Source organism: Pseudomonas ceruminis (assembly GCF_021602025.1).
GTDB lineage: Bacteria > Pseudomonadota > Gammaproteobacteria > Pseudomonadales > Pseudomonadaceae > Aquipseudomonas > Aquipseudomonas ceruminis.
In genome coordinates this window covers 1-230686 of sequence record NZ_BQHW01000001.1, presented here as the reverse complement: position 1 = coordinate 230686, position 230686 = coordinate 1, and the positions used below count along the sequence as shown (strand labels likewise).

194 protein-coding genes, 6 tRNA genes and 5 pseudogenes (1 of these 205 cut by a window edge) are annotated in these 230686 nt (G+C 62.5%); 85 read left to right on the top strand and 120 right to left on the bottom strand.

The window, feature by feature from the left end:
* From L6D80_RS01005 to phnN, 8 genes and pseudogenes are all read right to left on the bottom strand, one after another.
* Positions 1–3384 carry the 5' end (the start) of a non-ribosomal peptide synthase/polyketide synthase gene (locus L6D80_RS01005; RefSeq protein ID WP_236183026.1) on the bottom strand. The gene continues 10242 nt to the left of window position 1, outside the view, so 3384 of the gene's 13626 nt are visible here — the first part of the coding sequence; it begins with the start codon at positions 3382–3384; its stop codon lies beyond the left edge, outside the window.
* Positions 3377–3685 (bottom strand): annotated as a pseudogene (locus L6D80_RS30200) (phosphopantetheine-binding protein); the annotation flags it as partial. The pseudogene L6D80_RS30200 and the gene L6D80_RS01005, both read right to left, overlap by 8 nt.
* A 39-nt stretch (positions 3686–3724) precedes the next feature.
* Positions 3725–9790, bottom strand: a pseudogene (locus L6D80_RS01000) (amino acid adenylation domain-containing protein); the annotation flags it as partial.
* A 66-nt stretch (positions 9791–9856) separates the two neighbouring features.
* Positions 9857–11194 (bottom strand): annotated as a pseudogene (locus L6D80_RS30485) (condensation domain-containing protein); the annotation flags it as partial.
* A gap of 83 nt (positions 11195–11277) precedes the next feature.
* Positions 11278–14682: a non-ribosomal peptide synthetase gene (locus L6D80_RS00995; protein ID WP_176512485.1), complete on the bottom strand. Its 3405-nt coding sequence runs from the start codon at positions 14680–14682 to the stop codon at positions 11278–11280.
* 175 nt (positions 14683–14857) lie between these two features.
* Positions 14858–15835 carry a TauD/TfdA family dioxygenase gene (locus tag L6D80_RS00990; protein WP_054903361.1) on the bottom strand — a complete coding sequence of 326 codons (978 nt, stop codon included), beginning with the start codon at positions 15833–15835 and terminating at the stop codon, positions 14858–14860.
* Between the two features lie 282 nt (positions 15836–16117).
* A tRNA-Arg gene (locus L6D80_RS00985) sits at positions 16118–16192 on the bottom strand.
* Positions 16193–16296: 104 nt separating this feature from the next.
* Positions 16297–16893 carry a phosphonate metabolism protein/1,5-bisphosphokinase (PRPP-forming) PhnN gene (gene phnN / locus L6D80_RS00980; protein WP_176512484.1) on the bottom strand — a complete coding sequence of 199 codons (597 nt, stop codon included), beginning with the start codon at positions 16891–16893 and terminating at the stop codon, positions 16297–16299.
* A 344-nt stretch (positions 16894–17237) separates the two neighbouring features.
* Here phnN and L6D80_RS00975 point away from each other — a divergent pair, with 344 nt between their 5' ends.
* On the top strand, positions 17238–17564 hold the full coding sequence (locus L6D80_RS00975) for an Arc family DNA-binding protein (protein WP_003254499.1): 327 nt from the start codon (positions 17238–17240) through the stop codon (positions 17562–17564).
* 99 nt (positions 17565–17663) lie between these two features.
* Here L6D80_RS00975 and mgtE read toward each other — a convergent pair whose 3' ends face one another.
* The 21 genes from mgtE to acs all read right to left on the bottom strand — a co-directional run bounded on the left by mgtE (position 17664) and on the right by acs (position 39262).
* Positions 17664–19106 carry a magnesium transporter gene (gene mgtE, locus L6D80_RS00970; protein WP_176512483.1) on the bottom strand — a complete coding sequence of 481 codons (1443 nt, stop codon included), beginning with the start codon at positions 19104–19106 and terminating at the stop codon, positions 17664–17666.
* A 378-nt stretch (positions 19107–19484) separates the two neighbouring features.
* Positions 19485–19561, bottom strand: a tRNA-Arg gene (locus tag L6D80_RS00965).
* A gap of 71 nt (positions 19562–19632) precedes the next feature.
* Positions 19633–19709, bottom strand: a tRNA-Arg gene (locus L6D80_RS00960).
* Between the two features lie 71 nt (positions 19710–19780).
* A tRNA-Arg gene (locus tag L6D80_RS00955) sits at positions 19781–19857 on the bottom strand.
* A 106-nt stretch (positions 19858–19963) separates the two neighbouring features.
* A tRNA-Ser gene (locus L6D80_RS00950) sits at positions 19964–20054 on the bottom strand.
* A gap of 72 nt (positions 20055–20126) precedes the next feature.
* Entirely contained in the window at positions 20127–20315 is a 189-nt protein-coding gene (csrA, locus tag L6D80_RS00945; RefSeq protein ID WP_003254503.1) for a carbon storage regulator CsrA, read from the bottom strand.
* Between the two features lie 167 nt (positions 20316–20482).
* Positions 20483–21718, bottom strand: coding sequence for an aspartate kinase (locus L6D80_RS00940; protein WP_054903358.1), 1236 nt, complete (start codon positions 21716–21718; stop codon positions 20483–20485).
* A gap of 87 nt (positions 21719–21805) precedes the next feature.
* Positions 21806–24430 carry an alanine--tRNA ligase gene (alaS, locus tag L6D80_RS00935; RefSeq protein ID WP_176512482.1) on the bottom strand — a complete coding sequence of 875 codons (2625 nt, stop codon included), beginning with the start codon at positions 24428–24430 and terminating at the stop codon, positions 21806–21808.
* Positions 24431–24772: 342 nt separating this feature from the next.
* Positions 24773–25780 carry a succinylglutamate desuccinylase gene (gene astE / locus L6D80_RS00930; RefSeq protein ID WP_054903356.1) on the bottom strand — a complete coding sequence of 336 codons (1008 nt, stop codon included), beginning with the start codon at positions 25778–25780 and terminating at the stop codon, positions 24773–24775.
* A gap of 10 nt (positions 25781–25790) precedes the next feature.
* Entirely contained in the window at positions 25791–26081 is a 291-nt protein-coding gene (locus L6D80_RS00925) for a hypothetical protein (RefSeq protein ID WP_054903355.1), read from the bottom strand.
* Between the two features lie 13 nt (positions 26082–26094).
* Positions 26095–27444, bottom strand: a complete 1350-nt coding sequence (gene astB / locus L6D80_RS00920) for an N-succinylarginine dihydrolase (protein ID WP_054903354.1) — start codon at positions 27442–27444, stop codon at positions 26095–26097.
* Between the two features lie 23 nt (positions 27445–27467).
* A complete protein-coding gene (gene astD, locus L6D80_RS00915) occupies positions 27468–28931 on the bottom strand; it encodes a succinylglutamate-semialdehyde dehydrogenase (protein ID WP_176512481.1) in 1464 nt (487 codons plus the stop codon).
* Entirely contained in the window at positions 28932–29960 is a 1029-nt protein-coding gene (astA, locus tag L6D80_RS00910) for an arginine N-succinyltransferase (RefSeq protein WP_054903352.1), read from the bottom strand.
* Between the two features lie 55 nt (positions 29961–30015).
* Entirely contained in the window at positions 30016–31035 is a 1020-nt protein-coding gene (aruF, locus tag L6D80_RS00905; RefSeq protein WP_054903351.1) for an arginine/ornithine succinyltransferase subunit alpha, read from the bottom strand.
* 132 nt (positions 31036–31167) lie between these two features.
* Entirely contained in the window at positions 31168–32388 is a 1221-nt protein-coding gene (locus L6D80_RS00900) for an aspartate aminotransferase family protein (protein ID WP_176512480.1), read from the bottom strand.
* A gap of 285 nt (positions 32389–32673) precedes the next feature.
* Positions 32674–33654 carry a transcriptional regulator ArgR gene (gene argR / locus L6D80_RS00895; protein ID WP_054903349.1) on the bottom strand — a complete coding sequence of 327 codons (981 nt, stop codon included), beginning with the start codon at positions 33652–33654 and terminating at the stop codon, positions 32674–32676.
* Between the two features lie 100 nt (positions 33655–33754).
* Positions 33755–34519, bottom strand: coding sequence for an ABC transporter ATP-binding protein (locus L6D80_RS00890; protein WP_054903348.1), 765 nt, complete (start codon positions 34517–34519; stop codon positions 33755–33757).
* 22 nt (positions 34520–34541) lie between these two features.
* Positions 34542–35240, bottom strand: coding sequence for an ABC transporter permease (locus tag L6D80_RS00885; RefSeq protein ID WP_054903347.1), 699 nt, complete (start codon positions 35238–35240; stop codon positions 34542–34544).
* The gene (locus tag L6D80_RS00880) at positions 35237–35926 is read right to left on the bottom strand and encodes an ABC transporter permease (protein ID WP_176512479.1); all 690 of its coding nucleotides are present in this window, start codon (positions 35924–35926) and stop codon (positions 35237–35239) included. Before L6D80_RS00880 ends, L6D80_RS00885 begins: the two co-directional genes overlap by 4 nt.
* Positions 35927–36014: 88 nt before the next feature.
* On the bottom strand, positions 36015–36800 hold the full coding sequence (locus L6D80_RS00875) for an ABC transporter substrate-binding protein (RefSeq protein WP_054903345.1): 786 nt from the start codon (positions 36798–36800) through the stop codon (positions 36015–36017).
* A 500-nt stretch (positions 36801–37300) separates the two neighbouring features.
* A complete protein-coding gene (gene acs, locus L6D80_RS00870) occupies positions 37301–39262 on the bottom strand; it encodes an acetate--CoA ligase (RefSeq protein WP_176512478.1) in 1962 nt (653 codons plus the stop codon).
* A 419-nt stretch (positions 39263–39681) separates the two neighbouring features.
* On the opposite strand from acs, the gene L6D80_RS00865 reads away from it, so the two are divergent.
* Entirely contained in the window at positions 39682–39936 is a 255-nt protein-coding gene (locus L6D80_RS00865; protein ID WP_054903343.1) for a DUF2790 domain-containing protein, read from the top strand.
* A gap of 62 nt (positions 39937–39998) precedes the next feature.
* Here the strand turns inward: L6D80_RS00865 and L6D80_RS00860 are convergent, their stop codons facing one another.
* A complete protein-coding gene (locus L6D80_RS00860) occupies positions 39999–41558 on the bottom strand; it encodes a sigma-54-dependent transcriptional regulator (RefSeq protein WP_054903342.1) in 1560 nt (519 codons plus the stop codon).
* A gap of 254 nt (positions 41559–41812) precedes the next feature.
* On the opposite strand from L6D80_RS00860, the gene phhA reads away from it, so the two are divergent.
* From phhA to L6D80_RS00845, 4 genes are all read left to right on the top strand, one after another.
* A complete protein-coding gene (phhA, locus tag L6D80_RS00855; protein ID WP_054903341.1) occupies positions 41813–42601 on the top strand; it encodes a phenylalanine 4-monooxygenase in 789 nt (262 codons plus the stop codon).
* 39 nt (positions 42602–42640) lie between these two features.
* On the top strand, positions 42641–42997 hold the full coding sequence (locus L6D80_RS00850) for a 4a-hydroxytetrahydrobiopterin dehydratase (RefSeq protein WP_008096719.1): 357 nt from the start codon (positions 42641–42643) through the stop codon (positions 42995–42997).
* Between the two features lie 264 nt (positions 42998–43261).
* Positions 43262–43387 (top strand): hypothetical protein, encoded by a 126-nt coding sequence (locus L6D80_RS30070; RefSeq protein ID WP_256215917.1) that lies wholly within the window; start codon positions 43262–43264, stop codon positions 43385–43387.
* Between the two features lie 96 nt (positions 43388–43483).
* The gene (locus L6D80_RS00845; RefSeq protein ID WP_176512477.1) at positions 43484–44683 is read left to right on the top strand and encodes an MFS transporter; all 1200 of its coding nucleotides are present in this window, start codon (positions 43484–43486) and stop codon (positions 44681–44683) included.
* A 60-nt stretch (positions 44684–44743) separates the two neighbouring features.
* Here L6D80_RS00845 and ydiJ read toward each other — a convergent pair whose 3' ends face one another.
* Positions 44744–47776, bottom strand: coding sequence for a D-2-hydroxyglutarate dehydrogenase YdiJ (gene ydiJ / locus L6D80_RS00840; protein WP_176512476.1), 3033 nt, complete (start codon positions 47774–47776; stop codon positions 44744–44746).
* Positions 47777–47926: 150 nt separating this feature from the next.
* Between ydiJ and L6D80_RS00835 the strand changes: the two genes are divergently transcribed.
* Complete coding sequence (locus tag L6D80_RS00835) at positions 47927–48811, top strand: LysR substrate-binding domain-containing protein (RefSeq protein WP_176512475.1); 885 nt, start codon at positions 47927–47929, stop codon at positions 48809–48811.
* 90 nt (positions 48812–48901) lie between these two features.
* On the opposite strand, the gene L6D80_RS00830 is transcribed toward L6D80_RS00835, so the two are convergent.
* The 6 genes from L6D80_RS00830 to L6D80_RS00805 form a co-directional block, all read right to left on the bottom strand.
* Complete coding sequence (locus tag L6D80_RS00830) at positions 48902–50323, bottom strand: amino acid permease (protein ID WP_176512474.1); 1422 nt, start codon at positions 50321–50323, stop codon at positions 48902–48904.
* Between the two features lie 625 nt (positions 50324–50948).
* A complete protein-coding gene (rluB, locus tag L6D80_RS00825) occupies positions 50949–52013 on the bottom strand; it encodes a 23S rRNA pseudouridine(2605) synthase RluB (RefSeq protein WP_176512473.1) in 1065 nt (354 codons plus the stop codon).
* 224 nt (positions 52014–52237) lie between these two features.
* The gene (gene scpB / locus L6D80_RS00820; RefSeq protein WP_176512472.1) at positions 52238–53017 is read right to left on the bottom strand and encodes an SMC-Scp complex subunit ScpB; all 780 of its coding nucleotides are present in this window, start codon (positions 53015–53017) and stop codon (positions 52238–52240) included.
* Entirely contained in the window at positions 53004–53729 is a 726-nt protein-coding gene (locus L6D80_RS00815) for a segregation and condensation protein A (RefSeq protein WP_176512487.1), read from the bottom strand. The genes scpB and L6D80_RS00815 overlap by 14 nt, the downstream gene beginning before the upstream one ends.
* A gap of 125 nt (positions 53730–53854) precedes the next feature.
* Positions 53855–54484, bottom strand: coding sequence for an L-threonylcarbamoyladenylate synthase (locus L6D80_RS00810; RefSeq protein WP_054902800.1), 630 nt, complete (start codon positions 54482–54484; stop codon positions 53855–53857).
* A gap of 13 nt (positions 54485–54497) precedes the next feature.
* Complete coding sequence (locus L6D80_RS00805; RefSeq protein WP_054902801.1) at positions 54498–55358, bottom strand: PHP domain-containing protein; 861 nt, start codon at positions 55356–55358, stop codon at positions 54498–54500.
* Positions 55359–55425: 67 nt separating this feature from the next.
* Here L6D80_RS00805 and L6D80_RS00800 point away from each other — a divergent pair, with 67 nt between their 5' ends.
* The 5 genes from L6D80_RS00800 to L6D80_RS00780 all read left to right on the top strand — a co-directional run bounded on the left by L6D80_RS00800 (position 55426) and on the right by L6D80_RS00780 (position 59079).
* Positions 55426–56019, top strand: coding sequence for a septation protein A (locus L6D80_RS00800; protein ID WP_054902802.1), 594 nt, complete (start codon positions 55426–55428; stop codon positions 56017–56019).
* A 1-nt stretch (position 56020) separates the two neighbouring features.
* Positions 56021–56320, top strand: coding sequence for a YciI family protein (locus L6D80_RS00795; protein ID WP_176512469.1), 300 nt, complete (start codon positions 56021–56023; stop codon positions 56318–56320).
* 78 nt (positions 56321–56398) lie between these two features.
* On the top strand, positions 56399–57076 hold the full coding sequence (locus L6D80_RS00790) for a response regulator transcription factor (protein WP_054902804.1): 678 nt from the start codon (positions 56399–56401) through the stop codon (positions 57074–57076).
* Between the two features lie 185 nt (positions 57077–57261).
* A complete protein-coding gene (locus tag L6D80_RS00785) occupies positions 57262–57678 on the top strand; it encodes a Spy/CpxP family protein refolding chaperone (protein ID WP_054902805.1) in 417 nt (138 codons plus the stop codon).
* Between the two features lie 60 nt (positions 57679–57738).
* The gene (locus tag L6D80_RS00780) at positions 57739–59079 is read left to right on the top strand and encodes a sensor histidine kinase (protein WP_176512468.1); all 1341 of its coding nucleotides are present in this window, start codon (positions 57739–57741) and stop codon (positions 59077–59079) included.
* A 90-nt stretch (positions 59080–59169) separates the two neighbouring features.
* Here L6D80_RS00780 and L6D80_RS00775 read toward each other — a convergent pair whose 3' ends face one another.
* Positions 59170–59727, bottom strand: coding sequence for a nitroreductase family protein (locus L6D80_RS00775; RefSeq protein WP_176512467.1), 558 nt, complete (start codon positions 59725–59727; stop codon positions 59170–59172).
* 181 nt (positions 59728–59908) lie between these two features.
* On the opposite strand from L6D80_RS00775, the gene L6D80_RS00770 reads away from it, so the two are divergent.
* Complete coding sequence (locus L6D80_RS00770) at positions 59909–61363, top strand: TrkH family potassium uptake protein (RefSeq protein WP_054902808.1); 1455 nt, start codon at positions 59909–59911, stop codon at positions 61361–61363.
* On the opposite strand, the gene L6D80_RS00765 is transcribed toward L6D80_RS00770, so the two are convergent.
* Positions 61320–62381 carry an AraC family transcriptional regulator gene (locus L6D80_RS00765; protein WP_054902809.1) on the bottom strand — a complete coding sequence of 354 codons (1062 nt, stop codon included), beginning with the start codon at positions 62379–62381 and terminating at the stop codon, positions 61320–61322. The genes L6D80_RS00770 and L6D80_RS00765 overlap by 44 nt on opposite strands.
* A gap of 154 nt (positions 62382–62535) precedes the next feature.
* Here L6D80_RS00765 and L6D80_RS00760 point away from each other — a divergent pair, with 154 nt between their 5' ends.
* Complete coding sequence (locus tag L6D80_RS00760; RefSeq protein WP_176512466.1) at positions 62536–62847, top strand: Mpo1-like protein; 312 nt, start codon at positions 62536–62538, stop codon at positions 62845–62847.
* Positions 62848–62865: 18 nt separating this feature from the next.
* Here the strand turns inward: L6D80_RS00760 and L6D80_RS00755 are convergent, their stop codons facing one another.
* A complete protein-coding gene (locus L6D80_RS00755) occupies positions 62866–63678 on the bottom strand; it encodes a UDP-2,3-diacylglucosamine diphosphatase (RefSeq protein WP_054902811.1) in 813 nt (270 codons plus the stop codon).
* Positions 63679–63805: 127 nt separating this feature from the next.
* Here L6D80_RS00755 and L6D80_RS00750 point away from each other — a divergent pair, with 127 nt between their 5' ends.
* Both L6D80_RS00750 and L6D80_RS00745 read left to right on the top strand, forming a co-directional pair.
* Entirely contained in the window at positions 63806–64579 is a 774-nt protein-coding gene (locus L6D80_RS00750; protein ID WP_176512465.1) for a helix-turn-helix transcriptional regulator, read from the top strand.
* A 108-nt stretch (positions 64580–64687) separates the two neighbouring features.
* Positions 64688–65578, top strand: coding sequence for a DMT family transporter (locus L6D80_RS00745; RefSeq protein WP_176512464.1), 891 nt, complete (start codon positions 64688–64690; stop codon positions 65576–65578).
* On the opposite strand, the gene L6D80_RS00740 is transcribed toward L6D80_RS00745, so the two are convergent.
* Positions 65579–65860 (bottom strand): Rdx family protein, encoded by a 282-nt coding sequence (locus tag L6D80_RS00740; RefSeq protein ID WP_054902814.1) that lies wholly within the window; start codon positions 65858–65860, stop codon positions 65579–65581.
* Positions 65861–65927: 67 nt separating this feature from the next.
* On the opposite strand from L6D80_RS00740, the gene L6D80_RS00735 reads away from it, so the two are divergent.
* Positions 65928–68114, top strand: coding sequence for a patatin-like phospholipase family protein (locus tag L6D80_RS00735; RefSeq protein ID WP_176512463.1), 2187 nt, complete (start codon positions 65928–65930; stop codon positions 68112–68114).
* A 30-nt stretch (positions 68115–68144) separates the two neighbouring features.
* On the opposite strand, the gene L6D80_RS00730 is transcribed toward L6D80_RS00735, so the two are convergent.
* Together L6D80_RS00730 and recQ are read right to left on the bottom strand one after the other, a co-directional pair.
* Positions 68145–68582 carry a MarR family transcriptional regulator gene (locus tag L6D80_RS00730; protein WP_054902816.1) on the bottom strand — a complete coding sequence of 146 codons (438 nt, stop codon included), beginning with the start codon at positions 68580–68582 and terminating at the stop codon, positions 68145–68147.
* Positions 68583–68719: 137 nt separating this feature from the next.
* Entirely contained in the window at positions 68720–70864 is a 2145-nt protein-coding gene (recQ, locus tag L6D80_RS00725) for a DNA helicase RecQ (RefSeq protein WP_054902817.1), read from the bottom strand.
* A gap of 245 nt (positions 70865–71109) precedes the next feature.
* Between recQ and L6D80_RS00720 the strand changes: the two genes are divergently transcribed.
* Positions 71110–71697 (top strand): YecA/YgfB family protein, encoded by a 588-nt coding sequence (locus L6D80_RS00720; protein ID WP_039602166.1) that lies wholly within the window; start codon positions 71110–71112, stop codon positions 71695–71697.
* A gap of 7 nt (positions 71698–71704) precedes the next feature.
* A complete protein-coding gene (locus L6D80_RS00715; protein ID WP_054902818.1) occupies positions 71705–72070 on the top strand; it encodes a YbaN family protein in 366 nt (121 codons plus the stop codon).
* A 96-nt stretch (positions 72071–72166) separates the two neighbouring features.
* On the opposite strand, the gene L6D80_RS00710 is transcribed toward L6D80_RS00715, so the two are convergent.
* Both L6D80_RS00710 and L6D80_RS00705 read right to left on the bottom strand, forming a co-directional pair.
* The gene (locus tag L6D80_RS00710; RefSeq protein ID WP_182387606.1) at positions 72167–79810 is read right to left on the bottom strand and encodes a retention module-containing protein; all 7644 of its coding nucleotides are present in this window, start codon (positions 79808–79810) and stop codon (positions 72167–72169) included.
* A gap of 20 nt (positions 79811–79830) precedes the next feature.
* On the bottom strand, positions 79831–80079 hold the full coding sequence (locus tag L6D80_RS00705) for a hypothetical protein (RefSeq protein ID WP_176513374.1): 249 nt from the start codon (positions 80077–80079) through the stop codon (positions 79831–79833).
* A 195-nt stretch (positions 80080–80274) separates the two neighbouring features.
* Here L6D80_RS00705 and L6D80_RS00700 point away from each other — a divergent pair, with 195 nt between their 5' ends.
* From L6D80_RS00700 to L6D80_RS00690, 3 genes are all read left to right on the top strand, one after another.
* Positions 80275–81648: a TolC family outer membrane protein gene (locus tag L6D80_RS00700; protein WP_176513372.1), complete on the top strand. Its 1374-nt coding sequence runs from the start codon at positions 80275–80277 to the stop codon at positions 81646–81648.
* A gap of 66 nt (positions 81649–81714) precedes the next feature.
* Positions 81715–83850, top strand: a complete 2136-nt coding sequence (locus L6D80_RS00695) for a type I secretion system permease/ATPase (RefSeq protein WP_176513386.1) — start codon at positions 81715–81717, stop codon at positions 83848–83850.
* Positions 83851–83907: 57 nt separating this feature from the next.
* Positions 83908–85263, top strand: a complete 1356-nt coding sequence (locus L6D80_RS00690) for an HlyD family type I secretion periplasmic adaptor subunit (protein ID WP_176513370.1) — start codon at positions 83908–83910, stop codon at positions 85261–85263.
* 115 nt (positions 85264–85378) lie between these two features.
* On the opposite strand, the gene L6D80_RS00685 is transcribed toward L6D80_RS00690, so the two are convergent.
* The 3 genes from L6D80_RS00685 to L6D80_RS00675 form a co-directional block, all read right to left on the bottom strand.
* On the bottom strand, positions 85379–85978 hold the full coding sequence (locus L6D80_RS00685; RefSeq protein ID WP_054902823.1) for a tRNA-uridine aminocarboxypropyltransferase: 600 nt from the start codon (positions 85976–85978) through the stop codon (positions 85379–85381).
* Positions 85979–86135: 157 nt separating this feature from the next.
* Positions 86136–87701: a methyl-accepting chemotaxis protein gene (locus L6D80_RS00680; protein WP_176513368.1), complete on the bottom strand. Its 1566-nt coding sequence runs from the start codon at positions 87699–87701 to the stop codon at positions 86136–86138.
* Positions 87702–87841: 140 nt separating this feature from the next.
* Entirely contained in the window at positions 87842–88735 is an 894-nt protein-coding gene (locus L6D80_RS00675; protein ID WP_054902825.1) for a LysR family transcriptional regulator, read from the bottom strand.
* 222 nt (positions 88736–88957) lie between these two features.
* Here L6D80_RS00675 and speB point away from each other — a divergent pair, with 222 nt between their 5' ends.
* The gene (speB, locus tag L6D80_RS00670; protein WP_054902826.1) at positions 88958–89908 is read left to right on the top strand and encodes an agmatinase; all 951 of its coding nucleotides are present in this window, start codon (positions 88958–88960) and stop codon (positions 89906–89908) included.
* Positions 89909–90077: 169 nt separating this feature from the next.
* Positions 90078–91457 carry a sodium:solute symporter family protein gene (locus L6D80_RS00665; protein ID WP_054902827.1) on the top strand — a complete coding sequence of 460 codons (1380 nt, stop codon included), beginning with the start codon at positions 90078–90080 and terminating at the stop codon, positions 91455–91457.
* Positions 91458–91540: 83 nt separating this feature from the next.
* Here the strand turns inward: L6D80_RS00665 and L6D80_RS30065 are convergent, their stop codons facing one another.
* Together L6D80_RS30065 and ptrR are read right to left on the bottom strand one after the other, a co-directional pair.
* Complete coding sequence (locus tag L6D80_RS30065) at positions 91541–91669, bottom strand: PA1414 family protein (protein WP_256215799.1); 129 nt, start codon at positions 91667–91669, stop codon at positions 91541–91543.
* 124 nt (positions 91670–91793) lie between these two features.
* Positions 91794–92687: a putrescine utilization regulator PtrR gene (gene ptrR / locus L6D80_RS00660; RefSeq protein WP_176513366.1), complete on the bottom strand. Its 894-nt coding sequence runs from the start codon at positions 92685–92687 to the stop codon at positions 91794–91796.
* A gap of 106 nt (positions 92688–92793) precedes the next feature.
* Between ptrR and L6D80_RS00655 the strand changes: the two genes are divergently transcribed.
* Positions 92794–93966, top strand: coding sequence for a YbfB/YjiJ family MFS transporter (locus tag L6D80_RS00655; RefSeq protein WP_176513365.1), 1173 nt, complete (start codon positions 92794–92796; stop codon positions 93964–93966).
* A gap of 61 nt (positions 93967–94027) precedes the next feature.
* Here the strand turns inward: L6D80_RS00655 and L6D80_RS00650 are convergent, their stop codons facing one another.
* Both L6D80_RS00650 and L6D80_RS00645 read right to left on the bottom strand, forming a co-directional pair.
* The gene (locus tag L6D80_RS00650) at positions 94028–94954 is read right to left on the bottom strand and encodes a DMT family transporter (RefSeq protein ID WP_176513362.1); all 927 of its coding nucleotides are present in this window, start codon (positions 94952–94954) and stop codon (positions 94028–94030) included.
* Between the two features lie 106 nt (positions 94955–95060).
* Positions 95061–95456 carry a hypothetical protein gene (locus L6D80_RS00645; protein WP_054902831.1) on the bottom strand — a complete coding sequence of 132 codons (396 nt, stop codon included), beginning with the start codon at positions 95454–95456 and terminating at the stop codon, positions 95061–95063.
* Positions 95457–95593: 137 nt separating this feature from the next.
* Here L6D80_RS00645 and L6D80_RS00640 point away from each other — a divergent pair, with 137 nt between their 5' ends.
* Positions 95594–95866, top strand: coding sequence for a hypothetical protein (locus L6D80_RS00640; RefSeq protein WP_054902832.1), 273 nt, complete (start codon positions 95594–95596; stop codon positions 95864–95866).
* Positions 95867–95923: 57 nt separating this feature from the next.
* On the opposite strand, the gene L6D80_RS00635 is transcribed toward L6D80_RS00640, so the two are convergent.
* Positions 95924–97285: a DEAD/DEAH box helicase gene (locus L6D80_RS00635; protein ID WP_176513360.1), complete on the bottom strand. Its 1362-nt coding sequence runs from the start codon at positions 97283–97285 to the stop codon at positions 95924–95926.
* A gap of 105 nt (positions 97286–97390) precedes the next feature.
* Here L6D80_RS00635 and L6D80_RS00630 point away from each other — a divergent pair, with 105 nt between their 5' ends.
* On the top strand, positions 97391–98677 hold the full coding sequence (locus L6D80_RS00630) for a mechanosensitive ion channel family protein (RefSeq protein ID WP_176513358.1): 1287 nt from the start codon (positions 97391–97393) through the stop codon (positions 98675–98677).
* 119 nt (positions 98678–98796) lie between these two features.
* Here L6D80_RS00630 and L6D80_RS00625 read toward each other — a convergent pair whose 3' ends face one another.
* The 4 genes from L6D80_RS00625 to L6D80_RS00610 form a co-directional block, all read right to left on the bottom strand.
* Complete coding sequence (locus tag L6D80_RS00625; RefSeq protein ID WP_054901958.1) at positions 98797–99732, bottom strand: AEC family transporter; 936 nt, start codon at positions 99730–99732, stop codon at positions 98797–98799.
* Position 99733: 1 nt separating this feature from the next.
* Positions 99734–100609 (bottom strand): carboxylate/amino acid/amine transporter, encoded by an 876-nt coding sequence (locus tag L6D80_RS00620; RefSeq protein ID WP_054901959.1) that lies wholly within the window; start codon positions 100607–100609, stop codon positions 99734–99736.
* Positions 100610–100771: 162 nt separating this feature from the next.
* On the bottom strand, positions 100772–101371 hold the full coding sequence (locus L6D80_RS00615; protein ID WP_054901960.1) for an FMN-dependent NADH-azoreductase: 600 nt from the start codon (positions 101369–101371) through the stop codon (positions 100772–100774).
* A gap of 108 nt (positions 101372–101479) precedes the next feature.
* On the bottom strand, positions 101480–101794 hold the full coding sequence (locus tag L6D80_RS00610) for a 3-phosphoglycerate kinase (protein WP_176513356.1): 315 nt from the start codon (positions 101792–101794) through the stop codon (positions 101480–101482).
* Between the two features lie 48 nt (positions 101795–101842).
* Here L6D80_RS00610 and L6D80_RS00605 point away from each other — a divergent pair, with 48 nt between their 5' ends.
* The 4 genes from L6D80_RS00605 to L6D80_RS00590 all read left to right on the top strand — a co-directional run bounded on the left by L6D80_RS00605 (position 101843) and on the right by L6D80_RS00590 (position 106038).
* Complete coding sequence (locus tag L6D80_RS00605; protein ID WP_054901962.1) at positions 101843–102766, top strand: LysR family transcriptional regulator; 924 nt, start codon at positions 101843–101845, stop codon at positions 102764–102766.
* 13 nt (positions 102767–102779) lie between these two features.
* Positions 102780–103592 (top strand): alpha/beta fold hydrolase, encoded by an 813-nt coding sequence (locus L6D80_RS00600; RefSeq protein WP_054901963.1) that lies wholly within the window; start codon positions 102780–102782, stop codon positions 103590–103592.
* Positions 103586–104143, top strand: coding sequence for a peptidylprolyl isomerase (locus L6D80_RS00595; RefSeq protein WP_054901964.1), 558 nt, complete (start codon positions 103586–103588; stop codon positions 104141–104143). The genes L6D80_RS00600 and L6D80_RS00595 overlap by 7 nt, the downstream gene beginning before the upstream one ends.
* 62 nt (positions 104144–104205) lie before the next feature.
* Positions 104206–106038, top strand: coding sequence for an ABC transporter ATP-binding protein (locus tag L6D80_RS00590; RefSeq protein WP_054901965.1), 1833 nt, complete (start codon positions 104206–104208; stop codon positions 106036–106038).
* An 81-nt stretch (positions 106039–106119) separates the two neighbouring features.
* Here L6D80_RS00590 and L6D80_RS00585 read toward each other — a convergent pair whose 3' ends face one another.
* A complete protein-coding gene (locus L6D80_RS00585; protein ID WP_176513355.1) occupies positions 106120–107247 on the bottom strand; it encodes a GNAT family N-acetyltransferase in 1128 nt (375 codons plus the stop codon).
* Between the two features lie 260 nt (positions 107248–107507).
* On the opposite strand from L6D80_RS00585, the gene L6D80_RS00580 reads away from it, so the two are divergent.
* Positions 107508–108752, top strand: a complete 1245-nt coding sequence (locus tag L6D80_RS00580) for a putative porin (protein WP_054901966.1) — start codon at positions 107508–107510, stop codon at positions 108750–108752.
* A 102-nt stretch (positions 108753–108854) separates the two neighbouring features.
* Here the strand turns inward: L6D80_RS00580 and L6D80_RS00575 are convergent, their stop codons facing one another.
* Both L6D80_RS00575 and hrpA read right to left on the bottom strand, forming a co-directional pair.
* The gene (locus tag L6D80_RS00575) at positions 108855–109976 is read right to left on the bottom strand and encodes a beta-ketoacyl-ACP synthase III (RefSeq protein ID WP_054901967.1); all 1122 of its coding nucleotides are present in this window, start codon (positions 109974–109976) and stop codon (positions 108855–108857) included.
* A gap of 174 nt (positions 109977–110150) precedes the next feature.
* The gene (gene hrpA / locus L6D80_RS00570; protein WP_176513350.1) at positions 110151–114056 is read right to left on the bottom strand and encodes an ATP-dependent RNA helicase HrpA; all 3906 of its coding nucleotides are present in this window, start codon (positions 114054–114056) and stop codon (positions 110151–110153) included.
* A gap of 456 nt (positions 114057–114512) precedes the next feature.
* On the opposite strand from hrpA, the gene L6D80_RS00565 reads away from it, so the two are divergent.
* Positions 114513–115877, top strand: a complete 1365-nt coding sequence (locus tag L6D80_RS00565; protein ID WP_054902050.1) for a glutamine synthetase family protein — start codon at positions 114513–114515, stop codon at positions 115875–115877.
* Positions 115878–115907: 30 nt separating this feature from the next.
* Positions 115908–117215: an NAD(P)/FAD-dependent oxidoreductase gene (locus tag L6D80_RS00560; protein WP_176513348.1), complete on the top strand. Its 1308-nt coding sequence runs from the start codon at positions 115908–115910 to the stop codon at positions 117213–117215.
* A gap of 110 nt (positions 117216–117325) precedes the next feature.
* On the opposite strand, the gene fadD1 is transcribed toward L6D80_RS00560, so the two are convergent.
* On the bottom strand, positions 117326–119023 hold the full coding sequence (gene fadD1, locus L6D80_RS00555) for a long-chain-fatty-acid--CoA ligase FadD1 (protein WP_054901970.1): 1698 nt from the start codon (positions 119021–119023) through the stop codon (positions 117326–117328).
* Between the two features lie 283 nt (positions 119024–119306).
* Positions 119307–120995 carry a long-chain-fatty-acid--CoA ligase FadD2 gene (gene fadD2 / locus L6D80_RS00550; RefSeq protein WP_054901971.1) on the bottom strand — a complete coding sequence of 563 codons (1689 nt, stop codon included), beginning with the start codon at positions 120993–120995 and terminating at the stop codon, positions 119307–119309.
* A 216-nt stretch (positions 120996–121211) separates the two neighbouring features.
* Here fadD2 and L6D80_RS00545 point away from each other — a divergent pair, with 216 nt between their 5' ends.
* On the top strand, positions 121212–122156 hold the full coding sequence (locus L6D80_RS00545) for an alpha/beta hydrolase (protein ID WP_054901972.1): 945 nt from the start codon (positions 121212–121214) through the stop codon (positions 122154–122156).
* Positions 122157–122189: 33 nt separating this feature from the next.
* Positions 122190–122660 carry a MaoC family dehydratase gene (locus tag L6D80_RS00540; RefSeq protein WP_054901973.1) on the top strand — a complete coding sequence of 157 codons (471 nt, stop codon included), beginning with the start codon at positions 122190–122192 and terminating at the stop codon, positions 122658–122660.
* Positions 122661–122717: 57 nt separating this feature from the next.
* Here the strand turns inward: L6D80_RS00540 and L6D80_RS00535 are convergent, their stop codons facing one another.
* From L6D80_RS00535 to L6D80_RS00515, 5 genes are all read right to left on the bottom strand, one after another.
* Entirely contained in the window at positions 122718–123956 is a 1239-nt protein-coding gene (locus tag L6D80_RS00535; RefSeq protein WP_176513346.1) for an RNA polymerase sigma factor, read from the bottom strand.
* The gene (locus L6D80_RS00530) at positions 123956–124441 is read right to left on the bottom strand and encodes an SRPBCC family protein (protein ID WP_054901975.1); all 486 of its coding nucleotides are present in this window, start codon (positions 124439–124441) and stop codon (positions 123956–123958) included. The genes L6D80_RS00535 and L6D80_RS00530 overlap by 1 nt, the downstream gene beginning before the upstream one ends.
* Positions 124442–124462: 21 nt before the next feature.
* Positions 124463–124807, bottom strand: a complete 345-nt coding sequence (locus tag L6D80_RS00525; protein WP_054901976.1) for a YciI family protein — start codon at positions 124805–124807, stop codon at positions 124463–124465.
* Between the two features lie 43 nt (positions 124808–124850).
* Positions 124851–125276, bottom strand: coding sequence for a YybH family protein (locus tag L6D80_RS00520; protein ID WP_054901977.1), 426 nt, complete (start codon positions 125274–125276; stop codon positions 124851–124853).
* A gap of 207 nt (positions 125277–125483) precedes the next feature.
* Entirely contained in the window at positions 125484–126446 is a 963-nt protein-coding gene (locus L6D80_RS00515; protein WP_176513344.1) for a threonine dehydratase, read from the bottom strand.
* Positions 126447–126536: 90 nt separating this feature from the next.
* Between L6D80_RS00515 and L6D80_RS00510 the strand changes: the two genes are divergently transcribed.
* Positions 126537–127883, top strand: a complete 1347-nt coding sequence (locus L6D80_RS00510) for an aminotransferase-like domain-containing protein (protein WP_476748334.1) — start codon at positions 126537–126539, stop codon at positions 127881–127883.
* 83 nt (positions 127884–127966) lie between these two features.
* Here the strand turns inward: L6D80_RS00510 and L6D80_RS00505 are convergent, their stop codons facing one another.
* The gene (locus tag L6D80_RS00505) at positions 127967–128224 is read right to left on the bottom strand and encodes a DUF2790 domain-containing protein (protein WP_176513342.1); all 258 of its coding nucleotides are present in this window, start codon (positions 128222–128224) and stop codon (positions 127967–127969) included.
* A gap of 354 nt (positions 128225–128578) precedes the next feature.
* Here L6D80_RS00505 and L6D80_RS00500 point away from each other — a divergent pair, with 354 nt between their 5' ends.
* A complete protein-coding gene (locus tag L6D80_RS00500; protein ID WP_054902052.1) occupies positions 128579–128947 on the top strand; it encodes a GNAT family N-acetyltransferase in 369 nt (122 codons plus the stop codon).
* Here L6D80_RS00500 and def read toward each other — a convergent pair.
* The 3 genes from def to L6D80_RS00485 all read right to left on the bottom strand — a co-directional run bounded on the left by def (position 128902) and on the right by L6D80_RS00485 (position 130737).
* Positions 128902–129438, bottom strand: a complete 537-nt coding sequence (gene def, locus L6D80_RS00495; protein WP_054901980.1) for a peptide deformylase — start codon at positions 129436–129438, stop codon at positions 128902–128904. The two genes, L6D80_RS00500 and def, sit on opposite strands and share 46 nt — an antisense overlap.
* On the bottom strand, positions 129435–130388 hold the full coding sequence (locus L6D80_RS00490; RefSeq protein ID WP_176513339.1) for a YihY/virulence factor BrkB family protein: 954 nt from the start codon (positions 130386–130388) through the stop codon (positions 129435–129437). The genes def and L6D80_RS00490 overlap by 4 nt, the downstream gene beginning before the upstream one ends.
* A 169-nt stretch (positions 130389–130557) precedes the next feature.
* Positions 130558–130737: a CsbD family protein gene (locus L6D80_RS00485; protein ID WP_176513337.1), complete on the bottom strand. Its 180-nt coding sequence runs from the start codon at positions 130735–130737 to the stop codon at positions 130558–130560.
* A gap of 243 nt (positions 130738–130980) precedes the next feature.
* Here L6D80_RS00485 and L6D80_RS00480 point away from each other — a divergent pair, with 243 nt between their 5' ends.
* Together L6D80_RS00480 and L6D80_RS00475 are read left to right on the top strand one after the other, a co-directional pair.
* A complete protein-coding gene (locus tag L6D80_RS00480; RefSeq protein WP_176513335.1) occupies positions 130981–132450 on the top strand; it encodes a right-handed parallel beta-helix repeat-containing protein in 1470 nt (489 codons plus the stop codon).
* A 176-nt stretch (positions 132451–132626) separates the two neighbouring features.
* A complete protein-coding gene (locus L6D80_RS00475) occupies positions 132627–133007 on the top strand; it encodes a hypothetical protein (protein ID WP_054901984.1) in 381 nt (126 codons plus the stop codon).
* A gap of 2 nt (positions 133008–133009) precedes the next feature.
* Here L6D80_RS00475 and L6D80_RS00470 read toward each other — a convergent pair whose 3' ends face one another.
* Positions 133010–133846: a CvfB family protein gene (locus L6D80_RS00470; protein ID WP_054901985.1), complete on the bottom strand. Its 837-nt coding sequence runs from the start codon at positions 133844–133846 to the stop codon at positions 133010–133012.
* A gap of 130 nt (positions 133847–133976) precedes the next feature.
* Here L6D80_RS00470 and L6D80_RS00465 point away from each other — a divergent pair, with 130 nt between their 5' ends.
* Positions 133977–134837 carry a DUF6279 family lipoprotein gene (locus L6D80_RS00465; protein WP_054901986.1) on the top strand — a complete coding sequence of 287 codons (861 nt, stop codon included), beginning with the start codon at positions 133977–133979 and terminating at the stop codon, positions 134835–134837.
* A gap of 46 nt (positions 134838–134883) precedes the next feature.
* Here the strand turns inward: L6D80_RS00465 and aceK are convergent, their stop codons facing one another.
* Positions 134884–136593 carry a bifunctional isocitrate dehydrogenase kinase/phosphatase gene (gene aceK, locus L6D80_RS00460; RefSeq protein WP_176513333.1) on the bottom strand — a complete coding sequence of 570 codons (1710 nt, stop codon included), beginning with the start codon at positions 136591–136593 and terminating at the stop codon, positions 134884–134886.
* A 148-nt stretch (positions 136594–136741) separates the two neighbouring features.
* Between aceK and L6D80_RS00455 the strand changes: the two genes are divergently transcribed.
* Both L6D80_RS00455 and L6D80_RS00450 read left to right on the top strand, forming a co-directional pair.
* Complete coding sequence (locus L6D80_RS00455; RefSeq protein WP_054901988.1) at positions 136742–137617, top strand: DMT family transporter; 876 nt, start codon at positions 136742–136744, stop codon at positions 137615–137617.
* A 94-nt stretch (positions 137618–137711) separates the two neighbouring features.
* A complete protein-coding gene (locus tag L6D80_RS00450) occupies positions 137712–138170 on the top strand; it encodes a DUF4265 domain-containing protein (RefSeq protein WP_054901989.1) in 459 nt (152 codons plus the stop codon).
* A 3-nt stretch (positions 138171–138173) separates the two neighbouring features.
* Here the strand turns inward: L6D80_RS00450 and L6D80_RS00445 are convergent, their stop codons facing one another.
* The 3 genes from L6D80_RS00445 to cysK form a co-directional block, all read right to left on the bottom strand.
* Positions 138174–139055: a DMT family transporter gene (locus tag L6D80_RS00445; protein ID WP_054901990.1), complete on the bottom strand. Its 882-nt coding sequence runs from the start codon at positions 139053–139055 to the stop codon at positions 138174–138176.
* Between the two features lie 414 nt (positions 139056–139469).
* Positions 139470–140405: an aspartyl/asparaginyl beta-hydroxylase domain-containing protein gene (locus L6D80_RS00440; RefSeq protein ID WP_054901992.1), complete on the bottom strand. Its 936-nt coding sequence runs from the start codon at positions 140403–140405 to the stop codon at positions 139470–139472.
* Between the two features lie 173 nt (positions 140406–140578).
* Positions 140579–141553: a cysteine synthase A gene (gene cysK / locus L6D80_RS00435; protein ID WP_054901993.1), complete on the bottom strand. Its 975-nt coding sequence runs from the start codon at positions 141551–141553 to the stop codon at positions 140579–140581.
* 133 nt (positions 141554–141686) lie between these two features.
* Between cysK and L6D80_RS00430 the strand changes: the two genes are divergently transcribed.
* The 3 genes from L6D80_RS00430 (at position 141687) to L6D80_RS00420 (ending at position 144965) form a co-directional block, all read left to right on the top strand.
* The gene (locus tag L6D80_RS00430) at positions 141687–142760 is read left to right on the top strand and encodes a DUF748 domain-containing protein (protein ID WP_176513331.1); all 1074 of its coding nucleotides are present in this window, start codon (positions 141687–141689) and stop codon (positions 142758–142760) included.
* A gap of 168 nt (positions 142761–142928) precedes the next feature.
* On the top strand, positions 142929–143774 hold the full coding sequence (locus L6D80_RS00425) for an AAA family ATPase (RefSeq protein WP_054901995.1): 846 nt from the start codon (positions 142929–142931) through the stop codon (positions 143772–143774).
* 12 nt (positions 143775–143786) lie between these two features.
* Positions 143787–144965: a vWA domain-containing protein gene (locus L6D80_RS00420; RefSeq protein WP_176513329.1), complete on the top strand. Its 1179-nt coding sequence runs from the start codon at positions 143787–143789 to the stop codon at positions 144963–144965.
* Positions 144966–145017: 52 nt separating this feature from the next.
* On the opposite strand, the gene L6D80_RS00415 is transcribed toward L6D80_RS00420, so the two are convergent.
* The 4 genes from L6D80_RS00415 to L6D80_RS00400 are packed head-to-tail and all read right to left on the bottom strand — an operon-like array spanning position 145018 to position 148699.
* Positions 145018–145935 carry a 5-oxoprolinase subunit C family protein gene (locus L6D80_RS00415; RefSeq protein WP_054901997.1) on the bottom strand — a complete coding sequence of 306 codons (918 nt, stop codon included), beginning with the start codon at positions 145933–145935 and terminating at the stop codon, positions 145018–145020.
* Positions 145932–146627 carry a 5-oxoprolinase subunit PxpB gene (gene pxpB, locus L6D80_RS00410; protein WP_176513327.1) on the bottom strand — a complete coding sequence of 232 codons (696 nt, stop codon included), beginning with the start codon at positions 146625–146627 and terminating at the stop codon, positions 145932–145934. Before pxpB ends, L6D80_RS00415 begins: the two co-directional genes overlap by 4 nt.
* Positions 146624–147403 (bottom strand): 5-oxoprolinase subunit PxpA, encoded by a 780-nt coding sequence (locus L6D80_RS00405; protein ID WP_176513325.1) that lies wholly within the window; start codon positions 147401–147403, stop codon positions 146624–146626. The genes pxpB and L6D80_RS00405 overlap by 4 nt, the downstream gene beginning before the upstream one ends.
* 9 nt (positions 147404–147412) lie before the next feature.
* Positions 147413–148699: an MFS transporter gene (locus tag L6D80_RS00400; RefSeq protein WP_054902000.1), complete on the bottom strand. Its 1287-nt coding sequence runs from the start codon at positions 148697–148699 to the stop codon at positions 147413–147415.
* Positions 148700–148829: 130 nt separating this feature from the next.
* On the opposite strand from L6D80_RS00400, the gene L6D80_RS00395 reads away from it, so the two are divergent.
* On the top strand, positions 148830–149741 hold the full coding sequence (locus tag L6D80_RS00395; protein ID WP_176513324.1) for a LysR family transcriptional regulator: 912 nt from the start codon (positions 148830–148832) through the stop codon (positions 149739–149741).
* Between the two features lie 66 nt (positions 149742–149807).
* Here the strand turns inward: L6D80_RS00395 and L6D80_RS00390 are convergent, their stop codons facing one another.
* The 3 genes from L6D80_RS00390 to L6D80_RS00380 are packed head-to-tail and all read right to left on the bottom strand — an operon-like array spanning position 149808 to position 151627.
* Positions 149808–150329: a DUF2937 family protein gene (locus tag L6D80_RS00390; protein WP_054902001.1), complete on the bottom strand. Its 522-nt coding sequence runs from the start codon at positions 150327–150329 to the stop codon at positions 149808–149810.
* A gap of 9 nt (positions 150330–150338) precedes the next feature.
* The gene (locus L6D80_RS00385) at positions 150339–151112 is read right to left on the bottom strand and encodes a class II glutamine amidotransferase (protein ID WP_054902002.1); all 774 of its coding nucleotides are present in this window, start codon (positions 151110–151112) and stop codon (positions 150339–150341) included.
* Positions 151113–151126: 14 nt separating this feature from the next.
* Positions 151127–151627: an MFS transporter gene (locus tag L6D80_RS00380; RefSeq protein ID WP_176513322.1), complete on the bottom strand. Its 501-nt coding sequence runs from the start codon at positions 151625–151627 to the stop codon at positions 151127–151129.
* Positions 151628–151709: 82 nt separating this feature from the next.
* Between L6D80_RS00380 and L6D80_RS00375 the strand changes: the two genes are divergently transcribed.
* Both L6D80_RS00375 and L6D80_RS00370 read left to right on the top strand, forming a co-directional pair.
* Positions 151710–153752, top strand: a complete 2043-nt coding sequence (locus tag L6D80_RS00375) for a S9 family peptidase (RefSeq protein WP_176513320.1) — start codon at positions 151710–151712, stop codon at positions 153750–153752.
* Positions 153753–153864: 112 nt separating this feature from the next.
* Positions 153865–154332 carry a Crp/Fnr family transcriptional regulator gene (locus tag L6D80_RS00370; protein WP_176513318.1) on the top strand — a complete coding sequence of 156 codons (468 nt, stop codon included), beginning with the start codon at positions 153865–153867 and terminating at the stop codon, positions 154330–154332.
* Here L6D80_RS00370 and L6D80_RS00365 read toward each other — a convergent pair.
* Positions 154329–154607: a hypothetical protein gene (locus L6D80_RS00365; RefSeq protein ID WP_054902006.1), complete on the bottom strand. Its 279-nt coding sequence runs from the start codon at positions 154605–154607 to the stop codon at positions 154329–154331. The genes L6D80_RS00370 and L6D80_RS00365 overlap by 4 nt on opposite strands.
* 133 nt (positions 154608–154740) lie before the next feature.
* Here L6D80_RS00365 and L6D80_RS00360 point away from each other — a divergent pair, with 133 nt between their 5' ends.
* The 3 genes from L6D80_RS00360 to L6D80_RS00350 all read left to right on the top strand — a co-directional run bounded on the left by L6D80_RS00360 (position 154741) and on the right by L6D80_RS00350 (position 156488).
* Positions 154741–155121 carry a YajD family HNH nuclease gene (locus L6D80_RS00360; RefSeq protein ID WP_054902007.1) on the top strand — a complete coding sequence of 127 codons (381 nt, stop codon included), beginning with the start codon at positions 154741–154743 and terminating at the stop codon, positions 155119–155121.
* Positions 155122–155548: 427 nt separating this feature from the next.
* Positions 155549–155767 carry a tautomerase family protein gene (locus L6D80_RS00355; protein ID WP_054902008.1) on the top strand — a complete coding sequence of 73 codons (219 nt, stop codon included), beginning with the start codon at positions 155549–155551 and terminating at the stop codon, positions 155765–155767.
* Positions 155768–155777: 10 nt separating this feature from the next.
* A complete protein-coding gene (locus tag L6D80_RS00350; protein ID WP_054902009.1) occupies positions 155778–156488 on the top strand; it encodes an SDR family NAD(P)-dependent oxidoreductase in 711 nt (236 codons plus the stop codon).
* Between the two features lie 67 nt (positions 156489–156555).
* On the opposite strand, the gene L6D80_RS00345 is transcribed toward L6D80_RS00350, so the two are convergent.
* Genes L6D80_RS00345 through acuR form a run of 3 tightly spaced genes read right to left on the bottom strand, consistent with a single transcriptional unit; the run spans position 156556 to position 159338 of the window.
* Positions 156556–157617, bottom strand: coding sequence for a D-cysteine desulfhydrase family protein (locus tag L6D80_RS00345; protein ID WP_371419520.1), 1062 nt, complete (start codon positions 157615–157617; stop codon positions 156556–156558).
* A gap of 60 nt (positions 157618–157677) precedes the next feature.
* Positions 157678–158661, bottom strand: coding sequence for an acrylyl-CoA reductase (NADPH) (gene acuI / locus L6D80_RS00340; RefSeq protein WP_176513317.1), 984 nt, complete (start codon positions 158659–158661; stop codon positions 157678–157680).
* 44 nt (positions 158662–158705) lie between these two features.
* The gene (acuR, locus tag L6D80_RS00335; RefSeq protein WP_054902011.1) at positions 158706–159338 is read right to left on the bottom strand and encodes an acrylate utilization transcriptional regulator AcuR; all 633 of its coding nucleotides are present in this window, start codon (positions 159336–159338) and stop codon (positions 158706–158708) included.
* 117 nt (positions 159339–159455) lie between these two features.
* Between acuR and L6D80_RS00330 the strand changes: the two genes are divergently transcribed.
* The 3 genes from L6D80_RS00330 to L6D80_RS00320 all read left to right on the top strand — a co-directional run bounded on the left by L6D80_RS00330 (position 159456) and on the right by L6D80_RS00320 (position 161486).
* Positions 159456–160379: a LysR family transcriptional regulator gene (locus L6D80_RS00330; protein ID WP_176513315.1), complete on the top strand. Its 924-nt coding sequence runs from the start codon at positions 159456–159458 to the stop codon at positions 160377–160379.
* A gap of 190 nt (positions 160380–160569) precedes the next feature.
* Complete coding sequence (locus L6D80_RS00325; protein ID WP_033699757.1) at positions 160570–161040, top strand: RNA methyltransferase; 471 nt, start codon at positions 160570–160572, stop codon at positions 161038–161040.
* Between the two features lie 104 nt (positions 161041–161144).
* Positions 161145–161486, top strand: coding sequence for a YgaP-like transmembrane domain (locus L6D80_RS00320; protein ID WP_176513313.1), 342 nt, complete (start codon positions 161145–161147; stop codon positions 161484–161486).
* Positions 161487–161549: 63 nt separating this feature from the next.
* On the opposite strand, the gene L6D80_RS00315 is transcribed toward L6D80_RS00320, so the two are convergent.
* Positions 161550–162758, bottom strand: a complete 1209-nt coding sequence (locus L6D80_RS00315; protein ID WP_176513311.1) for a hypothetical protein — start codon at positions 162756–162758, stop codon at positions 161550–161552.
* Between the two features lie 40 nt (positions 162759–162798).
* Entirely contained in the window at positions 162799–163248 is a 450-nt protein-coding gene (locus tag L6D80_RS00310; protein ID WP_054902015.1) for a YcgN family cysteine cluster protein, read from the bottom strand.
* 214 nt (positions 163249–163462) lie between these two features.
* Between L6D80_RS00310 and L6D80_RS00305 the strand changes: the two genes are divergently transcribed.
* Positions 163463–164056, top strand: a complete 594-nt coding sequence (locus L6D80_RS00305; protein ID WP_176513309.1) for a nitroreductase family protein — start codon at positions 163463–163465, stop codon at positions 164054–164056.
* Between the two features lie 64 nt (positions 164057–164120).
* Here L6D80_RS00305 and L6D80_RS00300 read toward each other — a convergent pair whose 3' ends face one another.
* The 5 genes from L6D80_RS00300 to L6D80_RS00280 form a co-directional block, all read right to left on the bottom strand.
* Positions 164121–165053, bottom strand: coding sequence for a D-2-hydroxyacid dehydrogenase (locus tag L6D80_RS00300; protein WP_054902055.1), 933 nt, complete (start codon positions 165051–165053; stop codon positions 164121–164123).
* Positions 165054–165130: 77 nt separating this feature from the next.
* Positions 165131–165424 carry a YcgL domain-containing protein gene (locus tag L6D80_RS00295; protein WP_054902017.1) on the bottom strand — a complete coding sequence of 98 codons (294 nt, stop codon included), beginning with the start codon at positions 165422–165424 and terminating at the stop codon, positions 165131–165133.
* The gene (gene rnd / locus L6D80_RS00290; RefSeq protein ID WP_176513306.1) at positions 165421–166554 is read right to left on the bottom strand and encodes a ribonuclease D; all 1134 of its coding nucleotides are present in this window, start codon (positions 166552–166554) and stop codon (positions 165421–165423) included. Before rnd ends, L6D80_RS00295 begins: the two co-directional genes overlap by 4 nt.
* 101 nt (positions 166555–166655) lie before the next feature.
* Positions 166656–168293: a phosphoethanolamine transferase gene (locus tag L6D80_RS00285; RefSeq protein WP_176513304.1), complete on the bottom strand. Its 1638-nt coding sequence runs from the start codon at positions 168291–168293 to the stop codon at positions 166656–166658.
* A 165-nt stretch (positions 168294–168458) separates the two neighbouring features.
* Entirely contained in the window at positions 168459–168824 is a 366-nt protein-coding gene (locus L6D80_RS00280; RefSeq protein WP_054902019.1) for a 5-carboxymethyl-2-hydroxymuconate Delta-isomerase, read from the bottom strand.
* A gap of 116 nt (positions 168825–168940) precedes the next feature.
* Between L6D80_RS00280 and L6D80_RS00275 the strand changes: the two genes are divergently transcribed.
* The gene (locus L6D80_RS00275; RefSeq protein ID WP_054902020.1) at positions 168941–169177 is read left to right on the top strand and encodes an HP1242/YdcH family protein; all 237 of its coding nucleotides are present in this window, start codon (positions 168941–168943) and stop codon (positions 169175–169177) included.
* Between the two features lie 121 nt (positions 169178–169298).
* Here L6D80_RS00275 and L6D80_RS00270 read toward each other — a convergent pair whose 3' ends face one another.
* Positions 169299–170483, bottom strand: a complete 1185-nt coding sequence (locus L6D80_RS00270) for a trans-sulfuration enzyme family protein (RefSeq protein WP_176513381.1) — start codon at positions 170481–170483, stop codon at positions 169299–169301.
* Between the two features lie 120 nt (positions 170484–170603).
* On the opposite strand from L6D80_RS00270, the gene L6D80_RS00265 reads away from it, so the two are divergent.
* The gene (locus L6D80_RS00265; protein WP_176513302.1) at positions 170604–171065 is read left to right on the top strand and encodes an Lrp/AsnC family transcriptional regulator; all 462 of its coding nucleotides are present in this window, start codon (positions 170604–170606) and stop codon (positions 171063–171065) included.
* 20 nt (positions 171066–171085) lie between these two features.
* On the opposite strand, the gene L6D80_RS00260 is transcribed toward L6D80_RS00265, so the two are convergent.
* Positions 171086–173437 carry an FdhF/YdeP family oxidoreductase gene (locus tag L6D80_RS00260; RefSeq protein ID WP_176513300.1) on the bottom strand — a complete coding sequence of 784 codons (2352 nt, stop codon included), beginning with the start codon at positions 173435–173437 and terminating at the stop codon, positions 171086–171088.
* A 247-nt stretch (positions 173438–173684) separates the two neighbouring features.
* On the opposite strand from L6D80_RS00260, the gene moaA reads away from it, so the two are divergent.
* Positions 173685–174689 carry a GTP 3',8-cyclase MoaA gene (gene moaA / locus L6D80_RS00255; RefSeq protein WP_176513298.1) on the top strand — a complete coding sequence of 335 codons (1005 nt, stop codon included), beginning with the start codon at positions 173685–173687 and terminating at the stop codon, positions 174687–174689.
* A 20-nt stretch (positions 174690–174709) separates the two neighbouring features.
* On the top strand, positions 174710–175609 hold the full coding sequence (locus tag L6D80_RS00250) for a bestrophin family protein (RefSeq protein WP_054902023.1): 900 nt from the start codon (positions 174710–174712) through the stop codon (positions 175607–175609).
* A gap of 23 nt (positions 175610–175632) precedes the next feature.
* On the opposite strand, the gene moaB is transcribed toward L6D80_RS00250, so the two are convergent.
* Positions 175633–176172, bottom strand: a complete 540-nt coding sequence (gene moaB, locus L6D80_RS00245) for a molybdenum cofactor biosynthesis protein B (protein WP_054902024.1) — start codon at positions 176170–176172, stop codon at positions 175633–175635.
* Positions 176173–176311: 139 nt separating this feature from the next.
* Here moaB and L6D80_RS00240 point away from each other — a divergent pair, with 139 nt between their 5' ends.
* Entirely contained in the window at positions 176312–177199 is an 888-nt protein-coding gene (locus tag L6D80_RS00240; RefSeq protein ID WP_176513296.1) for a LysR family transcriptional regulator, read from the top strand.
* Here the strand turns inward: L6D80_RS00240 and L6D80_RS00235 are convergent.
* Positions 177187–177969 carry an AraC family transcriptional regulator gene (locus L6D80_RS00235; RefSeq protein WP_176513294.1) on the bottom strand — a complete coding sequence of 261 codons (783 nt, stop codon included), beginning with the start codon at positions 177967–177969 and terminating at the stop codon, positions 177187–177189. The two genes, L6D80_RS00240 and L6D80_RS00235, sit on opposite strands and share 13 nt — an antisense overlap.
* A 317-nt stretch (positions 177970–178286) precedes the next feature.
* Between L6D80_RS00235 and L6D80_RS00230 the strand changes: the two genes are divergently transcribed.
* From L6D80_RS00230 to L6D80_RS00210, 5 genes are all read left to right on the top strand, one after another.
* The gene (locus L6D80_RS00230) at positions 178287–179903 is read left to right on the top strand and encodes an APC family permease (protein ID WP_054902027.1); all 1617 of its coding nucleotides are present in this window, start codon (positions 178287–178289) and stop codon (positions 179901–179903) included.
* 22 nt (positions 179904–179925) lie between these two features.
* Entirely contained in the window at positions 179926–180852 is a 927-nt protein-coding gene (locus L6D80_RS00225) for a 4-hydroxyproline epimerase (protein ID WP_176513292.1), read from the top strand.
* A gap of 41 nt (positions 180853–180893) precedes the next feature.
* Positions 180894–181841: a dihydrodipicolinate synthase family protein gene (locus tag L6D80_RS00220; RefSeq protein ID WP_176513290.1), complete on the top strand. Its 948-nt coding sequence runs from the start codon at positions 180894–180896 to the stop codon at positions 181839–181841.
* Between the two features lie 98 nt (positions 181842–181939).
* A complete protein-coding gene (locus L6D80_RS00215; RefSeq protein WP_176513288.1) occupies positions 181940–183505 on the top strand; it encodes an aldehyde dehydrogenase (NADP(+)) in 1566 nt (521 codons plus the stop codon).
* Between the two features lie 3 nt (positions 183506–183508).
* On the top strand, positions 183509–184759 hold the full coding sequence (locus tag L6D80_RS00210; protein WP_176513286.1) for an NAD(P)/FAD-dependent oxidoreductase: 1251 nt from the start codon (positions 183509–183511) through the stop codon (positions 184757–184759).
* A gap of 72 nt (positions 184760–184831) precedes the next feature.
* Here L6D80_RS00210 and xenA read toward each other — a convergent pair whose 3' ends face one another.
* Positions 184832–185923 carry a xenobiotic reductase XenA gene (xenA, locus tag L6D80_RS00205; RefSeq protein ID WP_054902031.1) on the bottom strand — a complete coding sequence of 364 codons (1092 nt, stop codon included), beginning with the start codon at positions 185921–185923 and terminating at the stop codon, positions 184832–184834.
* 49 nt (positions 185924–185972) lie between these two features.
* Here xenA and L6D80_RS00200 point away from each other — a divergent pair, with 49 nt between their 5' ends.
* Complete coding sequence (locus L6D80_RS00200; protein WP_054902032.1) at positions 185973–186308, top strand: ArsR/SmtB family transcription factor; 336 nt, start codon at positions 185973–185975, stop codon at positions 186306–186308.
* Between the two features lie 102 nt (positions 186309–186410).
* On the opposite strand, the gene mqo is transcribed toward L6D80_RS00200, so the two are convergent.
* The gene (gene mqo / locus L6D80_RS00195) at positions 186411–188048 is read right to left on the bottom strand and encodes a malate dehydrogenase (quinone) (protein ID WP_054902033.1); all 1638 of its coding nucleotides are present in this window, start codon (positions 188046–188048) and stop codon (positions 186411–186413) included.
* Between the two features lie 331 nt (positions 188049–188379).
* Between mqo and L6D80_RS00190 the strand changes: the two genes are divergently transcribed.
* The 3 genes from L6D80_RS00190 (at position 188380) to L6D80_RS00180 (ending at position 192428) form a co-directional block, all read left to right on the top strand.
* Positions 188380–188910 (top strand): sigma-70 family RNA polymerase sigma factor, encoded by a 531-nt coding sequence (locus L6D80_RS00190; RefSeq protein ID WP_176513282.1) that lies wholly within the window; start codon positions 188380–188382, stop codon positions 188908–188910.
* A gap of 4 nt (positions 188911–188914) precedes the next feature.
* Positions 188915–189880, top strand: coding sequence for a FecR domain-containing protein (locus L6D80_RS00185; protein ID WP_176513280.1), 966 nt, complete (start codon positions 188915–188917; stop codon positions 189878–189880).
* Between the two features lie 106 nt (positions 189881–189986).
* Positions 189987–192428 carry a TonB-dependent siderophore receptor gene (locus L6D80_RS00180; protein WP_176513277.1) on the top strand — a complete coding sequence of 814 codons (2442 nt, stop codon included), beginning with the start codon at positions 189987–189989 and terminating at the stop codon, positions 192426–192428.
* An 86-nt stretch (positions 192429–192514) separates the two neighbouring features.
* Here L6D80_RS00180 and L6D80_RS00175 read toward each other — a convergent pair whose 3' ends face one another.
* Entirely contained in the window at positions 192515–192706 is a 192-nt protein-coding gene (locus L6D80_RS00175) for a DUF4223 family protein (protein ID WP_008097338.1), read from the bottom strand.
* Between the two features lie 175 nt (positions 192707–192881).
* On the opposite strand from L6D80_RS00175, the gene L6D80_RS00170 reads away from it, so the two are divergent.
* On the top strand, positions 192882–193499 hold the full coding sequence (locus tag L6D80_RS00170; protein WP_054902037.1) for a LysE family transporter: 618 nt from the start codon (positions 192882–192884) through the stop codon (positions 193497–193499).
* Positions 193500–193524: 25 nt separating this feature from the next.
* Here the strand turns inward: L6D80_RS00170 and L6D80_RS00165 are convergent, their stop codons facing one another.
* A complete protein-coding gene (locus tag L6D80_RS00165) occupies positions 193525–194310 on the bottom strand; it encodes a helix-turn-helix transcriptional regulator (RefSeq protein WP_054902038.1) in 786 nt (261 codons plus the stop codon).
* 186 nt (positions 194311–194496) lie between these two features.
* Between L6D80_RS00165 and L6D80_RS00160 the strand changes: the two genes are divergently transcribed.
* Both L6D80_RS00160 and L6D80_RS00155 read left to right on the top strand, forming a co-directional pair.
* On the top strand, positions 194497–195321 hold the full coding sequence (locus L6D80_RS00160) for a carbon-nitrogen hydrolase family protein (RefSeq protein WP_176513275.1): 825 nt from the start codon (positions 194497–194499) through the stop codon (positions 195319–195321).
* 97 nt (positions 195322–195418) lie between these two features.
* On the top strand, positions 195419–196741 hold the full coding sequence (locus L6D80_RS00155) for an APC family permease (protein WP_054902040.1): 1323 nt from the start codon (positions 195419–195421) through the stop codon (positions 196739–196741).
* Between the two features lie 156 nt (positions 196742–196897).
* Here L6D80_RS00155 and L6D80_RS00150 read toward each other — a convergent pair whose 3' ends face one another.
* Entirely contained in the window at positions 196898–197734 is an 837-nt protein-coding gene (locus tag L6D80_RS00150) for an outer membrane protein OmpK (RefSeq protein ID WP_176513273.1), read from the bottom strand.
* A 284-nt stretch (positions 197735–198018) separates the two neighbouring features.
* Between L6D80_RS00150 and L6D80_RS00145 the strand changes: the two genes are divergently transcribed.
* Both L6D80_RS00145 and guaD read left to right on the top strand, forming a co-directional pair.
* Entirely contained in the window at positions 198019–199323 is a 1305-nt protein-coding gene (locus L6D80_RS00145; protein WP_176513271.1) for an MFS transporter, read from the top strand.
* Positions 199295–200635 (top strand): guanine deaminase, encoded by a 1341-nt coding sequence (guaD, locus tag L6D80_RS00140; RefSeq protein WP_176513270.1) that lies wholly within the window; start codon positions 199295–199297, stop codon positions 200633–200635. The genes L6D80_RS00145 and guaD overlap by 29 nt, the downstream gene beginning before the upstream one ends.
* A 299-nt stretch (positions 200636–200934) precedes the next feature.
* Here guaD and L6D80_RS00135 read toward each other — a convergent pair whose 3' ends face one another.
* Positions 200935–201324: a hypothetical protein gene (locus tag L6D80_RS00135; protein WP_176513268.1), complete on the bottom strand. Its 390-nt coding sequence runs from the start codon at positions 201322–201324 to the stop codon at positions 200935–200937.
* A gap of 223 nt (positions 201325–201547) precedes the next feature.
* Here L6D80_RS00135 and L6D80_RS00130 point away from each other — a divergent pair.
* Positions 201548–202396, top strand: a pseudogene (locus L6D80_RS00130) (IS3 family transposase); the annotation flags it as partial.
* A 127-nt stretch (positions 202397–202523) separates the two neighbouring features.
* Here L6D80_RS00130 and L6D80_RS00125 read toward each other — a convergent pair.
* From L6D80_RS00125 to dapA, 5 genes are all read right to left on the bottom strand, one after another.
* Positions 202524–202613 (bottom strand) — tRNA-Ser (locus tag L6D80_RS00125).
* 92 nt (positions 202614–202705) lie between these two features.
* Positions 202706–203416, bottom strand: coding sequence for a phosphoribosylaminoimidazolesuccinocarboxamide synthase (gene purC, locus L6D80_RS00120; protein ID WP_003254733.1), 711 nt, complete (start codon positions 203414–203416; stop codon positions 202706–202708).
* A 30-nt stretch (positions 203417–203446) separates the two neighbouring features.
* Positions 203447–204205, bottom strand: coding sequence for an MBL fold metallo-hydrolase (locus tag L6D80_RS00115; RefSeq protein WP_054902608.1), 759 nt, complete (start codon positions 204203–204205; stop codon positions 203447–203449).
* A complete protein-coding gene (bamC, locus tag L6D80_RS00110) occupies positions 204206–205324 on the bottom strand; it encodes an outer membrane protein assembly factor BamC (RefSeq protein ID WP_176513266.1) in 1119 nt (372 codons plus the stop codon).
* Positions 205325–205341: 17 nt separating this feature from the next.
* Entirely contained in the window at positions 205342–206229 is an 888-nt protein-coding gene (gene dapA / locus L6D80_RS00105) for a 4-hydroxy-tetrahydrodipicolinate synthase (protein WP_054902610.1), read from the bottom strand.
* Between the two features lie 260 nt (positions 206230–206489).
* Here dapA and L6D80_RS00100 point away from each other — a divergent pair, with 260 nt between their 5' ends.
* Together L6D80_RS00100 and L6D80_RS00095 are read left to right on the top strand one after the other, a co-directional pair.
* Positions 206490–207050 (top strand): glycine cleavage system transcriptional repressor, encoded by a 561-nt coding sequence (locus L6D80_RS00100; RefSeq protein ID WP_003254741.1) that lies wholly within the window; start codon positions 206490–206492, stop codon positions 207048–207050.
* Positions 207051–207061: 11 nt separating this feature from the next.
* The gene (locus L6D80_RS00095; protein ID WP_054902611.1) at positions 207062–207535 is read left to right on the top strand and encodes a peroxiredoxin; all 474 of its coding nucleotides are present in this window, start codon (positions 207062–207064) and stop codon (positions 207533–207535) included.
* Positions 207536–207638: 103 nt separating this feature from the next.
* Here L6D80_RS00095 and L6D80_RS00090 read toward each other — a convergent pair whose 3' ends face one another.
* Positions 207639–208709 (bottom strand): AI-2E family transporter, encoded by a 1071-nt coding sequence (locus L6D80_RS00090; RefSeq protein ID WP_054902612.1) that lies wholly within the window; start codon positions 208707–208709, stop codon positions 207639–207641.
* Positions 208710–208729: 20 nt separating this feature from the next.
* Positions 208730–208969 (bottom strand): sulfurtransferase TusA family protein, encoded by a 240-nt coding sequence (locus L6D80_RS00085; protein WP_054902613.1) that lies wholly within the window; start codon positions 208967–208969, stop codon positions 208730–208732.
* A 109-nt stretch (positions 208970–209078) separates the two neighbouring features.
* On the opposite strand from L6D80_RS00085, the gene L6D80_RS00080 reads away from it, so the two are divergent.
* Positions 209079–210515: a M48 family metalloprotease gene (locus tag L6D80_RS00080; RefSeq protein ID WP_176513264.1), complete on the top strand. Its 1437-nt coding sequence runs from the start codon at positions 209079–209081 to the stop codon at positions 210513–210515.
* Positions 210516–210624: 109 nt separating this feature from the next.
* On the opposite strand, the gene nadA is transcribed toward L6D80_RS00080, so the two are convergent.
* Positions 210625–211683 carry a quinolinate synthase NadA gene (gene nadA / locus L6D80_RS00075; RefSeq protein ID WP_054902615.1) on the bottom strand — a complete coding sequence of 353 codons (1059 nt, stop codon included), beginning with the start codon at positions 211681–211683 and terminating at the stop codon, positions 210625–210627.
* A gap of 258 nt (positions 211684–211941) precedes the next feature.
* Complete coding sequence (locus tag L6D80_RS00070; RefSeq protein WP_176513262.1) at positions 211942–213450, bottom strand: YdgA family protein; 1509 nt, start codon at positions 213448–213450, stop codon at positions 211942–211944.
* A gap of 545 nt (positions 213451–213995) precedes the next feature.
* Here L6D80_RS00070 and L6D80_RS00065 point away from each other — a divergent pair.
* The 4 genes and pseudogenes from L6D80_RS00065 to L6D80_RS00055 all read left to right on the top strand — a co-directional run bounded on the left by L6D80_RS00065 (position 213996) and on the right by L6D80_RS00055 (position 218514).
* The gene (locus L6D80_RS00065; RefSeq protein ID WP_054902617.1) at positions 213996–215348 is read left to right on the top strand and encodes an APC family permease; all 1353 of its coding nucleotides are present in this window, start codon (positions 213996–213998) and stop codon (positions 215346–215348) included.
* 64 nt (positions 215349–215412) lie between these two features.
* Positions 215413–216621, top strand: a pseudogene (locus L6D80_RS30195) (cache domain-containing protein); the annotation flags it as partial.
* A 102-nt stretch (positions 216622–216723) separates the two neighbouring features.
* On the top strand, positions 216724–217479 hold the full coding sequence (locus tag L6D80_RS30190) for a methyl-accepting chemotaxis protein (RefSeq protein ID WP_371263316.1): 756 nt from the start codon (positions 216724–216726) through the stop codon (positions 217477–217479).
* A 75-nt stretch (positions 217480–217554) separates the two neighbouring features.
* Positions 217555–218514 carry a cation diffusion facilitator family transporter gene (locus L6D80_RS00055; protein ID WP_054902619.1) on the top strand — a complete coding sequence of 320 codons (960 nt, stop codon included), beginning with the start codon at positions 217555–217557 and terminating at the stop codon, positions 218512–218514.
* A 1-nt stretch (position 218515) separates the two neighbouring features.
* Here the strand turns inward: L6D80_RS00055 and L6D80_RS00050 are convergent, their stop codons facing one another.
* The 3 genes from L6D80_RS00050 to L6D80_RS00040 are packed head-to-tail and all read right to left on the bottom strand — an operon-like array spanning position 218516 to position 223238.
* Positions 218516–219862: a TolC family protein gene (locus L6D80_RS00050; RefSeq protein WP_371418648.1), complete on the bottom strand. Its 1347-nt coding sequence runs from the start codon at positions 219860–219862 to the stop codon at positions 218516–218518.
* Positions 219859–221985: a peptidase domain-containing ABC transporter gene (locus L6D80_RS00045; protein ID WP_054902621.1), complete on the bottom strand. Its 2127-nt coding sequence runs from the start codon at positions 221983–221985 to the stop codon at positions 219859–219861. Before L6D80_RS00045 ends, L6D80_RS00050 begins: the two co-directional genes overlap by 4 nt.
* Positions 221982–223238 carry an HlyD family secretion protein gene (locus L6D80_RS00040; protein WP_176513258.1) on the bottom strand — a complete coding sequence of 419 codons (1257 nt, stop codon included), beginning with the start codon at positions 223236–223238 and terminating at the stop codon, positions 221982–221984. Before L6D80_RS00040 ends, L6D80_RS00045 begins: the two co-directional genes overlap by 4 nt.
* A gap of 281 nt (positions 223239–223519) precedes the next feature.
* Between L6D80_RS00040 and L6D80_RS00035 the strand changes: the two genes are divergently transcribed.
* On the top strand, positions 223520–223711 hold the full coding sequence (locus L6D80_RS00035) for a hypothetical protein (RefSeq protein WP_054902623.1): 192 nt from the start codon (positions 223520–223522) through the stop codon (positions 223709–223711).
* Positions 223712–223784: 73 nt separating this feature from the next.
* On the opposite strand, the gene L6D80_RS00030 is transcribed toward L6D80_RS00035, so the two are convergent.
* The 4 genes from L6D80_RS00030 to L6D80_RS00015 all read right to left on the bottom strand — a co-directional run bounded on the left by L6D80_RS00030 (position 223785) and on the right by L6D80_RS00015 (position 227359).
* Positions 223785–224714 (bottom strand): YncE family protein, encoded by a 930-nt coding sequence (locus tag L6D80_RS00030; protein ID WP_219824811.1) that lies wholly within the window; start codon positions 224712–224714, stop codon positions 223785–223787.
* Positions 224711–224998: a hypothetical protein gene (locus L6D80_RS00025; protein ID WP_176513256.1), complete on the bottom strand. Its 288-nt coding sequence runs from the start codon at positions 224996–224998 to the stop codon at positions 224711–224713. The genes L6D80_RS00030 and L6D80_RS00025 overlap by 4 nt, the downstream gene beginning before the upstream one ends.
* Before the next feature lie 129 nt (positions 224999–225127).
* Positions 225128–226705 (bottom strand): aldehyde dehydrogenase (NADP(+)), encoded by a 1578-nt coding sequence (locus tag L6D80_RS00020; RefSeq protein ID WP_176513254.1) that lies wholly within the window; start codon positions 226703–226705, stop codon positions 225128–225130.
* 18 nt (positions 226706–226723) lie between these two features.
* Positions 226724–227359 carry a cysteine hydrolase family protein gene (locus L6D80_RS00015; RefSeq protein WP_176513252.1) on the bottom strand — a complete coding sequence of 212 codons (636 nt, stop codon included), beginning with the start codon at positions 227357–227359 and terminating at the stop codon, positions 226724–226726.
* A 260-nt stretch (positions 227360–227619) separates the two neighbouring features.
* Between L6D80_RS00015 and L6D80_RS00010 the strand changes: the two genes are divergently transcribed.
* Positions 227620–228627: a zinc-dependent alcohol dehydrogenase family protein gene (locus L6D80_RS00010; RefSeq protein ID WP_176513250.1), complete on the top strand. Its 1008-nt coding sequence runs from the start codon at positions 227620–227622 to the stop codon at positions 228625–228627.
* Positions 228628–230686 lie beyond the last annotated feature (2059 nt).

Sequence of the window (230686 nt, the reverse complement as noted above, 5' to 3'; positions counted from 1 at the left end):
CTGGCGATTAGGGATGGCCGTTTCGAAGAAGGCCTGCTGGATCGGCAGCAGTGGCGCCTGGCCGGTGACCGGCCCTTGCTCCACCTGCAGGCTTTCGCTCAGTTGCGCCACGGTGGCCAGGCGGCGGATGCTCTGGTGCTGGAACAGGTCGCGCGGCGCGAAGCGGATGCCTGCCTGACGGGCGCGGCTGACAATCTGAATGGAGATGATCGAGTCACCACCCAGCTCGAAGAAATTGTCGTCCACCCCCACCTGTTCCAGGCGCAGCACGTCCTGCCAGATCAGCGCCAACTGCTGCTCCAGGTCGTTCCGTGGCGCCTGGTACTCGCTGCGCGTTTGCGCCGGATCGGGCTTGGGCAGGGCCTTGCGGTCCAGCTTGCCGTTGGGCGAGAGCGGCATGTGCTCGAGCAACACCCACTGCGCCGGCACCATGTAGTCGGGCAGCACGTCCAGCAGTTGCGCCTTGACGCCCTGCAGGTAGCCACCCTGGATTTCGGTTTCGGCCCGTGCCAGGGACACGGGCTCAGGCACCAGATAAGCCACCAGTTGCTTGCCGCTTGGGCCATCGACAGCCACCACCACCGCTTCGCGCACTGCATCCTGCTCCTGCAGGCGCGCTTCGATTTCACCCAGTTCGATGCGCAGGCCGCGGATCTTCACCTGATGGTCGATACGCCCGGCATATTCGATCACCCCGTCCTCGCGCTGGCGCGCCAGGTCGCCGGTGCGGTACAGCCGCTCGCCGCTGCCGAACGGGGCAACGACGAAGCGCTCGGCAGTCAGGGCCGGGCGGCGGTGGTAACCACGGGCCAGGCCGATGCCGCCCAGGTACAGCTCGCCAGTCACACCAGGGCTAACCGGGTTGAGCTCGCCGTCCAGCACGTAGGTGTGCAGGTTGGCGATCGGCTGGCCGATCGGTACCGCGTCCTTGCCTTCCTCGACACAGGTCCAGTGGGTAACGTCGATTGCCGCTTCGGTCGGCCCGTACAGGTTGAACAGGCCGCTGTGCGGCAGCAGCGCCAGGGTCTGGCGTTGCAGTTCCACCGGCAGTGCTTCGCCAGAGCAGATGATCCGCCGCAGCGACGTGCAGCGCGCGGCGTTCTCGTCGCCGACGAAGGCCTGCAGCATCGACGGCACGAAGTGCAAGGTGCTGATCTGCTCGGCAGTGATCAGCTGGACCAGGCGGGCCGGGTCACGGTGGTCACCCGGCAGCGCCATCACCAGGCGGGCGCCCTCCATCAGCGGCCAGAAGAACTCCCACACCGACACGTCGAAGCTGAACGGGGTTTTCTGCAGCACGCTGTCACCCGCGCCAAGCAGGTAAGCCTCTTGCATCCAGGCCAGGCGGTTGTGCAAGGCGACATGGCGGTTACCAGCCCCCTTGGGCTTGCCGGTGGAACCGGAGGTGTAGATGACATAGGCGAGGTTTTCCGCGTGCAGAAGCACCTCCGGGTTGTGCTCGCCCTGCTCGCTCCAGGCCTGGCGCTGGTCCAGCGCGAGCACCGCCAGCCCGGCAGGTATCGGCAGGTTGGCGCGCAGGTGCGACTGGGTCAGCAACAGGGCGATGCCGCTGTCCTCGAACATGTAGGCCAGGCGGTCCTCGGGGTATTCAGGGTCCAGCGGCACATAGGCGCCACCGGCCTTGAGGATCGCCAGCAGGCCGACGACCATGTCCACCGAACGTTCGGCGGCGATACCTACCAGCACGTCCGGGCCTACGCCCAGGCCACGCAGGTGGTGGGCCAGGCGGTTGGCCTCGACGTTCAGTTCGGCATAGCTCAGGGTGCGCTCGGCAAAGGTCAGCGCCGGGGCCTGCGGCTGGCGGGCAGCCTGCTGTTCGAACAGTTGGTGCACATAGGGCGTGCCAGGGTACTTGCGCCCGGTCTGGTTCCAGCCGCTGATAGCACGTTGATGCTCGCTGGCGGTGAGCATCGGCACATCGCCCAGACGGGCATGGGGCGCCTGGATGGCCGCGGCCAGTAGGTTTTGCCAGTGCGCTGCCATGCGCTCGATGCGCGCGGCATCGAACAGGTCGGTGGAGTAGATCAGCGACGCGCTCAGGCCACCTGGATGCTCGGTGCAGTCCAGGCTCAGGTCGAACTGGGTGGTGGCCATCGCCCACTGCATGGGCTCTACGCTAAGACCCGGCAGCACAGCGGCCAGGCCGGTTTCGCCCGCACTCACCTGGTAGTTGAACATGACCTGAAACAGCGGGCTATGGCTGAGGTTGCGCTCGGGCTGCAGGGCATCGACCAGCTGTTCGAACGGCAGGTCCTGATGGGCCTGGGCGGCCAATGCCACGTCACGGGCCTGCTGCAGCAGGTCGATGAAGGATGCATCGTTGTCCACATACCCACGCAGCACCTGGGTGTTGACGAAAAAGCCCAGCAGACGTTCGGTTTCGGCACGGTTGCGGTTGGCCGTGGGCACGCCTACACGGATATCGCTCTGCCCGCAGTAACGCTGCAACAGCCATTGGAAAGACGCCAGCAGCAGCATGAACGGCGAGCAGCCTTCGCGCTGCGCCAGTTGCTTGAGGCTGGCGAACAGCGCGCTGTCGAGCGCCAGGGTGAAGCGGGCGCCATTGGCACTGCGCAGCGCCGGACGCGACCGGTCCGCCGGCAACTCCAGCAAAGGCTGCTCGCCACCCAGTTGGCCGGTCCAGTAGGCCAACTGGCGGTCGCGTTCGCCCGCTTCCATCCACTGCCGTTGCCAGGCCGCATAATCGGCGTACTGGATGGCCAACGGCGCCAACCCCGCGTCGCGCCCTTGGCAGTACGCCTGGTAGTGGGCAATCAGCTCCTCGACCATCAATTGCATCGACCAGCCATCGGAAACGATGTGGTGTTGGGTCAGCACCAGCACATGCTCGGCTTGCCCCACTTCCCACAGCTTTACCCGCAGTAGCGGGCCGTGCTCCAGGTCGAACGGCCGTTGCACTTCCTCGCCGATGACTGCCCGCAGTTGGGCCTCGTCCGCGTCTGGCAGCGCCTCGCGCACGAACGCGATCTGCCCCTGGGCATGAATGTGCTGGCGCGGCTGGCCTTGCTGTACCACGAATGTGGTGCGCAGCGGCTCGTGCCGGGCCACCAGCGCTTCGAAGCTGCTGCGCAGCGCCTGAAGGTCCAGCTGGCCCTTCAGGCGCAGCGCCGTGGGCATGTTGTAGGCGGCACTCTGCGGCTCCAACTGCCAGAGGAACCATTGGCGCTGCTGGGCATAGGACAGTGGTAGACCATCCCGCTCGGTGAGCGGCACGATGGGCAGCCTGGCAAGGTTGACCCCTTTTTGCGCCAGTAGACGGAACAGCGCCTTGCGGCGCTCGTGATCCAGCCCCTGGATGCGCGCCACCAGTGCCTGTACCTGCGACGACTCCTGCTTAAGCATTGCTGGCCTCCAGTTCATCCAGCGCCGCGAAAATTGCATCGAAATCGTCTTCCATCCCGCCCTGCTCCCCATGTTTGTCGATCAACGCTGCCAGCTCCTCGATAGAGGTGGCCGTGTAGAAGTCCTGCATTGGCAATTCGATGCCCAGTTCGTTTTTCAGGCGCGAGATCACCCGCACCAGCAGCAGCGAATGGCCGCCCAACTCGAAGAAATTGTCTTTCAGCCCGACGCGCTCGACCTGCAGCAGCTCACCCCAAATGGCGGCCAGCTGTTGCTCCAGTTCGCTGCGGGGCGCCTCGTAGTCCGCCAGCAACTGGCGGGTGTCGAGTTGGGCCAAGGCTTTGCGGTCGAGCTTGCCGTTGGCGTTGAGCGGCATGCTCGGCAGCAGCACCCAGTGCAGTGGCACCATGTAGTCCGGCAACTGCCGGCGCAGCGCGGCCTTGAGCGCTTCACGCAGGGTGCGCTGGTCGTCCTCGCTGTCGCCCCGTAGGCCCCACGATGCAGCGTCGGCGACCAGGTAGGCCACCAGGTGGCGGCCAACGGCCAGGTCCTGGGCAAGCACGGCGATATCGCGAACCCCTTCCTGTTCGCGGATGCGCGCCTCGATCTCACCCAGCTCAATGCGGAATCCGCGGATCTTCACCTGGTGGTCGGCGCGGCCGACGTACTCCAGCACCCCATCCAGGCGCCGCCGCACCAAGTCGCCGGAGCGGTACAGACGCTGGCCTGGCACGCGGGCGTAGGGGTCGGGGACAAAGCTCAACGCGGTGCGCACCGGATCGCCGACGTAGCCCCGGCCGACGCCGGTGCCGCTGATGCACAGCTCACCCACCGCCCGTGTGCAGACCAGGTCCAGCTGGCCGTCCAGCACATGCAGCTGGTTATTGTCGGTAGGCAAGCCGATCGGCAGGTACGTGTTGCCAGTGTCCGCCTCGCCGACGCGGGTCAGTGACACATCGTCGGAGCACTCGGCCGGCCCATAGGCGTTGATCAAGGGAATCTGCGGGTAACGCTGCAGCCAGCGCCGCGCCAACTCGGGCGGCATCGCCTCACCGGTGGTCAGCATCCAGCGCAGGCCCGGCAGGGCGATCAGCTCGGCATCGAGCATGCCCTGAATCAGCGAAGGCACGCTCTCCAGCACCGTGATCCCCGCTGAATTGACGTGCCGCAACAATGCCTCGGGGTCATGGGCAATGAGGTCCGGGACGATCTCCACCCGCGCGCCACACAAGCCGGCAGTGAGGAATTGCCACACGGAGATATCGAAGCTCTGGGAGGCGGTCTGGGCAATCACGTCGTCCATGCCCAACGCCAGGTAGGGCAATTTGCTCAGTTGGTTGTTGAGCATGCCCGCCTGCTCCACCATCACCCCTTTGGGCGCACCGGTTGAGCCGGAGGTGTAGATCACATAGGCCAGGTGGTGCGGGCCGATTGGCAGGCACGGCGCGACAACGGCGTGGCCCTGTTGCAGGTGCTCCCACACCAGCAGGCGCGGGCGCGCCGCCTCGTCCACCTCAGCCAGCAGCGGCGTCAACGCCGGCAGGCACGCCTCGCTGCAAACCAGCACCGGTGCCCGGCTGAGGGTAAGGATGTGACGCAGCCGCTGGGCCGGCAGGTGCGGATCCAGCGGCAAATAGCCGGCGCCCGCCTTGAGGGTACCCAGGATCATGCCCAGCAGCGGCAAGCTCCGCTCGGCGAGCAGGGCCACGCACTGGTCGGGCTGCACGCCCGCCGCCAGCAGCGCGTTGGCCATGCCGTTACCCAGCGAGTCGAGTTGCTGATAGGACCAATGCTGCCCCTGGCAACTGGCGGCGATACGCTGAGGATGCTGCGCCGCCTGGGCTTCGAACAGGCGTGGGTAGCCATCGTGCAGCGGGTAGCTGCGTTGCGAGCGGTTGCAAGCCTCGAGCAGGTGTTCGCGCTCTGGCGTGCCCAGCAGCGGCAAGGCATCGAAACGGGCTTCGAATTGCGACCCCAGCGCCAGCAGCAGGCGCTTGAAGTCGGCCAGCAGCTGACTCACGGTGGCTTCGTCGAACCAGCGCCGATCGTACGACAGGTGCAGGCCCAGCTCATCACCCGGGTAGATGACCACGGTCATCGGGTAGTTGGTGTGGGTGCGCCCAGAGTCGGAACTGATGTTCAGGTTTTGCACCTGGTTCATCACACCGTCCTCGATCGGCGCGTTCTCGAACACGAAGAGGCTGTCGAACAGCGACTGGCCTTTGCCGATTTCGCTGCAGGCCTGAATCTCCACCAAGGGCAGGTGCTCGTGCTCGCGCAGGCGCAGGTTGAGCGCGAACAGCGCTTGCAGCCAGCTGCGTACCGTTGTGTCGCTGTCAATGCCTGGCAGGCGGACACGCAGCGCAATGCTGTTGATGAACAGGCCTACGGTGCGCTGCATGTCCGGCATGTCCACCGGCCGCCCCGCCACTGTCACCCCATAGACCACGTCACGTGCACCGCTGTAGCGGTGCAGCACCAGCGCCCAGGCGGCCTGGACGAAGGTGTTGACGGTCAACTGGTGACGCTGGGCCAGCTCCCGCAGGTGACGGCCCTGCTGCCGGTCAAGGCGGGTATGCAGGTCACCGATCGACGAGTGCCCGGCGTCCTTCACCGGCTGTCGGTCGAACGGCAGCCCGGTGGGCTGCTCGAAGCCGGCCAGTTGCTCGCGCCACAACCGTTGGGAAACCGGCAGGTCCTGGCGGTTCAGCCAACTGATGAAATCGGCATAGCGCGAAGCCGGTGCCAAGCGGGCCTGGCGCTGCTCGCCCAGGGCGGCGTAGAGCTCGAAGAATTCGTCCACCAGCAATGAACGGCACCAGGCGTCGATCAGAATATGGTGGTTGCTCAGGACGAACCCGAAGCGCCGATCGCCCAGCTGGATCAGGCGCAGGCGCATGGGCACCGCCCCTTGCAGGTCAAAGCCCTGGCGCCGCTCTTCGGCCAGCATGTCACGCAACTTGCCCTCGTGCTCGCGGGTTGGCACATCACGCCAGTCGTGCAGTTGCACGTCAGGCTGCGCGGTGTGGCGCACGATCTGCAGCAGGCGCTCACCGACAGTCCAGGAGAAGGTGGTGCGCAACGCATCGTGACGCTGAGCGACCCCTTGCCAGGCTTGGGCGAAGCGTGCAGGGTCGATCTCGCTTTCGACGCTGTAGCAGTACTGCATCATGTAGATACCCGAGCCCGGCTCCAGCAGGGTGTGCATCAGCAGCCCTTCCTGCATGGGCGACAGCGGGTAGATATCCTCAACCTCACGCAGGTCCAGGGGCAACGCGTCGAGCTGCGCCTGGGTCAGGCCGGCCAGCGGGAAGTCAGCGGGGGTCGCACCGCCTGCCTGGCTGTCGAGACAGTGCTCGACCAGCGCAGCCAGTTCCTGCGCGTAGTCCGCAGCCAGGGCGGCGATGGCCGGCTCATCGAACATTTCCTGGCTGAAGGTCCAGCCCAACTCCAGCTCGCCACCCAGTACCTGGCCGTTGACGCTCAACCAATTGCCCAGCGGTGCATCGTCGCACTGGGTAGCGCCCACGCTTTCACTGGCCGGCGCGAACAGGCGATCGTCCGCAAAACCCTGGTCGAACTGGCCGAGGTAGTTGAAGGTTACCCGTGCCTGAGGCAACGCTTGCAAGGCAGCACGTTGTTCGGTATTGCCCAGGTAACGCAGCACGCCATGGCCAATACCCCGCTCGGGTACGCCGCGCAGTTGTTCCTTGACCGCCTTGATCGAGCCCGCCGGGTCATCGGCCGGCGTCAGCGCCACCGGGAACAGGGTGGTAAACCAGCCCAGGGTGCGGCTCAGGTCCACACCGTCGAACAGGTCTTCGCGGCCATGGCCTTCAAGCTGCACCAGCGCGCTGCGCTGCCCAGTCCAGCGGCACAGCACTCGCGCCAGGGCAGTGAGCAGCAGGTCGTTGACCTGGGTGCGGTACGCGGCTGGCGCCTGCTGCAGCAGGCGGCGGGTGGTTTCGCCATCCAGCCGGCAGTGCACGGTGCGCGCGTGGCGGGCCTGTAGCCCAGCATCGCTGCGAGCACCTGGCAGGTCAGCCTTATGCCCACCGAGTGTCGCTTGCCAGTAGGCCAGTTCGCCAGCGCGCGCCGGCTCGCTGGCCCAGGCAACCAGGCGCTCGGCCCACGCCTTGAACGCCGTGCTTTTTTCCGCCAGCACCGGCGTCCGGCCTGCCTGCAGCGCGGCGCACGCCTGCTCCAAGTCTTCCAGCAGTATGCGCCAGGACACCCCATCGACCACCAGGTGGTGGATCACCAACAACAGGCGCTGCCCGCCTTCGGCGAGGTCGAACAACACTGCGCGCAGCAGGGGACCCTGGGCCAGGTCAAGGCTGCGCTGTGCTTGATCAGCGACCGCCTGCACCTGCGCGGCATCCGCTGCCTGACGGTGCCACAGCAGGCCGCTCGGCACCCCCTCGCGGTGCTCGGCGTGCCAGTGACCGTCCTGCTGGTTGAAGGCCAGGCGCAGCGCGTCATGCTGGGAGAGCAACAGCCCCAGCGCCTGTTCGACGACACTGGCCGACAGTGCCTGGCGTGGTTGCAGCATCACCGCCTGGTTGTAGTGCCCAGGCTGCGCCAAGGCCATGTCAAAGAAGCGCAGTTGCACGGGCAGCAGCGGCATCGCGCCGCTGACCTGGGACGCGACGCGGGGTTTGGCCTTGACGGTGTCGATCTTGGCGACCTGCGCCAGCTGGGCGATGGTCTGTTTCTCGAACAACTGACGCGGGCTCAGTTTGATGCCCTGGCGTTTGGCCCGGGCGATGATCTGCAGGCTGAGGATGGAGTCTCCGCCCAGCTCGAAGAAGTTGTCTTCAACGCCGATGTCATCGCGTTTGAGCACGGCTTGCCAGATGGCTAGCAGTTGTTCTTCCACAGGTGTGCCCGCCGCCACATGGCGCTTGAGCTGCACCTGCGGCGACGGCAAGGCGCGGCGGTCCAGCTTGCCGTTGGCAGTCAGCGGCAGACGCTCAAGCAGCAGCAGGTGCGCCGGCACCAGGTAGTCCGGCAGCAGTGTTTGCAGTTGCTCACGCAGGGCTTGGGCGCTGAGCCCAGCATCGCCCGGCACACACCAGCCCACCAGTTGCAACGGCGCCGGGTCATCGCGCTGGGGCACTGCCAGCACCACGGCGTCCTGCACGCCTGCCAGGCTGCGCAGCACGCGGGCCACCTCCCCTGGCTCGACACGGTAGCCACGGATCTTGACCTGATCGTCGCCCCGTCCCAGGAAGTGCAACAGCCCCTCGCTGTCGCGGCGCACGCGGTCGCCACTGCGGTACAGCCGGGCGCCAGGCTCACCGAAGGGGTCGGGCACGAAGCGCTCTGCGGTCAGTGCAGCCTGGCCCAGATAGCCCTGCGCCAGGCTGGCGCCGCCGATGTACAGCTCGCCGGCGACGCGCTCGGGGATGGGGTTCAGCACATCGTCCAGCACCCGCACACTGGCACCCGGCAGCGCCTGGCCCAGCGGGATGCCTTGGCCCGGCTCGCCGTGCAGCTCGTGGGTGAGCACGCCGACGGTGGTTTCGCTCGGGCCGTAATGGTTGATGAAACGACAGCCCGGCTTGAGCTCACGCACTTTCTGGTACAGCGCGGTGGAGCAGGCCTCGCCGCCGACGATCAAGGCATGGGCGGGCAGCACATCAGCGGCGTTCGCCGCCTGCAGCAGGCCGTTAAGGTGGCTCGGGACGATTTTCAGCACGCCGATGCGCTGTTCGGCCATGTAAGCGGCGAACGCGTCGGGATCGAAACCCAGCGCCTCAGGCAGTACGTGCAAGGCACGCCCGGAGCACAGGGCGCCAAACAACACGGTGTGGCCCAGGTCGGCAGCAATGGTGGAGACCAGCGCCATGCTCGCATCCGCCGCCAGGTCCAGCCGCTGCAACAGGCCGTCGACATAGCTGGCCAGGGCGCCGTGGCTGACCACGACCCCTTTGGGTTGCCCGGTGGAGCCGGAGGTGTGGATGACATACGCCGGCGCGTCGGGCAAGACGGCACCTTGCGGCGTATCGACCGGGCGCGAGGCCCACTGTTCTGGAAGGTACGGTTGCACCGTGCAACCTGTGCCGGCCAGTACCTGCTGACGCGTTTCCCCGGCATCGCACAGCAACACGGCAGCGGCGCTGCGCTGCAGCATGCCTTGCAGGCGCTCGACCGGGGCCTTGATGTCCAGCGGCATATAAACACCGCCAGCCTTGAGCACACCCAGCAGGCAGACCAGCCAGTCCAGCGAGCGCTCCATCAGCACGGCCACCGGCGTGCCGGCAGTCACACCACGGTCGCGCAAGTGGTGGGCCAGGCGGTTGGCGCGGCGATCCAGTTCGGCATGGCTCAAGCGGTTGTCAGCGTACACTGCAGCCAGGGCCTCGGGGTGCCGGCGTACCTGCTCGTCCCAGCGCTGCAACACCAGGGCCGGTTGCACTTGGCGCTGCGCGACGACCGGGGCAGGCGCATCGACCAGCGCGTGCAACGGCACGTCTGGCCGCTCCAGCAACGCCTCGAACAGCGCGCGTAGCGAGGTCATGAAACCTTCGATGGTGGCCCGGCGGTACAGGTCGCTGGCATAGGTCATTTCACCGTGCACCACGTTGCCATCGTCGGTGATGTCCAGTGCCAGATCGAAGTGGGTGCCTTCCTTGCGCAATGAGTACTCGCTGACCGCCAGGCCCGGCAGTTGCAGCGCCGTCTGCTTCTGCACACCGACGTTCTGATTGAACTTGGCCTGGAACAACGGGTTGTGGCCCAGGCTGCGCTCAGGGGCGAGCACTTCTACCAGTTGTTCGAAAGGCAACTCCTGGTTGGCTTGAGCGGCGAAGGTGGCCTCGCGCACCTGAGCCAGCAGTTCGCGCAACGACAGGCGCTCGTCAATATTGCAGCGCAGCACCTGAGTGTTGACGAAGAAGCCGATCAGCCCCTCGACCTCCTCGCGCCCACGGTTGGCGTTGGGCACGCCGATGCGGATGTCGCGTTGGCCAGAATGGCGCGACAGAAACAGCGCGTAGCCCGCCAACATCAGCATGAACAAGGTCACGCCCTGGGCGCGCGCCGTGTCGCGCAGGCGCTGGGAGAGGGCCACGCCAAAATCGAACGTGAGCGTCTCGCCTTGCAGGCTCTGCACCGGTGGCCGCGGAAAGTCGGCCGCCACGTCCAACAGCGTGTGCTCCTCACCCAACTGCTCGCGCCAGTGCTGCAATTGGCGCTCGCCCTCCCCGGCTTCCAGCCAGCGACGCTGCCAGATGGCGTAGTCGGCGTACTGCAATGGCAGCGCCGGCAAGTGCTGGGCGCCGGCTTGGTAGCACTGCACGAACTCGCGGACCATCACGTCCATCGACCAGCCATCGGAAACGATGTGGTGCATGCACACCACCAGCACGCGTTCATCCTGGCCAAGGCGGAACAGGCTGGCGCGCAGCAGCGGACCCTGCAGCAGGTCGAACGGGCGCCCCACTTCCTCTTCCACCTGGCGCGCCAGCTCGACCTCGGGCTCGGCGCTGGCACGCAGGTCGACGTGGTTCAGGGCCAGAGGTTCGGCCGGCAGCACCCGTTGCAACGGCTGTTCGCCATCGACCTGAAACACGGTGCGCAACGCTTCGTGGCGCTCGACCAGCCCATCGAAGGCACGCTGCAGACGCCCTTCGTCCAAGTCACCGCGCAGGCGTAGACCGGCAGCCATGTTGTAGGCGGCGCTCTGCGGGTCAAGCTGCCAAAGGAATAGCAGGCGCTGTTGGGCGTAGGACAGTGGAATGGCCTCAAGGCCGTGGCGGCTCACCGGGATCGGCAGCAGGCCGAAATCCTTGCCGTCCTGGCGCATCTTGGCGAGGAACTGGCGACGTTGTTCGAGCGGCAACCCGATGAACTTCTCGGCGATACGCAGCGTAGTGTTTCGGGTCATGCTCAAACCTCCTCCAGTGAATTCATGAACGCTTCCATGTCGGCCCAATCTTCGTCGGCGCTGCCGCCAAGGGCCTCCAACTCCTGCGCCAGCGCCTGCAGGTGTGGGCGCTCGAAAAGGCTGCGCATGGGGAGCGCGATACCGAGCTCGGACTTGATCCGGGCGATGACCTGGGCGGCCAGCAGCGAGTGCCCGCCCAGATCGAAGAAGCTGTCGTCAAGCCCGACGCGGGGTACGTGCAGCACCTCCATCCAGATGCCGGCCAGGCGCTGCTCCAGCGCGCTGGCAGGTGCGCGGTAATGGGCTTGCAACTGGCTTGGGTCGGGCTCGGGCAACGCTTTGCGGTCGAGCTTGCCGCTGGGGGTCAGGGGCAGGTGCTCGAGCATCACCAGGTGCGAAGGCACCATGTAGTCGGGCAGGCTGGCGCGCAGCGCATCGCGCACGGCCTGGCGCTGCACCTCAGGGTGGGTGCCGTCGGCGTCGGTGACGACATAGCCGACCAGTTGTCGGCCACCGGCCATGTCCAGTGCCAGCACCGCCGCCTCGCGCACACCAGGGCATTGCTGCAGGCGCATTTCGATTTCGCCCAGCTCGATGCGGAAACCGCGCACCTTGACCTGATGATCGACGCGGCCGATGTACTCGATGGCGCCAGTAGCGTCGAAACGGGCTCGGTCACCGGTGCGGTAAAGCCGCTCGCCGGGTACCTGCGGGTCGGGCAGGAAGCGTTCGGCGCTCAACGCCGGCTGGCCGTGATAGCCCCGCGCCAGGCCCGGCCCGCCGATGTAGAGTTCGCCGATGGCGCCTGCAGGTACTGCCTGCAGTTCGCCGTCGAGAATGTACAACCGGCGCCCGGCCAGGCCTTGGCCGATGGGAATACCGCGCCAGGCGACATCCTTGGAGGCCAGCGCAGTGCAGTCGTGGATGCTGGAAACCACCGTGGCCTCGGTCGGGCCATAGGTGTTGAGCAGGCGTACCCCGGACAGCCCGGCGCGGTGCCACAGATCAAGGCCATCCACCGCCATGGCCTCGCCACCGACATGTACCTGGCGCAGCGCAGCGAAGGCCTGCGGGGTGCCACGGGCATAATCCTGCACCAGCATGTGCCAGTAGGCCGCCGGCAGGTCGGCCACGGTAATGCCATGGGTGTCCAGCGCCTGCTGGAAGCTGGCACTGTCCCACAGCCGATTGTCGCGTAGCACCACCCGAGCCCCCACGCAAAGCGGCGGGTAGAACTGCTCGACAAAGCCATCGAAACTGCAGGTGGCGAACTGCAGCACCCGGTCATCCGGTGTCAGGCGCGAATAGTCGGTGGCCAGCACACAGAACTCGGCCAGCGCCCCATGGCTGATGGCAACGCCTTTGGGCCGGCCAGTGGAACCAGAGGTGTAGATCACGTAGGCCAGGTTACCGGGCTGGACGTCAACCTCCGGCGCGTGGGGCGGCGGGTGGTCGAGCCAGGCGTCTGCCTGGTCCAGGCACAGGCGCTGGATGCTGTCATCTGCGGGCAGTTGCTCCAGCAACGCGGCCTGGGTCAGCAGCAGGCGCAGGCCGCTGTCGGCGAAGACCTGGGCAATACGGTCATGGGGTGCTTGTGGGTCCAGAGGCACATACGCGCCCCCGGCCTTGAGCACCGCCAGCAGGGCCACGCCCATGTCCAGGGACCGCTCCAGGGCAACGCCGACCAGCACTTCTGGGCCAACGCCCAACTGCACCAAGCGATGGGCCAGGCGATTGCTGCGGTGTTCCAGTTCGGCATAACTCAGGCAAGCGCCCGCGCCTTCACCGGCCAGCACCAGGGCGATTGCCTCGGGCGTGCGCCCGGCCTGTTCCTGAACGCGTCGGTGCGCCAGGATGGGCGCCAACGGGGCGTTGGCACGCAATGCCCAACCCTGCAGTTGACGCGCCTGTTCGTCGCCCAGCAACTGCAGCTCGCCAATGCGCCGCTGCGGCTCGACCACCACGCTGTGCAGCAGGTTGCGCCAGTGGTCGGCCATACGCTCGACGGTCGCGGCATCGAACAGGTCGGTGGCGTAGGTGAAGGCCGCCAGCAGGCGCTCACCTTCTTCACGGGTTTCAAGCATCAGGTCGCTGGCTGCGGCGTGGCTGCGGGCGCCGGCAACGCTCTGTCGGGCCTCGAGGTGCGCCAGTTGCAAGCCGCATCCCAGGCGCTTGCCCTGGATGTCGGTGACCAGTGGCTGGTGGTTGTACATCACCTGGAACAGTGCATTGTGGCTCTGGCTGCGGTGAGGCTGCAGCGCCTCCACCAGCGCATCGAAGGGCAACTCCTGGTGAGCCTGCGCCTCAAGGGCCGTCACCCGCAGGGCCTGCAGCAGTTGCTCGAACGTCTGGCGCCCGTCCAGCTGGCTGCGCAGCACCTGGGTGTTGACGAAGAAGCCGATCAGCCCTTCGACCTCGCCCCGGTTGCGATTGGCAATCAGCCCACCCACACGAATGTCTCCCTGACCGCTGTAGCGGTAGAGCAGGCTCTTGAAGGCCGCCAGCAGGACCACGAACAGCGTCACGCCCTGACGCTGGGCCAGGGCCTTGAGGTCGGCACGCAGCCCGGCATCGACAGCAAACTCCAGGCGCGCGCCCGCGTGGCTCGGCTGGGCCGGGCGCGGACGGTCGGTGGGCAGCTCCAGCGGCAGGTGCTCTTCGCCCAGTTTGCCGCGCCAGTAGTCGAGCTGGCGTGCCTGCTCGCCGGCCTCCAGCCAACTGCGTTGCCACAGGGCATAATCCCGGTACTGCACAGCCAGGGGCGGCAGCTGCGGCTCGGCGCCCGCCGTGCGCGCGTCCAGGCAGCGCATGAATTCTTCGATGAGGATGTTCATCGACCAGCCGTCGGCGATGATGTGATGCATGGTCAGGAGCAACACCTGCTCGTCGGTGCCGAGGCTCAGCAGCGCGACGCGCAGCAGCGGCCCGCGCTGCAGGTCTAAGGGCTGGCCGGCTTCGCGGGCGACTTCCTCGCGGGTGCGTTGCAGGCGCTGGTCAGCGTCCAGGGCGGACAGGTCGACATGACGGACGTGCGCCTGCACGTCCTCGCCAACCCGCTGCAATGCCTGGCCATCGACTTCCTCGAACGTGGTACGCAGGCACTCGTGGCGCTGTACCAGGTCCGCAAAGGCAAGATCCAGCGCTGCACGGTTCAGGCTGCCCAGCAGCCGTACCGCACCTGGCAGGTTGTAGGCCGCGCTGTCGGGCTCCAACTGCCAGAGAAACCACATGCGCTGCTGGGCATACGAGAGGTGATCGCGACCGGGGACACCGCTGCAGTCAGGGATGGGATAACTGGTGAAATCGACTTGCTCGTCGCGCAGGGCGGCAAAAAAGATGCGGCGCTTTTCCAGCGGCAGCTCAATGAAGCGGCGAGCCAGCTTGTGGGAGTGATCGAGGGTGCTCATAGGTCGTCCGAACCGGTGATGGGAGCCGCCATGGGCTCCGCGATACCTGTTGAACGAATGATTCGCTGTTGCATTTAGGAGGCGTTGGAAAAACAGCCCCGCTGTGTTTTCCATGGCACACGAGGCACTGCAAGGCATCCCGGCGGCGCCTGCCACCGCCGGAACGCCAAGGGTTTCAGCCCGCGCCGTGCCCTTCGGCCATGGCCACGATCACCTTGCGCTTGCCGGTGAAGCTGCTGCGTGCGTGGGCGGCGAGCATGTTGTCGAGCATCAGCACATCGCCCGCCTGCCACGGGAAGGCAATGGTGCATTCGTCCAGCACACCGCGCACCTCATCAAGGATCGAATCCTCGATGGGCGAACCATCGCCGTAGTAGACGTTACGCGGCAGGTCTTCTTCATCGACGATTTCCAACAGGCTTTCGCGCACTTCGGGCGGCAGGTTGGACACGTGGAACAGGTGGGCCTGGTTGAACCAGACATCCTCACCCGTACGCGGGTGCCGGGCCACGGCCTGGCACACCTGGCGGGTACGCAGCTCGCCGTCGTCCTTCCACTCGCAGCTGATCGCATGGCGCTTGCAATAGGCTTGCACGACTGCCGGGTCGTCGCTGTTGAATACTTGCTCCCACGGCACATCCAGGCCGTTGCCGAAATTGCGCACGTACATCAGCCCGTGGCGGTTGAAACGCTCGTGAATGCGCGGGTCGATGCGGCGGAACACCTCGCGGCTGTCGGCAATCGGCGTTTCCCCGCCGGTTTCGGCGGCGATCATGCTGTAGAACCAGATCTTCATCGGCCATTCGCGGGTATAAGCCTGCTCATTGTGCAGGGGGATCTTCTGGTGTGGCGGGTATTCGGTGGAGGTATAAACGCCCTGGGTGACATTGCTGCGCGGGGTGGAACCGAACTCGTAGTTCAGCAACGGGTGGCCGAAGCCCCCGGCGAACGTGCGGAAGGCCTCTGCCCCGCCCACATCGAAGCCGCGGAAAAGCAGGCCGCCGGCCGTGAGCAGGTGGTGGTCCACCAGCTCGCGAATCGGCGCAAGGGCCTCGATGAGGTTCAGCCCCGGGCTGGGCGCCTGCACCAGCAACGGCAGGCTGCGCTCGCCTGGCAGCAAGGGCCGGGCGAACAATTGGCGTACTGCACTCATGGCTGCCTCCCGACGGTGCGGGGTGGTCGCGAATGGAGTACCTGTTCATATATCACGGACAGCGACAAACTCGCCTTGAGGCTGGTAGCGGCTAGCATCCTTCGACCCTCGATAAAGTTGCATCAAGCTCTCGACCGGGCGCACGTGGCGCTTATCGGCCTTGTGCAGAGAAAACGAGGGGCAGGCAGAGGGATTTAGCGGTGGCGTGACAGGGCTGGCCGCCTCGCTGAAGAAAGCGGCGTGACAGAGTGAGCGATCAGCGTCGAGCAGGGCTCGGGAAGATGGCGTCCCCGGCAGGAATCGAACCTGCACCAGAGTCTTAGGAGGACCCCGTTCTATCCATTAAACTACAGGGACTGAATAGACGCCCGCGCGTAGCGGGACGGCGTGCATGTTAACCAGCGCGCCGCCGTTTGTCATGCCTCAATCGGGCTTTTTGCACGTAGGGCTTTTCTCAAGCTTCAATCCTGGACCGCGCAGCCGCCCTGCTCGCGCAACAACGCGATCAACCTACCAACAGCCGCCGTCAGCGACCCGGAGTTGTCCAGCAGGTGCACCGGTTGATCCGCCTCCAGCTGGAACGTGGCATTACGCGCCAGGCGCTGTTCGATTTGCTCGGGCGTTTCCCGCCCCCTGGCAAGCAAGCGTTGGCGCAGTACCGCGGGCTCTACCTGCAGGCTTATCGCCAGCAGGCCTGGATAACGCCGGCGCGCTTCAGGCAGGTACGCCCGGGAACCATTGACCAGCACGCAACGCCCTTGCATAAGCCACTGATCGACCTGCGCTGGGATCCCATACTCCAGCCCGTTGGCTTGCCAGTGCATGCAAAACGCCCCCTCCCCGCGCAAGGCGGCGAACCGCTCCGGGGAGACGCTGTGGGCCGCCTCACCTTTGGCTTCGGCAGAACGGGTGATGGTACGACGCGCCACCTCGACGCCAGCGGCGGCCAGTTGCTCACGGGCCGCATCGATCAAGGAATCTTTACCTGAACCGGAAGGTCCTACCAGAAATACGAGGCGACCAGGGGCATTGCGCCGGGCGCTTGCGTCATGTTGCATAGCCACTATGCTCTACGGAAGGAAACCCGCGCATTTTAGGGTTTTTCTGTAACCTTTGCTGCGTTTTACAGGTTTTTGACGGCAAAGGCCTGACGGTAGGTCGAGCGTGCGCATGTAAAACTTTTCAAACCAGTGCTCATTTCTGATAATTGGTACTGGCAAAAAGCCTTTATGCGGCTCACTATTTGTCACAGAATTGACGCCAAGGAAACGGCGACGTTGAGGCAAGATGAACACCAATTTTTCATGTCGGTTGAACATTTTGTCGTCGCCACGGTCGTACCACCATCCCGTGCGGCCAATTTGAGAACCGCTTCCCCTGAACCAAAAACCGGTCAATTTATATGCGCCCAATGAAACAGGCTATTTATTCCAGCCGCACCGCTGACAAGTTTGTCGTCCGCCTGCCAGACGGAATGCGTGAGCGCATTGCCGAGGTAGCGCGCAACCATCACCGCAGCATGAACTCCGAAATCATCGCACGCCTGGAACAGAGCCTTATCCAGGAAGGCGCGTTGGGCGACGAGCTGAGCATGCGCCTGGACAGCCCCGAACTGTCCTTGCATGAGCGTGAGTTGCTTCAGCGCTTCCGCCAACTGTCCCACCGACAGCAGAACGCCCTGGTGGCCCTCATCGCTCACGATGTGGAAATGGCCGCCGACGCCTCCTAAGGCGATAAGCGAGCATGAAAAAGCCAGCGAAAGCTGGCTTTTTTCGTTGTGCTTGCCTGGGTACCAAGGGCTGCAGCGCAGCCCCTGCCTGAACCAGGCTTACAGCAGGAATATCGTCGCCAGCCCCAGGAAGATGAAGAAGCCGCCGCTGTCGGTTACCGCCGTGATCATCACACTCGAGCCCATCGCCGGGTCGCGCCCCAGGCGCGTCAGTGTCATCGGGATCAACACGCCCATAAGCGCCGCCAACAACAGGTTCAAGGTCATCGCTGCGGTCATGACCAGGCCCAACGACCAGCTACCGTACAGCCAGAACGCCACCGCGCCGATCACCCCGCCCCAGATCAGGCCGTTCAACAGGGAAACCGCCAGTTCCTTGCGCATCAGCCGGCTGGTATTGCCCGGCGATACCTGATCCAGCGCCATGGCACGGACAATCATGGTGATCGTCTGGTTGCCGGAGTTGCCGCCAATACCCGCCACGATCGGCATCAGCGCCGCCAGTGCCACCAGTTTCTCGATCGAACCTTCGAACAGGCCGATCACCCGCGAGGCCACAAACGCCGTAATCAGGTTGATGGCAAGCCAGGCCCAACGGTTGCGCAACGAACGCCAGACCGATGCGAAGATATCTTCCTCTTCACGCAGACCCGCCATGTTGAGGACTTCGCTTTCACTTTCCTCACGGATCAGGTCGACCATTTCATCGATGGTCAGACGGCCGATCAGGCGATCGCTCTTGTCTACCACCGGCGCCGAGACCAGGTCATAACGCTCGAAGGCTTGAGCCGCGTCGTAGGCATCCTCATCGGGGTGGAAGGAGACCGGATCGTTCGCCATGACCTCCGCTACCTTCTTTTCCGGGTCGTTGACCAGCAGGCGCTTGATCGGCAGCACACCTTTGAGGATGCCGTCGTAGTCCACCACGAACAGCTTGTCGGTGTGGTTGGGCAATTCTTTCAGGCGGCGCAGGTAGCGCAGCACCACTTCAAGGCTGACATCTTCGCGAATGGTGACCATCTCGAAGTCCATCAGCGCACCGACCTGCTCCTCGTCGTAGCTCAACGCCGAGCGCACACGCTCACGCTGCTGGGCATCGAGGCTTTCCATCAGCTCATGGACGACATCACGCGGCAGCTCAGGCGCCAGGTCAGCGAGTTCGTCGGCGTCCATTTCCTTGGCCGCGGCGAGGATCTCGTGATCGTCCATGTCGGCGATCAACGATTGGCGGACGGCGTCGGAAACTTCGAGAAGGATGTCGCCATCACGGTCCGAGCGCACCAACTGCCAGACCGTCAGACGGTCTTCCAGGGGCAAGGCTTCAAGGATGTAGGCGATGTCGGCAGGGTGCAGATCGTCGAGCTTGCGTTGCAGCTCGACCAGATTCTGACGGTGGACGAGGTTTTCCACCCGGTCGTGATGGTGCCCTTCCTGACGATGGGTCAGGTCTTCAACCACACGTTGACGCTGCAGCAGTTCGACCACCTGGGCCAGGCGATCTTGCAGGCTTTCTTGCGCTTTCTTTACTTCTACTTCAGTCATAGGCGAACTCCACTCCCAGCAGCGGAGCACGCCGGGGGAATCAATCGGTCAGATCTAGCTGTATGAAACGTATTAGTGAGTAACTACTGGGTAAGTCCATGGTGGTATTCCACAAGCCCCGGCGGGGCTGACGGGCGCAATCATACACTGCCTAAGCTGTCAGATCGCTTAAATTTTTGGCCATAACAATCGTTTGCGAGCCAAAGCTATGACAATGCTCGAAGCCATCAGTGCGACGGCGTTTGTAAACGAAAAAACACATCGGCCGCGCAAAATCATGCTGGCGCGATCAAATTGAAGTCTAGCCGGGCGTCACTGACAAAACAGTGAATCTTGAAAAGCAAAAAGCCCGCTCAATTGAGCGGGCTTCTTGATGTGTGGCGGACTCAGGAGGATTCGAACCTCCGACCGCTCGGTTCGTAGCCGAGTACTCTATCCAGCTGAGCTATGAGTCCGTGGTGGTAGTTTTAGACCAGGTTACCACTGGTTGACTGAAGTCGCTTTGCAAGCAGAGCCACTTCAAAAGTGGCGGACTCAGGAGGATTCGAACCTCCGACCGCTCGGTTCGTAGCCGAGTACTCTATCCAGCTGAGCTATGAGTCCGTGATGGTAGTTTTAGACCAGGTTACCACTGGTTGATTGAAGCCGCCTTGTAAACAGGGCCACTTCAAAAGTGGCGGACTCAGGAGGATTCGAACCTCCGACCGCTCGGTTCGTAGCCGAGTACTCTATCCAGCTGAGCTATGAGTCCGTGTCTTGCCGCGCATTATAGGTCGCTAAATCATTTTAGCAAGAACTTTTTCGTTTAATTTCAACGACTTAGCGTTCCTACCGATTACAGCGCCCTAAGCGAATAATGGCGGTGAAGGGGGGATTCGAACCCCCGATACCCTTATGAGGTATACTCCCTTAGCAGGGGAGCGCCTTCGGCCACTCGGCCACCTCACCGCAACACGGGGCGTATATTAACCAGAGCCTTCCCCGTTTGCAAACCTTTTTTTGAAAAAAACTTCAAAAAAATTAAAGGCTTGGCTCCTCGTCCTTCTCTTTCTTGATCCGCAGGTAGATTTCCTCGCGGTGAACAGCCACTTCCTTGGGTGCGCTGACGCCAATACGCACCTGGTTGCCTTTGACGCCAAGCACCGTCACGGTGATCTCGCCGTCTCCAATGATCAGGCTCTCGGCACACCGACGAGTCAGAATCAACATAGCTTTCTCCTCACGCAAACATTCAGGGATAACAGTCTGGGAATAGCAGCGCCTGGTCATGGACTACGACTCAGGGCCAGGGTGAACGTCACGCCGACAGGACAGGGCCTGCGTGCCGATCAGAAACGCGAAGGGCGCGGCTATGCCGCGCCCCTCCAGGCAACGCCTTACTCGCCCTGTCGGGCAGGGGCATCAAGCTCGAACGCAGTGTGCAGTGCGCGCACGGCCAGCTCCAGGTACTTCTCTTCGATCACCACGGAAACCTTGATCTCGGAAGTGGAGATCATCTGAATGTTGATGCTCTCCTTGGCCAGGGCTTCGAACATGCGGCTGGCAACGCCCGCGTGGGAACGCATGCCAACGCCGACGATCGACACCTTGGCGATCTTGGTGTCGCCGCTCACTTCACGGGCACCGATTTCACGCGCCGTGTTTTCCAGCACGCTGTGCGCCTTCTCGTACTCGTTGCGGTGCACAGTGAAGGTGAAGTCAGTGGTGTTATCGTGCGAGACGTTCTGCACGATCATGTCCACTTCGATGTTCGAGGCGCTGATCGGGCCGAGGATCTTGAAGGCAACGCCTGGGGTATCGGGCACGCCACGAATGGTCAGCTTGGCTTCATCACGGTTGAAGGCGATACCGGAAATGATCGGCTGTTCCATGGATTCCTCTTCATCAATGGTAATGAGGGTACCCGGACCCTCCTTGAAGCTGTGCAGCACGCGCAGCGGAACGTTGTACTTGCCGGCGAACTCCACCGAGCGGATCTGCAGCACCTTGGAGCCGAGGCTGGCCATTTCCAGCATCTCTTCGAAGGTGATCTTCTCCAGGCGACGCGCTTGCGGCACGACACGAGGGTCGGTGGTGTAGACGCCATCGACATCGGTGTAGATCTGGCACTCGTCAGCCTTGAGCGCGGCCGCCAGGGCCACGCCGGTGGTGTCGGAGCCACCCCGGCCGAGGGTCGTGATGTTGCCGTGCTCATCGACACCCTGGAAGCCCGCAACCACCACCACACGCCCGGCCTTCAGGTCAGCGCGGATCTTCTGGTCGTCAATCTGCAGGATGCGCGCCTTGTTGTGCGAGCTGTCGGTAAGGATACGCACCTGGTTGCCGGTGTAGGACACCGCCGGCACACCACGCTTGACCAGGGCCATGGCCAGCAGGGCGATGGTGACCTGCTCGCCGGTGGAAACGATCACGTCCAGCTCACGCGGTACCGGTTGGTCGGTAATCTGCTTGGCCAGGTCGATCAGGCGATTGGTTTCGCCACTCATGGCCGACAGCACAACTACCAGGTCGTCGCCCGCTTCACGGTGTTTCTTGACCTTGTCGGCAACCTGCTCGATCCGCTCGATGGAACCGACAGAGGTGCCGCCAAATTTCTGTACGATCAACGCCATTTCAATGGTGCCTCAGCCCATACAGGGCCCCAAAAAAACCATCCAACATGCAGGGGGCTGATGACTAGACCGTCAGCCCCCTTCATCTCAAAGTCCCTGCTCTGCGAACGGCACGGCCAGCGCCAGGGCCTGGTCCAGCGCAGCAACGTCGACGCCGCCACCCTGAGCCATGTCCGGACGACCGCCGCCCTTGCCGCCCACTGCCGCAGCGGCTTGTTTCATCAGGTCGCCAGCCTTGAGTTGGCTGGAGAGGTCCTTGGTCACGCCCGCCACCAGCACGACCTTGCCCTCATGCTCGCTGCCCAGCAGGATCACTGCGTGGCCGAGCTTGTTCTTCAACTGATCGACCAGGGCCAGCAGGGCCTTGCCATCCTGCCCATCCAGGCGGGCGGCGAGGACCTTGGCACCCTTGACCTCAACAGCCGCGTTGGAGAGATCATCCCCGGCGGCGCTGGCGGCCTTGGCCTGCAGCTGTTCCAGCTGCTTTTCCAGCTGACGGTTGCGCTCGAGCACAGCCGACAGCTTGTCGATCAGGTTGTCACGGTTGCCCTTGACCAGCTGCGCGACTTCCTTGACCTGCTCTTCGGCAGCGTTCAGGTAGGCCAGCGCGGCAGCGCCGGTGACCGCTTCGATACGGCGCACGCCCGAGGCCACGCCGCCTTCGCTGATGATCTTGAACAGGCTGATATCGCCGGTGCGCTTGGCGTGAATACCACCGCACAGTTCGACGGAGAAATCGCCACCCATGCTCAGCACGCGCACGGTATCGCCGTACTTCTCGCCGAACAGGGCCATCGCGCCCTTGCGCTTGGCGGTTTCGATATCGGTGATTTCGGTTTCCACCGGCGTGTTCTTGCGCACCTCGCGGTTGACGATGTCTTCCAGGGCCTTGATCTGCTCTGGCTTGAGCGCCTCGAAGTGGCTGAAGTCAAAGCGCAGGCGCTGGCTGTCGACCAGCGAGCCCTTCTGTTGCACGTGATCGCCCAGCACCTGGCGCAAGGCTTCGTGCAGCAGGTGGGTGGCAGAGTGGTTCAACGAGGTGGCGTGCTGCACGTCGGCATCGACCTTGGCCTCGACGGGCGAACCGATGACCAGCGCACCGCTGGCGACCACACCGTGGTGCAGGAAGGCGCCCCCGGTTTTGGTGGTGTCGCGCACGTCAAAGCGCGTCGCACCGGCCTGCAGGTAACCGGTATCACCAACCTGGCCACCGGACTCAGCGTAGAACGGTGTGCGATCGAGCACTACCACGCCCTCCTCGCCTTCACCCAGTTGGTCGACAGACTGGCCGTCCTTGTACAGGGCGATGACCTTGCCCTGGCCCTCGGTGGCGTTGTAACCGACGAAGTCAGTGGCGGTGTCGACCTTGACCAGGCTGTTGTAGTCCATGCCGAAGGCGCTGGCGGAACGAGCACGCTCACGCTGGGCGTCCATCTCGCGTTCGAAACCGGCCTCGTCGATGGTCAGCTCGCGCTCACGGGCGATGTCGGCAGTCAGGTCCATCGGGAAGCCATAGGTGTCGTACAGCTTGAACACCACGTCGCCGGGCACCACGTTGCCCTTGAGCTGAGCCAGGTCCTGCTCGAGGATGCGCAGGCCCTGCTCCAGGGTTTTGGCAAACTGCTCTTCTTCTGCCTTGAGCACGCGCTCGATGTGCGCCTGCTGGTTCTTGAGCTCGGGGAACGCCTCGCCCATCTCGGCAGCCAGGGCGGCGACGATCTGGTAGAAGAAACTGCCCTTGGCGCCCAGCTTGTTGCCGTGGCGGCAGGCACGACGAATGATGCGGCGCAATACGTAGCCGCGGCCTTCGTTGGACGGCAGCACGCCATCGGCAATCAGGAAGCCACAGGAACGGATGTGGTCAGCGACCACTTTGAGCGATGCCTGGCCGTCGTTGCTGCAGCCGATGGCCTTGGCGGCAGCGGCCAGCAGGTTCTGGAACAGGTCGATCTCGTAGTTCGAATGCACGTGCTGCATGACCGCACTGATGCGCTCAAGGCCCATGCCGGTGTCCACCGACGGGGCTGGCAGCGGGTGCAGGACACCGTCAGCGGTGCGGTTGAACTGCATGAAGACGTTGTTCCAGATCTCGATGTAACGGTCACCGTCTTCTTCCGGCGAGCCGGGTGGGCCGCCCCAGATGTCGGCGCCGTGGTCATAGAAGATCTCGGTGCAGGGGCCGCAGGGGCCGGTGTCGCCCATGGTCCAGAAGTTGTCGGACGCGTACGGAGCGCCTTTGTTGTCACCAATGCGCACCATGCGCTCGGCAGGCACGCCGACTTCCTTGGTCCAGATGTCGTAGGCTTCATCGTCGCTGGCGTAGACGGTAACCCAGAGCTTTTCCTTGGGCAGGTTCAGCCACTTGTCGGAAGTCAGGAAGGTCCAGGCAAAGGTGATCGCGTCACGCTTGAAATAATCGCCGAAGCTGAAGTTGCCCAGCATTTCGAAGAAGGTGTGGTGGCGCGCGGTATAGCCGACGTTTTCCAGGTCGTTGTGCTTGCCGCCGGCGCGAACGCACTTCTGGCTGCTGACGGCACGGGTATAGGCGCGCTTTTCCTGGCCGAGGAAGCAGTCCTTGAACTGGTTCATGCCGGCGTTGGTAAACAGCAGGGTCGGGTCATTGCCCGGAATCAGGGAGCTGGAGGCGACTCGGGTGTGTCCCTGCTCCTCGAAGAAGCGGAGGAAGGCTTCACGGATTTCTGCGCTTTTCATAGGTTCTTCCACGGAAACGGCGGCCCTTGGGGCAAACGCGTCGACGAAACGACGGCAAAGGGCCGCATTATATCGGTCCTGCAGACTCGGTGCAGTGTGTTTATGCGATAGAAGGCGTCGTTTGGACGGCTTTTCAGGCAGGTGCAAACGAAAATGACATGCCTTGATGCTAAATGCAGCCTTTCGCCACTGGCAAGCCAATTACCGCCCAAGGGAAGGGAAAATGGAACAGGCGGTGAATTAAAAGATATTAATGGATGAATCAGGGGCGAACGTCCCTGCCCTGCGGCTAACGGTGGCGCAGCCGCCTAGCCGGCACAGGGCCAGGAACGACAGGAGGGCTCAACCTAACCGCTGCCCGGAGTCCGGGACGATCAGAATCCCCGCCCGCAGGCCGTTCTTGACCTTGGGGTTGGGGAAGATGATCCGCGCGCCCTCCTCCTCGACCACCCAGCGCATCTCGGCCAGGTCCTCGGCCAACAGGTAGCCCTTGCTCAGCTCGGAGAAGTTTTCGATATCCGCCGGCAAGTGCAGGCGAAAGTCCTCGCTATGCTTGATGATCTCGCGGGCGACGCTGAACAGCTTCAGGCCATCCAACGACTCGCCGGTCTCAGGCTCGGTGCCTTCAATGATCTGGATCAGACGTTCTTCCAGCTTGTCGAGGTTGACCTGTTCGTTTTGCCCAAATGGCCGCGCCTTGCCAAGCTCCAGGGTGAAGGCCTCGGCATCGAGTTGCTCGTAGGTGAAAGCACTGAAGGTAATCGAGGATTTGCTCTGCAACAGCACCGCCTCCATGCCCGCAGCCGCCAGGCGGGCCAACTCACGACGGGAGTGCTGACGCCCCTCTTTATAGGGATACAGCGCGAACTGTTCGATTTTGGAGCCGCGGATGGCGGTGTGCAGGTCGTAATGCAGGCGGGTGCGCTCCGGCTTGCTGAAAAACACCCGGGCAAACTGTTCAAGCTCAGCGGCACGCAATGCCTCGAACCCACTGGAGAGCTCATGACGACCGTTGAACAGGCGGTTGATATCCTGCTCGATGAAACGTTCGCCCTTGCGGATTGCGGCAGGGTTGCCGAACAGGAACAACACCCGTGCGCGCGGCTGGACCTTGCCGTTGGCCACACCGTGCAGCAGGCGCTCGAGCAACTCGATCGGCGCCGTTTCGTTGCCATGGATGCCGGCCGACAGCAACAGGTCCAGCCCGCAATCCTCACGCTCGGGCGGGCGTACTTCAAGCGCGCCTTCCCCCAGCCAGCGCAAACGCACGCCCTTGGGTGTAACTTGGGTCTTCTCGGCCGGTTCGTGATCGGTCAGGGTCAGCTCAAGCAATTTGCCAAGGGCGAGCATAGGCGCTTCCTTAGTGGTGGTGGCCGCAGTCCGGGCCATGGACGTGGTCGTCATCGCCGCCCACATCGGCCGGCTCCATTTCCAGTTGCAGGCTGACCAGGTTGGTGGCCATCGGGCGCAGCAGCAGGTTGGCGTACTCGGTGTCGTCTTCCTCGACATCCACACCAATCAGCAGCTGGCCACGACCGTCCTGCTGAATCCACACTTCCTTGCCTTGCCAGACCACGCAAAAACGGGTGCAGGAGGTTTCCAGCTGGGTGCCGTCTTGGTCTTCCAGGATCAGGCGCAGGGCGTCGGTCATTGCAATTCTCTCTTCAAGGTTGGCGTTGGAACGGATAGACCGAGCCCAACTTCAGTATCTGGGTCAACTCATCCAGCGCCGTACGGCACTCGAGCAGCAATTGCGGGTCGGCAAGGTCCGCTTCGCCAAGGCGGTCGCGGTAGTGCTTGTCGACCCACTGCAGCAGGGTGTCGTACAGCGGGGCGGTCATGATAACGCCTGGATTGACCGCCGCCAGTTCCGATTCTTTCAATGCCACGCGCAAACGCAGGCAAGCCGGGCCACCGCCGTTCTGCATGCTCTGCTTGAGGTCGAACACCTTGACCTCCTTCACCGCACCACCCTGGCGGGTCAGCTCGCCCAGGTAGGCCCAGACCCGTTCGTTGTTGCGGCACTCTTCCGGCACCACCAGCAGCATGGAGCCGTCATCGCGGCTGAGCAACTGGCTGTTGAACAGGTAGGAACGTACCGCGTCCTCTACCGCCACTGCGGCCCGTGGCACCCGGATAGCCTGGAAGTTACCGCCCTTGCTGGCCAGTTTAGCCTGCAGTTGGCCAAGCACCGCCTCGGTCTGGAGGAAGGCATCTTCGTGGTAGAACAGCACCTCGCCGTTGCCTACCGAAATAACATCGTTGTGGAACACGCCCTGGTCAATTACTGCCGGGTTCTGTTGAGCGTAGACCACCCCGTCCTCACTCAGGCCATGCAGCCGCGCCACGGCCTGGGATGCTTCGAGGGTCTGGCGCGCCGGGTACTTCTGCGGCGACGGATAACGGCCATCGAACGCACTGCGGCCATAGACGAAGAACTCGACACCCGCCTCGCCATAGCTGCGGCAGAAGCGCGTGTGGTTGGCCGCCCCCTCGTCACCGAACTGTGCCACGGCTGGCAGTGCAGGGTGGTGGGCGAAGTGGCTTTCGTTACTGAACATCGCGCCCAGCACACGGCTGGTGGTCGGATGCTCAATGCTGCGGTGGTACTTGCAGTTAAGGTTGGCAGCAGTGAAATGCACGCGCCCATCGGCGGTGTCGGCACTGGGGCTGACCGTAGCGGCATTGGCCACCCACATGCTCGATGCAGAGCAACTGGCGACCAGCAGCGGCATGGCCTCCTTGGCCGCCCGCTGGATCACTTCGGCATCGCTGCCGGTGAAGCCAAGACGGCGCAGGGCTGCCACGTCCGGGCGCTCTTGCGGCGCCAGAACGCCCTGCTTGAAGCCCATGTCGGTCAGGGCTTTCATCTTCGCCAGGCCCTGGCGCGCCGCTTCACGCGGGTTGGATGCCTGCTGGCTGTTGCTCTGCGAAGCCACGTTGCCGTAAGACAGGCCGCCGTAATTATGGGTTGGCCCCACCAGGCCATCAAAATTCACTTCATAGGATTTCATCGGCTAGGCTCCGTGACCTGTTGTTATAGGGTGACGCCCGGCGTCAGGGACGCCGGCAAGGCAAGGCTGGCGGTTTCCAGCGAAGCCACGGGGTAAGCGCAGTAGTCGGCCGCGTAGTAGGCGCTGGCACGATGGTTGCCGCTGGCACCCACGCCACCGAACGGCGCGCTGCTGGCGGCACCGGTCAGTTGCTTGTTCCAGTTGACGATGCCGGCGCGGCTGCGCAGCCAGAAGTACTGGTAGCGGGCGCGGGAATCGGACAACAAGCCGGCAGCCAGCCCGTACTGGGTGTTGTTGGCTTCATCGATGGCGGCATCGAAATCGGCGTAACGGATCACCTGCAGCAGAGGCCCGAAGAACTCTTCGTCCGGGCGTTCGGCGACGGTGGTGACATCCAGGATACCTGGGGTCAGCAGCGCAGCATCGGCCTGTGGCTGGGTCATTGCCAGCAAGCTGATGGCGCCCTTGCCCAGCAGTTCGGCTTGCGCGGCGAGCAGCCCGCGGGCGGCCTGCAGGGAGATTACCGAGCCCATGAACGGCGCCGGCTGCTGATCGAATGCCCCCACACTGATGCCCTTGCACACCGCCACCAGGCGGGCGATCAGCGAGTCGCCCCAGGCCCCTTGTGGCACCAGCAGGCGACGGGCACAGGTACAGCGCTGCCCTGCGGAAATGAACGCCGACTGAATGATGGTGTACACCGCCGCGTCGAGGTCTTTGACCTCATCCACCACCAGCGGGTTGTTACCGCCCATTTCCAAGGCGAGGATCTTGTCCGGACGCCCCGCGAACTGCTGATGCAGCAGATTGCCGGTGCGGCTGGAGCCGGTAAAGAACAAACCGTCGATACCCGGGTTGGCAGCCAACGCGACGCCCGTTTCACGCGCCCCCTGGACGAGGTTGAGCACGCCCGCCGGCAGGCCTGCGGCAATCCAGCAATTGACTGTGAGCTCGGCCACCTTGGGGGTCAGCTCGCTGGGCTTGAACACCACGCAGTTGCCGGCCAGCAGCGCCGGGACGATATGGCCGTTGGGCAAGTGGCCCGGAAAGTTGTAAGGGCCGAATACCGCTACCACGCCATGGGGCTTATGGCGCAGCACAGCAGTAGCATCCCCCAGCGGGCCGCTTTTTTCGCCGGTGCGCTCACGGTAGCTTTGCACCGATATCGCCACCTTGTTGACCATACTGGTGACTTCTGTAGCCGACTCCCACAGCGGCTTGCCGGTTTCCTCGCCAATGCAGTGGGCCAGGGCCTGGGCATGCGTCTTCAGTTGCTCGGCGAACTTCTCCAACACATCGATACGTGCTTCCAGGCTCAATTGCGCCCAGGCCGGGAAGGCCTGTCGGGCAGCGTGCACGGCTGCTTGCACCTGGCCTGCGTCAGCACCCTGCCCTGCCCAGACGACCGCCTGGGTCACCGGGTTCAGCGATTGCAGGGCGTCGCCCTGGCCGGCGTACCAGTTGCCGGCAATGTAATGCGTGGTCATTTACTGGGCCTCCCGGCTTGCCGACAGCGGCACCGCACGCACGTTGTCGCCCGCGCCCATGCGCAGGCGCTTGGCGGTCAACGGATCGACCACCAAGGTACCAGCGGCAAGGCGCGCCGGCGCGGCGGTGATGCGGCAGTCATCGCGCTTGCGGTTGTGGATGATGTAGGGGGTCGCGTCATCGCCCGGTGTGCCGACAGCCAGTACCAGAGTCTGGCTTTCGCGCACGGCACGAATCTTCGACGTTTCGCATTCGATGGCCGGGCCTGCGTCGAAGATGTCGACATAACCTTGGTAGCTGAAGCCCTCCTGCTTGAGCATGGCCAGCGCAGGCTCGGTGTCGGTGTGGACACGGCCGATGACGTTGCGCGCAGCCTCCGACAGGAAGCAGGTATACAACGGGAATTTGGGCATCAGCTCGGCGATGAACGACTTGTTGCCCACGCCGGTGAGGTAGTCGGCCTGGCTGAACTCCATCTTGAAGAAGTGGCGGCCCAGGCTCTCCCAGAAGGGCGAGCGGCCATGCTCGTCGGACATGCCGCGCATTTCGGCAATGATCTTGTTGCCGAACAGCTGCGGGAATTCGGCGATGAACAGCATGCGCGCACGGGACAGCAGGCGGCCATTGAGCCCGGAGCGGTAATCGCTGCGCAGGAACAACGAGCACAATTCGGAGTTGCCGGTCAGGTCGTTGGCCAGGAACAGCGTCGGGATCTCGCGGTAGATGTTCAGCTCCTGCGAGGCACTGACCGTCAGCCCAACCCGGTAGTTGTACCACGGCTCACGCAGGCCGACGGCGCCAGCGATGGCGCTGATGCCGACCACCAGGCCTTCGTCGTTTTCCAGCACGAACAGGTAGTCGGTGTCGCCCCGCTCGGCTTCACCACGGAAGCTCTTCTCGGCCCAGCCGACGCGATGCCCGAGGCGCTCCTCGTTGGCTGGCAGGGTGGTCAGCCCGGTGGTTCCGGTGCTGCGTGCCAATTCGATCAGCGCGGGTAAATCGCTGCTGCGTACAGGACGAACGATCATGCTATCTCCTTGTGCGGCAACGTTCGCCACCGCAAAAACTCTCTGTTCCCAGGCGTCAGACCGCGACCAGGCGCACACTGGCGCCTTCGCCCACACCCAGCGCTTCAGCGGCCTCGGCATCAAGGCTGACCGGCTTGCCCGGCACCCAGTCCAGTTCCAGCAGCACGGCGCGGTAATCCTGCAACTGGCCGTTGCACACCAGGTAGGGACGCCCACCCTTGGCCGGCACCTGCGCCACCTTGACCGGCACCACGCGGCTCTGGGCGATCGAGCGGATGCCCGAGGCGCGGGCGTGCAACGTCGGCCCGCCGTCGAAGATGTCGATGTAGTGCTCGGTCTCGAAGCCTTCGCGCATGAGGATGTCGAACGTGATCTGCGCACGCGGGTGCACCTGGCCCATGGCTTCCTGGGCCTGATCGGGCAGCAGCGGCACGTAGATCGGATAATGCGGCATCAGCTCGGCGAGGAAGGTGCGGCTCTTAAGGCCACACAGGCGCTCGGCGTGGGCATAGTTGAGGTCGAAGAAGTTGCGCCCGATGGCGTCCCAGAACGGCGATTCGCCCTGCTCGTCGCTGTAGCCGACAATCTCAGTGACCACCGAATCAGCGAAACGCTCAGGGTGCGAGGCCATGAACAGCAAGCGGCCGCGGGAGTTGAGTTCGGCCCAACCGCTGTCCACCAGCTCGGGCAACACATAGAAACTGGTCAGCAGGCTGTTGCCGGTAAGGTCATGACACAACGACAAGACGTGGATCTTGTTGTGGATCTTCAGCTCGCGCGACGCATGGACGAAGGTTTCGTTGCGAAAGCTGTAGAACGGCTCGGAATAGCCGGCCGAGGCGACAATGGCCGAGCAACCGGCCAACTTGCCGGTCACGCTGTCCTCGAGCACGAAGAAATAACTCTCCTCGCCATTGAAGCTGACTTCGGCGGCGAACGAGGTTTCCGACGCGGCGATCTTGTCGCCCAGGCGGGCGGCATCGTCCGGCAGCGAGGTGACACCAACGGGGCTGTCCGCAGCCATGCGCTGCACTTCGTTCAGATCAGCCATTTGCGCGGGGCGCATCACCAGCATGGTGTCACTCCTTTGGAAAACCGGCCGTACACGACGGCACGAAAAAACGGCGGGTGCCTGCTAGCACGCACCCGCACTGGAATTCGGGTTTCGTCGGCCCGCGTGGGGCCGACGAAACAACCGCAGGCGCAATCAGCCCTGGGTCAGTTTGGCCACGGCGCGCTCGAAGCGGTCCAGGCCCTCATCGATATCCGCATCCTCGACCACCAGGCTCGGCGCGAAACGCACCACGTCCGGGCCAGCCTGCAACACCATCACGCCTTCTTTCTCGGCCGCATTGAGGATGTCCTTGGCTTTGCCTTTCCAGGCATCGCTGAGCACGCAGCCAATCAGCAGGCCAACGCCACGCACCTGGGTGAACAGGCCGGTCTGCTGGCCGATCTTTTCCAGGCGGGTCTTGAAACGCTCGTGCTTGGCGGTGATGCCAGCCAGGGTTTCAGGGGTGTTGATCACGTCCAGCACGGCGCAGGCAACCGCGCAGCCCAGCGGGTTGCCGCCATAGGTGGTGCCGTGGGTGCCGACAGCCAGGTGTTTGGCGAGTTCGCTGGTGGTGAGCATGGCACCGATCGGGAACCCACCCCCCAGGCTCTTGGCGCTGGTGAGGATGTCTGGGGTCACGCCGTAGTGCTGGTAGGCGTACAGCGAGCCGGTGCGGCCGACGCCGGTCTGCACTTCGTCGAAGATCAGCAGGGCGTTGTGTTCGTCACACAGCTGGCGGGCGCCTTCAAGGTAGGCCTTGTCGGCCGGGACAACGCCGCTTTCACCCTGGATCGGCTCGATCACCACGGCGCAGGTCTTGTCGGAAATCTGTGCCTTGAGCGCCTCCAGGTCGTTGTAGGGCACGTGGCTGATGCCGGTGATCTTCGGGCCGAAACCGTCAGAGTACTTTGGCTGGCCACCCACGCTTACAGTGAACAGGGTACGACCGTGGAAGCTATTGACGGTGGCGATGATCTCGTGCTTTTCAGGGCCGAAACGGTCATGGGCGACACGACGGGCCAGCTTGAAAGCAGCCTCGTTGGCCTCCGCGCCGGAGTTACAGAAGAATGCCCGCTCGGCAAAGGTGGCATCGACCAGCTTGTGGGCCAGGCGCAGGGCCGGCTCGTTGGTGAAGACATTGGAAACGTGCCAGAGGGTGTTGGCTTGTTCGGTCAACGCCTTGACCAGCGCCGGGTGGCAATGGCCCAGGGCGTTCACCGCGATGCCGCCGGCAAAGTCGATGAGCTCGCGGCCCGACTGGTCCCACACGCGGGAACCCTCGCCTCGTACAGGGATGAAGGCCGCCGGAGAATAGTTGGGGACCATGACCTGGTCGAAATCGGCACGTTGCACCGGGGCTTGCTCAACGGACATCTGAGTCTCCTGAAGAGAAACGCTGGCCTGGAAGTGGCGAGCGATGGGGGGATTGTAAGGACTGATCCGCGCCTGTCCTTGCGGCCAAGCGACAACTTGTTACAGCGCAAAACCCAGTTTTACCAAGGCTTTCGGCAATGCGACAAACACTGTCGCAATCGCGCAGTGTAACGGCAGAGCGGGACTGGGTGAACGGGTGTTCACATATGAAGAGGTGTTGCCTGTACTGGCCTTTTCGCGGGCCGGGGCGGCCCCACGAACGGGAAGCCACAACCGACAGAAACGTCAGCCCTTTTCGGCTGGCGCCGAGCTCAATTCGAACGGGCTGCTGCTACGCCGCTGATTCCGGTCTTCACGCGGCGTTGCACCAAAGAAGTTGCGGTAAGCACTGGAAAAATGCGGCCCTGAGGAGAACCCGCACGACAACCCGATCTGGATGATCGACTTGCTGGTCTGCATCAGCATCTGCCGCGCCTTGTTCAGGCGCAGCTCCAGGTAATACTGGCTGGGTACGCGATTGAGGTACTGCTTGAAGATCCGCTCCAGTTGCCGGCGCGACACGCACACATGCTGGGCGATTTCATCGGTGGTCAACGGTTCTTCGATGTTGGCTTCCATCAGCAACACCGCCTGGGTCAGCTTCGGATGGCTTGAGCCCAGGCGGTTCTGCAGCGGAATGCGCTGGCGCTCGCCACCCTCGCGAATACGTTCGACCACCAGTTCCTCGGACACCGCACCGGCCAGTTCGGCACCGTGATCACGGGCCAGCACCGCCAGCAGCAGGTCGGTCACCGCCATCCCGCCACAGGCCGTCAGGCGATCGCGGTCCCAGTCGAACAGGTGACTGGTGGCGATCACTTTTGGGAAGCGCTCGGCAAAATCGTCCTGCCAGCGCCAATGCACCGCCGCGCGGTAGCCATCGAGCAGGCCGAGCATGGCCAATGGATACACGCCCGCAGACAATCCACCAATCATGCACCCGCTGCGAGCCACCTGCTTGAGCGCTGCCGACAGCGTCGAGCCCACGGCCTGCGGCAACTCATCGGCCAGCAGGAACAGCTTGTGACACCCCTCGAGGCGGCCATTCCACGGCTCGCCCGGCAAGCGCCATGCACCCTCCTCTGCAGGCTCGGCCTGCAGAAAGGCCAACTCGTACACCACATCCGGATGCACTCGCTGGGCCACCTGCAACACCTCCTCTGCCAGCGCCAGGGTCAAAGGCTTGGTGCTTGGCCAAAGGAGAAAACCGATTCGCTGGGTGGTCATAGGGTGCGGTCCGAAACCTGAGGTCGTTCGAGTCTATGGCGCCGGGTCAGGCTGCGCTCGCTGCGCAGCATGCCCTATTCTGGTGCGAAGGTGCAGCCTTTTACTTCAGGCTGCCCGAGAGAAACTGCTTGAGCCGCTCCGATTTCGGATTGGCCAGCACGTCGCGTGGGCAACCGGTTTCTTCGACCAGGCCTTTGTGCAGGAACACCAACTGGTTGGACACCTCGCGGGCGAAGCCCATTTCGTGGGTGACCACCACCATGGTCCGGCCTTCCTGGGCCAGGGCCTGCATGACCTTGAGCACATCGCCCACCAGCTCCGGGTCGAGCGCCGAGGTCGGCTCATCGAACAGCATCACTTCAGGCTCCATGGCCAGCGCCCGGGCAATGGCCACTCGCTGTTGCTCGCCGCCGGACATGTGCCCGGGGAACGCGTCCTTGCGGTGGGCGACACCGACCTTGGCCAGGTAATGTTCAGCCTTTTCCAGGGCTTGCTTCTTGCTCATGCCCAGCACGTGCACCGGCGCTTCGATAACGTTTTCCAGCGCAGTCATGTGCGACCACAGGTTGAAATGCTGGAACACCATCGACAGCCGCGAGCGCATGCGCTGCAATTGGCGGGGGTCGGCAGCCTTGAGTGCGCCGTCTTTGCCGGCAACCATCTTCAGCTCTTCGTTGTTGAGCAGAATCTTGCCGGCATGCGGCTGCTCGAGCAGGTTGATGCAGCGCAGGAAGGTCGACTTGCCCGAACCGCTGGAGCCGATGATGCTGATCACATCGCCGGCCTTGGCTGCCAGGGACACGCCCTTGAGCACTTCATGGCTGCCGTAGCGCTTGTGCAGGTCTTGGACTTCGAGTTTGTACATGCTGTCGGTTCTCACAGAGCGTTCAGTGCTTGCGCGGCGCCAGGTAGCCGAGCCAGCGGCGTTCGGCCATCTTGAACAGGCGCACCAGGATGAAGGTCAGGCACAGATAGAATACGCCCGCCGTGATATAGGCCTCGAAAGGCAGGTAGTACTGGGCATTGACCGTACGTGCGGCACCGGTGATGTCGATCAAGGTAACGATCGACGCCAGGCTGGTGGTCTGCAGCATCATGATCACTTCGTTGCTGTACTGCGGCAGCGCCCGGCGCAAGGCCGATGGCAGCAGAATGCGGCGGTACATCTTGATACGCGACATGCCCATGGCTTTGGCGGCCTCGATTTCGCCGTGGGGCGTGGCCTTGAGGCTGCCGGCAATGATTTCGGCGGTATAGGCGCTGGTGTTGATGGCAAAGGCCAGGCAGGCACAGAACGTTGCACTGGACAGCCACGGCCAGACAATGCTCTCGCGCACCGCCTCAAACTGAGCCAGGCCATAGTAGATCAAGAACAGCTGCACCAGCATCGGCGTACCGCGGATGACGTAGGTGTACAGCCATGCGCTCATGTTCACCAGTGGCTGCTTGGATACGCGCATCAACCCCAGAGGCACAGCCGCCAGCAGGCCGAACAGCAGCGACAGCGCCAACAGCTTGAGGGTGGTCAACAGCCCGCCGAGATACAGCGGCATGGCCTCCCAGATGACGTTGTAGTCGAAGATCATAGTTCAGCCACCTTCACACCCACCGAGTAGCGCTTTTCCAGATACTTGAGGGCCAGCAGCGAAACACTGGTAATCACCAGGTACAACGCTGCCACCGCCAGGAAGAAGGTAAAGGGTTCGCGGGTGGCATCGGCCGCCTGCTTGGCCTTGAACATCATGTCCTGCAGACCGACCACCGAGATCAGTGCCGTGGCCTTGGTCAGTACCAGCCAGTTGTTGGTGAAGCCCGGAATCGCCAGGCGGATCATCTGCGGCACCAGGATGCGGAAGAATACTTGCCGCCCGCTCATGCCATAGGCCGCGCCTGCTTCGGCCTGGCCCTTGGGAATACCGAGGAAAGCGCCACGGAAGGTTTCCGACAGGTAGGCGCCAAAGATGAAGCCCAGGGTACCAATACCCGCCACCAGCGGGTTCAGATCAATGTAATCGTCATAACCGACCAGCGGCGCCACACGGTTGATGATGTCCTGCCCGCCGTAGAAGATCAGCAGGATCAGCACCAGGTCCGGAATACCACGGATCACCGTGGCATACATATCGCCCAACCAGGCCAGCCAGCGCACCGGCGACAAGCGCAGCGCGACGCCAATCAGGCCGAGCACGATGGCCAGGGCCATCGACGACAGGGCGAGCTGCAGCGTCAGCCACGCCCCGTCGAGGATGACTGCCCCGTAGCCTTTCAACATGATGAGGTCCTCGACCTAGAGAATGAAAAATGGTGCAAACCTCAGAGCCTCTGCTGTTTGCACCATTGCACAGGTGAAACTCGACGACTTAGTTCGAGTCTGGACCGTAGATGTCGAAGTTGAAGTACTTCTTCTCGATTTCTTTGTACTTACCGTTGGCACGAATGGCGTCGATGGCCGCATTGATGCGGTCGACATTGGCCTTGTCACCCTTGCGTACGGCAATGCCGATGCCGTCACCGAAGTACTTGGCGTCGGTGAAGGCCGGGCCTACGAACGCGAAGCCCTTGCCGGCGTCGGTCTTGAGGAAGCCGTCTTCCAGCAGGGTGGCGTCAGCCACGGTGCCGTCGAGGCGGCCAGCTGCCACGTCGAGGTAGATCTCGTTCTGGGTGCCGTAAGGAACCACGGTGGCGCCCTTGGCGCCCAGCACTTCCTTGGCGAAGCGGTCGTGGATCGAGCCGCGCTGCACGCCGATCTTCTTGCCTTTCAATTCATCCAGGCTGTCGCTGACCGCGGTGCCTTCCTTCATGACCAGGCGCGCTGGGGTCAGGTAGTAGCGCTTGGTAAAGTCGACCGACTTCTTGCGGTCTTCGGTGATCGACATGGACGACAGGATAGCGTCGATCTTGCGCACTTTCAGCGCTGGGATCAGGCCATCGAATTCCTGCTCGACCCAGGTGCACTTGGCTTTCATTTCTTCACACAGGGCGTTGCCGATGTCGTAGTCGAAACCGGCGATGCTGCCGTCAGGCTGCTTGAAGGCGAAGGGTGGGTAGGCGGCTTCGATGCCGATCTTCAACGGCTTTTCATCGGCCTGCGACACCAGGGAAAACACGGAAAGCGCCAGGGCGCCAAGCAGTGCGAGCTTCTTCATCAGGTAACTCCATCGGTACAGGGCAATACAAGGCAGGGTCACAACTGCCCGATATGCGAATGGGTACAACGCGAGCCGCGCAGGGTTCGACCAAGGTCGCAGACCACGAGCGAGTGAGTGGCATTCTAACGACAGCCCGGTAGTCGATATTTCTTCAAAGCGACAACTACTTACAGAAGCGCTTGAAACCGCAGCGGGCGTGGTTGACAGCCATTGCAAGATATGCAAGAGCGCAAGGAATAGAACCTATAGAACTAGCAATTACTGGGCCTATTATTGGCAAACCCTTGTAAGACGGCAAGTGCAGCGTGCTGCAATGCACAAAATGACTGCCACGGCGCACCGATTTAGGTCAGAACTGTTTCCGGGCGCCTCGTTTTTGTGCGAAGTCGGTGACAGAGCGGTTACCGATGAATGTCGGGTAACAGTCAAGCAAAAACCCCGCCGATTGCACGCGCGGGGTTTTTGCTGTGAAGGGGCTGCGCCGCAGCCCCGTGTTATCACGCAGTCGCCAGGCTCATTGACTTGTGAGTATCGATCAGGTGCTGCACCACACCCGGATCGGCCAGGGTGGAGATATCCCCCAGCGCATCGTATTCGCCCGTGGCAATCTTGCGCAGGATGCGGCGCATGATCTTGCCCGAGCGCGTCTTCGGCAGCCCGGGTGCCCACTGAATCACATCCGGCGAGGCGATCGGACCGATCTCCTTGCGTACCCAGTTCTTAAGCTCCAGACGCAACTGCTCGCTTGGCTCCGTACCGGCATTGAGGGTGACATAGACATAGATGCCCTGGCCCTTGATGTCGTGCGGCACCCCCACCACAGCAGCCTCGGCCACCTTGGCATGGGCCACCATGGCGCTCTCGATCTCGGCGGTACCCATGCGGTGGCCGGAAACGTTGAGCACGTCATCCACCCGGCCGGTGATCCAGTAGTAGCCATCCTCGTCGCGACGGGCACCGTCGCCGGTGAAGTACATGCCACGGAAAGTCTTGAAATAGGTATCGACGAAACGATCGTGGTCGCCGTACAGCGAACGCGACTGGCCTGGCCAGGAGTCCAGGATCACCAGGTTACCCTCGGCAGCCCCTTCGATCAGGTTGCCCAGGTTGTCCACCAGCGCCGGCACCACGCCAAAGAACGGGCGAGTGGCCGAGCCCGGCTTCAGGCCGGTGGCACCCGGCAGCGGGCTGATCAGAATGCCGCCGGTCTCTGTCTGCCACCAGGTGTCGACGATCGGGCAACGCTCCTTGCCAACGGTCTTGTAATACCAGTTCCAGGCCTCAGGGTTGATCGGCTCGCCCACCGAGCCCAACAGGCGGAGGCTGGAACCATCGGCATCAGCAACGGCGGCCTCGCCCTCGGCCATCATGGCGCGAATGGCGGTCGGTGCGGTGTAGAGGATGTTGACCTTGTGCTTGTCGACGATCTTCGACACGCGGGTGATATCCGGGTAGTTCGGTACACCTTCGAACAACAGCGTGGTCGCGCCGTTGGCCAGCGGGCCGTAGACAATGTAGCTGTGGCCCGTGACCCAGCCTACGTCGGCGGTACACCAATAGACCTCACCAGGGCGGTAGTCGAAGACGCGTTCGTGGGTGAGCGCGGCATACACAAGGTACCCCCCCGTGGTATGCAGCACACCCTTGGGCTTACCGGTAGAGCCAGAGGTATAAAGGATGAACAGCGCTTCCTCGGCCCCCATCTCCTTCGGCGCGCAGTGGCTGGAGGCAACCTTCATCAGGTCTTCGTACCAGATGTCGCGGTGCTGGTGCCAAGCGATGTCGCCACCGGTGCGCTTGCACACGATGATCTTCTGCACGCTGCTGGTTTCAGGGTTGGTCAGCGCCAAATCGACGTTGGCCTTGAGCGGCGTACGCCGGCCACCACGCACGCCTTCGTCAGCCGTGATCACCACTTTCGACCTGCAGTCGATGATGCGCCCGGCCAGGGCCTCCGGCGAGAAACCACCGAACACGACCGAGTGGATGGCACCGATGCGGGCACAGGCCAGCATGGCGACCACCGCCTCCGGGATCATCGGCATATAGATGGTCACCACGTCACCACGGTGCACGTCCTGGCCACGCAGGGCGTTGGCGAACTTGCAGACCTGCTCGTGGAGCTCGCGGTAGGTGATGTTGCGGTGCTCGGAAGGGTCGTCGCCTTCCCAGATGATCGCCAGTTGGTCGCCGCGCTCTTCGAGGTGGCGATCCAGGCAGTTGGAGGAAACGTTCAGAGTGCCGTCGGCAAACCATTTGATGTCGACATGGTGATCGTCGAACGAGGTCTGCTTGACCTTGGTGAACGGCTTGATCCAGTCAAGACGCTGGGCCTGCTCGCGCCAGAAGCCGTCCGGGTTGATCACCGATTGCTGGTACATGGCCTTGTAGGTGGCCTCGTCGGTCAGGGTAGTGGCCGCAACCTCGGGACGAACGGGATACAGTGGAGCCGCACTCATCTGTGTTACCTCGGTGTAATAGTTGTTTTTGTATGAATCCGTTTGTAACTGTACCAGAGCGGCAAAAGCCATTCGACGATGGTAGTAGCACGACGGGCTGCGATCGCGGCGTTCGGCGGGAAAGGCTCTAGGCCGCAGCCGGCGGCCCGGCTGAGGGGCATAACGAAAGATTTTGCCGAGGGATTGTTACAGATTCTGTCAAAAGGCAAAAAAACTTTATCAAAACACTGTCTGTTTCCCTCAACTAACGAGGCATAAGATTCACCTCGCCAGCAACGGCAAGGCGATTAACAACTGGTAACAGCCCCCACGAAGGCAAGCGTTAATCCCTCTCTAATCCGATAGTTGAAAACTTGGCTGTACTCGCGGCGCCACAAACGCCGCGTGCCCCCTCACGACCTTAGACAGGTAAATTGAAAATGAAAGCTTTACTGGTATTGGTACTTGGCGGTCTTTGCAGCGCGGCGATGGCCGGCGAAGCAAACGATGTGGAGCAGATTCCGGTTGAACAGTACAGTTACTCGCAGCACCTGGACATCGCCCGCGTCATTTCCATGAGCGAAGTGCCCAATGTCTGCGAAGTAGTGCCTGCCCGCATGACCTACGAGGACTCCAAGGGCCAGAAGCACATTCTCGAATACCGCGTGATGGGCAACGGCTGCTCCAACGGCTGATCCCCGTCAACGAATGGGGCCCCGCCGGGGCCCTTTCGCAAATCAGCCGCTACTTTACATAACTATTCACCCAACTTACTCACGGCATATTCGCGCAACTTGTTGGCAATCGTTGTATGTGAAACACCCAAGCGTTTGCCTAATGCCCGGCTACTGGGGTATTCACCCACCAGACTTTCCAAGACTGCTTTTTCAAAGCGTCCGACAATCTGCGAAAGATCCCCCTCCAGCGAAAACTCGCCCAACGGCTGCCGCACACCATAATCTGGCAAACGAATATGGTCGCTTTTCACCACACCGCCCTCGCACAGCGACACTGCCTGGAACAAAACGTTTTCCAGCTGCCGCACATTGCCCGGCCAATGGTATTGCGCAAGTTTGTCCATCGCTGCCGGCGCCAGGCGAGGCATTGCACAGCCGATCTGTCGGCTGGCCTGATCGAGGAAGTGTTGCACCAGCCCCTCCAGGCCATCCATGCACTCGCGCAGCGGCGGGATATGCAATGACAGCACATTGAGGCGGTGATACAGGTCCTGACGAAACTCGCCACGGGCACACATCTCCGACAAGTCCACCTGGGTCGCACAGATGACCCGCACATCCAGGTACACCTCTTCATCACTGCCTACACGGCGGAAGCAGCCATCCTGCAAAAAGCGCAGCAGCTTCACCTGCAGGCGCGGGCTCATCTCCCCTACCCCATCAAGGAACAACGTGCCACCGGCGGTCAGTTCCAGCAGCCCCAGCTTACCTTCGGCACGCGCGCCCTCGAAGGCGCCCGGGCCATAACCGAACAGCTCGGTTTCAGCCATGGACTCCGGCAAGCCGGCGCAATTGAGCGCCATCAGCGGCGCCTGGCCGCGGGGGCTGGCCAGGTGGCAGGCACGGGCCAGCAGCTCTTTGCCGGTGCCGGTCTCGCCCTCGATCAGCAGCGGAGCATCCAATGGCGCCATGCGCCGCGCTTCACGTACCACCGCTGCCATCACCCGCGAGCTCTGGAAGATACTGTCGAAGCCCCGCAGCTCTTGTTTACGCACATTGTAGATACGCTCGCCGATGCGGTCAGCGCGGTGCAGGGTCAGCACTGCACCGGCCAATGCTTCGCTTTCATCATGCTCGGACTGCAGGGGCGCAATGTCGGCCAGAAACACATCCCCTTTCACCTTGATGCGCAACCCGTTGATCCGCGACTGGTTGGCCCGCACCAGCTCAGGCAGGTCGAAATCGTCGACGTAGCGCGCCAGCGGAATACCCGGCACTTCATCGACCCTTACCCCCAACAGCTGCGCAGCGCTACGGTTCGCCGCGACGATGCTACCCCCCATGTCTACCGACAGCACCGGAAAGTCCAGCGCCCCCAGCAACGCATTGAGCTCCATGTGGCGACGCTCGCTGGGCATCAGCCCGACCCGCTTGACGCCGAACACACCGGCGATCGACTCGAACTTGGGCCGCAATGCCTGGAACTGCAGGTTGATGAGGTTCGGGCAGTGCAGGTAGATAGCATTGCCATGATCGCCTCCTACTTCGCCACGCAGCACGTTGATGCCGTACTCCACGAGCAGGTTGAGGATGTCCCGAAGAATGCCGATGCGGTTCTGGCAGTGCACTTTGATACGCATGAGAGCTCTCGAAGCAGCGAAGTTTTTCAACGCCGCGCAGAAAAGTCGTAAAGATAAGCTGACAAAAATAGCCAAATCGTCCGCTGGATCGCCTGAATTCTCCGGCATGCCACGTATTTTGTAAAATTATCGTTACGATCTCGCACATCAAACGCTGGTGTCAGCGCGTTTGAGGCCGTGCAAATCGGCAAGTGGCGGGATATTCCTAGGGTATGTCGTGGACATAACAAGAAAGCCCTCACCAGGAGAGCCACATGAAACAGACGCAATACGTGGCACGCGAGCCCGATGCGCACGGTTTTATCGACTACCCGCAGCAAGAGCATGCGGTGTGGAACACGCTGATCACCCGTCAGTTGAAGGTCATCGAAGGCCGCGCGTGCCAGGAATACCTGGACGGCATCGACCAGCTCAAGCTGCCCCATGACCGCATTCCGCAACTGGGCGAGATCAACAAGGTGCTGGACGCCACCACCGGCTGGCAGGTTGCCCGCGTGCCAGCACTGATCCCCTTCCAGACCTTCTTCGAACTGCTGGCCAGCAAGCGCTTCCCAGTCGCCACGTTCATCCGTACTCCGCAAGAGCTGGACTACCTGCAGGAACCGGACATCTTCCACGAGATCTTTGGCCACTGCCCGCTGCTGACCAACCCCTGGTTCGCCGAATTCACCCACACCTACGGCAAACTGGGCCTGGCGGCAACCAAGGAACAGCGCGTCTACCTGGCTCGGCTGTACTGGATGACCATCGAGTTCGGCCTGATGGAGACCCCGCAAGGTCGCAAGATCTATGGCGGCGGCATCCTCTCCTCGCCAAAGGAGACCGTCTACAGCTTGTCTGGCGAGCCGGAGCACCAGGCCTTCGACCCCGTCGAAGCCATGCGCACGCCGTACCGCATCGACATCCTGCAGCCGCTGTATTTCGTACTGCCGAACCTCAAGCGCCTGTTTGACCTGGCCCACGAAGACATCATGGGCATGGTCCAGCACGCCATGCAGTTGGGCCTACACGCCCCCAAATTTCCACCCAAGGTCGCTGCCTGAGCGACCTTGCCGACCATAATCAGAATCGGAAAACACCCCATGAATGCCTTGAACCAAGCCCATTGCGAAGCCTGCCGCGCCGATGCGCCGAAAGTCACCGATGACGAGCTGGCCGAGCTGATCCGCGAGATCCCGGACTGGAACATCGAAGTGCGTGACGGCCACATGGAGCTGGAGCGCGTGTTTCTGTTCAAGAACTTCAAGCATGCCCTGGCCTTTACCAACGCCGTGGGCGAAATCGCGGAAGCCGAAGGCCACCACCCGGGCCTTCTGACCGAGTGGGGCAAGGTCACCGTAACCTGGTGGAGCCACTCGATCAAAGGCCTGCACCGCAACGACTTCATCATGTGCGCGCGTACCGACAAGGTTGCCGAGACGGCTGAAGGCCGTAAGTAACCGGTAAACAGGGCCGCTGCGCGCCCCGCTCGTGGGTAAACCCGCTCCAACAACACCGGTGTTGTGGACGCAGGCTTGCTCGCCAATGGGGCGCCCAGCGGCCCTTTTTTGCCAGAAAAATGTCCGGTAGCCGCCCGCAAAACCGACAAGCGACGGGGAAAATTTACAAACTGTCATCCAGACTTGTGTATCCTGCGTCAGCTTTACGAAGCTCCAAACGCGCCTGGCGCAGCCTTTTCACTCACACTTGCGAGGAACGACGAGATGCACGAAATCCCGAATCTTCCCTTCCCAAGCCTGAACCCCGAAGAGCAAACCGTTGCCGCTCACTCCGAACCGACGCCTGCCGTCGAGGATGGCGACGATCAATCCAGCGCTGACCAGGAATAACCGCGCATCCCCCGACTGTGTGAAAACGGCTGACCTGCGGACTACCGCCTTCATCACGTTTTCACACCGTCCTGAACTTCTTCCCTGTAGGCCCCCATGCCCGACTCACCGCGCCCCCTTGCGGTCACCCTGCAAGTGGTCTCCATCGTCCTTTTCACGTTCATCGGCTACCTGAACATCGGCATTCCCCTGGCCGTGTTGCCCAGCTATGTGCACAACGACCTGGGTTTCAGCACCGTGATCGCCGGCCTGGTGATCAGCGTGCAGTACCTGGCCACGTTGCTCAGCCGCCCTACCGCCAGCCGCATCATCGACAACCAGGGCAGCAAGAGGGCCGTCATGTACGGCCTTGCCGGCTGCGGCGTGAGCGGCGTCTTCATGCTGGCCTGTGCCTTCCTGACCCACCTGCCCTGGCTGAGCCTGGCCTGCCTGCTGGTTGGCCGCCTGGTGCTGGGCAGCGCCGAAAGCCTGGTGGGCTCCGGCTCGATCGGCTGGGGTATCGGCCGGGTCGGGGCGCAAAATACTGCCAAGGTCATCTCCTGGAATGGCATCGCCAGTTACGGCGCACTGGCCATCGGCGCCCCGCTAGGCGTGCTCATGGTCAAGAGCCTGGGCCTTTGGAGCATGGGGGTAAGCATCCTTTTGCTGTGCGCAGCTGGCCTGCTGCTGGCATGGCCAAAACGCGCCGCGCCAATTGTCAGCGGCGTGCGCCTGCCGTTTCTGCAGGTGCTGGGTAAAGTGTTCCCCCACGGTTCGGGGCTCGCACTCGGCTCGATCGGCTTCGGCACCATCGCCACCTTCATCACCCTGTACTACGCCAGCCATGGCTGGGAAAACGCGGCCCTTACGCTGAGCCTGTTCGGCGCCAGCTTCATCAGCGCACGCCTGCTGTTCGGCAACTTGATCAACCGCATTGGCGGGTTTCGCGTGGCGATCGCATGCCTGTCAGTGGAGACACTGGGCTTGCTGATGCTGTGGTTGGCGCCGAGCGCCGAGATGGCATTGGCCGGCGCAGCGCTCAGTGGCTTTGGCTTCTCGCTGGTGTTCCCCGCGCTGGGCGTAGAGGCGGTGAACCAGGTGTCTGCTGCCAACCGCGGGGCGGCGGTAGGCGCCTATTCACTGTTCGTCGACTTGTCGCTGGGGATTACCGGGCCGCTGGTGGGCGCGGTGGCGTCGGGGTTTGGCTTTGCTTCGATGTTTCTCTTCGCGGCGGCGGCAGCCTGCGGCGGGCTGGTATTGAGCCTGTACCTTTACCGGCAGGCGCGGCAGGCTCGGCAAACCCTGCCGCAGGCTTGATGCTGCGACGCGTGTAACAGCCTTTTCGCGGGACAACCCCGCGAAAAGGCCACCGCAGATTTACCGCTGCGCGTGCTGCAACACCACTTCCAGCGGATGGCGCATCTGCCGTTCAGTCATGCGCTTGACCTGGCTACGGCACGAGTACCCGGTCGCCAGCGCTTCGCCTTCCTTGTCCAGCTTGGTCGCCCACGACTGCTCGAAAATGGTCCGCGACGTTTCCTGGTTGCGCGCCTCATGCCCATAAGTACCTGACATGCCACAGCAGCCCGTAGCCTCGGTCACCAGCGTCAGGCCCAGGCGAGCGAACACTTGCTCCCACTGTTTGGTGCTGGCCGGCACATTGGTCTTCTCCGTGCAGTGCGCCATCAGGCGGAAACGACCAGGCGCCGTCGCCGGCTGCTCAGGCAGCACATCCATCAGCCATTCCTGTGGCAGCAGCACCTTGGGGCTGCCTTCCAGGCCCGGCACTTTCTGGTACTCCTGGCGATAAACCAGGGTCATCGCCGGGTCCAGGCCCACCAGCGGCACACCGCAGTCGGCCAAGGCCTTGAGCTGGGTAGCATTACGGACGGCCGCCTTAGCGAAGGCACCGAGGAAGCCCTGTACGTGCAGCGGCTTGCCGTTGGCGCTGTAGGGCGCCAGGAACACACGGTGCCCCAGCCGATGGGCCAGCTCGATGAACGCTGCCAGCAGTGGTGTCTCGAAGTAGCGGGTAAAGGCATCCTGCACCAGCACGATGCTACGCTGGCGTTGGGCCGGCGTCAGTTCGCGCAACGCTGGCACGCTGGCCACACCAACCCGGCAGCGCGTCAGCGTGGACTGGAAGTTGAAACGGCTGATCAGCGGGCTGTCGACCATGCCCACCTTGTCCGCCAGCAGCTTACTCACCCATTTCGACCCCATCACCGCGTTGTACAACCCCGGCGCGTGGGCCAGGTAGGGAATGGTGAACTCCAGCGAGCCGATCAGGTAATCACGCAGCGGGCGCTGGTAGCGCCCGTGGTACAGCTCGAGGAAGCGCGAACGGAAGTCCGGTACGTTGACCTTGATCGGGCACTGGCCGGCGCACGACTTGCACGCCAGGCAACCGGCCATGGCATCGTACACCTCATGGGAGAAATCTTCCTGGCCCTGGCGGCGTGCGCGGTTGTTGCGCAGCCGTGCTGGCAGGCCCTTGAGCCAGGACACCTTGTTGCGCGCCGCGTCCAGCACGTCGATGTTCGCCTGGCCTTGCAGACGCAGCCACTCACGCATCAGCGAGGCACGCCCCTTGGGCGAATGCTGGCGCTCGCGGGTGGCTTTCCACGACGGGCACATGGCGTCATTGGGGTCATAGTTGTAACAGGCACCGTTGCCGTTGCAGTGCACGGCGCTGGCGAAGTCCTGCCACACACGCTCGTCGATGGTCCGGTCCAGATCACCTCGCAGGGTCACACCATCGACCTTGGTCAAACCTTCGGCGCTGTCGGGGGGGGTGCAGATCTTCCCGGGGTTGAGCTGGTTGCGCGGGTCGAAGGCCCCTTTGAGGCGCTGCAGCGCCGGGTACAGCTCACCGAAGTACTGCGGCACGTATTCCGAACGCAAGCCCTTGCCATGTTCGCCCCACAGCAGGCCACCGTAGCGCTTGGTCAAGGCCGCCACGGCATCGGAGATCGGCTTGACCAGCGCCGCCTGGGCCGGGTCCTTCATGTCCAGTGCCGGGCGCACATGCAGCACGCCAGCGTCGACGTGGCCGAACATGCCATAGGCCAGGCCATGGCCATCGAGCAGCGCACGGAAGTCGGCGATGTAGTCGGCCAACTGCTCTGGCGGCACGGCGGTATCTTCAACGAACGGCTGCGGGCGCACTTCGCCCTCGACGTTGCCCAGCAAGCCCACCGAACGCTTGCGCATGGTATAGACACGGGTCACCGCCTCGGCACCTTCAGCCAAGGTGTGGCCCAGGCGCTCGACGCTGGTGTCGCGCTGCAGGTGCTCGACGAAGGCTTCGACCCGGGCATTGACCTCGGCCGGCTCATCGCCGCAGAACTCCACCAGGTTGATACCCAGGGTCGGGCGCTCGGCGTCGGCCGGGAAGTATTCAGCGACGCTGTGCCAGACGATGTCCTTCATCGCCAGCATCAATACCTTGGAGTCCACCGTCTCGATCGACAGCGGCTTGTGCGCCATCAACGCGTTGGCATCGCGCAGCGCATCCATGAAGCTGGTGTAGCGGACGTTGACCAGCACTGCGTACTTGGGGATCGGCAGCACGTTGAGCTTGGCTTCGACCACGTAACCCAACGATCCTTCGGCACCGCACAGCACGCTGTTGAGGTTGAAGCGGCCCTGCTCGTCGCGCAGGTGCGCCAGGTCGTAACCGGTCAGGCAGCGGTTGAGCTTGGGGAAGGTGGTTTCGATCAGTTCGGCCTGGGTTTGCTGGATGTGGCGCGCTGTGCGATACACCTCGCCGACCCGGCCCGGCGCGGCGCACGCCTGCTCGAGCGCTGCATCGTCGATCGGCAGACTGTGCAGGCGCTCGCCACCCAGCAGCACGCTGTGCAGCTCGAGCACGTGGTCGCGGGTTTTACCGTAGGTGCAGCTACCCTGGCCACTGGCGTCGGTGTTGATCATGCCGCCGACGGTGGCGCGGTTGGAGGTGGACAGCTCGGGCGCGAAAAACAGGCCATGGGGCTTGAGCGCGGCATTGAGCTGGTCTTTGACCACACCGGCCTGCACCCGCACCCAACGCTCTTCGACGTTGATTTCCAGGATGTTGTTCATGTGCCGCGACAGGTCGACAACGATGCCGTCGGTGAGCGACTGGCCGTTGGTGCCAGTTCCACCGCCTCGCGGAGTCAGCTTGACCTGCTGAAAGCGCTCCTCGGCCATCAGGGCCGCCACGCGGGCCACGTCGTCAGCGTCTTGGGGGAACACTGCGGCCTGGGGCAAACGCTGATAGATGGAGTTATCGGTGGCCAGCACCGTGCGCGTACCGTAGTCGGCACTGATCTGGCCGCGGAAGCCGCTGTTGCGCAGGGCTTCGAGGAATTCGGGGTAGTGGGCACTCGGCGCTGTGGCGGGAGCAAGGGTCGGCAGCTGGGCGATCATCGAAGGATGGCCTCTTTAGGGGCTAATTCACGGAAATCTTGTCGTTCCGGCATGGGTCGCTGCATGCAGGGATGACGTGTAGGCCAATGTTCCTGTAGTTTTGCCTCAGGGGCAAACGGATAATCCTGCCGCTATCAATGACTTTTATGAATGAATTACCGTCACCTGACCCCGTCCATGTCGCTGCTGCTGGCTTTCGAGGCGGCGGCACGGCATGAAAGTTATACCCGCGCCGCCGCCGAACTGTCGCTGACGCAAAGCGCGGTCAGCCGCCAGGTGCAGGCCTTGGAGCAGCAACTGGGCCTGACCCTGTTCCGCCGCGAAGGCCGCCAGGTGCAGCTGACCGCCGTCGGCCGGCTGTATCAGCGCGAGCTGAGCGAGGCACTGGGGCGCATCCGCAGCGCCACCTTGCAGGCCCTGGCCTATCAGTCCGGCGTGGGTACCCTGCGCCTGGCGACATTGCCGACCTTCGGTTCCAAATGGCTGCTCCCCCGCCTTCATGCCTTCTACAGCGCCCACCCGGGCATGCTGGTGCATATCCATTCACGGATCGAGGCAATCAATTTCGACACCAGTGAGATCGACGCGGCCATCGGCGTGGCTAGCCATGACCTGCCAGGGCTGATCTGCCATCGCCTGCATGCCGAGGAGCTGGTGGTGATCCTGCCGCCAGAGGCCGGTGGCGATGGGCAGGGCTGGGACCCGACACGCATCAGCGACCAGGTGCTGCTCAATGTCGCCAACAACCCCCATGCCTGGGGTGAGTGGTTTTCGCACCATGGCCTGCCGCACCGGGCCATGCGCCTGGGGCCGAGCTTCGAACTGACATCGCACCTTATCCAGGCGGTACGCGCGGGGATCGGTATTGGCCTGGTACCGCGGATCCTGGTGGAGGAGGAGCTGGCCAAGGGCGAACTGTTCAGCCCAGGGGCGGCGTTCGCCAGCCAGCGCAGTTACTACCTGATCTATCCACCGCGGAATGAGGCACTGCCTTCGCTGCGGGCGTTTCGAAGCTGGTTGCTCGAGCAGATCTGAATGCCCCCTGCCAGCGTCAGGGCCTGACCAGGCAACAAAAAACCCGATGCCAGTCGCCTGACATCGGGTTTTGCCGGTGGCGTTCAGCTGTTACTTGGCCACAGTACCGGCAGCCCCACCATTGACCAGTACCCGGCGCTTGGGCTTGATGAGGTAGAGGAAGAACATCACCAGCACCCACACCGGAATCGCGTACACCGAAATCTGAATACCCGGGATCTGCAACATGATGCCCAGGATCAGCACCACGAACGCCAGGCAGATGTAGTTGCCGTAGGGGTACCAGAGCGCCTTGAACAGCGGCTTCTGCCCAGTACGGTTCAGGTGCTGGCGGAATTTCAGGTGCGAGTAGCTGATCATCGCCCAGTTGATCACCAGGGTCGCCACCACCAACGACATCAGCAACTCCAGGGCATTCTGCGGCATGAAGTAGTTGAGCAGCACCGCGAACAGGGTCACGCCGGCCGATACCAGGATCGAACGTACCGGCACACCGCGCTTGTCGACCTTGGCCAGGGCAGCGGGCGCGTCACCTTGCTCGGCCATGCCCAGCAGCATGCGGGCATTGCAGTAGGTGCCGCTGTTGTACACCGACAACGCAGCGGTCAACACCACGAAGTTCAACAGGTGGGCAGCCACATCGCTGCCCAGCAGCGAGAACACCTGCACGAACGGGCTGCTGCCGTAGCTGCCGCCGGACGCGTCGATGCTGGCGACCAGGTTGTCCCAGGGGGTCAGCGACAGGAGGACCACCAGGGCACCGATGTAGAAGATCAGGATGCGGTAGATGACCTGGTTGATCGCCTTCGGGATCACGGTTTTCGGCTTGTCGGCTTCGGCTGCGGTGAAACCGAGCATTTCCAGGCCACCGAAGGAGAACATGATGAAGGCCAATGCCATGACCAGGCCGCTGACGCCGTGCGGGAAGAAGCCGCCATGGGCCCACAGGTTGGTCACCGAGGCTTCAGGGCCACCGCTGCCGCTGGTCAACAGGTAGGCACCCAGGCCGATCATGCCAACGATCGCCGCGACCTTGATGATGGCGAACCAGAACTCGGCCTCGCCAAAGACCTTCACGTTCATCAGGTTGATAACGTTGATCAGCAGGAAGAAGCCAGCAGCCGTGACCCAGGTCGGGATCTCCGGCCACCAGTAGTGGATGTACTTGCCGACCGCAGTGAGCTCCGACATGCCCACCAGGATGTACAGCACCCAGCAGTTCCAGCCCGACATGAAGCCGGCGAAACCGCCCCAATACTTGTGGGCAAAGTGGCTGAACGAACCGGCCACCGGCTCTTCTACGATCATTTCGCCGAGCTGGCGCATGATCATGAAGGCGATGAAGCCGCAGATGGCGTAGCCGAGGATCATCGACGGGCCGGCGGATTTCATCACGCCTGCCGAGCCGAGGAACAGGCCGGTACCAATCGCGCCGCCAAGGGCGATCAACTGGATATGGCGGTTCTTCAGGCCCCGCTTGAGCTCGCCTGAATGCATGTTTTGTCCACTCATGAACGAAGTCACCTGCATTGTTTTTATCTGTGACGGAATCGGACCCACCGCGCTCGTGGCGCAGCGGAATGAGCAAGGTGGTTACCTTGGGTTTCTTGCAAACGGTTGCCGCCAGGGCGGATCAACCTGGTGTGAGCAAGAGTGCGCGGTACGCAAGAGAGTCACAGGTAAAACGCGGCGCACTGTATACCCCTGCAAGCGCGCAGGCGTCAACGCGTTGCGTCATTTCCTCAGAAAAAACGCAGCGGTCCTGTGGTAGGAAGCCTTGAAAGGCGAAGTGATCGGCGTACATGGCGCCTCCATTTGTTGTTCTGTCAGCCCGGCTCTGTGGACGGGCTTCTGCACACGGCAATGGCTGCTATAACAGCCTGGGGCGGGGGTTTGGGCAATAGGGCGAGAGGCTGGTCGGGGACGTTGGCACCCCTGGCGCGGCAAGATCTGTTTACAGAAATTCAGGTGGACCCAGAAAATCGGGCAAATTCGTATAATTTTCTTTACAGACCGGTCTGAAACCTTGCCAGTCATCGGAAAATTTCTTTTTTGTTCAACACCTTGTGTATTGCAGGTTCGCGCAGGCGAAAAAAAACCAGCCCGAAGGCTGGCCTTTCATGACTGCCAGAGCAGATCAGCCACGTGGCTTGCCGCGACCACGGCCTGCCGGCTTGTCAGCGTCCGGCTTGGTGGTGCGCTTGCGCATCTCGCTTGGGCGCTCGGCAACCGTGCTGCCGCGGTTACCCTTACGCGGCGCTTCTTCACGCGGCTGGCGCGCAGGGCGCTCGGCCGTGCCGGCTTCATGGGCTGGGCGCAGGTTGCGCACGCGCTCGTTACGCCCCATAGGCCGGGTGGACTTGCGCTGCATGCGCTCCATTTTGTCCTTGGCCTTGAGGTTGAGGGTAGGCAGCGCGACCGGTTGCAGGCCCACTTCAGCGGCCAGGATGTCGATCTCACCCTGGGTCATTTCACGCCAGCGGCCCATCGGCAGGTCGGAATTGAGGAACACCGGGCCGAAGCGCACGCGCTTGAGGCGGCTGACCACCATGCCCTGGGACTCCCACAGGCGACGCACTTCACGGTTGCGGCCTTCCATCACCACGCAGTGGTACCAGTGGTTGAAGCCTTCACCACCCGGTGCTTTCTGGATATCGGTGAACTTGGCGGGGCCGTCTTCGAGCATCACGCCCGCCTTAAGGCGTTCGATCATCTCGTCGTCCACTTCACCCCGTACACGTACCGCGTACTCACGGTCCATCTCGTAGGACGGGTGCATCAGGCGATTGGCCAACTCACCGTCGGTGGTGAACAGCAGCAGGCCGGTCGTGTTGATGTCCAGGCGACCAATGTTGATCCAACGGCCTTCCTTCGGGCGCGGCAGACGGTCAAACACGGTTGGGCGGCCTTCCGGGTCGTCGCGGGTGCAGATTTCGCCATCAGGCTTGTTGTACATGATCACCCGACGGGTGGCCTCGGCGGCTTCTTCACGCTTGATCAGCTTGCCGTCAACGGCAATGGCGTCATGCAGGTCGACGCGCTGACCCAGGGTGGCCTCCACACCATTGACCTTGATGCGGCCCTGGCTGATCCAGGCCTCGACATCACGGCGCGAACCAACGCCGATACGTGCCAGCACTTTCTGCAGCTTTTCGCCGGATGGAGGGGTGAATTCGGTGTCTTGCAGGTCTTGCTCACTCATCTGGGCACCTCCCGGTGTAGGAATGAAAACAGGGTTCTGGCGACGAACGCGCCAAAAGGCCGCGCATCATACGCGGTTCGGCGGGGGAACGCACTGCAGCCTAGAGGGTTTTGCAGCAGTGGGGCGGGTTTTCTGCCCGGCGGTGATTGTGCAGTCAGTGCCAGCCACTTCGCAGGGAACCCCGCTTCCACAAGGACGGCGTAGCGTTCAAGGGAGCCAAAGGCTCAGGGCTGCCCTTTGTCTTCTGCCTGAAGCGAGCCATCAGGCTCTGCCGCCTCTGCTTCACGCAGATCGTCAAAGTCGGTCTTCAACCCCTCTTCCATGGCATCGAGCTCAACCAGCAAGCTACGGAAGCTGGTTTCTTCCTTCGGCTCGGCAACCTCGTCATCCTCACCCAGGCTGGCATCGGCCAACGCCTGCAGATGCGCCGGCACCGGTGCATCATCCGGGTCGAGCACAGGTTCGGGCTCCATTTCACGCAACTCGGCCAATGCCGGCAGCTCGTCCAGGCTCCTGAGGTTGAAGTGATCGAGAAATGCCTTGGTCGTGGCGAACATTGCCGGCCGCCCCGGCACCTCGCGATAGCCGACGATGCGAATCCACTCGCGCTCCATCAACGTCTTGATGATGTTGCTGTTGACCGCCACGCCCCTTACATCTTCGATCTCGCCACGGGTGATCGGCTGGCGGTAGGCGATCAACGACATGGTTTCGAGCAACGCTCGGGAATAACGCTGCGGGCGCTCCTCCCACAGCCGGCCCACCCAGGGTGCATACGCTTCTCGGATCTGCAGGCGGTAGCCGCTGGCTACCTCCTTGAGCTCGAAGGCACGGCCTGTGCAAGACTTGCCAAGGACCTCGAGGGCTTTCTTGAAAACCTTGGGTTCGGGCCGCTCGGCCTCTTCGAAAAGCTCGTACAAGCGCTCGAGCGATTGCGGCTTGCCGCTAGCAAGCAGAAAGGCCTCGATCAGCGACGCCAGTTCGCGGGGTTCATTCAGGTTCATCAGGTTCTTCGACAGGCTCGGCTCGGACCCGGACATGGATCACGGCGAAAGGCTCATTCTGCACCAGTTCGATCAGCGATTCCTTCACCAGCTCAAGAATCGCCATGAAGGTCACCACCACGCCCAGCTTGCCCTCCTCGGCAGTGAACAGCTCGACGAAGGGCACGAAGCCGCCCCCCTTGAGGCGCTCCAGCACCTCGCTCATGCGCTCGCGGGTCGACAAGGTCTCACGGGTGATCTGGTGGCTTTCGAACAGGTCGTTGCGGCGCATGACCTCTGCCATGGACACCAGCAGCTCCTCCAGGCTGACCTGGGGCAACAGCTTGCGCACCTTGGCCTGCGGCGCTTCAAGGCGCGGCACGACAACCTCGCGGCCAACCCGCGGCAGCGTGTCCAGGCCCTCGGCGGCCGCCTTGAAGCGCTCGTACTCCTGCAGGCGGCGAATCAGTTCAGCACGTGGGTCACCCTCCTCTTCCTCGATCTCGGCCGAGCGTGGCAACAACATCCGCGACTTGATCTCGGCCAGCATGGCGGCCATCACCAGGTACTCGGCGGCGAGCTCCAGGCGCACGCTCTTCATCAGCTCGACATAGCCCATGTACTGGCGCGTGATTTCGGCCACGGGTATGTCGAGGATGTCGATGTTCTGCTTGCGGATCAGGTACAGGAGCAGGTCAAGCGGCCCCTCGAAGGCTTCGAGGATGACTTCCAGCGCATCCGGCGGGATATACAGGTCCACCGGCATTTCCGTCAGGGCTTCGCCGTAGACCAGGGCCAACTGCAACTGCTGGGGCGCGTCGGCCTCTTCAGCCGGCGCCTCGGGCGCCTCCACCTCGCTCACGCGCTGACCAGGAAAGGCTTGGGATCGCCACATCCTTCGCGGATCAGTTCAGGTTCGTCGCCAGACAGGTCAATGATGGTCGAGGCCTTGAGGTCGCCGAAACCGCCATCGATGACCAGATCGACATGGTGCTCCAGGCGCTCGCGGATTTCGTAGGGGTCAGTCATTGGCTCGGTGTCACCGGGCAGGATCAGGCTGACGCTCATCAGCGGTTCGCCAAGCTCGGCCAGTAGCGCCAAGGTAATGGCGTGGTCGGGCACGCGCAGGCCGATGGTGCGGCGCTTTTCATGCAGCAACAAGCGCGGCACCTCGCGGGTGCCGTTGAGAATGAAGGTATACGGCCCGGGCACATGAGCCTTGAGCAGGCGGAAGGTCCCGGTGTCGACTTTGGCGTACAGGCCCAGTTGCGACATGTCGCAACACATCAGTGTGAAATTGTGGGTCTTGTCCAACCCGCGCAGCCGCCGCACCCGCTCTATCGCCGCCTTGTCGCCTATCTGGCAACCCAGGGCGTAGGCCGAGTCGGTCGGGTAGACCACCACGCCGCCCTTGCGGATGATCTCCACGGCCTGGCGGATCAGCCGCGGTTGCGGATTCTCCGGGTGTATCTGGAAAAATTGGCTCACGAAATCGTCCTGTTCATATCGCCATAGGCTGTTCATGGCTGAATCGCCGCCACAGGGGTGGCAGGTCCTCGGGCAATGGCCGGTAGGCACCGATCTCGCCCCAGGTGCCGGGGCCGTGGAAATCGCTGCCAGCGCTTGCCAGCAGACCAAACTCACGGGTGAGGATGGACATCGTACCCACCTGCTCGGCCGGCATCATCCCATTGACCACCTCAAGCGCCTGCCCGCCTGCCTGAATATAGTCGGCAATCAGCCTTCTGCGCTTGCTGCGGGTCAGATCGTAGTGCATGGGGTGCGCCAGGCTCACCCAGGCGTTGGACTGTCGCAAGGTGGCAACGGTTTCCTCGAGCGTGGGCCAGTGCAACTTCACATCGCCCAGCTTGCCCGCGCCCAGCCACTTGCGAAACGCCTCACCACGGTCCTTGACGTGCCCTGCGCGCACCAGGTACTCGGCAAAGTGCGGCCGCGCCGGGGCATTGCCGCTGTCGCCCAGTTCCTGCTGCACGGCACGGGCCCCGTCCAGAGCGCCAGGCATGCCCTTGGCCGCCAGCCGTTTGTCGATTTCCTCGGCACGCAGCCAGCGGCCACGGTGCAGGGACTCGATCGCGTCAAGCAGCGGCGGCGCCTCGAGTGGGAAGTCATAGCCCAGGATATGAATGGTTGCGCCACCCCAGGTGCACGACAGCTCTACCCCGCTGACCCAGCGCATGCCGCGCTCGGCGCAGGCCTGGCGGGCCTCGGGGAGGCCTTCGAGGGTGTCATGGTCGGTCAGTGCCAGCGTCTGCACCCCGTGCTCATGGGCCCGGGCGACCAGGACCGCAGGCGACAGGGCGCCATCGGAGGCCGTGCTGTGACAGTGCAGATCAACATTCATGGAGGAGCGCTACCGCTGGAATCGATGTTTGTTATTATGCCGTCACATCCCGATTCTGGCTGCCATTGTGAAACAATTCATCGATTTCATCCCGCTGCTGCTGTTCTTCATCGTCTACAAGCTTGACCCGCGCCCCCTGGAAGTCGCCGGCCACAGCTTCGAATTCGGCGGCATCTACAGCGCCACGGCGATGCTGATCATCAGCTCGCTGGTGGTGTATGGCGCGCTGTTCCTGCGCCAGCGCAAGCTGGAGAAAGGGCAGTGGCTGACCCTGGTCGCATGCCTGGTATTCGGCGGCCTGACCCTGACCTTCCACAGCGAAACCTTCCTCAAGTGGAAGGCGCCGGTGGTCAACTGGTTGTTCGCCCTGGGCTTTGCCGGCAGCCACTTCATCGGTGACCGGGTACTGATCAAACGCATCATGGGCCACGCCCTGACGCTGCCCGATGCCATCTGGACCCGCCTGAACCTGGCCTGGATCGCGTTTTTCCTGTTCTGTGGCGCGGCCAACCTGTTCGTCGCGTTCACCTTCCAGGCGTTCTGGGTCGACTTCAAGGTATTCGGCAGCCTGGGCATGACCGTGCTCTTCCTGGTGGCGCAGGGTGTATACCTGTCGCGCCACCTGCATGACGACCCCTCCACCTCCAAACCCAAGGATTGACATGCTCTACGCCATCATCGCCAGCGACGTCGCAGATTCCCTGGAAAAACGCCTGGCCGCGCGCCCGGCGCACATCGAACGCCTGCAGCAGCTCAAGACCGAAGGCCGTGTGGTGCTGGCTGGCCCGCACCCGGCCATCGACAGCAACGACCCAGGTGCAGCCGGTTTCAGTGGCAGCCTGATCGTGGCCGAGTTCGATTCCCTGGCCGCCGCCCAGGCCTGGGCCGATGCCGATCCGTACATTGCCGCGGGCGTGTACGACAACGTCATCGTCAAGCCATTCAAGCAAGTCTTGCCCTGATCGATAAATTGGCGGCGTCTGCGGTATCTTTGCCACTGGCAGGCGCGTCAGACGCCGTCGATTTGAATTGAGTGAGTCATGAGCGAGCTGTTACTGATTGATGATGACCAGGAACTCTGCGAGCTGCTCGGCAGCTGGCTGACCCAGGAAGGTTTTACCGTCCGCGCCTGCCATGATGGCCAGAGCGCGCGCCAGGCGTTGGCCGAACATGCACCCGCAGCCGTGGTGCTCGACGTGATGCTGCCCGATGGCAGCGGCCTGGAACTGCTCAAGCAACTGCGCAGCGAGCATGCCGAGCTGCCGGTGCTGATGCTGTCGGCACGTGGCGAACCCCTGGACCGTATTCTGGGCCTGGAACTGGGCGCTGACGATTACCTGGCCAAGCCCTGCGACCCGCGTGAACTCACTGCGCGCCTGCGCGCCGTGCTGCGTCGCAGCCATCCCACCGCCGCCACCACTCAGGTCGAGATCGGCGACCTGGCCTTCAGCCCGGTACGTGGTGTGGTGAGCATCGACGGCCGCGAGATGAGCCTTACCCTGTCCGAAAGCCGCATCCTCGAGGCACTGCTGCGCCAGCCAGGCGATCCGCTGGACAAACAGGAACTGGCGCAGATCGGCCTGGGCCGCAAGCTCACCCTTTACGACCGCAGCCTGGACATGCACGTCAGCAACCTGCGCAAGAAGATCGGCCCGCATGCAGACGGGCGCCCGCGTATCGTCGCGCTGCGCAGCCGCGGCTATTACTACAGCCTGTAATCACCGGCCAGCTGCAAGCTTCAAGCGGCAAGAAAAGCCACCGCACGCCCCATTCTTGCCACTTGCCGCTTACACACTGAGGCCGCTTCTTTACCCAGCCTTTACCCTCTCCTGACTGCGCTTGACCTTGATCTCCCTAGACTGAGCTCATCCGGTAACCACCGGCCTTTGAAAGGAGAGACACCATGCGCAAGACCCTTATCGCCCTGATGTTCGCCGCCGCCCTGCCGACCGTGGCCATGGCCATGCCTGAAGGCGGCCCGCGCCACGACGGCCCGCATCATCGCGGTGACGCGCCTTTCGCCCAACTGGACCTGAGTCGCGACCAGCGCCAGCAGATCGGCAAGCTGATGGGCGAGCAGATGAAGAACCGCCGCGACATCACTGAGCGCTACCTGGCCAAGCTGCCAGCCGCCGACCAGAAGGCCATGAAGGACGAACTCAAGGCCAGTCACGAGAAGACCGACAGCCAAGTCCGCGCGCTGCTCAAGCCTGATCAGCAGAAGAAGTTCGACGAGCTGCAGAAGGAACGTGAAGCACGCAAGGCTGAATGGAAGGAATTCCAGGCCTGGAAAGCTGAAAAAGCCGGCAAGGCCCAGTAAGCTGTCCCCCCGATGCCCGGCCCGCCCCCAAGCGGGCCGGGCTTTTCCCGTTTACAGGAGGTGCTCTTGCGTTCTCTGTTCTGGCGCATCCTGGCCAGCTTCTGGCTGGCTATCACCCTGGTCGCTGGCTTATCGATCCTGTTGGGCCACATGCTCAACCAGGACGCCTGGATCCTCAGCCGCCACCCTGGCTTGAATACCCTGGCCAGCCATTGGGCCAAGCACTATGAGCAGGAAGGTCTGGAATCGGCGCAGAACTTTCTCGAGCGACGCAAGCAGCGCTTCAAGATCGACGTACAAGTGCTCGATGACAGTGGTGATGCCGTGGTACCTGGCACCTTCCCACGTCGCGCCGCCGCGTTCGAGGCACGTCAGCACAATGACGAGCGTCGCCTGCCTTGGCGCCGCCTGACCGAGGAATACACCAGCCCAGACACTGGCGAGACCTACCTGCTGATCTACCGCATTCCTCACCCGGAACTGGATGCCTGGCATCGCGAGAGCCTGCTCTGGCCATTGAGCGCCCTGGGTATAGCCTTGGTGGTGTTGACCCTGTTCAGCCTGCTGGTGACACTGTCCATCACCCGCCCCCTCAGCCGCCTGCGCGGTGCGGTGCATGACCTGGGCCAGGCCAGTTACCAGCAGAACAGCCTCGCCCGCCTGGCGGCACGGCGCGACGAGTTTGGTGTACTGGCCAAAGATTTCAACAAGATGGGTGCCCGCCTGCAGAGCTTGATCGGCAGCCAGCGCCAGTTGCTGCGCGACGTTTCCCACGAGCTACGTTCCCCCCTCGCCCGCCTGCGCATTGCCCTGGCCCTGGCCGAACGTGCCGAACCGGCACAGCGCCAGGCCTTGTGGCCACGCCTGACCCGCGAGTGCGACCGCCTGGAAGACTTGATCAGCGAGATTCTCACCTTGGCCCGGGTCGATGCCGAACAAGCCCATGCCGAGCCGGTCGACCTCAACGCCTTGCTCGGCAGCGTGCGTAAAGATGCACTGCTCAGTGCGCCGGAGCAGGAGCTACGGCTTGAAGCGCAACCAGGCTTGACCTTGCAAGGCTGGCCGACCTTGATCGAGCGCGCCGTGGACAACCTGCTGCGCAATGCCCTGCGTTTCAACCCTGTGGGGCAGCCGATCGAGATAAGTGCCGAGCGCGAACAGGCACGCATCGTCATCAGTGTGCGTGACCATGGGCCGGGGGTATCAGCGGAGCATCTGGCGCAATTGGGGGAGCCGTTCTTCCGCGCGCCGGGTCAGGAGGCGCCGGGGCATGGCCTGGGGCTGGCGATTGCCCGCAAGGCGGCGGAGCGCCATGGCGGAAGTCTGGTGCTGGAGAATCATCCGCAGGGCGGGTTTGTGGCCCGCCTTGAGTTGCCGCTCGCGGTGGAGATTGGCAGTTGAAGTGATGTCGGGCTTTCCGGCCTCTTCGCGGGGCAAGCCCGCTCCCACAGGGTTCCACTGAGCCTGAGGGCCCGCGAAGGGGCCAGCGAGTTACTCGCCCCAGGCGCTGACGAACTCGGCAGTCGCCAGGATAGGCGCCGAACGCGGCTCGTTCAGCGGCGTACCGACATACAGGTAACCGATCAACTCTTCGTTCTCGCCAAGCCCCAGGCCCTTGTGTACATGTGCATCAAAGGCCATGTCGCCCGTGCGCCACACCGCACCTATCCCCTGGGCATGCGCCGCAAGCAGAATGCCATGCGCCGCGCACCCTGCAGCCAGCCGCTGCTCGGACTTCGGCACCTTGAAGTGGTCCTGCAAGCTGGCGATCACCACGATCAGCAACGGTGCCCGCAGCGGCATGGCGCGGGCTTTGTCCAGTGCGGCCTGGCTGGCATCGCCCTTGTTCTGCACGGCGTGTGCAAACAGCTCACCCAGCTTCTCGCGGCCCTGCCCCTCGATGGTCAGAAAGCGCCACGGGCGCAACTGGCCGTGGTCCGGCGCCCGCAGCGCAGCCTGGAACAGCGCCTCGCGCTGGGCGGCATTGGGCGCCGGGTCGGTCAGGCGTGGCACGGATACACGGTTGAGCAATGCGTCGAGAGCCTCCATCGGCTACCCTCCTGGCAGGTGAATGTGCGGCCATTCTCAAGCTGCACGCCACAAGCTGCAAGCGCCAAGCATGCGCCGATCCATGCATAGCGCTTTTTCTTGCAGCTTGAAGCTCGCGGCTTGCAGCTACCAGACCCATAGGTAGAATGGCGCCCTTCCGTTCAGAGTCAGAGCAGATCACATGGCGTTGCCGACCTTAAGGATCATTGGTTTCATCATCGGCATCTTCCTGATCACCCTGGCGGTCAGCATGGTTGTGCCCATGGCGACCCTGGTGATCTTCGAACGTACCGGTGACCTGCCATCGTTCCTCTGGGCAAGCCTGATCACCTTCATTGCCGGCCTGGCCCTGGTCATCCAGGGCCGCCCCGAGCATGTCCACCTGCGCCCGCGGGACATGTACCTGCTGACCGTCAGCAGTTGGCTGGTGGTGTGCGTCTTCGCCGCGCTGCCCTTCCTGCTGACCCAGCACATCAGTTACACCGATGCGTTCTTCGAGAGTATGTCCGGCATCACCGCCACCGGCGCCACGGTGCTCAGCGGGCTGGATACCATGTCGCCGGGGATCTTGATGTGGCGCTCGATGCTGCACTGGCTCGGCGGTATTGGCTTCATCGCCATGGCGGTGGCGATCCTGCCGCTGCTGCGTATCGGCGGTATGCGTCTGTTCCAGACCGAGTCGTCGGACCGATCGGAAAAGGTCATGCCACGCTCGCACATGGTCGCCAAGTCTATCGTGGCGGTGTACGTCGGCTTTTCGGTGATTGGCGCCCTGGCCTTCTGGTGGGCCGGCATGAGCCCGTTCGACGCAATCAACCACGCCATGTCGGCAATTTCGACGGGCGGGTTCTCCACCTCTGACCAGTCGCTGGCCAAATGGGACATCCCGGCCGTGCACTGGGTCGCGGTGGTAGTGATGATCCTGGGTAGCCTGCCCTTCACCCTTTACGTTGCCACCCTGCGCGGCAACCGCAATGCACTGATCCGTGACCAGCAAGTACAAGGGCTGCTCGGCATGCTGGTGGTGACTTGGCTGGTGCTGGGCACCTGGTACTGGGCCACCACCAACCTGCACTGGCTCGATGCCTTGCGTCACGTTGCACTGAACGTCACGTCTGTGGTCACCACCACCGGTTTCGCATTGGGCGACTACAGCTTGTGGGGCAATTTCTCGCTGATGCTGTTCTTCTACCTGGGCTTCGTCGGCGGCTGCTCCGGCTCGACCGCCGGGGGTATCAAGATTTTCCGCTTCCAGGTGGCCTACATCCTGCTCAAGGCCAGCCTTAATCAGTTGATTCACCCGCGTGCGGTGATCAAGCAGAAATACAACGGCCACCGCCTGGACGAAGAGATCGTGCGCTCGATCCTCACCTTCTCGTTCTTCTTCGCGATCACCATCTGCGTGATGGCCTTGCTGTTGTCGCTGCTGGGCGTGGACTGGATGACCGCGTTGACCGGCGCCGCCGGTACCGTTTCGGGCGTTGGCCCAGGCCTGGGCGAAGTGATCGGCCCTTCGGGCAACTACGCCACGCTGCCGGACGCCGCCAAATGGATCCTCGCTGCCGGCATGCTGCTCGGCCGGCTGGAGATCATCACGGTGCTGGTGTTGTGCATGCCGGCGTTCTGGCGTCACTGACCACCACGGCTTGCCCGCCCAGGCGTGCGCGGTATTCGCTCGGGGTGACATCGAACCAGCGGCGGAAGGCCCGGTAGAAATTGCTAGGGTCGGCGAAGCCCAGCAGGTAAGCGGTTTCCAGCAGTGTCATGCCCGGTTGGGCAAGGTATTGCTCGGCCAGCTCACGGCGGGTGTCGTCGAGCAATGCCTGAAAGCTGGTGCCCTCTTCCTGCAAGCGCCGTTGGAGCGTGCGCTGGGACAGGTGCAGCGCCTGGGCCAGGGTTTCGCGCTTGGGCTCACCCTGGGGCAGGATGCGGCACAGCACCTGCCGCACCCGGTGCGTCACCCGGCTTTCCGAAAAACGCGCCAGGTATTCGCCGGCAAATCGGTCATGCAGGATCGCCATGGCCTCGTTGGCTGTCGGCAACGCTGCCTCCATGTCGGCGCGCTCGAACACCAGCGCATCGTGGGGCGCACCGAACACCAGCGGCGAATGAAATGCCACCTTGTACGGCTCGATATTTTTCGGTTGCGGCCCCTGGATCATGACCCGCCGAGGCTGGATCGGCCGCCCACTGAGCCACTTGCTCAGCGCCAGCGCGCACGCCAGCGAGGCCTCGGCGCTGTGCCGGGTAGGCGGCAGGTGATCGCCGTGTACCGTGAGGATCAACGCATAACCCTCCGGCCCAAGGCGGAAACTCAGGTCGGAGCTCTCGGCGATGATGCGCTGGTAACGCACCAGGCGCTCGAAGCCCTCGGCCAGCGTGCGGCTGGACATCAATGCATAGCCCACCACATGGAACGAAGCCGGCCGCACCACCCGCGCCATGTTCAAGCCGATGGCTTCGTTGCCCGAGAGTTCGACCGCCAGTTGCCACAGGCGGGTCATGGAATCCTGAGGGAAGCGCGCATCGGGGTCGTCCAATGCCGCGAAATCCAAGCCAAGCTGCCTGAACATGGCCGGGCAATCCAGCCCCTCCAGCTCAAGTGCCTTGACAATCCCTGATGCCCAGCTGGCTGACGTGGTTCTTTCACTCATGGCAGGCTTCTTATGCTGACCGCTCCGTGCGGTTAACCCCAAGGATACTTAATTGGCGCCTATTGTCACTGGCCGGCCCCGCCAATGACTCTAGACTCGATTCAGGCTCCACGCCGTGTATCCTGTCAAAAAGTGATAATTCCGGAGCACTGCCATGAACAGCACCGTGCAGTATCGCAGCTTTGCCGAGTTCTACCCCTACTACCTGGGGGAGCACAGCAACCCTACCTGCCGGCGCCTGCACTTTGTCGGCACCAGCCTGGTCATTGCCCTGCTGGCCTACACCATTGGCAGTGGCAAGTGGCTGCTGTTGCTGGCGGTGCCGGTATTCGGCTATGGGTTCGCCTGGGTCGGGCACTTCTTTTTCGAGAAGAACCGACCGGCGACGTTCAAGCATCCGCTGTATAGCTTGATTGGCGATTTCGCCATGTTTCGCGACATTCTGCTGGGGAGGGTCAGCTTGTAGGGCCTGCGGGCACCTGCTTCAGGCAGGTTCGCGCAGCGCGGCAGCCTGTTCAGCCTGCCGCGCCTGTACCTCGGCCAACCGGTACAGCTCGATGCTACCGTCCCAATGCTCGATCAATGCCGTGCAAGACTCTACCCAATCACCACAGTTGAGGTAATCCACCTCGCCGACCTTACGGATCTCGGCATGGTGGATATGCCCGCACACCACCCCATGGAAGCCGCGCCGGGTGCACTCGTGGGCAATGGCATCCTCGAAATCGCTGATGAAATTCACCGCGCCCTTGACCTTGTGCTTGAGGTACGCCGACAGCGACCAGTAACCATAGCCGTAGCGAGCGCGCCAATGGTTGAGCCAGCGGTTGAGCACCAGGGTCACCTCGTAGGCGCGGTCGCCGAGAAAGGCCAGCCAGCGGTGGTAGCGGGTGATCACATCGAACTGGTCACCATGGATGACCAACAGCCGCCGGCCGTCCGCGGTCAGATGCTCAGCCTCGTCGACCAATTGGATATTGCCCAGGACCAACTTGGAGTAACGCCGCAGGAACTCATCATGGTTGCCGGTGACGTAGATCACCTCGGTGCCGCGCTTGCTCAGGGTGAGCAAGCGGCGAATGACATTGGTGTGGGCTTGTGGCCAGTAGATGCCACTGCGCAGCTTCCAGCCGTCGATGATGTCGCCGACCAGGTAGATGCGGTCGGCCTGGTACCCCTTGAGGAACTGCGACAGGTGTTCGGCCTGACAGTCCCGCGTCCCCAGGTGCACGTCGGATATCCATAAGGTGCGCACACGCTGCTTGCGCGATGGGCGAAAACGTTCGGCATGGGTCATGGGCAGGCTCCAGCGCTGTTTGCTGGAGACTGGCAGGCAGACATGACAGATGGGTGGCAACCATGTGACGAGTGATGGGCCGCCAAGATTGGGGCACAATGGTTACCTGCCCTGCGAGGACACCCCCATGACCGCCGGCCCGATACTTTCGCTGCGCCACTATCGCGACGACCTGATCGCCCACAGCCACGAGCACCCACAATTGGTGTTCGGCCTGCGTGGCCGCCTGGATTTCGAAGTGCAGGGCCACGGCGCACGGGTCGACCGCCAGGGTCTGGTGGTGGTGCCGGCCGGCACCCATCATACCTGCGGCAGCGACACCGGCAGCCACTGCCTGGTGCTCGATGTGCCGAGCGAGCGTTGGTTACGTGAGCAACTCGGCGAGCATGCCGACGCCAGCCGCCGCCTGCTGGCGCGCCCGGGCGCACTGGGGCTGGACAGCCGCCAGCAGCAACTGGTGGATTGGCTGGCAGCCAGCCCGGTGGACGACCCGTTGATCGCCCGTCAGGGTGCGGTGTTGTTGCTGGCCAGCCTCAACCCGGCAGCTTCGGCCAGCGTAACGCCCAGCCATCGCCTGCCCTATGCCGCCTTCGACCGGCATATCGAACAGCACGCCGCCCACCCCTTGCAGGTTGCCGACTTGGCGCGCATCGCCGGGCTGTCGAGTGCCCGGCTGCATGCGCGGTTTTCCGCTGAAACTGGCATGACGCCGATGGATTACATCCGCCAGCGGCGCCTGCTCAAGGCGCGGCAGCTGGTCACGCAGACGTTGCTGCCGATGGGGGAAATTGCTGCGCAGGTGGGGTATGAATCGCAGAGTGCATTTTCGGCGGCGATGCTGCGGGCGTTTGGCTGTACGCCGATGGCGTTGCGGCGAGAGCCTGGCGACAAAGAACGCTAGGTGGGCGACAGATTGTGTCTGTCTGAGTCCTTACGCTATGGCGTGACTGGCCTATTCGCGCAGCAAGCCCGCGAAGAGGACTGACAACCCCTCTGCTCAAGGACCACCATGAACCACCGCACAGCCCTAGGCGCCCTGCACATCGGCGCGCTGCTCTTCGGCCTGACCGGCATTTTCGGCAAGCTGGCCGCCAGTGCCAGCCCAGCCATCATTGTCTTTGGTCGCGCCGCCTTCGCCGTACTCGCCCTGGCCCTGTTCGCCAGCACCGTAGGTCCAGGCTGGCAGCGCCTGAGCGGCCGTGACATACAGCGCCTGCTACTCGGCGGCGTACTGCTGGCCGGCCACTGGGGCAGTTTTTTCATCGCCGTCAAGGTGGGCGGGGTGGCCATCGCCACCCTGGGTTTCGCCAGCTTTCCGGCCTTTACCGTGATCCTCGAAGGGGTACTACTGCGCGAACGCATCCGCCGCAACGAAGGGGTACTGGTGCTGTTGGTGAGCATCGGCCTGGTACTGGTGACACCGTCATTCGACCTTGCCAGCGAAGCTACCGGCGGCCTGCTCTGGTCACTGCTTTCCGGCTTGCTGTTCTCGCTGCTGTCGCTGACCAACCGCGCAGGCTCCGGCCGCCTGCCCGCCGTACAGGCAGCGCTGTGGCAGAACCTGGTGGTGGTTCTGTGCGCACTGCCGATCGCCGCGTCCGGCCTGGGCACCGTTGCGCCCCTGGACTGGCTGTGGATCGCCCTGCTTGGCGTTTTCTGCACCGGGGTCGCTCACAGCCTGTTCGTCGCCAGCCTGGCGGTGATCAAGGCACGCACCGCCGCCGTGGTGTTCGCCATGGAGCCGATCTACGGCATCGCCATGGCCTGGGTGGTGTTTGCAGAAACCCCCACCCCGCGCATGCTGCTGGGCGGCGTGCTGATCATCTTTGCCATCGTGCTGTCCAGCCGCCTCGCGGCTGCGCAAGCACCCAAGCAACGCGCCCTGGCTGACAGTGCCTGATCAACGATCGTTGTGACCCAGGTCGCGCTGGGGGTCGATCTGGTCACGCACCCGCTGCTTGAGCACCTTGGCTTCAGGGAAGCCACCGTCAGCCTTGCGCTCCCAGATCTGCACACCATTGCAGGTAATGCGGAACACCCCGCCGGTACCGGGCTCCAGCGCAACGCGGCCAAGGTCGTCGGAGAACGTGCTAAGCAGCTCCTGCGCCAGCCAGGCGGCACGCAGCAGCCACTGGCACTGCGTGCAATATGTGATGACGATTTCCGGCTTGCTGTTGGCCATGGTGGCGCATCTCCAGTTGAGGGGATGCTTATACTAGCGGTCTTTAGCCCATGGTTTGAGACTCACGATGCGCCGCCTGCTGTTCTGCCTTTTGCTGACGCTCACCTCTTTCACCTTGCTCGCCGCCGAACCGGCCCACCCCAAGGTCGGCCTGGTGCTCTCCGGCGGGGCCGCCCGTGGCCTGGCCCACATCGGCGTGCTCAAGGCCCTGGAGGAACAGGGTGTGCGTATCGACGCCATTGCCGGCACCAGCATGGGCGCCGTGGTGGGCGGGCTGTATGCGTCCGGCTACAGCGTCGAGGAACTGGAGAAACTCGCCACCACCCTGGATTGGCAGCAGGCGCTGTCCGATGCCCCGCCGCGCAAGGATGTGCCCTTCAGGCGCAAGCAGGATGACCGCGACTTTCTGGTCAAGCAGAAACTGAGCTTTCGCGACGATGGCAGCCTTGGCCTGCCACTGGGGGTGATCCAGGGGCAAAACCTGGCATTGCTGCTGGAAAGCAAACTGGCGCACACCGCCGACACCCGCGACTTCGACAAGTTGCCGATCCCCTTTCGCGCCGTGGCCACCGACATTGCCAGTGGCGAAAAGGTGGTATTCCGCCGCGGCCACCTGCCTCAGGTGATCCGTGCCAGTATGTCGATCCCAGCTGTGTTTGCGCCGGTCGAGCTGGATGGCCGCCTGTTGGTGGACGGCGGTATGGTCGACAACATTCCGTTGGACGTGGCCCGGGAGATGGGCGTTGACCTGGCCATCGTCGTCGATATCGGTACCCCGCTACGCGATCGCAAGCAACTGGTTACCGTGGTGGACGTGCTCAACCAGTCGATCACCCTGATGACCCGGCGCAACTCCGAAGAACAACTGGCTAGCCTGCGCCACGACGACATCCTCATCCAGCCACAGCTGGCCGCTTTCGGCGTGACCGACTTTGGCCGCGCCCATGACATGATCGAAGCGGGCTACCGTGCCACCGGCCTGCTCGCCCCGCGCCTGGCGGCATTGCGCCGGCCCGAGGGTGACGTGAGCCTGGCCGTGGCCCGCTCACCCCGCCAGCGCACGCCTGTGATCACCGCGATCAAGGTGGAGAACCAGTCCAAGGTCAGCGACGATGTGATCCGCTACTACATCCGCCAGCCCATTGGCGAGCCACTGGAACTGGACCGCCTGCAGACCGACATGGGTACCCTGTATGGCCTGGACTACTTCGACGGCGTGCAGTACCGCGTGGTGCACAAGGGCGAGGATAATACGCTGGTGATCAACGCCCGCGGCAAAAGCGGTGGTACCGACTACCTGCGCCTGGGGCTGAACCTGTCGGACGACCTGCGGGGCGACAGCGCCTTCAACCTGGGCGCCAGCTACCGAGTCAACGGTATCAACCGCCTGGGCGCAGAATGGCTGACACGGGCCCAGATCGGCGACCAGCAGGAGCTCTACAGCGAATTCTATCAACCGCTCGACGTCGGCTCACGCTACTTCATCGCGCCCTACCTTGACCTGGGCTCGCAGAATATCGAGGCAACCCTGGATAACGACCCGATTGCCGAATACCGCTTGGAACGTTACGGCTTCGGCCTCAACGTCGGCCGCCAGATCGGCACCTATGGCGAAGTGCGCCTGGGCGCGGGCAAAGCATGGGGCGAGGCGCAGGTACGCATCGGCGATCAGGACCTGCCCAAAGTCAGCTTCAACGAAGGCTTCTATGAGCTGAAATACTCGTTCGACACCCTCGACAACGTGTACTTCCCGCACAGTGGTGAGGACATCGGCCTGACCCTGCGCAAGTACGACAAGTCGCTGGACTCAGATACCGATTATCGACAATGGTTATTGAATGTGGACAAGGCATTGAGCAGCGGCCCCAACACCCTGGTGCTGGGCGGGCGTTATGGGCGCACCCTGGACAAGACCGAGGTGGTGACGTCGAGCTTTGTCATGGGTGGGGCGCGGGAGCTGTCGGGCTTCCGCCAGGACTCGCTGTCGGGGCAGAACGTGAGCCTATTGCGCATGGTCTACTACCGCCGCCTGACACCACGCTCCTACCTGCCGCTGGACTTCCCGCTGTACATCGGCGGCTCGCTGGAACGTGGCAGGGCCTGGAACAACGACAATGAGTTCGACAGTGGCTACATCAATGCGGCAAGCATCTTCCTGGGCTTGGACACGCCATTGGGGCCGCTGAACCTGAGCTACGGGGCCAACAGCGCGCATGAACAGGCGGTGTACCTGAACCTTGGAAATACCTTCTGAATGAAAGGGGCTGGGTTGCAGCCCCTATTTTCAGGATTTTTCGAGGTTGGCGAGAATCTTCTCATGCACTCGCATGCACACTTCCAGGTCCGCCTCATCCACCCCGGTAAACAGCTCCAGCCGCAGGGCATTGGCGATGGTCTCGATCTGGTCGATCAGGGGTTTGGCTGGCGGGCACAGCACAATCTTCTTCGCCCGCCGGTCCTCCATCACCGCCTGGCGACGTACCAGGCCCTGGCTTTCCAGGCTGTCCAGCAACCGCGCCAGGGTCGGCCCCTCAACCCCGACGCTCTGTGCCAGCTCGCGCTGGGTCGGCGCTTCGTCGAAACGTGCCAGGTGCAACAACACCAGCCAGCGCGCCTGGGACAAGTTGAGCCCGGCCAGGCGTCGGTCCAGCTCGGCACGCCAGCCACGGGACATCTGTGCCAGCTGCATACCGAAGCGGTGTTGGTTGTCGGTCAGGGGCATAAGCAACTCATTAACTAGAACTAATTATTAGCCAGCTAACCATGACCCGGGCCATCAGGCAAGGCTGCGCGCTGTGGAACAGCTGAAAATCGTCAAAAGGGATGACAACGATCAGCGGATGCCGGAAATATCCCCGATCAGAGTTCGAACTCCGCCGCCAGTGCTGCCCGCATACAATACAGCACACCCTCCGGCACCCGGCCCGCGAACAAGGGCGCAATCGCCGAGACGGGCGGCAACTCCCCTTCGCCATCGAGGAAGGCGTCCTGTACTTCCATCATCAGGTCTTCAGGCAGGTCCAGCGCCTGCTCCAGGCTCAGTTCCTGGCGGCCAATAGCCTCGGCGAGCAGGCTGTAGACGTTCTTTTCGCTGCAGTTGAGCTGGCCGGCAATCTGTGCCGGGGTCATACCGGCGCGGGCCAGGCTGACCAGCTCATGACGCAGGTCGAGTACCACCTTGGGCGCTTCTTCCGTGCCACCAGCGCCATTGAGCACTTCGAGGAAAGCCTGACCGTAGCGCTCCAGTTTGCGTGCGCCCACGCCGCTGACCTGGCCCATGTCGCTGAGGCTGGTCGGCTGACTGCGCAGCATCTCCAGCAGGGTGGAGTCAGGGAAAATGACATAAGGCGGCACGCTGTGCTCCTCGGCCAGCTTGCGCCGCAGGGTGCGCAGCGCTTCCCACAGCTCGCGTTCCTCGGCGCGCACCAGCTGGCTGGCCGGGCTGCCGCCGCTGGAGGACGTCTTGGCCACAGTCTGGGGCTTGAGGTCACGGCGCAATTGCAAGGGCACCTCGCCCCGCAACAGAGGGCGGCAACTGTCGGACAGACGCAGGCCACCGTAGCCTTCAAGGTCGATGTCCACCAGGCCGCGGGCCACCAACTGGCGGAACAATGAACGCCACTCGGCCTCGGCCAACCCCTTGCCTACACCGAACACCGAAAGCTTTTCGTGGCCGAAATTACGCACCTTCTCCGTGTCCTTGCCCAGCAACACGTCGATCAGGTGGCCTACGCCATAGCGCTGGCCAGTACGGAACACCGCCGACAGTGCCTGGCGCGCAGGCTCGGTGGCGTCCCAGGTCTGAATCTGGTCTACACAATTGTCACAATGCCCACAGGGTTGCTCGAGCACTTCATCGAAGTAGGCCAGCAGCGATTGGCGGCGGCAACGGGTCTCTTCGCACAGCGCCAGCATGGCGTCGAGCTTGTGCTGCTCGACGCGCTTGTGGCGCTCGTCGCCCTCGGAGTTCTGCAGCATCTGCTTGAGCATCACCATGTCCTGCAGACCATAGGCCATCCAGGCGTCAGATGGCAGGCCATCCCGGCCGGCACGGCCAGTCTCCTGGTAATAGGCCTCAAGCGACTTAGGCAGGTCGAGGTGGGCGACGAAGCGCACGTTGGGCTTGTCGATGCCCATGCCGAACGCGATGGTGGCGACCATGATCAGCCCTTCCTCATTGAGGAAACGGTGCTGGTTGGCGGCACGCGTCTCGGCAGCCAGGCCTGCATGGTACGGCAATGCCGGAAAGCCTTGTTCGCAAAGGAACGCAGCCGTTTCGTCAACCTTCTTGCGCGACAAGCAGTAGACAATACCGGCATTGCCCCGGCGCTCGCCGAGGAAGGCCATCAACTGCTTGCGCGGCGACTCCTTGGGCACGATGCGGTAGAAGATGTTCGGCCGATCGAAGCTCGACAGGAAACGCTCGGCCCCCTGCAGGTGCAAACGCTGGACGATTTCCTCGCGGGTACGCATGTCGGCGGTGGCGGTCAGGGCGATGCGCGGCACATGGGGGAACAGTTCGGCCAACTGGCCCAACTGCAGGTATTCCGGGCGGAAATCGTGCCCCCATTGCGACACGCAGTGGGCCTCATCGATGGCGAACAGGGCGATGTCCAGCCCACGCAGAAAATCCAGCATGCGCGGCTGCACCAGGCGCTCTGGCGCCAGGTAAAGCATCTTCACCTCGCCACGGCGCAGGCGCCCGGCCAGGTCACGCTGCTGCTCGGCACTGAGCGTGGAGTTCAACGCTGCGGCAGCCACCCCGAGTTCATCGAGCGTGGCGACCTGGTCGTCCATCAGCGCGATCAGCGGTGACACGACCACTGTCAGGCCCGGGCGCAGCAGCCCCGGCACCTGAAAGCACAGCGACTTGCCGCCACCGGTAGGCATCAGCACCAGGGCATCGCCACCACTGGCCACGCATTCGATGATCGCTGCCTGGCGCCCTCGGAAACTGTCGTAGCCGAAGATATCCTTGAGAACGCGCTGAGCCTGTTCGAGCATGTGCAACTCCACAAATCGCCGTACCATCCTGGACACAGGCTGGACGAAAAACCCGCTCCGCACACGCCAAATGCGTAAGCGGCTTTTGCCAGATGGCAGGGGGAATCCTGCCCTGGGTGAAAATCGCGGAGTATACCCCAGCACCGCCCTGCGCAGGATGCCCCGGTGACAGACGTTCCCTTTGCCCCGCCGTCGCCGCAAGGTGCTAGAATTCATTATCGTTTATTCCCCAAGGTAGCCCTGTAATGTCCTTCGCCGAGCAACTGACCCGCCTGCAAGCCTTCCTCGACGCCGACGAGCTGCACGAAGAAGCGCTGGACTACGTCGCCGCCCACGGCTACCTGACCGCGCTGTCGATCTGCTCGGAAGACGTTCCCGAGCGCGAATGGATCGACGCGTTGTTCGCCGAAGAGCCCCATTACGCCAGCGATGCCCAGCGCACCGAAATCGAGGCCACCCTGGTGGCGCTCAAGGGGCACATCGCCCGTCAACTGGCCAGCGACGAAGAATTCGACCTGCCTTGCGAGCTGGACCTGACCGACGAGCCGGACGATTCCGACCTGCGCGGCTGGTGCATCGGCTTCATGGAAGGCGTGTTCCTGCGCGAGGAAGCCTGGTTCGAAAACGCCGAAGAAGAAGTCAGCGAGATGTTGCTGCCCATCATGGTCGGCTCCGGCCTGTTCGACGAACAACCTGAGTTCGCTGACATCGCCAGCAACGCCAACCTGCAGGACGACATGATCGTGCAGATCCCTGAGGCGCTGAGCGCTTTGTTCCTGCTGCTGCACGCACCCGACGAGAAGCCGGCGCTGCTCAAGCCACGCCACCACTGAGTCGGCTGTGCGCTACCTGCTGCTGGCCATCGGCTGGCTCAGCGTTGCGCTGGGGGTGCTGGGGATCTTCCTGCCGGTATTGCCCACCACCCCGTTCCTGCTGCTGGCGGCTGCCTGTTTCGCCCGCAGCTCGCCACGCTTTTACCACTGGCTGGTCACCCACCCCAAGCTAGGGCCGTGGATCCGCGACTACCTGAACGGCGAAGGCATCCCGCTGAAGGGCAAGGTCTACGCCATCGGGCTGATGTGGGCGAGCATTGGCCTATCCTGTTACCTGGTGCCTCTGTTCTGGGCACGGGTCTTCATGCTGACCAGTGCGGTGTTGGTGAGCCTGTATATTCTCAAGCAGAAAACCTTGCGCAAACCCGGTTGAGCGCGCGGCCAACAACTGATTTGGCAGGGACCGGCAAGGCCGGTGCGGTATGCCGCAGGTCAGCTGCGCAGCCAGCCCCACTTGTAGCCGAACGTCTTACACCGTATCCACCTTCAGCGAATGATCATCGAGCATCCCGTTGATGATGGTGGCTGTGTCATGCCCTGCCGATACCACACCACCCGCCCCGGCGGTTACCCCGTAATGCTGGGCCAGGTCGACGCCGGCCAGGTCGATTGTCTGGGTCGGCGCCGCTCCCGCCACACTGCTGACCTCGATGGTCGAAACCATATTGGCGCCAGTGCCGTTGACCTTGAAATGCAGGTAGTCATCCAGTGAGGAGGCGGTGGCGTGCTCGCCCTGCAGCAGTTGCGACAAATCGAGCTTGTCACTGCCAGGGGTGAAGTCGGTGACCGTGTCATGGCCACTGTCACCTTTCTGCCAGATGAAAATGTCGTTGCCATTGCCCCCGGTCAAGCTGTCGTCGCCGACCCCTCCGATAAGGGTGTCATTGCCATCACCCCCCTTGAGCACGTCGTTACCACCCCCGCCAATGAGGACATTGTCGCCATTGTTGCCGATCAAAATATCGCCATAGTCGGAGCCAACCAGGTTATGAATGCCATTGAGGCTTTCCAGGCCCGCACTTCCAGTGTCTTGTGCCCCGTCATGGCTCAGGTCAATCGTGACTCCCTCCTTGGCCAAGGCATAGTTGGCGGTAGCACTCGCCTCGACACCAGCAGCCGCATGGCCTACCAGCGAGGTGACGCCCATTGCGCCGACGGGGCTGATCGCGGCAGGGTCAACGCCTGCGCCAGCATGCACGCCGGCGTCCGGCGCCCTGGCGTAGTCAAGGACCATGCTCAGTTGGTAGCTCTCACCGCCTTTGCTCGCAGCGACCGGGTCACTCACCTGAATGCTGTACACCCCATCATGGCTGGCAGTAAAACTGTCGCCTGCGGCAATGGCCTGATAGGTGCCACCCGCCTCTTTCCACGCCAGCGCCAGGCTGGCATCGTGATGGGCCTGGTTCAGTTGCAAGGTTTCGCCTGTGCGCAAACTGATGTTGATCACCTCGTCGGCGTTGCCTTGGGCATTGGCCGCACCGCTCGCCCCCAGATACCCGAGCACTACCAGCGCAGCGGTCATGCTGCTGGCATCCAAGGTGAATGCACCGCGATCGACAAACCGTTGCTCAAGGCCCCGGCCATATCCATCACCACATTCGGATATCGAATTGTCATGCACATTGACGGTAATGGTTGTGGTGCTTTCGTCACCGTCGCCATCGCGAATGGTATAGACGAACCTATCGACCGCATCCCTCGGCGCAACTACGTCGGGGTCGGAGTGGTAAACCGCATTACCCTGGGCATCCAGGGTCAGGTAGCCATACTGACCGAACACTTTGCTGCCCAGTTGGCCAATGGCTGAGGTAGACGTGTCATGGCCGGCGCGCACACCCACCACATAGCCACAATCGCTCGGCACATCGGCGCCGATCACATCATTGAGCAGTACATTGCCCCGTACCACATCACCCTTGCCAACACTCACATAGTCACAGTGTGCCTGCGGGACATCGTCGACGATGGTGATGGTTACGGTGCTGGTGGTCCAGTTACCTACCGTATCCTCGACCCGATAGGTGAACGATTCAGTGACGGTGTTGGCACCATCATTGGCATGGGTCGGCGAATTCGCGGGAGAAGTCAGGGTATACGTGTAGGAGCCATCCGCGTTCAGATGAATCTGGCCATACTGGCCTACCGCATTGCCCACCAAGGTATAGGTCAGTGCTCCCACGCCACCTGCGACCTGGCCAACCAGGCTGCCGATCGCGGTTTCTCGGGGCGAGGTAGGATCGCTGCCGGTGACGGTGCCTGCCGCCAGGTCGTTGCCATCCTTGATCAGGTCCAGGGCGCTCTCGTAGACCTTGACCCCTCCGTCTCCACAGGGCTCCAACGAGTGGGTGTGCACGTTGATGGTAAGGGTGGTAGTGCTCTCGTCGCCATCGGCATCACGGATGGTGTAGACGAATGTCTCGAGCGCATCACGAGGGGCCACGGCATCGGGGTTTGAGTGGTACTCGGCGTTGCCATAGGCATCGATGGTCAGGTAGCCGTACTGCCCATGTACCTGGGTGTTCAGCTGGCCAATGGCCGAGGTCGAGGTATCGCTGCCGGCACGCACGCCGACCACGTATTGGCCATCACCCCGAGTATCAGCACCGATCACGTCATTGAGCATCACGTTGCCGCGCACCACATCGCCCTTGCCGACACTGACGTAATCACTGTTCGCGGTCGGCACGTCATCCACAATGCTGATGACGATGGTGCTGGTGGTCGAATTACCCAGTGAATCGCGCACCTGATAGGTGAAGGTTTCAGTGACCGTGTTGGCACCATCATTGGCATGCGTTGGCGAGTTTGCCGGTGAAGTCAGGGTGTAGGTGTAGGAGCCATCCGCGTTCAGCTGGATCTGGCCGTACTGCCCTACGGCATTCCCTACCAAGGTGTAGGTCAACGCACCGACACCGCCGCTGGTCGAACCAACCAACGTGCCAGACGCCGTTTCCAGGGTCGAACCGGGATCGCTGCCGGTGACAGTGCCTGCCGCCAGGTCGTTGCCGTCTTTGATCAGGTCCAGCGCCTTCTCGTACACCGTGACGTCATGGTCCGCACAGGCGATCAAGCCGTTGTGCACGTTGATGGTAATGGTCGTGGTGCTTTCATCGCCATCGGCGTCGCGGATGGTGTAGACGAACGTTTCCAGCGCATCCCTGGGCGAAGCGATGGTCGGGTCGGAGTGGTATTCGGCGTTGCCATAGGCATCGATAGTCAGGTAGCCGTACTGCCCATGCACCTGGGTGTTCAACTGGCCAATGGCCGAGGTCGAGGTATCGCTGCCGGCACGCACGCCGACCACGTATTGGCCATCACCCCGGGTATCTGCACCGACCACGTCATTGAGCATCACGTTGCCCCGTACCACATCACCCTTGCCAACACTCACATAGTCACAATGTGCCTGCGGAACATCGTCGACGATGGTGATGGTTACGGTGCTGGTGGTCCAGTTACCTACCGTATCCTCGACCCGATAGGTGAACGATTCAGTGACGGTGTTGGCACCATCATTGGCATGGTTCGGCGAATTCGCGGGAGAAGTCAGGGTATACGTGTAGGAGCCATCCGCGTTCAGATGAATCTGGCCATACTGGCCTACCGCATTGCCCACCAAGGTATAGGTCAGTGCTCCCACGCCACCTGCGACCTGGCCAACCAGGCTGCCGATCGCGGTTTCTCGGGGCGAGGTAGGATCGCTGCCGGTGACGGTGCCTGCCGCCAGGTCGTTGCCATCCTTGATCAGGTCCAGGGCGCTCTCGTAGACCTTGACCCCTCCGTCTCCACAGGGCTCCAACGAGTGGGTGTGCACGTTGATGGTAAGGGTGGTAGTGCTCTCGTCGCCATCGGCATCACGGATGGTGTAGACGAATGTCTCGAGCGCATCACGAGGGGCCACGGCATCGGGGTTTGAGTGGTACTCGGCGTTGCCATAGGCATCGATGGTCAGGTAGCCGTACTGCCCATGTACCTGGGTGTTCAGCTGGCCAATGGCCGAGGTCGAGGTATCGCTGCCGGCACGCACGCCGACCACGTATTGGCCATCACCCCGAGTATCAGCACCGATCACGTCATTGAGCATCACGTTGCCGCGCACCACGTCGCCCTTGCCGACACTGACGTAATCACTGTTCGCGGTCGGCACATCGTCGACAATGCTGATGACGATGGTGCTGGTGGTCGAATTGCCCAGTGAATCCCGCACCTGGTAGGTGAAGGTCTCCGTCACTGTGTTGGCGCCATCGTTGGCATGCGTTGGCGAGTTTGCCGGTGAAGTCAGGGTGTAGGTATAGGAGCCATCCGCGTTCAGCTGGATCTGACCGTACTGCCCCACCGCGCTGCCAACCAGACTGAACGTCAGCGCACCGACACCGCCGCTGGCTGAGCCAACCAACGTGCCAGACGCCGTTTCCAGGGTCGAACCTGGATCGCTGCCGGTGACAGTGCCGGCCGCCAGGTCGTTGCCGTCTTTGATCAGGTCCAGCGCCTTCTCGTACACCGTGACGTCATGGTCCGCACAGGCGATCAGGCCGTTGTGCACGTTGATGGTAATGGTCGTGGTGCTCTCATCGCCATCGGCGTCGCGAATGGTGTAGACGAATGTTTCCAGCGCATCCCTGGGCGAAGCGATGGTCGGGTCGGAGTGGTATTCGGCGTTGCCATAGGCATCGATGGTCAGGTAGCCGTACTGCCCATGCACCTGGGTGTTCAGTTGGCCAATGGCCGAGGTTGAAGTATCGCTGCCGGCACGCACGCCGACCACGTATTGACCATCACCCCGAGTATCAGCACCGATCACGTCATTGAGCATCACGTTGCCGCGTACCACGTCGCCCTTGCCGACACTGACGTAATCACTGTTCGCGGTCGGCACGTCATCCACAATGCTGATGACGATGGTGCTGGTGGTCGAATTACCCAGTGAATCCCGCACCTGGTAGGTGAAGGTCTCCGTCACTGTGTTGGCGCCATCGTTGGCATGAATTGGCGAGTTCGCCGGTGAAGTCAGTGTGTAGGTATAGGAGCCATCCGCGTTCAGCTGGATCTGGCCGTACTGCCCTACGGCATTCCCGACCAAGGTGTAGGTCAAAGCACCGACACCGCCGCTGGTCGAACCAACCAACGTGCCAGACGCCGTTTCCAGGGTCGAACCGGGATCGCTGCCAGTGACAGTACCGGCCGCCAGGTCGTTGCCGTCCTTGATCAGGTCCAGCGCCTTCTCGTACACCGTGACGTCATGGTCCGCACAGGCGATCAGGCCGTTGTGCACGTTGATGGTAATGGTCGTCGTGCTCTCATCGCCATCGGCGTCGCGGATGGTGTAGACGAACGTTTCCAGCGCATCCCTAGGCGAAGCGATGGTCGGGTCGGAGTGGTATTCGGCGTTGCCATAGGCATCGATAGTCAGGTAGCCGTACTGCCCATGCACCTGCGTGTTCAGTTGGCCAATGGCCGAGGTTGAAGTATCGCTGCCGGCACGCACGCCGACCACGTATTGGCCATCACCCCGAGTATCAGCACCGACCACGTCATTGAGCATCACGTTGCCACGCACCACGTCGCCCTTGGCCACACTGACGTAATCACTGTTAGCCGTCGGCACATCGTCGACAATGCTGATGACGATGGTGCTGGTGGTCGAATTACCCAGTGAATCGCGCACCTGATAGGTGAAGGTTTCAGTGACCGTATTGGCGCCATCGTTGGCATGAATTGGCGAGGTCGCCGGTGAAGTCAGGGTGTAGGTATAGGAGCCATCCGCGTTCAGCTGGATCTGGCCGTACTGGCCCACCGCGCTGCCAACCAGGCTGAACGTCAGCGCACCGACACCGCCGCTGGCTGAGCCAACCAACGTGCCAGACGCCGTTTCCAGGGTCGAACCTGGATCGCTGCCGGTGACAGTGCCGGCCGCCAGGTCGTTGCCGTCCTTGATCAGATCCAGCGCCTTCTCGTACACCGTGACGTCATGGTCCGCACAGGCGATCAGGCCGTTGTGCACGTTGATGGTAATGGTCGTGGTGCTTTCGTCGCCATCGGCGTCGCGGATGGTGTAGACGAACGTTTCCAGCGCATCCCTGGGCGAAGCGATGGTCGGGTCGGAGTGGTATTCGGCGTTGCCAAAGGCATCGATGGTCAGGTAGCCGTACTGCCCATGTACCTGGGTGTTCAACTGGCCAATGGCCGAGGTCGAGGTATCGCTGCCGGCACGCACGCCGACCACGTATTGGCCATCGCTACGGGTATCAGCACCGACCACGTCATTGAGCATCACGTTGCCACGCACCACGTCGCCCTTGGCCACGCTGACGTAATCACTGTTCGCCGTCGGCACGTCGTCGACGATATTCACATCCAGGCTGCCCGTGGCGGTGCTGCCATCGACATCCTTGGCAATTACCTGGAAATGCTCGCTGATACTGTTACTACCCTGGCCGGAAGGGTGGCTTTCGTTGCCCACCAGGGTGTAGCTGTAGCTCACCACGCCAGTGGCGGGGTCATAACCTGTGATCGTCAACGTGTTGCCTTGGGCAGTGACAATCGACTGCGCAAAGCCTGCCGCAACGCCTGCGCTGATCACGCTGATGCCGCCCACGGTCAGGCTCTGCAAACCGTCTGGCGCGGTAACCTTGAACGTACCTTGCTGGGTCAGGGCGCTTGCATCTGGTGCGCTGCCATCGTGCAGGTGTTTCTCGTGAAGCGTCAGTTCGCCGCCCTGTGCATCCAAGCCGTCAAGCGTCACCGGGTCGTCGAGGTTGCTGATGTTCAGGGTCAACGTCGCGCTGCTGGTGTCGCCGTCGGCGTCCTTGATCGTGTAGGTGAAACTTTCCACTCCATGGCCGCCACCCCCCAGGTTCTTGAAGCCCAGGCCGCCGGTGTTGAGGGTATAGGTATACGAGCCGTCAGCCGCCAGGATCAAGGTGCCGTAGGTACCAACAAACGTACCGGCTATCACCGGGCCGCCCGGAACGCGGTCGGCACCTTGCACGTCATTGCTCAGCACATTGCCGGTCAATTCGGTGCGTAGCTCCGTGGCGCTGAACGGATGGCTGTCATCCACCGCTGTCGGTACATCATCACGGATGCTGATCTGCAGCGTCCCTTGCGCCGTATCACCGTCGGTGTCGCTGACGAACACCGGGAAGTGCTCGCTCAGCGAATTGGTCCCTGCACCCTCGGCATGCTGTTCGGCACCGGTCAGGGTATAGCTGTAGCTCACCACGCCCGTTGCCGGGTCGTAGCCAGTGATTGTCAGGATATTGCCCAGCGCGGTAGTGATCGATTGGCCTACGCCGGTCACCACGCCGGCGGTCACCACACTGATGCCGCCCAGGGTGAGATTGAACACACCGTCCGGCGCCACAACGGTAAAGCTGCCGTGCTGGGTCAGGGCCGCTGGATTGCTGGCAGACCCCAGCGGCAGATTGGCTTCATCCAGGCCAGGGTCGCCAGGGTTGAGCTCAAGCCCGCGCAGTTGAACGGGATGGTTCTCATCAGTAGGCGTCAACGGGGGGTTAGGCTCGCCGGGAGGATTGGGCTGGCCGGGTGGCAAACCACCGTCGGTGCCACCGCCACCACTGTCGCCAGCGCGCAGGGCGCGCCCATTGCCCAAATCCCCGACATAGCGATTGGCAAGCTCCGGGGTGCCATTGAACCCGGCAGTCGGAAACCCCACTACCGGGTCGACCCGCGCCGCCACTTCGGTCAGCATCACAACACTGTGGCCACCGCCCAACGCCCCCGGCGCAGCAGCGCCGTCGGGGCCGGCTGCGGGTGCTTCGCTGGTTTCACTTGGGTCGGCACCCGCGGCAATCGCTTGCTGAATACGCTCCACATCGGTGAGCTGTGCCGCACTTGGGGAGGCGTCCTGGGAATGTACCGGGTGCGCGTGATGGGTCAGCAGGTCCGCGGTCATCTGCCGGATGCTGTCGCGCCCCAGCGTAAGTTCGCCGCCACTTTGCAAGCGCACCGCCACCGCACCAGCGGCGCCTGTCTCAAGCTGCTCGCCTGCGAACAAGCGGTCCCCTTCGATCAACGGGCGACGACTGCCGTCGCTGCCCAGGGCGAACACCTCACCGACCACCTTGCTGACCACACCGACTAACTTAGCCATGAGCGCACGCCTCCCCTTCCCTATTTGGCTACATCAGCCAACGACATGGCGGTGGAGTCAAAGGCTTCGAGTCCGAGTGTCTCAACGGTGAGAATCGTTCTCCAAGGTCTGCTTTGGCGATAGTCATGGACTAATTGGCCATCATTCAATGCCAATTTTTTGTCGCCAAATTCCGCTTTGACCCTTCCATCCTGCGTTTTTAGCTGCAAATAATCTGGAACTTCGTGCAGGGCTTGAAAAACGTGACCTGCAGCCGGTTGCAAATTCATCTGGAAGAAACAATGTCTCGGATTTGTTAGACCGCATAAGTTTTTTTTCGCATAAAACTTATGAAGAAATCTTCTTAGCTGACGCGCCAAATGTTCTTAGCTCTGTTGTTACAAACTTGAAACGGTTTGAACGACAAAAAAACGTCAGTTTTTTGGCATTAGCAGGACATTTTCAAGACCAGGGAGAAGCAGTCCATGCGCGTTTTTAACCCCATCACCAGTGCAATCCTGTTGGCCATGGCGTGCGCCAACGTTCAGGCGATGTCGCTCAACGAGGCAGTTCAGAGCGCCGTGGACTATCACCCGCAAATCAGCTCCAACCGCAACAGCAAGCTGGCAGCTGACGAAGATGTTAATTTCGCCCGTGGCGGGTATTACCCGAGCGTCGACCTGGTGGCCGGATACGGCAGGCAGCGTTCGGACAACGTCAACACCCGTGGCTTCAATGCTGACGGCACACGCAACCACAACAAGGAAAGCCTCAACTACACCCAGTCGGAACTGCGCCTTCGGCAAATGATCTTCGACGGCTTCAACACCGCCAACGAAGTGGGACGTACCCAGGCAGTCGCCACCTCGCGCGCCTATTACACCCAGGCCGTGGCTCAGGATGTCGCCCTGCGCGCCGTCGAGGTGTACCTCGACGTGCTCAAGCGCCGCGAACTGGTGACCTTGGCCAAGAACAACCTGCAGGCGCACCTGCGCGTCAACGACCAGATAGGCCTGCGCAGCGAGCGTGGCGTGGGTAGCACCGCCGACCTTGACCAGTCCCGCGCCCGCCGGGCCCTGGCAGAAAACAACCTGGACACTGCCGAGGTCGACCTGGCCGATGCCGAGGCCAATTTCTACAGCGTGGTCGGTCGCCTGCCGGACGAACTGGAAGGCCCGCAATCGATCAAGGTACAGATGCCTGGCACCCTCGACGAGGCGCGCGAAGGCATGCGCCAGAACAACCCGTACCTGAAGTCCGCCCAAGCCGACGTCAATGCCGCCGAGCAACAGTACGAAGTCGCCAAATCGCCCTTCTACCCTCGCCTGGATGCAGTACTGGCCACCGGCGCCAACAACAACCTGGCCGGTGAGAAAGGCCACAGCAACAACGACTGGCAGGCCGGCGTCGAGCTCAGCTACAACCTGTTCCGCGGCGGCAGCGACAAGGCTCGCCTGCAGTCGGACGCACACAAGATCAACCAGGCCCTGGACATTCGCAACAACGCCCTGCGTGAGCTGACCGAAAACCTCAGCCTGGCCTGGAACGCCATGAACAACGCACGCAAGCAGACTCCGACCGCCCGCGAATACGCCGAGACCACCCAGCGCGTGCGCGCCGCATACCAAGACCAGTTCGGTCTTGGCCAGCGCACGCTGCTTGATCTGCTCGACAGCGAAAACGAGCTGTACAACGCCAACCGTCGCTATACCGAAGTGCGTTACACCGAGGAGTACTCGATGTACCGCGTGCTGGCGACCATGGGCGAGCTGTTGAGCAAGCAGCGTATTTCGCTGCCACCGGAAGCCCTCGCCAATAACGACGTGCGCACCGAAGCCAGGTTACCCGACATGCGCTGAGCCAGGCGCTCAGCGCCAGGCAGCACCACCCATTCACCGTGGCGGGAGTAGTCCATCGTGACCAGTATGCAAAGCGCGCAACCGCGCCCCGATATCGATGACCCGTTGCTCGATGGCTTGCTGATCCTGTGTCGCCTGCATGACCGGCCGGCCAGCCGCGCCAGCCTGAGCAGCGGCCTGCCCCTGCTGCAACAGCGCCTGGGGCCTGATTTGCTGCCACGGGCCGCGGCCCGCGCCGGCTTGCAAGGCCGTGTGTTGCAACGAGCACTGGGGGACATCTCGCCGTTGAACCTGCCGGTGCTGCTGTTACTCGACAATGGCCGCAGCGCCGTCCTGCAACGTTGGGGGGATGATGGCCGGGCGCTTATTCTGCCTTGCGAGGCCCAAGGAGGTGAGCAATGGGTCGAGCGCGAAACGCTCGAACGGGCGTACACCGGCCAGGCCTTGTTCGCCCGCCCGCGCCATACGCTGGAAGCGCTGCGCTCACCGCTGCTGCCACGGGTAGAAGCGTGGTTCCGTGACACCTTGCGCCATTCCCGCTGGTTGTATGGCGACGCCTTGCTGGCCAGCCTGCTGATCAACCTGCTGGGCCTGATGGTGCCGCTGTTCGTCATGCAGACCTACGACCGTGTGGTGCCCAACCAGGCCTTGTCGACCTTGTGGGTGCTGGTCGCCGGCCTGTTCATCGGCACGGCCTTCGAGCTGGTGCTGCGCATGGTACGCGCCCATCTGCTGGATCAAGCTGGCAAGAAGACCGACCTGATCCTTTCTGCCACCCTGTTCGAGCGCATCACCGGCATGGCCATGAAAGCCAAGCCAGCCTCCATCGGTGGCTTCGCGCAAAGTATCCACGACTTCCAGGGACTGCGTGAATTCCTCACTGCGGTGACCTTGACCAGCATCATCGACCTGCCATTCGTCGCCCTGATGCTGCTGGTGATCGGCCTGCTCGGCGGCTGGTTGGTGTTGATCCCGCTCATCGCCTTCCCACTGGCGGTCGGCTTCGCCCTGATCATCCAGGCACGCCTGCGCGACACCGTGCAAAAAAGCCTCAGCCTCGGCGCGGTCCGCCAGGCGTTGCTGATTGAAACCCTTGGCGGTCTGGAGACCCTCAAAGCCTGCGGGGCCGAGAGCGAACGGCAATACCAGTGGGAACACACCAACGGCGCCATGGCACGCCTCGATGCCCATGCCCGCAACCTGTCGTCGCTGGCCAGCAACGGCACCTTGTTCATCCAGCAGTTCTGCGGGATGGCCACCATCGTAGCCGGGGTGTACAGCATCATTGCCGGCAACCTCAGCGTCGGCGCCCTGGTCGCCAGCTACATGCTCGGCAGCCGGGTCCTCGCGCCGCTCGGCCAGATCGCCGGGTTGATCACCCGCTACCAGCAGGCGCAACTGACCATGCGCAGCACCGACGCACTGATGGCCCTGCCGCAAGAGCGCCTGGCCGAGCAGCAGGCCCTGGAGCATACCCCTCTCAAAGGCGGCCTGACCCTCAGCCATGTCACCTTCCGCTACCCCGCGCAGGCGGCCCCTGCTCTGCAGGATGTGAACCTGGTGATCAAACCTGGCGAACGCATCGGCATCATCGGTCGCAGTGGTTCGGGCAAGAGCACCCTGGGGCGCCTGCTGATGGGATTCCATCATCCTGACGAGGGCCAGGTACTGCTGGACAACCTCGACCTGCGCCAACTGGACATCGCCGACCTGCGCAGCCAGCTTGGCTACGTCGCCCATGACCTGCCGCTGCTGGCCGGCAGCCTGCGCGACAACCTGACCCTCGGCGCCCGACACGTCAGCGATACACGTATGCTCGAAGTGGCCGAGCTGACCGGCGTCAGCGAACTGGCCAGGCAACACCCGCACGGCTTCGACCGCCCGGTAGGCGAACGCGGCCAGCTGCTCTCTGGCGGCCAGCGTCAGGCCGTGCTGTTGGCCCGCGCACTGCTGCTGGAGCCGCCGATGTTGATCCTCGACGAACCCACCAGCCACATGGACAACAGCAGCGAAGAGCAACTGCGCCAGCGCTTGCTGAACTGGGTGCCGGGCAAGACCCTGCTGCTGGTCACCCATCGCACCTCGATGCTCAGCCTGGTGGACCGGTTGCTGGTCCTGGACAACGGCAAAGTGGTCGCCGACGGGCCGAAGGATGCGGTCATCGACGCCCTGCGCAAGGGCCGCATCGGGGCGGCGTTGTAGGGAAGCACTTGAAATGCACAGCCTAAATTACGGCACGAACCCTGTGGGAGTTAGGCCATGACCACAAGCCACAGCGTACGCAGTCCCCATAGCGGCTCCGCCAGGCACACCGAGCGCGACTACATGCCGGAGCTGGCCAGCGCCACCTTGCAAGACTCCCCTCGTCTGTCACGCCTGACCGTCTGGCTGGCGGCGGCGTTGCTGCTGGTGGCCCTGGTATGGGCCAGCCTGGCGGTGCTCGACGAGGTGACCGTGGGCGAAGGCAAGGCGATCCCGTCAAGCAAAGTGCAGGTGGTGCAGAACCTCGAAGGGGGCATCGTCACTGAAATCTTTGTGCGCGAGGGGCAGATGGTGGAAAAAGGTGCAACGCTGCTGCGCCTGGACGATACCCGGTTCAAATCCAACAAAGGTGAAAGCGAAGCTGATCGCTATGCGCTGACCGCCCAGGTCGAGCGCCTGGCAGCCGAAGCCGAAGGGCGGCCTTTCGTGCTGTCGGACGAAGTCCGCGCCAAGGCCCCTCAGGTAGCCGAAGACGAGCTGTCGCTTTACGGTTCACGTCAGCGTCGCCTGGCCAGTGAAAAGCAAACGCTCAATGAGCAACTGCGGCAAAAAACCCAGGAGCTGGCCGAATTCCGCTCCAAGGTCGAGCAGTACCGCTCGGCCGTGGGCCTGTTGCAGCAGGAGCTGGATATGTCGGCACCGCTGGTGAGCAAAGGCGCCATCTCCCCGGTGGAAATCCTGCGCCTCAAGCAGCGCACGGTCGAAGCCCGCGGCCAGCTCAACGCCACCACCCTGGCCATCCCCCGCGCCGAGGCGGCTGTGGCGGAGATCAGAAGCAAGACTCAGGAGTCCGACGCCAGCTTCCGCTCCGACGCGGCCAAGGAGCTCAACGACAAACGCACGGAACTCTCAAAGATCACCGCCACCAGCATCGCCATCGACGATCGGGTCAACCGCACCACGGTGGTGTCGCCGGTGCGCGGCATCGTCAAGTTGCTCAAGGTCAACACCATCGGCGGCGTGGTGCAGCCGGGCAGTGACCTGGTGGAGATCGTGCCGATCGAGGACAACCTGCTGATCGAGGCCAAGGTGCGGCCACAGGACGTGGCGTTCCTGCACCCGGGGCAGCCGGCGATGGTGAAGTTCAGTGCGTATGACTACACCATCTATGGCGGGTTGAAGGCCAAGCTTGAGTTGATCAGTGCCGATACGGTGACAGACAAAAAAGGCAATGCCTTTTACCTGATTCAGGTGCGCACCGAGAAGAACCACCTGGGTGGGGATAACAAGCCGCTGCTGATCATTCCGGGGATGGTGGCCACCGTGGACATCATCACCGGGCAGAAGAGTGTGCTGGATTACCTGCTCAAGCCGGTGCTCAAGGCCCGGACCGAAGCACTGCGCGAGCGCTGAAGGGGCATCTGCGGCCCTATCGCCGGCAAGCCGCTGCCAGAAGTCCCACCGTTGTTCGCGAGCGCGGCGCCGTAGCTTTGGCGTGGGTTTGAGGCCGAAAGAGGCCTACCGCCCCTTAGCCTTGACCGTGATTACGTTCGAACGTCTCAACCCCCATGGCCCTGATCTGCCCCTCGATCAATGCCTCGAACGGCCGCAGCAACGCATCGAAACACGCTGGCTGTTCCAGCACATTCAATGCCTGCACCACCGCCTCGAGGGTCGACACCGCCCCCGGCTCAGGCGCCTTGCGCAAGCGGTAGCGTGAGGGTGCCAGCTGCGCCAGCGTCACCCTGGGCAGCGCCTCGAGCAGCGGGTTGAGGTACAGCAACTTGCGCGCCTTGCGCCAGGTGCCGTCGGGAACGATCAACAGCAAGGGTTCGTCGTCCGCTGCGCCGTAGTGTGTCAGCACCTGGGCTTCGTCGCCGGGGAACAGCAACGCGGGCCGGTAGCCTGGGGTCTGCAACAACTCGCCAAGGTCTTCGAACACTTCGCCAATACGCAACTCGGCATTGACCAGGCCAAGGGCAGCCAGGCGTGCGGTATTCAGGGCGTGTGAGGTTTCACTGGGGTGCTGCAGCAGGACCACGCGGGTGCGGCTGGCGAGCGAGGGGATCAGTGGGCAAAGGCAGTGATCGAGCGGGCGCTGGCAACGCTCGCAGCGGGGTCTGGGCATGGGGTTCTCCTTGGCCGGGGAGTTTGCCATAGGGTTGGCGAGCGCGGGGAGCGTGTGGGTGCTTGTCGGTGAATTGATGGTGCCTGTGGGATCGAGCGCCGCCCGCGCGGCGCTTCGCGGGGCAAGCCCGCTCCCACAGGTGTTTCGTCAGCGCCCATCAGCGGTTGAACCGCTGCGCCAAACTATGCAGATACTCGGCCATGCGCTCCAGGTCCTGGCTGATTTCAGCCCCTTGCTTGGCTTGCCCCGCCGTCTCGTCGCACAGGTGGGCGATGCGCACGATCTGCTGGTTGATGTCCTCGGCCACATGGCTCTGCTGCTCCGATGCGGTCGCCATCTGCTGGCTCATGCCGGTGATCCGGCTGACCGCCTGGGCAATCCCGGCCAGGGCCGCCTGCACCGCCTCGACACGCTGCACACTGTCCCGGGAGATCTGTTCGCCACGGGTTGCCGTGCTCACCGCCCGCTCAGCGCCTGCGTGCAGGGAGGCTATGATCTGGTGAATCTCTTCGGTGGAGGAACGTGTGCGCTGTGCCAGTGAGCGCACCTCATCGGCCACCACCGCAAAGCCTCTGCCCTGCTCCCCTGCCCGCGCCGCTTCGATCGCAGCATTGAGTGCCAACAGATTGGTCTGCTCAGCAATCGAAGTGATGGTGTCGACCACGCTACCGATCGACTGGGTCTGCTCGGCCAGGGCATTGACCGCCTGGCCAATATCGCTGACGGCCTCGCTCATGCTGTCCATCGCCTTCAGGCTCTGCTGCGCCAGCGCACTGCCCTGCTGGGCAAGCTGGTCGGCATCGCCGGCGGCATGGGCGGTGCTCTGCACGTTATGGGTGACCTCTTGAATGGTCGCGGCCATTTGCGCAATGGCCGTGGCCGACTGTTCGGTTTCGCTGCGCTGGCGATCGAGCATCTGCGCCTGGGCGCCAGACAGCTCGGCGGACTGTGCAGCCCGCGACTTGACCCCGACACCGGCGTCGACCAACCGCGTCAACGCCGTTTGCAAGCGCGCCTCCTCGCTGATGATCGCCAGGTCAAGCTGGCCACGCAGGCCCGGATTGTCACTGTAAGTCAGCGCCACCAGCGGGCTGGTGAAGGCCTTGGGATGCTCGCCCAGGGTACGGCGGATTGCCTGACTTTGACGCTGTTCGATCAGGTACCACGCCACCAGCAGGCTGGCCATCAGCGTGCCCAGAGCCGCATAAGGTGGCAACCCAAGATAGCCGGCGGCCGACAGCACGCCAGCGCCGATCAATGGCCACCCCTGGCTCAGACCATGCGTCAGGCGCGCGGCCCAAGGCACGGCCGAGCGCCCGGCACGCAAACGCCGGTAGAGTGCTTCGGCACGGCGGATCTGCTCACGGGTTGGCACCGAACGCACCGACTCATAGCCACTGATACGGCCATTTTCGTAAATCGCCGTGACGTAGGCACTGACCCAGTAGAAGTCGCCATTCTTGGCACGGTTCTTCACCACCCCCATCCAAGGTTTGCCCTGTTTGATGGTGTCCCACATGTGGCCGAACACGGCAGGTGGCATATCCGGGTGGCGCACCAGGTTGTGGGTCTGGCCAATCAACTCGTCGTAGGTGAATCCGCTGATCGCCACAAATGCATCATTGCAATAGGTGATGCGGCTGTTGAGGTCCGTGGTGGAGATCAGGCGCTGCTCGCTGGAGAAGGTTCTCTCGTGCTCAGTGACGGGCATATTCAGGCGCATCTTGGGCAATCCTTTGCTTGTCTGGATGAAGGGAAAATCACCAAAACAAGTAGAGGTTTAGCAGAGCTCCATGCGCAAAGCAGGTGAGCTTCTGTAGGAAAACCGCCCATCCCGACAAAATGGGCGAAACGCCCTGTGTTTCATCCCACGTTGAGTTGGCTTTTAAGCAAGTCCCGGAAAGTCTGGATGAGCGGCTCGCGACTGCGGCCACGGCGAATGATCAACGAAAATGGCGCCTGATAGCCGAAAGTAGCCGGAGAAAGCACCCGCAGATCGCCCTTGTCGACCCAGGCCTGGGCATAGTGTTCGGGCAGGTAACCGATGTAAGCGCCTGACAAAATCAGTATCAATTGCGCCTCCATACTCTCCACCGTCGCCGCACTGTGCTTGAAGCCATGCCGGGCCAGCTCCGCCTGGCTCCAGTAACCCCGCCCGACCATGCGCTGCTGGGTCACCACAGGTTCCGGAATACGTCGCTCGGCATACAACGGGTGACGGCTGCTGCAATACAGCCAATGCTGTTCACGGTACAGCGGTTGATACAACAGGCCACTCATGCGCGAAGAAAACGCACCGATCGCCAAATCCAGGCGGTTGTCCTGCACACCCAGTTGCAACTCATAAGGGCTCGATACCGACAGGTGCAAATGCACTGCTGGGTGTTCCTGGCTGTAGGCGCCAATGGCCTCAGCCAATGGCAACGCCCGGTCGCCGACCGTGGAATCGATTACCCCAAGGTTGAGCGTGCCACGCAATTCGCCCTTGAGCGCAGCGGCGTATTGTTCGAAACCATCCAGTTCAGCGAGCAGCCGCAAGGTTTCCTGGTGAAACAACTCGCCCTTGCTGGTCAGGCTGAAACCGCCGCGCCCTCGATGGCACAACACGATACCCAGCGCACCTTCGAGTTGGCTCATGTAGGTACTGATGGCGGACGTCGACAGATTGAGCTCACGCTGGGCATTGGCGAAGCCCTGGTGGCGCACCACGCTGACGAAGATGCGCAGCAGTTTCAGGTCGGGCAAGGTCGAGGCCATGGTGCAACGGTTCCGCAGTGTTATTTGCGCGCAGTCTAACCGCTCCGCGTTGGTTAGTTCAGAAAATCCTGAAGTAAGTATTTGCCGGTAGCGATTTTTCCCACGCACTACCTTGAGCAGACTTGACCGAAATGTCCCTGCCCGCCGGCATGACCACACTGGAGGCGCGCGGCGGCACAGGTTCGAACAAACAGAATAATCGACCGACTGATGAGGCCCACCGTGGACAAAGTTCTCCATCAACCACTGGGCGGCAACGAAATGCCGCGTTTCGGCGGCATCGCCACCATGCTTCGCCTTCCCCACCTGCAAAGCGCCCAAGGCTTGGACGCCGCCTTCATCGGCGTCCCCCTGGACATCGGCACGTCGCTGCGTTCCGGCACCCGCTTCGGCCCACGGCAGATCCGCGCCGAGTCGGTAATGATCCGCCCGTACAACATGGCCACCGGTGCCGCCCCGTTCGATTCGCTATCGGTGGCGGACATCGGCGACGTCGCGATCAATACCTTCAACCTGCTCGACGCCGTGCGCATCATCGAGCAGGCCTACGATGAAATCGTCGAGCACAACGTCATCCCAATGACCCTGGGCGGCGACCACACCATTACCCTCCCCATCCTGCGGGCCCTGCACAAGAAGCACGGCAAGATCGGCCTGGTGCACATCGATGCCCACGCCGACGTCAACGACCACATGTTCGGTGAGAAGATCGCCCACGGCACCACGTTCCGCCGCGCCGTGGAAGAAGGCCTGCTCGATTGCGACCGCGTCGTGCAGATCGGCCTGCGTGCCCAGGGCTATACCGCCGACGACTTCAACTGGAGCCGTCGCCAGGGCTTTCGCGTGGTGCAGGCCGAAGAATGCTGGCATAAATCGCTGGAACCGTTGATGGCCGAAGTGCGCGAAAAAGTCGGCGGCGGCCCGGTCTACCTGTCGTTCGACATCGACGGCATCGACCCGGCCTGGGCACCAGGCACCGGCACCCCGGAAATCGGCGGCTTGACCACTATCCAGGCGATGGAGATCATTCGCGGCTGCCACGGCCTGGACTTGATCGGCTGTGACCTGGTCGAAGTCTCCCCGCCTTACGACACCACCGGCAACACCTCGCTGCTCGGTGCCAACCTGTTGTTCGAGATGCTTTGCGTGCTGCCAGGCGTCGTGCGCCGCTGAACCAGCCCGCACCGCCCCGGTGCAGGAGCACTGCTTGATCGCTGTACCCCTGGCAGGAGCCATCTGGGAGGGCCACTGAGGCCCGCCAACACAAGACAAGACCGCCGGGCACCGTGAGAACGCCCGAGCGGTCGATCTCGCCATAATAAAGATAATCGGGAGACCCCCAATGGCCTTGGACATCATCGTTGTAATGATTTATGCCATCGGCATGCTCGGGCTGGGCTGGTATGGCATGCGCCGTGCGAAGACCCACGAAGACTACCTGGTGGCCGGGCGCAACCTGGGCCCGACCTTGTACATGGGCACCATGGCCACCACCGTGCTCGGTGGCGCTTCCACCGTCGGCACCGTGCGCCTGGGCTATGTCCATGGCATCTCTGGCTTCTGGCTCTGCGCGGCGCTGGGCCTGGGGATCATCGCCCTCAACCTGTTCCTCGCCAAACCCCTGCTGCGCCTGAAGATCTTTACCGTGACCCAGGTGCTGGAGCGGCGCTACAACCCTATGGCACGTCAGGCCAGTGCCGCCATCATGCTCGCCTACGCGCTGATGATCGGCGTGACGTCGACCCTGGCCATGGGCACTGTGCTGCAAGTGCTGCTCGACCTGCCGTTCTGGATGTCGTTGCTGCTGGGCGGTGGCGTGGTGGTGATCTACTCGACCATCGGTGGCATGTGGTCGCTGACACTCACCGACATTGTCCAGTTCGTGATCAAGACCGTGGGCCTGATGTTCATCCTGCTGCCGGTGTGCCTGTACAAGGCCGGCGGCTGGGACACCTTGGTCGCCAAGCTGCCGGCGGCCAGCTTCAACTGGACCACCATCGGTTGGGACACCATCATCACCTACTTCCTGATCTACTTCTTCGGCATTCTCATCGGCCAGGACATCTGGCAGCGGGTGTTCACCGCCCGTGACGAAAAAGTCTGCCAGCGCGCCGGGACCACCGCCGGTGTGTACTGCGTGCTGTACGGCCTGGCCTGTGCGCTGATCGGCATGGCCGCACACGTGCTGATGCCCGACCTGGCCAACCCGAACAATGCCTTCGCCGAAATGATCAAGAGCCAATTGCCAGAGGGCATCCGCGGCCTGCTGATGGCGGCGGCGCTGGCGGCGATGATGTCGACGGCCAGTGCCGGCCTGCTGGCTGCCTCCACCACCCTGACCGAAGACCTGTTGCCCAAGCTACGCGGCGGCAAGCAGTCGAGCCTGGGCATCAACCGCCTGTTCACCCTGCTCACTGGCCTCGTGGTGTTGGGCATTGCCCTGGCGGTGAACGATGTGATCAGCGCCCTGACGTTGGCCTACAACCTGCTGGTCGGCGGCATGCTGATCCCGCTGATCGGCGCCATCTTCTGGAAACGTGCGACCACCGCAGGGGCCATCGCCAGCATGTCGCTGGGCTTTGCCACCGCGCTGTTCTTCATGTTCAAGGATGGGCTGGATGCCAATACGCCGATCTACTACAGCCTGGCGATTGGTCTGGTGAGTTTCGTGGTGGTGAGCGTGCTGTCGCGCAAGACAGTGGGTGCCGTGAAGCTGGCCTGATTCATCAGCGTCTGCAACGACAGACATCAACCAGCATCAAAAAAAGGCCGCTGCATCATGACTGATGCGGCGGCCTTTCTGTTTCAGCGGCGACGCGGTTGGCGCTTGCGCTGCTCTTCATCAGTCGGGATCGGCACCGGCTGCAGGGGTGGAGGTATCAGCCCCAGCGCGACAGCCAAGTCATGGAGCCAGTTGAACATTTGGTTTTTCATAGTGCCCCCTTGACGGGTCAGCCTCACGGTCAATCAATCCTGAGATGTTTCATACAGATCATAGCCCTATGTCCTGTATTACGCATGCCCTTGTTCTTACAGATAAGGGCGAGTTTGACGCGGATCAAGCGGAAACGGCGCATTCCGACGGCTGGTTAATCGTTTCGCTTTGTTGCAGCTCGATCCACGCCTGCAAATTTGCGCCACGCATACCCTGTCGCCACATCAGCCAGGTGACGGCCTGATCGAACGGTGCCTGCAAACGATGGGCACGCACCCGATCGCGCCCAGGCAGGCTGTCGAGCATCGACTGCGCCATCATCGCTACCCCAGCGCCGGCGATCACGCAGGCCAGCATGCTCTGATACGACTCGATCTCCATTACCCGCCCCATCGGTGTATGGGCATGGGCATACCAGGCCTCCAGGCGCATACGGTAAGAGCAGCCCTGGCGAAACGTGAACACAGCGTTGCCCGCGACATCCCGGGCGCTGTGCACTGCTGGGTGTTCAGGGCTGGTGATCAGCACCAGTTGTTCGTCGCACAAGGGCACGCCGTCCAGCCCGGCTAGGCTAGGAGGCCCATCCACCAGCGCGGCATCGAGACGATGGCCAAGCACCCCCTCGAGCAGCTCGCCGCTGGGTGCCGCCTGCACCTGCAGGTTCACCGCCGGGTAAGCTTGGTGGTAGCGCGCCAGCAGCGCTGGCAGGTGAATGGCAGCCGTGCTGTACATGGTGCCAAGCACAAAATCGCCGGCCGGCTGGCCACCCTGCACTGCCGCAACGGCCTCGTCACGAAGCGCGGCAAGCCGGTTGGCGTAATCCAGCAGTACCTTGCCCGCAGGCGAAAGCTGCAGGCGCTGGCGTTCACGCAGGAACAGCTCGACGCCCAATTGCTCCTCAAGCTGGCGCAAGCGCGTGGACAGGTTCGAAGGTACCCGGTGCAAACGCTCGGCGGCCCGGGTGAGCGAACCCTCCTCGGCAACAGCCTGGAAGATACGCAGTTGGCTGAACTCCATGGCTTTCTCCAAAACAGAACAACTTCATCATCATTATTCAATTTTATTGAAAACAAAAGCCTCTTAACCTGCCATCTATCCGCTTACACCGTGCAGGAGTGTTCTCATGTCACCGCTCGTACAATTGCTGGCCTGCGCCGTGGCCTTGATGATGGCCATGGGTATCGGCCGCTTCGCCCTTACCCCGCAACTGCCGCACATGCTTGCAGAGGGTCAGTTCGACCTGACGGCTGGCGGGCTGGTCGCCGCCGCTAACTACCTGGGTTACTTCATTGGTGCGGCGGATGCCATGTTCGCCCGCACGCCAGCCCAGGTCAGGCTTCGGCTGCTGGGCGGCCTGTGGCTCTGCGTGCTGCTGACCTTGGCCAGCGCCGCCGCTGACGGGTTCTGGGGCCACTTGCTGCTGCGCTTCGGTACTGGTGTGGCGAGTGCCTGGGTGCTGGTGATGATCACCAGCCTCAGCCAACAGGTGGCCACTGCCCACAACCGCCCCCAACTGGGCGCCATGGTGTTTGCCGGCCCTGGCCTAGGCATCGCCCTCACCGGTTTGCTGGCACTGGGTGCGCACCTGCTGGGCCTGGGCTCGGCGGCGCTGTGGCTGGTGTATGCCGGCGCCGCGCTGGTGCTGCTCCTGGCCACGCAACCATGGCTGCCCAAGGCGCTGGAGCCCGCCGTGGCACCCAGCCCCGCGCCACAAGGGGCGACGCGCAGCGCTGGCATTGGCCGCCTTGGCCTGGTGTATGCCTTGTATGGTGTGGGTTACATCCTGCCGGCCACGTTCCTGTCGCAGATGGCCAACCAGCAGATGCGCGGTAGCTGGACCGCCGACCTGTTCTGGCCAGCCTTTGGCCTGGCTGCGGCTTTAGGTGTGTTGGCAGTGAGTGCACGGCGTGCCGGCCGAACCTCGGCATGGCTGGCCGCCACCTTGTGGCTGCAGGCCTTGGGCGTGCTGGCTTGCCTGATGGGCGGCGGCATTGGCCTGGCGTTGGGCGTCGTGTTGTGCGGCACGCCATTCCTGGCCTGCATGCAATTGGTGATGCAGCGCTCCCGGGAACTGGCGCCCCATGCGACGCAGCGTAATGCCGGGTTGCTGACCGCCTGTTTTGCACTCGGACAGCTAAGCGGGCCTTTGCTGGCGGCGCTGAGCAACCATTACAGTGGCAGCCTGCAGCCGGCGCTGGTGCTGGCTGCAGCGGGGCTGGGCGTGGCGGGCGCGTTGGTGCTTACCCGTACTCGCAGCACCCAGGCTTGCGAGGTTGCGGGCCGGGTGGCTTCGTGAACGCGGGTTGATCAGTGCGGCCCTGTCCCGACAAGTCGGCGACAGGGCCGTTACACACTCTCTACCCTACGAGCCGGCGTAACTGCTGCTTCACCCACGGCTCGGCGCTCACCAGCACTACACCAAGCAAAACCATCACCGCTCCCAGCACGAAGTTCACGCTCAGCGGCTCATCCAGCAGCAGCACCCCAAACGTCACACCGAACAACGGTGTGATGAACGAAAACACCGCCAGGTTCGACGCGAGGTACTTACGCAGCAGCCAGAACCAGGTCAGGTAACTGACGAATGACACCACGATGCCCTGAAACAGCACGCTGCCCACTGCCAGCGGCGTCCATACCACCGCACCGATCTGCCCGCTGAGCAAGGCAATCAGCAGCAAACCACCAAAACCGACCGCCAGCTGGTAAAACAGGGTGAGCGTGGCCGGTGCCTCGGACAACCGTGAACCACGCACCACCACTGTAGTCGCCCCCCAGGCCAGGCCCGCCAGCACACCCAAGGCATCGCCCAGCAGCATTCGCCCATCCATCTGCTCAAACGACAGACCACCGGCAAAGGCCGTGGCAATCCCTCCGAACGACAGCAGGATACCCAGCCACTGCAACAGGCGCAGACGCTCGCTGGGCAACATGAAATGCAGGCCGAGCGCAGTGAACACCGGTGCGATGTAGAGGAATACCGACATGTGCGCCGCCGAGGTCAGCTTCAGCCCTTCGGCAATGAACAAAAACTCCAGGCCGAACAAACCGCCCGCCAGCAACCCGCCGCGCCACGTGCTGCCCACCTGGCCCCAGCCCCCCCGCCAGCAGATCATCAGCCCCACCAGCACGGCGGCGATGCCGTTGCGCAGGGCCGCCTGCATCACTGGGGCGATATCCACTGCGGCGGTCTTGATCAGCACCTGTTGGCAGCCCCAGATCAGGCATAGCCCCAGCATGACCTGGAAGGCGAAAGCATCGGGGTTCTTGCGGGCCGCGGTCATGAGCGGCCCTCCTGGGTGGTCAATGGCATCGGACAAGGCTCGGCAGTGTTCAAAGAAACCCGATTATCGGTTTTCCTTGCCTGCCCGTGCCAGCCTCAAAACGACCTCAAGCGATCTGTGCCTTGGACGAGACCTTATCGAACGTGGCCTCGTCCAGTGGATCCTCCTGCTCATTGAGCACCTCGCGGGGGTGTGTATCGCCTGGGATACTCCTGTCGAGCAGGCTCAAAAGCCGTGAACCACGCGGTGTGAGCACGAAATTTTCGCCATTGCCGCCCTCTTCTGGGGGCCGGGTTTCGATGAAGCCACGTTCGAACAGCAGCTTCTCATACTCGCAGGCGCGGGTTTTAAGGTGGTCTACATCCCCCACCGGTTGACCCTCGGAGGCCATCGCGGCGGCATGTTGTTCGGCATAGGGGCGTGGCGTGAAGCTGTGGTCGGCGCCATTCTGCACTTCGTGCAACAAGCGCTCGATCAGGTCCCAGTCGTAAGTGATGCTCATGGTCATGGCCTCTTGCTGTGGACGCGTGGGGTACACAGCTTGGGACACGGCGGCAGCGAGGAGCGTTCCGAAAAATTCTGAACTTCCCGGCGTGCAAAAACCTCCACCACGCATAGCCACCGCTGGAGGTGAAAAGGATGAAACCGCTACTGCGCATCGCCTGTGCGACCGCCCTGTTCTGCGCCCTGCCCGCCTGGGCATGCACCCCAGAAGAGGCAACCCAGAAACGTGAAGAACTGGCCGGGCTGGTGAGCCAGTTGACCGAACAGAACCCGCAAAAAGCCAAGGAGATCAATGACGAGCTCCAGGGGATGGAGCTGGGGACGGCGAGTAAGGACCTGCCCGACAAGTGTCAGTTGATCGACAAGCGGATCAAGGAACTGAAGGAGGCGCAGAAGAAAGCTGACTGATGTGGGGTGGTGTTGGCCCTGTCGCCGGCAAGCCGACGACAGGGCCTGGCAAGGCCATTACTCGGCTGCAGGCTTGCGCTTTTTCAGCGGCGCCAGGCCATCGGAGCTGGTCAGGGGCGCGTTGGCTTTCGGTTTGGCAGTGGGCTTGCGCTTGGCGGTGGCCTTCTTGTCGCCGGTTTTCTTCTCGACCTTCTTCTTCTTGGTGCCGGCAGCCTTGCCCGACGCCTTGACCTTCTTCGGCCCGTTGTAAGTCCCTTTGACTTCCTTGATCACCCGACGCTCGAACTGCTGCTTGAGGTAGCGCTCGATGCTGGACATCAGGTTCCAGTCATTATGGGTGATCAGCGAGATGGCCAGGCCTTCACCCCCGGCACGGCCGGTACGACCGATACGGTGCACATACTCGTCGCCGCTGCGTGGCATGTCGAAGTTGATCACCAGGTCCAGGCCGTCGATGTCCAGGCCACGGGCTGCCACGTCGGTGGCCACCAGTACCTTGGAGCTGCCCTGCTTGAAGCGCTCGATGGCCAACTTGCGGTCCTTCTGGTCCTTCTCGCCGTGCAGCACGAAGGCCTTCACGTCCTTGGCCACCAGGTGACCGTAGATACGGTCGGCCAGGGCGCGGGTATTGGTGAAGATGATCGCCTTGTCGAAGGTTTCATTGGCCAGCAGCCACTGCACGATCTGTTCTTTGTGCTGGTCGTGGTCAGCGGTGATGATCTGTTGGCGGGTGCCTTCGGCCAGCTGCGAAACACTGTTGAGCATCAGATGCTCGGGGTCCTTGAGCACCTTGCCGATCATGTCGCGCAGAGCCGCACCACCGGTGGTGGCCGAGAACAGCAAGGTCTGCTCGCGGTGTTCGCATTCCTTGCACAGGCGCTCCATGTCCTCGGCAAAGCCCATGTCGAGCATGCGGTCGGCTTCGTCGAGGATCAGCACCTTGACGTGGGAGAGGTCCAGGTTGCCAGCATTGAGCTGCTCCAGCAGGCGGCCCGGGGTGCCGATCAGCACGTCCGGCACCTTGCGCAGCATGGCGGCCTGCTCCTTGAAGTCTTCACCGCCGGTCACCAGGCCCGACTTGATGTAGGTGAACTGCGAGAACAGCTGCACTTGCTTGAGGGTTTGCTGGGCCAGCTCGCGGGTAGGGAGCAGGATCAGCGCGCGGATCTCGACACGCGGGCCGCTCAGGTCGACCAGACGGTTGAGCAACGGCAGGACAAAGGCCGCCGTCTTGCCACTGCCGGTCTGCGCCGTCACACGCAGGTCACGCCCTTGCAGGGCCAGGGGGATGGCCGCGGCCTGCACCGGGGTTGGCTCGACAAATTTAAGCTCGGCCACGGCTTTAAGCAGGCGTTCATGCAGGGCGAATTGGGAGAACACGGAGGTAACCTCAGGCAAGTGCGGGAAATTCAGTGGCATAGGGTAACGTTTTCTGCCGCCGGAGCCGAATTTCTTTTGGCAACTTTGTCGCCATCCGCGCTCTAATGGGCCTTCGTTTCGCAAGCAAAGACCGTTCTGAAGCTCATGGATATACAAAAAATCTGGCGTGACAGCCTCGACCTGTGGGGCACCCTCGATCAACACCCCATGCTCCACGCCGCACTGGGCCTGGCCGTATTGCTGCTGATTTCCCTGCTGATCGGCCGCCTGGCACGCTTTCTGATACTGCACGCAACCCGCCTGCTGGCCCGCCAGCCCGCGCTTCGATGGCTCGACGACCTGCGCCATAACAAGGTTTTCCATCGCCTGGCTCAGACTACACCGTCGCTGGTCATCCAGTTCGGGCTCAAGCTGGTGCCGGAGCTGTCCGAGACCGCCCAGCACTTTTTGGGCAATGTTGCGCTGGCCTTCACCCTGCTGTTCATGACCATGGCGCTGTCATGCTTGCTCGATGGCCTGCTGGACATCTATGCACGTACCGAACACGCCCGCACCCGCTCGATCAAGGGCTATGTGCAACTGGCCAAGATGATGCTGTGGATCTTCGCCTTGATCGTCATCGTCGCCACCCTGATCGACCGCTCGCCGCTGTTGCTGCTGTCGGGTCTGGGCGCGATGTCCGCGGTGCTGCTGTTGGTGTACAAGGACACCTTGCTGTCGTTTGTCGCCAGCGTGCAGCTGACCAGCAACGACATGCTGCACGTCGGCGACTGGATCGAAATGCCCCAGGTCGGCGCCGATGGCGACGTGGTCGACATCACCTTGCACACGGTGAAGGTGCAGAACTTCGATAAAACCATCGTTTCCATCCCTACCTGGCGCCTGATGAGCGAGTCGTTCCGCAATTACCGCGGCATGCAGCAGTCGGGCGGGCGACGCATCAAGCGCAGCCTGTTCATCGACGCCGCGGGCGTGCGCTTTTTGACCCGCGAGGAAGAACAGCGCCTAAGCCAGGTGCGCCTGCTGGGCGACTACCTGGCCACCAAGCGCCAGGAGCTGCAGGCCTGGAACGAGGCGCTGGGGCCGGTGCCGGAGCTGGCGGCCAACCGCCGCAAGCTGACCAACATCGGCACCTTCCGTGCCTTTGCCCTGGCGTACCTGAAGAATCACCCTGATGTCCATTCGGGCATGACCTGCATGGTTCGGCAGATGCAGACCACGGCCGAAGGGGTTCCGCTGGAGGTCTACTGCTTTACCACCACCACGGTGTGGGCGGATTACGAGCGGATTCAGGGGGATATCTTCGATTACCTGCTGGCGGTGTTGCCGGAGTTTGGCTTGAGCTTGTATCAGCAGCCGAGTGGCAATGACATGCGGGTGGGGTTGGCGGGGCGCGTGCCGCACCGTTTGGAAGAATTGAGCGAGGTTTGAGAGTGCTGGGGCCGCTTTGCGGCCCATTCGCGGGGCAAGCCCGCTCCCACAGGGGGGGCCCTCCCTGGGATTGGCAGAGAACCTGTGGGAGCGGGCTTGCCCCGCGAATGGGCCCTCACCTACCCCGCATAACCCAGCAGGTACAACAAACCGGTCAAGGTCACCAGCGACGCCACCGTCGACAACAGGATGGTCCGCGAAATCAGCCCCGCCTCTCGGTTGTAGTACTCCGCCAACATGAACGGCCCGGTCCCCGTCGGCAGCGCCGCCAGCAGCACCGCCGAGGCCGCCCACATCGTCGGCAAACTGAACACCTTGAACGCCAGCACCCATGTCAGCGCCGGCTGCCCCACCAGCTTCAACGCCACCAATGGCCAGGGGCTGGCCTGGGCGCCAGGGCGCTTCTCTGCCAGGAAAGCGCCCAGCGAGATCAACGCGCAAGGCGTGGTGGCCACCGCCAGCATGTCGAGAAAATGCAGTACCGGCTCGGCCAGCCCCAACCCGAACATGGCCCAGGCAGCCCCGACCACCGGCGAAATCACCAACGGGTTCTTCGCCAGCGCCTTGCTCACGACCAGCACCGCACGGCCTATCTGCCGCTCCTCTTGCAAGCCGATCTCGATCAACGTCAGCGAAATCGCGAACACCAGGCACACCACGATCAACGACGAAATCAACGCCGGCTGCAGCCCCGGTTGGCCGAACAGCAGCAGGCACAGGGGAATACCGATATAGCCGGTGTTGGCATAACCCGCGCTGAGCCCGTCGATGCTCGCCGCCACCAGGCCATGGCCACTGAACAGCCGCCAGGCCAGGGTGACCACGAACATCGCCAGCGCCCCCACTCCAAACGCCACGATGAACCCCGGATGCCAGACCTCGCTCCAGGTCGCGGTGGCCGTTACCTTGAACAACAAGGCCGGCAGGCACAGCCAGACCACCATCTTGTTGATCTCGGCAGCAGCCTTGTCACCGAGCTTGTTGGCCCGGCGGCACAGGTAACCGACCAGGATCAAGGCGAAGATCGGGGCAACGATGACGAAAATGGTGTGCATATCAAGCCTTGTGGGTCAGCGGTGCTTCAGTACGGCTACCGAGGCGGCTCAACCACACCGAGCACAGGATGATCGCCCCGCCGATGAACAGCCGCCCCAATGGCTCGTGCTGGTTCCAGATCAGCAGGTTGAGCAGCAAGCCCACCGGCACATGCAGGTTGTTCATCACCGCCAGCGTGCCACCGGATACCAGGCAGGCGCCCTTGTTCCACCAGTACAACCCCAGCGCCGTCGGGCACAAGCCAAGGAACAGCAACACCAGCCACTGTACCTCGGTGCTCGGCAGGTGCTGGGTGTTGCCGAACAGCAGGAAGGCCGGCAGTACGACCAGCAACGCCCCCAGGTAGAAGTAGCCAAAGCGCGTGTAGTGCGGCAGGTCGCTGGGGTTGCGCGCGACCAGATGGCGGTACAGCACCTGCCCGGCGGCATAGGTGAAGTTGGCCAGTTGCAGCAGCAGGAAGCCGATGAAGAAGTCACCGCTGATGCTGTCAAAACGGATCACCGCCGCACCCGCTACCGCGACCAGTGCGGCGAGCAGCGCCCAAGGGTTGAAGCGGCGGTTCAAGGCATCTTCGATAAGGGTTACATGCAAAGGTGTGAGGATGGTGAACAACAGCACCTCCGGTACCGTCAGCACACGGAAGCTCAGGTACAGGCAGACGTAGGTAATGCCATATTGCAGTGCGCCGATCAGCAGCATCGAGCGCATGAAGCGCGGTTCGACCTGGCGCCAGCGCGTCAGTGGCAGGAACACCAGGCCCGCCAGCAGCACCCGTGCGAGCACGGCAAAGTAGCTGTCGACGTGGCCCGCCAGGTACTCGCCGATCAGGCTGAAGGAAAACGCCTGGATCAGCGCGACGATTATCAGGTAGCCCATGGTTGTCTCTCGTAAAACAAGGCCGCGACCTTAGCGGGTTGCGGGCAATCTGTTCAACCATGAGGAATGTGCGGCCACACAGGCAAAAAAAACCCGGCCATCGAGGCCGGGCAGGTACACCCAAAGGAGCAACAGGTGTCAGGGTTGGGAATTGGTTTGGGCTCAGGCCACTGCGGCCAGCTTGGCCTTGGCCTGGTTCAGGCCTTTCTCATGGAAATCACCGCTCATGTTCAGGCCTTCGGCGTGGATGAAATTCACATCGTGAATGCCGATGAAGGCCATTACCTGGCGCAGGTACGGTTCCTGATGGTCACTGGTGGCGCCCGCATGGATGCCGCCACGGGCAGTCAGCACAATGGCGCGCTTTCCGGTCAGCAGGCCTTGCGGTCCGGTGGGCGTGTACTTGAAGGTAATGCCGGCCCGTAGCACATGGTCCAACCAGGCCTTGAGCGTGCTCGGAATGGTGAAGTTGTACATCGGCGCTGCCATCACCAACACATCGGCCGCCAGCAGCTCATCGGTCAATTCGTTGGAGCGGGCCAGAGCATCCCGTTCGGCAGCACTGCGCTGCGCTTGCGGTTTCATCCAGCCGCCCAGCAGGTGGGCATCCAGGTGCGGTACAGGCGTCACAGCGAGGTCGCGCACGGTAATTTCATCGTCAGGGTGCGCCGCGCGCCATTGCTCGATGAAGTCTCGGGTCAACTGACGGGATACGGAATCCTGCTGGCGTGCGCTGCTTTCGATGATCAGTACGCGGGACATGGGTGCCTCCATCGGCAAATAGGGTGCGATTCGATGGAGGTGAGATTAAGGCTTGACCTATCGATAAAAAAGCGTAAAAAGTGGGTTCAATCTATCGATTAATTCGTTTTAATCGGCTTTGCAATCGAGGGCGATACGCAGCTTGATGATTTGCCGGTTGAACTTGGCCGTCACGTCCACGCTTTTACCAGCCGGTACGTTCACCCGGCGTACCCGTGGCGCCTCGGGGCCGTTGCGGAACGTCACCTTGCAGGCCGCCGGCACTTGCCCATAGTTGTTCAGGGTAATGGCACCGATATCGTAAGCGGTGTCGTAGGCGGTGTAGTCCAGCTTGACCCCGGCCAGTTCCTTCTGCACATCGATGGGGTAAGCCATGGCTCCCAGGGGCAGGCACATCAGTATTGCCGCACAACATTTCTTCATGGGGCGCTCTCCTTGAAAGAGCGCAGCTTAGGACAACAGGAGCCAAAGATGAAAGCGCCGCGCGTAACCCTGGATCAGTGGCGAACCCTGCAGGCAGTGGTGGATCACGGGGGGTTTGCCCAGGCCGCCGAGGCCCTGCACCGGTCGCAGTCGTCGGTCAGCTACACCGTAGCGCGGATGCAGGAGCAACTGGGCGTACCGTTGCTGCGCATCGATGGCCGCAAGGCGGTGCTGACCGAGGCGGGTAACGTGCTGCTGCGTCGCTCGCGCCACCTGGTCAAGCAGGCCAGCCAGCTCGAGGACCTGGCCCACCACATGGAGCAAGGCTGGGAGGCCGAGGTGCGCGTGGTGGTCGATGCCGCCTACCCCAGCGCCCGCCTGGTGCGCGCCCTGGCCGCGTTCATGCCGCAGAGTCGCGGGTGCCGGGTGCGTTTGCGTGAAGAGGTATTGTCCGGTGTCGAGGAGGTGATGCACGAAGGCATCGCCGACCTTGCCATCAGCAGTTACAGCATCGGCGGCTACCTGGGCAGCGAACTGAGCGCGGTGGAATTCGTCGCCGTCGCTCACCCCGAGCACAGCCTGCACCGCCTGGGCCGGGAGATCACTTTCCAGGACCTGGAAAGCCAGTTGCAGGTAGTGATCCGCGATTCCGGGCGCGCCCAGCCACGCGATGTCGGCTGGCTCGGCGCCGAACAACGCTGGACAGTCGGCAGCCTGGGCACCGCCACTACCTTCGTCAGCAGCGGGCTGGGCTTCGCCTGGCTACCGCGGCACATGATCGAACGCGAGCTGCGCGAGGGTGTGCTCAAGCCACTGCCGCTGGACCAGGGTGGCAGCCGCCATCCCCTGTTCTACCTTTACTCCAGCAAAGAGAAGACCCTGGGCCCGGCCACGCAGATTCTCATCGACCTGCTGCGCAATTTCGACACCGCGCCACTGGACGTGCCCTTCGCAGCCCCCCCACAAGCCTGAGAGGACCGCGCCCATGGCCTATTTCGAACATGAAGGATGCTCACTGCATTATCAGGAATACGGCCACGGCGAACCCGTTGTGCTGCTGCACGGCCTGGGTTCGAGCAGCCAGGACTGGGAGCTGCAGCTACCCGAACTGAGCCGCCATTACCGGGTGATCCTCATGGACATCCGCGGCCACGGCCGCTCCGACAAGCCTCGCGACGGTTACCACATCGCCACTTTCAGCGAGGACCTGCTGGCCCTGCTGGAGCACCTGCAAACCGGCCCGGTGCACCTGGTCGGGCTGTCCATGGGCGGCATGGTCGGTTTTCAGTTCGCTGTCGATCATCCGCAATGGCTGCGCAGTCTGTGCATCGTCAACAGCGCGCCCGAGGTCAAGCGCCGCAGCCGCAGCGACTGGCTCTGGTGGGCCAAACGCTGGGGCCTGGCGCGTATCCTCAGTGTCGAAACGGTCGGCAAGGGCCTGGCCGAACGGCTGTTCCCCAAGCCTGAGCAAACCGAACTGCGGCAAAAGATGGCGCAGCGCTGGGCACGCAATGACAAGCGCGCCTACCTCAGAAGCTTCGACGCCATTGTCGACTGGGGCGTGCAGGAACGCATCGGGCAGATTCGCTGTCCCACGCTGGTGATTGCCGCCGACCACGATTACACGCCGGTACAACTCAAAGCGCGTTATGTTGCCCTGATGCCCCAGGCAAGGCTGGTAGTCATCGACGATTCCCGGCACGCTACACCCCTCGATCAACCCGAGGTCTTCAACCAGACGTTGTTGCAATTCCTCGCAGCCGCATCCACCTCTCAAGGATCTTTGAGCCCATGCTGAAAAAACTTCTGCTCACCGCCTGCTCGGTCGCCTTCGCCACCAGCGTCATGGCGTCCGACAAGACCCCTCACGTGCTGCTGGACACCAGCTTTGGTCAGGTCGAAATCGAGCTCAATGCCGAGAAGGCGCCGATCAGTACCCAGAACTTCCTCGCGTACGTCGACAGCGGTTTCTACAACAACACCATTTTCCACCGCGTGATCCCAGGCTTCATGGTCCAGGGCGGAGGCTTCACTGAGCAGATGGTGCAGAAAGACACCAAGGCGCCGATCCGCAACGAGGCCAGCAATGGCCTGCAGAACACCCGCGGCACCTTGTCCATGGCGCGCACATCCAACCCGAACTCGGCCACCAGCCAGTTCTTCATCAACGTGGCCGACAACGACTTCCTCAACCCAGGCCGCGATGCCGGTTACGCGGTATTCGGCAAAGTGACCAAGGGCATGGAGGTGGTCGACCAGATCGTCAACTCGCCAACCACCATCAAGAAAGGCATGCGCGATGTACCCGCCGACCCGGTGTTCATCAAGTCTGCCAAACGTATCGACTGACCGCAGGCTGCACAGGGATGTGAGTCCGCCTGGGGCCGGGTAGAACAGGAGTGTTGTCACCCATGCTTTACCGCCGTTTCGAGCAACTGATCGATATCTTCCGCGACGCGCCCAGCGAGTCGCCGCCCACCCAGGTGTGGCCGTTCTACCTGTATTACCTGCGTCAGGTCTGGCCGAGCTTTCTCGCCTTGCTGGTGGTTGGCCTGGTTGCCTCGTTGATTGAGGTGGCGATGTTCAGCTACCTGAGCCGCATCATCGACCTGGCCCAGGGCACCCCGAATGCCAACTTTTTCAGCGAACACAGCGGCGAGCTGATCTGGATGCTGGTGGTGGTCCTGTTGCTGCGGCCGATATTCTTTGGCCTGCACGACCTGCTGGTGCACCAGACCATCAACCCCGGCATGACCAGCCTGATCCGCTGGCAGAACCACAGCTACGTGCTCAAGCAGAGCCTGAACTTCTTCCAGAGCGATTTTGCCGGGCGAATCGCCCAGCGCATCATGCAGACTGGCAACTCCCTGCGTGATTCCGCAGTGCAGGCGGTGGATGCGTTGTGGCATGTGCTGATCTACGCCATCACCTCGCTGGTGCTGTTCGCCGAGGCCGACTGGCGCCTGATGCTGCCGCTGCTGGCCTGGATCGTCTGCTACATCGCCGCGCTGTTCTACTTCGTGCCACGGGTGAAGGAGCGCTCGGTGATCTCGTCCGACGCCCGCTCCAAACTGATGGGGCGCATCGTCGATGGCTACACCAACATCGCGACGCTCAAGCTGTTCGCCCACACCGACTACGAGCAGCAGTATGCCCGTGAGGCGATCAGCGAACAGACCGAAAAAACCCAGCTGGCCTCGCGGGTGATCACCAGCATGGACGTGGTCATCACCACGCTCAACGGCCTGCTGGTGGTGGGTACCACGGGCCTGGCGCTGTGGTTGTGGACCCAGTCGATGATCACCGTGGGTGCCATCGCCCTGGCCACTGGCCTGGTGATCCGTATCGTCAACATGTCCGGCTGGATCATGTGGGTGGTCAACGGCATCTTCGAGAACATCGGCATGGTCCAGGACGGTTTGCAGACCATTGCCCAGCCGGTGACTGTCACCGACCCACCCCAGGCCCCAGCGCTCAAGGTGAGCCGCGGCGCCGTGCGTTTCGATGATGTGGACTTCCATTACGGAAAAGGCGGCAACGTGATCGAGGGGCTGAACCTGGACATACGCCCAGGGGAGAAGATCGGCCTGATCGGCCCATCCGGCGCTGGCAAGTCGACCCTGGTCAACCTGTTGCTGCGCCTCTATGACGTACAGGGCGGGCGCATCCTGATCGATGGGCAGAACATCGCCGAAGTGAGCCAGGCCAGCCTGCGAGCGCAGATCGGCATGATCACCCAGGACACATCGCTGCTGCACCGCTCGATCCGCGACAACCTGCTGTACGGCCGACCCGACGCCAGCGAGGCAGCGCTGCATGAAGCAGTACGCCGTGCACGGGCCGATGAGTTCATCCCGCAGTTGTCCGATGCCCAGGGGCGCACCGGTTTCGATGCCCATGTCGGCGAGCGCGGGGTCAAGCTCTCGGGCGGCCAGCGCCAGCGCATCGCCATCGCCCGGGTGCTGCTCAAGAACGCACCGATCCTGATCATGGACGAGGCCACCTCAGCGCTGGATTCGGAGGTGGAAGCAGCGATCCAGGAGAGCCTGGAGACGCTGATGCAGGGCAAGACAGTGATCGCCATCGCCCACCGCCTCTCGACCATCGCCCGCATGGACCGGCTGGTGGTGCTGGACAAGGGCCACATCGTGGAGAGCGGCAGCCACAGCGAACTGCTGGCTCAGCAAGGGCTGTATGCCCGGTTGTGGCATCACCAGACCGGCGGCTTCGTCGGCGTCGACTGACACGTCACCGGCCCCCACCGCTGCCCTCAACGGCAGTGGTGTGGGGGCCACCTGCGAAGGGGCCAACACGCAAACAGGCTCTCAATCCCGACGGTAAGGCAACATCCCCCGCGCCTCTTCGGCATACGCCCTAACCCCTTCCCGTTCCTGATGCAGAAAGTCCTCCACCGCGCGCCGCAGCCCCGGGTGCAGCAGGTAATGCCACGACCGCGTCAGCACGGGCTCGAACCCGCGAATCAACTTGTGCTCACCCTGCGCGCCGGCATCGAAACGCTGCAATCGTTCAGCAATCGCAAAGTCCATGCCCTGGTAGAAGCAGGTTTCGAAGTGCAGCCGGTCGAACGCGTCCAGGCTGCCCCAGTAACGGCCAAACAGGCTGTCGCCCCCCACCAGGCTCAAGGCCATGGCCACCGCTCGTCCACCCTGCCGAGCCATCACCACCCGCAGCGCCTGGGGCATGCGCTCGGCCAGCAGGCTGAAGAACTCGCGGGTCAGGTACGGCGTGCGCCTGCGCACCGCGTAGGTGTTGGCATAGCACAGGTAGACGAAATCCCACTGCGCCTCATCCAGTTCATCGCCCCGGTACCAGCGAAAATCGATGCCCTGCCCGGCCACCTGCTCACGCTCCTTGCGCATCTGCTTGCGCTTGCGTGAGCTCAAGGTGTCGAGAAAGTCCTGGAAGTCGCGGTAGCCTTGGTTGCGCCAGTGGAACTGGCACCCCAAACGCTCCATCCAGCCCGGCGATTGGGTCATCTGTGCATCCAGGCCCGGGTCGGTGAAGTTGATATGCGCCCCGGAGAGCCCGCCTTTGCCAAGGTATTCGGGCAGGGCCTGGAGCACGAGCAGCGCGTCGGCAGGGTCGGTCGCCAGCAGGCGTGGGCCGCTGACCGGGCTGAACGGCACCGCGCCGAGCAGCTTGGGGTAATAGGCGATACCGGCGCGCTCGCAGGCATCGGCCCAGCCGTGATCGAACACGTACTCACCGAACGAATGCCACTTGCGGTAGGCGGGCAACAGCGCACGCACCTGCCCGTCGCGCTCCAGCACCAGGTGCTCGGCCGCCCAGCCAGTGGCCGGCGCGACACTGCCGCTGTCTTCCAGGGCGCTGAGAAACGCATGCTGCAAGAACGGTTGGCCGGCAGGCACCAGGGCGTCCCAGGTCGCCGCTGGCAGGTCACGCAAATGGGCAAGGCTGTAGAGGCTGGTCACGGTTTCGACTCGCGGTATGGAGCCATCAGTATCAGGGAACAGCGGCATGTCACTCAAATGACGATTACCTGACCAGCCCTTTTAGCTTCAATTACTTAACAACAGTGCCACCAATTAGACATTATTCTGTCATTCGCCCTCGCAATACTTGCGCCTGTTTTCCGGAACCCCAGAACCTGTCTATTCAGGCCCTTTCCGAAGACATGCCAACATGGGGCGGGCGCTGAGCCTCCCCAATTTTTTTCAGTAGGGAGAACCTTATGCGTCTTGTTTCTACACTTACCGGAGTGAGCCTCACCGGCATGATGCTGGCTCTGAGTACTCCGGCCAGTGCTGCTGTCGACGCCAAGCTGCTCGAAATGCTCCGCGCCAATGGCTCGATCAACCAGGCGCAGTACAACGAACTGCAAGGCGACCTGGCAAAAGAAACCAAGGAAAAGGCCGACCAGAAAGCTCAGTCCGAACGTATGAGCTCTTTCGAACAAAAAGTGGCATGGGCCGCCAAGACCCAGATCAAGGGTGATGTGCGTCTGCGCTACGAAGACGTCAACGTCGACAACCCGATCTCCCGCAGTGGCAACCAGGACCGTGAGCGCGTGCGTGCCCGCGTCGGTTTCTACAGCGAGATCAACCCGCAAGTGGACGCCGGCGTGCGTGTGGCCACCGGCAGCAGCGCCGATGCCCGCTCGACCAACCAGAGCCTGGACAACTACTTCGAGAAGAAATCGCTGTGGGTCGACCTGGCCTACCTCGACTGGCACCCGACTGCCGTGCCGAACCTGCATTTGATCGGCGGCAAGATGAACCAGCCGTGGGTAAGCATGGGCGACATCATCTGGGACAGCGACATCAACCCCGAAGGCGTGGCCGTCACCTACAAGACCAACCTCGGTGCGGCTGAAGTGTTCGGCAGCGTCGGTCACTACAACCTGAAGGACAACGTCGACGGCGACGGCGTGCAGTTCAAGCACGATGCACAGCTGTACCACGGCCAGTTGGGCACCAAGTTCAACGTCGCCGATACCGTCAAGCTCACCGTCGGTGGCAGCATCTACGGCTTCGACAACGACAAGGCCTCTGCTGCCCTGCGCTCGCTGGGCAACACCACCGACGAGTTCAACCTGGTGGAAGGCTTCGGTCAGGTGGACTTCACCGGCTTCGCCATCCCGCTGTCGGCCTACGGCCAGTTCGTCAAGAACACCGAAAGCACCGATGGCAAGGACAAGGCCTGGCTGGCCGGCCTGAAAACCAAAGTGGGCGCCTGGAGCCTGGACTACAACTACCGCGACGTACAGCGTAACGGTGTGGTCAGCCTGTTCACCGATTCGGACTTCGGTAACGGCTTCACCGGTTCGCGCGGTCACAAGTTCAAGGTCGGTTATGAAATCGACAAGAACTTCTCCCTCGGCGCGGCTTACCTGATGGCCAAAACCGACTACTCGAACCTGCCGAACAGCAATGCTGACGTCGATACGCTGCAGGTGGACCTGGAAGCCAAGTTCTAAGCAATACCGCTGTGCTTTACCCAGGCGGGAAATGCCGACCCCATCCGGCATTTCCTGCCTTTTTTTGTCTGCGAAAACAGGGGCCGCGCGGCCCCGGCAATCTCAACGTTTACGCAGGATCACACTGCCGATCGAATACCCCGCGCCAAACGAGCTCAACACACCCAGCGAACCCTTGGCCAGGTCATCCTGGTAGAGGTGGAAAGCGATCACCGAGCCCGCCGAACTGGTGTTGGCATAACGGTCGAGAATAACCGGTGCATCCTCTTCGGCCACTTCACGCCCCAACAGCTTCTTGACGATCAGGTGGTTCATGCTCAGGTTGGCCTGGTGCAGCCAGAAGCGCTTGACGTCGGACGGTTGCAGGTCGTTTTCGGCCAGGTGCTTGCCGATCAGCTCGGCGACCATCGGGCAGACTTCCTTGAACACCTTGCGGCCTTCCTGCACGAACAGCTTGTCCCGCGTACCGATGCCTTCTTCCGCCGCACGGTTGAGGAAGCCAAAGTTGTTGCGGATGTTGTTGGAGAACGCGGTCTGCAGCTTGGTCCCCAGGATGTCGAACTGATGCGCCGATGTGGCCTGGTCGGCGCGTTCGACCAGCACAGCGGTGGCCGCATCACCGAAAATGAAGTGGCTGTCGCGGTCACGGAAGTTCAGGTGGCCGGTGCAAATTTCCGGGCTCACCACCAGCAGTGCACGGGCCTGGCCCAGTTGCACGCTGTTGGCGGCCGTCTGGATGCCGAACGTGGCCGAAGAGCACGCAACGTTCATGTCGAAAGCAAAACCCTGGATGCCCAAGGCCTGCTGCACTTCGATGGCAATGGCCGGATACGGGCGCTGCAGGTTGGAGCAGGCGACGATCACCCCATCGACATCAGCTGGCGTGCGGCCCGCGCGCTCCAGCGCCTGGCGCGCAGCGGCCACGCCCATTTCGCACAGGATCGACTGCTCGTCGTTGGAACGCTCGGGCAGGCGCGGTTTCATGCGCTGTGGGTCGAGGATGCCGGCCTTGTCCATGACGAAACGGCTCTTGATGCCCGAGGCCTTTTCGATGAACGCCGCATCGGACAGCGGTGCTGGCTCGACCTCGCCGCGCTCGATGGCCGCGGCATTGTCGCGGTTGAACTGCTGCGACCAGGTGTTGAAGGATTGCACCAGTTCTTCGTTGGAAATGCTCTGGGCCGGGGTATACAGGCCGGTGCCGCTGATCACGACGTTATGCACGGTCGTTCCTCTGGTCAAAGGCCACCGCCACGGGGCGTTGGCTGGAAAATGCATAATGGCACTTTAGTGCCAATTCTCGGGCGAAGGCTGTGCCCTTCGGGGGCGGGTGACCCGCCCCCACAAGGGCCGCCAGGCGACCCCAAATTGCCTCAATATTGCCACAACTTCGGGTGTTTAGGCTTCCACCTGCGACCACTGTTTGCTCAGACGCTTGTCAGAAATCGGTACCTTGGTGCCCAGCTGCTGAGCAAACAGCGAGACCCGATATTCCTCCAGCAACCAGCGGTACAGGGTCAGTTGCTCATCGCGCTTGCCCTCTTGGGCGTGCTTGTCGGCACGGGCCTTGTATTGCGCCCACAGGTTACCCAGCTCGCCACTCCATACCCGGTCCTTCTGCACCTGGGCGCCGAGCTTCTCGAGGCGCAGCTCCACCGCCTTGAGATAGCGCGGCAACTCCTTGAACCAGGCGCTTGGGGTTTCGCGTACAAAGCCCGGATAGACCAGGTTGGCCAACTGCTGCTTGATATCGTTCAAGGCCACTGCCTGGCTCAGGTCGATCTTGCCCTTGAAGCGCTTCTGCAGGCCGTGCCATAGCTTGAGCACCTCCAGCGTCTGACGCGCCAGGCGCTCGGCATGCTCGGCCCAGCTGCCGCGCTTGCGCTCGGCCAGCCCGGCCAGTGCCGCGCCATCACGTGGCAGCGTGGCTTCCCCTTCGAGGATGCAAGTGTCCAGGCTGGCCAGCAGAATGTCCTCGACCAGTGCCTCGACGCGGCCCAGTTCGCGGTACAGCAAGCCCAGTTCGGTCAGCCCCGGCAATTTGCTACGCAGGAACTTGGCCGGCTCTGCCAACTGCTGCAGCAACAGGCGCTGCAAGGCGCGGCGATGCTGGAACGCCGCCTCGGCCTGGGTCGAGAAGCGCCCTTCCCGCACGGTGCCGTTTTCCTCCACCAATGCCGGATAAACCGTCATCGACAGGCCGGCGATCTTCTGCTGGGCGGTCTGCTTGACCTCACTGAAAGCCTTGGCCTGCACCGGCTGCTCGCTTTTTTCATTGCGTGGCACGGCCAGCGCCGCCTGGCTGGCAGCCGCGAAGCGGGCGGTCAACTGCGCCAGGTCGCGGCCCTCACCCAGGAATTTGCCCTGCCCATCGACCACCTCGATGTTCATGCGCAGGTGCCCTTCGACCAGGCCGACGGACTCCTCCCAGGCTTCGTCAGGCACCCGGGCGCCGGTCATGCGCAGCAGCTCCTGGCCCAAGGCCTGGGGCAATGCCCCCTGGCCGAACGTCATGCGCGCCAGCGAGGCCTTGACGAAGTCCGGCACCGGCACGAAGTTCTTGCGCAGGGCCTTGGGCAGGTTGCGCACCAAGGCCACGCACTTGGCTTCGAGCAAGCCCGGCACCAGCCACTCCAGGCGTTCACCCGGCAGGCTCGGCAACAACGGTGCCGGCACCCGCACGGTAACGCCATCACGCGGGTGACCGGGTTCGAAGTGGTAGCTCAGCGGCAGGCGCAACGGCCCCACCTGCAGGCTGTCGGGGTATTGCGCCGCGGTGACTTCGCTGGCCTCACGGGCCAGCACGTCTTCCTCGCGCATGATCAGCAGGTTGGCGTCCTTCTGGCTGCCCATGCGGTACCAGCTGTCGAACGTCGCGGTCTGGTGGATCTCGGCGGGCAGCCGCGCTTCATAGAAGGCGTAGAGGGTTTCTTCATCGGCGAGGATGTCGCGCCGACGGGCCTTGGCCTCCAGTTCGTCGAGCGCTTCGAGCAGGCGCTTGTTGGCCGCCAGGCACTTGGCCCGCGACTGGATTTCGCCACCCACCAGCCCTTCACGGATGAACAGTTCACGCGAGGTAACCGGGTCGATCGGGCCGAAGTGCACCGGACGGCGGCCAACCAGGATCAGCCCGTACAGGGTGATCTGCTCGTAGGCCACCACCTGGCCACGCTTCTTCTCCCAGTGCGGTTCGAAGTGGTTCTTCTTGACCAGATGGGTGGCCAACGGCTCGATCCAGTCAGGCTCGATTCTGGCGACCATGCGGGCGTACAGCTTGGTGGTTTCGACCAGCTCGGCGGCCATCAGCCACTGCGGGCGCTTGCGGCCCAGGCCCGACGACGGGTGAACCCAAAAGCGCCGCTGCCGGGCGCCCTGGTAGTCGCCGTCCTCGGTCTTGTGGCCGATCTGGCTGAGCAAGCCGCTGAGGATGGCCTTGTGCATCTTCGCGTAGTCGGACGGTTCCTTGTTCACCGTCAACTGCAGGTCACGGCAGATGAGTGCCAGCTGACGGTGCGCATCGCGCCACTCGCGCAGGCGCAAGTAGTTGAGGAAGTGCTTGCGGCACCAGTTGCGCAGCGGGTTGGCGGTCAGCGCTTGGCGCTGCTCCTCGAAACCCCGCCACAGGTTGACCAGCGCGGCGAAGTCCGAATCGACGTCCTTCCACTGGGCATGCGCCTGGTCGGCGGCCTGCTGGCGCTCCGGCGGGCGCTCACGGGGGTCCTGCACCGACAGCGCACTGGTGACGATCAGCACCTCCTGCAGGCTGCCCTGGCGGGCGCCTTCAAGCAGCATCCGGCCTAGCCGCGGGTCGATCGGCAAGCGGGCCAACTGGCGGCCCAGGGGCGTCAGCTGGTTTTCGCGGTTGACCGCCGACAGCTCCTGCAGCAGGTTGAAACCGTCGCTGATGGCCTTGCCATCCGGCGGCTCGATGAACGGGAAGGCATCGATGGCGCCCAGGCGCAGGTGCAGCATCTGCAGGATCACCGCCGCCAGGTTGGTGCGCAGGATCTCCGGGTCGGTAAATGCTGGTCGGCTGTTGAAATCCTCTTCACTGTACAAGCGGATGCAGATGCCCGGCTCGACCCGGCCGCAGCGGCCTTTACGCTGGTTGGCGCTGGCCTGCGACACGGCTTCGATTGGCAGGCGCTGAACCTTGGCCCGGTAGCTGTAGCGGCTGATACGTGCGGTGCCGGTATCGATCACATAGCGGATACCGGGCACGGTCAGCGAGGTTTCCGCAACGTTGGTGGCCAGCACCACGCGGCGCCCGGCGTGCGACTGGAAGATGCGCTGCTGCTCGGCCGGTGACAAGCGCGCATACAGCGGCAGAATCTCGGTGTGGCGCAACTGCGCCTTGCGCAGAATCTCGGCGGCATCGCGAATTTCGCGCTCACCCGGCAAGAACACCAGCACGTCGCCGGGGCCTTTGCCCACGCTGCGCTCGTGGTGGGCAATTTCGTCGAGGGTGGCGAGGATGGCCTGGTCGACGGTGAGGTCGTCCTCGACCTGGTTGCCCTCTTCGTCCTGCTCACTGGTCAGCGGGCGGTACCAGGTGTCGACCGGGAAGGTGCGGCCGGACACCTCGATGATCGGCGCGCCATCGAAGTGCTGGGAGAAACGCTCCAGGTCGATGGTCGCCGAGGTGATGATCAGCTTCAGGTCCGGGCGGCGATGCAGCAGCGTCTTCAGGTAGCCGAGCAGGAAATCGATGTTCAGGCTGCGCTCGTGGGCTTCGTCGACGATGATCGTGTCGTAGCGTTCGAGGAAGCGGTCGTGCTGGGTTTCAGCCAGCAGGATGCCGTCGGTCATCAGTTTGACCAGGGTATTGGCGTCGCTCTGGTCCTCGAACCGCACCTGGTAGCCCACCAGCCCGCCCAGCGGGGTGCCCAGTTCCTCGGCCACACGCGCCGCAACGCTGCGGGCCGCGATGCGGCGGGGCTGGGTGTGGGCAATCAGGCCGTGGCTGCCACGGCCCAGCTCCAGGCAGATCTTCGGCAACTGGGTGGTCTTGCCCGAGCCGGTTTCGCCGGCGATCACCAGCACCTGGTGCTCGGCCAGGGCCTTCTTGATCTCGTCGCGCTTGGCGGCAATCGGCAGGCTGTCGTCGTAGCGGATGTGCGGCACGCGCTGTTGGCGGGCGGTGACCTGGGCGCAGGACGCCTGGACCTTCTCGACCCACTGCGCAAGCTTGGCCTCGTCGGGGCGCTTGCGCAGCTCATGCAGTTGCCGGCGCAGGCGATGGCGGTCGGCGATCATGGCGTGGTCGAGGTTTTGCAGCAGTTTGTCGATGGCGTGGTCAGTCATGGGGCTTTTTAATGATGCAGGTGGGCCTGCTTTTTCATGATCGGCATTCGAAGGATGCGCGATTGTCGCAGATTCGCGGGTACTTTGCTGTCTGTACTGGCCTGTTCGCGGGCAGTCACACCCATTGCAATGTTTAGCCAACAACGATGTAAAGGTTGCCATTCACTGCTTTAATCGACCTTACGCCGCATGTGAGTATCCAGGCATGACCCCCGCCCAGCCCATCGCCCCGCCGCTGTCACGCCCTTCGCTACCGAAGGCCCGGACCCGCGCCGGCGAAAATCCGCTGGTCCATGTAATCCTCGCCTTCTGGGCCTTGTGGCACTGCCGACACGCCCGCCCACCGGATATTTCGCTCTCGCCGCTGTGACCAGACGCGGCCGCCCCTCGGCCGATTGACTCAGTTTGGACCGCACGCCTGTGCGGCGGTCCTGTGCGCTTATGAGCGAATTCACCATGCACTTTGCCCCCGTAGAACACGCCAGCCGTTTCCTCGCTGAAAACCCCGATATCGAGCTGTTCGAACTGTTCATTCTCGACGCCAACGGCGTCCCTCGCGGCAAGCTGCTGCACCGCGACGAGCTGCTGGCGGTGTACCAGAGCGGTCGGCCCCTTCCCAGCACCATCCTGGGCCTGACCCTCAACGGCGATGACGTGGAAAACTCCGGCCTGGTGTGGGACGTCGGCGACATCGACTGCCGCGCGTACCCGCTTGCAGACAGCCTGGTGCGCCTGCCGTGGCGCCGCGTGCCGACCGCTGCCGTGCAGGTCAGCATGCACCCTAGCGAAGGTTTGCCAGCCAGCGTTGCCGACCCGCGTCATGTGCTGCTGCGCACCATCGAGGCGCTCAAGGCCGACGGCTATCACCCGGTGATGGCCTGCGAGCTGGAGTTTTACCTGCTCGACCAGCAGCGGGACGCCCAGGGCCGCCCGCAACCGGCACTGGATAACGATGGCGGCCGCCCCCGCAGCACTCAGGTCTATGGCCTGCGCGAACTGGAGCAGATCGAGCCGTTCCTTGCCGACCTTTACGCCGCCTGCAAGGCCCAAGGCATCCCTGCGCGTACCGCCATTTCCGAATACGCGCCGGGCCAGGTGGAAATCACCCTGGAGCATGGCGATGCCCTGGCCGCCATGGACCAGGCGGTCCGCTACAAGCGCCTGGTCAAAGGCGTCGCGCATGCCCATGGCATGCAGGCCTGTTTCATGGCCAAACCGTTCGCGCAACTGGCCGGCACCGGCATGCACATGCACCTGAGCCTGGCCGACAGCGCGGGCAACAACCTGTTCGCCAGCGAGGACAAAGCCGGCACACCGCTGCTGCGCCAGGCCGTGGCGGGCATGCTGCGTCACCTGCGCGATTCGTTGTTGCTGTTCTGCCCCAACGCCAACTCGTTCCGCCGCTTCCAGGCCAACAGCTATGCACCGCTGGCCCCGACCTGGGGCGTCGACAACCGCACGGTCAGCCTGCGCGTGCCCGGCGGGCCGGCCAACAGCCGCCATGTCGAACACCGTATCTGCGGCGCCGATGCCAACCCCTACCTGGCCGCCGCCGCCATTCTGGCTGCCAGCCACCGCGGCATTCGCGAGCAGCTCGACCCCGGCGCCCCGGTCGAGGGTAACGGCTACGCCCAGGCCACCGAGCACCTGCCTACCGACTGGCTGACCGCCCTCGACGCCCTGGAGCGCTCGGAATGGGCCAGGGAAGCCCTTGGCGAGGCATTCCTCGGCGTGTACCTGAAGGTCAAGCGTGCCGAATACCGCCAGTTCATGGCTGAAGTCAGCGAGCAGGACTGGCGCTGGTACCTGCACCAGGCCTGAGCCCTACCCTATTTACAACAAGGAACACCCATGAACGCAGCACAGAACAACGGCCCGGCCGCGCGCGCGCCGTCCTATTACAGCGCCACCCTCAACGACCCTACACACTACCCGCAGCTCAAGGGCACCGTGCAGGTCGACGTGGCGATCATCGGCGGTGGCTTCACCGGTGTGGCCACGGCGGTGGAGCTGGCCGAGCGCGGGCTCAAGGTGGCGGTGGTCGAAACCCACCGCATCGGTTGGGGCGCCAGCGGCCGAAATGGTGGCCAGGTCACCGGAAGCCTCTCCGGTGACGAGGCCATGCGCACCCAGATGCGCAACCGCCTGGGCAACGACGTGGACGATTTCATCTGGCAGCTGCGCTGGCGCGGCCACCAGATCATCGAGCAGCGGGTTGAACGCTACGGCATCGACTGCGACCTCAAGCACGGCCACCTGCACGCGGCGATGAAGCCTTCGCACATGAAAGAACTGCGCGGCTTCCAGGAGGAGGCAGAGCGCCGTGGCATGGGCGACCAGGTCCAGCTGCTCGACCGCAGTGCCGTCGCCCAGCACCTGCAAAGCCCGTTGTACCTGGGCGCGTTGAAGAACCAGCGCAACCTGCACCTGCACCCCCTGAACCTGTGCCTGGGCGAAGCACGGGCCGCTCACTCCCTGGGCGCCCTGATCTTCGAGAACTCGCAGGTGCTGGACATCGTCCATGGCCCGCGCCCAGCCGTGGTCACCGCCCAGGGCCGGATCGAGGCGCGCCAGGTGATGCTGGCCGGCGATGTCTACCACACGCTCGAAAAGCGCCAGCTCAAGGGCAAGATCTTCCCGGCCATGGGCGGCATCGTCACCACGGCGCCTCTGGGCGAGCTGGCAGAGCAGATCAACCCCCAGGACCTGGCGGTATACGACTGCCGCTTCGTGCTCGACTACTACCGCCTCACTGCCGACAAACGCCTGCTGTTCGGCGGCGGCGCCAACTATTCGGGCAAGGACTCACGGGATATCGAAGGTGAACTGCGGCCCTGCATCGAGCGTACCTTCCCGGCGCTCAAGGGTGTGCCGATCGAGTTCAAGTGGAGCTGCGCGATGGGCATCGTGGTCAACCGCATTCCACAACTGGGCAAGCTTTCGGACAACGTCTGGTACTGCCAGGGGTATTCGGGGCATGGTATCGCCACCAGCCACATCATGGGCGAGATCATGGCCGAGGCGTTGACTGGGACGCTGGAGAAGTTCGATACCTTTGCGGCGTGCAAACACATCAAGGTGCCGATGGGGGACGTGCTGGGGAATCCGCTGTTGGCAGCGGGGATGTGGTACTACCAGATGCTGGAAAAACTGCGCTGACAGTACGGCCTCACCGCCGCTGAGCCCGCTCCCCAGGCAACGCACAGTCCCTGAAAACTGCGCATGACCTGTGGGAGCCGCCCCGCCGCCGATGACGCCGGCAAGGTCGATCAGGCGATTTTCTTCAGCCCCTGCTTCTTCAACTCTTCATCACGCAATTCGCGACGCAGGATCTTGCCCACGTTGGTCGTCGGCAGGGCATCGCGGAACTCGATGAAACGCGGCACCTTGTAGCCAGTGACGTTGGCACGCATGTGCTCCATCACCTGCTCTTTGGTCAGGGTCATGCCCGGTTTGACCACGATGAACACCTTGATCAGCTCACCCGACTTCTCGTCCGGCACGCCGATCGCCGCGCACTGAAGCACCCCCGGCAACGCGGCGAGCACGTCTTCCAGCTCGTTGGGGTACACGTTGAAACCCGAGACCAGGATCATGTCCTTCTTGCGGTCAACGATGCGCATGTAACCGTCCGGTTGGATCAGGGCGATGTCACCTGTCTTCAGCCAGCCTTCACTGTCGAGAATCTCGGTGGTGGCCTCTTCACGCTGCCAGTAGCCCTTCATCACCTGTGGCCCCTTGACGCACAGCTCACCCACTTCGCCCAAGGGAAGTTCGTTGCCATTGTCGTCGATGATCTTGCACAGGGTCGAAGGCATGGGAATGCCAATGGTCCCGACCTGGTTCGCCTCGGCAGGGTTGACCGCCGCCACCGGGCTGGTTTCGGTCATGCCGTAGCCTTCGCAGATGGCGCAACCGGTGACGGCCTTCCAGCGCTCGGCCACGCTCAATTGCAGGGCCATACCACCCGAGAGCGTGATTTTCAGCGCAGAGAAGTCCAGCGCACGGAACGCTTCGTTGTTGCACAGGGCAACGAACAGGGTGTTGAGGCCGACGAAGCCGCTGAACTTCCACTTGCTCAGCTCCTTGACCATCGCAGGCAAGTCACGCGGGTTGCTGATCAGCACGTTGTGGCTGCCGATCAGCATCATCGCCATGCAATGGAAGGTGAACGCGTAGATGTGGTACAGCGGCAGCGGCGTGATGAGGATCTCGCAGCCTTCCTGCAGGTTCGAGCCCATCAGCGCCCGGCACTGCAGCATGTTGGCCACCAGGTTGCGGTGGGTGAGCATCGCGCCTTTGGCCACACCGGTGGTGCCGCCGGTGTATTGCAGCACGGCAACATCATTGGCGTGGGGGTTGGCCTCGGTCACCGGCTGCCCCTTGCCCAGCGCCAGGGTATCGTTGAAGCGTATGGCGGTGGGCAGGTTGTAGGCCGGTACCATTTTCTTCACGTACTTGATCACGCTGTTGATCAGCAGGCGCTTGAGCGGCGGCAACAAGTCGGCCACTTCGGTGACGATGATGTGTTTGACCTGGGTCTTGGGCACGACTTTTTCGGCCAGGTGCGCCATGTTCGCCAGGCATACCAGCGCCTTGGCCCCAGAGTCGTTGAACTGGTGCTCCATTTCCCGTGTGGTGTACAACGGGTTGGTGTTGACCACGATCAAGCCGGCGCGCAGGGCACCGAATACAGCAACCGGGTATTGCAGGACATTGGGCAGTTGCACGGCAATGCGATCACCCGGCTTGAGGTCGGTATGCTGCTGCAGCCAGGCGGCAAACGCCCCCGACAGGGCATACAACTCGCCGTAGGTGATGGTCTTGCCCAGGTTGCTAAAGGCCGGTTTGTCGGAAAAACGTTGGCAGGATTGCTTAAGTACAGCCTGGATATTGGGGAATTCGTCAGGATTGATTTCCGCCGTAATCCCGGCTGGGTATTTATCCTTCCAAAAATGTTCGATCATGGAAGCCCACTCCTTCAGCAACAGCGAAGTTCGATTCACGCGTCGATGCGTTTATTATTGATATGAGATGCCGGCTCATTGCAAACCGAATCATCTGAAAGCGGGCCGAGAGTAACAGCTTTGCCAGGGGTCGCCTAGAGGCCAAAACGGGCCTTGCGGTCACAAAAATGACTCAATGAACAATACAAGTCATTTTTAGAGTATTTAGCTTAAAGCGCCAAATTCCACGCCGAAAACCGCAAGCCAGAGCGCCGCGCGACGCTCTGACCATCGGCTTTTGGGCTCACGCCATTTCGCGCAACTCACGCCGCAGAATCTTGCCCACCGGCGTCATCGGCAGCGATTCGCGCAGCACGATGTGCTTGGGCACCTTGTAGCCGGTGAGATTGGCCTTGCAGTAGGCCTTGAGCTCATCGACGCTGAGCCCCGCGTCCCGCGCCACCACGAACAGTTTCACGGCCTCGCCGGAGCGCTCGTCCGGTACGCCGATGGCGGCACAGTTGGCGACCTGTGGGTGGCCCATGATCACGTCTTCGATTTCATTGGGATACACGTTGAAACCCGAGACGATGATCATGTCCTTCTTGCGATCGACGATTCGGGTAAAGCCATCAGGGTCGATTACCGCTATATCACCCGTTTTCAGCCAGCCATCGGCATCCAGCGTCTGGGCAGTGGCATCGGGTTGCTGCCAGTAGCCTTTCATCACCTGCGGGCCCTTGATGCACAGCTCGCCCCGCTCGCCCAGTGGCAATTCGTTACCCTCGTCGTCGATCACCTTGAACGCCGTACCCACCACCGGAATGCCCACCGTGCCCAGGCGCGCAAGCTGGCCATAGGGGTTGGTGCTGGCTACCGGGGAAGTCTCGGTCAGGCCGTAACCCTCGACGATGCGGCAGCCCGTAAGGCTTTCCCAGCGCTCGGCGGTGGCCTTGACCAGTGCCGTTCCACCCGAGTTGGTGACCTTGAGGGCCGAGAAGTCCAGTTGCCGGAAGCCTGGGTGGTCCATCAGCGCGACAAACAGCGTATTGAGCCCCAGCAACGCAGAGAACCGCCACTTGCCCAGCTCCTTGATGAAACCGGCAATGTCCCGCGGGTTGGTGATCAGCACGTTATGGTTGCCCGTGACCATCATGCACATGCAGTTCGCGGTGAAGGCATAGATGTGATACAGCGGCAGCGGTGCAATCATCACCTCCTGGCCTTCCTTGATCAGCTTCTGCCCGTCCGGGCCATGCTGGGAGAAGCAGGCCAGCACCTGCAGCATGTTGGCCACCAGGTTGCCATGGGTGAGCATCGCCCCCTTGGCCAACCCGGTGGTGCCGCCGGTGTACTGCAGCACGGCGATATCGTCGAGGGTCAGCGACACCGGCTTGTGCGTCAGGCTGCGGCCCTCGCGCAATACCTGCTTGAACGACAGCGCCTGCGGCAGATGGTAGGCCGGGACCATCTTCTTCACCTTGTCGACCACGGTGTTCACCAACCAGCCCTTGGCGGTGGGCAACAGGTCGCCCATCTTCGCCTCGATCAGGTACTCGAGGCTGGTATCGGGCAGCACGTCTTGAACACGCTTGCCGAACATGTTCAGGTACACCAGGGCGCGGGCCCCCGAGTCCTTGAACTGATGGCGCATCTCGCGCTCGGTATACAGCGGGTTGGTATTGACCACGATCAGCCCGGCGCGCAAGGCACCGAACACCGCGATGGGATACTGTAGCACGTTGGGCATCTGCACCGCGATGCGGTCACCCGGCACCAGGTCGGTATGCTGCTGCAGCCAGGCGGCGAAGGCCGCGGAATAGCGCTCAAGCTCGGCGTAGCTGAGGGTCACGCCCAGGTTGCTGAATGCCGGGCGGTCGGCAAAGCGCTTGCAGGAGCGCTCGAAAACCTCGACCACCGAGGTATACGCCTGTATGTCGAGGGTGGAAGGTACGCCCGCCGGGCGTTTGTCATTCCAGAAGTCGGCTTGCATTTATTATTGTTCCTCTGCCTGGACCCGCTGTGAGCCTGTCATCCCTTGTCCCCTTTGCCGAGTGGCAAAAAGGTGTTGAACCGACGTTAGCAGGTAAGCCCCAGGTGGCCTATACGCCAGGTGCCGCCATTAACATTGTGAATCTTATTTGTGCCCTTCCTGCAATCCGGCCGGTTGCGCATACACTGTGCTCGTACCCTGCGCAAAGGACTCCCCATGCCCCATGACGCCTTCTGGCTGCCCGCCAGTGAGCATTGCAGCCTGTACGTACACCAATGGCTGCCGGCCACGCCGGTCAAGGCGGTGGTGCTGCTGGCGCATGGCATGGCCGAGCATGCCGGGCGCTATCAGCGCCTAGGCCACGCCTTGAGCAATGTTGGCTATGCGCTGCTGGCTGCCGACCTGCGCGGCCATGGACGTACTGCGCAGCTGGGCAGCCTCGGCCTGTTCGCCCGGCATCATGGCTGGAATGCTGTGGTCAACGACCTGGGCCTGCTCGCCCAGCACATCGGCCAGCAGTTCCCCTGCACGCCGCTGTTCCTGTTCGGCCACAGCATGGGCAGCTACATCGCCCAGGCCTATCTGATGCACCACAGTGGCAGCGTTCACGGGGCGATTCTCAGCGGTTCCAACTTCCAGCCGCCGGCGCTGTATCGCGCGGCGCGCCTGATCGCTCGCCTGGAGGCCTGGCGCCAGGGCCCGCTGGGCAAGAGCGCGTTGATCGACTGGCTGTCGTTCGGCGCGTTCAATAAAGCCTTCAAGCCCACCCGCACCGCGTTTGACTGGTTGAGCCGCGACCCGGAGGAAGTGGACAAGTACCTCAACGACCCGCTGTGCGGCTTTCGCTGTAGCAACCAGCTGTGGCTCGACCTGCTGCAGGGCCTGGTGCAGATCAGCCTGCCAGGCAACCTCGCGCAGATTGATCCGAACCTGCCAATGCTGGTGATTGGCGGCGAATGTGATCCGGTGAGTGCCGGCAAGCGTCTCACTCATCTGGCCGACGCCCTGCGCGCGACCGGCAACCGACATGTACAGTTGCGCGTCTACCCTCAGGCGCGACACGAAGTGCTCAACGAACTCAATCGGGACGAGGTCACCGCCGATATCCTCGCATGGCTGGAGCAGGCGCTGGCCCTTGGCCGCCCTGCCCGCAGTGAATGATAGCGGCCTCGCCCGTCCATCAAGGAAGCGCCAATGACCCAGGTCACCAATACGCCCTACGAAGCTCTAGAAGTCGGCCAGAAGGCCAGTTACGAAAAGTCTGTGGAAGAACGCGACATCCAGCTGTTCGCCGCGATGTCCGGTGACCACAACCCGGTGCACCTGGATGCCGAGTTCGCGGCCAAGAGCATGTTCCGCGAGCGCATTGCCCATGGCATGTTCAGCGGTGCGCTGATCAGCGCCGCCGTGGCTTGCACCCTGCCAGGCCCCGGCACCATCTACCTGGGCCAGAAGATGAGCTTCCAGAAGCCGGTGAAGATCGGCGACACCCTGACCGTGCGCCTGGAAATCCTTGAAAAACTGCCCAAGTTCAAGGTGCGCATCGCCACCAACGTTTACAACCAGCACGATGAGCTGGTGGTCGAAGGTGAAGCCGAGATCCTGGCACCGCGCAAGCAGCAGACCGTTGAGCTGGTATCGCCGCCGAATTTCGTGGCGAGCTGATGGACTCGGTACCTGCCCTGTGGTTGGCACGTCGCCGGCAGGGCCGGTACTGACTCTTCATCCCAACGCCTGCAACTGCCGTTCGATATGCCGGCGCTCAGGTTCCTGCCGGGTCAACTCCAGCGCCTGTCGCCAGGCCTCGCGGGCTTCATCGATGTTGCCTAGTTGCTGATGCAATTGCGCCCGAGTCGCATGCGCCAGGTGATAGTCGCGCAACTCACCGGCCGCCAGAAGCGCTTCGACCTCCACCAACCCCGCCTGGGGCCCGTCGCGCTTGGCCAACGCCACGGCCCGGTTCAACACCACCACTGCGCTCGGCCAATGCCGCTGCAACACGTCGTACAAGCCAACGATCTGCGCCCAGTCGGTTTCCTCTGCCGTGGCGGCCTCGGCGTGCACCGCAGCAATCGCCGCCTGCACGGTATAGGCACCAAAGCCTCGGCTGCGTAATGCCCGCCGCACCAGCTCACAACCCTCGGTAATCTGCTCGCGATCCCACAAACTGCGATCCTGCTGCTCAAGCAGTACCAGATCACCGTCAGCATCGCTGCGGGCGCGCTGCCTCGAGGCCTGCAGCAACATCAATGCGAGCAGCCCGACTGCCTCCGGGTCCGGCAACAGTTGCACCAGCAAACGACCAAGACGAATCGCCTCGTCGCTCAGCGCTTGCTGCAACAGCACCTCGCCGGACGACGCCGAGTAGCCCTCGTTGAACACCAGGTAGATGACCCGCAACACACTCGCCAGGCGCACAGGCAACTCATGCAGCTCCGGCACCTGGTAGGGGATGCGGGCGTCGCGGATCTTGGCCTTGGCCCGCACGATACGCTGGGCGATGGTCGCCGGGCTTTGCAGGAAGGCCCGGGCAATCTGCTCGGTGGTCAGGTCGCAGACCTCACGCAAGGTGAGCGGCACCTGGGCATCGGCCGCCAGGGCCGGGTGGCAGCAGGTGAAGATCAAGCGCAGGCGGTCGTCAGCGAGCAGTTCGTCCTCACTGGGGTCCTGCCCCTGGCCCTCGAGGAGCATGATCAAGTCCGCCTGCGAGCGGTCGAAACGCGCCCGTCGACGCACTGCATCGATGGCCTTGAAGCGACCGGTGGAGACCAGCCACGCCCGGGGGTTGTGCGGCACACCATCACGCTGCCAACGCTCGACGGCAATGAAGAACGCATCGTGCATGGCCTCCTCGGCCAGGTCGAAATCCCCCAGCAAGCGAATCAGCGTCGCCAGGATGCGCCGTGAGTCTCGTCGGTAGACGGCCTCGACCTGTGCCCGCACCTGCGCCAGGTCCGCCATCAGTCCGGCATCCGCTGGGTCACGACCTCCACCAGGCGGTCCAGGCTTTCTCCCCAGCCCTGGTGAAAGCCCATTTCTTCATGGGCCCGGCTGTCCGTCGCGTTCCAGTGCCAGGCACGGGCGGTGTAGCGGGTCTTGCCGTGTTCTTCGTCAAAGGTCACCACGGCGGTCATGAAGGCCTTGGCCGAGGGGACCCAACCTGGCCCAAAGGCATCGGTGAACACCAGTCGGCGCGGTGCGGCGATCTCCAGGAATACGCCTTGGGTGGGGTACTCGGTGCCATCCGGCGCACGCATCAAGGTCCGGAACAGCCCGCCAACCCACAACTGCATCTCGCATTGCGGGGTGGTCATGCCGTGCGGCCCCCACCATTGCATCAGCCACTGCGGCTCGGTCCAGGCACGGAACACTTTGGTGGGCGGGGCGTCGATCAACCGGCTGATGGACAACTCGTGCTGCGCTTGCGCAGGTTGGGCAAGGCTCATGCTTATTGTTCTCCGTTGCTGTCAGGGTTGCAGTTCGCGCACGGGCCTTACTTCAACGCTGCCGACACGTGCGGCGGGGATGCCTTTGGCGATGGTGAGTGCCTCGTTGAGGTCGCGGGCGTCAACCAGATAAAAGCCCGCAAGCTGCTCTTTGGTTTCGGCGAACGGGCCGTCTGTCAGGCTCATATGGCCGCTACGCATACGCACCGTGGTGGCCGTTTGCACAGGTTTCAGCGCCTCGGCCGCGAGCATGCGCCCGGTGCCGTGCAGCGCCTGGGCGTAAGCCATGCATTCGGCGTCTGCCGGGCTGTCGGGCAGGCTGTGCAGCAGCCCTTCGTCACAATAGACCAGGCACAGGTATTTCATGATCATCTCCACGGCTTTGCAAAGTGCGTTTGGCAATAGCCGATCAGGGCTTGAGATCGAACAGTGCTTTCTGGGTTTCCATGTCGAAGGGTGCCGACCAGTGTTCATGAAACACCCGCCATTGCCCGCCTTCTTTGCGGTAGGCAACAGTGGCACGCATGAAGCCGCATTGGCTTTCGTCCTCCGACGGGCCGCAGCGGTTAAGCCAGTGGGCCACGCCCAGGCCGCCATCGGCCTGCACCGTGAGCTCGGCGAGTTCGAAGATCATCGGGCCGGTGCAAAAGCCCATGCACATCTCCCAATGCGCCTGGTAGACGGCCTTGCCCTTGAATTGCAGTGCCTTGATGGCGTCGAAGGCCACGATGTCATCGGTATAGGGGGCGACGATGCCTTGGATGTCACGGTCGCGCACGGCCTGCATCCAGCGCTCGATCAATTGGCGGATTTCGCTTTCGGCATGGGTGTTCATCGGCTGCTCCTCCGGTCGTTCAAGAGAGTTCAGGCACCGCGTTAGCGGTGCCTTCATCTCATGGTCGAACGGTGGCCGAGAAAATCGACAGGCCATGCCAGCGTCGCCAATACCATTGCCCATCGCCTGAAGGCACGGCAGGGCTGACCAGACTGAACTCACGATAGCCGGGAGGCGTTCGATCAGGTACCACCTGCCCAAAATGCTTCAGCCGTTTACCGCCGTCAGCACTTGGGCGTAGCGGGCTCGATCGATATTGGCGCCGCTCAGCACCACCGCCACTCGCTTGCCTGTCTGTTGTTCCCGCTCTTGCCATAGCGCCGCCAGTGCAGCGGCACCGGCGCCCTCGGCAGTGTTGTGCGTGGCTTCGTGATAAAGCCGCATGGCGGCGGCGACTTCAGCATCGTCCACGCGCACGATCCGCGCAGCGTTTTCACGGACCAGGGCGAAGGCATCAGGGTGCGGCACCCGGCACGCCATGCCGTCGGCAAAGGTGTTCGCCGTAGCGGTGGTGACGATGCGGCCTTGCTCGAAACTTTGCGCGTAGGCATCGGCAGCACTGGAAACGACACCCACGATCTCAGTCTTCAACCCCAGCAGGTTGCGCGCCTGGATCAGCCCGCAAATACCCGACCCCATGCCGATCGGCACGTACACACAATCCAGATCCGCCACCGCCTCGAACAGCTCCAAGGCGTAAGTGGCCACGCCCCGTACCAGTTCAGGGTGGAACGAAGGCACCATGTCATAGCCCAGTTGCGCGGCCAGCCGTGCCGCTTCCTCGCGAGCCACGTCGAAATCGGCGCCGTGCTCGACCAGCTCCGCCCCCAGGGCACGCATGGCGGCGTTTTTCTCTGTGGCGTTGCCCTCAGGCACCACGATCACCAGCGGCAGACCGGCCTGGCGCGCTGCCAGTGCCATGCTCTGACCATGATTGCCACGGGTGGCAGTGACCAACCCACGCGGTGGCGCGCCCTCGTCCAATAGCGAGCGCACATAGACCAACCCACCGCGAACCTTGAACGCACCGGTGGGTGCATGGTTCTCGTGCTTTACCCACACCTGACACCCCAACCGCTCAGCCAGCAAGGGCCAGGCATACTGAGGCGTGGCAGGTACATGCTGGTGAACGAACGCTGCAGCTTCACGCAAGGCGGCCAGGTCGAACATGAGGATCATCCTTTTCGGTACGAGGTTGATCCGATCCTAAGCGCCGGGCATTGTATGGGTACAACCTTATATTGCATGGGCAGCAATTTCGTGTGGATCCCCGAGCTCGTCGACGATGGCCAGCCACGTTACCTGGCGTTGGTCAATGCCATTGCCAGTGCCATCGAATGTGGGGTGCTCAAGGTCGGTGACCGCTTGCCCCCGCAACGGCGCCTGGCCTGGAAACTGGGGCTGAACCCCAGTACCACCCAGCAGGCCTACCGCGAGGCTGCCGCTCGCCACTTGGTTGCCGGCGAAGTGGGCCGCGGCACCTACGTGCTGGCTGGCAGCAAGGAAGCCACGCTGTTTCGCCTCAAGCAATACGATGGGCCAGACCTGCTGATCGACCTTTCCACCAATGTGCCCGTGGCCGACCCGCACAATCACGACCTGCGCGATAGCCTGTGCAGGCTGCTGGAGGGCAACGCGAACGGCCTGCTCGACCATTACCTGGGCCCCGAGCAGTTGCTGCAGGGCCGAATCCAGGGCGCGCGCTGGCTTGCCCACCGTGGCGTGAACCTGGCGGCAGACGAACTGCTGCTGTGCGGGGGCGCCCAGCAGGCACTGACGCTGGTGCTGCAGTCGCTCTGCCAGGGCGGCGAGCCTGTGATGCTCGAGGCCCTCTGCGCCCCTGGTATCAAGGCGGCCTGCCGGCAATTGCGCCTGCCGGTGCACGGCGTGGCCCTGGATGCCCACGGCCTGCGACCTGACGACCTGGACCGGGTGGCCCGTGCCAGCGGAGCACGCGTGCTGGTGACCACGGCGACCTTGCACAACCCCACAGGCGCCTGCATGGACGAAACCCGGCGCAGGGCACTCGCAACGGTGGTCAAGCGCCTGGGGTTGCGGGTGATCGAGGACGACGTCTATGGCGCGCTCACCGACTGCCCGCCGCTCTACCCACTGCTGGGCGATCAAGGCATTTTCATCAGCAGCCTGTCCAAGACCGTGGCCGCCGGGCTGCGCCTGGGCTGGATCGCCGCCGCGCCAACACTGCTGGCGCAGATAGATCCCCATGCCCAGGCCAGCCACTGGCCGCTGTCGCCGCTGAACCTGCGCATTGCCTGCCAATGGATCGAAGACGGCACGGCGGCACGGCGGTTGGCCTGGCAACGCCAGGAAATTGCCTGGCGCTGGCGCTTGGCGTGTGGTGTGTTGGGGGATGCGTTGCACACCGGCGGTCAGCCATCACCCCATGTGTGGGTGGCCGCTGCAAAAGGTGCGGACGCAGTGGTGGCCCGGTGTCGGCAGGAGGGTGTGGAAGTTGTGCCGGCAGGTGTATTCGCCATTGGCGCGAACGAAGTGCAGGCCGTGCGTATCAGCCTGTCGGCGGCAGCTAGCCGGGCAGCGCTCAAGCGGGGGCTGGAAGTGGTGCGCCAGGTGTTGTGTGACGAGTGATCCCACAGGCCCGCTGCTCTGTCAGGCAAGGCAGAGGCCCGTGGAGGTAGGCTTTAGCACAGCGCACAGCAGGCGGTGTACCCTCAACCCTGCTGGCAACCCTCGCCCATGGCCCGATACTGAATGGTATGCACCTGGCCCTGATGGTCTTCATAGGTCATGGTCGCAGGCACGACTTCACACACATTAGGGATAGTCGACAGGTTGATCACCCGTTTGATATCCAAGTTCATGGAGTAGTCGTACTGCTGGGCCACAGGCTCGGTGGAGGCGGGCTTGGCCTCATCCGCCAGGGCAAGCGAGGACATACCGACCAGTGCAAGAATCAGTAATGGTTTCATGATGTTTGACCTTCAAAGCAATCAAGCTGATCGACTGACTTCATATGCCGTCATTGGCGCGGAGAAGTTGTCATCGACTGCGAAGATGACACGAAGTACCGATCCCGCTTCGTCTACTGCCTGGGGGATGAGTGAAATTCTACTCCCCGATTGCCATAGTTGAACCCCGAACTCGGACATTCACCCTTGCAGGCTTTGCAACAATCTGCGACAAAACGAAGCGGCAAAAACACCTGAATGTATCGCGTTAGAGCTGCCGCGCCAGGAAACCACATGAACACCCTGCACTGCTTACCCCTGGCCGGCCCGCAACGGCGCCTGCTCGACCATTTTTACCGGCAGCACGGCTCACGCATGCGCGCGGCCAGCGACGGCCGTTTATGGGTGGCGCGGGCTGACGGCATCGTTGCCGGCCTGAGCTTGACGGCAGTGGCCAACGGCCACTGGCTAACCGGCCTATTCGTTGCCCCGCCCCTACGCAACCAACGCGTGGCAGCGCGGCTGGTCGAGGCAGCGCTTGCCGACACGTGCGGGCCCGTCTGGCTGTTTTGCCACCCGGACCTGACAACGTTCTACCAACGCCTGCATTTCACCGAGGCTGACGCGCTGCCCGACGCGCTGGCGGCACGCCTGGCGCGCTACCAGCGCAGCAAACGCCTGGTCGCTCTGGTACGTGATCAGTCGTCGCTGGCATCCAGACCTGGGAACAACACCTCGGTATAACCGAACTTGGCGAAGTCCTGGATACGCGACGGATACAGGCGGCCGATCAAGTGATCGCACTCGTGCTGTACCACCCGTGCATGAAAGCCATCGGCGAAGCGGTTGATCGGGTTGCCCTGCGGGTCGATCCCTTCGTAGCTGATGTGCTTGTAGCGCGGCACCACACCGCGCAGCCCGGGCACTGAAAGGCAGCCTTCCCAGCCCTCCTCGACCTCGGTGGACAACGGTGTGATCACCGGGTTGATCAGGATGGTCTGGGGTACCGGTTCGGCGTCCGGGTAGCGCTCGCTGCGTTCGAACCCGAAGATCACCAGTTGCAGGTCGATACCCACCTGCGGCGCGGCCAACCCCACACCGCCGACATGGTGCATGGTGTCGAACATGTCAGCGATCAACTGCTGCAGCTCAGCGCTGCCGATCAGGTGCTCGGGCACGGGCGGGGCGATGCGCAGCAAGCGCTCGTCGCCCATCTTCAGGATGTCACGGATCATCGCGGGTTCGACTCGGTGGGTTGGGGCTCGCTCGGGTGCTCATGGCCCAGCACGGTCAGGGGTGGCTTGGCTTCGGCACCCTCGAAATCCTTCTCGCCCGGGTCCTTGCCCTCGGCCGACATGTGCTCGATCACTGCATTCATTTCCGCGCCCAGCAACAACACGGCGGCGGAAATATAAAAATACAGTAACAGCACGATGATCGCACCGATACTGCCGTACATGGCGTTGTAGTCGGCGAACGTCTTCACGTAGTACGCAAAACCAAGGGAGGCAATGATCCACACCACCACCGCCAGCACGGAACCGGGGGTGATGAAGCGAAACTTCTGCTTCACATCGGGCATCACGTAGTACATCAGTGCAACCGCCACCATCATCAGGATGATGATCGCTGGCCATCGCAGGATGGTCCAGACGGTGACAATCACCTCCTGCATGCCGATCTGGGCGGCAATCCACTCCATCACCTGCGGGCCCAGCACCATCAGCGCCGCCGCCACCAGCAACATGCCAGCGATACCGATGGTGTAGAAGATCGACAGCGGAATGCGCTTCCATACCGGGCGGCCTTCGGGCACGTCGTAGGCCGCGTTCATGGCGCTCATCATCAGGCGCACGCCGGCCGAGGCGGTCCACAGCGCGATGACGATACCCACCGACAACAACCCGCCCTTGGACTGCTGCAACTGGTCGATCACCGGGTTTACCTGCTCCAAGGCCTGGGGTGGCAGCACCAGCTCGGACTGCAGGCGCAGCCAGGTGAAAAAGTCGGGCAGGTGCAAGAAGCCGATCAGGGCAATGAGGAACAGCAGGAAGGGGAACAGCGAAAACAGCATCTGGTAGGCCAATGCAGACGCGTAGGTGGACATCTCGTCATCGATGAATTCCTTGACGGTGCGCACCAGTATGCGGTGTAGGGGCAGGCCACCCAGGTCGGGAAAAATCATAGCGTCTCCTTTCGCCGCTTGATCAGTACATCAGGGAAGTCTAATAGACCACGCGACTGGTGTGCTGCTCCCTGCCAGACTTTAAAGTCGATGTAGCGGCATTTTCGCGGTAGGCGCACCCTTGATCGGCGCGCCTACCGCGAAGAGGCCAGTACAGTTCACACAGACATCAAGGCTTTTTCACCGAATCCTTGACGTCGCCTTTGACCTGCTGTGCCTCGCCCTTGAGTTCCTGGCCCTTGCCTTCGGCACGCAGCTTGTCGTTGCCGGTCACTTTGCCGACGCCCTGTTTGACGTTACCAATCGCTTCGTTAGCCAAGCCTTTTGCTTTGTCTTTAGTGCCGCTCATGGCAAAACTCCTGCAAATGGAGACACGTGTACCGTGTCGACATGGGGTGGACTGGCCACCTTCGCCGAGAGTTTCAATAAATTTGCACGTTCAAGCCGAACGGTAAATCTGCGGGCGAATACCGCACCGAATCATCCGCCAGACGCTGTGTTAGAGCGGCTGCCTCCCCTAGAATCGCCGGCAAACGGCAACCCGACGCAGGTTGCCAGCTTATAAAAACAATCGTTCCCGGAAACCCGCACCATGCGCCTGATACCCCTGCTGGCAGCGTTGCTGCCGATGCTTGCCCTGCCCACCTTCGCCGCTGCATCGGCCACTGAAACCTTGCGGGTCGACCGCTACGCCGACGACGGTCAGCCCGGGACCTTGCGCTGGGCAATCGACACCAGCAACCAAGACCCAGGCCGCTACCGCATCGAAATTGTCGCCGTCGGCCAACCGCCCTATGTCATCCGCCCGACCCACGCCCTGCCAGCCATCAAAGGCCCGGTGCGTATCACCGGCCTACCCTGGGCACGCGATGGCCAGTACATCGCAATCGATGGCGCTGGCTACATCAAGGACCAGGGCGTGCGCACCTGCCCCGGCGCCCTGCCCGGCCAGTTCGGCACCAATGTGCGCACCACCACCCACCCTGGCCTGGTGCTGCGCGACACACAGGGCGTACACCTCAGTGGCCTGGAAGTGCGCAATTTCTGCATCGGCATCCTGGTCAACCGCGCCAGCGGCAATGTCATTGAAGACAACCGCATCGTCGCCAACAAGGGCGGGGCCGGCATCATGCTCACCGGCGATGACGGGGCCGGCAACCCCACGGCGACCACCACACTCAACAACAAGGTGCTGCGCAACCAGCTGATCGACAATGGTGATGGCCTGGAGCTCACCCGTGGCGCCGCGTTCAACCTGGTGGCCGATAACCTGTTCCGCTCGACCGCGGCCAACCCTGAGCCCTCCCAAGGCATCGAGATCCTGCTGGGCAACGACAACACGGTGGTACGCAACCGCTTCGAGCAGTATTCGGATGGCGTGCAGATCAACTGGGGCAAACGTAATTACCTGGGAGCCAATTCCTTCACTGGCAACTCGATCGGCATCAGCGTGACGGGGGAAGGCAACATGCTCGATGGCAACCTGATCCACGGCAACCGCATCGGCGTAGCCCTGCGTCCGGAGCCAGACATCACCGCCACGCGGCTGACGGGCAATCGAATCTGGGGAAACAGCCAGGATATCCGTCGCTGCGAGGCCGGTGGCGCGTGCGTGGCCAATCAGCGCACCGGGGCCATCATCTTTGGCGTGCCGGCCCAGGCCCACGCCCTGTATGTCGGCTCCCGCGGTGTAGGCGCGGATGTGCCGAAAAAGGACCAGGCGATCATCTGCGATGGCCAGGGCGAGCCCAAGCCGTGCCAGCCACTGCCCAACCACAATCAGCCGGCACCTCGGCTGCTGGCGCTGGAAGGCAATGTACTGCGTGGCAAGGTGCAGGGGCCGGTATCGAGTCTGTTGCGGGTCGAGGTGTTTGGCAATGCCGAGGCTGACGGCACCGAGGCCGAGCACTATCTGGGGCACGTCCTGGTGAACAGCGATAATCAAGGGCAGGCGCGGTTTGCCCAACCTTTGCAGGGTGCTGAAGGGTTACGCAGCTTTACCGCGACGGTGACCACCGCCGATGGGGCAACATCCGAGTTGAGCCTGCCGGTTCGCCGCTGAGGCAAGCGGCCCAATCGCCGGCCAGCAGCAGTGGCTCACAGCGGTGCACAGGATTCAGAGTCGGTGCTGTCCCTGTGCGAACCCGGCTGCCAGCGATTGGGGCCAGCAAACCTTGCCCCGCTAACCGCCACCCCTCACAATGCAGGCCTTTCTAGCGTCAACCCGCAGGAACCTGCATGAAACTCGACAAACCCGCCGCCATTGCCCGGCGTAACGAAGCGCTGGCCAAGCCGGTTCTTACCAGCGCCAATACCCTGTTCGCCATCCTGGACCGCAAACGCAACCTGTGGTGGTTCGAGGTGCCGGTAGGGCTGCTGCGCAAGGGCCAGCCCGACTGGGTCAACCTGCTGCTGCACACCCCCGACACCGACGCATTGCAGCACCTGAAAGTGCCCACCAACTTCCTCAAGGCCCACCTGGAGCATTTGGAAGTGCGCAACGCCGGCAAGCGTCGCTCGACCATCAGCCTGGCCCTGAGCGCCGACCGCGATTCGCTGCTGCGCGACACCCGCCCGGGTGGCGAGCAACTCGACTTCCAGCCTTTCGTACAGGCCTGACTTCAGGCCCGCTCGATGCGATCGTCATGGATGACGATCCGGCCCTGCTTGAACAGCGCGCCAATGGCCTTCTTGAAGTTGCCCTTGCTGACATTGAACATGCGGCTGATCACTTCAGGGTCACTCTTGTCGCACACCGGCAACACACCGCCCTCTGCCTCCAGGCGCGCCATGATCTGCTCATGCAGCCCCTCGGCCAGGGCCTGGCCAACCGGTTGCAGGCTCAGCGCAATCTTGCCGTCCGGGCGTATTTCCTTGATGTAACCCTTCTCGTGCATCCCCGAACGCAGGAACTTGAACACCTCGTTCTTGTGGATCAGGCCCCAGTGGCGGTTGTTGATGATCGCCTTGAAGCCCAGGGGCGTCTGCCCGGCCACCAGCAGCTCCACCGGCTGACCGACCTGATACTCGACCGGTGTGCGGTCAAGGTAACGGTCCAGACGCGAAGTGGCGGTGATGCGGCGCGTACGCTTGTCGAGGTAGACGTGCACCACGCAGTAGTCGCCGATCTTCAGTGGCCGTGCCTCTTCCGAATAAGGCATCAGCAGGTCCTTGGGCAGGCCCCAGTCGAGGAAGATGCCTGCACCGTTGATGTCCTTGACCTTGAGGCTGGCGAACTCGCCAACCTGCACCTTGGGCTTTTCGGTGGTGGCAATCAGTTGGTCTTCGCTGTCCAGGTAGATGAACACGTTCAGCCAGTCGTCGACCTCGGTTTCGGCGTCCTTCGGGATATAGCGCCCGGGCAGCAGGATCTCGCCATCGGCGCCGCCATCCAGGTACAGGCCGAATTCCACGTGTTTCACGATTTGCAAACTGTTGTAACGCCCAAGCAGAGCCATTTCCGATGTTCCTCAAGACAAGGCGGCTATTCTACACCTGAACCCAGCGCGCTGCCCGACCGCTGATTCGGCGGAACCGTCGTGGTGCCCTTGCGTCTACCGAGTGGCCTGCCATTGCAAGGATCAGCACATGCTCTTACGCCTGTCGAAAAGCCTGCTCACCGCACTTGCGTTCGCCCTGGCACTGGCAGCCTGCAGCCGGATAGACCTGGCCTACCGCAACCTTGACCGGCTGGTGCCCTGGTCGCTGAACGACTACCTGGCCATGAACCGCGAGCAGAAAGCGCTGCTCGACGACCGGCTCAAACAGCAGCTGGCCTGGCATTGCAAAACCCAACTGCCCGGCTACCTCGACTGGCTCGACCGCGTGCGCAGCATGGTCGCCGACGACCAAGTGACCGACCAGGCGCTGCAACAACGCACGCTTGAAGCCCGACAGGCCATCGGCCGCGTCGCCGAGGCCATCACTCCCTCCGCCACCGAACTGTTGCGTGGCATGAACGATGCCCAGGTCGCGCAAATGCGCGATGCCTTCCGTGACGACATCAGCGAGCGCCAGAAGCAGTACGTCGACACGCCATTGCCCAAACAGATCGCTCGCCGTGCCGAACGCATGGAAAAGCGCCTTGCCCCCTGGTTCGGCGAACTCAACGCCAGCCAACGCTTGCGCGTGCAAACCTGGTCGCAGGCGCTGGGTGACCAGAACCGCCAATGGATCGCCAACCGTGCGCACTGGCAGCAACAGCTACTGCTGGCCATGAACCAGCGCGCTGATGCCAGCTTCGAGCCGCGCCTGGCGCAACTGCTGCAACACAAGGAAAGCCTGTGGACGCCGGAGTACCGCATGGCCTTTCATAACAGCGAGCAGCAGACCCGCAGCCTGCTGGTCGATCTGCTGCAGCAAAGCACCCCGGCGCAGCGCCAGTTCCTGCAAGGCCGGCTGGCCAAGGTGCGGACAGACTTCAGTGAGCTCAAGTGCTTAAAAGGATAGACCCGGGCGTCAGGGCCCCCGATAGGGCCGGCCTGACAACCCTTGATCAGCGCACCTTGCGCCGGTACGGAAACACATCGATCACCTTCCCTTCGCGGATCGATGCCTGCAGCCCTTTCCAGTAATCCGCGTCGTACAGCTCGCCGTGCAAGCGGCTGAACAACCTGCGCTGACCGATATCGGCGAACAGAAATGGCGGAAACTCCTCGGGAAACACATCGTGCGGCCCGATCGAGTACCACGGCTCGCCCGACATCTCGTCCTCCGGATAGCGCGGCGGCGGGATATGGCGGAAATTCACCTCGGTCAGGTAGCTGATCTCGTCATAGTCGTAGAACACCACGCGGCCATGGCGGGTCACGCCGAAATTCTTCAGCAGCATATCCCCCGGGAAAATATTGGCGGCCGCCAGTTGCTTGATCGCCAGCCCATAGTCCTCCAGCGCCTCGAGCACCTGGCCTTCGCTGGCCTGCTCCAGGTAGAGGTTCAGCGGGGTCATGCGCCGCTCGGTCCAGCAGTGGCGAATCAGCACCGTATCGCCCTCCACCGCCACGGTCGAGGGCGCGACTTCAAGCAGTTCGGCCAGGCATTCGGGCTCGAACTTGGCCCGCGGAAAGCGAAAATCGGCAAACTCCTGGGTGTCGGCCATGCGCCCCACACGGTCGACGCTCTTCACCAGCCGGTACTTCTCGACCACCGTGGCGCGGTCGACGGTCTTGGCGGGCGAGAAGCGGTCCTTGATAATCTTGAACACGGTGTTGAAGCCCGGCAGGGTGAACACGCTCATCACCATCCCGCGCACCCCCGGGGCCATGACGAAGCGGTCGTCGCTACTGGCCAGGTGGTTGATCAATGCCCGATAGAACTCCGACTTGCCGTGCTTGTAGAAGCCGATCGAGGTGTACAGCTCGGCAATGTGCTTGCCCGGCAGGATACGCTTGAGAAAATTGACGAACTGCCCCGGTACCGGCACATCCACCATGAAATACGAACGGGTGAACGAGAAGATGATCGACACCTCGGCCTCGTCGGTGATCAGGGCATCGGCCTCGATACCATGGCCCTCGCGGTGCAGCAACGGGATCACCAGCGGCCACTGCTCATCGCTGTTGTACAGCCGGCCCACCAGGTAGGCGCCTTTGTTGCGGTACAGCACCGGCACGAACAGCTCCACCGCCAGGGCCGGGTCCTTGCAGACCCAGTCCGGCAGGCACTCCCTGAGCTGGTCCTCAAGGCGTGCGACATCACCCTCAAGATCACCATAGGCGAAGGCGTAGTCGGCGAAGAGGGCTCGCAGCAGCCCCTTGAGACTGCCATCGGGGCGGTAGGTACGGGTTTGCGCAGCCCGTTCATGGCTGCGCAGCGACGGCCGCGTGGTGTGGATGAACATGCAGCCATCGCTGATCTGGTCATGGCTGAACAAGCTGCAGAACAGCGAGTTGTACCAGGTCTCGGCCAGCTCATCGTCCAGGCGCGGGTCGATCAGGCGTATGTAGGCACTTTTAACCAAAGGCCACTGCTCGACCTCCAGCAGCAGTTGGGGCTCGAACCCGTCACGCAGCCAGCCGTTGACCTCGCCGACCTTCTGCTCGTACAAGTTGATCCGCGTCGCTGCCGCCCGTTGGATATCTTGCCAGCGGGCCTGCTCGAAACGCTCGCGCGCACCGAGGGTGATGCGGCGAAAGTGTTCCCGGTAGTCGTCAAAGCCATCGAGGATCATCTGGGCGATTTCGCCGGCCGGCCAGTGTTGGGTCATGCAGGACACCTCGCTGCGGGGTGAGATAGACAGCTTAGCTGGCGCAGGAAACTTGAGAGGCCGGCACACATTCACACAGCAAGAAAGCACAAGAAACGCACCACGCCCTCGCGTACACTCCCGCCCTGCCTTGTAACTGGAGACTGCTGTGAGCCCCATCGCCCTGACCCGTCTGCTGATCCTTGCCGCCGTCTGGGGAGCGAGTTTCCTGTTCATGCGCATCATCGCCCCGGAGCTGGGGACCGTGCCCACCGCCTTCTTCCGCGTCTCCATCGCCTGCCTGGGGCTGATCGCCATCCTCGCCGCCGCCCGGGTGCGCTGGAACTTCCAGGGCAAGCTTGGCGCCTGCCTGGTGCTGGGCATGATCAACTCGGGTATCCCGGCCACCTTCTATTCAGTGGCGGCGCAGGTATTGCCGGCCGGCTATTCGGCGATCTTCAACGCCACCACACCGCTGATGGGCGTGCTGATTGGCGCGTTGTTCTTTCGCGAGGCGATGACCCTGCCCAAGCTGTGCGGCATCTTTCTTGGCCTGTTCGGCGTCGGCATCCTCAGCGGCGCCGGCCCCGTGGCGCTGGACACGGCCCTGCTGCAAGGCGCCCTTGCCTGCCTGGCGGCCACCACCTGCTATGGCTTTGCCGGGTTCCTCGCGCGGCGCTGGATCACAGGCCTGGACAGCCGCCTTTCGGCGCTGGGTAGCATGCTCGGCGCCACGCTGATGATGTCCCCCCTGTTCGCCTGGAGCGCGCTGACTCAACCACCGGCCAGCTGGGGCGGCTGGCAGGTATGGATGTCATTGCTCGGGCTGGGGCTGGTGTGCACGGCGTTCGCCTACATTCTGTACTTCCGCCTGCTGGCCGAAATCGGCCCAGTGAAGGCCAGTACCGTGACCTTTCTGATCCCGGTGTTCGGCGTGCTGTGGGGGGCATGGCTGCTGGACGAATCGCTGTCCATGGGCCACCTGTATGGCGGGTTGCTGATCGGTGTAGCGCTGTGGCTGGTGCTCAAGCCTTCACGCGCCTGATAAAGGGCGGGGCTGCTTGCCCCCCAGGTTATTGCAGACATGACGGGCAAAGCGCTCTACGATAGCCCCCTACCCTTCTTCAAGCCTTGTTGACATGCCCTGCGACTACAAAATCGTGCTCTGGCGCCTGGAGCAGGATGCCCAGGGCTATCCACCCGCCTCGGTAGAGGGCCTCTGGGCAAAACGCACTGCTACCGGCTTCCAGGTCGCTAGCATCCCCTTCTATGCCTACGGCATCGCGCCCGGCGACACCATCAGTATTCGAGAGGACGGCGAACAGACCTGGTTCGAGGCCTTGCAGCACAATGGCGGTGCTTCGGTCTTTCGCGTACGGGTCAAGGCCCTGGGCGATCTGGAACAGGTGCGCGCGGCGCTGGAGGAGTTTGGCTGCCCCAGCGAAGTTGAAAAGGCGGTAAGGATGCTGGCCGTCGAAGTGCCGCCCACGCGTGCCCTCGACACCCTGCTCTACTACCTGCTGACGCAACGCGAAGCCGGCGCCCTGGACTTCGAGGAAGGCGTACTGCGCCACGCCATCCCCGAAGAGTTTCGTTAAGGCCTACGCCTCTGCCAGACGCGCTGCAGGCTTGCGGAACACGAACAGCAAACCGATCACGATCAACCCCATGCCCAACAGGCTCAGCGGTGCCAGCCGGTTACCAAAGATCAGATAATCCATCACCGCAGTCACCGCAGGCACCAGGTAGAACAGGCTGGTGACATTGACCAGGTTGCCCTGGGCTATCAGCCGGTACAGCAGCAAGGTCGCCAGCAGCGAAACCACCAGCCCCATCCACAGCAGCGCACCGATGAACGTGCCGTTCCATTCAACGTGCAGCGGCTGCAGCGGCGCGAACACCGCACACAGGGCGAACCCCGCCAGGTACTGCAACGGCAGCGTGCCCATGGGGTTGTCGGTGATGCGCTTCTGCAGGATCGAGCCGAAGGTCATGCTGGCCAGGGCCAGCAGGGCAAACAGCATGCCGGCCAGTGACGCGCCTGCGAGGTTGATGCCTTGGTAAACCACCATCACCAGTCCACCAAGGCCCAACCCCAGCCCGAACAGCCGGCGCCCGGAGCGCTGACGCTCCATCAGCACCACGGTGAGGATCGGTTGCACCCCCATCACTGTGGCCATAATCCCCGGGGTGACATGGGTGTTGAGCGCCAGTAAGTAGAAGATCTGGTACGCGCCCAGCAGGACACAGCCAGTACCCAGGGCCCGCAGCATTGCCCCGCGCGTACGTGGCCAGCGCAGCCCAAGCAGCGGGCCGATCAGTAACAGGCCAACCAGCGCCAGCGCCGAGCGCAGGAGCAGGAAGGCGAAGGGGCTGGCCTGGGCCAGGCCGAGCTTGGAAACGATAGCGCCGCTGCTCCACAGCAGGACGAACAAGCCAGTAGTGGCCGCCGAGGCCACGGATGCTTTGGAAAGGACAGACATGTATGCACCTGTATTCGGGCAAATAAGCCGAACGGTGGGCGTGAACTTCAGTAAGGGAAGTAGCCGACCGTGTTCAGTAGGTTGCGCGTGTGACGGGATGCGGCCAGAAGCCGATCAGCCCAGCACGACCACGCAGCGAGGCGGAGCTACGCCGCCTACGACGCCACTGACAGGTGGTGGGTAATGACTGATCATGACCGGCTGCTGGCTGCCACGCACGACCGTGCTCGCGACGGGCGCGAAGACAGGGCTAGTGGTGGAAGGGATAGCAGGCATGAACAGGGTCTTCGAAGAAGGAATGTGTCGGAATATAACGTTGAATCAGGGCTTGGGCAACTGCTGCCTTTTCGACCGCCCGACCTGGCCCCTTCGCGCGGAAACCCGCGATGGAGCCAGGCCAGGCGAGCATCACCCTCAGAATAACCAGCGGTACAGCAGGTACGCCACCACCACCGCCAACACTGGCCGCAGGATGCGGTAGGCCTTGGGGTTGGCACGTTTGAACTGCTTCACGTGGGTGCTGATCTTGTTGCTGAAACGCTTGCTCCACGCATAGGCCTGGTTGATCCCGCCCACGCGCTCGTCATCGGTATTCTGCGGCGCAGTGGCACGGCCTAGGAAGGCGCTGACCTTGCGGTTGATGCGGGTCATCAGCGGGCTGCTCAGGGGGCGCTCGATATCGCAGAACAGGATCACGCGGGTGACGTCTGTCTCGTTCTTGACCCAGTGCACGTAGGTTTCGTCGAACATCACGTCCTCACCGTCACGCCAGGCGTACTCCTCGCCGTCGACGTAGATGCGGCAGGCATCGGAGTTGGGGGTCGACAGGCCCAGGTGATAGCGCAGGGAACCGGCGAATGGATCGCGATGCGGGTTCAGGTGGCTGCCACCGGGTAGCAGGGCGAACATCGCGCCCTTCACATTGGGGATGCTGCTGACCAGCTCGACGGTTTTCGGGCAGAGGGTTTCGGCCGACGGCAGCGGTTTGTCGTACCACTTCAGGTAGAAGCGCTTCCAGCCTTTCTTGAAGAACGAGCCGAAACCGGCGTCGTTGTCTTTCTCGGCCGCGCGGATATAACCCTCGTCGAACAGGCGCATGGCCTCTTCGCGGATGACCTGCCAGTTGTCCTTGAGTACATCCAGCTCCGGGAAGCGCTGGCGGTCCAGGTATGGCTTGGACGGCACGCCCGAGAACAGGTACATCAGGCTGTTATAAGGAGCGAACAGCGCCGAATGGTTGACGAACTGGCGCAAAACCGGCAGGCGCGCCTTGCCGCGCAGGTGCACGAAAAGCACGCTGCCGAAAAACACCAGCAGGACACCTGCCTTGGCGACGAAGGAAAAGGTCATGCAACACTCCTTGGAGAAGCAGCAGGCCTGCGCCGTCTGCTTCCGGAAAAAATCATCCGGCCATCATAAACCCTTCCTGCCCCAGTAAAAACAACCAGGGCGGGATCGGGGTGATGAAGATTCTGCAATAAACCCAGCCGCCGACTATTGCGCCGGATCAGCGGCCGGGGCGATTACTGCTGGTTTTCCTGCTCGCTGAACAGGTCGCTGAACAGCATGCTGGACAAGTAGCGCTCGCCCGAATCAGGCAGGATTACGACAATGGTCTTACCTTGCATTTCGGGTTTCTCGGCCAGGCGCACCGCCGCGGCCATCGCCGCGCCGCAGGAAATACCGCAGAGGATGCCCTCCTCCTGCATCAGGCGAATGGCCATGGCCTTGGATTCTTCATCGGTCACCGTCTCGACCTGGTCGACGATCGACAGGTCCAGGTTCTTCGGCACAAAGCCCGCGCCGATCCCCTGGATCTTGTGGGGGCTGGGCTTGAGCTCTTCGCCAGCCAAGGTCTGCGTGATCAACGGCGAGGACACAGGTTCCACCGCCACCGAAAGGATCGACTTGCCCTCGGTGTGCTTGATGTAGCGCGACACGCCGGTAATGGTGCCGCCTGTGCCGACACCGGCCACCAGCACGTCGACTGCGCCGTCGGTGTCGTTCCAGATTTCCGGGCCGGTGGTCTTTTCGTGGATGGCCGGGTTGGCCGGGTTGTCGAACTGGCCCGGCAGGAAGTACTGCGCAGGGTCCGACGCCACGATCTCGTTGGCCTTCTCGATGGCCCCCTTCATGCCCTTGGCCGGTTCGGTCAGTACCAGCTCGGCACCCAGGGCCTTGAGCACCTTGCGCCGCTCCAGGCTCATCGATGCCGGCATGGTCAGGATCAGTTTGTAGCCACGGGCGGCGGCGACAAACGCCAGGCCGATACCGGTGTTGCCCGAAGTCGGCTCGACGATGGTCATGCCTGGTTTGAGCTTGCCGCTGCTTTCGGCGTCCCAGACCATGTTCGCGCCGATCCGGCACTTGACCGAGTAACCTGGGTTGCGCCCCTCGATCTTGGCCAGGATAGTCACCCCACGCGGGGCGATGCGGTTGATCTGCACCAGCGGCGTGTTGCCGATGGAATGGGCGTTGTCTGCGTAGATACGGCTCATGGCAGGGGTCCTTGGCAAGTAAAGGCAGGGAAAGACTTAAAGGGTAAGCCCGCCCCGATGGCCCGTAAAGCCCGTTCGAACTCAGCCAGCAAGCGCGCGGTCAACCACACATCCCGCCTTGGAGAACGCCGCGATGAAAGCCCGTTATCGCTGGCCGCTGGTCGGCCTGGTCAGCCTGGTCATAGTGCTGGTGGCCCTGCACTTGGCCCTGCCCTACCTGGTGCGCGACTACCTCAACGACAAGCTGGCGGACATGGGTGAGTACCGCGGCCAGGTCACCGACGTCGACCTTGCCTGGTGGCGCGGTGCCTACCAGATCAACGGGCTGAAAATCGTCAAGACCAGCGGCAAGGTCCCGGTGCCGCTGCTCGACGCGCCGCTGATCGACCTGTCGGTGAGCTGGCATTCGCTGTGGTACGACCACGCCGTGGTGGCCGAAGTCACCTTCCTGCGCCCCGTGCTCAACTTTGTCGACGGTGGCAGCAAGCAGGCCTCGCAGACTGGCCAGGGCACCGACTGGCGCCAGCAATTGGAAAAGCTGTTGCCCATCACCCTCAACGACGTGCGCATCAATGACGGCACGCTGAGCTTTCGCAACTTCAACGCCAAACCCCCGGTCGACCTCAAGGCCACCCAGCTGGATGCCAACATCCGCAACCTGACCAACGTGCGGGACGAAAAAGGCCGGCGCGACGCCAGCTTTGACGCCAAGGCCCTGCTGTTGGGCGACGCCAAGGTCGAGAGCCGCGCGACCTTCGACCCGTTCAGCGATTTCGACGATTTCGAGTTCCGCCTGCGCGCCACCGGCATCGAGCTGCGCCAGCTCAACGACTTCGCCAGCGCCTATGGCAAGTTCGATTTCAATGCCGGCCACGGTGACGTAGTGATAGAAGCCCAGGCCGAAAACGGCCGCCTGAACGGCTATATCAAACCCCTGCTGCGTGATATCGATGTGTTCGACTGGCAGCAGGACGTGGAGAACAAGGACAAGGGTTTCTTCCGCTCGGTGTGGGAAGCGGTGGTAGGTGCCAGCGAAACGGCGCTGAAGAACCAGCGCAAGAACCAGTTCGCCACCCGCGTGGAGCTCAGTGGCAGCGTGCACCAACAGGACATCAGCGCCTTCGAGGCGTTTTTGCAGATCTTGCGCAACGGGTTTATCCAGGCATTCAACGCACGTTACGAGCAGTCGCCGCCAAAAGCCGACTGAGCGGGCGTGACGGGCCATTCAGGGACTGAATACCCGGTCTGCGTTTGCACGCGTCTGGGGCCGGGGTATAGTCGCTGACAAACGACAAACATGTATTGCCCGTTACGGCCCTAGCGCCGGCAAGCCGGCGACAGGGCCAATACAGGCACCCCGCAGAGGACAATTCCAATGAAGTTCGAAGGCACCCGCGACTACGTCGCCACAGACGACCTGAAACTGGCGGTCAACGCGGCCATCACCCTCGAACGCCCGCTGCTGGTCAAGGGCGAGCCGGGCACCGGCAAGACCATGCTCGCCGAGCAACTCGCGGCCTCCTTCGGCGCGCGCCTGATCACCTGGCACATCAAGTCCACCACCAAGGCCCACCAGGGTCTTTACGAGTATGACGCGGTCAGCCGTCTGCGGGACTCGCAACTGGGTGTGGACAAGGTCCACGACGTGCGCAACTACCTCAAGAAGGGCAAACTCTGGGAGGCCTTCGAGGCCGACGAGCGGGTCATCCTGCTGATCGACGAAATCGACAAGGCCGACATCGAGTTCCCCAACGATCTGTTGCAAGAGCTCGACAAGATGGAGTTCTACGTCTACGAAATCGACGAGACCATCAAGGCCAGGCAGCGCCCGATCATCATCATTACCTCGAACAACGAAAAAGAGCTGCCTGACGCCTTCCTGCGCCGCTGTTTCTTCCATTACATCGCCTTCCCCGACCGCAATACCCTGCAGCAGATCGTTGACGTGCACTTCCCCCACATCAAGCAATCGCTGGTCAGTGAAGCGCTGGATGTGTTCTTTGACGTGCGCAAGGTGCCGGGCCTCAAGAAAAAGCCTTCGACTTCCGAGCTGGTCGACTGGCTCAAGCTACTGATGGCCGACAACATCGGCGAGGCCGTGCTGCGCGAGCGCGACCCGACCAAGGCGATTCCGCCGCTGGCAGGCGCCCTGGTGAAGAACGAGCAGGACGTGCAACTGCTCGAGCGCCTGGCCTTCATGAGCCGGCGCGGCAACCGCTGACAGGAGCCGGCCATGCTGCTCAACCTGTTCAACGAAATGCGTGCGGCCAAGGTACCGGTGTCGGTGCGCGAACTGCTCGACCTGCTCAACGCCTTGCAACAGCGCGTAGTGTTCGCCGATATGGACGAGTTCTACTACCTGGCGCGGGCCATCCTGGTGAAGGACGAGCGCCACTTCGACAAGTTCGACCGGGCGTTTTCCGCCTACTTCAAGGGCCTGGAGAACCTTGACCGGCACCTTGAGGCGCTGATCCCCGAAGACTGGCTACGCAAGGAGTTCGAGCGTTCGCTCAGCGACGAAGAGCGTGCGCAGATCCAGTCGCTGGGCGGCCTGGACAAGCTGATCGAGGCGTTCAAGCAACGCCTTGAAGAACAGAAGGAACGCCACGCGGGCGGCAACAAGTGGATCGGCACCGGCGGCACCAGCCCGTTTGGCTCAGGCGGGTTCAACCCCGAGGGCATCCGCGTCGGCGAGGCCGGCAAGCGCCAGGGCAAGGAGGTGAAGGTGTGGGACCAGCGCGAGTACAAGAACCTCGACGATCAGGTGGAACTTGGCACCCGCAACATCAAGCTGGCCCTGCGCCGGCTGCGCAAATTCGCCCGCGAAGGTGCGGCTGAAGAACTGGACATCGACGGCACCATCGACCACACCGCGCGTGACGCCGGGCTGCTGAACATCCAGATGCGCCCCGAGCGGCGCAACACGGTCAAGCTGCTGTTGCTGTTCGATATTGGCGGTTCGATGGACGCCCACGTCAAGGTCTGCGAAGAGCTGTTTTCGGCCTGCAAGACCGAGTTCAAGCACTTGGAATATTACTACTTCCACAACTTCGTCTATGAGTCGGTGTGGAAGAACAACTTGCGCCGCACGTCCGAGCGCTTTTCCACGTTCGACCTGCTGCACAAATACGGCGACGACTACAAAGTGGTGTTCGTCGGCGATGCCGCCATGGCGCCGTACGAGATCACCCAGCCCGGCGGAAGCGTGGAGCACTGGAACGAAGAAGCCGGCTACGTGTGGATGCAGCGCTTCATGGAGAAATTCAAGAAAATCATCTGGATCAACCCATACCCCAAGCAGGCCTGGGACTACACCGCGTCGACCCACCTGGTGCGTGACCTGATCGAAGACAAGATGTACCCCCTGACCTTGCAAGGGTTGGAAGAAGGGATGCGTTACCTGTCCAAGTAGGATTGCCTGCACTGGCCTCTTAGCGGGTGGACCCGCGAAGAGGTCGGTGGATTCACCGCCAGCGGTCCAGATAAGACTGCTGTTCGCGCCAGGCCTGCTCCTGCACCACCGCCCTGAACCGCACCGCCGTCCCCGGCATGCACTGCGCCAGTTGCGCCAGCGCCAACGGCGTCAACGCCCCCAGACGCGGATAGCCACCGATGGTCTGCCGGTCATTGAGCAGCACGATCGGCTGCCCGTCCGGTGGCACCTGCACCGCCCCCAGCGGGATCCCTTCGGAAATCATCGGCGCGCCCTGATAAACCAGCTGCGGCCCCAGCAAGCGGATGCCCATGCGATCCGCCCGGCTGTCTAAGGTCCAATCGCGATTGAAGGCCTCGAACAGGCTGATACCGCTGAAATCGCCGATCTGCGCGCCCATCACCAGGTCGAGCACAGGCGCTTGCAAATAACGCGGGCGCAGCGCTTCGGGTACTTCGCGCAGCACCGCGGGCGCGCCGGCAAACGCCAGCACCTGTCCCTTGCCCAGCGCCGCGCCGCGCCCGTCGATACCGCCCAGTGCTTCACGCACCACCGTGGCACAGCTGCCCAGCACAGCGTCACCCTGGAATCCGCCCGGCGCCGCCAAGTAGGCGCGCACGCCCTGCTTCGGCTGCTTCAAGGCCAGCCGCTGGCCCTTGGCCAAGCTAAAACTGCGCCAGGCGGCTAATGGCTGGTCATCGATGCGCGCCTCCAGGTCGGCACCGGCCAGGGCCAGCACGCAATCCTGTTCAGCCACCACGGTGAAACCGCCCAGCGCTACCTCGATCACCGGCGCCCCCAGCGGGTTACCCAGCAGCCAGTTGGCCCAGTACATCGCCACCCAATCCAGCGCGCCGCCCTGGGTGACCCCCAGGTGGCGCACGCCAAAGCGCCCGGCATCCTGCAACTGGCACAAGGCAGTGCTGGCTTCGATCCTCAAGTGCGTCATGCCTGTGCCTCCAGCGGGCTGTCATCACCGCCCAGTGCCATGAATTCGGCATGGGAAACCGCCACGAAACGCACCCGGTCACCCGGTTGCAGCAGGCTGTAGCCCTCACGTTCGTGATCGAACAGGCGCACCGGGGTGCGCCCGATCAGGTTCCAGCCCCCGGGCGAGACGGCCGGATAGGCTGCGGTCTGGCGTTCGGCAATGCCGACACTGCCAGCCGCCACGCGTTTGCGTGGGGTACTCAGGCGCGGCGATGCCAACCGTTCGTCCACCAGCCCCATGAAGCCGAAGCCCGGCGCAAAGCCAAGGGCGAAGACCGGATACTCCCGCCCACTGTGCAGGCGGATCACCTCGCGCTCGCTCAAACCGCAGCGCGCGGCCAGCACCGGCAGCTCAGGGCCGACACTGGCGTCGTACCACACGGCAATTTCATGCCGGCGCCCGTCGTTGCCCGTGTCCGGCTGCAGCCCTTCCAGCGCCTTGACGATCAGCGCCTTCGCCTGCCCTGGCGGCAGGTCGAATTGCACCATCAGCGTGGTATAGGACGGCACCAGGTCGACCTGATGCGGGCCGAAGGCGGCGCTCAGGCGCTGGCTGGCGGCAAGCATCCACGGCATGTTGCGTTCGTCGATGGTGTCGAACAGGCGCACCATCAGGGTATCGATGGCGACCACTTCGATGCGCACCTTCATGGGTGCTCCAGCGCATCAAGCGCCTGGCGGATCTGCCGCACCGCCGCCACCGAGCTGTCGTTGTCACCGTGCACGCAGAGCGTGCTGGCCTGCAGGCGCACTGCACTGCCATCGTCCGCCACCAGTGTTTCACCACGGGCCAGGCGCACAGCCTGTTCGACCACCATGGCCGGCTCATGGTGCACAGCGCCGGGCAGGCGCCGCGACATCAGGTGACCGCTGGCGGTGTAGGCACGGTCGGCAAAGGCCTCGAACCACAATGGCACGCCGATTTCATCACCCAGGGCCTGGGCCGCGCTGTTGTCTGCAGTCGCCATCAGCATCAGCGGCAGCCCACTGCCATAGGCTGCCACGGCTTCGAGCACCGCGCGCAGCTTGAGGGGGTCGGCCATCATGTCGTTGTACAGCGCGCCGTGGGGTTTGACATAGGCCACGCGGCCACCCAGTACTTTGCAGATGCCATCCAGGGCGCCGATCTGATAATGCAGCAGGTCACGGATTTCCTCGGCGCTGCAGGCCATGGACCGGCGGCCGAAGCCGACCAGGTCCGGGTAGGCCGGATGAGCACCGACAATCACCCCGTGCTGCAGCGCCAGGGCCACCGTGCGGCGCATGGTGCCGGGGTCGCCGGCGTGGTAGCCGCAGGCGATGTTGGCGCAGTCGATGTAGGGCATGACTTCGGCGTCCAGGCCCATGCGCCAGCTGCCAAAACTTTCGCCCATGTCGCAGTTGAGTAGCAGGCGTTTCACCTGGCGAGCTCCTGTGTCGATGTTCATGTGCCTACCTTAGCGCGCCTGAAGGTGTTTGCCGCGTGTTTCCGGCAGGCTCAAGGCCGCCACGATCACCACGCCGTACGACACCGCAGCGAAAGCACCGATGCCCAGGCCCAGTGGCACTTTCTCGCCGAGCAGACCGATGAGCAATGGGAACATCGCCGCGATGACTTTGCCGATGTTGTAGCAGAACCCCTGCCCCGAACCCCGGATACGCGTTGGGAACAGTTCTGTGAGAAAGGCGCCCATGCCGCTGAAGATGCCGGAGGCGAAGAAACCCAGCGGGAAGCCCAGCCATAGCATCACGCCATCGCTCACCCGCATCTGCGTGTAGAGCAGCACGATGATGAACGAACCTACGGCGAACAGGATGAAGTTCTTCTTGCGCCCCAGCAGGTCCGACAGGTACGCACTGACCACATAACCCACATAGGAACCGACGATCACCATGGCCAGGTAGCCCCCGGTACCGAGCACGCTCAGGCCGCGCTCGTTCTTGAGAAAGGTCGGCAACCACGAGGTAATGGCGTAATAGCCGCCCAGCGCACCGGTGGTCAGCAAGGAGGCGCGCACGGTGGTCCAGAGCATGCCGGAGGCGAAGATTTCGTAGAACTGCGCAGGCGCCTCGGGCGTTTCTACAGCCTTGGCCTGGCGGTACACCTCGGGGTCCTTGACCAGACGGCGGACGAAGATCACAAACACCGCCGGCACCAGCCCCAGCAGGAACAGCGCACGCCAGGCCTGCTCTGCGGGCAGCCAGGAAAACAACAGCGCGTACAGGATCGCCGTGAGGCCCCAACCCAGCGCCCAACCGGATTGCACCATACCCACGGCCTTGCCGCGGTCCTGGGCACGGATCACCTCGCCGATCAGCACCGCGCCAGCGGTCCATTCGCCGCCAAAGCCAAAGCCCATCAGGGTTCGGGCGATCAGCAGTTGCTCGTAGTTCTGAGCGAAGCCGCAGAGAAAGGTGAAGAAAGCGAACCACAGCACCGTCAGTTGCAGGGTGCGCACACGGCCGATACGGTCAGAGAGGATGCCAGCGATCCAGCCGCCGATGGCCGATGCAATCAGGGTGCTGGTGTGGATCAACCCCGCCTCGGCGGTGCTGATGCCCCACATCAGGATCAGCGTGGGGATGACGAAGCTGAGCATCTGCGTGTCCATGCCATCCAGGCCATAGCCGATCTTGCAGCTCCAGAAGGTACGTCGTTGCTGTTGGTCGATGTCGCGGTACCAGGCCAAAGGCCCGGTCGAGGGTGAAGGCGAAACCTGCTGCTGCACGCCGGTCGGGTTCATGCTTGCCTCGGCTTGTTGGTATTGTTTTATGAGCGACGTAGGGCGTCGCGGCCTGGGCTTCATTGTTCAGAGCGCGCGCCTGGTGAGTCCAACGAAAAAAACGCCCGGTCTGGAACAAGAAAAACTGATCATGAACCTTCGTTTCCTCGAAACATTCGTCTGGGTCGCCCGGCTCAAGAGTTTTCGCCTCACCGCCGAGAAACTCTTCACCACACAGGCCTCGGTCTCCAGCCGCATCGCGGCGCTGGAAGCCGACCTTGGCGTCAAGCTGTTACTGCGCGACTCCCGCGGGGTGAGCCTGACGCCGGAGGGCAGCAAGGTCCTGGAGTATGCCGAGCGCATGCTCGATACCGCCAAGGCGATGAAGCAGTCGCTGGACAACGACCGGGCCAAGGTCGGGCGTATCCGTATCGGTGTGATGGACACGGTGATCCACACCTGGATGAGCGCACTGGTGGCCGAGCTGGGCGAGCGTTACCCGCAGGTCGAGATAGAGCTGGTGGCCGATACCGCGCTGAACCTGCGCGAGCAGTTGCAAAAAGGGTTTCTCGACGTGATCCTGCAGACGGATTTGCTGCGCGAACAGTCGATCCGCAGCCTGGACCTGGCACGCTACCCCATGGGCTGGATCGCAGCAGCCGGCTCGGCCCAGCACCGTGATTACGCCTCGCTGGCCGAATTGGCACGCGAGCGCATCGTCACCTTCTCGAAGAACTCGCGGCCGCATCAGGAAGTGCTCAGCCTGCTGCAGAACGCAGGTGTCCAAGCCCCGCGGCTGAACTGCGTGAACTCGGTAGCAGCAATCACTCGTCTGCTGCGCGATGGCTTCGGCATTGGCGCCCTGCCGCCAGCGCTGGTGGAGGGTGAATTGAGCCGCGGCGAACTGGTGCTGCTCGAGGGTTTGCAACCGCCACCGAGCCTGGAGCTGGTAGTGGCGTGGCAGACCGGGGTGGCGTTGGTGGATGAGGTGGTCGGGGTGTGCCGGCAGGTGCTTGAGCACTATGCGCAGGATGTAGGGGCCCAGAGAATTGTGTTGGTCTGAGCCCCGGTGGACAGGGCCGGCGCCTGCGCGGGTTCACCCAAGCAGGGCCGACACAGCCACAGCGGATCAGCGCCAGCTTTCTTTCACTGCTTTGCGCCGCCCGCCCAAAATCACCCAGCCAATCCCCAGCAACAGGCTCTCGACCACGAATGCCAGCACGAACCCTGCGCCCACACCCCAGCCGATCGCCTCCGGCACCAGCAGAATCTGGTAGCTGTAACCTTTGAGCGTCTCTTCACGCAGTTGTGGGTCTGGCTGCACCAGCACATGCCAGGTCGTGGTGACCCAGGAGCCCTGCAGTGCCTGCCACTCGTTCTCCAGCAACTGGTTGCGGATCAACAGGCTTTCGATGCTGTTGGCATCACTGTTGAAGACCGGGTCGTCACTGCTGCGGTAATGCCGCACCAGCGCCTGCAGGTCGCCGTTGAAGAAGCGCTCGGCCGTCTGCTTGAAGCCGTCGAGCGCCTGGCGCGACTCGAACAGATGCGCCTCGACCCGCTGGCTGTAGTCCTTGACCAACCCTGGGACCTGGATACCGGCCAGCAGGCCGACAGTGAACAGCAGCAACCGCAGGTAACTTCTGAACATGCAGCTTCCTTAGCTCTGGCCTTGCGAAACGCATTCTCCGTGCCGCCACAGGGCCCATTGGCCGGGCTCGTAACGCCGCCAGGTCTCGTTCTCGGTCAAGGCTTCGGTGGCGATCACCGTGACCACGTCGTTTGGGGTTGTTTCGGTATGAAAATCGACGATCAGGTCGACATCCTTCAAGCGTGCCGCACCAAATGGCGCACGGCGTGTGATGTGCACCAGCTTGGTCGAGCAGAAGCAGAATAACCAGTCGCCATCGCTGAGCAGGCAGTTGAACACACCCTTGCTGCGATACTCGGCACAGGCTTCGACCAGCACCGGCAGCAGCTGTTCCACCTCGACAGGCTCCGGGAACGCCGCACGGATACGGTTGAGCAGGTCGCAGAAAGCCGCTTCGCTGTCGGTGTCGCCTACCGGGCGATAAAAGGTCGCTTGGCCGGCGAAGTCGCCGAGTTGCCCGTTATGCGCGAAGCACCAGTTGCGCCCCCACATCTCCCGGACGAACGGGTGCGTGTTGGACAGGCACACCCGGCCGACGTTGGCCTGGCGGATGTGGCCGATGACCACCTCGCTCTTGATCGGGTAGCGCTGCACCAGGTTGGCCACTTCCGACTCGCTGCTCGCCGCCGGGTCCTGGAACAGGCGCAGGCCGCGGCCTTCATAGAAGCCGATGCCCCAGCCGTCACGGTGCGGGCCGGTACGCCCGCCGCGCTGCATCAGGCCGGTGAAACTGAAAACGATGTCCGTAGGGACGTTGGCACTCATGCCCAGCAGTTCGCACATGTTCGAGTCTCCGCTTACAAACGTGGCTCGACCCGGCCCCGGCCGCCAGGAGGCGCGGCAGGAGGCGGTTCATCGCGGTAGCGGTCACGGCGCTCGGCGGCCAGCGGCGCATCGACCGCCAACGGGTCGTCCTCGGCGACCCGGCGCTTGGCAGCGGCGTCGGCTTGCTCACGGCGCGCACGGGCGCGCTTTTCCAGCGGCCAGCGCAGCAGCACGAAGACCAGGTACAGGCCAAAAGCGATCATGCCGTACATGGCGAAATCGGACACGGCGCGCCAGGCGTTGTTGCCCACCTTGAAGGCCAGGTCTAGGGCGGTGATGGCAATGGCCGGGGCCATGGCATCCTTGCCCGGGTCGACCACGGTCGGGGTCAGCAGCAGGACCGCAAGGATCACCCGCAGTGGCTCACGCAGCCAGCGCCACATCCAGCCAGTGAGCTTGAAGCCCACCCAGATGCAGCCCAGGGCAGCAACGGCATAAAGGCCCCAGGCGAGGGTATAGTCGTTCTCGGTCATGGTGATCGTGCAAGCCAGGCAAAGAGTTGCCTATGATAAACACTTTTCCGGGCGCAGGCGCCCCCTAGCCAAGAGATCCACGATGCCCAACGCGCTCCAGCCCCCCATCGCCCGTCAGGACCAGGCCGCCGACCCCTACGCCTGGCTGCAGCAGCGCGACACCGCCGAGGTGCTCGACTACCTGCAGGCGGAAAATGCTTACCAGCAGGCCTGCCTGGCCGCCCAGGCGCCCCTGCGTGAACAGCTGTTCGAAGAGATCAAAGGCCGCATTCTCGAAACCGACCTGTCGCTGCCTTCGCCCTGGGGCCCGTACCTGTACTACACCCGCACCACCGCAGGTGACGAATACCCGCGCCATTACCGCTGCCCCCGCCCGGCGGACGATTCGAACACGGTAGATGTCAGCCAGGAGCAACTGCTGCTCGACCCCAACGCCTTGGCCAATGGCGGCTTCCTGTCGCTGGGCGCGTTCAACATCAGTCCCGACCATCGCCTGCTGGCCTATAGCCTGGACACCAGTGGCGACGAAATCTACACCCTGTACGTCAAGGACCTGGCCAGCGGCACCGTGACCACCCTGCCCTTTGACGATTGCGACGGCAGCCTGACCTGGGCTAACGACAGCCAGACGCTGTTCTTCGCCGAGTTGGATGACACTCACCGCCCTTGGCGCCTGCGCCGCCACCGCTTGGGCGAGGCTGACGCCCATACCGTGTTCGAAGAGCCCGATGGCCGCTTCTTCCTGCACTGCTACCGCTCAAGCTCGGAAAAACAACTGGTCCTGCTGCTCAACAGCAAGACCACCAGCGAGGTCTGGGTGCTGGACGCCGCGACCCCGCAGGCGGCATTCACCTGCCTGGCGCCGCGCGTCGAAGGCCACGAATACTTCGCCGACCACGGCCAGCTCGACGGCCAGTGGCGCTGGTTCATTCGCAGCAACCAGGACGGCATCAACTTCGCCCTTTACCAGGCCACGGCAGACGCGGTGCCAACCCGCGAGCAATGGCAGGTGCTGGTGCCGCACCGCGACGACGTCATGCTCGAAGGCCTGAGCCTGAACGCCAGCGCACTGACCTTGAGCCTACGTGAAGGTGGCCTGCCGATCATCGAAGTGCGCCCGCAAGGCGTGCCGGCTTACCGCGTGGAACTGCCCGATGCCGCCTACAGCCTGTACGTGCAGGACAGCCTGGAGTTCGCCAGCAGCCGTGTGCGTCTGCGCTACGAGGCACTCAACCGCCCGGCCCAGGTGCGCCAGCTGGACTTGGCCACAGGCGCGCAGACAGTCCTCAAGCAGACCCCGGTGCTGGGCGAATTCGATGCCGACGACTATGTGAGCGAGCGCCTGTGGGCCACCGCCGAGGACGGCACCCAGGTGCCGATCAGCCTGGTCCGCCGCAAACAGGACCTGGGCAAGACCGTGCCGCTGTACCTGTACGGCTATGGCGCCTATGGCGAAAGCCTCGACCCGTGGTTCTCCCACGCCCGCCTGAGCCTGCTGCAACGCGGCGTAGGCTTTGCCATCGCCCATGTGCGCGGCGGCGGTGAGTTGGGTGAGGCCTGGTACCGCGCCGGCAAGCAGGAGCACAAGCACAACACCTTCAGCGACTTCATCGCCTGCGCCGAGCACCTGATCGCCACCGGCGTGACGACCTCCGACCGCCTGGCCATCAGCGGTGGCAGCGCCGGTGGCCTGCTGATAGGCGCGGTCCTCAACCTGCGTCCGGAACTGTTCCGCTGTGCGATCGCCGAAGTGCCGTTCGTCGATGTGCTCAACACCATGCTCGACCCTGACCTGCCGCTGACCGTCACCGAGTACGATGAATGGGGCAACCCTGAAGCGCCTGAGGTGTACGAGCGGATCAAGGGCTATGCCCCGTACGAGAACGTCAGCGCCCAGGCCTACCCGGCCATGCTGGTGGTCGCCGGCTACAACGACAGCCGCGTGCAGTACTGGGAAGCCGCCAAATGGGTGGCGCGCCTGCGTACGCGCAAGACCGACGACAACCTGCTGCTGCTAAAGACCGAGATGGGCGCAGGCCACGGCGGCATGAGCGGGCGCTACCAGGGGCTGCGGGATGTGGCGCTGGAATATGCGTTCGTCTTCAATGAGCTGGGTGTGGCGTAAAACGCGTTTTTTGTTGTCATAGGAACGCCTAACATCCCTGTGGGGCCGGGCAGACGTGCTCCCACAGGGTTCAGAGGCGCTCCCCGCTCCCGGACAACACGAAGAACAACACATGCCCGACCAGACCCACCTCAGCGCCGAAATCCGCGACATGCTCATGGACTGCGGCCTGTTCGACACCCTGCAGCCTGGCGACTTCCACTGCGCCGCCGGTTATTTCAGCCTGACCACCATGCTTGAGGGCGAAACCATCTTCAACGAAGGCGATGCCGGGACGTTCATGTGCATCCTGCACCGGGGCGCGGTCTCGGTGCGCAAGACCGACGGCAACGGCAATCAGGTGGAAATCGCCACCCTGCGCAGCGGTCGGGCCTTTGGCGAAATGGCTGTGCTCGACGGCGAGCGCCGTTCGGCCAGTTGCATCGCGGTCAGCGACTGCCAATTGCTGACCCTGGGCAAGGACTCGCTGGAGAAGATGCTCAACGAAGCGCCACGCATTGCTGCTCGTATCATCCGCGCACTGGCAGTGGCCCTGTCCAGGCGCCTACGCATGCAGGACGGGCAGCGCCTGTCGCTCTAGTCGTCATCCGGCGCCGGCCTGGCCGGCTCGGTGCGCAAGCCGGGTAGCGGCTGGTCCTTGGGCGGCCCTGGCACCGGCATGGGCGGCAGCAGCGGCCCGCCGGGCTGGCTGTCATAGGCCTTGGGCGGGGTGCTCGGAGTGATCTGCGGGTAGGGTGTGGGCGTCGCGGTGCCGGGCGCGCCGGGCACTGGCGTATTGATGCGCGGCGGTGTGCCGGCGGCCTGCGCCACGGGCAAGCCCGCTACCAGCAGCGCAACGAGGATCGCATGAAACATCAGCCACCTCCTGTCTGAACATGCCTACAGGCTACGCCTTAATGAACGTTTTCGCCTGTCCGCCTGGCCTGCAAGCGCGCTAGACTCTTTGGCATAACCGTCACATGCCTGATCAGAACAAAGGAAACACACCATGAGTTCGGCCTCCACTTCCGCCGCCACCGCCCGCCTCGACCGCATCCTCGCCGACGCCAAGCGCGACAAGGAGATGGGCTACCGCGACAAGGCCCTGAAAATGTACCCGCACGTGTGCGGCCGCTGCGCCCGCGAGTTTTCCGGCAAGCGCCTGAGCGAGTTGACCGTTCACCATCGTGATCATAACCACGACAACAACCCTCAGGATGGATCGAACTGGGAGCTTCTCTGTTTGTTCTGCCATGACAATGAACACTCACGCTATACGGATCAGCAGTATTTTTCCGAGTCGTCTTTGAGTTCACCAAAAACCTCAACCGCAACACACAACCCATTTGCAGCACTTGCCGACCTTATGAAAAGCAAATCACAATCATAAAAAAAGATCTCAATCAACAAGCAACTCATCGTGTGGCCGCCATATTGGGGGCAAAAAGCATCGGTATGCAGACAACGGTGCATCTTCGCCCACCAATATCGGCCCTTGTATCACGACACTTTGACCCCCATCACTTGAGCTGCATTGAAATAAGCGAGCAAGGGAACGATCCCTAGGGCCTCGCGGCTTTTTTGAAGTAATTAGCCCCCATTCCCCTTCATCTGTGCGAAGCACGATCTGATAGCCATGGGCTGCCACAGCTGCGCCCAGAGCGCTAACACGCCAGCAAACCCTCCCAGTCCGTGATTCGATACACAACGTCACAAATGATGTGACTCTAGGCCTATTTATCAATTCGTTGTGAATTTTTAAAGTTCCTCCATCAGCTGCGCCGCACCCAAACGCACATTTGATGGAGAAACGTCCCATGCCATTCATCAGCGTCCGCATCACTCGCGATGGTGTTACCCGGGAGCAAAAAGCTCAGGTAATAAAAGAAATGACTGAAACAATGGAGCGCGTGCTTCATAAAGACCCGAAGTTAACGCACATCGTAATCGAAGAAGTCGATACGGATAACTGGGGCTACTCCGGAATTACGACAACTGAGTACAGAAAACCGTTTAACAACGCCCCTTTATCGTAGAGGAACGATCATGAGCAGTTCTCAAAAAGTAATCATCGTAACTGGCGCCTCTCAAGGCATTGGTGCCGGAGTGGTAGATGGGTTTCGCGCCCTCGGCCACAAGGTAGTGGCGACCTCGCGCTCCATTCAGCCGTCGACCGATCCGGATATTCTGACGGTTGCTGGTGATATCGCGGACCCGGCCACTGCAGAACGAGTGGTGGGCGAAGCCGTCGCCCGCTTCGGGCGCATCGATACCCTCGTCAACAACGCCGGGATCTTCGTCGCCAAGCCGTTCACGCGCTATACCAAAGAAGATTATGCGCAAATCGTCGCAACCAACATGAGCGGCTTCTTCTACATCTCCCAACTGGCCATCGCGCAAATGGAGAAGAACGGTAGCGGGCATGTGGTCAGCGTCACTACCAGCCTGGTTGATCATGCCATCGACGGCGTTCCGTCGGTAATGGCATCGCTCACCAAAGGTGGGATCAACGCGGCTACCAAATCAATCGCCATTGAGTATGCCAAGCGAGGCATCCGCGCCAACGCCGTGTCGCCTGGCATCATCAAAACCCCGATGCACGCCGCCGAAACTCACGATGCCCTGGGCCAACTGCACCCTGTCGGCCATATGGGTGAGATCAACGACATCGTTCAAGCGATCCTCTACTTGGACAGCGCTGCATTTGTCACCGGCGAGATCTTGCACGTCGACGGCGGGCAGAGCGCAGGCCATTGATCGAAAGAATGCTCATCGCCGGGACGTCCCGGTGATGAGCAGACTCACTGTAAAGGCGGATGCTTGTCTAGAGAACGAATGCGCTGCGATAGGCGTAAACGCCAGGTCCCCCGCCCGTGAACAAGAACAGTAGGTTTGCCCCATCGACAAAATCTCCCGCGGCGATGTCATGTAGCATGCCGGCAAAGGCTTTTGCAGAGTACACCGGATCAAGCAAGATACCTTCGGCCTGCGCTAGGGAAGTAATGGCCTCAAGCGCCTCTTGCGTCGGAATTCCATAGCCCTCCCCCCGATGACGCCCATCGACATCGATCTCACTGGGCGTGATCCCTGAGATATCCAGCAATGCCAGTGCGTCATTAGCAAGCTTCAACGTTTGCTGCACCGCCTGTTCTTTATCTACCAACACCGAATAGGATCGAATGATAGTAGGAGAGCGTCCACGAGAGACGAAACCTGCGGCTAGACCGGCGTGGGTCCCCGAACTGCCATTAGGCAGTAGAACCTTCTCAAAGCGAATGCCGTGATCCCTCTCATACTGCATTATCTCGTCACTGCATTTGGCGTAACCCAGAGCCCCAAGCGCTGATGATCCGCCCATGGGGATCAGGTAGGGTTTCTTGCCCTGTTCACTTAACAGTTGGATTCTTCTCGATGCGAATTCGCCTGCCTTTTCTCCCGGCGGGAGTATATGCAGCTTGGCGCCATAGATCTGATCAAGCAGAACGTTGCCGTTGTGTTCGTACTCAGCATCCTGCCGTGGCACCACCCGGCCGAGAACCAGTTCGCAGTTCAAGCCCAAGCGTGCAGCGGCAGCGGCAGTCAGTCGTGCGTGGTTGGACTGAAGACCACCGGTTGTGACGATTGTGTCGCAGCCTTGCGCGAGCGCTTCACCTAACAGGAGCTCAAGCTTGCGAAGCTTGTTGCCGCCACCGGCGAACGCCATGTGATCGTCACGTTTGATGTACAGATTGACACGCTTGATTCCCAGTCGCAGTTCAAGCTGTTGTAGCCGCTGAATCGGCGTTGCAGCCTCGATGAGCGTCACTTTATCGAGAGTGTCTAGTGCATCACGTTGAGTATCCTTCACTGGCATGTACTCCGATTGGTATTTTAAGTTGATAGCCATCCTGGCCCCAAATCGGGGGCCTGGCCTTATCGAAAGCGTCGAACGCGCTCCGGCTACGGGCTAAACGCTGGTATCAACAACCAGGCGACCGCGAATTTTTCCAGCCAACAGCTCATCTGCAACAGGAATTACCGCTGACAACGGTACTTCTTTTGTTAACTGTGCCAGGATCGACAAATCAATTTCCGCGTGAAGCCGAGCCCATGCCTCAACTCGTTCGGCATAGGGACGTGTGACACTGTTGATCCCCAGGAGACTTACCCCCCGCAGAATGAAGGGCGCTACTGTAGCCGGGAAATCCATGCCTTGTGCCAGGCCACAAGCGGCAACCCAGCCGTCGGCTTTGGTCTGAGCACATACGTTAGCGAGGGTGTGACTGCCTACCGAATCGATCGCCGCTATCCAGCGCTCTTTGCTTAACGGCTTACCAGGTGCGCTTAACGTGTTTCGATCAATCACCTGTGTCGCGCCCAGCTGGTTCAAGTGTTCTGCTTCATCCAACCGACCGGTCGAAGCAATGACCTCGTACCCCCGGGCGGCGAGCAACGCAATGGCAATGCTGCCGACGCCACCGTTCGCACCTGTTACCAAAACAGGCCCTGCATCAGGTCTGAGCCCGGCACGCTCCAGGGCAATCAGACTAAGCATCGATGTGTAGCCTGCGGTGCCTATCGCCATGGCGTTACGGGGTGTCATGCCTTGTGGAAGAGGTATCAGCCAGTCTGCACTCACCCTGGCTTTCTGTGATAGCCCGCCCCAATGACTTTCCCCAACACCCCAACCATTGAGTAAAACAGCATCACCCTCGCGATAGCGGCTGTCTTCGCTGCGCGCTACCACCCCTACAAAATCAATCCCCGGAATCATGGGGAAGTGCCGAGCGATCGGGCTTCGGCTCGTGATGCACAGGGCATCTTTATAGTTCAGCGTACTGTGAGATACCGCTACGGTGACGCTGCCGGCGGGCAGCTGGTCATCGGATAGCTGGCGGTAACGGGCCTGTTTAGCGCCCTCCTGGTTCTCTACAACGACTGCATTGAACATAGCGACTCCTTTTAGACCGGTTGTCTAGTAGTCAGCGACAAAACTCACCGGGCAATGCCGGCGAGAAATCCCCTGACGAAGATCGTGAGTGGGTGAGCACTTTCGCAGAGACGTGCGCGCATGATCGCGCCCTCCCAGCCAATCCAGAAGAAAGCTGCCAGTTGTTCACACTCAACAGACGGGTGTATCGACTGGTTGGCCTGCGCTTCTTGGAGGCATTGGCTGAGCAACGCCTCCCAGACTCGAAAAATCTTCTCTATCTGATCGCGAAAATCGTCGGGCAGCAAAGTCACTTCCTGGCCCAGGTTGCCCACGAGACAACCTCGACGCCAGGTGTACTTTTCCATGCCGGTAAGCGACTCCTGGAGCAGATCCTGGATGCGCTCCAACGGCGGCCGATTGGGGTTGAGCAGGATCCGCCGCAGACGGCGCTCAAAGAACTTGCCGTATTCAGCGAGAACTTCACGGCCGAAAGCATCCTTGCTGTCGAAATAGTGGTAGAAGGACCCTTTCGGTACTGAAACCCGCTTGAGGACCTGTTCAATACCGGTAGTGTTGAATCCTTGCTCGGTCAGCAACTCCACACCACAACGTATCAGTGCACGCCGAGTATCGGGATCGCTACGCGAGTTTTTTGGAGGGCGCCCGCGCCTGGGGGCTTTCGCTGGAATGTCCATCCAAGGATAATTGGACCGAGCGGTCTAAATGTCAAGCTGCCTTGTCAGGTCGGTGTATCTGTCCAGCGCAGTGCCCGATGGCCAGTCTTGTATCAGCCCCTACACGGTACAAACCCTATGAAGCGGCATTTTGACGATTTGCAGTTGGGAAGCATTGAGCTGTTTTGTCTGTCTGCAGAAGCCGGCAGCTTTACTGCCGCCGCTCAACTCGCTGGCGTTACTCCGGCCGCGGTGAGTAGATCGATCCTTCGCTTGGAAAAAAGGCTGGGCGCTCGGCTGTTCGCAAGGACAACCCGAAGTATTCGATTGACCGATGCGGGAAAGGATTTTTTCGAGCAGTGCAGCCAGGCGCTTACGCAATTGGTGGAGGCCCAGCAAGCAGTCATGGGCGCTCAAGCAACGCCTTCAGGGCGTCTTCGCATCAGTCTGCCCACCACGTATGGGCACCACCGAATCCTGCCGTTGCTGCCTAAATTTCGCGACCTGTACCCTGATGTGACCATTGATATCCACTTGGGCAATCGAAATATCGACTTCGTTGCAGAGGGATACGACCTGGCGATTCGAGTACGGGCTCAGCCTGATTCCACGATGACTGCCCGGTTGCTGGAAGATGCAAAGCTGGTTGTCGTAGCCTCTGCGGCCTACCTGGAGAAGTTCGGGGCACCGCAGGCACTGGAAGACCTGGACCAGCATGAATGCATCCAATTTGAACTTCCCAGTAGCGGTAGGCGTATCTCGTGGTTGTTCCAAGAAAACGGACGAGAGCGTGAAGTGTTCACCGCTGGAAGCTATTGCTGTTCCGATGATGTGTTGGGCGGGGTCACCCTTGCGAAGTGTGGTGCCGGCGTATTCCAAACCTACAAGTTCATCGTGGAACAGGAGCTGGCTGATGGGCGACTCGTCGAAGTATTAAAGCCGTTCAGTGGGCGATCGAGGCCGTACACCTTGCTCTACCCCCACGGGCGTCATGTCCCGCAGAGGGTGCGCGCTTTTGTCGATTTCCTGGTTCAATACCGTGAAGCGTGGGCTTCGCGCTAGCGCAGAAAAATACCCCCGGTTCGCTCATTGCCTTGAAGCTAAGCGCCCTGAACCTGAGCGGTGCCGGCAGGCTCTCTGGCCATAACCCGTTCGCCGCCCTGGCCGGCATGCTCAAGACTGACCGTCGATACACGCCCCGCTGCTGTCGGCCAGCCCGTATAATCGCGCTTTTTGCGAAGGGCCCCGGCACGTGGCAAACAAACGGTACAGCTGCATCGGCCTGTTCAACCCCAAGTCTGCAGAGAACGTTGGTTCGGTAATGCGCGCAGCGGGTTGCTACGGCGTCAACTCGGTGTTCTACACCGGCAAGCGCTATGAACGCGCCCGCGATTTCGTCACCGACACCAAGCGTGTGCACTACGACATTCCGCTGATCGGCATCGACGACCTGCAACGCATCATCCCCCTGGGTTGTACGCCGGTTGCCGTGGAACTGGTCGAAGGCGCTCGACCCTTGCCTGAATACACCCACCCCGACCGCGCCATCTACATCTTCGGCCCGGAAGACGGTAGCCTCGATGCCAGCGTACGCGCGTGGTGTGAAGAAACCATCTACATCCCGACCGAGGGCTGCATGAACCTGGCGGCCACGGTGAACGTGGTGCTGTATGACCGGCTGGCCAAGGGGCTCAATACCCGCTCGGGGCCGAAGTTCAAGTGACACGTTGGCGCTGAGGGTGGAACAGCGGCGCCGCTGGGCAAGTCGACTGAACGGCTGCGGCCGGTAAGCGGTCACCTGCTTACACTTCACATGGAGGGCTTGCCATGCTCGATATTCATTCCGCTTCGGCGTCTGCGCAGCACAATGTCCAAGGCCTGGAGCGCGTCGGCTCGCTGGCCGGTGGCGCACTGATGTTCACCAAGGGCTTGCGCCGCGGGGGGCTGGTCGGGCTGGTGCAGATGGCCATTGGCGGCCTGGCGGTCGCCCGCGGGGTCAAGGGGCATTGTGCGGCCAAGACCTGGTGGCAGCGGCACCGGCAGGAATACAACCGCCTGCGCCTGGATATCGAGCGCAGCGCGGCAGACCTTGAAGCACTCAAGCGCAGTGCCAAAGCGGCGACGCAGGGGGTCACGGTGACCGGGAAGGACCCGTTGGCAGACAGTTGAGGGGGTTGCAGCGGCCTCCTCGCGGGTGAAGCCGTAACGAGGCCGCTGCAACTGCCACACGCATTACTTCAACGCTTTGCTCTGCAACACTTCAGAGCGCCGTCCCAGCACATGCTCGCTGATCTGTACGAACTCCTCGGTACTGACCTTGGGCAAACGCATCAGAGCCTGGGTCACATCGTCCAGTGACCGCTTGGCCTGGGTATGGATACGGATCTCCTTGTCCAGCGCCTGCAACAGCAGCACACCCCGGGCCACCTGGGCCGGGCTGGCACGGTCACCCTTGAGCTGGGTCACCTTCGCGCCCTGCTTCTGCAAACGCGCCTGCCACACCTGGTAGCGGTCCTCGCTGACGCCCCCCGCCCGGCGCAGCAGTTCGTTGGCGTAGTAATCGGTAATGCTTTGGCCAAGCCAGTCGCTGTCAGCACCCACGTGGATCTGCGCAAACAACTGCACCAGCTCGCGCAGCAATGGGCTGCTGCCGCTCTCGCCGACCATGGCGCGTGAGCTGTGCAGGTATAGCGAGCCCCGTGCCGCCATCGCCCCGCGCCACATGCCATCGCGGGCGCCGACCAGCAGCAACTTGGGCGGGTTACGCGGGAACACAGCCTGCAGTTGCGGCCAGACGAAGGTCAGCAAGGTCAGGTTGTCCATCCGCCGCATGCCCTGCCCAACGGGTGCGGCCACGGTCACATCCGTCTCACCCAAGCGAGCGCGCCGGCTCCCGAGGTCGCCGGCGAGCATCCAGCCGGTAGGGCGGTCGAACAGGCGCGAGACATTGTCGATACGGAACTTGTCCTTGCCGATCCGCGGCCAGGCGGTTTCGATGCTGTTCCAGCCGTCTGGCAGGTCAACCGACAAGCGTGCCACCAGTTCGGTGCCGTCCTGCTGGTCGAGGCGTGCGGGCGGGACCAACTGGTCGCCCAGGAACAATGCCCAGTGGGGTGTGATGCGCGAGGAATAGGCGCCGCTGCGCAGCTTCTGGTCGAGCTTGACCCGATAGCTGAGGCTGGTCTTGCCGGCAGCCGGGTGCCACACACCACGCTCACCCTGCTCTTGCCACTGGCCATCCGCCTGAAAACCGCTGTATGCCCCCGCCGTGCCCAGGTCAAAATCCAGGCTACGTACGGCGCTGCCTTCGGCCAGGGTCAGGCGCACTTCGGCCTGCCCGCTGGCAGGCAGCAGGCGCACCTGGTAATCAAGGTCGACTTTCTTCGCCCAGGCCGGGGAACAGGCCAACAGGCCCATAAACAGCAACAGCTGGCAACGCATTCAGAAACTCCTTGTTCCCAGAGACGACGGGCCGCGCCGCTCAGCTGGCGCGAAAAATCAGATGGTCTTCCCAGTCGTCTTCATCAACATCATGCTCACTGAACATACGCCCCGACTGGGAAATACGCTGTTCATGGACCTGCTTGCGGTCGCCACACACCAGATGATGCCAGGCAGGCAGGTCCTTGCCTTCGCTGACCAGACGGTAACCACAGGTGCTCGGCAGCCACTTGAACTGATCGGCCTTGCCGGGGGTGAGCTGGATGCAGTCGGGCACCTGGGCGAAGCGATTGGGGTAATCACTGCACTGGCAGGTGTTCAGGTCCAGCAGTTTGCAGGCGATACGCGTGTAGTAGACGCTGTTGTCGTCCTCGTCCTCGAGCTTTTGCAGACAGCACAGGCCACAGCCGTCACACAGCGACTCCCATTCTTGCGGGTCGAGTTGTTCGAGGGTCTTGCGCCGCCAGAACGGCGCGCTTTCAGCGATCATCACACGGGTTTCCTGCATTGAACCCGCTGCAGACTTCGAACTGCAAGCAACAGCGGCGGGTACGGCTTTTCTTGTGGCTTGCAGCGTGCATCTTGTCGCTGGGCGCCATGGCGGCGCCAGTCTAGAGCCTGGCCTTCGGCAATGCCAGACCGCTTGTCAGTGCCGACTGGACGCAGTAGCGTGCGATCTTTCCCCTCCAGTTGCAGGAGCAGTCATGAGCGCCACCCCTCGCATCGCCGATTACGCCATCAACGAACAGTTCATCAATCGCTGGTCGCCCCGGGCGTTCACCGCCGAGCCAATCAGCGAAGAAACCCTGCTGAGCTTCCTTGAAGCTGCGCGCTGGGCGCCGTCGGCTTACAACTCGCAGCCGTGGCGGTTTCTCTACGCTCGCCGCGATACGCCAAACTGGGAGCGTTACCTGAACCTGCTGGTGCCGTTCAACCGCAGCTGGGCACAGCAGGCGTCGGCCCTGGTGCTGATCATTTCCAAGACCACGTTCACCGCCCCTGGTGCCAGTGAAGAGACCCCGGCGTTGTGGCACACCTTCGACACCGGTTCCGCCTGGGGCCATCTGGCCTTGCAGGCCAGCATCAGCGGCTGGCACACCCATGGCATGGCTGGGTTCGACAAAGCGCTGGCGCGCACCGAGCTCAAGGTCCCCGAGGGTTACGAGCTGCATGCCATGATCGCGATCGGCAAACTGGGTGACAAGGCCAGCCTGGCCGAAGCCCTGCAGGCCCGCGAAGTGCCAAGCCCGCGCCGGCCACTGAGTGAACTGGCGGCTGAGGGTGATTTCAGCCTCTGAAACAGATGCAAGCTGCAAGCTGGGTGGCAGGAGCCGCGTTCAGCCTGCGGCTTGCAGCTTGCGGCTAGTACCCCCGGGCAAAGTCCACTTCCCCGCGCAGCCCCTGCCCCGCCGCATACGCCCCTGTATTCTCGACAAACAACCGCACCATCGCCGCCGGCGAGGTGGGCGCCGAACTGTGCCCAGTCAACAGCAGCCCCCATGCCGTCCAGAACGGATGCCGCTGCGGCAACGGTTCCTGCCTGCACACATCGATCACCGCGCCCGCCAGGTGCCCCTCCTTCAACGCCTCGACCAGGTCGGCATCGACCACCGCAACACCGCGCCCTGCATTGATGAACAGGGCGCTGGGCCGGAAGCACTTGAACAGTGCCGCATCATATAAATCATGGGTTGCCGGCGTATCCGGCAGCAGGTTAATTACGTAGTCCACCTGCGCGACCAGGCGCGGCAGCTCTGCCAGCCCTGCAACTTCGACGAACGGCGCTTGCTCACGCGCACTGCTGGCCACGCCGTACACAGTCACGCCAAACGGCACGAGGAATTCGGCCACGCGTTGGCCGATATCACCGGTGCCCACGATCAGCACCTTGCGCCCTTCAAGCGAACGCCCGGGTCGATCGTCCCAGCGGCGTTCCACCTGGCTCACCAGGCGCGACAGTACTTCACGCTCGTGGCCGAGCATGTAGGTGAGCATGTACTCGGCCATCACCTGGCCAAAAATGCCGACCGCACGGGTCAGGCGGTAATCACGAGGTAACCCCTCGGCCAACAGCGGCGTGATGCCGGCCCAGGTAGATTGCACCCATTCGGGCTTGTGGCCTTGGCGCAGCAAGCTTGCCAGCAGGTCTGGCTGGCCCAGCCACACTTCGCATCGGGGGGCCTGGGAGGCCAGTTCGGCAGAGTCGCCGCTGGTCAGGACTTCCAGTTCAGGCGCTGCTTCACGCAGCAGACGGGCATAGGTGGCATGATCCTGCTCAGCGATCAGAACGCGCATCAAAGTGACAACCTTGGCAAACAACGAAGGAGGCCCGGCGCGCGGGCCTCCTGGGTAGGTGAGGGAGCGGTCCGGGGTCAGACCGGGTCGTTGCGGCGCAGCAGCTCTTCGGGCAGGTGCTCGATGTACTCTTCTTCAGCCGGCGGCATCTGCAAGTGGTAGCCCTGGTTTTCGAGGTTCTCCAGCACCTTGACGATGTCTTCGCGGGCCAGCTTGCGCTCGGGGGTCAGCACCAGGTCGAAGGCATGCACAGGCGTACCGAAGAATGGCAGCAGGGCCTCGGGCACGCGCTCCAGGCCCTCGGCCTTGAGCACGTAGAGGTACATTTCGTTCTTGCGGGGGCTCTTGTAGATCGAGCAAATACGTTTCATCGGGTTTCTCCGGCGCCCGCCAGGTCGTCCAGCAGGGCCTGGCCCATCCGCTCACGGCGCCAGCCGCGCAGCGAATCAGGCAGTTGATAGGGGCCATTGGGGTAGCCGCTCTTGAGCAGGGCTTCCAGGGTTTTCTTGCGCAGCATCAGCTCGGGGGCGATGCCCAGGCGCTCGCCTTCGGCCTGGCCGATGGCGCGCAGGCGCTTGAGGATGCCGGCGGCTTCGATTGGCAGAGGCTCGGGCAGGGTCGCCGGCCATTGCTCAGGCGGCAGGCTGGCTGCACGCTTGATCAGCTCGATCAGGAGCGCGCCGTCCTGGCGGATGGTACGCGGGTGCATTTCTTCGACCTTGGCCAGCGCCGACAGGTTGTCGGGCTGGGTCTTGGCCATGGGCCACAGCGAGTGCTCCTTGAGGATGCGGTTGCGCGGCACGTCACGGCTGCGCGCTTCGCACTCGCGCCAGGCGCACAGCTCGCGCAGCACGGCCAGTTGCTGGCGGCCCAGCTTCCAGGCCAGCTTGACGTCGCGGTACAGGGCCTGGGGGTCGACCTCACGGCGCAAGGCAGCAACCAGTTCGGCACCGTCTTCCAGCACCCAGGCGTACTTGTCATCGGACAGGCGGGGGCGCAGGGCCGAGAACAGTTCGGCCAAGTGCACGGCATCTTCGGCGGCGTAGCTGATCTGGGTTTCCGACAGCGGGCGCTGCAACCAGTCGGAGCGGGTCTCGCCTTTGGGCAACTCGATGCCCAGCACCTCCTGCACCAGGCGTGAATAGCCCATGGAGAAGCCCAGGTTCAGGTAGCCACCGGCCAGTTGCGTATCGAACAGCGGCTGCGGCAGCTTACCCGTCAGGCGCAGCAGCACCTCCAGGTCTTCGCTACAGGCATGCAGCACCTTGACCACGGCCGGGTTTTCCAGCAGCTCGCCCAGCGGCTGCCAGTTGCCGATCAGCAGCGGGTCGATCAGGTAGGCCCGCTGGCCGTCGCCGACCTGGATCAGGCCGGCTTTCGGGTAAAAGGTATCGACCCGCATGAATTCGGTGTCGAGCGCTACGAAGGGCAGTTCGTGCCAGCTTTGGCAGTGTTCGGCCAGGGTCTGGTCGTCACGGATCCAGTGTATTTCGATGGCCACGAGGCTCTCCCACTAACATTGGCGCGCAGTATATACGGCGCGGGCACTGCGGGTGAAACCTGCGCCATCCTTGCAATTGATGAACGGCATGTGCCGCAGGATCAGCGCTTGGCCGCCAGCCACGGCCGGCAGCTGGCGAACATGTCCAGCGACTGCTGGTAGACCTCGGTGCGCACCTGCAGCAGGCCGAGCATCGAGTGGAACAGGTTGTCTTGCGACAGCGGTGCATCGCTGAGTTTGGCCAGGCAGTCGGTGTCCAGGCCGAAGTCCTCTTTGTAGCTGTCCGAGAACCAGGTCAGCAGCGGTATGTGTTTTTGCTGGTCTGGTGCGATCGCATAGGGGGTACCGTGCAGGAACAGGTTGTATTCACCCAGCGATTCACCATGGTCGGACAGGTAGATCATCGCCGTGTCGACCTTGTCCTGCTTGCTGCGCAGGGTGTCGATCAACGACGCCAGCACGTTGTCAGTGTAGGCCAGGGTGTTGTCATAGCCGTTGATGATTTCCTCTTTGCTGCACTGGTTCAGCGCGTTGCTGTGGCACACCGGGGTAAACCGGTCGCCGCCCTCGGGGTAGCGCTTGAAGTACTCGGGGCCATGGCTGCCCATCTGGTGCAGGACCAGCACGGTGTCCTTGTCGAGGTTGTCGATCAGTTCACCCAGGCCCTGCAGCAGAATCTGGTCATGGCATTCGCCACCCGCGCACAAGGTAGGGTCCTTGAGGTTGCTGACATCGATGAACTGCACGCGGTCACAGGTGCCCTTGCACCCTGACTGGTTATCGCGCCACTGCACGGCCAGGCCCGCGCGCTGGAGGATGTCCAACAGCCCTTCACGGTTCTTCGCCACCCGGGCATCGTATTCCTTGCGCGTCATGCCCGAGAACATGCACGGCACCGATACCGCCGTTTCAGTCCCGCAGGAACGCACATCGGCGAATGCCAGCAGCCCTTGTTCTTTGGCAAGCTTGGGCGTGGTTTCACGGTCATAGCCGAGCACGCTGAAATGGTCTGCCCGCGCACTTTCACCGACCACCAGCACGGTCAACGATTTGCGCTCATGGTGCTGCCAGGCGGCATCACGGCGCGCATCGGTGCCATAACTCTGAAACGGCCTGGCCGCGGTACCGACACGCTCACTGACATAACCGATGGACGCACCGACGATATTGCTGGGCGTCAGCATCAGGCGCAGTTCGTGGTGATTGCGAAACAGCGATGACAGCCCCTGGTAGTTGATCAGAGCCACCGACCCCAGCGCCACCACACAGGCACCGCTGACCACCAGCTTGCCCAGCAGTTCGCGGTGCCAGACACGGTAGGCGATCGGGGCCTTGTACAACACGACTGAAGGCAATACGCCGAGCAGCAGTATATAAGCGGCAAACTTCAGCGACAGCAGGTCGCGCACTTCCGCGACATTGGTCTCGGCGATATTGCGGAACATGCCGGCGTCAATAAGTACACCGTACTGGTTCATGAAATAAGCGACACCTGCGCCACTCATGAACAACACGATCAGCAGGGGTTTTAAAACATAGCGGAAAGCAAACAGGGTCAATACCATGTTGAACGCGAAAAACATCAGCGCGGCAAACGCCAGGCTCAGCCAGAGCCCAGAGAGACCGGCGGGTACCACCTGCTGCAGGTGCTCCCAGAGAAAGAGATTGAAGCCAATCAGCAGGTACAGGCTGGCCAGCAGCGTGACCCATTCAGTCCGCAGGTATTTGACGTTGAGCATCGGCATTCGCAATCAAGAGTGGTTATCAACCCCCCGGCCAGAAGGCACCGTGGGAAAGTTGGCCGAACTCTAGAAAGGACACCATCAATTTTTTGTGAAAAAGACGCCAACAAATTCGTGAAGCGGCGTCTTTTATCCATTAAATGAAGTTCATTCAGGCGCCATTCAGCCTGGCAGGCGAAGCTTGGCGTACGGCTCACGGTCCATATCGAGTATTTCGACACACAACTGGATGTCCACGCCGTCCTGCTCCGGTGCGGCTTCGCGCAGCACCTCCAGCAAGCTGGCGGACAGCTGCTTTTTCACCTCCGGTGAGCGACCGCTCAGGATAGCCAGGCGCACATGGGCGAACGCGCGCTCACCGGGCGCGGTGCCAACGCGGTAGTGCGAGAAGGCCTGGGCACGGCTTTTGATATCCGCCTCATCGGCAAACTGGCCGCTGCCGACCAGCGCGTGGTTCAGGCGTAGCAGCAGCACATCGACATTGAGCGTTTTCAGGTTGTCGCTGTATTCCAGGTTCAGGTGCGGCATGGCGCGGGTTCCAGGCGGTGAGGAGATGCGACAGCCTACCCCAGTCCCCCAGCCGCGCAAAGGCGGCTATCCTCAAAGGTCAGGACCTTAACGACAACCCTGACAGAGGTGAAGAAATGCCAGTTCCGCACGATCTGCTCGCTGACCTGCACGTTACCGCTGATGCATTCCAGGCACTGATAGACAAGGACCAGGACCTTCACAAGCTGCACAAGGAATACAACGCCAAGGACAAGGAGGTGGTCGCCGCCGAAGGCAATGGTACCAACGACGATACCGTCAACCGCCTACGCAAGGAGAGGTTGCTGATCAAGGACAAGATCGAACGGATCATTCATCCGCCGAAATCCTGATGGGTTTCTGCTGACTCGATCGTCCGCTTCGCGGGCAACCCGCTCCCACAGGTGCTGCGGTGCATGCCAAAGCAGCACACTCGCTGCAGGAACGGGTTGACCCGCAAAGCGGCCACCGCCTTTACACGGCCGCCGAAGCCTGCAACGCCCCGTCCAGGTCCTCGATCAAGTCACGGTAGTCCTCGATCCCGATCGACAGCCGCAGCAAGCCCTCACTGATCCCCATCACCCCCTTCTGCTCAGGGCTCAGCGAATTGTGCGACATGCTCCAGGAGTGGTTGATCATGCTCTCCACGCCGCCCAACGAATCAGCCAGGACAAAGATCTGCAGGGCCTCGATCAAGCGATTGAGCGCCGCCCGGTCGCCGCCCTTGACCTTCATCGCCACCACGGCCCCGCCGGCGCGCATCTGGCGCTGGCACAGGTCATGCTGCGGGTGGCTTTCCAGCCCGGGGTAGTACACCTGCTCGATCTGTGGGTGGCTTTCAAGAAAGCGCGCCACCTGCAGCGCATTCGCGCACTGGCGCTCCATGCGTACATCCAGGGTCTTCAGGCCACGCAAGGCCAGGTAGCAGTCGAAGGGGCCCTGGATTGCGCCCACTGCCATGCTGATCTTGCGCAAACGCGCCAGCAATGCCTCGTTGGCGGCCACCACCACGCCGCCGGTGAGGTCGGAGTGGCCGCCGATGTATTTGCTGGCCGAGTGCATTACCAGGTCCACGCCCAGGGTGATCGGGCGCTGGTTCCAGGGTGAGCAGAAGGTGTTGTCGATGCAGGTGAGAATGCCGCGCGACCGGGCCAGGTCGCAGACGGCCTTGATGTCGACCAGGTGCAGCAACGGGTTGGTCGGTGACTCGATCCAGATCAGTTGGGTTTCCGGCCTGATGGCCGCCGCCACTGCCGCCAGATCATTGAGGTCGACGTAGGTCGTGGTCAGCCCCGAAGTGCGCCCGCGGTAGTCTTCAAGAATGCGGAAAGTGCCACCGTAGACACCGTTCATCACCACCACGTGGGCATCCTTGGGCAGCAACTCCAGCACCGTGGCGGTGGCGTTGACACCCGAGGCACAGGCCACCGCGCCAACGCCTTCCTCCAGGGCGGCGACACAGGTTTCGTAGGCATGCCGGGTGGGGTTGCCGACGCGGCTGTAGGCGTATTCGGGGTTGTCGTCGAGGCTGCGCTTGGTATACGAGCTGGCGGTGTAGATCGGCGGGAAGATCGCATTGTCGGCCACGCTGAACTGCTGACCAGCATGAATGGTACGGGTGGCGAAATTGCGCGGCTTGTCGGACATGGTCTGGCCCAGTGAAAGAGGGAAGTGCACAACTATCGCACACTCACAGGCCGTGATAGTGCCGGCCGCTGCAGGAAATTTTTCTACTCCTGGGGTAGGCTGTGGGACATTTTTCTGCGCGGCGCCTTCGTCATGGACACGTTCGACCAGCATATCCTCACCCTGCTCCAGCGCGATGCCTCGATCTCGCTCAAGGACCTGGCCGAAGCCGTCAACCTGTCCACTACACCCTGCTGGAAACGGGTCAAGCGCCTGGAGGAGGACGGCTACATCGTCGGCCGCGTCGCCCTGCTCGACCCCGAACGCCTGGGCCTTGGGCTGACCGTGTTCGTCCAGCTCAAGACCCAGCGCCACGACAGCGCCTGGCTGGAGCAGTTTGCCACGACAGTCAAGGGCTTCGAGGAGGTGATGGAGTTCTATCGCATGTCTGGCGACTGGGACTACATGCTGCGGGTGGTGGTGGGTGACATTGCAGCCTACGACCGCTTCTACAAGAAGCTGATCACCCGCACCGACGGGCTTTCCAACATCACCTCGAGCTTTGCCATGGAGCAGATGAAGTACACCACGGCGTACCCGGTGCACAGAATCTGATCGGCGGTGGTGGGCACCGGTCAATCCGCTGCCAACACCGCCTCGATCCGGTTACCGGCCTTGGCCTTCTCCAGGCGAATGGCAACGAACTCCAGGCGAATGGCAACGAACTTGGACGTTGGCGTGTAGGTCCCTTCGCCATAGCTTTCCAGCGGCACCAGCGGGTTGGTTTCCGGATAGTAGGCGGCCGCCTGCCCGTCTGGAATGTCATAGGGCACCAGGCGGAACCCCGACACGCGTCGCTCCACGCCATCCTCCCACAGCGACACCAGGTCCACCTGCTCGCCCGGCTCGAAGCCCAGGCGACGGATGTCCGCCTCGCTGACGAATACCACTTCACGCAGGCCAAACACCCCGCGATAGCGATCGTCGAGCCCGTACAGCGTGGTGTTGTACTGGTCGTGCGAACGCATCGTCTGCAGGATCAGGTCCGGTTTGTCGCCGCGGGCCAGTACCTGGGCGTTGACCAGGTGCTCAGGCAACGGGCTGGGACTGAAGCGTGCCTTGCCTGTGGTGGTGCGCCAGTTGCGCTCGGCCGCGCTGTTGCCCAGGTGGAAGCCACCCGGGTGCTGCAGGCGCTCGTTGAAGTCGGCAAAGCCGGGAATGACGTCGGCGATCATGGCGCGTATGCGGCTGTAGTCAGCAACGGCATATTCCCAGTCGATTGGCTGATTGCCCAGGGTGGCCTTGGCCATACCGGCAATGATCCAGGGCTCCGAACGCAGGTGCGGCGAACGCGGGCGCAGTTGGCCATGGGAGATATGCACCATGCTGAAGGTGTCTTCCACCGTCACACCCTGGGGGCCGTTGGCCTGAAGGTCAATCTCGGTACGCCCCAGGCACGGCAGAATCAGCGCATCGCCGCCGGTGACCAGGTGCGAGCGGTTGAGCTTGGTGGAAATCTGCACGGTCAGCGCGCAGTTGCGCAGGGCCGCATGGGTGCGCGGGGTGTCTGGCGTGGCCTGGGCGAAGTTGCCGCCAAGCGCGATGAACACTTTGGCCCGCCCCTCCTCCATGGCCTTGATCGCCAGCACGGCGTTATGCCCGTGGGCGCGGGGCACGCGGAAGTGGAAGCGTTTTTCCAGCGCATCGAGCAACGCCGCCTTGGGCTTCTCGTCGATGCCCATGGTGCGGTCGCCCTGCACGTTACTGTGGCCACGCACCGGCGACAGGCCAGCACCGGGCTTGCCGACGTTGCCGCGCAGCAGCTGCAGGTTGACGATTTCCTGCACGGTCGGCACCGAGTGGCGGTGCTGGGTCACCCCCATGGCCCAGCACATGATCACCCGTTCGGCCTTGCGGTACATACGCGCAGCCAGTTCGATCTCGGCCAGGTTCAAGCCAGACTGCTCGACGATGTGCTCCCACGAAGTGGCATCCACCGCCGCCAGGTAGTCATCGACGCCGCTGGTGTGCGCCTGGATGAAGGCGTGGTCGAACACCGCAGGCTCACCCTTGGCCTGGGCTTCGCGTTCCCATTGCAACAGGTACTTGGCAATACCGCGCATGGCCGCCATGTCGCCGCCCAGGGCCGGGCGAAAGTAAGCGGTGTTGGTCGGCTCGGAGCCGTTGCTGAGCATCTCGAACGGGTGCTGCGGATGCTGGAAGCGCTCCAGGCCGCGCTCCTTGAGCGGGTTGAAGCACACCACCTGGGCGCCGCGCTTGACCGCCTCACGCAGCGGTTCGAGCATGCGCGGGTGGTTGGTTCCAGGGTTCTGGCCGATCACGAAGATTGCGTCGGCCAGTTCCAGGTCGTGGAACACCACAGTGCCCTTGCCCACCCCCAAGGTTTGCGACATGCCCACACCGCTGGCCTCGTGACACATGTTCGAGCAATCGGGGAAATTGTTGGTGCCGTAAGCACGCACGAACAGCTGGTAGAGGAACGCCGCCTCGTTGCTGGCACGGCCGGAGGTGTAGAACTCGGCCTGATCGGCTGAATCGAGCGCCCGCAGGTGCTTGGCGACCAGGGCAAAAGCCTCTTCCCAGGAGGTTTGCACATAATGGTCCGTGGCCGCGTCGTAACGCATCGGGTGGGTAAGGCGGCCTTGGTACTCAAGCCAGTAGTCGGTCTGCTCAGCCAGGGCGCTGACGCTGTACTTGGCAAAGAATGCCGGGTCGACCGAACGGCCCGTGGCCTCCCAGTTGACCGCCTTGGCGCCGTTCTCGCAGAACTTGACCATGTCGCTTTCCGGCGATTCGCCCCAGGCGCAGCCAGGGCAGTCGAAGCCGCCGTTCTGGTTGGTCTTGAGCATGGCGCGCAGGTTCTTGAAGGCGTTGTCGCTGCCCAACCAGCTCTTGGTCACGCTCTTGAGCGCGCCCCAGCCGGCGGCGGGGCCTTTGTAGTCCCTGATGTGTTCGTCCTGGCTCATGGGGTCGATCCTCACGCGGCATTGAAAAGGTGCAGCGGAGCATGTCGTCCGGTGCTTCTTTTCAGCCTATTGAGGCAGGTACATGGGCGTCCAATCGATATGTCTTACAGGGTGATAGGCCGTTTCGATCAGGGGCCTTGTAACCGTGATAGAGGAGATTGATGAAACAGTCGGGCAAAGCAATTTGACGGGGGTCACCGCAGGTTATAGCTTGGACTTAGTACCCCTCCCCCAGCCGAGCGCGAACGTGGAACAGAACAGCCGGGCCCTGATCGACGGCTTCAATCGCAAGATCGACTACCTGCGGATGTCGGTCACGGACCGTTGCGACTTCCGCTGCGTGTATTGCATGGCCGAAGACATGCAGTTCCTGCCGCGCCAGCAGATCCTCAGCCTCGAAGAGCTGTTCCAGGTAGCCGAACGCTTTGTCGCGCTGGGCACCCGCAAGATACGCCTCACCGGCGGAGAGCCCTTGGTGCGCCAGGGCATCGTCGATCTGTGCCGGCGTATCGCCGCCCTGCCCGGCCTGCGCGAGCTGTGCATGACCAGCAACGGCTCGCAACTTGGCCGCCTGGCCCAGCCGCTGTTCGACGCGGGTGTTTCTCGCCTGAACATCAGCCTGGACAGCCTCGATGCCGAGCGCTTCAAGCAACTGACCCGCACCGGCGACCTGCGCCAGGTGATCGCTGGCATCGATGCCGCCCGCCGCGCCGGCTTCCAGCGCACCAAGCTCAATTGCGTGGTGCTCAAGGGCCGCAACGACCATGAACTGGCCGACCTGGTGCGCTTCGCCATCGACCGTGAGCTGGACATCACCTTCATCGAAGAAATGCCGCTGGGGGTCATCAGCGAGCATGAACGCGGCGAGTCCTTCTGCTCCAGTGATGAGGTGCGCGCGCGCCTTGGCGAACACTTCACCCTGGTCGAGTCGGCCGAATCGTCCCAAGGGCCGGCGCGCTACTGGCGCCTTGCCCAAGCGCCGCACACCCGTGTCGGGTTCATCTCGCCGCACAGCCACAACTTCTGCGCCACCTGCAACCGCGTGCGGCTGACCGTTGAAGGCCGGCTACTGCTGTGCCTGGGCAACGAGCATTCGATGGACCTCAAGCAAGTGCTGCGCGCCCATCCGGGCGATGCCGCACGGCTGGAGAAAGCCATTCGTGCGTCACTGCACCTCAAGCCCTATCGCCATCACTTCGAAGTGGGCGGCGATGTGCAGATTCTGCGTTTCATGAACATGACCGGCGGCTGACCGGCTGCCTTTGGATTTCCATGATCGTCCACCCCAACCCCGATGTGCTGCGTGTGCTGTTCACTCTCAAAGGTTCGATCCTCAAACGCATTGCCTTGCGCTGCCTGATGGTCACCTTGCTGGCCGCCCTGATCGTGCTGATCGAGCGCCACTTCCCGGCATTTTTCTACCCGGTCAGCGCAACGCCCTTCACCTTGCTCGGCCTGTCGCTGTCGATTTTCATGAGCTTTCGCAACAACGCCTGCTACGACCGCTGGTGGGAGGGGCGCAAGGCGTGGGGCAAGATGATCATCGAGACCCGCTCGTTCATACGCGAAAGCGTGGTGATCGCCGATGAAAAGCTGCGCGCCGAGTTGCTGCGCAACCTGTGTGGCTTCTCCCATGCTTTGAATGCGCGGCTGCGCGGTGAGGATGACGTGGCTGCCGCAAGGCCCTGGCTGAGCAACACCGCTGCCATCCGCCCGCACAATGTCTGCGACACCCTCCTGCGTGAGATCGGCGCACAGTGCTCACGGCTCGCCGAACAGCAGCAGATCAGCGACTGGCGCTACAGCCTGTTGGAACAGCGCCTGGTCGGCCTGTCGGAAGTGCAGGCAACCTGCGAACGGATCAAGGGCACCCCCTTGCCGTTCCCCTATACGTTGCTGCTGCACCGCACCATCTACATCTTCTGCCTGCTGCTGCCCTTCGCCCTGGCCGAGCCGCTGGGCTGGCTGGCGCCGCTGTTCACCACCATCGTCGGTTACACGTTCTTCGGCCTGGATGCCATTGGCAATGAGCTGGAGGACCCGTTCGGGCGGGACGAGAACGACCTGCCGACCGATGCCATGGTGCGCACCATCGAGCGGGATGTGCTGGGGGCCTTGGGGGTTGAGCCGCTGCCACCGGCCTTATTGCCGGTGGATTATGTGTTGCGCTGACGCTCGATGGCTGCCGGCGCAGCTCAGCCTCGGCTTTCGCAGGCTGCGATGGGCTTCAGATGCTTGACGAAATTGCACGGCCGGTGCCGCGCATCGAGCTGTTCCGCCAGGATGCCTTCCCACGCGGTACGGCAGGCGCCGGTAGAGCCCGGCAGGCAGCACACCAAGGTACCATTGGCCATGCCGGCCAGCGCCCGGCTTTGTACGGTCGAGGACCCGATATCGAGAATCGACAGCGCGCGAAACAGTTCGCCAAAGCCATCGATCTGCCTGTCGAACAGACACTGCACCGCCTCCGGTGTACTGTCGCGGCCGGTAAAGCCCGTGCCACCGGTGATCAGCACCACCTGCACCTGGTCATCGGCAATCCACGTAGCGACCTGGGCGCGGATCTTGTACAGGTCATCCTTGAGCAGCTCACGCGCCACCAGTCGATGGCCGATCTGCACCGAACGGCTGGCGAGCAGTTCGCCGGACGTGTCGTTATCGTAAGTTCGGGTATCGCTGACCGTCAGCACAGCGATATTGAGCGGTACGAAGACCGCGTCGGGTTGAACACGCACAATGAAGCTCCTTGTAGGGCATTGTCGCAACGCTAGAGGGGCAACTACCCAGCGTCCAATCGATATCGCATACCGACCGATCAATGACATCTATCGCAGACTTGGTTAAGGTCAGCACAACCAGACCCCAGGCACGCCCATGGACATCAAGCAGCTCAAGTTCCTCATCGCCCTCGACCAGACCCGCCATTTCGGCCAGGCGGCGGCGCTGTGCCATATTACCCAACCGACCCTGTCGATGCGCCTACGCAACCTGGAGGACGAACTGGACCTGGTGCTGGTCAAACGTGGCCAGCGCTTTGAAGGCTTCACCGAAGCCGGCGAACGCATCCTGGCCTGGGCCCGCACCCTGCTCGCCGCCCACGACGGCCTACAGGCCGAGGCCGCCAGCTGCCGTGGCCAGGTGGTCGGCAGCCTACGCCTGGGCACTGTGCCACTGGCCAGCTTCAACCCCATGCATCTGCTGCTGCCGCTGCGCGAAAAATACCCCGAACTGCAGTTTCAACTGAGCTCGCACAGCACCGAGCAGATCATGGACGGTTTGAGCCGCAACCAGCTTGACCTGGGCATCTGTTACCTGGACCAGGTCAACGCCAGCTTCTTCGAAGTCATCGAGCTGGGCACCACCACCATGGGCCTGCTGCATGATACCCGCCACTTTCAGTTCACCGCCGACAGCTTGCGCTGGGAAGACCTCGGCAGCCTCCCCTTGGGCCTGCTGAGCAAAGGGATGCACTACCGTCAGTCGCTGGACTTGAGCTTCCGCAGCCGCAGCCTGGAGCCTAACGCCGTACTGGAGAGCGATTCGACCTTCCAGCTGATCCAGGCCATCAACACCGGCGTGTGCTGCGCGATCATGCCACTGGATTGCGGGCTGGAGGAGTTGAGCGACCACATGCGCATCCTCCCCATCACCGACGCCAGCATCCACAGCCCGGTCGGCCTGCTGCTGCGCCGCAGCGAGCCACGCTCGGCGCTTGCCGAACAGTGCTTCGCCGAGGCACGCACGCTGTTTCAAGCCGACTGAACGGCTGTCGCCTGGCGATACTGCCTGGGTGTGAAGCCGGTCAACTGCTTGAACTGCCGGCTGAACGCGCTGTGGTCGGTGTAGCCGCACCGCAGCGCGACCTCGGTGATGGGCAGCTCCGAATGCAATAGCCGATGGGCCTGCTCCAGGCGGGCCTTGTGGATCATTTGCCGTGGCGTGAGGTGGAACACCCGTTTGCAGTAGCGCTCAAGTTGCGCCACGGAGATCCCGGCGATACGGGTCAACTCCCCCATGCTGATGGGCTGATGAAAGTGCCGACGAATATGTTCGTCCACTGCGGCCAGGCGCTGGTAGGCGGGATGGGTGTCGGCGGCTGACTGCACGTCGACGGAGATCCCCACCAGACCGATGATCTGGCCTGCCGGGTTGTACAACGGGCGCTTGTGCGTCAGGCACCAGCCTGGTTCGCGGCTGCCGTACAGGTGCAGTTCCAGCTGGTCTTCCAGCACCAGCCCATCCTTGAGCACGCGGCGGTCCTGCTCGGTGTAGCCGGGGCCCAATTGCGCAGGGAACACCTCGGCGCTGGTCTTGCCCAGCAACGGCTGCAGACGCTTGAGGCCACAGCGTTGGACCAGCGTGTTGTTGGCCAGCACATAGCGAGCGTCGGGGTCCTTGATGAAGATCGCGGCGTTGGGGATGGCGTCGAGGATCGGCAGCAGCAGGGCTACGCCGGCCAGCAGCGCCTCGAGGGTGGCGGGGCGCTGCTGATCGAGGGACTGATACAGGGTTGCCAGGGGATCTGGTGTCATCTCGATTCTCTTGGTTGAAGCCGTTGGCGCTTTAACGGGCAACTCGGCGAACGCGCCGTGACTGCCGTCGAACAGCTGCAGCCCTTGCACAGTGCGGCCTTCAGCCTATCCAGCAAAGCCACCTCGCCGCCAGTGCTTTTCTGCAACTGTGCCGATTTCGTCATTCCCCCTGCAGAAAACCATCAAGAACCGCCGCCCTGATCGGTCCACTCTATGCCCCACGCAAGCCGCCCAGGACCTACAAGAGCGCGGCCCAGAAAGCCGCACCTCGTGACATCAGACCTGCCTATCCAAAACCTACAAAAAGGCGCTCCCCCATGTCAGGCAAATTCAAGAAACAGCTGTCATTGCTCGACCTCACCTTCATCGGCCTTGGTGCCATCTTCGGCTCCGGCTGGCTGTTCGCCGCCAGCCATGTCTCGGCTATCGCCGGCCCGGCCGGTATCCTTTCCTGGTTCCTCGGCGGTTTTGCCGTGCTGTTGCTGGGTATCGTCTATTGCGAACTCGGCGCCGCCCTGCCCCGCGCCGGTGGTGTGGTGCGCTACCCGGTGTACTCCCACGGCCCGCTGCTTGGCTACCTGATGGGCTTCATCACGCTGATCGCCTTTTCCAGCCTGATCGCCATCGAAGTGGTTGCCTCGCGCCAGTACGCCGCCGCCTGGTTTCCAGCACTGACCAAGACCGGGTCCAGCGACCCGACGGTGCTCGGCTGGCTGGTGCAGTTCGCCCTGCTGGGGCTGTTCTTCCTGCTCAACTATCGCAGCGTCAAGACCTTCGCCAAGGCCAACAACCTGGTCAGCGTGTTCAAGTTCATCGTGCCGTTGCTGGTGATCGGCGTGCTGTTCACGTTCTTCAAACCGGAGAACTTCGAAGTCCACGGCTTCGCCCCGTTCGGGATGTCCGGCGTGGAAATGGCCGTGTCGGCCGGCGGTATCATTTTCGCCTACCTGGGGCTGACGCCGATCATTTCGGTGGCCAGCGAAGTGAAGAACCCGCAGCGCACCATCCCCATCGCGCTGATCCTCTCGGTGCTGCTTTCCACCGCCATCTACGCCCTGTTGCAACTGGCCTTCCTCGGCAGCGTACCGACCCACATGCTGACCAACGGCTGGGCCGCAGTGACCCAGGAACTGGCCCTGCCCTACCGTGACATCGCCCTGGCGCTGGGGGTGGGCTGGCTGGCCTACCTGGTAGTGGCCGATGCCGTGATCTCGCCCAGCGGCTGCGGCAACATCTACATGAACGCCACCCCGCGCGTGGTCTACGGCTGGGCGCAGACCGGCACCTTCTTCAGGTATTTCACCCGCATCGATGAGCAGTCCGGCATCCCCCGCCCGGCGCTGTGGTTGACCTTCGGCCTGGCGGTGTTCTGGACCCTGCCATTCCCTTCCTGGGAAGCACTGATCAACGTGGTGTCGGCGGCCCTGGTGCTCAGCTACGCCGTGGCTCCGGTCACCGTCGCCGCCCTGCGCCGCAATGCACCCGACATGCCACGCCCGTTCCGAGTCAAGGGCATGGGCGTGCTTGGCCCACTGTCCTTCATCATCGCCGCACTGATCGTGTACTGGTCCGGCTGGAATACCGTGTCGTGGCTGCTGGCCCTGCAGATCGTGATGTTCGTGCTGTACCTGCTGTGTGGCCGTTTCGTACCGACCCAGCACCTGTCGCTGGCCCAGCAAGTGCGCTCCTGCGCCTGGCTGATCGGTTTCTACGCCGTCACCATCCTGCTCTCCTGGCTTGGCAGCTTCGGCGGCCTGGGTGTCATCGGCCACCCGTTCGACACCGTCGCCGTCGCCGTCTGCGCCCTGTGCATCTACTACTGGGGTGCCGCCACCGGCGTGCCTGCCCACCTGGTGCGGCTGGAGGGTGAGGACGAAAGCGAAGCCACCGGCGCCCCCTACAGTGGCCAGCACCCTGCCGCCATCGCCTCCTGACCCCTCTGGAATGGACATGCCCATGAAACACGTTCACGTCATCGACTCGCATACCGGCGGTGAACCGACCCGTCTGGTGATCAAAGGCTTCCCACAGCTGCATGGCCGCAGCATGGCCGAGCAGCGCGACGAACTGCGCGAGCTGCACGACCCATGGCGCCGCGCCTGCCTGCTGGAGCCACGCGGCAACGATGTGCAGGTGGGCGCCCTGTACTGCGCGCCGGTGTCTGAAGGCGCCACCTGCGGGGTGATCTTCTTCAACAATGCCGGCTACTTGAACATGTGCGGTCACGGCACCATCGGCTTGGTCGCCTCGCTGCAGCATCTGGGCTTGATCGAGCCGGGCGAGCACAGGATCGATACCCCGGTCGGCCCAGTAACCGCCACCCTGCATGCAGACGGCGCGGTCACTGTCGGCAATGTACCGGCCTACCGCTACCGCCAGCAGGTGGCCGTCGAGGTGCCGGGCCATGGCGTGGTGCACGGCGACATCGCCTGGGGGGGCAACTGGTTCTTCCTGGTGTCCGAACACGGCCAACGCATCGAGCTGGATAACCGCGAGGCCCTTACCGAATACACCTGGGCGATGCTCAAGGCCCTTGAAGCCCAGGGCATCACCGGTGAAAACGGCGCGCTGATCGACCATGTCGAGCTGTTTGCCGATGACCCCGAGGCCGACAGCCGCAACTTCGTCATGTGCCCGGGCAAGGCCTATGACCGCTCGCCCTGCGGCACCGGCACCAGTGCCAAGCTGGCCTGTCTAGCCGCCGACGGCAAGCTCGGCGAGGGCCAGACCTGGATCCAGGCCAGCATCACCGGCAGCCAGTTCCATGGCCGCTACCTGCGTGAAGGCGAGCATATCCGCCCGTTCATCACCGGCCGCGCCTACATGACCGCCGACAGCACCCTGCTGATCGACGAGCAGGACCCGTTCGCCTGGGGCATCTGACCCGGCCTTTTCTCTACTGAACACAGCAAGGAGTGACACCCATGAGCGACAACATCTTCACCGGCTGCATGCCTGCCCTGATGACCCCCTGCACCGCCGAGCGTAAACCGGACTTCGATGCCCTGGTGCGCAAGGGCCAGCAACTGATCGAGGCCGGCATGAGCGCCGTGGTGTACTGCGGGTCGATGGGCGACTGGCCGCTGCTGACCGAGGCCGAGCGCCAGGAAGGCGTGGCGCGCCTGGTGGCCGCGGGCATCCCAACCATCGTCGGCACCGGGGCAGTGAATACCCGTGAGGCCGTGGCCCATGCTGCCCATGCGGCCAAGGTCGGTGCCGCGGGCCTGATGGTCATCCCCCGCGTGCTGTCGCGCGGCGCCTCGCTGATTGCCCAGAAGCACCACTTTGCCGCGATCCTGCAGGCCGCACCCAAGCTGCCAGCGGTGATCTACAACAGCCCCTACTATGGCTTCGCCACCCGCGCCGACCTGTTCTTCGAACTGCGCCGCGAGTACCCCAACCTGATCGGTTTCAAGGAGTTCGGCGGCGCTGCCGACCTGCGCTACGCCGCCGAACACATCACCTCCAAGGACGACGACGTGACCTTGATGGTCGGCGTCGATACCCAGGTGGTGCATGGCTTCGTCAATTGCAACGCCACCGGTGCCATCACCGGCATCGGCAACGCCCTGCCGCGTGAAGTGCTGCAACTGGTAAGCCTGAGCAAACAGGCCGCCAAGGGCGATGCCAGGGCGCGGCGCCTGGCGCGTGAGCTGGAGGCGGCGCTGGCAGTGCTGTCGTCGTTCGATGAAGGTTGCGACCTGGTGCTGTATTACAAGCACCTGATGGTGCTCAACGGCGACAGCGAATACACCCTGCACTTCAACGAGACCGACGCACTCACCGACGCCCAACGTCACTACGCCGAGCAGCAGTACGCGCTGTTCCGCACCTGGTACGCCAGCTGGTCCGCCGAACAGAACCTGGCCTGATTGCAAGGACGCGCCGCTGCGCCTGTAGGGCGGCTACACCCGCCCCTAAAGGCGCAGCGGCGCCCCTTGATACCGACTTCAATTCCAGAGGACGTACCATGACCCTGACAGGCAACCTGCTGATCGGCCAGCATGCCGTAACCGGCAGCCGCGAAGCGATCCACGCCATCAACCCGGCCACCAACCTGGCCCTTGAGCCCGCTTACGCCGGAGCCACCGGCGAACACGTGGCCCAGGCCTGCACACTGGCCTGGGCCGCGTTCGACAGCTACCGCGAAACCTCGCTTGAACAACGCGCTGCATTTCTCGAAACCATCGCCGAACAGATCGAAGCACTGGGCGAGGTGCTGATCGACCGCGCCGTGGCCGAGAGCGGATTGCCCAAGGCGCGCATCCAAGGTGAACGTGGCCGTACCTGTGGCCAATTGCGGACCTTCGCCCGGGTGGTGCGCAGCGGCGAATGGCTTGATGTACGGGTCGACAACGCCCAACCCTTGCCCCGCGCCGATCTGCGCCAACGCCAGGTGGCACTGGGCCCGGTGGCAGTGTTTGGCGCCAGTAACTTCCCCCTGGCCTTTTCGGTAGCGGGTGGCGACACCGCCTCGGCCCTGGCAGCCGGCTGCCCGGTGGTGGTCAAGGCCCATGGCGCACACCCCGGTACCAGTGAGCTGGTCGGCCAGGCAGTGGCCCGGGCCGTGATGTTGTGCGGCCTGCCGGAGGGCGTATTCTCGCTGCTGTATGGCGCGGGCCGCGAAGTGGGCATTGCCCTGGTCAGCGACCCGCGCATCAAGGCCGTTGGCTTTACTGGTTCGCGCAGCGGCGGCCTTGCGCTGTGCCAGGCTGCCCAGGCTCGCCCGGAGCCGATACCGGTTTATGCCGAGATGAGCTCGATCAACCCGGTGTTCCTGTTCGACGCGGCCTTGCAGGCGCGGGCAGAGGCCCTGGCGCAGGGCTTCGTCGCGTCGCTGACCCAGGGCGCCGGCCAATTCTGCACCAACCCCGGCCTGGTCATAGCTCGCCAGGGCCCAGCGTTGCAGCGCTTCATCACCGCTGCCAGCGAGCACATACGGCAAGTGCCGGCGCAAACCATGCTCACCCCTGGCATTTTCAGTGCTTATGAAGCCGGTATTGGCGCCCTGGCCAACAACGCCAACGCCCAGGTCGCCGCCAGCGGCCAACCGCAACAAGGGCCTAACCAATGCCAGGCGCAGCTGTTCGTCACCCAGGCCGATGCATTCCTGGCCGACCCTGCACTACAAGCTGAAGTGTTTGGCGCCGCTTCGCTGGTGGTCACCTGCGAAAGCGACGAGCAGGTCCGCCAGGTAGCCGAGCACCTGGAAGGGCAATTGACCGCTACCCTGCAACTGGACGATGGCGATATCGACAGTGCACGCAATCTGCTGCCCACCCTTGAGCGCAAGGCCGGGCGCATCCTGGTCAACGGCTGGCCGACCGGGGTGCAAGTGTGCGATGCGATGGTCCACGGCGGGCCGTTTCCGGCCACATCCGATGCTCGCAGCACCTCGGTAGGCACGGCGGCGATCCTGCGCTTCCTGCGCCCGGTGTGCTACCAGGACTTCCCCGATGCCTTGCTGCCGCAGGCGTTGAAGCATGGCAACCCGTTGCACCTGCAACGTTTGCTCGACGGCAGGCGGGAACGCTGAGCCATGGTCGCTGTGTCTACTGATAGCGATATCGCCGTGGTTGGCGCCGGCATCGTCGGCGTCGCCTGCGCCCTGCAGCTGGCACGCCAAGGCCGCCGGGTGCTGCTGATCGACCGCCAGCAACCCGGCCACGGTGCCTCCTACGGCAATGCCGGGCACCTGGCCACCGAACAGGTGTTCCCAATTGCTGACCTGACGATCCTCAAGCGCCTGCCGCGCATGCTGCTCGACCCGATGGGCCCGCTGCGCCTGGACTGGAAGTACCTGCCCAAGGCGTTGCCCTGGTTTACCCGGCTACTGCTCAACTTGCGGCCGGCGCCATCGCGGCGCAGCGTGGCCGGCATCCGCGCGCTCAACGAAGGCAGCCTGGGTGCATGGCAGCGCTTGCTCGGCTCGATCGGGCGCAGTGACCTGTTCAAGGAAGATGGCTCGCTGCTGGTGTTCGAGCGGCCTGAATCGCACCAGGCGTTGCACGCGTTGCAAACACGCATGCAGCAGCAGGGGGTGCCGGTGGAGTTCTGGTCGGCCGCCAGTGTCAGCGCTGCAGCAGCGCAATTGAGCCCGTCGATCCGGGGTGGGCTGTTCTTCCCGCGTACTGGGCACTTTCTGGACCCATATCGGGTGGTCTGCGAACTGTTCGAGGCAGCCCAGGCCAACGGCGTACGCTTCGTCCAGGCACAGGTCAACGGGGGACATCTGCATGGCCAAGGCGTCACGTTGAGCAGCGACCAGGGCACGTTCCACGCGCGCCAGGTGCTGATCAGCTGCGGCGCCCACTCTGCGCACCTGACCCAGGCCCTTACCGGCAAACGCGTACCGCTGGACACCGAACGTGGTTATCACCTGATGTTGCCGAGGGAAAGCCAGCGCCTGCCGTTTGCCGTCACGTCGCTGGAGCGCAAGTTCATCATGACACCGATGGCCGACGGTTTGCGCCTGGCCGGCACCGTGGAGTTCGCCGGGCTCGATGCACCGCCAAGCATGCAGCGCGCTTGGCAGTTGCACCGTTTGAGCAAGGGTTTGTTCCAGCGGGACCTGGATGCCGAGGGCGCAACCCCGTGGATGGGCCTGCGGCCTTCACTGCCCGATTCATTGCCGGTCATCGATCGGGTGTGCGATGGGCGGGTGCTGCTTGCGTTCGGGCATCAGCACTTGGGGTTGACCCAGGCGGCGGTGACGGCGCAATGGCTGGGGCGGTTGGCTGAGCGGGAACCTGGTGCCGAGGTGAAGGCCTATCGGCTGGATCGATTTTGAAACAGGGCCGCTGTGCGGCCCTCAAGGCGATGCCCAGAGCAAGTGCACCATGGTTGGCACCGGGGATCACCCTCAGCGGTAACGCTCAAGCCAATGCGCATACGGTGCGGGCAAGGTCCAGGACGCTTTATCCACGCCCAGCTCCTTGGCAGCGAAATAGGCCCAGTGCGGGTCGGCCAGATGGGCGCGCCCCACCGATACCAAATCGAGCTGGTTGGCCTGCAGTGCCCCTTCCGCCAACTGCGGCGTACCAAAGCCCCATGCCGAGGTCACGGGCAGGTCCGCTTCGCGGCGCACGCGTTCGGCGATCGGCCCCATGAAGGCTGGGCCCCACGGGATATTGGTGTCGGGGATGGTGAAGCCTACGCTGACACTCAGCAAGTCCAGGCCACCCGCCTTGAAGCGACGCGCCAGCTCGATGGATTCTTCCAGGGTCTGCTCGTCGCGACCGTCGTATTCCAGCACCCCGAAACGCGCGGTCAGCGGCAGGTTTTCCGGCCAGACCTCGCGTACGGCCGCCAGGGTTTCCAGCAGGAAGCGGCTGCGATTCTCAACGTTGCCACCGTAGGCGTCGGTGCGCTGGTTGGAATGCTCAGAGAAGAAGCTTTGCCCCAGGTAACCATGGGCGAAGTGCAGCTCGATCCATTCGAAGCCGGCATCACGCGCACGGCGGGCGGCGTCGACGAAATCCTGCTTGACCCGGGCGATGTCGTCCAGCGTCATTTCACGCGGCACTTTGGGCAAGTGAGCACCAAAGGCGATGGCCGACGGGGCGATGGTTTCCCAGCCACGGGCGTCGTCGGCGGCAATGTGGTCGTCCCCCTCCCACGGGCGATTGGCGCTGGCCTTGCGCCCGGCGTGGGCAATCTGGATGCCTGGCACCGAACCTGCGGCCTTGATCGCCTGCACCACCGGCACGAAGGCCTGGGCATGGGCATCACTCCAGATCCCGGCACAACCCGGGGTGATCCGCCCTTCAGGCGATACTGCGGTGGCTTCGACCACCACCAAACCGGCCCCGCCACGGGCCAGACCGGCCAGGTGCACATGGTGCCAGTCGTTGATCATGCCGTCCTCGGCCATGTACTGGCACATCGGCGGAATGGCGATGCGGTTGCGCAGGGTGACGTCCTTGAGGGTATAGGGTTGGAACAGTGCGGACATGGAAAGACTCCGGTTCATCTGAATACGATAGTTCGATCATAATCGAACTATGGCAATTAATGAAACCCCCGTTATCATGGCCACTATGCGAGCCTACAAACACCCCAACCCTGAAGACCTGATTCTCGAGCGCCTGCTTTATGCCTTGAGCGACCCCGTGCGCCTGGAGATCGTGCGCCACCTGGCGGGCGTTGACGAAGCCAGTTGCGGCGAACTGGACGGCGGGCGGCCGAAATCGAGCATGTCCCATCATTTTCGCGTGTTGCGGGATGCGGGGCTGGTGCATACGCGCAATGTGGGCACTACCCATATGAATTCGCTGCGCTGCGAAATGCTCGACGAACGGTTCCCCGGGTTGCTGGCGTGCATTCTGCGCCAGCGCTGAATCAGCACTGATCGCTTCGCGGATTCAGTCGCTAAGCGGCCGATACAGGCAAAAAAAAAGCCACGAGGTCACCCCCGTGGCTTTCGATCACAACACTGCCGCTTACAGCGCCATGTCGTTCTCTGGCTTGCTTTCAACCGGCTGGGTAGCACCGGTGCTGGTGCCGACGCTCTGGTCGATCACCGGCGGCTTCTCCAGCTGCAGTACTTCAGCGGTGTAGTTCCACTCTTTCTGGGTGGCAGCAGCCGAATCGTTGAGCTTGGTGCCGTAGCTCGGCACGATCTCTTTGATCTTGGCTTGCCACTGCGGGGTGGCCACTTTCTCTTTGAACACGGTTTCCAGCACGTTCAGCATGATCGGCGCTGCGGTCGAAGCACCTGGCGATGCGCCCAGCAGACCCGCGATGGTGCGGTCTTCGGAGGCTACGACTTCAGTACCCAGCTTGAGCACGCCGCCTTTTTCTGCGTCACGCTTGATGATCTGCACGCGCTGACCGGCCTGCCACAGCTTCCAGTCTTCCTTCTTGGCGTTCGGGAAGTAGGTGCGCAGTGCATCGAAACGGTCTTCGTCCGACAGCATCAGCTGACCTGCAAGGTACTCGACCAGCGGGTACTGCTCGATACCGACCTTGGTCATCGGCCATACGTTGTGCAGGGTGGTGCTGCTCAGCAGGTCCAGGTACGAGCCGTTCTTCAGGAACTTGGTCGAGAAGGTGGCGAATGGCCCGAACAGGATCACGCGCTTGCCGTCCAGCACTCGGGTGTCCAGGTGCGGTACCGACATGGGTGGCGCGCCGGTGGAGGCGATGCCGTAGGCCTTGGCCATGTGCTGCATGGCAACGGTCGGGTTCTCGGTTACCAGGAACGAGCCGCCAACCGGGAAACCTGCGTATTCCTTGGCTTCAGGAATACCCGACTTCTGCAGCAGCTTCAGCGCGCCGCCGCCGGCACCGATGAACAGGAACTTGGCGTCGGTGGCCGACTCGGTACCGTCCTTCAGGTTCTTGTACTCGACGTGCCAGGAGCCATCCTTGTTGCGGGTGATGTCCTGCACTTCGCTGGACAGCTTCAGGTCGAAGTTTTCCTGGGTCTTGAGGTGGCCGACGAACTGGCGGGTGATCTCGCCGAAGTTGACGTCAGTACCAATCGGGGTCCAGGTCACGGCCAGCTTCTGGTTAGGGTCGCGGCCTTCCATCATCAACGGGACCCACTTGGCGATCTGCGCGTGGTCCTCGGAGTACTGCATAGGGCGGAACAGCGGGCTGGCCTGCAGCGCCTCGTAGCGCTTCTTGAGGAACTTGATGTTGTCATCGCCCCAGACGAAGCTCATGTGCGGGGTGGTGTTGATGAACGAGTGCGGGTTCTTCAGCACGCCCTGGCGGACCTGCCACGACCAGAACTGGCGGGAGATCTGGAAGGCTTCGTTGATTTCGATGGCCTTGGAGATGTTGACGTTGCCGTCTTTGTCTTCCGGGGTGTAGTTCAGCTCAGCCAGCGCGGAGTGGCCGGTACCGGCGTTGTTCCAGCCGTTGGAGCTTTCTTCGGCGACGCCGTCCAGGCGCTCGACCATCTCCATCGACCAGCTCGGCTCCAGCTCGTGCAGCCACACGGCCAGGGTGGAGCTCATGATGCCGCCGCCGACCAGCAGCACATCGACTTTCTTGGTTTCTGCGGCGTGCGCTTGCATGAAGCTCGCAGCGACAGCCAGACCCAGCAAGGTCTTGCCAGCTTTCTTGAACATTGATCAATTCCAGTCTGTAGAACGGAGGACGGGCCTGTGGCTGACCCAGGTGCTTCGTGTTCTTCCGCGCAGGCTTTTTGTGATCATTGTTCAGCGACTTAAAGAACCAGAAAACGACCCAGGCTTTTGTCGAATTGACCGACAGGCTGAATCGTTTCGTTGATTGTATCTGAAATGCCAGCACAAACAAATTGCGTGGCTCGAGGCAAGGCGGCAGGTTGTCTCATGCGCATTTCGCTGTGCAATACGCCGATTGCAGTATTTGGCCGGCACCCCTATATTGCGAGCATTTCTCATTCGCACCCAGTCAGCGCTTGCGCCGGATGCCGCCGTGGTTTCGATACCTGAGTTGAACAACTCGATCCATACCCTGTACCAGAGCCATTCGCGCTGGCTGCTGGGCTTTGTGCACCGGCGCCTGGGTAATCGCCCGGATGCAGCAGACCTGGTGCAGGACACCTTCGTGCGTCTGCTGCATCGCCCGCGCCAGTTCGATGGCCAGGCGGGTGAGCGCTCGTACCTGGCAACCATCGCCCGCGGGCTGTGCATCGACCACTGGCGCCGCCAGAAGCTGGAGCAGGCCTGGCTGGAGCACCTGGCGTTGCAGCCCCCTGCCCTGCAGCCGTCCCCCGAGCAACGGGCACTGATCGTCGAGACCCTGCACGAGGTCGACGCCCTGTTGCTGCGTTTGCCCGCCAGGGTGCGTCAGGCCTTCCTGCTGGCCCAGATCGACGGCCTGGCCTACCGCGAGATCGCCTTGCACATCGGTGTCAGTGAACGCATGGTCAAAAAATACCTGGCTCAGGCATTGCTGCACTGCGCCATCCTCGAGGCCGAACTCGACGGCTTGCTGGTGGAGTGACGCCATGACCACACCGGTGCAGAAACTCAGCCATGCCAGCCTGCAGGAAGCCGCGCACTGGTACGTGCAACTGCAGGACGAGCACGCCGGCCCGCAGGTGCACACGCAATGGCAACACTGGTTCGACCAGCACGGCGATCACCAGGCGGCGTGGCTCTACGTGCAGCGTGTCGGCCAACGCTTCACCCCCTTGCAAGCTCAAGCCACAGGCGCCGGGCGGGTGCTGCGCGAGCATGATGCCCGTCGCTTCAGCCGGCGCACCGGGCTCAAATCGTTGCTGCTGCTGGGTGCCAGCTCGCTGATTGGCTGGAGCGCCTGGCGCGGGGCGCCGCTGTCAGGCTGGAGCGCAGACCTGGCCACGGGCATTGGCGAAACCCGTGAAGTGCGCTTGGCAGACGGCAGCCAACTGTGGCTGGGCGCACAGAGCGCCGTGGACCTGGATTTTTCAGTACTGGCACGGGTGCTGAACCTGCGTTTCGGCGAGCTGTTGCTGGAAACCGCCGCCGATGCGCAACGCCCTTTCCTGGTCGATACCGCGCAAGGGCGCATGCAGGCCTTGGGTACGCGCTTCGCCGTGTGCCAGCAAGGCCAGCGTACGCGGTTGGACGTGTATGACGGCGCGGTTGCGGTGTGCACGGCGCTCAGCGGTGAGCGCAAGATCATCCAGGCCGGCCAGCAGGTGGACTTTACCGCCCAGGCGATCAGCGCTGCGCACCCGGCAAAAAGCGCTGGCCAGTCATGGATTCACCAACGCCTGAACGCCGAGGACATGCCCCTTGAGCGGTTGCTGCAGACCTTGGGGCGGTATCGCCATGGCCATCTGGGCTGGCACCCCGACGTCGCCCAGCTGTCGGTCATGGGCGCCTTCCCGCTCGACGACACCGACCGTGCCCTTGAGCTGCTTCAAGCGGCGCTGCCGGTGCGCGTGCAACGCCTGACACCTTGGTGGGTCAGTGTCGAGCCGGCCTGAGTACCTGGCGGAAAAAAAGTGAAGTAGCGGGTTCCCTTTTCCCCCGTTCGTTCGGTTTACCCCTTACCAGACGCTCAACATCACCGTATCGATTCCAGGGACCCGCATGCCGACGCCTTTCCACTCCGCGTTTCGCCTGGCGCTTGCCGCGCCGTTGTTTGTTTGCGCCACCGCGCCATTGATATTGCCGATGACGCCGGCCTATGCCGCGCAGGTCTCCAGCAGCGAGACGACGTTCAACATCGCCCCCGGCTCGCTTACGGGTGCCCTCAACCAATTCAGCAGCCAGGCCGGCATTTACCTGGCCGGTAGCAATGAACTGGCAGCGGGCAAGACCAGCCAAGGGCTGCAGGGCCGTTACAGCACCGCCCAGGGCCTGGCGCGCCTGCTCCAGGGCACCGGGCTGCAAGCCGTGCCGCAAGGTAACGCCGGCTATGTGCTGCAACCTGCCGCCGATGGCGGCGCACTGCAATTGGACGCCACTGCGATCAACGCTGCCGCCGAACTGGCCAGCAATGGCCAGGGCGACACGGGTTACCGCGCCGTTTCCAGCGCCACGGCCAGCAAGACCAACAGCGCCCTGGCCGACACACCCCGCTCGGTTTCGGTGGTGACCCGCCAACGCATGGACGACCAGCAATCACAGACGCTGACCGAGGTGCTTGGCTATGTCCCCGGGATCTTCTCGCCGCCCTTTGCCGGTGGCGACGGGCAGGCCGGCGACCTGTTTTTCATCCGTGGTTTCAATGCCACCGACTATGGCTATGGCCTGCTGCGTGATGGCCTGCGCGTACAAGGCAACCGCTACGACACCAGCAGCGAACCTTATGGCCTGGAGCGGGTGGAGGTGTTCCGTGGCCCAACCTCGATCCTGTACGGCGAGAACGCACCCGGTGGCGTGGTCAACCTGGTGAGCAAGCGGCCCACCGCCCAACCCCGCGGCGAAGTGCAACTGAGCTACGGTTCGTATAACCGCCGCCAACTGGGCGTCGATGTCTCTGGCCCGCTGACCGATGAGGGCAATATTCTTGGCCGCCTGGTGATGATGGGCCGCAAGTCCGATACCCAGGTTGACCATCAGCCAGACGACCGCCTGTACCTGGCGCCGTCGCTGACCCTGAACGTCGACGATTTCAACAGCCTGACCGTGCTGGCCACCTACCAGCGCGACCGCACGCTGATGGAGCTGGGTTACCCGGCCGCCGGCACCCTGCTGCACAACCCCAACGGCAAGATCGCCAAGGACCAATTGTCAGGCAACCCGAACTGGGACAACTTCGAGCGCGAAACCTGGAGCCTGGGCTATGCGTTCAGCCACCGCTTCAACGACACCTGGCAGTTTCGCCAGAACTCGCGCTACCTGCAGTCGCGCATCGACCGCCAGGAAACCTGGCCAGGCAACCTGAACAATGGCGGCTTCGGAACCACCCTGAGCAACCAGGCCTACGACCGCTATAACAAGTCCATCGCCTACTCGCTGGACAACCAGTTCGAAGGCCACTTCAACAGCGGCGCGCTCGAGCACACCGTGCTGCTCGGCGCGAGCCTTGACCGCACCTCGTTCAACCAGAACTGGGATGCTGGCAACGGCGGCACCATCAACGTGTTCAACCCGGTATGGAACGGCAAACCGACCACGCCGTTCCCTGTGCAGAACGCCTTGCTCGAACAGACCATGTACGGCCTGTACAGCCAACTGCAGACCAAGGTGGACCATTGGGTGCTGCTGCTCGGCGGGCGCCTGGACCGGGTCAACAGCCAGTTCCGCAACAAGGCCGGGACCCTCAATGCCCAGGCTGACATGGACAGCTGGGACAGCGATTTCACCTGGCAGACCGGCGTGATGTACCAGTTCGACAATGGCCTGTCGCCGTACTTCAGCTATTCCACCGCCTTCGCCCCGACCCAGCAGACCGAAAGCAAAAGCGGCGCCCTGGACCCGACCACCAGCGAGCAGTACGAGCTGGGCATCAAGTACGAGCCCAAAGGCTGGAACACCGCCTTCACCGCCTCGGTGTACGACCTGCGCAAGCAAGATGATGTGCTGTTCGACGCCACGGTGGGCGACTACCGCCAGATCGGTGCCAGCCGGGCCAAGGGCGTGGAGCTGGAGCTCAACAGCGACCTGAGCGAAAACCTCAACCTCACTGCGGCCTACACCTACACCGACTCACGTATCACCAAGGACGTGGCAGGCTCGCTGTACGAGGGCCACCAGATGACCGGCGTTCCGCGCAACCAGGCCTCGGTGTGGAGCACCTATCGCTTTCACGACGGCTTGCTCAAAGGCCTGCAGCTCGGCGCGGGCGTGCGACACTTCGACAGTACCTTCGCCTACACCCCGACCAGCCTCTACGGCAAGCTCGACACCGGTGACGTGACCTTGGTCGATGCCAAGGTAGGCTACACCCTCGACGAGCACTGGTCTGTCGAAGTCAATGCCCGCAACCTGTTCGACAAAACCTATGTAGCTGGCTGCAACAATGCCGGGCGCTGCTACTGGGGCGAGGAACGCAGCTTGCTGGGCACGGTTTCGCTGCGTTGGTAACGCCCTAAAACAAAAACCCCCGGGCATTTGCATGACCGGGGGCCTTGGATCAGGTCGCAAGCGACCTGATCAGGGTATCGCCAAGATTACTGCGGCTGAGGCAGTTTATCGATCGGGCCGCAGCCACCGATGACCTTGGAGATGGAAACCGACGGGTGGAACAGGTAGTCGTACGAGCAGTTTTTCTGCTGGTTGTAGACTTGGCCAGTGCAACCGGACAGCAGGGCTACGCCCGAAACGACAGCAACGGCGACAGTGGCTTTGAACAGCTTTTTCATACTAAGTCCTTTAAATACAACGTGAAACCATCCTTCTGATGGCGGCCGGATGATACAGAACCGTTACTTTGGATCCAAGCTTTAAGCGCAACAGATGACTGTGCAGTTGAAAAGCCGGCCGGCGCGCACGATAGTCAACCTCTGTGCCTCTGCCCTGCCCCTACAGGAGTTCCCCATGCTCGGCGTCACCGACTACAGCGCATTTGTCATCGCCTTCATCATCGTGCTGGCCATCCCCGGCCCGGGCAACTTTGCCCTGATCACGGCCACCGGCAAGGGCGGCATCAAGGCAGGCCTGGCCGCAACCTTCGGGGTGATCCTCGGCGATCAGGTGTTGCTGTGGCTGGCAGTGGCCGGGGTGGCAACCCTGTTGGCGGCCTACCCTGCCGCCTTCCATGTGGTGCAGTGGGTCGGTGCGGCGTACCTGGCCTACCTGGGGCTGCGCATGCTGCTGAGCAAACCCGGTGGCGCGCCGCGTGCAAGCCGCATGGACAACGGGCACTACCTGCGCCAGACGATGATGATCACCTTGCTCAACCCCAAGGCGATCATGTTCTACATGGCGTTCTTTCCACTGTTCGTCGACCCGGTCAAACACCAGGGGTTGGTGACCTTCGGCTTTCTCGCAGTGACCGTGGCAGTGGTGACCTTCCTGTATGGCTTGATCGCAGTGGTGCTGACGCACCAACTGGCTGAACGCATGCGGGCCAACCCGCGCATCGCCAACCTGTTCGAGCGGTTGGCGGGGGCGTGCCTGGTGGGGTTTGGCATAAAGCTGGCGGCGATGCGCTGAGGGCCGTGAACGCCGGATGCGTGGATCAGCCCTGCGCCCGAAGAAACAATGCAAACAGCTCGGATTGGGATTTGATCCCCAGCTTGCTGTACATGTGCTTGCGATGCACCTTGACCGTTTCCGAGGAGATTGCCAGTTTGCGAGCAATCTCCTTGCTCGAACAGCCACTGAGCATCATCCGCCCAACCTCAAGCTCCCGTGCCGTGAGGGGCGTCTCCAACTGCTCGACCGTGTCCTCCAGGCGGCTCTGCCAACGGGGTGCCGGTGGTGGCGTTTCTGCCAACGCGTCAGCCTCGAAACTCATGCGCTGGCGCATCGTGGCCGCTACCCAGGGCCTGAGCAGCTCCAGCAGCGCAATCTGCGTCGGGCTGAACGGTAATCGGCTCCCGAGCGAGAGACACAGGGTGCGCTCGGCATCGAGCTGGACGTTGTACTGCACCTCGTCGGCGACCACATTCAGGCGGAAGTAGCGCTGATAGTAGTCGGTCTGCTCGAAGCATTCCGGGGCCACCTGGGCCAGGTGAACCAGGCCGCTGCCCGGTGCATCGCGGGTGGCGATGTAGAACGGGTCGAGAATGTACAACCCCTTCAGGTAGTCCTGGAACAGCGGATCCGGCCCGCCCGCCTCGCCGGGGCATTCTGCGAAGACCTGTGGTCGCCCATCACTGAAGAGCAGCACCACCCAGCTGTCGAATTCGACGTACTGGCCCAACAAGCGTACCAGCCGCAACCAGAAGCCAGGCTGATCGAGCGTTTCGATCAGTTGGCCAACCGAGCGATGCCACGCGATGTCCTGCATTGTAAGGTCCATATCTACCCCCGTTGGGTTACCACGTGGGCGTAATTACCCAGACCCGCGCGACGGCGGCATACTCGCTCGACACCCCGTGTCAGTCCGTCGCGCATTCTGACCTGTTTTCGTCGAACGGTCATGTGAGCAGGGCCGTGGCTTCAACAATAATATTGCGACAGCGTTGGCCCGCAATCAGGAGTACAAATGAAGGTAGAACTCATCCAATTGGCAGGTCGCGACGGCGACACTGCCTATAACCTGGAGCGCACCCTCGCCGCGATCAATGCCTGCTCGCCAGGCACCGACCTGCTGGTGTTTCCAGAAACTCAGCTGATGGGTTTTCCCTCTGAGCAAAACATCGCAGCAATCGCAGAACCCCTGGACGGCCCTACCCTCAGCGCGGTCGCCCAAGCGGCGAAAGCGAAGGATGTCGGCGTTGTCGTTGGGCTTGCCGAAGCGGGCGAGGACGGCCTGTACTACAACACCACCGTACTCATCGGGCCAGACGGCGTGCTGCTCAAGTACCGCAAGACCCACCTCTGGGCGTCCGACCGCGGCATCTTCACCCCAGGCGATCGCTATGCCACGGCACTGTTCAAAGGTGTGCGCGTGGGCATGCTGATCTGCTTCGATATCGAATTCCCCGAAAGCGCCCGGGCCCTTGGCCAACTTGGCGTCGAGCTGATCCTCGTCACCAACGGCAACATGGACCCGTACGGCCCGACCCACCGCACCGCCATTTGCGGGCGTGCGATGGAAAACCAGGCGTACGCCGTGATGGTCAACCGCGTGGGCCCGGGAGATGGCGGCCTGGTGTTCGCAGGCGGCAGTGCGGTGGTCGACCCTTATGGCCAATTGCTCTGCGAGGCCGGGCGCGAGCCCTGCCGGATCGAATTTGAAATCGACCTGGCACGTGTACAGGCCTCGCGCGAGGACTACAGCTACCTGGCAGAACGTCGCTTCGAACTGCCCGGCAAGTTGGTCGAGCATCCTGGCGGCTTGCGCGAGTTGCTGATCGAAGGCCGCTGACCGCGGCCCCTTCCCCACTGTTCTTCTAAGCGCGCCAAGGCAACGGACGAGCCTTGGCGACTATCGACTCCATAAAAAACACAAACCGGAGATCAACATGGCCCAACTGAAGCGAACCCTTTCGCTGGGTGCGGTGACACTGTTCGGCATCGCCTACATGACCCCAATCATCGTCCTGGGCACTTTCGGCATTCTTGCCGATACGACCGGCGGCTCGGTACCTTCCGCGTACCTTGCCGCCTCCGTTGCAATGCTCTTCACCGCACTGAGCTATGGGAAAATGGCCGCAGCCTTCCCCGTGGCCGGCTCGGCTTACACCTACGTGAGAAAATCCATCAGCCCGAAGCTAGGGTTTCTGGCGGGCTGGGCGGTGTTGCTCGACTACCTGTTCCTGCCCATGGCCATCTGGCTTATTGGCGCAGCCTACCTGCACTCGGCATTCCCCAGCGTGCCGAATTCAGTGTGGGTGCTGAGCTTCATTGCCGTCACGACGGTCATCAACGTTATCGGCCTGCAACTGGCGAAAACGGTGAACAGCGTGCTCATGCTGCTGCAGTTCCTGGTACTGGCAGCATTCGTGGGCCTGGCCATCCATTACGCAACCGGCGACCTCAGCCAGCCCTTCTGGTCACTCGCACCGTTCTACCAGGAAGGCCTGCAACTGCCGCTGGTGATGAGCGGCGCCGCCATCGCCTGCTACTCCTTCCTCGGGTTCGACGCCGTCAGCACGCTGACCGAAGAGACCCACGAGCCGCGTAAAACCATCCCGCGGGCCATTCTGCTGATCACCCTGATTGGCGGTTTCATCTTTATCGCTGCCAGCTACTTCGTGCAGTTGGCCCACCCGTCCACAAACTTTGCCAATGCCGACTCTGCCGCTTATGAAATCGCCCGCAACATTGGCGGTGACATCTTCGTCAGCTTCTTCCTCATTGGCTTGATCGTCGGCCAGTTCACCTCTGGCCTCTCGGCCCAGGCCAGCGCCTCCCGCCTGCTGTTCGCCATGGGACGCGACGGTGTCTTGCCCAAGTCCTTCTTCGGCCGGCTCAGCGAGCGTTTTGGCACACCGGTCGGCAGCGTCGTGCTGTGCGGTGCGGTAGCCCTGCTGGCGTTGCGCATGGACGTGACAACCTCGACGTCCTTCATCAACTTCGGCGCCTTCCTGGCATTCAGCCTGGTGAATCTGTCCGTGATTTTCCATTACTGGATTGGGCAGAAAGCGCGAGGGGTAAAAGCTGTTATCGGGTACCTGCTCTTCCCGCTGATCGGCCTGACCTCAGACCTGTGGCTCATGGCGAGTCTCGACCACATGGCGATTTACCTCGGCCTGGCGTGGTTGGCCATCGGCGTGGTCTATCTGGTGGTGCTGACCGGTGGTCTGCGCCGGCAACCGCCTGAGATGCATTTCGAAGAAGCTTGAACATAGGCGGCTGCTCACGGTTTTCCCCCAAGCCCCAGGCGAGCGATGTTTGCCTGGGGCTTGGGCGTCCAACGGGTGTGCACCCGGCATTTGAATGTGTTCGCGGGTTTCGACGACTTCACTGATGGCGCAGAAATACCACGTTGTTCAACGGCCTCAGAAGTGATACTTGACCAACAGGCTGGCCGTATTCTGATCAGTGGTGAAGAACTGCGAGTCTTTTATGCCGTATTTATCAGACCAGTAGTCATATTCCAAACCCACATATAAATGCCTGGCCTCGTAACCCATTGCCTTGCCAAGGTCGTACTTGAGCTGCGGGTTGAAGTGCAGATTCGCGTGATAGTCCGACTGGTTACGACGGCCCGAGTTGGCCGCCTTGTTGTTCACAACCCAGTCCATGAACCCATCGAACAGAATGTCCGAGTTACCCACGGGAATGGTAATGGCCCAGGACGGCGTCACTTGCCACGCGCCGGATGGCGCGCGATTACCGTCGGGCTTGCGGTAATAGACATTCAGCTGGAAGTAATCGAAGCCGGGGATGGCCAGGTCAAAGCCAGGGCCGAGCAGGTAAGTCTCGACATCCCCCTCCCCAAATTCGTAGGTACTGGCCAGCAGCACATCCTTGAGCGGGCCCCATGACAGATCGGTACCCGTGATCTTGCCCAATGACAAACGCGGGCTGAATTCGCCGTAAACGCTGCGCTTGCCATTGCTGTCGCTGCCTTTGCCGTTGTAGTTGATCTGGTCGACAAAGAACCATAGGTCGCCCCACGTCCAGGTGCTTGCACTTTCGAATGTGAAGGTCTGCTGGATGGGTGGATCGACCTTGAAGTTTTTCCCCCACAGGTACGTCAGGCTCTCGTTATGCCAGATCAACGGCCCTTCGTTCACTACCGGCCCTGGTGCCAGGTCCTTTCCTCCAGCCAGGGCATGACCGGCTGTCAATAACCCACCCGCGATCAGTAGGGAAGCAAGGGGACGTTCCATGTTCAGGCGCCTGACATTCGGAGTTCGGAACATATTCAGTAGTTTGCCTGGCGCGCTATGTCAAATTCCGCTGTGCCCGCGTTTAATAAAACTGCCGACACCACCACAGAACGCAGAAAAGCAGCCTATTGGCCTAAGTTGGCATCGCGTACATGTCTGCTACCCTCATTGCGGACAGAACATTCGTTCCTGTGTGAGCGTAGGGAGATTTACGCGATAACAGCAGTCCGTTCCTTACCTTATGCACTGCCGACCTGGCTTATGACTGCAAAAAGGAGAGAGCAATGGCCAACCCAGGACTCCAGTTAGGAGGGCCGAAGGCGTGGTGGGTGTGGGCGCTCGCTGTCGCTTTCGTGATTTACCTGTTCAGCGTTCAGACTGGCTACTCGATCGTTAACGCAGACATTCAAAAGAGCATATCGCTGTCAGTCACTCAAGTAGCGGCCATCGCCGCAACTTACACGTGGGTCTTTGCGATCAGCCAGTTTTTCGGTGGCGCGCTGCTCGACAGGTTGGGGGCGCACAAGGTGCTTCCGGTGTCCATAGCGCTGGTGACCATCGGTGTATTCATCTTCGCCAACGCATCCTCTTACACCATGCTGATCGTGTCGCAGTTCGTCATGGCGCTGGGCGCCTGTACCGGGTTCGTCGGTGCCGGATATATCGGTGGGCAGTGGTTCGGCATGGCTAAATTCAGCCTCATGTTCGGCTTGGTGCAATTCTGCGCATCGTTGTCATCGGCCTTTTCCGTCAATGCGTTGCAGTTCGCACTCAATGAATGGCCGTGGCGTGAACTGTTCAACTACGTCGGCATTTTCGGCATCGGGCTGACCGTGCTGGGGTTCATTTACCTGCGTAACCCGACACCCGTCGAAACCCACGAAGCTGGCGGGGTTGGGCGCTTCGTCTCGTCGGTACTAGGGGCATTGCTTGAAGTGGCCAAGATTCCCCACGTATGGATCAGTGCGCTGATTTGCTCTGCACTGTTCGGCAGCCTGCTTGCTGCTGGGGTGGTGTGGACGCCCAAACTGATGTTGACCCTTGGCGCGAGCCCGGAAACAGCAGCCTTCAGCGCTTCGCTCTTGTGGCTGGGCCTGGCGGCCGGTTGCCTGGTGTTGCCGGCGCTGTCTGATCGTACGCGTCGGCGCAAGCCGCTGATCATCGTAGGCTGCCTGGTGCAGTTGGTCTGTGCCGCGGTACTGCTCTACGTACCCGGTATCCCTGTGCCAGTAGCCATGGCCATCAACTTCGTGTTCGGTTTTGCCAACTCAGCGCACATGTTGACCTTCAGCTCGGCAGCCGACGTGGTCCCCCCTCAGTTAATCGGGACGTCCGCCGCCTTCGTCAATGGCCTGGCATTCATTGCGGGCGGCTTCATGATTGCCGCACCGGGCGCGCGGGTTGTGTCGGGTGAGGCCGCAGGCCTGACGGAGCACACCCTTGCCCTGGCCGAGTACGCCGTTGAGCCGCTGTTGATCGCGCTGGCCGTGGCATCGGTTCTGGCAATCATCATGCGCGAGAGCTACCCCCGCGATACCACATCGAGCAAGGAGGGTGATCATGTCGACAATCAAAGCGCTGCGAGCTGACCTTGTAACCTTCACAGGTGACCCGTTCCTGAAGGCGACGGATGAATGCCTGCAGTTCATTCAGGACGCCGTGGTGGTCATCACCGATGGCCTGATCACCGACCTTGGCCCCGCGGCGGAGGTGCTAGGGCGGCTACCTGATGGCGTGGTGCCCGAACATTACCCGGACGCGATCATCTCGGCCGGCTTCATCGACACCCACGTCCACTACCCGCAGACAGAAATGATCGGTGCCTATGGTGAACAGTTGCTGGAGTGGCTGAACACCTACACCTTCGTGGCAGAGCAGCGTTTCGCCAGCCCCGAGCATGCAGAGCGGATTGCAAAGGTGTTCCTGCGCGAGCTGCTCAGGGCCGGGACTACCACCGCTGTGGTCTATTGCACCGTTCATCCGCAATCGGTGGATGCGTTCTTCACAGAGTCGAGTCGCTTCAACACGCGAATGGTCGCTGGCAAAGTCCTGATGGACCGCAATGCCCCCGAAGCACTTCTGGACACAGCCCAGCGTGGGTACGACGAAAGCAAGGCGCTGATCAACCGCTGGCACAACCAGGGGCGGCAACACTACTGCATTACCCCACGTTTCGCGCCTACCAGCACCGAGGCCCAGCTGGAGGTGTGTGGAACCCTGGCCCGAGAGCACCCGGATGCCTTCATCCAGACCCATCTTTGCGAGAACAGGGACGAGATCAAGTGGGTGCTGGAACTGTTCCCTGCGCGCAAGAGCTACCTGGATGTGTATGCCCATGCAGGGCTGGTCCGGGATCGGTCAGTGTTCGGGCATGGCATCCACCTCACCGAAGCGGACTTCTGCACCTGTCATCAGACCGGGGCAGCGCTTGCTCACTGCCCTACCTCTAACCTGTTCCTCGGCAGTGGGCTTTTCCGCCTGTTTGATGCGAAGGATCCCAAGCGCCCCGTGCGCGTTGGATTGGGAACTGACCTGGGTGCTGGAACCAGCTTCAGCCAACTTCAAAGCCTCAATGAGGCGTACAAAGTTGCCCAGATGAACCAGACCAAGCTCAATGCCGTTCAGGCTTTTTACCTTGCGACACGCGGTAGCGCCGAGGCGCTCTGCCTCGAAGACCGTATCGGTACGGTTGCAAAGGGTTATGAGGCTGATCTGGTCATTCTCGACAAGAAGGCCACGCCGCTGCTCGCCTTCAGAAGCGAGTTTTGCAAAGACATCATTGAGCAGCTGTTCGTGCTCATGATTCTTGGCGATGACCGGGCAATCAAAGCCACGTATGTTGCTGGCGAGAAAGTCTACAGCCGCGAAGGGGTATCCGGAACGTTCACCTATCCAGCCTAGGGAGGCTCACGGACATACAGATCGAGGGCAGGCACCCTGCTGTGTTCGCCGTCGATGATCCCATCACTGGTAAGACGCCGCACTATCGTTGCCAATGATAGGCGGAAAAACAAAAAGCCCCTGATTTCTTCTTCGAAATCAGGGGCTTTTCGCTTCACATGTATGGCGGAGAGATGGGGATTTGAACACGTCCAGCCTTCTCATTGGAACAAATGAGCACACTGAGCTCGTTTTCAACGCATCGAACGACGGCCGCCAGGCCGACGACAAGGGCACAAGAACTACGGCCGCGCTGACCATCAGACAACTTTTACGTCAATGGAAAAAAGAACGAACCTCGACTCATCGTCTCGTTCAAAGATTTTAATTTCCACCGGCATTCTTGTGAAGGAAGGAACCACACTCGTTGCAAACAATTGAATAACCAAAGGATTGATGCTCTCTACCCGAACTGAAACATAGTTAACTAGTTCAGTATCGTGAACGCGGCGGCCGGCAGGGATACTCACCCCGCCGTAGACGCAAGCAGCCTCAAGCAGCACGGGCTTGCAAGGCAGCGCAGGGAGCACAGTCACTGTGATCGCCTGCGGTTCCCCGCCACGCGTGACCGTTAAGGGGCCTGACGACGTCACCTGCTGGATCTTGTACGGTTCGGACGATTTATCGGTAAAACGCAGCTTATCTGTCATTGGATTGGTTCCTGTCAATCACTCTGTTTTTTATTCCATCCCCAGCTAGGGGCTCATATTTAGTAGAGGCGAAGTCTCTTGAACCAGCAACTGGCATTTTTGCTAGGTGGGTGTCAGAAGGCCTATTAAAATCATATGAACAACGCTCCCGCTTACGTGTGTAGTGGTCTAATGATTCCGGACACCCATTTAGGCGAGAATGCTCGCCACAGAGAGGTGTCCGATGACCAAGCAACGCCGTACCTTTACCCCTGAGTTCAAGCGCGAAGCCGCCTGCCTGGTGCTCGATCAAGGCTACAGCCATGCCGAAGCGGCCCGTTCGCTCGGCTTGGCGGAATCGGCCCTGCGTCGGTAGGTTAATCAGCTTCAGCAGGAGCGCGGCAGCGTTACGCCGGCCAGCAAAGCGTTGACGCCAGAGCAGCAAAAAATCCAAGAGTTGGAAGCCCGGATCACGCGCCCTTGAACGCGAGAAATCTACTAAAAAAGGCTATCGCGCTCTTGATGTCGGAAGATCTCGAGCGTACGCGCTGATCCGCCAGCTCAGCGACCATGAGCCCGTTGATTGTTTGTGCGAAGTGTTTGAAGTCACTTGCTCGAGTTACTACGCACATCGTCACAGAAGGCGAACTCCGGACGTTGAACGACTGCGGTTGCGCAGTCGAGTAAATGAGTTGTTCACGCGAGGTCGAAGTGCGCCCGGCAGCCGTACCATCATGGCAATGATGCAAGAAGAAGGTGAGCAAATCGGGCGGTTCAAGGTACGCAGCCTAATGCGTGAGCTGGCGTTGATCAGCAAGCAGCCAGGATCACATACGTACAAAAAGGCCACAGTGGAGCGGCCAGATATTCCTAATACCTTGAACCGAGCGTTTGATGTCGAAGCGCCAAATCAGGTCTGGTGTGGAGACATCACTTACGTCTGGGCACAGGGCAAATGGCACTATCTGGAGTTGTACTGGATCTCTACGCACGCAGAGTGGTGGGCTGGGCCTTATCAGAGAAGCCGGATGCAGACTTAGTCGTCAAAGCGCTGGACGTAGCTTACGAACAGCGTGGAAAGCCTCAGGGGTTGGACTCACGAGGACTAAGACGGCCTCCTCAGAGCAAAAAATGCCCTAGTTCTGCGTTAAGCCATCCAGCAGAAACAACAAAGCCCCTGAAAACATTAACGTTTTCAGGGGCTTTGTGCACTTCGCGTATGGCGGAGAGATAGGGATTTGAACCCTAGGTACTGTTGCCAGTACAACGGATTTCGAATCCGTCCCGTTCGACCACTCCGGCATCTCTCCAATGCCGCGCATCATACCAGCGAATTCTGAAAACGCAAACCTTTATTTTCAAAAAAATCGCGTGGTATCAGGCGCTTGCGTGAACGTGCGCCTTACAGCGGCACGCCCAGGCGCTTGGCAACTTCTTCGTAGGCTTCGATCACGTCGCCCAGACCTTGGCGGAAACGGTCCTTGTCCATCTTCTTACGGGTTTCCTTGTCCCACAGGCGGCAGCCGTCAGGGCTGAACTCGTCACCCAGGACGATCTGGCCGTGGAACACGCCAAACTCCAGCTTGAAGTCGACCAGCAGCAGGCCTGCGTCGTCGAACAGCTTGCTCAGCACTTCATTGACCTTCAGCGACAGCTTCTTCATCTCGACCAGCTGCTCGGCAGTGCCCCAGCCGAAGGCGACAACGTGGGATTCGTTGATGAAGGGGTCGCCCTTCTCGTCGTTCTTCAGGAACAGCTCGAAGGTGGAAGGCTCGAGCTTGATGCCCTCTTCCACACCCAGGCGCTTGACCAGGCTACCGGCGGCATAGTTACGCACCACGCACTCGACCGGGATCATGTCCAGCTTCTTGACCAGGCACTCGTTGTCGCCCAGCAGCTTGTCGAACTGGGTCGGCACGCCGGCTTCTTCGAGCTTCTGCATGATGAAGGCGTTGAACTTGTTGTTCACCATGCCTTTACGGTCCAGTTGTTCGATGCGCTTACCGTCGAACGCCGAGGTGTCGTTACGGAACAGCAGGATCAAGCGGTCGGCGTCGTCGGTCTTGTAAACCGATTTGGCCTTGCCGCGGTAGAGTTCTTCGCGTTTTTCCATGATTGGGCTCCGCTTGCTTGAGGTGTTGGGCTAGGCGATTTCGCGCCAGTCGAGCCCGTGTTCCTGATTCGCCACCTGGAGCCAGTCAGGGTCGCACCCTAGGGTGTCGACGAAGCACTGGCGGGCCAGATGTGGCAGGTTGTTCTTGCTGCTGAGGTGGGCCAGCACCAGGTGTTGCAGGTTGCTCCAGCCCAACTCTTGCACCAGGCGTGCGGCCTGATGATTGTTCAAATGCCCCTGCATGCCGCCGACCCGCTGCTTGAGGAAATACGGGTAGTGCCCACGCGCCAGCAGGTCGCGGCAATGGTTGGCCTCGATCAGCAGGGCGTCCAGGCCCTGGTAGCGCTCCAGCAACAAGGTGTCGTAAGAGCCCAGGTCGGTGAGCATGCCAAACCGTCGGCGACCATCGCTGATCACATACTGCAGCGGCTCGTAGGCATCGTGCTCGACCCGTGCTGCATGCACTTGCAGGCTGCCAATGTGCAGGCTGTCGCCACAAGCGAGAAAACCGGCCGCTTCCACCGGCTTGCGCATACCGCGCAACGTGCCTTGGCTGAGGTAGACCGGTACATTGTAGCGCCGCGACAACAGGCCCACCCCATGCACATGGTCGGCATGTTCATGGGTGACCAGCACCGCGCTCAGTTGAGCCGCCGACACACCGAGCAGCGCCAGGCGCCGCTCGGTTTCACGCAGGGAAAAACCGCAGTCGACCAGGATGAAGGTGTCATCACTGGCGATCAGCGTGCCATTTCCCTGGCTGCCGCTTCCGAGTACCGCGAAGCGCACTTAGCCCAGGTGGTCCTGAATGGCGCTCAGCACGCGGCGAGCGACATCGGCCGGGGCCACGGTGTTGATGTTCTTCTCGACGGTGACCTGCACGCTTTCGCCGACCTTGCTCAGGCGCACCTGATAACGCTCGGCGCGGGCTTCACGCTCTTCCTTGGTCGGTGCGCTGCCGAACAGGCGGCTGAAGAAGCCAGGCTCGTTCTGCTTGTCTTCAGGCTTTTCCGACAGGTTGATGTAGTACAGGCCCAGGCTGCGGTTGATGTCCTCGACGCGCCATTCGCCGCCCTGCTCGAGGGCGCGGCCCACGCTGGACCAGGCACGGTCCAGGTCGGCGCCGAGGAACAGCACCGGGTTGCCGCTGCCGTCCTCGCTCAGGCTGACACGGCTTGGAGCATCGAAGTCACGCGCGGCCAGCAACGATACCGAACCGCCCTTCTCGGCGCTGCGGTTCATGCTGGCGAGCAGCTCGTCAACCAGCAACGCGTCGGCCCCGGTATTGCTGGAGGTGGACGGGAATGCCGGGTCGGCTGTGCTGCCAGCCGGGCGTTCGACGCTGACGATGTACACCTCGGAGGTGTTGCGCTGCACGCCAGGCTCCATGCGCACACGTACACGCACTTCGCTCTCGCCGCTGCTGGAGGTGCTGGCCAGGCGCTGGCCGAGCGATGCCGACAGCTCATCGAAACGCTGCCAGGAGGTATTGAATTCGCCGGTCTGCGGGCGTTCTTCAGCGATGCGGAAGCCGTTGTCCTCGAAGAACTGACGGGCCACCGGCCAGACTTCGGCCGGCGAACGCTGGGCCAGCACCCAACGGCTGTTGCCGCTGCGTTGCAGGCTGAAGTCGCTGACTTGCGCACCAGAAGCCAGCGGTTGTGGGCGCGGCACTTCGAATTCGCCGGTGGCGTGGTCGTCGGCGACGTTACGGGGGATTGGCAGCAGCGGGTCAAGGCGCTTGACGTTGCTGGCGTCCGGCGGCAGCTGCATCGGCGCGGTGGGATGCGCCTGCAGGTAATCGCTGCCGCGGTCGCGGAAATAGCCATCCTCGCCCCACAGCCAGCCACACCCACTGGTGCTGGAGATGATCAGGGCGAGCGCGGAAAGACCAGCCAGTCGCTTCATGCGGTGTACTTCCTCGATTAAACCAGTACGCCGGACGTGCGCAGGGCAGTACGGACTTTTTCGTGACAGCCTTCGCTCAGCCAGGTCAGCGGCAGGCGAATACCCTTATGCATCAGGCCCATTTCCACCAGAGCCCACTTCACCGGGATCGGGTTGGCTTCGCAGAACAGGTCTTTGTGCAGGGGCATGAGTTTTTCGTTGATCGCGCGGGCCTTCTCGGCATTGCCCTCAAGGGCGGCCTCGCACAGATCGGCCATTTCGCGCGGGGCGACGTTGGCGGTGACGGAGATGTTGCCCTTGCCGCCCAACAGGATCAGCTCGACCGCCGTCGGATCGTCGCCGGAGAGGACGATGAAGTCCTTGCTCACGCCGTCGAGGATGGCCTTGGCACGGGCCAGGTCGCCGGTGGCTTCCTTGATGCCGATGATGTTAGGCACGCTCGACAGGCGGATGACGGTCTCGGCCTGCATGTCGCAGGAGGTGCGGCCGGGTACGTTGTAGAGGATCTGCGGGATATCGACGGCTTCGGCAATGTGCTTGAAGTGCTGGTACAGGCCTTCCTGGGTCGGCTTGTTGTAGTACGGCACTACCAGCAGGCAGGCATCGGCGCCAGCGTTCTTGGCGTTCTGGGTCAGGTGCACGGCTTCGGCAGTGGAGTTTGCACCGGTACCGGCGATCACCGGCACGCGGTGGTTGCTGCGCTTGACGCGCTCGACCACGTGCTTGATGACCAGGATGTGTTCTTCGACATCCAGCGTGGCGGACTCACCGGTGGTGCCGACAGCGACGATCGCGTGGGTGCCATTTTCCAGGTGGAAGTCTACAAGTTTGTCGAGGCTGTCCCAATCAAGACGCCCTTGTGCATCCATGGGTGTGACCAATGCCACCATACTGCCCGCAATCATGTAACTGCTCCTGCCGGAAAAAGAGAGCGGTAATGGTACTGGGGGCATCGGCCTTGCACAAGCGAAGCAGGCGGGCGGAGCATTCCCCTCGGCGCCTTATTTCGCTACCCTTGATCCTTTGATCGGTGCAGCGCGGCCCGCCGGGCCGTCGACCTTGCTCCCCGGCCAGCGTCCACGTCCTCGCATGCGAGCCCCGGGCCCTGCCGACAGGAGGCTTTCGCCCGTCCTGTGCCGACCGCTCATCGCTTTAGGAATGCTGCATGTCCACCCCCACCGTCCGCGAACAATTCCTTGTCATCAGTGCCCTGGGCCCCAACCCCATGGAGCTGGCCAACGTCCTCAGCCGCGCTGCCTTCGAAAACCGCTGCGCGGTCGTCACCTCGCGCCTGAGCCGCCATGGCGAGACCAGCGCCCTGGTATTGCAGGTAGGCGGTAGCTGGGACGCCCTGGCGCGCCTGGAGTCCACCCTGCCGGGCCTGGGCAAGAAGCACGGCCTGACCCTCGATGTGGTGCGCAGTGCCGACCAGGAGGTACGCCCGCAGGCCTTGCCGTATGTCGCCTATGTCAGCGCCGCCTACCGCCCGGACATCATCAACGAGCTGTGCCAGTTCTTCCTCGACCACCGCGTCGAGCTCGAAGCCATGACCTGCGACACCTACCTGGCGCCGCAGACCGGTAGCAGCATGCTCAACGCCCAGTTCACCGTGATCCTGCCGGCCGGCACCCAGATCAGCTGGTTGCGCGACCAGTTCCTGGACTTTGCCGACGCCTTGAACCTGGACGCGCTGATCGAACCCTGGCGCCCACAGAACCCCATGTAAGGAAAGCACCCATGGCAGTAGCACTCGACCAACCCGTCGCCGACTTCCAGGCCCAGGCCACCAGCGGCCAGACTGTCAGCCTGGCCGAGCTCAAGGGCCGCCAGGTGGTGGTGTACTTCTACCCCAAGGACAGCACCCCCGGCTGCACGACCCAAGGCCAGGGTTTCCGTGACCAGCATGCAGCCTTCGAAGCGGCCAACACCGTGGTGTTCGGCGTGTCGCGCGACGGCATCAAGTCGCACGAGAACTTCAAGGCCAAGCAGGGCTTTCCGTTCGAGCTGATCAGCGACAAGGACGAAGCGCTGTGCCAGCAGTTCGACGTGATCAAGCTGAAGAAGCTCTACGGCAAGGAATACATGGGCGTGGACCGCAGCACCTTCCTGATCGACAAGGAGGGTGTGCTGCGTCAGGAATGGCGCGGGGTGAAGGTGCCAGGCCATGTGGATGCCGTGCTTGCCGCAGCCCAGGCGCTGAACAAGGCTTGAGATCGGCTTGACGCTTCTTTGCCGGTAGACCCGCTCCCACACGACCTGCACGTGGTGCAGTACCTGGGGAGGCGGGCTTACCCGCGAAGAAGACAGCAGAGCGCTAGAGTATCGGCGCCACCGCTGGCTCCTGCCGCGGCCAGGCATCGAGCACCGCCTTGATCAGTGTCGCCAGCGGGATCGCGAAGAAGATCCCCCAGAAGCCCCACAGTCCGCCAAACAACAGCACCGCGCAGATGATCGCCACCGGGTGCAAGCTCACCGCCTCGGAGAACAGCAGCGGCACCAGCACGTTGCCATCGAGCGCCTGAATGATCGCGTACACCGTCATCAGGTAGATGAACTGGTCACCCCAGCCCCATTGGAACAGCGCAATCAGCGTGACCGGCACAGTCACCACCACCGCCCCCACGTAGGGCACCACCACCGACAACCCTACCAGCAGTGCCAGCAGCGCGGCGTAGTTGAGCCCCAGGCTGATGAAGGCAATGTAGGTGGCAATCCCGCAGATCAGGATTTCGATGCCCTTGCCGCGGATGTAGTTGGCGATCTGCCGGTTCATCTCGCTACCCACACGGTTGAGCAGACTGCGTTGGCGTGGCAGGTAACCGCTGACCCAGCGACCGATCAGTTCACGGTCCTTGAGGAAGAAAAACACCAGGATTGGCACCAGCACCAGGTAGATCATGGCGTTGACCAGCAGGGGCAGGCTCGACAACGAGAAGGTCAGTGCCCACTGGCCGAACTTGCCGATCTCGCCACGCACCGATTCGATGGCATGCAATACCTGCTCATCTGATACCAGGTGCGGGTAGCGCTCAGGCAACAGCAGCAACAACGACTGCCACTTGCCCAGCATGCCCGGCAGCTCGTTGAACAAGGTGATCAACTGATGCCAGAGCAACGGCACCAGCACCAGCAGCACCACCGCCAGTGCACTCATGAACAAGGCGAACACCAGCATGACCGCCACCCGCGTCGGCACCCGGATACGCTCCAGGGCATTGACCAGCCCTTGCATCAGAAATGCCAGCACCATCCCCGCCAGCACCGGCGCGAGCATGCCGCCGAGGGTAAGTACTGCAGTAAATGCCAGGAACAGCAGGACCGCCAGCACCACTGCCTCCTCGTCGGAGAAGTAGCGATGCATCCAGTCGCGAAGCACTTTGAACATTGACGTTCCTTGATTGAGACTCAGGCCTTGCGCAGCCAGTAGGTATAAACGCCGGCTTCGGCCGTTTCACGCAGCAGCGTATGACCGGCCAGCTGGGCAAAAGTGCGGAAGTCGCGCTGGGAGCCGGCGTCGGTGGCGATCACCTTGAGCACTGCGCCACTGGCCAGGCCATTGAGCGCCATCTTCGCCTTGAGCAACGGCAGGGGGCAGTTCAGCCCGCTGGCGTCGAGCTCGGCGTCGCAGGTCGGGGTGTCACTCATCAGCAGTTTCTCCACAGGCGGGGCAGACAGGCTGGCTAGAATACCGCCACTGGTCGCCAACGTGCGAGCGGGCTACAGTAGGTGCTTTGATCCGACGCGAGCTTCGTGCATGAACCTACTGCGCCCTACCCTGTTGTCGCTGGCCTGCCTGATGGCCCTTCCCGGCCATGCTGACGACCTGCCATCACTGGGCGACGCCAGTTCTGCGATCGTTTCGCCACAGCAGGAACACCAGCTCGGCCGCGCCTGGCTCAGCCTGTTGCGCGGCCAGGTCAACCAGCTCAACGACCCGCAGCTCAAGGATTACGTCGAAACCACGGTGTACCGCCTGGCCGAAACCAGCCAGTTGCAGGACCGGCGCCTGGAATTCATCCTCATCGACAGCCGTGAGCTCAACGCCTTCGCCGCCCCGGGCGGCATCGTCGGGGTCAACGGCGGCCTGTTCCTCAATGCCCAGACCGAAGGCGAGTATGCCTCGGTACTGGCTCACGAACTGGCGCACTTGTCGCAACGCCACTTCGCTCGTGGGGTCGAGGCCCAGCAGCGCATGCAGTTGCCGATGATGGCGGCGCTGCTGGCCGGTATCGTGCTGGCCGCAGGTGGCGGTGGTGATGCCGGTATCGGCGTGATTGCCGGCACCCAGGCCGCCGCCCTGCAGGAACAACGGCGCTTCTCGCGGCAGAACGAACAGGAAGCCGACCGGATCGGCATTCAGAACCTGGAAAAGGCCGGTTATGACCCGCGCAACATGCCGACCATGTTCGAACGCCTGGCGCGCCAGTACCGCTACGACGCCAAACCACCCGAATTTCTCTTGACTCACCCGGTGACCGAATCGCGTATCGCCGATACCCGCAACCGCGCCGAGCAGGCCCCCAAGGGCGGCGTCGAGGACAGCCAGCGTTACCAGCTGATCCGCGCACGCGTTGCCCTGACTTACGAAGGCACACCGGGCCTTGCAGCCAAACGCTTCCGTGCCCAGCTCGACGAAGACCCCACATTGGATGCCGCCCGCTATGGCCTGGCCCTGGCGCAGATCAAAGGCGGGCAGCTCAACGAAGCGCGTGAAAATCTCAAGCCGTTGCTGGCCAAGGCACCCAATGACATCACCTACAACCTGGCGCAGATCGACCTGGACATCACCAACAACCGCCTGGCCGATGCCCAGCAGCGTGCCGAGCGCATGCAAGGCTTGTATCCGGGCAACTATCCGCTGAAACAGGTGCGTGCCGACCTGCTGGTCAAGCAGAACAAGCCGGCCGAGGCCGAGAAGGTGTTGAACGACCTGCTCAAGAGCCGCCCGGATGATCCCGATGTCTGGTACGACATGGCCGAAGTGCGGGGCTTGTCGGGCAACACCATTGGGCTGCACCGGGCACGTGCCGAGTATTTCACCCTGGTGGGGGATTTCGACCAGGCGATCCAGCAGCTGGATTACGCCAAGCGCCGCGCAGGCGGCAACTTCCCGCTGGCGTCGCAGATCGACCAGCGCCAGCGCGAGATCATGGAGCAGCGGCGGATGGTCAGGGAAATGATGGGGCGCTAGAAAGGCGGCCTTGCGTACAAGCGTGGGTCAGCCAATGCGCTGTGGCACCGGCTTCACCGGTGTTCGCGGGGCAAGCCCGCGCCCGCGAACACGTCGCTGCGGTTTCAGATCAGGCGTTACCCGACAGCTTCAGCCGAGCAGCCTGGGTAAAGTCCAGCATACGGTTCAAGGGCTTGATCGCCTTGGGCACCAGGGCCGGATCAACGAAAATTTCGTTGGTGCCTTTACGCAAGCAATCCAGCACCCGCTCCAGGGTATTCATCGCCATCCACGGACAATGGGCACAGCTGCGGCATGCCGCGCCGTTGCCGGCTGTAGGCGCTTCGACGAATTCCTTGTCCGGGCACAGCTGCTGCATCTTGTAGAAGATGCCGCGGTCAGTGGCGACGATGAAGGTCTTGTTCGGCAGCGTTTGCGCAGCCTTGATCAACTGGCTGGTCGAGCCCACTGCATCGGCCAGATCGATCACCGACTCGGGCGACTCGGGGTGGACCAGAATCGCGGCATCTGGGTACAGCGCTTTCATGTCTGCCAACTGGCGCGACTTGAATTCTTCGTGAACGATGCAGGCACCGTCCCACAGCAACATGTCTGCACCGGTCTGCTTCTGAATATAACGGCCCAGGTGCTGGTCCGGCCCCCAGATGATGGTTTCGCCGTTGTCCATCAGGCTTTCGACGATCTCCAGCGCGCAGCTCGACGTCACCACCCAATCGGCCCGTGCCTTTACGGCCGCAGACGTGTTGGCATAGACCACCACGGTACGCTCGGGATGCTGATCGCAGAAGGCCGAGAACGCTTCGACCGGGCACCCCAGGTCGAGTGAGCAGGTGGCCTCCAGGGTTGGCATGAGCACGCGCTTTTCCGGCGTGAGAATCTTGGCCGTTTCGCCCATGAAGCGCACACCGGCGACAATCACGGTCTCGGCGGGGTGGTTCTTGCCAAAGCGGGCCATTTCCAGCGAGTCGGACACGCAGCCGCCGGTCTCTTCGGCGAGCGCCTGGATGACCGGGTCGCAGTAATAGTGGGCGACCAGCACGGCGTTCTGCGCCTTGAGCTCGGCAGCGATGGCCGCACGGTATTCGGCCTCCTGCTCGGCTGTCAGCGGGTTGGGCTGCTTGGCGTCGAGGTGGGCCTGAACCAACAGGCGTTCGGAAATCTGGGTCATGATCGCTGGACCTGCAGGCGCGTGTGCGCGTCAAATCGAGTGTATCACCCGGCCCTGGCAGATCGGCTAACGGCGCCGGACGGCAGGCGAGCCGCCACGGCCCTCTGCGGGCGCGGATTATTATCGGACGCCGAAGGCTACAGACAATCAAGGGATTTCTAAAGCGGTTTTTGTGTGGCTGCACGGGCCCCATCGCCGGCAAGCCGGCTGCCACGGGTATCGCACGGGCCATGAGGCTTGCCGGCGATGGGGCTGCTGTCAATCCTGAGGCTGCAACGCCGCGAAGTGTGCTGCCAACATCATCGCGAACGCGTCGACAGTCATCTTCTTGCCGTTGAAGTCAACCATGCCGTCGGCGTAGTGCAGGCTCGATACCACATCATTACCCTGCACCGTGGCCATGCCACTCTGCAGCGCCATCAAACCGACCATTTCACCGGCCTGGCTGGACTGCATGGCAATCGCCTGAGCATCGGTCTGGCCTTCCAGCAGTGCCTGCAAGGTCGCCAGGTCACCGATCATCGGCTTGGACAGCGAGAGCTTGCTATTGACCTGGGTAATCAACTGCTTGCTCAGCTGGTCAGGTGGCAGGTCGAAGGAAGTCGGGCTGGCAAAGTCCATCGTCAGGTTGAAGCGGCTTTCGCCGTTGGCCGTCTTGAACGACAGGTTTTCCACGGCCACCTGCGGCTTGGACGCTAGAAGCTGTTTCAGGTCACCCTGAAACTTGGCCTTTTCTGCCTCGCCCATCTGGATTTGCGGCAACGGCTGGCCGGCAGCGGCAGCCTCCTGAAACTCTGGCAGGTGCGCCTGGTACCACTGGGACAGCGACTGCAAGGCCGGTGCGTTGATCGCCTTGATGCTCACCGCCATCTGACCGCTGCCGACCGCACGGCCGTCCCAGGTGATGTCCGCCACCTTGTAATCCACGCGCCCACCCACGGTGTCGGGGCCGTCAAGCGTTTGCAACACGTTCTGCTCCAGCCCTTTGAGCAGCAGTACCTGCTGCTTGGGCCCTACGGTTGCCTTGGCCTCGGCCAACAACAGATCGACGTTGCCGACATAGATTGCCTCGTGCTGGGTGGCCGCCAAATTGCCGCCGATTTTCAGGCCCTTGAGCTCGAACGTGGCCGGCGGATGATCATCGGCTACCAGCTTCATTTCAAAGCGGTCCGCAGCGCCATGGAAGGTCGATGCCTTGCCTTCGTTGTCGCCACGGATCGCCAGCTGCATGCCCGAGAAGTCGAGCGTGCTGCCGTTGTCTTCGGTCAGCTTGACCGGTGCGATGTCGATGGTGCCATCGATGCTGCCGCCATAGCCCAGGCTGGTCTGCGAGGTAATGGGCGCCTTGTCGCCCGCAGCGGCGAACCAGGGCGCGGTGAACGCGTCCTTGTCCAGTGCGCTGTTGCTGGCCGCCATCACCGGCATCAGCTTGAATGCCTTGACCCGCGACCAGGGGAACGGACCATGCTCGATCTGATCGGTGACGCCCACTTCGAAGCTGGCAGTCTGGCCGTCAGACAAGTGGATGTCGCTGGCCTTGAGGCGATAGTGCGCGGTGCTGCTGAAGAAGTGCCGCTCCACCGACGCCACCTCGAGGGTCATGCTGCCGCCAATCCCTGTCAGAGCCTTCTCCAGCTGGGCGTTGCCACGGGCGACGGACTGCTCCAGTACCCCAGGCAATTGCTGGCCCGTGTACCAGGCGCCAGCAGTGGTTACGACGGCGATGGCAATGGCCAGGCCGGAAAGGATGCCTACTGATTTCTTCATGAATAAAACCGATTGATGTCCATATGGCGTGTTTTCGGCCAAGCGGCCGCGAGGGTGGCAAAGGATATCACCCGAACCTCGAGCAGGTGACCGCCACCTGGACAAAATCGCGAATTTGAGAAGCGCCTGACACCGCCTTGGGAAACACCTTATTCGTTAAATTTTACGAACAGTTATATCGATCAAAACCGCAAAAAACCGCGCAAAAACCGAACATTGCCGCTTATTAGGCGATAAATATTTCTATTCGGCAACATCTTGTCATGTTTAACTTGACACCTCTTGACCCATCGTTTTTTATTTTCACCACCTTGCCCAGCGCCCCTCCACGAAGAAGAATAGCCGCGCCGTCATGATGCCTCACCGCCCCTGCCCGCACGCTCCACCTTCCTAGCACCGGCACTGCCAGCTCGACACCGGCGCATCGCCCGCGCCTACCTCTGCTCCAACAATAAAGGTGAACAACATGGAGCCCACCCGCTCGCCCTTGCCGCATGCGCAGTACAGCTCGTCCGCCGTCCACGCCCAGCAGGAGCCACACCAGCATGCAGCCTGATCACAGCGCCACCGGCAACGGCCAACTCCGTAAAACCCTGCGCCTCTGGCACGTGATCATCATCGGCCTGGCCTACCTGACGCCGATGACCGTGTTCGATACCTTCGGCATCGTCTCCGGCATTACTGCCGGTCACGTGCCCAGCGCCTACATCCTGGCACTGGCCGGGATTTTATTCACTGCGGTGAGCTACGGCACCCTGGTGCGCCGCTTCCCGCAATCGGGCTCGGCCTATACCTACACCCAGCGCGCGATCAACCCGCACGTGGGCTTCCTGGTCGGCTGGTCGTCGCTGCTGGACTACCTGCTGCTGCCAATGGTCAACGCCCTGCTGGCAAAGCTCTACCTGTCGGCCATGTTCCCCGAGGTACCGGCGTGGCTGTGGGTGGTTGGCTTCGTCACATTGATCAGCCTGATCAACATGCGCAGCGTCAACCTGGTGGCGCACTTCAACCTGCTGTTCGTGGCCGTGCAGGTGGCGATCATCGCCGTGTTCATCTACCTCTGCGTGCGTGGCCTGGACCAGGGTGAGGGCCTGGGCACGGCGTGGAGCCTGCTGCCGTTTGCCGACAGCCAGACCCAGTTCAGCGCCCTGGCCGCCGGTGCGACCATCCTGTGCTTCTCGTTCCTGGGCTTCGATGCGGTGACCTGCCTGTCGGAAGAAACCCGTGACCCGGCCAAGACCATCCCGCGGGCGATCTTCCTGACTGCGCTGATCGGCGGCCTGGTGTTCATCACCGTGTCGTACTTCATCCAGGCCTACTTCCCGACCATGGCACGCTTTCACGACCAAGAAGCCGCGCTGCCGGAAATCGCCCTGTACGTGGGTGGCAAGCTGTTCCAGTCGATCTTCATCGCCTGCACGGTGATCAACACCATCGCCTCGGGCCTGGCATCACAAACCAGCGTGTCGCGCCTGCTGTATGTGATGGGCCGCGACAACGTGATCCCTGCCGGCATTTTTGCCCGCCTGCATGCGCGCTACAAAACCCCGGTGTTGAACATTGCGGTGGTCGGGCTCATTTCGCTGTCGGCGATCTTCTTCGACCTGGTCACGGCCACCTCGATCATCAACTTCGGCGCGCTGGTGGCGTTCAGCTTCGTCAACCTGTCGGTGATCAACCACTGTTACCTGCGCGAAGGCAATCGCCAGGGTGTGGTAAACAAGCTCATGTACCTGGTGTTGCCAACCATCGGCTTCTGCATCATCGTCTCGCTGTGGCTTGACCTGAACGAACACTCGCTGATGTTCGGTGGCATCTGGGCGCTATTGGGGTTGCTGTACCTGGCCTGGTTGACCAAGGCGTTCACCGCCGCCCCGCCGAACTACGTTGCTGAATAACCCGCCGCCAACAACGCCCGCGCCCGAACGCGGGCGTTGTACTTGATTGAAAAGGAAAGCCATCATGTCGCTGCGTCGCCTCTCCATCCAATGGAAGATCACCTTGCTCGCCGGCCTCTGCCTGCTGGCAATCGTTGCCTTGCTGGTGGTCACCTCGCTGACCCAGGCACGGCGCAGCGCAGGCCTGGTCAGCCAGGCCAACAGCGAAATGCTCGAACACAGTGCGCGTCTGCGCCTGCAGGCTCATGCCGAAACCCAGACTCTGCGCATCCAGCGCTACTTCGTGGATGCCTACCAATATGGCAACGGGTTTGCTCGCCTGGTCCAGGTACTCAAGGCCCACGGTGGCAGCGACCTGCGTGCCGAGCTGACCCACCAGGCCCGTACCGCCCTGGCTGGCAACCCGGACGTGATCGGCCTTTATGTGGTATTCCAGCCTGACGCACTGGACCAGCAGGACAGCCAGTTCATCGCCCAGGATGCCGTTGGTAGCAACGAACGTGGACGCTTCTCCCTGTACTGGTCACAACCGCGCCCCGGCACCCTGGAACGGGAGGCCATGCCTGAATCGATGCTGGACGACAGCAGCATCGGCACCAATGGTGCCCCGAAAAACCGCTGGCTCACCTGCCCGCAAGAAACCGCCAAGGCCTGCATGCTCGAACCGTACCTCGACGAGGTCAACGGCCGCCAGGTACTGATGACCAGCATCGCCCTGCCGCTGCTGGAGAACGGCAAGGTGGTCGGTGTGGTCGGCCTGGACATCGGCCTGGACAACCTGCAGCAACTGGCGCTGGATGGCCGTCAGGAGCTGTTCGACGGCCAAGGCCAGGTGAGCATCGTCAGCAATGCTGGCTTGCTGGCCGGGCACAGCCGCGACGCCGGCAAGCTGGGCCAACCGCTGGAGAAGGACGTGGCCCCCGGCATCCTGCGTGTTGCCAGGCCGTTCGCCCCCATCCCCAACGCTGCGCCCTGGCAGGTGCTGCTTGAGTTGCCTGAAGCGGTGCTGCAGGCACCGGCCGTAGCGCTCAACCAGCGCCTGGACGAGCACAACCAGCGCGCCAACCTCACCAGCCTGCTGATTGGCCTGGCGGCCGCAGTTGTCGGCCTGCTGCTGGTCTGGCTGACCGCGCGCGGGGTCACCCGTCCGATTCTCGCCGTGGCCGCACGCCTGGAAGACATCGCCAGCGGTGAAGGCGACCTCACCCGCCGCCTGGACTACGCCCGCCAGGATGAGCTGGGCCAGCTCAGCGGTTGGTTCAACCGCTTCCTCGACAAGCTGCAACCGGTGATTGCCCAGGTCAAGGGTTCACTGCTCGAGGCCCGCGGCACGGCGGACCAATCGGCGGCCATCGCCAGCCAGACCAGCAACGGTATGCAGCAGCAACAGCGCGAGATCGAACAGGTGGCCACGGCCGCCAACGAAATGAGCGCGACGGCCCAGGATGTCGCGCACAACGCGGCACAGGCCGCCCAGGCCGCCCGTGGCGCCGATCAGGCCAGCCGCGAAGGTTTGCAGTTGATTGCCAGCACCCGTCAGGCAATCGACCAGTTGGCCGCCGGGATGAATTCCGCCATGGACGAGGCCCGCGCCCTCGAGGACCGCAGTGAGCAGATCGGTTCGGTACTGGACGTAATCCGCGCGATTGCCGAGCAGACCAACCTGCTGGCACTCAATGCCGCCATCGAAGCGGCCCGCGCCGGTGAAGCCGGCCGTGGCTTTGCCGTGGTGGCCGACGAGGTGCGCAGCCTGGCCCAACGCACCCAGGTCTCGGTGGAAGAGATCCGTCAGGTGATCGAAGGCCTGCAACAAGGCACCCAGGATGTGGTGGGCGCCATGCATGAAGGCCACCGTCAGGCGCAGGCCAGCGCCACGCGAATGGAACAGGCGCTGCCAGCCTTGCAGCGTATTGGCGAAGCCGTGGCGGTGATCAGTGACATGAACCTGCAGATCGCCTCGGCCGCCGAAGAACAGAGCGCGGTGGCCGAGGAAGTGAACCGTAACGTGGCGGGCATCCGCGATGTAACAGAATCCCTGTCTGGCCAAGCAGACGAATCGGCGCGAATCAGCCAGGCATTGAACCGCTTGGCCAACCAGCAGCAGGCGCTGATGGAGCAGTTTCGCGTCTAGCCTGTGCCGGCCTTTTCGCGGGATCGCTTGCGAAAGGCCGGCACAGGCAACCCACCTTTTGAATGAGTTCTACCCATGGAAACACCAACCCGATCGCCCTTCTTCGACATCACCAGCGAACAGGGCCTGCTGCGCACCTCGATCGCCGTCACCCTGTTCATTGCCACCATCGGTATCGCCTTTGGCCTGGCCTCCGGTTCGTTCTCGATCGTCTTCGATGGCGTCTATTCGCTGGTCGACGCCAGCATGAGCGGGCTGTCGCTGGTGGTGGTCAAGCTGATCACCTCGCACGCCACCAGCCTGCACATGTCGCGCAAGCTGCGTGAACGCTTCACCATGGGTTTCTGGCACCTGGAGCCGATGGTGCTGGCGCTCAACGGCATACTGCTCAGCGGCGTTGCCCTGTACGCACTGATCAACGCCGTCAGCAGCCTGCTCGAAGGCGGGCGTCACCTGGAGTTCGGCATAGCCATGGTCTATGCGGTGCTGACGGTAATTGCCTGCGCCACCATTGCCCTGGTCGAGGCCCGCGCCAACCGCAAGCTGAACTCGGACTTCGTGCGCATGGACGTCAAAGGCTGGGTGATGTCAGCCAGCATCACTGCCGCCTTGCTGATTGCCTTCTGCTTTGGCTACGCGGTACAGGGCACACAGTGGGAATGGGTGTCCCCGTACATCGACCCGGCAGTGCTGGCGCTGGTGTGCCTGGTGATCATCCCCCTGCCGCTGTCGGTGGTACGCCAAGCGATGTCGGAGATCTTCCTGGTGACGCCCAACGACCTCAAGCAGCATGTCGACAACGTCGCCCAGCAGTTCGTCGCCAAGCACGGGCTGCAGTCGTACCGGGCTTACGTGGCCAAGGTTGGGCGTTCACGGGAGATCGAGCTGTATTTCATCGTGCCGACCGACATGCCGGCGCGCACCATTGCCCAATGGGACGCCCTGCGCGACGAAGTGGGCGATGCGGTGGGTGGCGAAGGGCCGGATCGCTGGATCACCGTGGTCTTCACCGGCGACCCAGCCTGGGCGCAGTAGGTTACCTGCCCAACTGCCCAAGGTCGGCGGCCAACTGCAACCGCGCGGTGTACCACTCGACCACCGAACCCACCCGCCGCTGCTGCGCGGCGGCCAGGTCATTCTGCGCGTTCAGCAACTCGATGATGCTGCCGACCCCCGCCTTGTAGCGCCCCAGTGCCACCCGGTGGGACTGGCTGGCGCTGGCCACCAGGCGGCGGCTGATCGCCAGTGCCTGGGTCCGCGCCTCAAGGGCCTGACGGCTGCGCCACACGCTCAAGGCAATGGTGCGCTGGGCGTTGTACAGGTCCTGCTCGCGCGCCCCAGCTTCTTCGTCTGCCGCGCGTGCCCGGCGCCGGGCGAGAAAGCCATCGAAGATCGGCACGCTCACCTGCACACCCACAGTCCAGGTTTCGATCTGCTGGCGCGAGGCAACCTGTTCGACCGGCGTGTCATCGTGCCGATAGTTGCTGTACAGCGATATCGTCGGGCGGCCCTGGGCCCTTTCCGCGTCTGCCCGAGCCAGGCTGGATGACCACTGGGCGCGGGCCGTTTCAACCGAGGGATGGGTTTGCCGGGCCTGCTCCATCAGGGCATCCACGCTGGCCATGAAGCCTTGTTCCTGACCGTCTGGCTCATCTAGCGCCGCCAGGCGCAGCGGGGCCGAAGGCGACAGGTTCAAGGCGCTGGCCAACGCGCCTTCGGCGCTAGCCAGGTCCCCTTCGGCCAACACGCGTTCGAGCTGAGCCTGTTCATACGTGGTCTGCGCCTGCAGCCGGTCGGCCTGCTCCCCGGCACCGGCCTGGTGCTTGGCCGTGGTCACCCGCAGGCTGTCGGCGGCGAGCGCTTCGATGCTGCGGCGAGCCTGCAGCAAGGCGCGGCTGGCCTGCACCTGGTAGAACGCTTTACTGGTATTGAGCACCACCGCCTGAATCTTCTCCACCCGGCTGCTGCTGGCCGCGTTCAGCAGTTGTCGCGCGCTTTCCACCCGGGCCTCACGCAAACCGAAGTCGTACAGCACCCAGTTGAGGCTCAGGCCGTACCCGCTGGTGCGCGCATCGAGGCTGGAGTTGGCTTCAGGAAAGCCATCGTAACGGGTCTTGCGGTTGGCCCTGCCGCTGTTGGCGAGCCCCTGCACGGTGGGCAGGTACGCGGAGCGCTCGGCCTCCATGCTGGCCTGGCTGCTCAATTGCGTACGCCAGGCCGCCGCCACCTCCGGGTCGGCGCACAGGGCCATGGCCACGGCCTTGGACAATGCCAAGGCCTCGTTCGGGTGCAATGGCCCCGGGCAGGCTTGTAACGGCTCCTCAGCTGGACAGTGCAGGCTGAGCAGGACCAGCCCTGCGGCCAGTGCCCAACGCATGATCATGGTGCAATGCCCGGCTCGCGGCGGTCACTCGCGATGCGCCCGTCAACCAGCACCAGCACCCGTTGCGCCGTGCGAATAGTGTCTGGCCGATGGGCGACAATCACACGGGTGATGTTCAGCGTTTGCAGGGCCTGGTTTACCGCTGCTTCGCGCTGAATGTCCAGGTGGCTGGTGGCTTCGTCGAGAAACAGCAGGCGTGGCCGCCGGTACAGGGCCCGGGCCAGCAGAATGCGCTGCTTCTGCCCGCCCGACAGCACGGTGCCCATGTCGCCCACCAGGGTGTTGTACCCCATCGGCATCCGCGCGATATCGTCATGCACCGCCGCCAGCCGCGCGCATTGCTCGATCCAGCCCTGGTCGGGTTCGCTGGCAAAGAAGCTGATGTTTTCGCCGATCGAGCCCGCGAACAGCACATCATCCTGCAACACCGTTGCGCTGATCTGCCGCAAGCGGTCGACCGTGCTGGCATCGATAGGCTCGTTGTCCAGCAACACCTGCCCCTCGACCGGCGGCAGGATCCCGAGCATGACATTGAGCAGCGTGGTCTTGCCGCACCCCGAAGGCCCGACAATGGCCACCGACTCGCCCGGCTCGATCACCAGCGAAACCCCATCGAGCACCCAGGGCTCGTGATCCGAATAGCGAAACTTCAGGTGCCGCACTTCAAGGCGTGGCACGCGATCAGGCGCAGGTGCCAGTATCGCGGCAGGCCGTGGCTCTGGCGTTTCCAGCACGATGTCTGCCAGCCGCTCACCGTGCAGCCGCAACATGATCACATCGACCAGCTTGTCGATCAGCCCGGCCACGCGGCTGTTGAACTGGTCCTTATAGGCATTGAACGCGATCAGCATGCCTGCACTGAACACCCCGTCGATCACCTGCTTGGCCCCCAGCCAGATCACCAGCAAGGTCACGCTGCCAAACAGCAGGCCGTTGAAGGCGCGATACAACAACTGCAGTTTCTGCGGCTGCAGGCCGGCATTGATTTCATCCACCAGCAGGCCGCTCCAGGCGGTGGCGCGCTGCTCCTGGTGGGCAAACAGCTTCAGGGTACGCACCCCGCGCATGGTTTCCAGGAAGTAGCTCTGCTGCTTGGCGGCGCGCACCAGTTCGTCCTCGCTGGCCCGCCGCAGAGGGCCGAACCAGGCCCAGCGCGCCAGGGCGTACAACAGCATGGCCAGCACCGCGATCATGGCCAACGGGGGGCTGTAGATGAACATCAGGGCCAGCGTGACCACGGTCATCAGCCCGTCGAGCAACGCTTCGATGAACGAGGTGGTGAGGGTGCGCTGGATGGCCTTCAGAGAGCCGAAACGGGAAATGATATCGCCCAGGTGACGCCGCTCGAAATACGCCACCGGCAAACGCACCAGGTGGTTGAAGACATTGATCTGCCACTGGCTGCCCAGCAGTGTGCCCAGGTACATCAGCGCCCATGAGCGGCCCAGCGACAGCACCTGCTGCGCCACGAGCAACAGCCCGAAGCCCAGCGCCAGCACCGCCAGCAGGTCCAGGTCGGCGCTGACCAGCACCTTGTCGATCACCGTCTGTAAAAAGAACGGCGTAAGAATCATGCACAGTTCCAGCGCAAGGCCCAGGGCCAGCACATGGCCTAGCACCCCGCCAAAGCCCTGCACCCTGCCCAGCAGGCGGCGCAAGGAAACCTGACTTTTCGCCTCGCCCGGCTGAAAATCGCTTTGCGGCCACAGTTCCAGGGCAATCCCGGTAAATGCGGCGGACACCTCGTCCAGGCTCAGTTTGCGCACACCGCGGGCCGGGTCATGCAGCACCACACCCCGCGGGCCAACCTCCTTGAGCACCACAAAGTGGTTGAACTCCCAGTGCAGGATGCACGGCAAGCGAAGCTGCTCCAGCGCTTCGAGCTCCAGGCGCAGCGGGCGCGTGGCCAGCCCCAACTGACCGGCCATGGCTATCAGTTGCTTGAGCGTTACGCCTTTCATCGACGGGGACAGTTTTTGCCGCAGGGAGTGCATGTCGTGCACCTGGCCATGGTAGGCGGCAATCATTGCCAGGCAGGCCTGGCCACACTCGGCCGCCTCGACCTGAAGCATCACAGGGAGCTTGCGGCCGATGCCGAAGCTCAGGGACTGGGAGAGGGTCAAAGGCGCTTTCCTATACCGCGCAGGGGTTCAAGTAGCCATTCATAAAGCGGCAGGTTTTCCAGCATGATGTCGGCGTCGAGCTGCATGCCGGAACGCAGGCGCTCTTCCCTGCCCCTGGCGAACAGGCTTTGCCGATCGAGGGCGACCTTGACCCGGTACAGCGGCCCTTGCTCGCGCAGCGCTTCGGAGGCCGCGCCCACGGTCATGATCTCGTCTGCCGGCAAGGCACTGCGCGACACCGAAGCTACGGTGCCCCGAGCAAGGCCGAAATGCTGGTAAGGGTAGGCCTGGTACCGCAGCATGACTTCATGCCCCGGGCGTACGAAGCCGGCCGACCGGCTGGGGACGTACAGCTCGGCATACAGTGGGCTGTCTTGCGGCACCAGGCTGAACAAGGGCCGGCTGACATCGGCGCGGGCGCCATTGACCACGCCCATGGCCGTTACCTCGCCGGCAGCGGGTGCGGTAATCACCACCTGGCGCTTGACCTCGCTTTCGAGCAGGTTGCTCTGGCTTTCCAGCAGGCGGCGCTGTAGGTCTGCCAGTTGCTTGGTCTGGTTGAAAGGCAGTTCCGCCAGCTCGGCGCGCAGGCCAGCGCTGTCGTTACGCAGGGCCAATAGCGAACGGTTCAGTTCTTCAGCCCGCAGGCGCACCTCCAGCACTGCGTCCTGCTTGGCCTGCAGCAGATCGCGTGAGACGAAGTCCTGGCGTTGCAAGTCGGCGTACCGTTCGGCGATGCCCTGCGCCAGTGTCAGGCGCTGGCGGGTCAGCGCTATTTGCGCGGCGACCTTCTCCTGCTCGCCCTCCAGCATCGCTAGGCGGCGCTGCTTGCCCTCGCGCTCCTGCTGGTGGAGCACGCGGGTTTCGGCCATCTCATCGGCGAGGCTGTTATTGCGCCGGGCAATCAGGCGGCTGATGGCATCCTGGTTTGCACCGGCCTCGCCATTCTGGGTATCGCTGACCAACGTCAGCAAGGTCGCCCCGGCCTGTACCTGCTGGCCCTCGGTGACCAACAAGTCCTGAACCACACCCACCTGAGGTGCGAATACCTTGATCAGCCCGCCCTCGGGCACCAGCACGCCGGTCACGGCTTCGCGGCGGGTATAGCTGGCGAAGGTCATGAACAGCACCAGCACGATGCAGAACAGCAATGCACAGGCGCTGGCCACGCGCAACGAAGGCGGCGACACCACGATCACGCTGCCCAGGTCTTTTTGCGTGCCTGATTGCAGAGCTTCCTTACGAAATAGCATTCCCTGGCCTACGCTGCTGGCAGTTGCGAAGTACCCCCGCCGCGGGTCCGGCCGCGAGGCTTCGCCAGCCTATACGGGCCAGCACCGCCCCACACTAGTACAGATGCACTAAGGCGCCGCACGGCATCCGCGCGGCGTGAACGGGATCACAAAGTGGCAACTGGACATTAGGCCACCCGTTCTATTGCCCGCTCGCGCGTTCAGTTCTCATCATTCCACAAACCCGATCGACCGGGTTTGCCGATGACGGAACAACACAAACTGAAACGAGGACGCAGGCCATGAACAGTGCATCGAACGTAGTCCGTACGCTGAATGAGCAGGAACTGGATCAAGTCAGCGGTGGGCTTGGGGCATTTGGATACTATGTAAATCTCGACTTCGTCGATTACGGCCAGGGTGAAAAAGCGCATCTGAGCTGGGGCAAAGAAGGGGGCTATCACGACTACGTAGAGGTGGACGTGGGCTGCTGAACGGCAACGCACGACACACCTCGTAAGGCGTGTAGCCAGGGCCACCTACGTGGCCCAACTCTCAGTACAACGCTCACATCGCAGCGATCCCTGTCAGTTTGCCCGCATTGCGCAGGATGACTGAAGGACGGGATCCGTCGAGCGCGACCCGATGGATTGCTCCGCCCAGGTCGCTTACATAAGCAACATTCTGAGCAGCATGCACCGACAGACCGATGGCCTCGTTGAACCCCGCAGCGAGTACCTCGGAGTGCAACTTAGTCACGCCACACTCCTGCAATCGACTTCGATTCAGTGTATTGCCGAAAGGCAGTGCACCTCGATCGGTCCAGTAAAGGGTCATGGTCGTCATGTCCAGTTCGAGATCAACCGGCTCGGGCAAGCCGTTGAACAACGTCTCGATATCATCGCGAGAGGCGCTCAATACACCTTTGTGAATTGGATTCAGTGGCGCACGGAGGATCCGCCCGGTGTTTGACTTCGCAGCGCCTTTTTGCGTCCAGTATAAGTGCTGGCGCTCGAGATCAAGCGCGATTCCGACACACCAGTTTCGTGCATCGGCCTGATCATGAGCGCCATAGCCCGCCTGCACGAGCGTCTCCAGCGATGATCCGTCCAGTCTGCAACGCATCACGCGCATACCTTCGCGGTCGCACCAGTACAGATGCGAACCACTCGGTTCGATGACAAGTTGCTTCGGCGTGTGCGTCTTGCCGGGCGGTACGATGGTCGTGACATTGCCGCCATCGAGGTCGCAACGCATGATGAAGCCGTCGTTGCGAGAGGGCTCTCCCATGTTGGTCCAGTAGAGGTGGCCTCGATCGGAATCGATGGCTATTCCGTCGGGGCCTGAACAGCACTCCTCGACCACTACCTTGATGTTGCTGCCGTCGCTCATGGCCGAAAGCACGCGATTGCCGCCATGGTCGAGGAAGTACAGACGCACATTATCCAATGCGCTTACCGGCTCGCCGTGGTTTTCCTGATACGCCGGGTTCATCATCGACTACCCTGCGCAAAACCACGATAAGGACGCAACGGGATGAACGTCTGGATTTCGAGTTTATCGGCCTTCATCAGCGGTAACGCTTCGATCGCAGCGCGTGCCGTGCTTTCGTTTTCCGCCTCGATCAGCAGGCATGCACCTGCCACGTCTGTGCGAGACCAGATCTGTCGAAGCGTATCGCTCGCGTAAATCGTCCGGACATACGCAACCTCCGTTTCAAGCTGATCGGTGGTGACGGGCGCGGCGTTTTCTTTGACTCGCATGGCAAACAGAAACTGCATCACAACTCCTTTAACCTGGTTGCTGACCTACATCGCACCGACATTGGTCATCCAGCCTGCATTACCCAAGCAGCCCACGGATTTGCGACCTGCACAATGCGTGGGTTGCTTGTTTTTATGGGGTTCGAGTCAATCCTTCGACAACTCGCCATCGACGACTCGCCAGAGATCGCACGGGTTGTCGTGCTTCAATGCTTCTGGCAGCAGGTCGTCTGGAAAGCCCTGATAGCAAACGGGCCGCAGGAAGCGCTCGATTGCACTCATGCCGACTGAGGTGAAGCGGCTGTCGGACGTTGCCGGAAACGGCCCGCCGTGGATCGACGCATAGGACACTTCCTGCGGATGGGCAAACGCATTGACGACAATGCGGCCGGTGCGCCGCTCAAGAATTGGCAACAGGCGCGCAGCAAGCGCATGGTCGGGTTGGTCGATCTGCATCGTCGCAGACAGCTGGCCACGGAACTGCTTGGCGATCGCAACCAATTGCTCGACATCCTTCACACGCACCAGCAACGCAGCCGGACCGAACACCTCTTCCGACAGCGTTGCATCATCGAGCATGTGTGCACCGTCAACCTCAAAGAGCACCGATTGCCCATCCCACGCGCCTTGCGATTCACCGCCCGCCGCGATGCGCTGGGCACCTGCTGCGGCCTGCCGCTCGACGTTCTTGCGGTACGCGTTATTGATGCCGGGCGTCAGCATGGTGCGCGCTTGCATGGCTTCGACGCGGGCAATCATGGCGTTCTTCAGTTCGACATAGCCGGGGCCATCGATAGCCAGCAGAATCGCAGGCTTCAGGCACGCCTGGCCAACGGTGACCAACATGCGCTCGGCGAACCCGTCGCCAATCACAGCACCGCGTGCAGCCAGCGCCGATGGCAGCACGAATGTCGGGTTAACGCTGGTCATTTCGGTGAAAACGGGAATTGGATCAGGGCGCAGTTGGGCGCGCCGGTACAACGCCATACCGCCAATTTCAGACCCTGTGAAGGTCACCCCCTTGATGAGCGGGTGATCAACCAGCGCCTCGCCGATTTCATTACCACCACCGCGAACGAGCGAGAATACGCCCTCGTGCAAACCTGAATCTTTGACAGCCTGCTGGATCACGCGCCCCATCATTTCCGAGCCACCAGGATGGGCATTGTGTGCCTTGAGGATGACCGGGCAGCCAGCCGCCAGCGCCGAAGCTGTATCACCGCCTGCCACCGAATAGGAGATAGGGAAGTTGCTCGCGCCGAAGATGGCAACCGGGCCCAACGCAATCTTCTGTAAGCGATGGTCCATCCGTGCGCGCGGTTGACGGTCGGGTTGAGCGGGATCCACGGTCGCCTGGCGAAAGCGTCCTTGGCGGACGACCGTCGCGAACTGGCGAAACTGAAGCGCAGATTTCGCCGCTTCGCCCTCGAGTTGCGCAACCGGCAGGCCGCTTTCAAGTGAGATACGTTGCGCCAGTTCAGGCGCGATCGCATCAAGGCCGTCGGCGATGCGCTCCAGGAAGGCGGCGCGTGCGGCCAGAGTCGTAGCGTTGTAGCTGTCGAAGGCGTCGTCGGCGAGTTGAGCGGCACGCTCGACTTGCGCCCTGCCGCCAAACGCGAACGTCGGTTCAATCTCGGTGTTGGTTGCAGGATTCAGCGCCTTCATCGTGCCGGCGGTTGCGGACACTTCCTGGGCGCCAATGAGCAGGTTGCCAGTGAGCTTCATAGTGGTTCTCTTCAAAAGTCAGGCGGCGGTGCCAGTGTTGAGGGCAGCGATGAGATTGGCTGTCGTCAGGATTTCGTGAGCGAAGGTGGGGCCGTTCAGTTCATGTGCGGCATGCATCATTTCCTTCTTGAACGCGGCGGTTGCGTCGCGCACCAGCGTGACGTGGTAGCCCAGTTCCATCGCAAAGCGGCTCGTCGACTCGATGCAGGTGTTGGCAAGCAGGCCGATGACGATCACGTGCGTGATGCCTTGCTGCTTCAACTGGAAGTCGAGATCGGTATTGGCGAAGCCGCTTTGGCCCCAGTGTTCCTGAACGATGATGTCGCCGTCCTGCGGAACGAAATCGGGGTGCCATTCACCACCCCACGTGCCCTTGGCAAAGGTGTGGCGGTGCTGCACGAGACGCTGGGTGGGGTTTGGATGGTCCCAGTTGTCGTAATCGCCCGGCTGCCAGCGACGATGCGGCACGTAGAACACCTGGATATCGCTCGCTCGGGCGGTTACGACGATGTTGCGCAGGTTCTCCAGCAAACGGACTTCATCAGCGACGTCCTTGAGCATCGGGAACAGCTTGCCGCCGTCCGAGAGAAAATCGTTGTACGGGTCAACCAGCAGCAGACCAGTACGTTCCGCGCGATATACGGGGTTGGTCATTTCGTTCTCCAGTCAGGCGATAGTTGCGAACAGTGGCGCGTTAGACATTCGACCCGGGACCGCTTTGGACGGGCGCTCGTGGTATTGCACAAATCGAATGCAGCGAGCAAAATCTATCACTATGAAAATCATAGAGTCAACAGATGCGGGGATTTCCCGATAAACCGCCGCTTGCACCGATTTAAGTCTAGCCATCGTGAGCGGCGGGGATCGCCCCCTGCACATGCGATCACATCAATCGACCGTCAGGAGTTGTTTTCATGAAAGCCATTACCTTGCGCCAGCCCGCCGGCCTGGCCAATCTCATATTGACGAATCTTGCCGATCCCGGCGCCCCGGCCGCGGGTGAAATCCGCGTGCGCATCCACGCAAGTTCGCTAAACGCCCATGACCTGGGGGTTGTCACTGGCCGCTTGCGCACCGCCGAAGGCCGCATCCCGATGTCGGATGGCGCGGGTATCGTCGAAGCCATTGGTGAGGGCGTAACGGCGTTCGCAGTTGGTGATGCCGTTGTATCGACCTTCTTTCCGACTTGGCTCGACGGTGGCCCGACGCTGGCGGATTTTTCGACGACACCGGGTGATGGTGCCGACGGATACGCTCGCGAAATCGTCGTTCGGCCCGCGCAGTGGTTCACGCATGCACCGCAAGGCTACAGCCATGCAGAAGCTGCGACGTTGACCACTGCCGGGCTGACCGCGTGGCGTGGGCTGGCTGTCGACTACTCGCTGAAAGCAGGCGACACCGTGCTCGTTCAAGGCACGGGTGGCGTCTCGATCTTTGCACTGCAGTTTGCAAAGCAGATGGGGGCAAAGGTGATCGCCACGTCATCTTCCGACGAGAAACTGGAAAAGGCCCGGGCGCTCGGTGCCGATCACCTCATCAACTACAAACGCGATGCCGACTGGGCCGCAAAGGTACTCGAGATCACCAGTGGTCGGGGTGTCGACAACATTATCGAAGTGGGCGGCCCGGACACGCTTGGCCAGTCGATCCGCGCGTGCCGCATTGGTGGTCACATCGCACTGATCGGCGTATTGACCGGCTTCGCCGGGCAGGTGCCGACGGCTAAACTGATGCGCCGTCAGCAGACACTGCAGGGGCTGATCGTTGGCAGCCGCAGGCACCAGATCGACATGATTCGCGCGATCGACGCAAACGGCATCAAGCCTGTAATCGATCGCACGTTTGCACTTGAAGAGATTGCCGACGCATTCCGCCACCAGGCAGCCGGCAAGCACTTCGGCAAGGTGTGTTTGTCTATCTGACCAGGCCTGTACAGAGCGCTCGTTCGGCGCCCCTCAAATCAGAATGGGTGCCTGCCGAGCGCTCAGGCTCCATAGCTACAACAACTTACCGGTTGCCCATCGCTATGGAGCAAGGCGGCTTGATTACCCTGATGGTGGCCGGCAACCTGACCAGAAGATTGCGCCATCCTCTAGAATTTTTGCTCCACAGAAACGCCAAAGGTCCTGGGTTCGCCCACCGCAGCGAGCGAGGCCGATGGGTTGGCGGAGATGAGGTTATAGTAGAGTTCGTTCGTCAGGTTCTGCCCCCACAGCGAAACCTTGAACTTGTCGTCCGGCGACCATGAAATATCCGCGCCCACCAAACCCAGCGAAGGTTGATACAGGTAGTTATCCGCTTCGTGATAGACCTTGGCGGTGTAACTGTAGTTTGCACTCAGATCGACCACACCGAGCGCCACTGGGATGCTGTAATGAACCCCGGCATTGGCACTCCAGCGCGGAGCGCGGACCATATCGTTACCGGACGCATCGGTGGGTGTCACTGCGTTGCCACCGCCGGGCAGCGGCCGAGCCCCCGGCGCATCGGGGAACGACGTGTAGCGCGCATGCAGCCATTCACCGGACAGCGTCAGGCGCAGTTGCGGCGTTGGCGCAACCTCAAGATCGACGTCGACGCCATAGATGTCCGCAGCGGCAGCGTTGCGCAGCGTCTGCCCACTTGGGGTGAATGAGCTCAGTTGGATGTCCTTGAAATCGTAATAGAACATCGAGGCGTTGAGCCTGACCTTATTGTCAGCCCATTGCGTCTTGAGACCCGTTTCGTAAGCGTCGACAATTTCCGGCTCTACTGCTGCAGCGGTGAGGCTCAGTACGTTGAAGGTACCGCTCTTGAACCCCCTGTTATAACTGATATAGCCAAGCACATCGTCAGAGAAGTCGTGTTCGTAGGCGACACGCCAGCTGGGTTCTTTGAAGGTTTCCTCTTGGCCGGGTACACGAGACCGGATTGCCCGCCCATCAAGGAAGTTGCTCTGGTTATAACCAGAAAGGTCCCGCCATTCCCATGTGTAACGCGTGCCGAAGGTGAGCCGGTCGCGACTGGAAAGAGCTTGCGTCGCCTGGCCGTAAACGGCGAATGACTCTGCATCTTGCCAGCCATGAGTGACGCTGCTACGAAGCGTCGGGAAATTCAGCCCGCTCCTTACAGATAATTGGTCCCCTTTGTAATTGAAGTAGTACACCCCAGTCGTCCACTGCAACGATGTGGCATCCCCCCCACTGAGCTGAAACTCCTGAGAGAACTGTTTCTCGTTCACCTTGATGTTCGTTTCGAGGAAAGGGGTCGGCGTAACGTCACCTTCCGCCACGAACTCATAGTTGCTGTCGCGCCAGGCCGTGGTGCTGGTGAGAACCGCGGAATCAAAATAGTGCTGGAGCTTCGCACTCACGCCGCCTGCGTTTGACTTGAGCGAGGGCTGGGCGTCTGAGTTGATGTCGTAATCGCCACCGGTGTAGACACTGCCCCACCTCGGTTTAAGCCCTTTGAATGGCCGGATAGACAGGCCCACCGAACTGTCGAACTTGGCGTAATCCGCCGATAGCAGCAAGCTGGTGGAATCATTGATATCCCACAGGAGTTTGCTGCGCACATTACCTTTGTCGGTAGCGTTGACGTCCTTGCCGTTAAATTCGTTCTTGCCCCACCCTTTGCCTTGATCGGACACCGAAAAAGACAGATTGGCGGCGACATTCTCGCTCAGGCCCAGGCTGCCATAACCGCTTGTGGTGCGGGTATCGTAATTGGCGTAACCCACCTTGATCCTGCCTTCAGGTTCATAGGTCGGGTCCTTGGTCATGATATGAATCAGGCCACCGGAAGCATTGCGCCCGAAGAGCGTGCCCTGAGGTCCTTTGAGTACCTCGACTCTTTCAACATCGGTGATATCAGAGATCGCCGATGACTTGGTGGCTTGATAGACGCCGTCCACATAAACAGCCACCGAGTTCTCTACCCCTGGACCATTACTGGACCTGTCTCTTATACCAATCTGACGCTGCCGACGAAGGCTTAGGTGTA

What these genes read in the sequence shown, in the direction of transcription:
- L6D80_RS00995 (WP_176512485.1), bottom strand. Translation starts at nt 14,682, where the DNA reads ATGAGCACCCTCGATCACTCCCACAAGCTGGCTCGCCGCTTCATTGAG.
- L6D80_RS00990 (WP_054903361.1), bottom strand. Translation starts at nt 15,835, where the DNA reads ATGAGTGCAGTACGCCAATTGTTCGCCCGGCCCTTGCTGCCAGGCGAG.
- phnN (WP_176512484.1), bottom strand. Translation starts at nt 16,893, where the DNA reads ATGCAACATGACGCAAGCGCCCGGCGCAATGCCCCTGGTCGCCTCGTA.
- L6D80_RS00975 (WP_003254499.1), top strand. Translation starts at nt 17,238, where the DNA reads ATGCGCCCAATGAAACAGGCTATTTATTCCAGCCGCACCGCTGACAAG.
- mgtE (WP_176512483.1), bottom strand. Translation starts at nt 19,106, where the DNA reads ATGACTGAAGTAGAAGTAAAGAAAGCGCAAGAAAGCCTGCAAGATCGC.
- csrA (WP_003254503.1), bottom strand. Translation starts at nt 20,315, where the DNA reads ATGTTGATTCTGACTCGTCGGTGTGCCGAGAGCCTGATCATTGGAGAC.
- L6D80_RS00940 (WP_054903358.1), bottom strand. Translation starts at nt 21,718, where the DNA reads ATGGCGTTGATCGTACAGAAATTTGGCGGCACCTCTGTCGGTTCCATC.
- alaS (WP_176512482.1), bottom strand. Translation starts at nt 24,430, where the DNA reads ATGAAAAGCGCAGAAATCCGTGAAGCCTTCCTCCGCTTCTTCGAGGAG.
- astE (WP_054903356.1), bottom strand. Translation starts at nt 25,780, where the DNA reads ATGCTCGCCCTTGGCAAATTGCTTGAGCTGACCCTGACCGATCACGAA.
- L6D80_RS00925 (WP_054903355.1), bottom strand. Translation starts at nt 26,081, where the DNA reads ATGACCGACGCCCTGCGCCTGATCCTGGAAGACCAAGACGGCACCCAG.
- astB (WP_054903354.1), bottom strand. Translation starts at nt 27,444, where the DNA reads ATGAAATCCTATGAAGTGAATTTTGATGGCCTGGTGGGGCCAACCCAT.
- astD (WP_176512481.1), bottom strand. Translation starts at nt 28,931, where the DNA reads ATGACCACGCATTACATTGCCGGCAACTGGTACGCCGGCCAGGGCGAC.
- astA (WP_054903352.1), bottom strand. Translation starts at nt 29,960, where the DNA reads ATGATCGTTCGTCCTGTACGCAGCAGCGATTTACCCGCGCTGATCGAA.
- aruF (WP_054903351.1), bottom strand. Translation starts at nt 31,035, where the DNA reads ATGCTGGTGATGCGCCCCGCGCAAATGGCTGATCTGAACGAAGTGCAG.
- L6D80_RS00900 (WP_176512480.1), bottom strand. Translation starts at nt 32,388, where the DNA reads ATGTCCGTTGAGCAAGCCCCGGTGCAACGTGCCGATTTCGACCAGGTC.
- argR (WP_054903349.1), bottom strand. Translation starts at nt 33,654, where the DNA reads ATGACCACCCAGCGAATCGGTTTTCTCCTTTGGCCAAGCACCAAGCCT.
- L6D80_RS00890 (WP_054903348.1), bottom strand. Translation starts at nt 34,519, where the DNA reads ATGTACAAACTCGAAGTCCAAGACCTGCACAAGCGCTACGGCAGCCAT.
- L6D80_RS00885 (WP_054903347.1), bottom strand. Translation starts at nt 35,240, where the DNA reads ATGATCTTCGACTACAACGTCATCTGGGAGGCCATGCCGCTGTATCTC.
- L6D80_RS00880 (WP_176512479.1), bottom strand. Translation starts at nt 35,926, where the DNA reads ATGTTGAAAGGCTACGGGGCAGTCATCCTCGACGGGGCGTGGCTGACG.
- L6D80_RS00875 (WP_054903345.1), bottom strand. Translation starts at nt 36,800, where the DNA reads ATGAAGAAGCTCGCACTGCTTGGCGCCCTGGCGCTTTCCGTGTTTTCC.
- acs (WP_176512478.1), bottom strand. Translation starts at nt 39,262, where the DNA reads ATGAGTGCGGCTCCACTGTATCCCGTTCGTCCCGAGGTTGCGGCCACT.
- L6D80_RS00865 (WP_054903343.1), top strand. Translation starts at nt 39,682, where the DNA reads ATGAAAGCTTTACTGGTATTGGTACTTGGCGGTCTTTGCAGCGCGGCG.
- L6D80_RS00860 (WP_054903342.1), bottom strand. Translation starts at nt 41,558, where the DNA reads ATGCGTATCAAAGTGCACTGCCAGAACCGCATCGGCATTCTTCGGGAC.
- phhA (WP_054903341.1), top strand. Translation starts at nt 41,813, where the DNA reads ATGAAACAGACGCAATACGTGGCACGCGAGCCCGATGCGCACGGTTTT.
- L6D80_RS00850 (WP_008096719.1), top strand. Translation starts at nt 42,641, where the DNA reads ATGAATGCCTTGAACCAAGCCCATTGCGAAGCCTGCCGCGCCGATGCG.
- L6D80_RS30070 (WP_256215917.1), top strand. Translation starts at nt 43,262, where the DNA reads ATGCACGAAATCCCGAATCTTCCCTTCCCAAGCCTGAACCCCGAAGAG.
- L6D80_RS00845 (WP_176512477.1), top strand. Translation starts at nt 43,484, where the DNA reads ATGCCCGACTCACCGCGCCCCCTTGCGGTCACCCTGCAAGTGGTCTCC.
- ydiJ (WP_176512476.1), bottom strand. Translation starts at nt 47,776, where the DNA reads ATGATCGCCCAGCTGCCGACCCTTGCTCCCGCCACAGCGCCGAGTGCC.
- L6D80_RS00835 (WP_176512475.1), top strand. Translation starts at nt 47,927, where the DNA reads ATGAATTACCGTCACCTGACCCCGTCCATGTCGCTGCTGCTGGCTTTC.
- L6D80_RS00830 (WP_176512474.1), bottom strand. Translation starts at nt 50,323, where the DNA reads ATGAGTGGACAAAACATGCATTCAGGCGAGCTCAAGCGGGGCCTGAAG.
- rluB (WP_176512473.1), bottom strand. Translation starts at nt 52,013, where the DNA reads ATGAGTGAGCAAGACCTGCAAGACACCGAATTCACCCCTCCATCCGGC.
- scpB (WP_176512472.1), bottom strand. Translation starts at nt 53,017, where the DNA reads ATGAACCTGAATGAACCCCGCGAACTGGCGTCGCTGATCGAGGCCTTT.
- L6D80_RS00805 (WP_054902801.1), bottom strand. Translation starts at nt 55,358, where the DNA reads ATGAATGTTGATCTGCACTGTCACAGCACGGCCTCCGATGGCGCCCTG.
- L6D80_RS00795 (WP_176512469.1), top strand. Translation starts at nt 56,021, where the DNA reads ATGCTCTACGCCATCATCGCCAGCGACGTCGCAGATTCCCTGGAAAAA.
- L6D80_RS00790 (WP_054902804.1), top strand. Translation starts at nt 56,399, where the DNA reads ATGAGCGAGCTGTTACTGATTGATGATGACCAGGAACTCTGCGAGCTG.
- L6D80_RS00785 (WP_054902805.1), top strand. Translation starts at nt 57,262, where the DNA reads ATGCGCAAGACCCTTATCGCCCTGATGTTCGCCGCCGCCCTGCCGACC.
- L6D80_RS00775 (WP_176512467.1), bottom strand. Translation starts at nt 59,727, where the DNA reads ATGGAGGCTCTCGACGCATTGCTCAACCGTGTATCCGTGCCACGCCTG.
- L6D80_RS00770 (WP_054902808.1), top strand. Translation starts at nt 59,909, where the DNA reads ATGGCGTTGCCGACCTTAAGGATCATTGGTTTCATCATCGGCATCTTC.
- L6D80_RS00765 (WP_054902809.1), bottom strand. Translation starts at nt 62,381, where the DNA reads ATGAGTGAAAGAACCACGTCAGCCAGCTGGGCATCAGGGATTGTCAAG.
- L6D80_RS00760 (WP_176512466.1), top strand. Translation starts at nt 62,536, where the DNA reads ATGAACAGCACCGTGCAGTATCGCAGCTTTGCCGAGTTCTACCCCTAC.
- L6D80_RS00755 (WP_054902811.1), bottom strand. Translation starts at nt 63,678, where the DNA reads ATGACCCATGCCGAACGTTTTCGCCCATCGCGCAAGCAGCGTGTGCGC.
- L6D80_RS00750 (WP_176512465.1), top strand. Translation starts at nt 63,806, where the DNA reads ATGACCGCCGGCCCGATACTTTCGCTGCGCCACTATCGCGACGACCTG.
- L6D80_RS00745 (WP_176512464.1), top strand. Translation starts at nt 64,688, where the DNA reads ATGAACCACCGCACAGCCCTAGGCGCCCTGCACATCGGCGCGCTGCTC.
- L6D80_RS00740 (WP_054902814.1), bottom strand. Translation starts at nt 65,860, where the DNA reads ATGGCCAACAGCAAGCCGGAAATCGTCATCACATATTGCACGCAGTGC.
- L6D80_RS00735 (WP_176512463.1), top strand. Translation starts at nt 65,928, where the DNA reads ATGCGCCGCCTGCTGTTCTGCCTTTTGCTGACGCTCACCTCTTTCACC.
- L6D80_RS00730 (WP_054902816.1), bottom strand. Translation starts at nt 68,582, where the DNA reads ATGCCCCTGACCGACAACCAACACCGCTTCGGTATGCAGCTGGCACAG.
- recQ (WP_054902817.1), bottom strand. Translation starts at nt 70,864, where the DNA reads ATGCTCGAACAGGCTCAGCGCGTTCTCAAGGATATCTTCGGCTACGAC.
- L6D80_RS00720 (WP_039602166.1), top strand. Translation starts at nt 71,110, where the DNA reads ATGTCCTTCGCCGAGCAACTGACCCGCCTGCAAGCCTTCCTCGACGCC.
- L6D80_RS00710 (WP_182387606.1), bottom strand. Translation starts at nt 79,810, where the DNA reads ATGGCTAAGTTAGTCGGTGTGGTCAGCAAGGTGGTCGGTGAGGTGTTC.
- L6D80_RS00705 (WP_176513374.1), bottom strand. Translation starts at nt 80,079, where the DNA reads ATGAATTTGCAACCGGCTGCAGGTCACGTTTTTCAAGCCCTGCACGAA.
- L6D80_RS00700 (WP_176513372.1), top strand. Translation starts at nt 80,275, where the DNA reads ATGCGCGTTTTTAACCCCATCACCAGTGCAATCCTGTTGGCCATGGCG.
- L6D80_RS00695 (WP_176513386.1), top strand. Translation starts at nt 81,715, where the DNA reads ATGCAAAGCGCGCAACCGCGCCCCGATATCGATGACCCGTTGCTCGAT.
- L6D80_RS00690 (WP_176513370.1), top strand. Translation starts at nt 83,908, where the DNA reads ATGACCACAAGCCACAGCGTACGCAGTCCCCATAGCGGCTCCGCCAGG.
- L6D80_RS00685 (WP_054902823.1), bottom strand. Translation starts at nt 85,978, where the DNA reads ATGCCCAGACCCCGCTGCGAGCGTTGCCAGCGCCCGCTCGATCACTGC.
- L6D80_RS00680 (WP_176513368.1), bottom strand. Translation starts at nt 87,701, where the DNA reads ATGCGCCTGAATATGCCCGTCACTGAGCACGAGAGAACCTTCTCCAGC.
- L6D80_RS00675 (WP_054902825.1), bottom strand. Translation starts at nt 88,735, where the DNA reads ATGGCCTCGACCTTGCCCGACCTGAAACTGCTGCGCATCTTCGTCAGC.
- L6D80_RS00665 (WP_054902827.1), top strand. Translation starts at nt 90,078, where the DNA reads ATGGCCTTGGACATCATCGTTGTAATGATTTATGCCATCGGCATGCTC.
- L6D80_RS30065 (WP_256215799.1), bottom strand. Translation starts at nt 91,669, where the DNA reads ATGAAAAACCAAATGTTCAACTGGCTCCATGACTTGGCTGTCGCGCTG.
- ptrR (WP_176513366.1), bottom strand. Translation starts at nt 92,687, where the DNA reads ATGGAGTTCAGCCAACTGCGTATCTTCCAGGCTGTTGCCGAGGAGGGT.
- L6D80_RS00655 (WP_176513365.1), top strand. Translation starts at nt 92,794, where the DNA reads ATGTCACCGCTCGTACAATTGCTGGCCTGCGCCGTGGCCTTGATGATG.
- L6D80_RS00650 (WP_176513362.1), bottom strand. Translation starts at nt 94,954, where the DNA reads ATGACCGCGGCCCGCAAGAACCCCGATGCTTTCGCCTTCCAGGTCATG.
- L6D80_RS00645 (WP_054902831.1), bottom strand. Translation starts at nt 95,456, where the DNA reads ATGAGCATCACTTACGACTGGGACCTGATCGAGCGCTTGTTGCACGAA.
- L6D80_RS00640 (WP_054902832.1), top strand. Translation starts at nt 95,594, where the DNA reads ATGAAACCGCTACTGCGCATCGCCTGTGCGACCGCCCTGTTCTGCGCC.
- L6D80_RS00635 (WP_176513360.1), bottom strand. Translation starts at nt 97,285, where the DNA reads ATGCCACTGAATTTCCCGCACTTGCCTGAGGTTACCTCCGTGTTCTCC.
- L6D80_RS00630 (WP_176513358.1), top strand. Translation starts at nt 97,391, where the DNA reads ATGGATATACAAAAAATCTGGCGTGACAGCCTCGACCTGTGGGGCACC.
- L6D80_RS00625 (WP_054901958.1), bottom strand. Translation starts at nt 99,732, where the DNA reads ATGCACACCATTTTCGTCATCGTTGCCCCGATCTTCGCCTTGATCCTG.
- L6D80_RS00620 (WP_054901959.1), bottom strand. Translation starts at nt 100,609, where the DNA reads ATGGGCTACCTGATAATCGTCGCGCTGATCCAGGCGTTTTCCTTCAGC.
- L6D80_RS00615 (WP_054901960.1), bottom strand. Translation starts at nt 101,371, where the DNA reads ATGTCCCGCGTACTGATCATCGAAAGCAGCGCACGCCAGCAGGATTCC.
- L6D80_RS00610 (WP_176513356.1), bottom strand. Translation starts at nt 101,794, where the DNA reads ATGAAGAAATGTTGTGCGGCAATACTGATGTGCCTGCCCCTGGGAGCC.
- L6D80_RS00605 (WP_054901962.1), top strand. Translation starts at nt 101,843, where the DNA reads ATGAAAGCGCCGCGCGTAACCCTGGATCAGTGGCGAACCCTGCAGGCA.
- L6D80_RS00600 (WP_054901963.1), top strand. Translation starts at nt 102,780, where the DNA reads ATGGCCTATTTCGAACATGAAGGATGCTCACTGCATTATCAGGAATAC.
- L6D80_RS00595 (WP_054901964.1), top strand. Translation starts at nt 103,586, where the DNA reads ATGCTGAAAAAACTTCTGCTCACCGCCTGCTCGGTCGCCTTCGCCACC.
- L6D80_RS00590 (WP_054901965.1), top strand. Translation starts at nt 104,206, where the DNA reads ATGCTTTACCGCCGTTTCGAGCAACTGATCGATATCTTCCGCGACGCG.
- L6D80_RS00580 (WP_054901966.1), top strand. Translation starts at nt 107,508, where the DNA reads ATGCGTCTTGTTTCTACACTTACCGGAGTGAGCCTCACCGGCATGATG.
- hrpA (WP_176513350.1), bottom strand. Translation starts at nt 114,056, where the DNA reads ATGACTGACCACGCCATCGACAAACTGCTGCAAAACCTCGACCACGCC.
- L6D80_RS00565 (WP_054902050.1), top strand. Translation starts at nt 114,513, where the DNA reads ATGCACTTTGCCCCCGTAGAACACGCCAGCCGTTTCCTCGCTGAAAAC.
- L6D80_RS00560 (WP_176513348.1), top strand. Translation starts at nt 115,908, where the DNA reads ATGAACGCAGCACAGAACAACGGCCCGGCCGCGCGCGCGCCGTCCTAT.
- fadD1 (WP_054901970.1), bottom strand. Translation starts at nt 119,023, where the DNA reads ATGATCGAACATTTTTGGAAGGATAAATACCCAGCCGGGATTACGGCG.
- fadD2 (WP_054901971.1), bottom strand. Translation starts at nt 120,995, where the DNA reads ATGCAAGCCGACTTCTGGAATGACAAACGCCCGGCGGGCGTACCTTCC.
- L6D80_RS00545 (WP_054901972.1), top strand. Translation starts at nt 121,212, where the DNA reads ATGCCCCATGACGCCTTCTGGCTGCCCGCCAGTGAGCATTGCAGCCTG.
- L6D80_RS00540 (WP_054901973.1), top strand. Translation starts at nt 122,190, where the DNA reads ATGACCCAGGTCACCAATACGCCCTACGAAGCTCTAGAAGTCGGCCAG.
- L6D80_RS00535 (WP_176513346.1), bottom strand. Translation starts at nt 123,956, where the DNA reads ATGGCGGACCTGGCGCAGGTGCGGGCACAGGTCGAGGCCGTCTACCGA.
- L6D80_RS00530 (WP_054901975.1), bottom strand. Translation starts at nt 124,441, where the DNA reads ATGAGCCTTGCCCAACCTGCGCAAGCGCAGCACGAGTTGTCCATCAGC.
- L6D80_RS00525 (WP_054901976.1), bottom strand. Translation starts at nt 124,807, where the DNA reads ATGAAATACCTGTGCCTGGTCTATTGTGACGAAGGGCTGCTGCACAGC.
- L6D80_RS00520 (WP_054901977.1), bottom strand. Translation starts at nt 125,276, where the DNA reads ATGAACACCCATGCCGAAAGCGAAATCCGCCAATTGATCGAGCGCTGG.
- L6D80_RS00515 (WP_176513344.1), bottom strand. Translation starts at nt 126,446, where the DNA reads ATGTTCGACCTGGCCGCCTTGCGTGAAGCTGCAGCGTTCGTTCACCAG.
- L6D80_RS00505 (WP_176513342.1), bottom strand. Translation starts at nt 128,224, where the DNA reads ATGAAACCATTACTGATTCTTGCACTGGTCGGTATGTCCTCGCTTGCC.
- L6D80_RS00500 (WP_054902052.1), top strand. Translation starts at nt 128,579, where the DNA reads ATGCGCGCGGCCAGCGACGGCCGTTTATGGGTGGCGCGGGCTGACGGC.
- def (WP_054901980.1), bottom strand. Translation starts at nt 129,438, where the DNA reads ATGATCCGTGACATCCTGAAGATGGGCGACGAGCGCTTGCTGCGCATC.
- L6D80_RS00490 (WP_176513339.1), bottom strand. Translation starts at nt 130,388, where the DNA reads ATGATTTTTCCCGACCTGGGTGGCCTGCCCCTACACCGCATACTGGTG.
- L6D80_RS00485 (WP_176513337.1), bottom strand. Translation starts at nt 130,737, where the DNA reads ATGAGCGGCACTAAAGACAAAGCAAAAGGCTTGGCTAACGAAGCGATT.
- L6D80_RS00480 (WP_176513335.1), top strand. Translation starts at nt 130,981, where the DNA reads ATGCGCCTGATACCCCTGCTGGCAGCGTTGCTGCCGATGCTTGCCCTG.
- L6D80_RS00475 (WP_054901984.1), top strand. Translation starts at nt 132,627, where the DNA reads ATGAAACTCGACAAACCCGCCGCCATTGCCCGGCGTAACGAAGCGCTG.
- L6D80_RS00470 (WP_054901985.1), bottom strand. Translation starts at nt 133,846, where the DNA reads ATGGCTCTGCTTGGGCGTTACAACAGTTTGCAAATCGTGAAACACGTG.
- L6D80_RS00465 (WP_054901986.1), top strand. Translation starts at nt 133,977, where the DNA reads ATGCTCTTACGCCTGTCGAAAAGCCTGCTCACCGCACTTGCGTTCGCC.
- aceK (WP_176513333.1), bottom strand. Translation starts at nt 136,593, where the DNA reads ATGACCCAACACTGGCCGGCCGGCGAAATCGCCCAGATGATCCTCGAT.
- L6D80_RS00450 (WP_054901989.1), top strand. Translation starts at nt 137,712, where the DNA reads ATGCCCTGCGACTACAAAATCGTGCTCTGGCGCCTGGAGCAGGATGCC.
- L6D80_RS00445 (WP_054901990.1), bottom strand. Translation starts at nt 139,055, where the DNA reads ATGTCTGTCCTTTCCAAAGCATCCGTGGCCTCGGCGGCCACTACTGGC.
- L6D80_RS00440 (WP_054901992.1), bottom strand. Translation starts at nt 140,405, where the DNA reads ATGACCTTTTCCTTCGTCGCCAAGGCAGGTGTCCTGCTGGTGTTTTTC.
- cysK (WP_054901993.1), bottom strand. Translation starts at nt 141,553, where the DNA reads ATGAGCCGTATCTACGCAGACAACGCCCATTCCATCGGCAACACGCCG.
- L6D80_RS00430 (WP_176513331.1), top strand. Translation starts at nt 141,687, where the DNA reads ATGAAAGCCCGTTATCGCTGGCCGCTGGTCGGCCTGGTCAGCCTGGTC.
- L6D80_RS00425 (WP_054901995.1), top strand. Translation starts at nt 142,929, where the DNA reads ATGAAGTTCGAAGGCACCCGCGACTACGTCGCCACAGACGACCTGAAA.
- L6D80_RS00420 (WP_176513329.1), top strand. Translation starts at nt 143,787, where the DNA reads ATGCTGCTCAACCTGTTCAACGAAATGCGTGCGGCCAAGGTACCGGTG.
- L6D80_RS00415 (WP_054901997.1), bottom strand. Translation starts at nt 145,935, where the DNA reads ATGACGCACTTGAGGATCGAAGCCAGCACTGCCTTGTGCCAGTTGCAG.
- pxpB (WP_176513327.1), bottom strand. Translation starts at nt 146,627, where the DNA reads ATGAAGGTGCGCATCGAAGTGGTCGCCATCGATACCCTGATGGTGCGC.
- L6D80_RS00405 (WP_176513325.1), bottom strand. Translation starts at nt 147,403, where the DNA reads ATGAACATCGACACAGGAGCTCGCCAGGTGAAACGCCTGCTACTCAAC.
- L6D80_RS00400 (WP_054902000.1), bottom strand. Translation starts at nt 148,699, where the DNA reads ATGAACCCGACCGGCGTGCAGCAGCAGGTTTCGCCTTCACCCTCGACC.
- L6D80_RS00395 (WP_176513324.1), top strand. Translation starts at nt 148,830, where the DNA reads ATGAACCTTCGTTTCCTCGAAACATTCGTCTGGGTCGCCCGGCTCAAG.
- L6D80_RS00390 (WP_054902001.1), bottom strand. Translation starts at nt 150,329, where the DNA reads ATGTTCAGAAGTTACCTGCGGTTGCTGCTGTTCACTGTCGGCCTGCTG.
- L6D80_RS00385 (WP_054902002.1), bottom strand. Translation starts at nt 151,112, where the DNA reads ATGTGCGAACTGCTGGGCATGAGTGCCAACGTCCCTACGGACATCGTT.
- L6D80_RS00380 (WP_176513322.1), bottom strand. Translation starts at nt 151,627, where the DNA reads ATGACCGAGAACGACTATACCCTCGCCTGGGGCCTTTATGCCGTTGCT.
- L6D80_RS00375 (WP_176513320.1), top strand. Translation starts at nt 151,710, where the DNA reads ATGCCCAACGCGCTCCAGCCCCCCATCGCCCGTCAGGACCAGGCCGCC.
- L6D80_RS00370 (WP_176513318.1), top strand. Translation starts at nt 153,865, where the DNA reads ATGCCCGACCAGACCCACCTCAGCGCCGAAATCCGCGACATGCTCATG.
- L6D80_RS00365 (WP_054902006.1), bottom strand. Translation starts at nt 154,607, where the DNA reads ATGTTTCATGCGATCCTCGTTGCGCTGCTGGTAGCGGGCTTGCCCGTG.
- L6D80_RS00360 (WP_054902007.1), top strand. Translation starts at nt 154,741, where the DNA reads ATGAGTTCGGCCTCCACTTCCGCCGCCACCGCCCGCCTCGACCGCATC.
- L6D80_RS00355 (WP_054902008.1), top strand. Translation starts at nt 155,549, where the DNA reads ATGCCATTCATCAGCGTCCGCATCACTCGCGATGGTGTTACCCGGGAG.
- L6D80_RS00350 (WP_054902009.1), top strand. Translation starts at nt 155,778, where the DNA reads ATGAGCAGTTCTCAAAAAGTAATCATCGTAACTGGCGCCTCTCAAGGC.
- L6D80_RS00345 (WP_371419520.1), bottom strand. Translation starts at nt 157,617, where the DNA reads ATGGCTATCAACTTAAAATACCAATCGGAGTACATGCCAGTGAAGGAT.
- acuI (WP_176513317.1), bottom strand. Translation starts at nt 158,661, where the DNA reads ATGTTCAATGCAGTCGTTGTAGAGAACCAGGAGGGCGCTAAACAGGCC.
- acuR (WP_054902011.1), bottom strand. Translation starts at nt 159,338, where the DNA reads ATGGACATTCCAGCGAAAGCCCCCAGGCGCGGGCGCCCTCCAAAAAAC.
- L6D80_RS00330 (WP_176513315.1), top strand. Translation starts at nt 159,456, where the DNA reads ATGAAGCGGCATTTTGACGATTTGCAGTTGGGAAGCATTGAGCTGTTT.
- L6D80_RS00320 (WP_176513313.1), top strand. Translation starts at nt 161,145, where the DNA reads ATGCTCGATATTCATTCCGCTTCGGCGTCTGCGCAGCACAATGTCCAA.
- L6D80_RS00315 (WP_176513311.1), bottom strand. Translation starts at nt 162,758, where the DNA reads ATGCGTTGCCAGCTGTTGCTGTTTATGGGCCTGTTGGCCTGTTCCCCG.
- L6D80_RS00310 (WP_054902015.1), bottom strand. Translation starts at nt 163,248, where the DNA reads ATGATCGCTGAAAGCGCGCCGTTCTGGCGGCGCAAGACCCTCGAACAA.
- L6D80_RS00305 (WP_176513309.1), top strand. Translation starts at nt 163,463, where the DNA reads ATGAGCGCCACCCCTCGCATCGCCGATTACGCCATCAACGAACAGTTC.
- L6D80_RS00300 (WP_054902055.1), bottom strand. Translation starts at nt 165,053, where the DNA reads ATGCGCGTTCTGATCGCTGAGCAGGATCATGCCACCTATGCCCGTCTG.
- L6D80_RS00295 (WP_054902017.1), bottom strand. Translation starts at nt 165,424, where the DNA reads ATGAAACGTATTTGCTCGATCTACAAGAGCCCCCGCAAGAACGAAATG.
- L6D80_RS00285 (WP_176513304.1), bottom strand. Translation starts at nt 168,293, where the DNA reads ATGCTCAACGTCAAATACCTGCGGACTGAATGGGTCACGCTGCTGGCC.
- L6D80_RS00280 (WP_054902019.1), bottom strand. Translation starts at nt 168,824, where the DNA reads ATGCCGCACCTGAACCTGGAATACAGCGACAACCTGAAAACGCTCAAT.
- L6D80_RS00275 (WP_054902020.1), top strand. Translation starts at nt 168,941, where the DNA reads ATGCCAGTTCCGCACGATCTGCTCGCTGACCTGCACGTTACCGCTGAT.
- L6D80_RS00265 (WP_176513302.1), top strand. Translation starts at nt 170,604, where the DNA reads ATGGACACGTTCGACCAGCATATCCTCACCCTGCTCCAGCGCGATGCC.
- L6D80_RS00260 (WP_176513300.1), bottom strand. Translation starts at nt 173,437, where the DNA reads ATGAGCCAGGACGAACACATCAGGGACTACAAAGGCCCCGCCGCCGGC.
- L6D80_RS00250 (WP_054902023.1), top strand. Translation starts at nt 174,710, where the DNA reads ATGATCGTCCACCCCAACCCCGATGTGCTGCGTGTGCTGTTCACTCTC.
- L6D80_RS00240 (WP_176513296.1), top strand. Translation starts at nt 176,312, where the DNA reads ATGGACATCAAGCAGCTCAAGTTCCTCATCGCCCTCGACCAGACCCGC.
- L6D80_RS00235 (WP_176513294.1), bottom strand. Translation starts at nt 177,969, where the DNA reads ATGACACCAGATCCCCTGGCAACCCTGTATCAGTCCCTCGATCAGCAG.
- L6D80_RS00230 (WP_054902027.1), top strand. Translation starts at nt 178,287, where the DNA reads ATGTCAGGCAAATTCAAGAAACAGCTGTCATTGCTCGACCTCACCTTC.
- L6D80_RS00225 (WP_176513292.1), top strand. Translation starts at nt 179,926, where the DNA reads ATGAAACACGTTCACGTCATCGACTCGCATACCGGCGGTGAACCGACC.
- L6D80_RS00220 (WP_176513290.1), top strand. Translation starts at nt 180,894, where the DNA reads ATGAGCGACAACATCTTCACCGGCTGCATGCCTGCCCTGATGACCCCC.
- L6D80_RS00215 (WP_176513288.1), top strand. Translation starts at nt 181,940, where the DNA reads ATGACCCTGACAGGCAACCTGCTGATCGGCCAGCATGCCGTAACCGGC.
- L6D80_RS00210 (WP_176513286.1), top strand. Translation starts at nt 183,509, where the DNA reads ATGGTCGCTGTGTCTACTGATAGCGATATCGCCGTGGTTGGCGCCGGC.
- xenA (WP_054902031.1), bottom strand. Translation starts at nt 185,923, where the DNA reads ATGTCCGCACTGTTCCAACCCTATACCCTCAAGGACGTCACCCTGCGC.
- L6D80_RS00200 (WP_054902032.1), top strand. Translation starts at nt 185,973, where the DNA reads ATGGCAATTAATGAAACCCCCGTTATCATGGCCACTATGCGAGCCTAC.
- mqo (WP_054902033.1), bottom strand. Translation starts at nt 188,048, where the DNA reads ATGTTCAAGAAAGCTGGCAAGACCTTGCTGGGTCTGGCTGTCGCTGCG.
- L6D80_RS00185 (WP_176513280.1), top strand. Translation starts at nt 188,915, where the DNA reads ATGACCACACCGGTGCAGAAACTCAGCCATGCCAGCCTGCAGGAAGCC.
- L6D80_RS00180 (WP_176513277.1), top strand. Translation starts at nt 189,987, where the DNA reads ATGCCGACGCCTTTCCACTCCGCGTTTCGCCTGGCGCTTGCCGCGCCG.
- L6D80_RS00175 (WP_008097338.1), bottom strand. Translation starts at nt 192,706, where the DNA reads ATGAAAAAGCTGTTCAAAGCCACTGTCGCCGTTGCTGTCGTTTCGGGC.
- L6D80_RS00170 (WP_054902037.1), top strand. Translation starts at nt 192,882, where the DNA reads ATGCTCGGCGTCACCGACTACAGCGCATTTGTCATCGCCTTCATCATC.
- L6D80_RS00165 (WP_054902038.1), bottom strand. Translation starts at nt 194,310, where the DNA reads ATGGACCTTACAATGCAGGACATCGCGTGGCATCGCTCGGTTGGCCAA.
- L6D80_RS00160 (WP_176513275.1), top strand. Translation starts at nt 194,497, where the DNA reads ATGAAGGTAGAACTCATCCAATTGGCAGGTCGCGACGGCGACACTGCC.
- L6D80_RS00155 (WP_054902040.1), top strand. Translation starts at nt 195,419, where the DNA reads ATGGCCCAACTGAAGCGAACCCTTTCGCTGGGTGCGGTGACACTGTTC.
- L6D80_RS00150 (WP_176513273.1), bottom strand. Translation starts at nt 197,734, where the DNA reads ATGGAACGTCCCCTTGCTTCCCTACTGATCGCGGGTGGGTTATTGACA.
- L6D80_RS00145 (WP_176513271.1), top strand. Translation starts at nt 198,019, where the DNA reads ATGGCCAACCCAGGACTCCAGTTAGGAGGGCCGAAGGCGTGGTGGGTG.
- guaD (WP_176513270.1), top strand. Translation starts at nt 199,295, where the DNA reads ATGTCGACAATCAAAGCGCTGCGAGCTGACCTTGTAACCTTCACAGGT.
- L6D80_RS00135 (WP_176513268.1), bottom strand. Translation starts at nt 201,324, where the DNA reads ATGACAGATAAGCTGCGTTTTACCGATAAATCGTCCGAACCGTACAAG.
- purC (WP_003254733.1), bottom strand. Translation starts at nt 203,416, where the DNA reads ATGGAAAAACGCGAAGAACTCTACCGCGGCAAGGCCAAATCGGTTTAC.
- bamC (WP_176513266.1), bottom strand. Translation starts at nt 205,324, where the DNA reads ATGAAGCGACTGGCTGGTCTTTCCGCGCTCGCCCTGATCATCTCCAGC.
- dapA (WP_054902610.1), bottom strand. Translation starts at nt 206,229, where the DNA reads ATGATTGCGGGCAGTATGGTGGCATTGGTCACACCCATGGATGCACAA.
- L6D80_RS00100 (WP_003254741.1), top strand. Translation starts at nt 206,490, where the DNA reads ATGTCCACCCCCACCGTCCGCGAACAATTCCTTGTCATCAGTGCCCTG.
- L6D80_RS00095 (WP_054902611.1), top strand. Translation starts at nt 207,062, where the DNA reads ATGGCAGTAGCACTCGACCAACCCGTCGCCGACTTCCAGGCCCAGGCC.
- L6D80_RS00090 (WP_054902612.1), bottom strand. Translation starts at nt 208,709, where the DNA reads ATGTTCAAAGTGCTTCGCGACTGGATGCATCGCTACTTCTCCGACGAG.
- L6D80_RS00085 (WP_054902613.1), bottom strand. Translation starts at nt 208,969, where the DNA reads ATGAGTGACACCCCGACCTGCGACGCCGAGCTCGACGCCAGCGGGCTG.
- L6D80_RS00080 (WP_176513264.1), top strand. Translation starts at nt 209,079, where the DNA reads ATGAACCTACTGCGCCCTACCCTGTTGTCGCTGGCCTGCCTGATGGCC.
- nadA (WP_054902615.1), bottom strand. Translation starts at nt 211,683, where the DNA reads ATGACCCAGATTTCCGAACGCCTGTTGGTTCAGGCCCACCTCGACGCC.
- L6D80_RS00070 (WP_176513262.1), bottom strand. Translation starts at nt 213,450, where the DNA reads ATGAAGAAATCAGTAGGCATCCTTTCCGGCCTGGCCATTGCCATCGCC.
- L6D80_RS00065 (WP_054902617.1), top strand. Translation starts at nt 213,996, where the DNA reads ATGCAGCCTGATCACAGCGCCACCGGCAACGGCCAACTCCGTAAAACC.
- L6D80_RS30190 (WP_371263316.1), top strand. Translation starts at nt 216,724, where the DNA reads ATGCAGCAGCAACAGCGCGAGATCGAACAGGTGGCCACGGCCGCCAAC.
- L6D80_RS00055 (WP_054902619.1), top strand. Translation starts at nt 217,555, where the DNA reads ATGGAAACACCAACCCGATCGCCCTTCTTCGACATCACCAGCGAACAG.
- L6D80_RS00050 (WP_371418648.1), bottom strand. Translation starts at nt 219,862, where the DNA reads ATGATCATGCGTTGGGCACTGGCCGCAGGGCTGGTCCTGCTCAGCCTG.
- L6D80_RS00040 (WP_176513258.1), bottom strand. Translation starts at nt 223,238, where the DNA reads ATGCTATTTCGTAAGGAAGCTCTGCAATCAGGCACGCAAAAAGACCTG.
- L6D80_RS00035 (WP_054902623.1), top strand. Translation starts at nt 223,520, where the DNA reads ATGAACAGTGCATCGAACGTAGTCCGTACGCTGAATGAGCAGGAACTG.
- L6D80_RS00030 (WP_219824811.1), bottom strand. Translation starts at nt 224,714, where the DNA reads ATGATGAACCCGGCGTATCAGGAAAACCACGGCGAGCCGGTAAGCGCA.
- L6D80_RS00025 (WP_176513256.1), bottom strand. Translation starts at nt 224,998, where the DNA reads ATGCAGTTTCTGTTTGCCATGCGAGTCAAAGAAAACGCCGCGCCCGTC.
- L6D80_RS00020 (WP_176513254.1), bottom strand. Translation starts at nt 226,705, where the DNA reads ATGAAGCTCACTGGCAACCTGCTCATTGGCGCCCAGGAAGTGTCCGCA.
- L6D80_RS00015 (WP_176513252.1), bottom strand. Translation starts at nt 227,359, where the DNA reads ATGACCAACCCCGTATATCGCGCGGAACGTACTGGTCTGCTGCTGGTT.
- L6D80_RS00010 (WP_176513250.1), top strand. Translation starts at nt 227,620, where the DNA reads ATGAAAGCCATTACCTTGCGCCAGCCCGCCGGCCTGGCCAATCTCATA.